The organism is Aeromonas sp. INTO2 (genome assembly GCF_049860605.1).
GTDB lineage: Bacteria > Pseudomonadota > Gammaproteobacteria > Enterobacterales > Aeromonadaceae > Aeromonas > Aeromonas caviae.
This window is the reverse complement of record NZ_CP187588.1, coordinates 4477501-4702447: the sequence shown is the minus strand read 5'-3', so window position 1 is coordinate 4702447 and position 224947 is coordinate 4477501. Positions and strand designations below refer to the sequence as shown.

Annotated in this window: 216 protein-coding genes, 1 tRNA gene, 2 rRNA genes, 1 pseudogene and 1 riboswitch (1 of these 221 cut by a window edge); of the genes and pseudogenes, 71 read left to right on the top strand and 149 right to left on the bottom strand. The window is 63.5% G+C overall.

Going from position 1 to position 224947, the window contains the following annotated elements:
• Positions 1 to 136: 136 nt before the first annotated feature.
• Positions 137 to 1042 (bottom strand): 1,4-dihydroxy-2-naphthoate polyprenyltransferase, encoded by a 906-nt coding sequence (locus ACPW74_RS22355; RefSeq protein ID WP_039039775.1) that lies wholly within the window; start codon positions 1040 to 1042, stop codon positions 137 to 139.
• 210 nt (positions 1043 to 1252) lie between these two features.
• Between ACPW74_RS22355 and ACPW74_RS22350 the strand changes: the two genes are divergently transcribed.
• The 8 genes from ACPW74_RS22350 to ACPW74_RS22315 all read left to right on the top strand — a co-directional run bounded on the left by ACPW74_RS22350 (position 1253) and on the right by ACPW74_RS22315 (position 12322).
• On the top strand, positions 1253 to 2584 hold the full coding sequence (locus ACPW74_RS22350; RefSeq protein ID WP_043154006.1) for an isochorismate synthase: 1332 nt from the start codon (positions 1253 to 1255) through the stop codon (positions 2582 to 2584).
• A gap of 33 nt (positions 2585 to 2617) precedes the next feature.
• Entirely contained in the window at positions 2618 to 4363 is a 1746-nt protein-coding gene (menD, locus tag ACPW74_RS22345) for a 2-succinyl-5-enolpyruvyl-6-hydroxy-3-cyclohexene-1-carboxylic-acid synthase (protein WP_279981041.1), read from the top strand.
• Positions 4353 to 5117, top strand: coding sequence for a 2-succinyl-6-hydroxy-2,4-cyclohexadiene-1-carboxylate synthase (menH, locus tag ACPW74_RS22340; RefSeq protein ID WP_041212278.1), 765 nt, complete (start codon positions 4353 to 4355; stop codon positions 5115 to 5117). Before menD ends, menH begins: the two co-directional genes overlap by 11 nt.
• Complete coding sequence (gene menB / locus ACPW74_RS22335; protein ID WP_041212277.1) at positions 5110 to 5970, top strand: 1,4-dihydroxy-2-naphthoyl-CoA synthase; 861 nt, start codon at positions 5110 to 5112, stop codon at positions 5968 to 5970. Before menH ends, menB begins: the two co-directional genes overlap by 8 nt.
• Positions 5970 to 6899, top strand: a complete 930-nt coding sequence (gene menC, locus ACPW74_RS22330; protein ID WP_104451956.1) for an o-succinylbenzoate synthase — start codon at positions 5970 to 5972, stop codon at positions 6897 to 6899. The genes menB and menC overlap by 1 nt, the downstream gene beginning before the upstream one ends.
• Positions 6900 to 6902: 3 nt before the next feature.
• Positions 6903 to 8303 carry an o-succinylbenzoate--CoA ligase gene (gene menE / locus ACPW74_RS22325; protein WP_279981039.1) on the top strand — a complete coding sequence of 467 codons (1401 nt, stop codon included), beginning with the start codon at positions 6903 to 6905 and terminating at the stop codon, positions 8301 to 8303.
• Positions 8304 to 8479: 176 nt separating this feature from the next.
• Complete coding sequence (locus tag ACPW74_RS22320) at positions 8480 to 11227, top strand: collagenase (RefSeq protein WP_425858473.1); 2748 nt, start codon at positions 8480 to 8482, stop codon at positions 11225 to 11227.
• A 156-nt stretch (positions 11228 to 11383) separates the two neighbouring features.
• Positions 11384 to 12322 (top strand): SanA/YdcF family protein, encoded by a 939-nt coding sequence (locus ACPW74_RS22315; protein WP_201890466.1) that lies wholly within the window; start codon positions 11384 to 11386, stop codon positions 12320 to 12322.
• Between the two features lie 53 nt (positions 12323 to 12375).
• On the opposite strand, the gene ACPW74_RS22310 is transcribed toward ACPW74_RS22315, so the two are convergent.
• Positions 12376 to 12990, bottom strand: coding sequence for a superoxide dismutase (locus ACPW74_RS22310; protein ID WP_041212366.1), 615 nt, complete (start codon positions 12988 to 12990; stop codon positions 12376 to 12378).
• A gap of 23 nt (positions 12991 to 13013) precedes the next feature.
• Entirely contained in the window at positions 13014 to 13439 is a 426-nt protein-coding gene (locus tag ACPW74_RS22305) for a hypothetical protein (protein ID WP_279982236.1), read from the bottom strand.
• A 305-nt stretch (positions 13440 to 13744) separates the two neighbouring features.
• On the opposite strand from ACPW74_RS22305, the gene ACPW74_RS22300 reads away from it, so the two are divergent.
• Together ACPW74_RS22300 and ACPW74_RS22295 are read left to right on the top strand one after the other, a co-directional pair.
• Entirely contained in the window at positions 13745 to 14662 is a 918-nt protein-coding gene (locus tag ACPW74_RS22300; RefSeq protein WP_279981037.1) for a lipase family alpha/beta hydrolase, read from the top strand.
• Complete coding sequence (locus tag ACPW74_RS22295) at positions 14659 to 15399, top strand: lipase secretion chaperone (RefSeq protein WP_201890465.1); 741 nt, start codon at positions 14659 to 14661, stop codon at positions 15397 to 15399. The genes ACPW74_RS22300 and ACPW74_RS22295 overlap by 4 nt, the downstream gene beginning before the upstream one ends.
• A gap of 54 nt (positions 15400 to 15453) precedes the next feature.
• Here the strand turns inward: ACPW74_RS22295 and ACPW74_RS22290 are convergent, their stop codons facing one another.
• Genes ACPW74_RS22290 through sgrR form a run of 3 tightly spaced genes read right to left on the bottom strand, consistent with a single transcriptional unit; the run spans position 15454 to position 18383 of the window.
• Complete coding sequence (locus ACPW74_RS22290) at positions 15454 to 16167, bottom strand: hypothetical protein (RefSeq protein WP_010672732.1); 714 nt, start codon at positions 16165 to 16167, stop codon at positions 15454 to 15456.
• A 30-nt stretch (positions 16168 to 16197) separates the two neighbouring features.
• Positions 16198 to 16593 (bottom strand): acyl-CoA thioesterase, encoded by a 396-nt coding sequence (locus tag ACPW74_RS22285; RefSeq protein ID WP_010672731.1) that lies wholly within the window; start codon positions 16591 to 16593, stop codon positions 16198 to 16200.
• Between the two features lie 35 nt (positions 16594 to 16628).
• The gene (sgrR, locus tag ACPW74_RS22280; protein ID WP_266139944.1) at positions 16629 to 18383 is read right to left on the bottom strand and encodes an HTH-type transcriptional regulator SgrR; all 1755 of its coding nucleotides are present in this window, start codon (positions 18381 to 18383) and stop codon (positions 16629 to 16631) included.
• Between the two features lie 100 nt (positions 18384 to 18483).
• On the opposite strand from sgrR, the gene ACPW74_RS22275 reads away from it, so the two are divergent.
• The 3 genes from ACPW74_RS22275 to ACPW74_RS22265 all read left to right on the top strand — a co-directional run bounded on the left by ACPW74_RS22275 (position 18484) and on the right by ACPW74_RS22265 (position 20806).
• The gene (locus tag ACPW74_RS22275) at positions 18484 to 18660 is read left to right on the top strand and encodes a hypothetical protein (RefSeq protein ID WP_080988754.1); all 177 of its coding nucleotides are present in this window, start codon (positions 18484 to 18486) and stop codon (positions 18658 to 18660) included.
• 139 nt (positions 18661 to 18799) lie between these two features.
• Positions 18800 to 20068, top strand: coding sequence for an O-acetylhomoserine aminocarboxypropyltransferase/cysteine synthase family protein (locus ACPW74_RS22270; protein WP_201956627.1), 1269 nt, complete (start codon positions 18800 to 18802; stop codon positions 20066 to 20068).
• Between the two features lie 108 nt (positions 20069 to 20176).
• Positions 20177 to 20806, top strand: coding sequence for a glutathione S-transferase family protein (locus tag ACPW74_RS22265; protein WP_160836805.1), 630 nt, complete (start codon positions 20177 to 20179; stop codon positions 20804 to 20806).
• Between the two features lie 124 nt (positions 20807 to 20930).
• Here the strand turns inward: ACPW74_RS22265 and ACPW74_RS22260 are convergent, their stop codons facing one another.
• On the bottom strand, positions 20931 to 22106 hold the full coding sequence (locus ACPW74_RS22260) for an iron-containing alcohol dehydrogenase (protein ID WP_103255098.1): 1176 nt from the start codon (positions 22104 to 22106) through the stop codon (positions 20931 to 20933).
• Positions 22107 to 22291: 185 nt separating this feature from the next.
• Here ACPW74_RS22260 and ACPW74_RS22255 point away from each other — a divergent pair, with 185 nt between their 5' ends.
• A complete protein-coding gene (locus tag ACPW74_RS22255) occupies positions 22292 to 22876 on the top strand; it encodes a hypothetical protein (protein ID WP_041212267.1) in 585 nt (194 codons plus the stop codon).
• Positions 22877 to 22957: 81 nt separating this feature from the next.
• On the opposite strand, the gene ACPW74_RS22250 is transcribed toward ACPW74_RS22255, so the two are convergent.
• The 4 genes from ACPW74_RS22250 to ACPW74_RS22235 all read right to left on the bottom strand — a co-directional run bounded on the left by ACPW74_RS22250 (position 22958) and on the right by ACPW74_RS22235 (position 25103).
• Positions 22958 to 23383 (bottom strand): hypothetical protein, encoded by a 426-nt coding sequence (locus tag ACPW74_RS22250; protein ID WP_279981034.1) that lies wholly within the window; start codon positions 23381 to 23383, stop codon positions 22958 to 22960.
• A gap of 224 nt (positions 23384 to 23607) precedes the next feature.
• A complete protein-coding gene (locus ACPW74_RS22245) occupies positions 23608 to 24354 on the bottom strand; it encodes an SDR family oxidoreductase (RefSeq protein ID WP_103243819.1) in 747 nt (248 codons plus the stop codon).
• A gap of 42 nt (positions 24355 to 24396) precedes the next feature.
• Positions 24397 to 24633 (bottom strand): DUF3624 domain-containing protein, encoded by a 237-nt coding sequence (locus ACPW74_RS22240; RefSeq protein ID WP_041212265.1) that lies wholly within the window; start codon positions 24631 to 24633, stop codon positions 24397 to 24399.
• Positions 24630 to 25103 (bottom strand): GNAT family N-acetyltransferase, encoded by a 474-nt coding sequence (locus tag ACPW74_RS22235; protein ID WP_042880284.1) that lies wholly within the window; start codon positions 25101 to 25103, stop codon positions 24630 to 24632. The genes ACPW74_RS22240 and ACPW74_RS22235 overlap by 4 nt, the downstream gene beginning before the upstream one ends.
• Before the next feature lie 187 nt (positions 25104 to 25290).
• Here ACPW74_RS22235 and ACPW74_RS22230 point away from each other — a divergent pair, with 187 nt between their 5' ends.
• A complete protein-coding gene (locus tag ACPW74_RS22230) occupies positions 25291 to 26733 on the top strand; it encodes a RimK family alpha-L-glutamate ligase (RefSeq protein ID WP_010672720.1) in 1443 nt (480 codons plus the stop codon).
• Between the two features lie 24 nt (positions 26734 to 26757).
• Positions 26758 to 27288 carry an MgtC/SapB family protein gene (locus tag ACPW74_RS22225; protein WP_160836811.1) on the top strand — a complete coding sequence of 177 codons (531 nt, stop codon included), beginning with the start codon at positions 26758 to 26760 and terminating at the stop codon, positions 27286 to 27288.
• A gap of 55 nt (positions 27289 to 27343) precedes the next feature.
• Here ACPW74_RS22225 and ACPW74_RS22220 read toward each other — a convergent pair whose 3' ends face one another.
• Both ACPW74_RS22220 and ACPW74_RS22215 read right to left on the bottom strand, forming a co-directional pair.
• Positions 27344 to 28960: an alpha-amylase family glycosyl hydrolase gene (locus ACPW74_RS22220; protein WP_425858472.1), complete on the bottom strand. Its 1617-nt coding sequence runs from the start codon at positions 28958 to 28960 to the stop codon at positions 27344 to 27346.
• Positions 28961 to 29077: 117 nt separating this feature from the next.
• Entirely contained in the window at positions 29078 to 29356 is a 279-nt protein-coding gene (locus tag ACPW74_RS22215; RefSeq protein ID WP_223953912.1) for a DUF2442 domain-containing protein, read from the bottom strand.
• A 258-nt stretch (positions 29357 to 29614) separates the two neighbouring features.
• Between ACPW74_RS22215 and ACPW74_RS22210 the strand changes: the two genes are divergently transcribed.
• Positions 29615 to 31579, top strand: a complete 1965-nt coding sequence (locus tag ACPW74_RS22210) for an LTA synthase family protein (RefSeq protein WP_043154042.1) — start codon at positions 29615 to 29617, stop codon at positions 31577 to 31579.
• A 305-nt stretch (positions 31580 to 31884) separates the two neighbouring features.
• Here ACPW74_RS22210 and ACPW74_RS22205 read toward each other — a convergent pair whose 3' ends face one another.
• The 18 genes from ACPW74_RS22205 to ACPW74_RS22120 form a co-directional block, all read right to left on the bottom strand.
• Complete coding sequence (locus ACPW74_RS22205; RefSeq protein WP_006472382.1) at positions 31885 to 32127, bottom strand: DUF2274 domain-containing protein; 243 nt, start codon at positions 32125 to 32127, stop codon at positions 31885 to 31887.
• Entirely contained in the window at positions 32124 to 33392 is a 1269-nt protein-coding gene (locus tag ACPW74_RS22200) for a TrbI/VirB10 family protein (RefSeq protein WP_049445184.1), read from the bottom strand. Before ACPW74_RS22200 ends, ACPW74_RS22205 begins: the two co-directional genes overlap by 4 nt.
• Before the next feature lie 2 nt (positions 33393 to 33394).
• Positions 33395 to 34399: a P-type conjugative transfer protein TrbG gene (gene trbG / locus ACPW74_RS22195; protein ID WP_049445187.1), complete on the bottom strand. Its 1005-nt coding sequence runs from the start codon at positions 34397 to 34399 to the stop codon at positions 33395 to 33397.
• Positions 34396 to 35100: a conjugal transfer protein TrbF gene (gene trbF / locus ACPW74_RS22190; protein WP_049445189.1), complete on the bottom strand. Its 705-nt coding sequence runs from the start codon at positions 35098 to 35100 to the stop codon at positions 34396 to 34398. Before trbF ends, trbG begins: the two co-directional genes overlap by 4 nt.
• 30 nt (positions 35101 to 35130) lie before the next feature.
• Positions 35131 to 36504 (bottom strand): P-type conjugative transfer protein TrbL, encoded by a 1374-nt coding sequence (trbL, locus tag ACPW74_RS22185; RefSeq protein WP_049445192.1) that lies wholly within the window; start codon positions 36502 to 36504, stop codon positions 35131 to 35133.
• Positions 36501 to 36791, bottom strand: coding sequence for a lipoprotein (locus ACPW74_RS22180; protein WP_049445194.1), 291 nt, complete (start codon positions 36789 to 36791; stop codon positions 36501 to 36503). Before ACPW74_RS22180 ends, trbL begins: the two co-directional genes overlap by 4 nt.
• A gap of 12 nt (positions 36792 to 36803) precedes the next feature.
• A complete protein-coding gene (trbJ, locus tag ACPW74_RS22175) occupies positions 36804 to 37541 on the bottom strand; it encodes a P-type conjugative transfer protein TrbJ (protein WP_049445197.1) in 738 nt (245 codons plus the stop codon).
• Positions 37538 to 39988 (bottom strand): conjugal transfer protein TrbE, encoded by a 2451-nt coding sequence (gene trbE, locus ACPW74_RS22170; RefSeq protein WP_049445200.1) that lies wholly within the window; start codon positions 39986 to 39988, stop codon positions 37538 to 37540. The genes trbJ and trbE overlap by 4 nt, the downstream gene beginning before the upstream one ends.
• Positions 39989 to 39998: 10 nt before the next feature.
• Positions 39999 to 40271, bottom strand: a complete 273-nt coding sequence (locus ACPW74_RS22165) for a VirB3 family type IV secretion system protein (RefSeq protein ID WP_004883097.1) — start codon at positions 40269 to 40271, stop codon at positions 39999 to 40001.
• Positions 40268 to 40651, bottom strand: a complete 384-nt coding sequence (locus ACPW74_RS22160; protein WP_014859547.1) for a TrbC/VirB2 family protein — start codon at positions 40649 to 40651, stop codon at positions 40268 to 40270. Before ACPW74_RS22160 ends, ACPW74_RS22165 begins: the two co-directional genes overlap by 4 nt.
• Positions 40648 to 41700: a P-type conjugative transfer ATPase TrbB gene (gene trbB, locus ACPW74_RS22155; protein ID WP_049445205.1), complete on the bottom strand. Its 1053-nt coding sequence runs from the start codon at positions 41698 to 41700 to the stop codon at positions 40648 to 40650. The genes ACPW74_RS22160 and trbB overlap by 4 nt, the downstream gene beginning before the upstream one ends.
• Entirely contained in the window at positions 41697 to 42161 is a 465-nt protein-coding gene (locus ACPW74_RS22150) for a ribbon-helix-helix protein, CopG family (RefSeq protein ID WP_049445208.1), read from the bottom strand. Before ACPW74_RS22150 ends, trbB begins: the two co-directional genes overlap by 4 nt.
• A complete protein-coding gene (locus ACPW74_RS22145) occupies positions 42158 to 44158 on the bottom strand; it encodes a conjugal transfer protein TraG (RefSeq protein ID WP_049445211.1) in 2001 nt (666 codons plus the stop codon). Before ACPW74_RS22145 ends, ACPW74_RS22150 begins: the two co-directional genes overlap by 4 nt.
• Before the next feature lie 235 nt (positions 44159 to 44393).
• Positions 44394 to 44657 carry a hypothetical protein gene (locus tag ACPW74_RS22140; RefSeq protein ID WP_023106770.1) on the bottom strand — a complete coding sequence of 88 codons (264 nt, stop codon included), beginning with the start codon at positions 44655 to 44657 and terminating at the stop codon, positions 44394 to 44396.
• Positions 44654 to 45598: a LysR family transcriptional regulator gene (locus ACPW74_RS22135; protein ID WP_049445215.1), complete on the bottom strand. Its 945-nt coding sequence runs from the start codon at positions 45596 to 45598 to the stop codon at positions 44654 to 44656. The genes ACPW74_RS22140 and ACPW74_RS22135 overlap by 4 nt, the downstream gene beginning before the upstream one ends.
• Before the next feature lie 27 nt (positions 45599 to 45625).
• Positions 45626 to 47089: an efflux transporter outer membrane subunit gene (locus ACPW74_RS22130; protein ID WP_425858471.1), complete on the bottom strand. Its 1464-nt coding sequence runs from the start codon at positions 47087 to 47089 to the stop codon at positions 45626 to 45628.
• A complete protein-coding gene (locus ACPW74_RS22125) occupies positions 47086 to 50238 on the bottom strand; it encodes an efflux RND transporter permease subunit (protein ID WP_006472397.1) in 3153 nt (1050 codons plus the stop codon). The genes ACPW74_RS22130 and ACPW74_RS22125 overlap by 4 nt, the downstream gene beginning before the upstream one ends.
• 37 nt (positions 50239 to 50275) lie before the next feature.
• The gene (locus ACPW74_RS22120) at positions 50276 to 51454 is read right to left on the bottom strand and encodes an efflux RND transporter periplasmic adaptor subunit (RefSeq protein WP_049445221.1); all 1179 of its coding nucleotides are present in this window, start codon (positions 51452 to 51454) and stop codon (positions 50276 to 50278) included.
• Positions 51455 to 51638: 184 nt separating this feature from the next.
• Between ACPW74_RS22120 and ACPW74_RS22115 the strand changes: the two genes are divergently transcribed.
• Together ACPW74_RS22115 and ACPW74_RS22110 are read left to right on the top strand one after the other, a co-directional pair.
• Complete coding sequence (locus ACPW74_RS22115; RefSeq protein WP_425858470.1) at positions 51639 to 52229, top strand: TetR/AcrR family transcriptional regulator; 591 nt, start codon at positions 51639 to 51641, stop codon at positions 52227 to 52229.
• 38 nt (positions 52230 to 52267) lie between these two features.
• The gene (locus ACPW74_RS22110; RefSeq protein ID WP_049445226.1) at positions 52268 to 52588 is read left to right on the top strand and encodes a DMT family transporter; all 321 of its coding nucleotides are present in this window, start codon (positions 52268 to 52270) and stop codon (positions 52586 to 52588) included.
• Between the two features lie 145 nt (positions 52589 to 52733).
• On the opposite strand, the gene ACPW74_RS22105 is transcribed toward ACPW74_RS22110, so the two are convergent.
• From ACPW74_RS22105 to ACPW74_RS22045, 13 genes are all read right to left on the bottom strand, one after another.
• A complete protein-coding gene (locus tag ACPW74_RS22105; protein WP_049445228.1) occupies positions 52734 to 52946 on the bottom strand; it encodes a hypothetical protein in 213 nt (70 codons plus the stop codon).
• Positions 52947 to 52976: 30 nt separating this feature from the next.
• Positions 52977 to 54248: an NAD(P)/FAD-dependent oxidoreductase gene (locus ACPW74_RS22100; RefSeq protein WP_049445232.1), complete on the bottom strand. Its 1272-nt coding sequence runs from the start codon at positions 54246 to 54248 to the stop codon at positions 52977 to 52979.
• A gap of 4 nt (positions 54249 to 54252) precedes the next feature.
• Positions 54253 to 54861: a TetR/AcrR family transcriptional regulator gene (locus tag ACPW74_RS22095; protein ID WP_049445235.1), complete on the bottom strand. Its 609-nt coding sequence runs from the start codon at positions 54859 to 54861 to the stop codon at positions 54253 to 54255.
• Between the two features lie 48 nt (positions 54862 to 54909).
• Positions 54910 to 55230: a DMT family transporter gene (locus ACPW74_RS22090; protein ID WP_049445237.1), complete on the bottom strand. Its 321-nt coding sequence runs from the start codon at positions 55228 to 55230 to the stop codon at positions 54910 to 54912.
• A 132-nt stretch (positions 55231 to 55362) separates the two neighbouring features.
• Positions 55363 to 57345 carry a relaxase/mobilization nuclease domain-containing protein gene (locus ACPW74_RS22085; RefSeq protein ID WP_049445239.1) on the bottom strand — a complete coding sequence of 661 codons (1983 nt, stop codon included), beginning with the start codon at positions 57343 to 57345 and terminating at the stop codon, positions 55363 to 55365.
• A gap of 436 nt (positions 57346 to 57781) precedes the next feature.
• Positions 57782 to 58369 carry a S26 family signal peptidase gene (locus tag ACPW74_RS22080; protein ID WP_049445242.1) on the bottom strand — a complete coding sequence of 196 codons (588 nt, stop codon included), beginning with the start codon at positions 58367 to 58369 and terminating at the stop codon, positions 57782 to 57784.
• Positions 58366 to 58911: a DUF2840 domain-containing protein gene (locus tag ACPW74_RS22075; protein WP_049445245.1), complete on the bottom strand. Its 546-nt coding sequence runs from the start codon at positions 58909 to 58911 to the stop codon at positions 58366 to 58368. The genes ACPW74_RS22080 and ACPW74_RS22075 overlap by 4 nt, the downstream gene beginning before the upstream one ends.
• Positions 58908 to 59192 (bottom strand): hypothetical protein, encoded by a 285-nt coding sequence (locus ACPW74_RS22070; RefSeq protein ID WP_049445247.1) that lies wholly within the window; start codon positions 59190 to 59192, stop codon positions 58908 to 58910. Before ACPW74_RS22070 ends, ACPW74_RS22075 begins: the two co-directional genes overlap by 4 nt.
• Positions 59189 to 59827, bottom strand: a complete 639-nt coding sequence (gene parA / locus ACPW74_RS22065; protein WP_049445250.1) for a ParA family partition ATPase — start codon at positions 59825 to 59827, stop codon at positions 59189 to 59191. The genes ACPW74_RS22070 and parA overlap by 4 nt, the downstream gene beginning before the upstream one ends.
• Before the next feature lie 253 nt (positions 59828 to 60080).
• Positions 60081 to 60950 carry a replication initiator protein A gene (locus tag ACPW74_RS22060; RefSeq protein ID WP_425858469.1) on the bottom strand — a complete coding sequence of 290 codons (870 nt, stop codon included), beginning with the start codon at positions 60948 to 60950 and terminating at the stop codon, positions 60081 to 60083.
• A gap of 14 nt (positions 60951 to 60964) precedes the next feature.
• A complete protein-coding gene (locus tag ACPW74_RS22055; RefSeq protein ID WP_049445253.1) occupies positions 60965 to 61249 on the bottom strand; it encodes a helix-turn-helix transcriptional regulator in 285 nt (94 codons plus the stop codon).
• A 111-nt stretch (positions 61250 to 61360) separates the two neighbouring features.
• Entirely contained in the window at positions 61361 to 62131 is a 771-nt protein-coding gene (locus ACPW74_RS22050) for a DUF2285 domain-containing protein (RefSeq protein ID WP_049445256.1), read from the bottom strand.
• Between the two features lie 346 nt (positions 62132 to 62477).
• On the bottom strand, positions 62478 to 62828 hold the full coding sequence (locus tag ACPW74_RS22045) for a DUF2958 domain-containing protein (protein ID WP_049445260.1): 351 nt from the start codon (positions 62826 to 62828) through the stop codon (positions 62478 to 62480).
• Between the two features lie 318 nt (positions 62829 to 63146).
• On the opposite strand from ACPW74_RS22045, the gene ACPW74_RS22040 reads away from it, so the two are divergent.
• A complete protein-coding gene (locus tag ACPW74_RS22040; protein ID WP_071890182.1) occupies positions 63147 to 63440 on the top strand; it encodes a helix-turn-helix domain-containing protein in 294 nt (97 codons plus the stop codon).
• Here ACPW74_RS22040 and ACPW74_RS22035 read toward each other — a convergent pair.
• From ACPW74_RS22035 to ACPW74_RS22020, 4 genes are all read right to left on the bottom strand, one after another.
• Positions 63437 to 63703 (bottom strand): hypothetical protein, encoded by a 267-nt coding sequence (locus tag ACPW74_RS22035; protein ID WP_049445265.1) that lies wholly within the window; start codon positions 63701 to 63703, stop codon positions 63437 to 63439. The two genes, ACPW74_RS22040 and ACPW74_RS22035, sit on opposite strands and share 4 nt — an antisense overlap.
• A 39-nt stretch (positions 63704 to 63742) precedes the next feature.
• Positions 63743 to 64057, bottom strand: coding sequence for a DUF736 domain-containing protein (locus tag ACPW74_RS22030; RefSeq protein WP_049445269.1), 315 nt, complete (start codon positions 64055 to 64057; stop codon positions 63743 to 63745).
• Between the two features lie 812 nt (positions 64058 to 64869).
• The gene (locus ACPW74_RS22025) at positions 64870 to 66936 is read right to left on the bottom strand and encodes a ParB/RepB/Spo0J family partition protein (RefSeq protein WP_055312167.1); all 2067 of its coding nucleotides are present in this window, start codon (positions 66934 to 66936) and stop codon (positions 64870 to 64872) included.
• Positions 66937 to 67016: 80 nt separating this feature from the next.
• Complete coding sequence (locus tag ACPW74_RS22020; protein WP_049444937.1) at positions 67017 to 67847, bottom strand: DUF932 domain-containing protein; 831 nt, start codon at positions 67845 to 67847, stop codon at positions 67017 to 67019.
• 622 nt (positions 67848 to 68469) lie between these two features.
• Between ACPW74_RS22020 and ACPW74_RS22015 the strand changes: the two genes are divergently transcribed.
• On the top strand, positions 68470 to 69279 hold the full coding sequence (locus tag ACPW74_RS22015) for a hypothetical protein (RefSeq protein ID WP_044062347.1): 810 nt from the start codon (positions 68470 to 68472) through the stop codon (positions 69277 to 69279).
• 35 nt (positions 69280 to 69314) lie between these two features.
• Here ACPW74_RS22015 and ACPW74_RS22010 read toward each other — a convergent pair whose 3' ends face one another.
• From ACPW74_RS22010 to ACPW74_RS21985, 6 genes are all read right to left on the bottom strand, one after another.
• Positions 69315 to 69824, bottom strand: a complete 510-nt coding sequence (locus ACPW74_RS22010) for a JAB domain-containing protein (protein ID WP_044062348.1) — start codon at positions 69822 to 69824, stop codon at positions 69315 to 69317.
• 335 nt (positions 69825 to 70159) lie between these two features.
• Positions 70160 to 70636 (bottom strand): Mov34/MPN/PAD-1 family protein, encoded by a 477-nt coding sequence (locus ACPW74_RS22005; RefSeq protein WP_055312166.1) that lies wholly within the window; start codon positions 70634 to 70636, stop codon positions 70160 to 70162.
• Positions 70624 to 72255: a ThiF family adenylyltransferase gene (locus tag ACPW74_RS22000; RefSeq protein ID WP_049444933.1), complete on the bottom strand. Its 1632-nt coding sequence runs from the start codon at positions 72253 to 72255 to the stop codon at positions 70624 to 70626. Before ACPW74_RS22000 ends, ACPW74_RS22005 begins: the two co-directional genes overlap by 13 nt.
• Complete coding sequence (locus ACPW74_RS21995; RefSeq protein ID WP_049444931.1) at positions 72252 to 73394, bottom strand: CBASS cGAMP synthase; 1143 nt, start codon at positions 73392 to 73394, stop codon at positions 72252 to 72254. Before ACPW74_RS21995 ends, ACPW74_RS22000 begins: the two co-directional genes overlap by 4 nt.
• Complete coding sequence (locus ACPW74_RS21990; protein ID WP_049444928.1) at positions 73388 to 74389, bottom strand: CBASS cGAMP-activated phospholipase; 1002 nt, start codon at positions 74387 to 74389, stop codon at positions 73388 to 73390. Before ACPW74_RS21990 ends, ACPW74_RS21995 begins: the two co-directional genes overlap by 7 nt.
• Before the next feature lie 6 nt (positions 74390 to 74395).
• Positions 74396 to 74620 (bottom strand): DUF2188 domain-containing protein, encoded by a 225-nt coding sequence (locus ACPW74_RS21985; protein WP_071890187.1) that lies wholly within the window; start codon positions 74618 to 74620, stop codon positions 74396 to 74398.
• Positions 74621 to 74907: 287 nt separating this feature from the next.
• Here ACPW74_RS21985 and ACPW74_RS21980 point away from each other — a divergent pair, with 287 nt between their 5' ends.
• Together ACPW74_RS21980 and ACPW74_RS21975 are read left to right on the top strand one after the other, a co-directional pair.
• The gene (locus tag ACPW74_RS21980) at positions 74908 to 75300 is read left to right on the top strand and encodes a helix-turn-helix domain-containing protein (RefSeq protein WP_007182527.1); all 393 of its coding nucleotides are present in this window, start codon (positions 74908 to 74910) and stop codon (positions 75298 to 75300) included.
• Positions 75301 to 75302: 2 nt separating this feature from the next.
• Entirely contained in the window at positions 75303 to 76172 is an 870-nt protein-coding gene (locus tag ACPW74_RS21975; RefSeq protein ID WP_049444922.1) for an ImmA/IrrE family metallo-endopeptidase, read from the top strand.
• Between the two features lie 31 nt (positions 76173 to 76203).
• Here ACPW74_RS21975 and ACPW74_RS21970 read toward each other — a convergent pair whose 3' ends face one another.
• The 3 genes from ACPW74_RS21970 to ACPW74_RS21960 all read right to left on the bottom strand — a co-directional run bounded on the left by ACPW74_RS21970 (position 76204) and on the right by ACPW74_RS21960 (position 79259).
• Positions 76204 to 77373, bottom strand: coding sequence for a PDDEXK nuclease domain-containing protein (locus ACPW74_RS21970; RefSeq protein ID WP_049444920.1), 1170 nt, complete (start codon positions 77371 to 77373; stop codon positions 76204 to 76206).
• The gene (locus ACPW74_RS21965; protein ID WP_049444918.1) at positions 77370 to 78569 is read right to left on the bottom strand and encodes a tyrosine-type recombinase/integrase; all 1200 of its coding nucleotides are present in this window, start codon (positions 78567 to 78569) and stop codon (positions 77370 to 77372) included. Before ACPW74_RS21965 ends, ACPW74_RS21970 begins: the two co-directional genes overlap by 4 nt.
• Before the next feature lie 219 nt (positions 78570 to 78788).
• Complete coding sequence (locus tag ACPW74_RS21960) at positions 78789 to 79259, bottom strand: Lrp/AsnC family transcriptional regulator (RefSeq protein WP_010672715.1); 471 nt, start codon at positions 79257 to 79259, stop codon at positions 78789 to 78791.
• Between the two features lie 149 nt (positions 79260 to 79408).
• On the opposite strand from ACPW74_RS21960, the gene ACPW74_RS21955 reads away from it, so the two are divergent.
• Positions 79409 to 79927: a tyrosine-protein phosphatase gene (locus ACPW74_RS21955; RefSeq protein WP_042864527.1), complete on the top strand. Its 519-nt coding sequence runs from the start codon at positions 79409 to 79411 to the stop codon at positions 79925 to 79927.
• 6 nt (positions 79928 to 79933) lie between these two features.
• On the opposite strand, the gene metA is transcribed toward ACPW74_RS21955, so the two are convergent.
• Positions 79934 to 80881: a homoserine O-acetyltransferase MetA gene (metA, locus tag ACPW74_RS21950; protein WP_010672713.1), complete on the bottom strand. Its 948-nt coding sequence runs from the start codon at positions 80879 to 80881 to the stop codon at positions 79934 to 79936.
• A 144-nt stretch (positions 80882 to 81025) separates the two neighbouring features.
• Here metA and ACPW74_RS21945 point away from each other — a divergent pair, with 144 nt between their 5' ends.
• Both ACPW74_RS21945 and ACPW74_RS21940 read left to right on the top strand, forming a co-directional pair.
• The gene (locus ACPW74_RS21945) at positions 81026 to 82270 is read left to right on the top strand and encodes an HD-GYP domain-containing protein (protein WP_275059017.1); all 1245 of its coding nucleotides are present in this window, start codon (positions 81026 to 81028) and stop codon (positions 82268 to 82270) included.
• Between the two features lie 28 nt (positions 82271 to 82298).
• On the top strand, positions 82299 to 83474 hold the full coding sequence (locus ACPW74_RS21940; RefSeq protein WP_134997496.1) for a competence/damage-inducible protein A: 1176 nt from the start codon (positions 82299 to 82301) through the stop codon (positions 83472 to 83474).
• Here ACPW74_RS21940 and ACPW74_RS21935 read toward each other — a convergent pair.
• Positions 83471 to 83986, bottom strand: coding sequence for a metal-dependent hydrolase (locus ACPW74_RS21935; protein ID WP_010672710.1), 516 nt, complete (start codon positions 83984 to 83986; stop codon positions 83471 to 83473). The two genes, ACPW74_RS21940 and ACPW74_RS21935, sit on opposite strands and share 4 nt — an antisense overlap.
• 394 nt (positions 83987 to 84380) lie before the next feature.
• Here ACPW74_RS21935 and ACPW74_RS21930 point away from each other — a divergent pair, with 394 nt between their 5' ends.
• From ACPW74_RS21930 to ACPW74_RS21920, 3 genes are all read left to right on the top strand, one after another.
• Positions 84381 to 86045, top strand: a complete 1665-nt coding sequence (locus tag ACPW74_RS21930; RefSeq protein ID WP_425858468.1) for a FapA family protein — start codon at positions 84381 to 84383, stop codon at positions 86043 to 86045.
• Between the two features lie 113 nt (positions 86046 to 86158).
• Entirely contained in the window at positions 86159 to 86968 is an 810-nt protein-coding gene (yidA, locus tag ACPW74_RS21925) for a sugar-phosphatase (protein WP_041214347.1), read from the top strand.
• 363 nt (positions 86969 to 87331) lie between these two features.
• Positions 87332 to 88102, top strand: a complete 771-nt coding sequence (locus ACPW74_RS21920; RefSeq protein WP_043154048.1) for a gamma-glutamyl-gamma-aminobutyrate hydrolase family protein — start codon at positions 87332 to 87334, stop codon at positions 88100 to 88102.
• Positions 88103 to 88252: 150 nt separating this feature from the next.
• Here ACPW74_RS21920 and ACPW74_RS21915 read toward each other — a convergent pair whose 3' ends face one another.
• The 7 genes from ACPW74_RS21915 to lptM form a co-directional block, all read right to left on the bottom strand.
• Positions 88253 to 88657 (bottom strand): hypothetical protein, encoded by a 405-nt coding sequence (locus tag ACPW74_RS21915; protein ID WP_042880976.1) that lies wholly within the window; start codon positions 88655 to 88657, stop codon positions 88253 to 88255.
• Positions 88658 to 88728: 71 nt separating this feature from the next.
• Positions 88729 to 89439 carry an HAD-IA family hydrolase gene (locus ACPW74_RS21910; protein ID WP_223924545.1) on the bottom strand — a complete coding sequence of 237 codons (711 nt, stop codon included), beginning with the start codon at positions 89437 to 89439 and terminating at the stop codon, positions 88729 to 88731.
• 95 nt (positions 89440 to 89534) lie between these two features.
• Complete coding sequence (gene xerC, locus ACPW74_RS21905) at positions 89535 to 90512, bottom strand: tyrosine recombinase XerC (RefSeq protein ID WP_069785411.1); 978 nt, start codon at positions 90510 to 90512, stop codon at positions 89535 to 89537.
• Positions 90505 to 91185, bottom strand: coding sequence for a DUF484 family protein (locus ACPW74_RS21900; RefSeq protein WP_041212252.1), 681 nt, complete (start codon positions 91183 to 91185; stop codon positions 90505 to 90507). Before ACPW74_RS21900 ends, xerC begins: the two co-directional genes overlap by 8 nt.
• A gap of 79 nt (positions 91186 to 91264) precedes the next feature.
• Complete coding sequence (gene dapF, locus ACPW74_RS21895) at positions 91265 to 92095, bottom strand: diaminopimelate epimerase (RefSeq protein ID WP_109112269.1); 831 nt, start codon at positions 92093 to 92095, stop codon at positions 91265 to 91267.
• Between the two features lie 62 nt (positions 92096 to 92157).
• Entirely contained in the window at positions 92158 to 93408 is a 1251-nt protein-coding gene (lysA, locus tag ACPW74_RS21890) for a diaminopimelate decarboxylase (protein ID WP_201890454.1), read from the bottom strand.
• A gap of 20 nt (positions 93409 to 93428) precedes the next feature.
• On the bottom strand, positions 93429 to 93629 hold the full coding sequence (gene lptM / locus ACPW74_RS21885; protein WP_010672699.1) for an LPS translocon maturation chaperone LptM: 201 nt from the start codon (positions 93627 to 93629) through the stop codon (positions 93429 to 93431).
• Positions 93630 to 93702: 73 nt separating this feature from the next.
• Here lptM and cyaY point away from each other — a divergent pair, with 73 nt between their 5' ends.
• Both cyaY and ACPW74_RS21875 read left to right on the top strand, forming a co-directional pair.
• The gene (cyaY, locus tag ACPW74_RS21880; RefSeq protein WP_010672698.1) at positions 93703 to 94017 is read left to right on the top strand and encodes an iron donor protein CyaY; all 315 of its coding nucleotides are present in this window, start codon (positions 93703 to 93705) and stop codon (positions 94015 to 94017) included.
• Positions 94014 to 94667, top strand: coding sequence for an alpha/beta hydrolase (locus tag ACPW74_RS21875; RefSeq protein WP_104451976.1), 654 nt, complete (start codon positions 94014 to 94016; stop codon positions 94665 to 94667). The genes cyaY and ACPW74_RS21875 overlap by 4 nt, the downstream gene beginning before the upstream one ends.
• Positions 94668 to 94870: 203 nt before the next feature.
• Here the strand turns inward: ACPW74_RS21875 and ACPW74_RS21870 are convergent, their stop codons facing one another.
• Positions 94871 to 97390: a class I adenylate cyclase gene (locus tag ACPW74_RS21870; protein WP_279981029.1), complete on the bottom strand. Its 2520-nt coding sequence runs from the start codon at positions 97388 to 97390 to the stop codon at positions 94871 to 94873.
• A gap of 322 nt (positions 97391 to 97712) precedes the next feature.
• On the opposite strand from ACPW74_RS21870, the gene hemC reads away from it, so the two are divergent.
• The 4 genes from hemC to ACPW74_RS21850 are packed head-to-tail and all read left to right on the top strand — an operon-like array spanning position 97713 to position 101670.
• Positions 97713 to 98642: a hydroxymethylbilane synthase gene (hemC, locus tag ACPW74_RS21865; RefSeq protein WP_048208942.1), complete on the top strand. Its 930-nt coding sequence runs from the start codon at positions 97713 to 97715 to the stop codon at positions 98640 to 98642.
• 46 nt (positions 98643 to 98688) lie between these two features.
• Complete coding sequence (locus tag ACPW74_RS21860) at positions 98689 to 99423, top strand: uroporphyrinogen-III synthase (RefSeq protein ID WP_279981028.1); 735 nt, start codon at positions 98689 to 98691, stop codon at positions 99421 to 99423.
• Positions 99420 to 100496 carry a uroporphyrinogen-III C-methyltransferase gene (locus tag ACPW74_RS21855; RefSeq protein WP_039039811.1) on the top strand — a complete coding sequence of 359 codons (1077 nt, stop codon included), beginning with the start codon at positions 99420 to 99422 and terminating at the stop codon, positions 100494 to 100496. The genes ACPW74_RS21860 and ACPW74_RS21855 overlap by 4 nt, the downstream gene beginning before the upstream one ends.
• Positions 100497 to 100506: 10 nt before the next feature.
• Entirely contained in the window at positions 100507 to 101670 is a 1164-nt protein-coding gene (locus ACPW74_RS21850) for a heme biosynthesis HemY N-terminal domain-containing protein (protein ID WP_201890451.1), read from the top strand.
• 167 nt (positions 101671 to 101837) lie between these two features.
• Here ACPW74_RS21850 and ACPW74_RS21845 read toward each other — a convergent pair whose 3' ends face one another.
• Entirely contained in the window at positions 101838 to 102089 is a 252-nt protein-coding gene (locus ACPW74_RS21845; protein ID WP_010675884.1) for a YkgJ family cysteine cluster protein, read from the bottom strand.
• A gap of 141 nt (positions 102090 to 102230) precedes the next feature.
• Positions 102231 to 103241: a class II fructose-bisphosphatase gene (gene glpX, locus ACPW74_RS21840; RefSeq protein ID WP_039040467.1), complete on the bottom strand. Its 1011-nt coding sequence runs from the start codon at positions 103239 to 103241 to the stop codon at positions 102231 to 102233.
• 218 nt (positions 103242 to 103459) lie between these two features.
• Between glpX and ACPW74_RS21835 the strand changes: the two genes are divergently transcribed.
• Complete coding sequence (locus tag ACPW74_RS21835; protein ID WP_029313567.1) at positions 103460 to 104518, top strand: porin; 1059 nt, start codon at positions 103460 to 103462, stop codon at positions 104516 to 104518.
• 59 nt (positions 104519 to 104577) lie between these two features.
• Here ACPW74_RS21835 and ACPW74_RS21830 read toward each other — a convergent pair whose 3' ends face one another.
• Complete coding sequence (locus ACPW74_RS21830) at positions 104578 to 105315, bottom strand: class I SAM-dependent methyltransferase (protein WP_279981026.1); 738 nt, start codon at positions 105313 to 105315, stop codon at positions 104578 to 104580.
• A 470-nt stretch (positions 105316 to 105785) separates the two neighbouring features.
• Positions 105786 to 106268, bottom strand: coding sequence for a GNAT family N-acetyltransferase (locus ACPW74_RS21825; protein ID WP_279981025.1), 483 nt, complete (start codon positions 106266 to 106268; stop codon positions 105786 to 105788).
• 271 nt (positions 106269 to 106539) lie between these two features.
• Between ACPW74_RS21825 and ACPW74_RS21820 the strand changes: the two genes are divergently transcribed.
• The 3 genes from ACPW74_RS21820 (at position 106540) to ACPW74_RS21810 (ending at position 110482) form a co-directional block, all read left to right on the top strand.
• Positions 106540 to 108582, top strand: coding sequence for a TonB-dependent receptor (locus tag ACPW74_RS21820; protein WP_279981023.1), 2043 nt, complete (start codon positions 106540 to 106542; stop codon positions 108580 to 108582).
• A gap of 65 nt (positions 108583 to 108647) precedes the next feature.
• Entirely contained in the window at positions 108648 to 109268 is a 621-nt protein-coding gene (locus ACPW74_RS21815) for a PepSY-associated TM helix domain-containing protein (RefSeq protein WP_181023106.1), read from the top strand.
• Positions 109269 to 109444: 176 nt separating this feature from the next.
• The gene (locus ACPW74_RS21810; RefSeq protein ID WP_279981022.1) at positions 109445 to 110482 is read left to right on the top strand and encodes an acyltransferase; all 1038 of its coding nucleotides are present in this window, start codon (positions 109445 to 109447) and stop codon (positions 110480 to 110482) included.
• Here ACPW74_RS21810 and ACPW74_RS21805 read toward each other — a convergent pair.
• Positions 110454 to 110810 carry a winged helix-turn-helix transcriptional regulator gene (locus ACPW74_RS21805; protein ID WP_139736942.1) on the bottom strand — a complete coding sequence of 119 codons (357 nt, stop codon included), beginning with the start codon at positions 110808 to 110810 and terminating at the stop codon, positions 110454 to 110456. The genes ACPW74_RS21810 and ACPW74_RS21805 overlap by 29 nt on opposite strands.
• Before the next feature lie 121 nt (positions 110811 to 110931).
• On the opposite strand from ACPW74_RS21805, the gene ACPW74_RS21800 reads away from it, so the two are divergent.
• Positions 110932 to 111237 carry a monooxygenase gene (locus ACPW74_RS21800; RefSeq protein ID WP_039040460.1) on the top strand — a complete coding sequence of 102 codons (306 nt, stop codon included), beginning with the start codon at positions 110932 to 110934 and terminating at the stop codon, positions 111235 to 111237.
• Here the strand turns inward: ACPW74_RS21800 and ACPW74_RS21795 are convergent.
• Positions 111218 to 111748: a GNAT family N-acetyltransferase gene (locus tag ACPW74_RS21795; RefSeq protein WP_139736943.1), complete on the bottom strand. Its 531-nt coding sequence runs from the start codon at positions 111746 to 111748 to the stop codon at positions 111218 to 111220. The genes ACPW74_RS21800 and ACPW74_RS21795 overlap by 20 nt on opposite strands.
• Before the next feature lie 45 nt (positions 111749 to 111793).
• Positions 111794 to 112408: an outer membrane beta-barrel protein gene (locus ACPW74_RS21790; protein WP_042864545.1), complete on the bottom strand. Its 615-nt coding sequence runs from the start codon at positions 112406 to 112408 to the stop codon at positions 111794 to 111796.
• Positions 112409 to 112609: 201 nt separating this feature from the next.
• Between ACPW74_RS21790 and ACPW74_RS21785 the strand changes: the two genes are divergently transcribed.
• Positions 112610 to 113248 (top strand): exopolysaccharide biosynthesis protein, encoded by a 639-nt coding sequence (locus tag ACPW74_RS21785; protein WP_010672675.1) that lies wholly within the window; start codon positions 112610 to 112612, stop codon positions 113246 to 113248.
• A 63-nt stretch (positions 113249 to 113311) separates the two neighbouring features.
• Here ACPW74_RS21785 and ACPW74_RS21780 read toward each other — a convergent pair whose 3' ends face one another.
• From ACPW74_RS21780 to ACPW74_RS21770, 3 genes are all read right to left on the bottom strand, one after another.
• On the bottom strand, positions 113312 to 114202 hold the full coding sequence (locus ACPW74_RS21780; RefSeq protein WP_279981021.1) for a sensor domain-containing diguanylate cyclase: 891 nt from the start codon (positions 114200 to 114202) through the stop codon (positions 113312 to 113314).
• A 327-nt stretch (positions 114203 to 114529) separates the two neighbouring features.
• Entirely contained in the window at positions 114530 to 115114 is a 585-nt protein-coding gene (locus ACPW74_RS21775; RefSeq protein ID WP_010672673.1) for a hypothetical protein, read from the bottom strand.
• Positions 115115 to 115329: 215 nt separating this feature from the next.
• Positions 115330 to 115650: a hypothetical protein gene (locus ACPW74_RS21770; protein ID WP_104453191.1), complete on the bottom strand. Its 321-nt coding sequence runs from the start codon at positions 115648 to 115650 to the stop codon at positions 115330 to 115332.
• A gap of 142 nt (positions 115651 to 115792) precedes the next feature.
• On the opposite strand from ACPW74_RS21770, the gene ACPW74_RS21765 reads away from it, so the two are divergent.
• The 4 genes and pseudogenes from ACPW74_RS21765 to ACPW74_RS21750 all read left to right on the top strand — a co-directional run bounded on the left by ACPW74_RS21765 (position 115793) and on the right by ACPW74_RS21750 (position 118802).
• A complete protein-coding gene (locus ACPW74_RS21765) occupies positions 115793 to 116128 on the top strand; it encodes a hypothetical protein (protein WP_104451985.1) in 336 nt (111 codons plus the stop codon).
• A complete protein-coding gene (locus tag ACPW74_RS21760; protein WP_223919349.1) occupies positions 116109 to 116570 on the top strand; it encodes a hypothetical protein in 462 nt (153 codons plus the stop codon). Before ACPW74_RS21765 ends, ACPW74_RS21760 begins: the two co-directional genes overlap by 20 nt.
• Before the next feature lie 22 nt (positions 116571 to 116592).
• Positions 116593 to 117159 (top strand): annotated as a pseudogene (locus tag ACPW74_RS21755) (GNAT family N-acetyltransferase).
• Positions 117160 to 117428: 269 nt separating this feature from the next.
• A complete protein-coding gene (locus tag ACPW74_RS21750; protein WP_425858467.1) occupies positions 117429 to 118802 on the top strand; it encodes a hypothetical protein in 1374 nt (457 codons plus the stop codon).
• 285 nt (positions 118803 to 119087) lie between these two features.
• Here the strand turns inward: ACPW74_RS21750 and thiH are convergent, their stop codons facing one another.
• The 8 genes from thiH to ACPW74_RS21710 form a co-directional block, all read right to left on the bottom strand.
• Positions 119088 to 120359, bottom strand: a complete 1272-nt coding sequence (gene thiH / locus ACPW74_RS21745) for a 2-iminoacetate synthase ThiH (RefSeq protein ID WP_279981018.1) — start codon at positions 120357 to 120359, stop codon at positions 119088 to 119090.
• Positions 120356 to 121123 carry a thiazole synthase gene (locus ACPW74_RS21740; protein WP_128318149.1) on the bottom strand — a complete coding sequence of 256 codons (768 nt, stop codon included), beginning with the start codon at positions 121121 to 121123 and terminating at the stop codon, positions 120356 to 120358. The genes thiH and ACPW74_RS21740 overlap by 4 nt, the downstream gene beginning before the upstream one ends.
• A gap of 85 nt (positions 121124 to 121208) precedes the next feature.
• A complete protein-coding gene (gene thiS / locus ACPW74_RS21735) occupies positions 121209 to 121409 on the bottom strand; it encodes a sulfur carrier protein ThiS (protein ID WP_039040452.1) in 201 nt (66 codons plus the stop codon).
• 2 nt (positions 121410 to 121411) lie between these two features.
• Positions 121412 to 122191 carry a HesA/MoeB/ThiF family protein gene (locus ACPW74_RS21730; RefSeq protein ID WP_128318150.1) on the bottom strand — a complete coding sequence of 260 codons (780 nt, stop codon included), beginning with the start codon at positions 122189 to 122191 and terminating at the stop codon, positions 121412 to 121414.
• The gene (thiE, locus tag ACPW74_RS21725) at positions 122181 to 123803 is read right to left on the bottom strand and encodes a thiamine phosphate synthase (RefSeq protein ID WP_104451990.1); all 1623 of its coding nucleotides are present in this window, start codon (positions 123801 to 123803) and stop codon (positions 122181 to 122183) included. Before thiE ends, ACPW74_RS21730 begins: the two co-directional genes overlap by 11 nt.
• Complete coding sequence (gene thiC / locus ACPW74_RS21720) at positions 123800 to 125791, bottom strand: phosphomethylpyrimidine synthase ThiC (RefSeq protein WP_279981017.1); 1992 nt, start codon at positions 125789 to 125791, stop codon at positions 123800 to 123802. The genes thiE and thiC overlap by 4 nt, the downstream gene beginning before the upstream one ends.
• Before the next feature lie 263 nt (positions 125792 to 126054).
• Positions 126055 to 126168: riboswitch (TPP riboswitch) on the bottom strand.
• A 62-nt stretch (positions 126169 to 126230) separates the two neighbouring features.
• Positions 126231 to 126719, bottom strand: a complete 489-nt coding sequence (locus ACPW74_RS21715) for a hypothetical protein (RefSeq protein ID WP_042015341.1) — start codon at positions 126717 to 126719, stop codon at positions 126231 to 126233.
• Between the two features lie 78 nt (positions 126720 to 126797).
• Entirely contained in the window at positions 126798 to 127226 is a 429-nt protein-coding gene (locus ACPW74_RS21710; RefSeq protein ID WP_029313554.1) for a hypothetical protein, read from the bottom strand.
• 90 nt (positions 127227 to 127316) lie between these two features.
• Between ACPW74_RS21710 and ACPW74_RS21705 the strand changes: the two genes are divergently transcribed.
• Positions 127317 to 127985: a response regulator transcription factor gene (locus ACPW74_RS21705; RefSeq protein WP_279981016.1), complete on the top strand. Its 669-nt coding sequence runs from the start codon at positions 127317 to 127319 to the stop codon at positions 127983 to 127985.
• Positions 127982 to 129238, top strand: coding sequence for a sensor histidine kinase (locus ACPW74_RS21700; RefSeq protein ID WP_104451994.1), 1257 nt, complete (start codon positions 127982 to 127984; stop codon positions 129236 to 129238). Before ACPW74_RS21705 ends, ACPW74_RS21700 begins: the two co-directional genes overlap by 4 nt.
• 151 nt (positions 129239 to 129389) lie before the next feature.
• Here the strand turns inward: ACPW74_RS21700 and rimK are convergent, their stop codons facing one another.
• The 3 genes from rimK to metH form a co-directional block, all read right to left on the bottom strand.
• A complete protein-coding gene (gene rimK / locus ACPW74_RS21695) occupies positions 129390 to 130286 on the bottom strand; it encodes a 30S ribosomal protein S6--L-glutamate ligase (RefSeq protein ID WP_010672657.1) in 897 nt (298 codons plus the stop codon).
• A gap of 192 nt (positions 130287 to 130478) precedes the next feature.
• Positions 130479 to 131546: a Gfo/Idh/MocA family oxidoreductase gene (locus ACPW74_RS21690; protein WP_279981015.1), complete on the bottom strand. Its 1068-nt coding sequence runs from the start codon at positions 131544 to 131546 to the stop codon at positions 130479 to 130481.
• Between the two features lie 67 nt (positions 131547 to 131613).
• Complete coding sequence (gene metH / locus ACPW74_RS21685; protein WP_279981014.1) at positions 131614 to 135309, bottom strand: methionine synthase; 3696 nt, start codon at positions 135307 to 135309, stop codon at positions 131614 to 131616.
• Positions 135310 to 135513: 204 nt separating this feature from the next.
• Between metH and ACPW74_RS21680 the strand changes: the two genes are divergently transcribed.
• Together ACPW74_RS21680 and ACPW74_RS21675 are read left to right on the top strand one after the other, a co-directional pair.
• Positions 135514 to 136791 carry a cation:proton antiporter gene (locus tag ACPW74_RS21680; RefSeq protein ID WP_042880492.1) on the top strand — a complete coding sequence of 426 codons (1278 nt, stop codon included), beginning with the start codon at positions 135514 to 135516 and terminating at the stop codon, positions 136789 to 136791.
• Positions 136792 to 137262: 471 nt separating this feature from the next.
• Positions 137263 to 137439 (top strand): hypothetical protein, encoded by a 177-nt coding sequence (locus ACPW74_RS21675; RefSeq protein WP_010672653.1) that lies wholly within the window; start codon positions 137263 to 137265, stop codon positions 137437 to 137439.
• A 103-nt stretch (positions 137440 to 137542) separates the two neighbouring features.
• Here ACPW74_RS21675 and ACPW74_RS21670 read toward each other — a convergent pair whose 3' ends face one another.
• Complete coding sequence (locus tag ACPW74_RS21670; protein ID WP_049637292.1) at positions 137543 to 138064, bottom strand: GNAT family N-acetyltransferase; 522 nt, start codon at positions 138062 to 138064, stop codon at positions 137543 to 137545.
• Between the two features lie 141 nt (positions 138065 to 138205).
• On the opposite strand from ACPW74_RS21670, the gene ACPW74_RS21665 reads away from it, so the two are divergent.
• On the top strand, positions 138206 to 138469 hold the full coding sequence (locus ACPW74_RS21665) for a hypothetical protein (RefSeq protein ID WP_039040440.1): 264 nt from the start codon (positions 138206 to 138208) through the stop codon (positions 138467 to 138469).
• A gap of 74 nt (positions 138470 to 138543) precedes the next feature.
• Positions 138544 to 139395 (top strand): KPN_02809 family neutral zinc metallopeptidase, encoded by an 852-nt coding sequence (gene ypfJ, locus ACPW74_RS21660; RefSeq protein WP_279981013.1) that lies wholly within the window; start codon positions 138544 to 138546, stop codon positions 139393 to 139395.
• 73 nt (positions 139396 to 139468) lie between these two features.
• On the opposite strand, the gene ACPW74_RS21655 is transcribed toward ypfJ, so the two are convergent.
• Positions 139469 to 140146 (bottom strand): adenine nucleotide alpha hydrolase, encoded by a 678-nt coding sequence (locus ACPW74_RS21655; protein WP_279981012.1) that lies wholly within the window; start codon positions 140144 to 140146, stop codon positions 139469 to 139471.
• Between the two features lie 154 nt (positions 140147 to 140300).
• Here ACPW74_RS21655 and ACPW74_RS21650 point away from each other — a divergent pair, with 154 nt between their 5' ends.
• Positions 140301 to 141617: an MFS transporter gene (locus ACPW74_RS21650; protein WP_279981011.1), complete on the top strand. Its 1317-nt coding sequence runs from the start codon at positions 140301 to 140303 to the stop codon at positions 141615 to 141617.
• A gap of 37 nt (positions 141618 to 141654) precedes the next feature.
• On the opposite strand, the gene ACPW74_RS21645 is transcribed toward ACPW74_RS21650, so the two are convergent.
• Positions 141655 to 142992, bottom strand: a complete 1338-nt coding sequence (locus ACPW74_RS21645; protein ID WP_425858397.1) for an IS4-like element ISAeme15 family transposase — start codon at positions 142990 to 142992, stop codon at positions 141655 to 141657.
• A 186-nt stretch (positions 142993 to 143178) separates the two neighbouring features.
• Here ACPW74_RS21645 and ACPW74_RS21640 point away from each other — a divergent pair, with 186 nt between their 5' ends.
• Together ACPW74_RS21640 and ACPW74_RS21635 are read left to right on the top strand one after the other, a co-directional pair.
• On the top strand, positions 143179 to 143901 hold the full coding sequence (locus ACPW74_RS21640; protein ID WP_279981010.1) for a MarC family NAAT transporter: 723 nt from the start codon (positions 143179 to 143181) through the stop codon (positions 143899 to 143901).
• 159 nt (positions 143902 to 144060) lie between these two features.
• Positions 144061 to 144264 (top strand): hypothetical protein, encoded by a 204-nt coding sequence (locus tag ACPW74_RS21635; protein ID WP_041212219.1) that lies wholly within the window; start codon positions 144061 to 144063, stop codon positions 144262 to 144264.
• A 103-nt stretch (positions 144265 to 144367) separates the two neighbouring features.
• On the opposite strand, the gene tldD is transcribed toward ACPW74_RS21635, so the two are convergent.
• From tldD to ACPW74_RS21505, 26 genes are all read right to left on the bottom strand, one after another.
• A complete protein-coding gene (gene tldD, locus ACPW74_RS21630; RefSeq protein WP_201922196.1) occupies positions 144368 to 145816 on the bottom strand; it encodes a metalloprotease TldD in 1449 nt (482 codons plus the stop codon).
• Between the two features lie 57 nt (positions 145817 to 145873).
• Positions 145874 to 146680 carry a carbon-nitrogen hydrolase family protein gene (locus ACPW74_RS21625; RefSeq protein ID WP_043154366.1) on the bottom strand — a complete coding sequence of 269 codons (807 nt, stop codon included), beginning with the start codon at positions 146678 to 146680 and terminating at the stop codon, positions 145874 to 145876.
• 125 nt (positions 146681 to 146805) lie between these two features.
• Positions 146806 to 150705: a YhdP family protein gene (locus ACPW74_RS21620; RefSeq protein WP_279981008.1), complete on the bottom strand. Its 3900-nt coding sequence runs from the start codon at positions 150703 to 150705 to the stop codon at positions 146806 to 146808.
• On the bottom strand, positions 150706 to 152175 hold the full coding sequence (rng, locus tag ACPW74_RS21615) for a ribonuclease G (protein WP_010672637.1): 1470 nt from the start codon (positions 152173 to 152175) through the stop codon (positions 150706 to 150708).
• 79 nt (positions 152176 to 152254) lie between these two features.
• Positions 152255 to 152842, bottom strand: coding sequence for a Maf family protein (locus ACPW74_RS21610; protein WP_010672636.1), 588 nt, complete (start codon positions 152840 to 152842; stop codon positions 152255 to 152257).
• Between the two features lie 52 nt (positions 152843 to 152894).
• Positions 152895 to 153380, bottom strand: coding sequence for a rod shape-determining protein MreD (gene mreD / locus ACPW74_RS21605; RefSeq protein ID WP_010672635.1), 486 nt, complete (start codon positions 153378 to 153380; stop codon positions 152895 to 152897).
• On the bottom strand, positions 153380 to 154288 hold the full coding sequence (gene mreC, locus ACPW74_RS21600) for a rod shape-determining protein MreC (protein ID WP_029313545.1): 909 nt from the start codon (positions 154286 to 154288) through the stop codon (positions 153380 to 153382). Before mreC ends, mreD begins: the two co-directional genes overlap by 1 nt.
• Positions 154289 to 154329: 41 nt before the next feature.
• Positions 154330 to 155370: a rod shape-determining protein gene (locus ACPW74_RS21595; protein ID WP_005308111.1), complete on the bottom strand. Its 1041-nt coding sequence runs from the start codon at positions 155368 to 155370 to the stop codon at positions 154330 to 154332.
• Between the two features lie 216 nt (positions 155371 to 155586).
• On the bottom strand, positions 155587 to 159921 hold the full coding sequence (locus ACPW74_RS21590) for a DUF6701 domain-containing protein (protein ID WP_279981005.1): 4335 nt from the start codon (positions 159919 to 159921) through the stop codon (positions 155587 to 155589).
• A 25-nt stretch (positions 159922 to 159946) separates the two neighbouring features.
• Positions 159947 to 160408: an MSHA biogenesis protein MshP gene (locus tag ACPW74_RS21585; protein WP_279981004.1), complete on the bottom strand. Its 462-nt coding sequence runs from the start codon at positions 160406 to 160408 to the stop codon at positions 159947 to 159949.
• A complete protein-coding gene (locus ACPW74_RS21580) occupies positions 160398 to 161177 on the bottom strand; it encodes a PilW family protein (RefSeq protein ID WP_279981003.1) in 780 nt (259 codons plus the stop codon). The genes ACPW74_RS21585 and ACPW74_RS21580 overlap by 11 nt, the downstream gene beginning before the upstream one ends.
• Positions 161177 to 161794, bottom strand: a complete 618-nt coding sequence (locus tag ACPW74_RS21575; RefSeq protein ID WP_279981002.1) for a prepilin-type N-terminal cleavage/methylation domain-containing protein — start codon at positions 161792 to 161794, stop codon at positions 161177 to 161179. The genes ACPW74_RS21580 and ACPW74_RS21575 overlap by 1 nt, the downstream gene beginning before the upstream one ends.
• Positions 161781 to 162269, bottom strand: a complete 489-nt coding sequence (locus ACPW74_RS21570) for a pilus assembly FimT family protein (RefSeq protein ID WP_279981001.1) — start codon at positions 162267 to 162269, stop codon at positions 161781 to 161783. The genes ACPW74_RS21575 and ACPW74_RS21570 overlap by 14 nt, the downstream gene beginning before the upstream one ends.
• A 65-nt stretch (positions 162270 to 162334) precedes the next feature.
• A complete protein-coding gene (locus ACPW74_RS21565) occupies positions 162335 to 162802 on the bottom strand; it encodes a prepilin-type N-terminal cleavage/methylation domain-containing protein (RefSeq protein WP_279981000.1) in 468 nt (155 codons plus the stop codon).
• Positions 162803 to 162821: 19 nt separating this feature from the next.
• Positions 162822 to 163481 (bottom strand): type II secretion system protein, encoded by a 660-nt coding sequence (locus ACPW74_RS21560; RefSeq protein ID WP_041214308.1) that lies wholly within the window; start codon positions 163479 to 163481, stop codon positions 162822 to 162824.
• A 76-nt stretch (positions 163482 to 163557) separates the two neighbouring features.
• The gene (locus tag ACPW74_RS21555; RefSeq protein ID WP_275874488.1) at positions 163558 to 164013 is read right to left on the bottom strand and encodes a hypothetical protein; all 456 of its coding nucleotides are present in this window, start codon (positions 164011 to 164013) and stop codon (positions 163558 to 163560) included.
• A 65-nt stretch (positions 164014 to 164078) separates the two neighbouring features.
• Entirely contained in the window at positions 164079 to 165299 is a 1221-nt protein-coding gene (locus ACPW74_RS21550; protein ID WP_325769769.1) for a type II secretion system F family protein, read from the bottom strand.
• A gap of 47 nt (positions 165300 to 165346) precedes the next feature.
• Positions 165347 to 167059: an MSHA fimbrial ATPase MshE gene (gene mshE / locus ACPW74_RS21545; RefSeq protein WP_069652318.1), complete on the bottom strand. Its 1713-nt coding sequence runs from the start codon at positions 167057 to 167059 to the stop codon at positions 165347 to 165349.
• A 74-nt stretch (positions 167060 to 167133) separates the two neighbouring features.
• Positions 167134 to 168270: a tetratricopeptide repeat protein gene (locus ACPW74_RS21540; RefSeq protein ID WP_425858466.1), complete on the bottom strand. Its 1137-nt coding sequence runs from the start codon at positions 168268 to 168270 to the stop codon at positions 167134 to 167136.
• Entirely contained in the window at positions 168267 to 169157 is an 891-nt protein-coding gene (locus tag ACPW74_RS21535; RefSeq protein ID WP_010672622.1) for an ExeA family protein, read from the bottom strand. The genes ACPW74_RS21540 and ACPW74_RS21535 overlap by 4 nt, the downstream gene beginning before the upstream one ends.
• Positions 169148 to 169330, bottom strand: coding sequence for a hypothetical protein (locus ACPW74_RS21530; RefSeq protein WP_124244044.1), 183 nt, complete (start codon positions 169328 to 169330; stop codon positions 169148 to 169150). The genes ACPW74_RS21535 and ACPW74_RS21530 overlap by 10 nt, the downstream gene beginning before the upstream one ends.
• A complete protein-coding gene (gene mshL / locus ACPW74_RS21525) occupies positions 169309 to 170985 on the bottom strand; it encodes a pilus (MSHA type) biogenesis protein MshL (protein ID WP_425858465.1) in 1677 nt (558 codons plus the stop codon). The genes ACPW74_RS21530 and mshL overlap by 22 nt, the downstream gene beginning before the upstream one ends.
• A 70-nt stretch (positions 170986 to 171055) precedes the next feature.
• Entirely contained in the window at positions 171056 to 171385 is a 330-nt protein-coding gene (locus ACPW74_RS21520; protein WP_202044611.1) for a SctD/MshK family protein, read from the bottom strand.
• Between the two features lie 28 nt (positions 171386 to 171413).
• Entirely contained in the window at positions 171414 to 172061 is a 648-nt protein-coding gene (pilO, locus tag ACPW74_RS21515; RefSeq protein ID WP_039040419.1) for a type 4a pilus biogenesis protein PilO, read from the bottom strand.
• Positions 172061 to 172654 carry a PilN domain-containing protein gene (locus tag ACPW74_RS21510; protein ID WP_010672617.1) on the bottom strand — a complete coding sequence of 198 codons (594 nt, stop codon included), beginning with the start codon at positions 172652 to 172654 and terminating at the stop codon, positions 172061 to 172063. The genes pilO and ACPW74_RS21510 overlap by 1 nt, the downstream gene beginning before the upstream one ends.
• Positions 172654 to 173517, bottom strand: a complete 864-nt coding sequence (locus ACPW74_RS21505) for a hypothetical protein (RefSeq protein ID WP_041214302.1) — start codon at positions 173515 to 173517, stop codon at positions 172654 to 172656. Before ACPW74_RS21505 ends, ACPW74_RS21510 begins: the two co-directional genes overlap by 1 nt.
• A 120-nt stretch (positions 173518 to 173637) precedes the next feature.
• Here ACPW74_RS21505 and ACPW74_RS21500 point away from each other — a divergent pair, with 120 nt between their 5' ends.
• Positions 173638 to 174552, top strand: coding sequence for a 1-aminocyclopropane-1-carboxylate deaminase/D-cysteine desulfhydrase (locus ACPW74_RS21500; RefSeq protein ID WP_050498262.1), 915 nt, complete (start codon positions 173638 to 173640; stop codon positions 174550 to 174552).
• On the opposite strand, the gene ACPW74_RS21495 is transcribed toward ACPW74_RS21500, so the two are convergent.
• Together ACPW74_RS21495 and ACPW74_RS21490 are read right to left on the bottom strand one after the other, a co-directional pair.
• Positions 174549 to 176468, bottom strand: coding sequence for an EAL domain-containing protein (locus ACPW74_RS21495; protein WP_104452013.1), 1920 nt, complete (start codon positions 176466 to 176468; stop codon positions 174549 to 174551). The two genes, ACPW74_RS21500 and ACPW74_RS21495, sit on opposite strands and share 4 nt — an antisense overlap.
• A gap of 565 nt (positions 176469 to 177033) precedes the next feature.
• Complete coding sequence (locus ACPW74_RS21490) at positions 177034 to 178074, bottom strand: IS481-like element ISAs19 family transposase (protein WP_104452167.1); 1041 nt, start codon at positions 178072 to 178074, stop codon at positions 177034 to 177036.
• An 88-nt stretch (positions 178075 to 178162) separates the two neighbouring features.
• Here ACPW74_RS21490 and ACPW74_RS21485 point away from each other — a divergent pair, with 88 nt between their 5' ends.
• Entirely contained in the window at positions 178163 to 178312 is a 150-nt protein-coding gene (locus ACPW74_RS21485) for a hypothetical protein (protein ID WP_425859236.1), read from the top strand.
• A gap of 151 nt (positions 178313 to 178463) precedes the next feature.
• Positions 178464 to 179561, top strand: a complete 1098-nt coding sequence (locus ACPW74_RS21480) for a calcium:proton antiporter (RefSeq protein WP_010672612.1) — start codon at positions 178464 to 178466, stop codon at positions 179559 to 179561.
• Positions 179562 to 179754: 193 nt separating this feature from the next.
• Here ACPW74_RS21480 and hutH read toward each other — a convergent pair whose 3' ends face one another.
• The 10 genes from hutH to ftsY all read right to left on the bottom strand — a co-directional run bounded on the left by hutH (position 179755) and on the right by ftsY (position 191576).
• A complete protein-coding gene (gene hutH / locus ACPW74_RS21475; protein ID WP_266142405.1) occupies positions 179755 to 181287 on the bottom strand; it encodes a histidine ammonia-lyase in 1533 nt (510 codons plus the stop codon).
• 1 nt (position 181288) lies between these two features.
• Positions 181289 to 182992 carry a urocanate hydratase gene (hutU, locus tag ACPW74_RS21470; RefSeq protein WP_279980994.1) on the bottom strand — a complete coding sequence of 568 codons (1704 nt, stop codon included), beginning with the start codon at positions 182990 to 182992 and terminating at the stop codon, positions 181289 to 181291.
• Between the two features lie 45 nt (positions 182993 to 183037).
• Positions 183038 to 183976 (bottom strand): formimidoylglutamase, encoded by a 939-nt coding sequence (gene hutG / locus ACPW74_RS21465; protein ID WP_279980993.1) that lies wholly within the window; start codon positions 183974 to 183976, stop codon positions 183038 to 183040.
• Entirely contained in the window at positions 183969 to 185204 is a 1236-nt protein-coding gene (gene hutI / locus ACPW74_RS21460) for an imidazolonepropionase (protein ID WP_279980992.1), read from the bottom strand. The genes hutG and hutI overlap by 8 nt, the downstream gene beginning before the upstream one ends.
• A gap of 156 nt (positions 185205 to 185360) precedes the next feature.
• Positions 185361 to 186065 (bottom strand): histidine utilization repressor, encoded by a 705-nt coding sequence (gene hutC, locus ACPW74_RS21455; protein ID WP_279956115.1) that lies wholly within the window; start codon positions 186063 to 186065, stop codon positions 185361 to 185363.
• A 10-nt stretch (positions 186066 to 186075) separates the two neighbouring features.
• The gene (can, locus tag ACPW74_RS21450) at positions 186076 to 186735 is read right to left on the bottom strand and encodes a carbonate dehydratase (protein WP_010672606.1); all 660 of its coding nucleotides are present in this window, start codon (positions 186733 to 186735) and stop codon (positions 186076 to 186078) included.
• 127 nt (positions 186736 to 186862) lie between these two features.
• Positions 186863 to 187717 carry an RNA polymerase sigma factor RpoH gene (rpoH, locus tag ACPW74_RS21445; RefSeq protein WP_161469763.1) on the bottom strand — a complete coding sequence of 285 codons (855 nt, stop codon included), beginning with the start codon at positions 187715 to 187717 and terminating at the stop codon, positions 186863 to 186865.
• 452 nt (positions 187718 to 188169) lie between these two features.
• Positions 188170 to 189123, bottom strand: a complete 954-nt coding sequence (ftsX, locus tag ACPW74_RS21440; RefSeq protein ID WP_029313524.1) for a permease-like cell division protein FtsX — start codon at positions 189121 to 189123, stop codon at positions 188170 to 188172.
• Entirely contained in the window at positions 189123 to 189791 is a 669-nt protein-coding gene (ftsE, locus tag ACPW74_RS21435) for a cell division ATP-binding protein FtsE (protein ID WP_010672603.1), read from the bottom strand. The genes ftsX and ftsE overlap by 1 nt, the downstream gene beginning before the upstream one ends.
• Positions 189792 to 190013: 222 nt before the next feature.
• Positions 190014 to 191576: a signal recognition particle-docking protein FtsY gene (gene ftsY, locus ACPW74_RS21430; protein ID WP_279980991.1), complete on the bottom strand. Its 1563-nt coding sequence runs from the start codon at positions 191574 to 191576 to the stop codon at positions 190014 to 190016.
• A 110-nt stretch (positions 191577 to 191686) separates the two neighbouring features.
• On the opposite strand from ftsY, the gene rsmD reads away from it, so the two are divergent.
• Positions 191687 to 192316 (top strand): 16S rRNA (guanine(966)-N(2))-methyltransferase RsmD, encoded by a 630-nt coding sequence (rsmD, locus tag ACPW74_RS21425; protein WP_069785477.1) that lies wholly within the window; start codon positions 191687 to 191689, stop codon positions 192314 to 192316.
• 108 nt (positions 192317 to 192424) lie between these two features.
• A complete protein-coding gene (locus ACPW74_RS21420) occupies positions 192425 to 192739 on the top strand; it encodes a DUF1145 domain-containing protein (protein WP_010672600.1) in 315 nt (104 codons plus the stop codon).
• Positions 192740 to 192772: 33 nt separating this feature from the next.
• On the opposite strand, the gene ACPW74_RS21415 is transcribed toward ACPW74_RS21420, so the two are convergent.
• Entirely contained in the window at positions 192773 to 193138 is a 366-nt protein-coding gene (locus ACPW74_RS21415; RefSeq protein WP_010672599.1) for a YijD family membrane protein, read from the bottom strand.
• A 19-nt stretch (positions 193139 to 193157) separates the two neighbouring features.
• Positions 193158 to 193778 (bottom strand): HTH-type transcriptional repressor FabR, encoded by a 621-nt coding sequence (fabR, locus tag ACPW74_RS21410; RefSeq protein WP_010672598.1) that lies wholly within the window; start codon positions 193776 to 193778, stop codon positions 193158 to 193160.
• A gap of 149 nt (positions 193779 to 193927) precedes the next feature.
• Here fabR and ACPW74_RS21405 point away from each other — a divergent pair, with 149 nt between their 5' ends.
• On the top strand, positions 193928 to 195046 hold the full coding sequence (locus ACPW74_RS21405) for a fatty acid desaturase (RefSeq protein ID WP_039040410.1): 1119 nt from the start codon (positions 193928 to 193930) through the stop codon (positions 195044 to 195046).
• Between the two features lie 468 nt (positions 195047 to 195514).
• On the opposite strand, the gene ACPW74_RS21400 is transcribed toward ACPW74_RS21405, so the two are convergent.
• The gene (locus ACPW74_RS21400; RefSeq protein ID WP_279980989.1) at positions 195515 to 196768 is read right to left on the bottom strand and encodes a phospholipase D-like domain-containing protein; all 1254 of its coding nucleotides are present in this window, start codon (positions 196766 to 196768) and stop codon (positions 195515 to 195517) included.
• A 75-nt stretch (positions 196769 to 196843) separates the two neighbouring features.
• Between ACPW74_RS21400 and ACPW74_RS21395 the strand changes: the two genes are divergently transcribed.
• Positions 196844 to 197005 carry a hypothetical protein gene (locus tag ACPW74_RS21395; protein WP_010672595.1) on the top strand — a complete coding sequence of 54 codons (162 nt, stop codon included), beginning with the start codon at positions 196844 to 196846 and terminating at the stop codon, positions 197003 to 197005.
• Positions 197006 to 197010: 5 nt separating this feature from the next.
• Here ACPW74_RS21395 and ACPW74_RS21390 read toward each other — a convergent pair whose 3' ends face one another.
• From ACPW74_RS21390 to tatA, 3 genes are all read right to left on the bottom strand, one after another.
• A complete protein-coding gene (locus ACPW74_RS21390) occupies positions 197011 to 198432 on the bottom strand; it encodes a lytic transglycosylase F (protein WP_279980988.1) in 1422 nt (473 codons plus the stop codon).
• Positions 198433 to 198650: 218 nt separating this feature from the next.
• Entirely contained in the window at positions 198651 to 198953 is a 303-nt protein-coding gene (locus ACPW74_RS21385) for a YfcZ/YiiS family protein (protein WP_010672593.1), read from the bottom strand.
• 10 nt (positions 198954 to 198963) lie between these two features.
• Positions 198964 to 199128, bottom strand: a complete 165-nt coding sequence (tatA, locus tag ACPW74_RS21380; protein WP_010672592.1) for a twin-arginine translocase TatA/TatE family subunit — start codon at positions 199126 to 199128, stop codon at positions 198964 to 198966.
• A gap of 291 nt (positions 199129 to 199419) precedes the next feature.
• On the opposite strand from tatA, the gene ACPW74_RS21375 reads away from it, so the two are divergent.
• Positions 199420 to 200397, top strand: coding sequence for a LysR substrate-binding domain-containing protein (locus tag ACPW74_RS21375; RefSeq protein WP_010672591.1), 978 nt, complete (start codon positions 199420 to 199422; stop codon positions 200395 to 200397).
• A gap of 61 nt (positions 200398 to 200458) precedes the next feature.
• Here ACPW74_RS21375 and ACPW74_RS21370 read toward each other — a convergent pair whose 3' ends face one another.
• Positions 200459 to 201058, bottom strand: a complete 600-nt coding sequence (locus ACPW74_RS21370; protein ID WP_279980987.1) for a YhgN family NAAT transporter — start codon at positions 201056 to 201058, stop codon at positions 200459 to 200461.
• 101 nt (positions 201059 to 201159) lie between these two features.
• A complete protein-coding gene (locus tag ACPW74_RS21365) occupies positions 201160 to 201405 on the bottom strand; it encodes a YecH family metal-binding protein (RefSeq protein ID WP_039040405.1) in 246 nt (81 codons plus the stop codon).
• Between the two features lie 208 nt (positions 201406 to 201613).
• Between ACPW74_RS21365 and ACPW74_RS21360 the strand changes: the two genes are divergently transcribed.
• The gene (locus tag ACPW74_RS21360; protein WP_039040404.1) at positions 201614 to 202897 is read left to right on the top strand and encodes a dicarboxylate/amino acid:cation symporter; all 1284 of its coding nucleotides are present in this window, start codon (positions 201614 to 201616) and stop codon (positions 202895 to 202897) included.
• Between the two features lie 15 nt (positions 202898 to 202912).
• On the opposite strand, the gene ACPW74_RS21355 is transcribed toward ACPW74_RS21360, so the two are convergent.
• The gene (locus ACPW74_RS21355; RefSeq protein WP_010672587.1) at positions 202913 to 203227 is read right to left on the bottom strand and encodes a DUF2007 domain-containing protein; all 315 of its coding nucleotides are present in this window, start codon (positions 203225 to 203227) and stop codon (positions 202913 to 202915) included.
• A 240-nt stretch (positions 203228 to 203467) separates the two neighbouring features.
• Positions 203468 to 204370 carry a LysR family transcriptional regulator gene (locus tag ACPW74_RS21350; protein WP_010672586.1) on the bottom strand — a complete coding sequence of 301 codons (903 nt, stop codon included), beginning with the start codon at positions 204368 to 204370 and terminating at the stop codon, positions 203468 to 203470.
• Positions 204371 to 204467: 97 nt separating this feature from the next.
• On the opposite strand from ACPW74_RS21350, the gene ACPW74_RS21345 reads away from it, so the two are divergent.
• Both ACPW74_RS21345 and ACPW74_RS21340 read left to right on the top strand, forming a co-directional pair.
• Positions 204468 to 205520, top strand: a complete 1053-nt coding sequence (locus tag ACPW74_RS21345; protein WP_171865606.1) for an HlyD family secretion protein — start codon at positions 204468 to 204470, stop codon at positions 205518 to 205520.
• Positions 205520 to 207073, top strand: coding sequence for a DHA2 family efflux MFS transporter permease subunit (locus ACPW74_RS21340; protein WP_042881900.1), 1554 nt, complete (start codon positions 205520 to 205522; stop codon positions 207071 to 207073). Before ACPW74_RS21345 ends, ACPW74_RS21340 begins: the two co-directional genes overlap by 1 nt.
• Before the next feature lie 60 nt (positions 207074 to 207133).
• On the opposite strand, the gene ACPW74_RS21335 is transcribed toward ACPW74_RS21340, so the two are convergent.
• Positions 207134 to 207760, bottom strand: coding sequence for a lysoplasmalogenase (locus ACPW74_RS21335; RefSeq protein ID WP_042864577.1), 627 nt, complete (start codon positions 207758 to 207760; stop codon positions 207134 to 207136).
• Between the two features lie 172 nt (positions 207761 to 207932).
• Here ACPW74_RS21335 and ACPW74_RS21330 point away from each other — a divergent pair, with 172 nt between their 5' ends.
• A complete protein-coding gene (locus tag ACPW74_RS21330; protein ID WP_005332188.1) occupies positions 207933 to 208091 on the top strand; it encodes a hypothetical protein in 159 nt (52 codons plus the stop codon).
• 88 nt (positions 208092 to 208179) lie between these two features.
• Here the strand turns inward: ACPW74_RS21330 and ACPW74_RS21325 are convergent, their stop codons facing one another.
• From ACPW74_RS21325 to ACPW74_RS21300, 6 genes are all read right to left on the bottom strand, one after another.
• Positions 208180 to 210744, bottom strand: a complete 2565-nt coding sequence (locus ACPW74_RS21325; RefSeq protein ID WP_279980986.1) for a TRAP transporter permease — start codon at positions 210742 to 210744, stop codon at positions 208180 to 208182.
• Between the two features lie 87 nt (positions 210745 to 210831).
• Positions 210832 to 211803 (bottom strand): TAXI family TRAP transporter solute-binding subunit, encoded by a 972-nt coding sequence (locus ACPW74_RS21320; protein WP_042865391.1) that lies wholly within the window; start codon positions 211801 to 211803, stop codon positions 210832 to 210834.
• Positions 211804 to 212350: 547 nt separating this feature from the next.
• Entirely contained in the window at positions 212351 to 214516 is a 2166-nt protein-coding gene (locus ACPW74_RS21315; protein WP_425858464.1) for a S9 family peptidase, read from the bottom strand.
• A gap of 288 nt (positions 214517 to 214804) precedes the next feature.
• Positions 214805 to 215236 (bottom strand): DUF411 domain-containing protein, encoded by a 432-nt coding sequence (locus ACPW74_RS21310; RefSeq protein ID WP_279980983.1) that lies wholly within the window; start codon positions 215234 to 215236, stop codon positions 214805 to 214807.
• Between the two features lie 45 nt (positions 215237 to 215281).
• Positions 215282 to 215605 (bottom strand): hypothetical protein, encoded by a 324-nt coding sequence (locus ACPW74_RS21305; RefSeq protein WP_069652338.1) that lies wholly within the window; start codon positions 215603 to 215605, stop codon positions 215282 to 215284.
• A gap of 76 nt (positions 215606 to 215681) precedes the next feature.
• Positions 215682 to 216404 (bottom strand): SDR family oxidoreductase, encoded by a 723-nt coding sequence (locus ACPW74_RS21300; RefSeq protein WP_045522991.1) that lies wholly within the window; start codon positions 216402 to 216404, stop codon positions 215682 to 215684.
• A 140-nt stretch (positions 216405 to 216544) separates the two neighbouring features.
• On the opposite strand from ACPW74_RS21300, the gene ACPW74_RS21295 reads away from it, so the two are divergent.
• From ACPW74_RS21295 to ACPW74_RS21275, 5 genes are all read left to right on the top strand, one after another.
• The gene (locus ACPW74_RS21295; protein ID WP_042015287.1) at positions 216545 to 217387 is read left to right on the top strand and encodes a LysR family transcriptional regulator; all 843 of its coding nucleotides are present in this window, start codon (positions 216545 to 216547) and stop codon (positions 217385 to 217387) included.
• A gap of 59 nt (positions 217388 to 217446) precedes the next feature.
• A complete protein-coding gene (locus tag ACPW74_RS21290; protein ID WP_010672574.1) occupies positions 217447 to 218046 on the top strand; it encodes an NAD(P)H-dependent oxidoreductase in 600 nt (199 codons plus the stop codon).
• A 70-nt stretch (positions 218047 to 218116) separates the two neighbouring features.
• Positions 218117 to 219973 (top strand): monovalent cation:proton antiporter-2 (CPA2) family protein, encoded by a 1857-nt coding sequence (locus tag ACPW74_RS21285; RefSeq protein WP_043154446.1) that lies wholly within the window; start codon positions 218117 to 218119, stop codon positions 219971 to 219973.
• Positions 219970 to 220356, top strand: a complete 387-nt coding sequence (locus ACPW74_RS21280) for a SirB2 family protein (protein WP_103858883.1) — start codon at positions 219970 to 219972, stop codon at positions 220354 to 220356. The genes ACPW74_RS21285 and ACPW74_RS21280 overlap by 4 nt, the downstream gene beginning before the upstream one ends.
• Positions 220357 to 220642: 286 nt before the next feature.
• On the top strand, positions 220643 to 221629 hold the full coding sequence (locus ACPW74_RS21275; protein WP_029313511.1) for a helix-turn-helix transcriptional regulator: 987 nt from the start codon (positions 220643 to 220645) through the stop codon (positions 221627 to 221629).
• Positions 221630 to 222932: 1303 nt separating this feature from the next.
• On the opposite strand, the gene ACPW74_RS21270 is transcribed toward ACPW74_RS21275, so the two are convergent.
• From ACPW74_RS21270 to ACPW74_RS21260, 3 genes are all read right to left on the bottom strand, one after another.
• Positions 222933 to 223009 (bottom strand) — tRNA-Asp (locus ACPW74_RS21270).
• Positions 223010 to 223107: 98 nt separating this feature from the next.
• Positions 223108 to 223222, bottom strand: a 5S ribosomal RNA gene (gene rrf / locus ACPW74_RS21265).
• Positions 223223 to 223348: 126 nt separating this feature from the next.
• A 23S ribosomal RNA gene (locus ACPW74_RS21260) occupies positions 223349 to 224947 on the bottom strand (it continues 1290 nt past the right edge of the window).

Below are 224947 nucleotides of genomic sequence, written 5' to 3'. Positions count from 1 at the left end.
TGTCATCATCCTTCGCCTGGCGGCATGCGCCTCCCCTGGCGCTCATCACATCGGTCTGATGAAACAACAACGTGTCGACACATCAGCAAAAAGGGCTCCCGTTCGGGAGCCCTTTTCATTGCCAAACGCGTCGGCCTCAGGTGAGCGCCAGCCCGGCGGAGAGCAGCAGGCTGAACAGAAATGCGCTGATGGCGGTCTTCTTGAGGGCGCCGGTCAGCACCTCGCCATCGAAACTCTCTCGCAGGGTACGGGCGGCATCGGTGAGGGGCTTCATGGCGGGCAGGAAGATCCAGGGCCAGAGGCTCGCAGGCTGGGTCAGCAGGAAGGCGATGGTCGCCAGCAGCGCAGCCCCCAGCAAGACCCAGTGATAGGCGATGGCCCGGTTGCGGCCAAGGCGTACCGCCAGGGTGATCTTGCCGCTGGCGGCATCGGTCTCGATGTCCCGCACGTTGTTGATGTTGAGCACGGCAGTCGCCAGCAGGCCGCAGGCGGTGGCGGGCAGCAACAGGTCCCACTCCAGGCGATGGGTGAAGAGGTAGTAGGAGCCGAGCACCCCCAGCAGGCCGAAGAACAGGAACACCGAGATGTCCCCGAAGCCGCGATAGCCGTAGGGGCTCTTGCCCACCGTGTAGGTGATGGCCGCGACGATGGCCGCTCCCCCCAGCAGGATGAACGTCAGGATCTGCTGCCACGCCTCCCCGAAGGCGCAGACCAGCAGGGAGAGGCCGCTCACCACGGCCGCCAGGGCGGTCAGCCCCATGGCCACACACATCTGGTGCCGGGTGATGAGGCCGGAAACCACGGCGCGCTGGGGACCGATCCGCTCCCCGTTGTCGGCACCGGAGACCGCATCGCCATAGTCGTTGGCCAGATTGGAGAGAATTTGCAGCAAGATGGCGGTCAGCAGGGAGAGCCCCATGATGGTGCCGTCGAACGCTCCCCGGCTGGCTGCCAGCCCCGAGCCCAGCAAGATGGAGGAGCACGCCAGGGGCAGAGTTCGCAAACGCGCCGCCAGCAACCAAACAGAGAAGGTATTTGTCATATTGTGATGGCCAAACAATCAGATATTGATCGTGTTAAGGGTTATCGAACCGGATTTAGGTATACTTGGCTGCGCGGGGGCGTCGGCTCCCCCGGGCAATTTACATGGACGAATGGGCAGATAATATATAGGAAATCGTCGCCCTTTGGCATCAACCTGCGCCATCCTCCCCCGGAGCGATCGCGATTATCCGGCTCAGACTAGACATCCATGTTGGCTCAGACCCACCTCAAACAACAACTGGACGCCCTGCGTCACAGCACTGTCAGCGGTTTCGTGCGACTGCGCGTGGCCGCTCACGTCGACGTCTTTCCCGGCTGGTTGGCGGCCCAGACGCTCTACCCCCGCATCTATTGGCACGCCAGAGGGCAACAGAGCCCCGAGTACGTGGCGCTTGGCGCCATTCACGAGCTGACCCGGCCGGAGGATATCCAGCGGGTCTGCGACCTTGCCGGCACGGCCAGTGAAGACAGCCCTCGCTACTACGGTGGCCTGGCGTTCGACCCGGATCTGCCCGGCTGGCAGGGGTTTGGCCCCTGCCGCTTCGTGCTGCCCCGTATCGAGCTGGTACGCCGGGGGGAGTGCACCAGCCTCTGCCTCAATCTCTGGCTGCCCGCTCGGGAAGAGGGTCACGCATTCGAAGCCGAACTCTGCGCCGCCGAGGCGGCGCTCGATGCCCTGCAACCCGAGGCCCCTCTGCCCGCCCTGCAGAAGCGGCCATGGCAGCGCCAGGACCTGCCGGGCCCTGCCCAGTGGCAGACCCTGGTGGAGCAGGTCACGGCCCCCGACTTCCAGGCCCGCACCCCCAAGGTGGTGCTGTCGCGGGAGAGCCTGCTCCAGAGCGAGGCGCACGATGCGCCCCTCTGCCCCTGGTCCCTGCTGACACAGTGGGCCCGCCACGCCCAGGAGTGCTTCCACTTCGGCTTTCAGTTCTCCCCCGAGCAGAGCTTCATCTCCTGCTCCCCCGAGCGCCTCTACCGCCGGGAGAAGGGCCACCTCTTTACCGAGGCGCTGGCAGGCACCATTCGCCGTTCCGGGGATGAGGCGACCGACGCGGCCCTGGCCGCCGAGCTGCTGGCCGACAGCAAGAACCGGCTGGAGAACCGGCTGGTTCATGCCGACATTCTCAGCCGCCTGGCCCCCCTCACGACCGATGCCACCCTGACCGAGCCGCGCATTCTGAAATTGCGGCTGCTGCAACACCTCAAGTGCGACATCGAAGCCGAGCTCAAACCCGGCGTCTGCGACTGGCAACTGCTGGCTGCCCTGCACCCCACTCCCGCCGTGGGGGGCGCCCCCCGCGAGGCGGCGCTCGCCTTCATCCGTGAATGCGAGCCCCATGATCGCGGCTGGTATGCCGGTGCCTGTGGCATGCTGAGCCGGGAGACCTCGGAGTTCTCCGTCGCCATTCGCAGCGCCCGGATCAGGGGCCCGCGCATCAGCCTGTTCGCCGGTGCCGGCATAGTGGCGGGATCGGAGCCCGCCGCCGAGTGGGCCGAACTCGACAACAAGATCGCCAACGTGCTCTCCCTGCTGGGATAGCGTTTCTCACCGACTCCTCACTGCGAGAGCTTCATGTCCGCCAGCCACGTGTCCGCGCATCACGCCTTTGCCAGCCATCACGCCACCTTCAATCATGTCTGGTCCTCCCTCTTGCTGGAAGAGCTCTTTCGCCTCGGCGTGCGTGACATCGCCCTGGCCTCCGGATCCCGCTCGGCGCCGCTCACCATGGCCGCCGCAGCCCACCCGGGCTTTCGCCGCCATCTGCACTTCGACGAGCGGGGTCTGGGCTTCATGGCGCTGGGGCTGGCCAAGGGGAGCGGCCGCCCGGTGGCGGTCATCATGACCTCGGGCACTGCGGTGGCCAACCTCTGGCCCGCGGTGGCGGAAGCCCAGCTCACCGGGGTCCCGCTCATCATTCTCTCTGCCGACAGGCCACCCGAGCTCATCGACAACGGGGCCAACCAGGCCATTGATCAGCCGGGGATCTTCGGTCGCTACCCCGTCTATCAGCAAAATCTGCCGAGCCCCACTCCCGCCATTCCGGCGGCCTTCGTGCTGAGCTCGGTGGATCAGGCCCTGGCCCGACAGGCGCACACCCCGGGGCCGGTGCACTTCAACTGCATGTACCCCGAGCCCCTCTACCCCGGCGACCACTACCTGGACTTTGCCGACTACCTGGCGCCTCTCGGCGACTGGCTGCACTCGGCCAAGCCCTGGAGCCCCTGGCTGGCTGGCGAGCCAGGCTGCCCCGCCCAGCCGGACTGGGAGGAGCTGAAGGGCAAGCGCGGTGTCATCGTCGCCGGACGCATCCAGGATCCGGGGCAAGGCAAGGCGGTGGCCGAGCTGGCCGACCGCCTCGGCTGGCCCCTGCTGGCGGATCTGCAAAGCCAGATCCGCTTCGATGATCGCAACCTCGTCCACACGGATCTCGCCCTGCAACACAGCGACTTCGTGGCCGAGCTGGCCCGCGCCGAGGTACTGCTGCAATTCGGCGCCCGCCTCATCTCCAAGCGCCTCGGCCAGTTCATCAAACAACACCCCTGGCAGGATTACTGGCTGGTGGACCCGCAGCCGGCACGCCTCGACCCCGACTACCGGCTGCGTCGTCGTCTGGTGTGCGACCCCGCCGCCTTTGCGGCCGCCCATCCAATCCCCCATTCGCAGCAGCCCTGGCACCAGTTGGCCGCGCGCCAGCAGGCCATCAGCCAGCAGATCCGCACCGCCTGTGATCGCTTCTCGGAGCTCGGGGTGTGCCACCGCCTGAATCAGCTCATCCAGGGTCAGTTGTTCGTCGGCAACAGCATGCCGGCCCGGCTGATGGACATGCTGGGCGAAGCGGGCAAGGGCCCCAGCCGGGTGATGACCAACCGCGGCGCCTCCGGCATCGATGGCCTTATCGCCACCGCATACGGCTTCGCACAGTCGGTCCCGCCTGACAGTCGCGAGCCCACCACCCTGCTGCTCGGGGATCTCAGCGCCCTGCACGATCTCAACAGCCTGGCGCTGCTCGGCAAGGGGAGCCGCCCCCTGGTGGTGATCCTGCTCAACAACGACGGCGGCAGCATCTTCCGCATGCTGCCTGTGCCCACCCAGGACGCCCTGCTGGAGACCTACTACTGCCTGCCCCACGGCCTGCACTTCGAGCACGCCGCCGCCATGTTTGGCCTGCACTACCGGGCCCCCACCACCCTCGACGCATTTGAGCAGGACTATGCCGCAGCCCTGAAAAACGGGGTAACCCTGATTGAAATCAAGGTACCGAGCAGTGAAGTCGCCGAGGATCTCAAAGCACTGGGAGCCGCTATCCGTGGTCTCTGATCCCGCCGCGCCGCTGGTGCTGCTGCACGGCCTGCTGGGGGACGCCGACGACTGGCGACCTGTCATCCAGACCCTGCCCGACGTCCCGTGCCATGCCCTGGATCTGCCGGGCCACGGCCGCAACCGGGCACTGCGGGTGAGCGGCTTTGACGAGGCCCATCGCTGGCTCTGCGACGAGCTGGCCGCACGGGATATCGCCCACTACCGGCTGGTGGGGTATTCGCTGGGGGGGCGGCTCGCGCTTCATCACGCCAGCCACACCCCGGCGGGGTTGCAGGCCCTGCTGCTGGAGAACTGCCACCCCGGGCTGCCTGCCGGTGAGCGTCCGGCCCGCATCGCTCACGATGAAGCCTGGGCCCGGCGTTTCGAGTGCGAGCCCCTGACCCGGGTGCTTGCCGACTGGTACCGCCAGGGCGTCTTCGCCGACCTGGACGACGATGCCCGCATCCGCCAGGCCGCACGCCGCCTTGGCAACGACGGCAAGGCCGTGGCCGCCATGCTGAGGGCCACGTCCCTGGGGCGGCAGCCGGATCTCGCCCCCTGGCTTCGGGATACCCGGCTGCCGGTGCAGTGGGTCTCCGGCAACCGGGATCACAAATTCCATGCCCTCGCTTGCCAGTTGGTAAAGCAAGGCTGCAATATCAAACACTTGGCTCTGGATGGCGGACACAATCTGCACACAAGCCAGCCCGATACCTTTGCCCGGCTCCTGCGGGAGTGGGCTCACCAACCAGAAGAGAAGATCCATGATTGAAGCAATGACGGAAGCCGAGCTCTATGCCCCTGTCGAGTGGCACGACTGCTCCGCCGGTTACGAGGACATCCTCTATCACAAGTCCCCAGAGGGCATTGCCAAGATCACCATCAACCGTCCCCAGGTGCGCAACGCCTTCCGCCCCCGTACCGTGAAAGAGATGCTGCAAGCCCTGGCCGATGCCCGCTACGACGACAAGGTCGGCTCCATCATCCTCACCGGCTTCGGCGAGAAGGCCTTCTGCGCCGGCGGCGACCAGAAGATCCGCGGCGACTACGGTGGCTACCAGGACGATGAAGGCACCCATCACCTCAACGTGCTCGACTTCCAGCGTGACATCCGTACCTGCCCCAAACCCGTGGTGGCCATGGTGGCTGGCTACGCCGTCGGTGGCGGCCACGTGCTGCACATGATGTGCGACCTGACCATCGCCGCCGACAACGCCCAGTTCGGCCAGACCGGCCCCAAGGTGGGCTCCTTCGACGGCGGCTGGGGCGCCTCCTACATGGCCCGCATCGTCGGCCAGAAGAAGGCTCGGGAGATCTGGTTCCTCTGCCGCCTCTACGACGCCAAACAGGCCCTCGACATGGGGCTGGTCAACACCGTCGTGCCCCTGGCCGAGCTGGAGCGTGAAACCGTGCGCTGGTGCCGCGAGATGCTGCAACACAGCCCCATGGCTCTGCGCTGCCTGAAGGCGGCCCTCAACGCCGACTGCGACGGCCAGGCCGGTTTGCAGGAGCTGGCAGGCAATGCCACCATGCTGTTCTACATGACCGAAGAGGGTCAGGAAGGGCGCAACGCATTCAACGAGAAACGCCGTCCCGACTTCTCCAAATACAAGCGGAATCCCTGATGACACTCGCCCTCTACCGCTACCAACTGCCCTTTACCCAGCCCCTGGCCTTTCACGGTCAGTTGCAGGTAGCGCGCGAGGGCCTGCTGGTACGCATCGACGATGGCTGGGGGGAGATAGCCCCCCTGCCAGGATTTTCCAAAGAGACCCTGGCCGACGCCCAGGCCGAGGCCCTCGACTGTCTGGCGCAGCTGGCGCGGGGACAGACCCCGACGCCACAGCTGCCCTCGGTGCAGTTCGGGCTCGACTGCGCCCGTCGTAGCTGGCCCGAGCAGGGTGCCCCCCTGCCCGAGCCCTATCCGCTGATCCAGGGCTCCCCCCAGGAGCTGCTCAAGAACTGGAAGCAGTGGCTGCACGAGACACCCCTCAAGGCCAAGCTGAAGGTAGCCCGCTACCCCATGCGCGACGAGCTGGCGCTGATCCGGCTGCTGCTCGATCGGCGCCCCAACCTCAAGCTGGTCCTGGACGCCAACCAGGGCTGGACCCGCGAGGAGGCCTGGGCCTTCTGCGGCCACCTGGATCCTAATCGCATCGAATACCTCGAAGATCTGTGCGCCGACTTCGAGGACATCGCCTTCGTCGCCAGCCACACCGGCATGCCGGTGGCGCTGGACGAACTGCTGGCTCAGGGCAAACCCTGGGAGCCCATCCCGCAACTGCGCGCCCTGGTGCTCAAGCCGACCCTGCTCGGCGCCCTCGCCAACAGCGAGGCCCTGGTAGCCCGCGCTCGCGAACTGAAGCTCAAGGTGATCGTCTCTTCCTGTTTCGAGTCCGGTCTCGGCCTCGGCCAGCTCGCCCGCCTCGCAGGGGAGTGGGCGCCGGATCAGGCCCCTGGCCTCGATACCCGCCGCTGGCTGGCCAGGGATCTGCTGGACAAGCAAGGGCAACCCGATCCGGGCAGGATGGACCCCCTGTTTCACCGTGACTGACCCATGGTGACCCGTCAGATCCCACGGCAGGAAACCTGCCCGGTACGACGCTGGGCGACACTGGCCCCTCATCGCATTGCCATCCACAGCGGGGAGCCTCTTAGCTACCAGCGCCTCGACCTGCGCCTCAACAACCTGTGCAATCAGCTCGCCCGGGCCGGGCTGGAACGAGGAGATCATCTCGCCGCCGTGGTGCGCGGCGCCCTGGAGGATGTGTTGCTGGCCTGGGCCTGCGTGCGCAGCGGCATCGTCTTCTGCCCCCTCAATCCCGCCTTTCCGGCAACCAGACACAGCGAACTGGCGAGCCAGCTCGAGGCCCGGGCATTCTGGTCGGCAGGCGAGATCCCGGCGGGCGACTGGCAAGCCCTCAGCCTCGACTTCACGGGCGAGCTGGCCGCAGATGGGGAGTCCCCGCTGGTACCCGACCAGCCGAACAACATGATCCTCACCTCGGGATCCAGCGGTACCCCCAAGGCGGTGGTCCACCGCCTCGCCAACCACCTCACCTCGGCTCGGGGTTCCGCCACCCTGATCCCCCTGGACGAAGCCTGTGGCTGGCTGCTCTCCCTGCCACTGTTTCACGTCGGCGGTTACGCTATCCTGTTTCGGGTCTTCCTGGCGGGAGCCGCCCTGGTGCTGGACGATCGCACCCGGCCCCTCAAGGCGCGGCTCGAGGATCAGCCCATCACCCACCTCTCGCTGGTGCCGACCCAGCTCTGGCGCCTGCTGGCACAGGGGTTCGACCCATCCCGCACCCGGGTGCGAGAGCTGCTGCTCGGTGGCGCCGCCATCCCGGCGCCCCTGGTCAACCGGCTGACCGCTCTGGGGCTGGAGCCCAAGGTGAGCTATGGCCTCTCCGAGATGGGCAGCCAGGTCTGCACCGGGCAACCCTGCGCCGCCGGCGTGGTGGGTCGCCCGCTGCCGGGGCGGGAGGTCTGCATCCGCCAGGGGGAGATCTGCGTGCGCGGTGAGACCCTGTTTGCCGGCTATTTCAGGGAGGGCGAGCTGGTGCGCCCCCTCGATGAAGAGGGTTGGTTCCACACCCGGGACAAGGGCCGCCTCACTCCGGGGGGCGATCTGGTGGTGGAGGGGCGGCTCGACAACCTCTTCATCTCGGGAGGGGAGAACATCCAGCCCGAGACCATAGAGCAGCGGCTGGTGGATCACCCCGCCGTGGCCCAGGCCCTGGTGGTGCCGGTGCCGAGCGACGAGTGGGGGCATAGGCCCGCCGCCTTCATCGACTGGCATGGCGAACCGGCCTCCCCTGCCGAACTGGCCGCCTGGATCAGGGTGTCGTTACCCGGCTTCATGGTGCCGGACCAGTGGCATCCCTGGCCGGATCTCGGCGGCAATCTGAAACCCTCCCGCACCCTGCTCGCCCGCAGTTTGCGACAAGAGGAGTGACGCCTCCCCCATATGGGGCGGAGTCCTTGCTATCAACACAGCCCCTTTTGGGGCTGTTTTTGTGTTGTTTGCTCCCGAATGCATCATTCCGCTGCGCCATCTGGCCAATTGATATTCCTTTGGAGCCTAATACCCTCTCTGGTCCCCACGCCTCTCCATCCACCAAAAGGATCATGATGAAGCACCTCTCTCCCCGGCTGCTGCTCCTGGCAGCCCCAAGCCTGCTCGCCACTTCGGCGCTGGCCGACTACTCCCCCTCCGACTGGCAACAGTATCAACTCAAAGGCGAATCCAGCCGTCAGCTGGGGGATCGTCTCACCGAAGTGACCTTTGAACTGAGCGCCCGCAGCGGCGACGCCCCTTATCAGCAGTTGAGGGTGTATCGCCGCTTCGACTGGCGCGATGCCAACCTGGCTGCGCTGGCAGAGCAGCAGTGCGGCGAGCCGCAACTCAAGATCGAGCAGGGCTGGCAGATCCGCTACCTCAGCTGTGAAGTGGTGGTGCCGGCCGGCAAGGCCGTCCCGGCCAGCAGCTATGACTATGGCTACGGCATGAAGCAGGGCCGCTGGGAGCCGCTGGCGGGCACCCCGACCGCGCCGCGTCAGGATCGTCTGCCGCTGGCTGAGCGGGTCATCCTGGGTCACAGCGAGCAGGATCTGGATCGCTGCGAGCTCAACGCCGAAGGTCGCTGCGCCGAGCAGGCATGGCAGTACCAGCCGCAAAACTGGCAGCAATTGAAGGTGCTGGAAGAGACCCCCAATGAACGGGATGGCCGCCTCGAGCAGATCTTCTTCCGCCTGCAGCCCATCGCGGGCAGCCAGGCCGCCAAGCAGGTGAGCGAGTTGCACGTCTGGCGCCAGTACACCTGGTTGCTGGACGAGATCAAGGCCCAGCAGGAGTGCGATGAACCCCAGACCCGTCAGGAAGGGGACAAGACCATCAGCTATCGGGTGTGCCGTCAGACCCTGCCCGCCGGCAGCGAAGTGCAGGTGATCTTGAAGGACACCGGCTATCAATACCCGGTGGGGGGCAGCGAATGGCAGAACCTGCCGGAAACAACCGAGTGGCAGGAGAGCCGGGTGCTCAACCGCCCCATCGTGCTGGCCAGCAAGGAAGAGCAGATCGACTGTCGCCGTGCCGACGGCCGCGCCTGTTCCGAGCCGGATCTGCCGGGCACCGAACTGCTGGACGCCGAAGCGGCCAGGATAGTGCAGGATGCCAGTGGCCAGCCCGCGCCGGTCTGGCAGGAAAACTATGGTCACGATGACACCAAGCTGCTGGCCGTGTCGCGCGGTATCCAGAGCCTGCTGGCGGCCAATCAGCCGGCTCATCCGGCCATGAAGCTGCTGCTGGAATACGTGCGAGCCCACAACTACCACAACTACGGCAAGCACAAGGAAGACGGCCCGGCCGCCGCCGAGGCGCTGGCTGAGGCATTGACCGCGCTCGGCGCCCATCCGCTGCTCTTCCCGGAGCACCCCACCGATGAGGTGGGCTCCGTGATCGGTGCCTGGAGCATCGCCCTGCACGGTCAGTTCAAGAGCCCGGCAGTGCAGAACCGCTTTGGCACCCTGCTCGGCGAGTTCAACCAGATGCTGGCCTACAGCACCCGCCATGCCAGCGAGATCAACGGTCAGCACGCCTGGGCAACCGGCCTGTTCGATCTGCTCAACTTCCTCGACTTCGCCAGCGACTACAGCGACCCCTTCGCCAACGACTTCCGAGCGCAGGATGGCGAGCTGCGCCAGCAGCTGCACGCCCTCGGCATGAGCGAGCTCGCGTTGTGGCAAGGAAGGGATGGCGCCGATCTGTTCCTGCTCAACAACGTGCTGGATGCCTACACCCGCCTCTACCGGGTCGCCCGCTATACCCGCCCGGACGAGCTCGACGACTACCGCAAGCTGCTGGATGACTCCGTCATCGTACTGGTTCGCCACCACGACCTGATCCCCGGTGGCCAGCAGAGTCAGGATCTGCTGGAAGACATGTCACTGACCCTCTCCACCTACTACCTGACCTACACGGACCGCACCAGCGAAGCCTGCATTAGCGGTGACTTCGCCGGGCTCTGCACCCCTGTCCGGGTGGAGGACGTGCTGCCCTTCGAGCATACCTGCTCGCCGACCCTGCGCCTGCGGGCCCAGGATCTGACCATGAGCCAGGCCGAGGGGATCTGCCGTGAACTGGGTGCCGAAGAGCAGCAGTTCCACCAGCAGATGGAGACCGGCTGGCAGCCGGTGGCGGATGATCACAACGAGGCGCTGGAACTGGTGGTCTTCAACTCCTCCGCCGACTGGAAACGCTACGGCAGTGCCCTGTTCGGCGGCGTCTCCACCGACAACGGCGGTATCTACCTCGAAGGGGATCCGGCTCGCCCCGGCAACCAGGCCCGCTTCTTCGCCTACGAGGCGGAGTGGAAGCGCCCTGCGTTCCAGGTGTGGAGCCTGCGCCACGAGTACGTGCACTACCTGGACGGCCGCTTCAACCAGTACGACAGCTTCGGCCACTACCCGCTCAACCGCACCACCTGGTGGTCGGAAGGGCTGGCGGAATTCATCGCCCACGGCCAGTGCTTCGCCCGCGGTCTGGACAACGTCGCCGGCCGCCCGGCCAGCGACCGTCCGGCCCTGGCCGACATCCTGCATCTGGATTACGACAAGGGCGGCGAGATGGTCTACTCCTGGTCCTACACGGTGCACCGCTTCCTCAGCGAGACGGGTCGCGGCGCCAGCTGGCTGGCCATGGCCCGGGCCCTGCGCAACCCGGATCAGCAGCAGGCGATGAGCGCCTTCGAAGCCGAGCTGGATGCGCTGATCGCAAGCGACAGCGAGGCCTACCAGCAGTGGCTCGGCCGCGAGCTGCTGCCTTGGTGGGAAGCCAACAAGGACTCTGACGAGTGCAAGGCCAACGACTCCTCCCACTGAGGACGAGACGGCTATGACAAGGGGCGGCCATGGTCGCCCCTTGTTTATGGCGCCGTTTGATAAGCCCGGGATCGGGGCGCGCGCTGCGACAACCTCTGCCCGAGTGAGACCCTGCGCCGCCATCAAACCTGACGCGCCACAACAACTTGTAATAGAATGGCCCCCTGTCTTCTCTTACTTCAGACCCGAACCGCACCGCGCATGAAGAAGTTTGCCAAGATCCTGCTCGCCTGCCTCTGCCTGTTGCTGGCCTCCATCGCCGCCCTGCTTGGCTACAGCGAGTGGACCGTCTCGGACGCCCGTCACTACACCTACGACGACGTCAACGCGGTGCCCTACAACCGGGTCGCCCTGGTGCTCGGCACCTCCAAATACCTGATTGGCGGCAGCCCTAACCACTACTTCAAATACCGGATCAAGGCCGCCGCCGAGCTCTACAACAACGGCAAGGTGGACTACATCCTGGTCTCCGGCGACAACGCCACCGTGCAGTACAACGAACCGCGCCAAATGCGGCGGGCCCTGATCCAGGCCGGCATCCCGGCCAACGCCATCTACAGCGACTACGCCGGCTTTCGGACTCTGGACTCCATCGTGCGTGCCAAGGAGGTGTTCGGTCAGGCCCACTTCACCGTGGTCTCCCAGGCCTTTCACAACGAGCGTGCCATCTTCATCGCCCGCCATTTCGGCATCGAGGCGGTCGGCTTCAACGCCGTGGATCCCAGCGCCTATCAGGGCATCAAGACCCGGGTGCGCGAGGTGTTCGCCCGCCTGATGGGGCTGCTCGACCTCTACGTGCTGGACAAGGGTCCCAAATTCCTCGGCGAGCCCATCGTCATCGGCGGCCCGGTCCCCTGCCAGGCGTTGAGCACCATAGGCGCGAGCCAGCCCTGCCTGCCCATTGCACCGCCCCCTCATCAGCCGAAAGCCAAGCAGGCAGCGGCAGTGAGCGCGGCAACCGACACCAGTGCAGCGGCTGCAACCAGCGGTGCACCAGCCACCAGCGCAGCCGTGCCGAGCGAGGCAACGCCCGTGGATAATCCGGCTGCCACCAGCGCGGCGCCGCCAACCGGCAGCGCGCCGACCCCTCAATAGCAGAGACCCGCCAACAGGCGGGTCTCTTTCATTGGGCTCGGTATTTCCGGCGATCAGGCCAGAGCCACCACGTAACGCCGTGCCACCTCGTCCCAGTCGATCACGTTGTAAAACGCGGCTATGTAGTCGGGACGCTTGTTCTGGTACTTGAGGTAGTAGGCATGCTCCCACACATCCAGCCCGAGTATGGGGGTGAGCCCCTCCATCAGGGGGCTGTCCTGGTTCGCGCTGCTCACCACCTGCAACTTGCCGCGCCCATCGACCACCAGCCAGGCCCAGCCGCTGCCAAAACGGCTCAACGCCGCCTGGGTAAAGGCCTGTCTGAAGGATTCCAGCCCACCCAGATCCCGCTCGATCGCTGCGGCCAGCTCGCCGTCCGGCTCGCCGCCGCCCTGCGGACTCATCACCTGCCAGAACAGGCTGTGGTTGGCGTGACCGCCGCCGTGATTGCGCACCGCCCCCTGCACCTGGGCCGGCAGGCTGTCGATACGGGCAAGCAATGCCTCCAGCGGCAGGGCAGCCAGCTCCGGCAGATCGGCCAGGGCGGCATTGAGGTTGGTGACATAAGTCTGATGGTGACGGCTGTGATGGATCTCCATGGTCTTTGCATCGATATGGGGTTCCAGCGCGTCATAGGCGTAAGGAAGGGCTGGCAGGGTATGGCTCATGTTCATTGTCTCTCCTGTTGGGCTCAATGCAGTTGATGGGCAGAGCCGGTCTGACACAGACATTGACCCAGGCTGCGCTGGATGCCGTCGTGATGACCGTGTTTGCCCAGAAAGGCGAGCAGCTCGGTACGGGTGCTGCGGGCGTGGCGAACAGCCGCCTCCCGCAGGGCAGCGGAACTGGTGGGGGACTGGCTGGTGGTCAGCAGGCAATCATGGATGTGACACAGCAGGTCGGCGGCCCGATCCGGCAGGGTCATGGCCACCAGCAGATCCGCCAAGTTGTGATGGGCCACCACCAGGGCCGCCACCGCTTCGTCGGCATCGTGCCACTCGGCAAACTGCTGGCGGGCAAGCCACAGCGCCTGCTGATAGCAGTCGAGCGCCCTGGCGTACTCCCCCGCATCGAAATGGCGGTTGCCACTCAGGGTCTGCGCCTTCCAGTGCGCCATGCTGCTGTCCGCTCCGGTGGTACCGACCCACCCCTTCACCCAGGTTCCCGTCATGACTCGACCACTCAAATGATAATAATTATTATTTAACTTATTTGATGAGCAGACACAAGGAATAGTTGGTGCCGCCTTTTTTGCCCATATGGGTAGGGTTTTTCTGCAATCCCCGGTTTAGTGATCCCATCCACAGATACATTTGAGTTCAGCCACCATGCTGCCGGTACTGGCATGAGGCCGGTGGCTGCCCGGTGACGACCCCCGGTGACGACCAGAGTGCAGCCGGTTTTTTCACAAGGACGGTGAAGATGAAAAGATGGCTATTGATGCTGTTGTGCGCCCTGCCCATGCTGGGTCAGGGGGCCGGTTATACCCAGACCCGCTACCCCATAGTGCTGGTGCACGGTCTGTTCGGTTTCGACAAGCTGCTCGGAGTCGATTACTTCTACGGCATCCCCCAGGCCCTGACCCGGGATGGCGCCAAGGTTTACGTGGCCCAGGTCTCCGCCACCCAGAGCTCGGAGCTGCGCGGTGAACAGCTGCTCAAGCAGGTGCAGCAGGTGCTCGCCATCACGGGGGCGGAGAAGGTGAACCTCATCGGCCACTCTCACGGTGGCCCCACCATTCGCTACGTCGCTTCGGTCGCCCCCGAGTTGGTCGCTTCCGCCACCAGCGTGGGCGGGGTCAACCATGGCTCGGAGATCGCCGACCTGGTGCGGGCCAAGGTGACGCCGGGCTCGGCGGCCGAAGGTCTGGCGGTGGCCGCCGCCTCGGCCCTGTCCGGGGTCATCTCGCTGCTCTCCGGGGGCAGCCAGCTGCCGCAGGATCCCCTCGCAGCCCTCGACGCCCTCACCAGCACCGGCGCCCAGCGCTTCAACCAGCGCTATCCGGAAGGGCTGCCGAGCCAGCATTGCGGTGAAGGGCCCATGCAGGCCGCCAACGGGGTCTACTACTTCTCCTGGAGCGGACGCGGCACCATGACCAACATCCTGGATCCGGTGGATCCGGCGCTGGCGCTGGCGCTGACCGGCAGCTTCTTCAAGGAGCCCAACGATGGCCTGGTCGGAGTATGCAGCAGCCACCTCGGCAAGGTGATCGGCACCCACTACCGCATGAACCATCTGGACGAGGTGAACCAGTCGTTCGGCATTCGCCACCTGTTCGAGACCGACCCGGTCAACCTCTATCGCCAGCACGCCAACCGCCTGCAGAGGCTGGGACTATGAACAGGGCATGGCTGATGGCTGCTCCGCTGGCGGCGGCCCTGCTGCTGGGGGGCTGGCAGTATTGGACCTCCGCTGACGCAACCGCCCCTTCGCCGCAACATGCAGGGCCCGCTTCCCCTCTGGTCAGGCAGGCCGCACCGCCGTCGGATAAGTCCTCGCTGCAGGCCCGCCATGAAGCCTTTCTCGGGGCCGAGGGCAGCCTGACGGTGCCGGCGGATCCGGGCCTCGCCAGCTTGCAGAAGCTGTTCGACGAGCGCGAACAGTTGCGCAGGCAGCGTTTCACCCCGGTCGAGCAGGAGCAGCTGTTTGCCGAGGACAGGCTGATGGAGCAGTGGACCCTGCGCCGCAAGGCGCTGGCGGAGTCCAGCGATGCCGACAAGCCGCTGCTGGCGAGCGAGCTGGAGCTCTGGCTGGCGGAGCAGCCCCAGTGGTTTCGGGAGGCGGAGGCCAACAGCCGCCTGCTCGGCGATCTGCAGGCTCTGGAGCAACTCCCCGCAGTAGGGCGTGACGCCGCACTGCGCGAACAGTTGGGACCGGAGGCGGCAGACCGGTTGCACCAGCTGGCAGAGAGCCAGCAGGGGTTCGAGCAGCAGTTGGCCGGCTATCTGGCCGAGATCAGGCCCCTGCCTGCCGAGGCCCGTGCCAGCCAGCAGCCGGAGATCCTGGCACGCTGGTTCGAGCCCGGTCAGTGGCGACGGGTGGAGGCCCTCACCCGGCTCACCCTGGGCGAGCAGTAACCGGCATGAAAAAGGGGCCCGCAAGTGGGCCCCCATTCTTTGACGCTGCCGCCCTTACTGCGGCTTGTTGGCCCCCGGCAGCGGCTGCCAGGTGAGGCGAGTCACCCGGTTGCCCTGCACCTCGCAGGTGAGGCAGAGATCCTGCCACCCCTTCTCCTGGCGCAGGGAAACTTCTCCCTTGATGCCCTCTGCACTCCTCTTGAGTTTGGCCGGCTCGAAGGTCACCTTGTCACCTCCGGCAAGCGCCATCAGCTTGCCATTGCAGAGCCACTGGGCGAGCTCGGCCCCCTTGAGCTTGACGCCCCCCTTGTCAGCCTTCTCCTCGGCGGTGCTCGGTGCAAACAACCCGCCCAGCTCGGCCGCCCGTCTGGTCAGCCAGGCTTCCCGCTGCTGCATGCTCATCTTGCTGACAAACTCCGCAGGCTGCCCCTTGTCGTCCAGCCATTGGGTCAGCTTGCCACTGTCATCGAAGGCGAACTGAGCGGCGGGCTCCTTCACCCCGAACAGCTTGCCGCCCTTGAAGTAGTAACGGCTCTCCCCTTCCTGTTTGCCCTGCTCGTTCAGGATGGGCACGGCGATGATGACGGGCGTGCCGTCGACCCAGGCCTTGATGTCAACGCCATCGTGGCTGAACAAGCGGGTATCGAGGGCGCTGTCGGCCCCCTTCTCCATCAGGGTGAACTGCTCGGCCAGGGAGGCGGCGAATGAAGGCAGGGAGCAGAGTCCCAGTCCCAAGCCGAGGCTCAGGGCGATCGCGGTTGTGCGCATAAGTGTCCTGTGGTGGGCCCGAAGGCCGGATTAACTCTCTACCAGCCAGACCCTCAGTCCCTCCCGGTGAGCCTCGCTCAAAGGGATGGACTGCCGGGTCCGGTAGTCAAAATGGATCAGGGTCGTCTCGGCGGTCACCGCCAGCTCGCCGCCCTGCCAGGCTTCCTGCCAGAGCGTGAAGGAGCTGGTACCGATACGCCGCACGCCGGTCTTGATCGACACCATCTGGCCATAGAACAGCTCCCGTTTGAATTGCACCGTGTAGCCCGCGATGATCAGATGCCAGTCATGCACATCCAGCTCAGGCGAGAAGAGGCGAAACAGGGGATCACGGGCCGATTCAAACCAGACCGCCGGCACCGTGTTGTTGATGTGGCCGAGGGCGTCCGTCTCTTGAAAACGGGGTTGGATCTGCATTTCCAGCATGGATGTCGACTCCTTGTCGTAGGACCGCGCACAGGCTAGCGCGCCAACCCGTCCGACTCAAGCGTCCCTGCCTGGGGGTGAGAGCCACCGCCGGTTTCCGGCTCCTGCGCCACCTGCTCGGGCTTTAACCAGGCGCAGCGAAAATCGAACCAGCCAAGGGCCGTCATGCGCACACCGTGCACGCCGACCCGGCTCTCCAGCTCCAGCCAGTGATGAAACAGCGGCACGAACCAGCTCTGGCGCTGCACCTCGGCCAGCAGGGCGCGGGGGCCGGGCTCTTCACCATGGGCGCGCCACTGCGTCAATCCCTGCCACAGGGCCTGCTGGCCGCCCCACACCCGGCGCAGCAAGGGGGTGCCCTGAAGCCAGGCGTAAGGGGCGAAGGCGTGCTCATGCTCCAGGTTGAGGGTGCCGAACCAGAGATCCACATCTTCATCCTCCCCGCTCACCCAGCGCCCGTAGTCCAGGGTACGCACCTCGAGCTGGATCCCCTGCTCTGCCAGCAGGCTGCTCATGGCGCTGGCGCACTCGTTGAACTCCAGATGCTGGTTGAAGCAGGCCAGTACCAGCCGCGCTGGCAGGCTGACCGGGCCGGACTCGGGAAGAGGCAGGCTCTCGCGCCAGTGGGGCAGGAGACCCAGCGCGCTGGTCCAGCCCCGCTGCAGCTCGGGCGCCACCCGGGCCATCAGGGCGATGGGGTTGAGCAGCCGGGTCAGCCACTGGCGCAGGGCCGGGTCCTGCAGGGGGGCCGATCTGTCGTCCTGCAGCAGGAAGTAGCAGCCGGACTCGAGTTCGGACTCCCCGCGCATGGAGCCAAGCTCCGGGGTGTCGCTGCCCAGCCTGACGTGGCTCTCCAGCCGCTCCGCCAGCTCCGGCAGCATCCAGATGTCGATCTCGTCGAGCAGGGCCCGGAGCCCGAAGTAGTCGTCAAATGCTTCGAGGCACAGGTGCAGGGGATCGTTGGCGCTCACCCGATAGGGGCCGGTGCCCACCGGCTGCAGGGCGAAATTCGCCTCCCCCTTGAGCTCCCGTGGCAGGATGGCCGCCACCGGCTCGGCCAGCAGGTGCGGCAGCAGAGGATCCGGGCTGTCGAGATGGATGTCCAGGGTGCGCGGCCAGCGGCTCTCCAGCCGTGCCAGATGGGCGAACAGCGGGCGATCCCGCAAGGCCTGCAGGCTCTCCATCACATCCTCCACCACCAGTTCGCGGCCATGGTGAAAACGCACCACGGGGCGCAGATAGAAGCGCCAGTGACAGGGGGCCAGACACTCCCAGTAGTGGGCGAGATCCCCCTCGATTTCCCCATTTTCCTCGTTTCGCCGGGTCAGACCGTTGAAGATCTGGCGGCTCAGGTGAATTTCGGAGCGACGCAAGGGCGCGGTGGGCAACAGACCGGGCAGGGGCCGGTAGTAGGGCACCCGCAGGATCTGGCGCCCCTCCCGGGTGGCCTGGCCGAGCTGCTCGATAAGCAGCGGGGTGAGCAGATCCAGGCGATCTTCGGCCAGCCGCACCGCCTGCGCCAGCTGGCCCTGACTCAGCAGATCCCGCAATCGGCGCCGGGTCAGGCTCTCCTGGTTGTCCAGCATGGTGAGGCGGGAGCGCCGCCCCCGCCCTGCCTCCGCCGTCCAGCACAGCCAGCCCTGCCCTTCCATGCGGCGCAGCAGCAGGCGTGCATTGCGCGTGGTGCAGCAGAGCAGGTCCGCCACCTCGGCGAGGCTGATTTCCCGCTCGTCGCAGCCAAGCTGCTGGGCGAGCCGTTGAAATTGCTGATAAAGGCGGCTAGTAGGCATAAAAGAGGAAATCCTGTCTCTGAAAGTCATCAGTTTTTACTTCCGTATTTTAGCTCAATACTGCTGGCGAACGTGAGAACCACTGCACAGGAGCACCATCATGAGCCACGCCAACCCCCTCAAACCGAACCGGATCCAGCAAACCCTTCGTCGCTACTTCCTGAGGATCCTGCCCCGCCCTCTGACGCTGGTCGAAGATCCCATGGTGCAGCTCAACCGCCTGATGCAGTGGGACATGCACCAGATAGACGACAGGGAGTATCGCCGCCGTCTCTGAGGTCGCCGTCACAGGCGCCATCCGGTCACCGCCATCCCCCGGCATTGCTTTGCCGGATTGGGTGGTTTACATCGGCGCTGGGCCTGATAGATTGGACGTCTATCCATCCATAATGGTGACATCCAACAAGGAGTGTGTGATGAAAGATGCGACCCTGGCCCTGCACCACGGCTTTGCCAACGACCCCACCACCAAGGCCGTTGCCGTGCCCATCTACCAGACGGTGGCCTACGAGTTCGAGAGCGCCCAGCACGGGGCGGACTTGTTCAATCTGGCGGTGCCGGGGAACATCTACACCCGCATCATGAACCCCACCAACGATGTGCTGGAGCAGCGGATGGCCGCGCTGGAAGGGGGCATCGCCGGCCTGGTGGTCTCGGCGGGCTCCGCCGCCATCACCTACGCCATCCAGGCGCTGACCGCCGCCGGTGACAACATCGTCTCCACCCCCCAACTCTATGGCGGCACCTACACCCTGTTCGCCCACATGCTGCCGAGCTTCGGGGTCGAGGTACGCTTCGCCAAGGATGACAGCGCCGAGGCCATCGCCGCCCTCATCGATGACAAAACCAAGGCGGTCTACTGCGAGAGCATCGGCAACCCGGCCGGCAACATCGTCGACATCGCCGCCCTGGCCAAGGCCGCCCACGCCCGCGGCGTGCCGCTCATCGTCGACAACACGGTCGCCACTCCGGTCTTGTGCAAACCCATCGAACACGGCGCCGACATCGTGGTGCACAGCCTGACCAAATATGTCGGCGGCCACGGCAACTCCCTGGGGGGCGTCATCGTCGACTCGGGCAAGTTCCCCTGGGCGGATCACGCCGAGCGCTTCCCCCAACTGACCCAACCCGAGCCTTCTTATCACGGGGTGGTCTACACCGAGGCCTTCGGCCCGGCGGCCTTCATCGGCCGGGTGCGCACCGTGCCGCTGCGCAATACCGGCGCGGCGCTGGCGCCCATGAACGCCTTCCTGCTGCTGCAGGGGCTGGAGACCCTGAGCCTGCGCATGGAGCGCCACGTGGACAACGCCCTGCGGGTCGCCCATCACCTCAGGCATCACCCCAAGGTGGCCTGGGTCAGCTACGCCGGTCTGCCGGGTCACCCCCACTACCCGCTGGCGGAGAAGTACATGGCCGGTCGCCCCTCGGCCATCCTCTCCTTCGGCCTGAAGGGGGGCTACGAGGCGGGCGTGCGCTTCTACGATGCACTCAAGATCTTCAAGCGGCTGGTCAACATCGGCGACGCCAAGTCCCTGGCCTGCCACCCCGCCTCCACCACCCATCGCCAGTTGAGCGAAGAGGAGCAGGCCAAGGCTGGAGTGAAACCTGAGATGATCCGGCTGTCGGTGGGGATCGAAGCCATCGAGGACATACTGGCGGATCTGGATCAGGCGCTGGAGGCCTGAGTCAATCGACGAAGGAGCGGGCACCACGCCCGCTCTTTTTCATCCATAAGTGAACCTGCTGCCGGGGCGCTGCGTATCACCGCCTTCCGTCACTGCGTCGAGGTTTCCATGATAGTCCTGCACCACCTGAACAAATCCCGCTCCCAGCGCATCATCTGGCTGCTTGAAGAGCTGGGCCTGCCCTACCAGATCAAGGCCTACCAGCGCGATGCCGCCACCTTCCTGGCGCCGCCCGAGCTCAAGGCCGTCCACCCCCTCGGCAAGTCGCCGGTCATCGAGTTTGACGGCCGGGTGCTGGCGGAATCCGGTGCCATCACCGAATACCTGATCGCCCGCCACGCTCCGGAACGGCTGGCACCGGCCACTGACAGCCCGGAGTATCCCGAATACCTGCAGTGGCTCCACTTCGCCGAGAGCTCCGGTATTCTGCCGCTGCTGCTCGATATGTTCGTGCGCAAGGATGGCAGCCCGATGCGCTTCCTGCCGGACTACGCCAAAGCCGAGTGTACCAAGGTGCTGGGCTACCTCGATGAGGTGCTGGCAAGCCGCCACTACCTGGTGGCCGATCGCCTCACCGGCGCCGACATCCTGAACTCCTTCCTGGTGGATCTGCTGGCCCAGAGCGGCCAGCTGGCCCAGTTCCCGCATCTGCAAGCCTACTGGCAGCGCCTCAATACCCATCCGGCCCGCCAGAAGGCGGCGGCGCTGGAGCGCGAGCTGGACCGCAGCGCCGAATAAACGGCAGTGCCCCGGTGACACCCTGCAAAACGCCCCGATGATCGGGGCGTTCTCTTTTCCGTTGGCCAGCCGGTGATCAGAGGGCGAGGGAAAGGATCCGCGCCACTATGGTTGCCAGGATGACTTACAGCGCGTGGGACAGGATCCTGGCTACCTTGTCGGGATCAATGTCCTGCTGCTCCCCGAGGGCGGTCAGGCCGAACAGCTTGAGGTTGGAACAGATCCCCGGGATGCAGCGCGCATCCAGGCCATAGTCGGCGAGACGGGTACCCACCCCCATCTGCTGGAAGAACTGCTCGGTGCGGATGATCGCCTCCTCGATGCGCAGTGCCTTGTCCTCGCGGCTGGAGTGCCATACTCGCTCGGCGAACTGGGCCAGCTTCTCCTGCTTCTGGGCCGCTTGCTCCCGCAGCAGGGAGGGCAGCACCACCGCCAGACTCTGGGCATGATCCAGCCCATGCAGGGCGGTGAGCTGGTGACCGATGGCGTGGGTGGACCAGTCCTGGGGCACGCCGCGACCGATGAGGCCGTTGAGGGCCAGGCTGGCCGCCCACATCAGGTTGGCACGCACCTGGTAGTTGGTGGGCTCCGCCAGCGCCCGCGGACCGTTGTCCACCAGCACCTGCAACAGCCCTTCCGCCAGCCGGTCCTGCACCTCGCCCCCCACCGGGAAGGTGAGGTACTGCTCGAGGATGTGGACGAAGGCATCCACTACGCCATTGCCCACCTGGCGCGGCGGAAGGCTGTAGGTGGTGGCGGGATCCAGCACCGCAAACACCGGTTGCACCAGCGGATTGTAGAAGGAGAGCTTGGCCTCCCCCCGGCTCACCACGGCGGCGGGGTTGCTCTCCGAACCGGTGGCCGGCAGGGTCAGCACACAGCCCAGCGGCAGCGCTGCCTTGATGGGGGCCTTGTCCCGCAGGATCTCCCAGGGATCGTCCCCCTCGAAGCAGGCAGCAGCGGCCACGAACTTGGTGCCATCCACCACGGAACCGCCACCCACCGCCAGCAGGAAGTCGATACGCTCGCGCTTGACCAGATCCACCGCCTCCATCAGCTGGTCGTACTGGGGGTTGGCGCCGATACCGGGAAATTCCAGCCACTCCCGACCTGCCAGCGCCTGGGTCAACTGGTCATAGACCCCGTTCTGCTTGATGCTGCCGCCGCCGTAGAGCACCAGCAGACGGCTGCCGACCGGGATCAGCTCCGGCAGAGTGGCTATCTGGCCTTCACCAAAGCAGATGCGGGTGGGATTGGCATATTGGAAGTTGTACACGGCAGAGCCCTCGGTTGATTGCATGCCGGGGAATTGTGCGCCTGCCGTGCCATCAGGTCAAAAACGGGAGCCTGTCGTCAAAAATACGATGCCAGCCTGCCGATGCCGGGCGCTCCTGCCCGGCTTTGCTATGGTGATAGCGGGCAGACGAGTTCGTCGCCCCCTCAAACCCCTCCCGGGGTCCCTTTCCCACTCACAGGGTCTCTATCATGAAACTGAAGCACGCCTGGATTGCGGGTGCCCTCACCCTCTGTGCCCCTCCCCTGCTCTATGCCGCCGAGGTCACCACCCATGTGGCCGTGGCCCCCGGACAAGCCAGCCTGGCCGAAGAACTGACCGCCAGGGCAACCGTCACCGCCATCGACCTGGCCACCCGCAAGGTCAGCCTGAAAAATGCCGAAGGGCAGACCCTGGACCTGATCGCCGGGGAGGAGGTGACCAACCTTCCCCAGCTCAAGGTGGGAGATGTCGTGGCCCTGAGATATCTGCAACTGCTGGACCTGACCCTGCTCAAGGGCACCGCCGGGGTGAGAAAACGGGTGGTGGAAGTGGAAGGGGGCAAGGCGGCGGCCGGGGAGAAACCCGCTGCCGGCGCCGGCATGCAGGTAACCATCTATGCCGACGTCATCGACGTGGACAAGGCGCACCAGACCATCCGGGTCAAGGGGGTCGACCATACCCTGACCCTCAAGGTGCAGGATCCGGCCCAGTTCGCCCTCATCGCCAAGGGGGACCAGATCAAGGCCGTGCAGACCACCGCCATCGCCATCGGCATCGCCCCCCAGAGTCCCTGAGCCCTGACCACGGCCTGCCAGCCCCGTGGCAAGGGGGCAACCCCTTGCCTTTAACGCCCAAGGATTGCCGTTTGAATCACATCATGCCTGGGAGGCAGATTTGCCGGTGAGACGATCCATGGCCTCCTTGAGCATGGCATCGCGCTGCGCGGCCAGGTCCTTGCTCTGCGTTTCGCGCTCCTCGGCAGAGAGCGTCTTGTCATCCGCTATCCCCTTGAGCTGACGCTCGAGATCGTCAAGTTTTTTGCGATCAAAGCCCAGGGCCTTGTCCACCATCTGCTGCACCCGCGCATCCTTGACACCACCGGTCAGGACTGTGTTCTTGCCGTTTCTGGCCAGATGCTCGTAGGTCAACGCCTGCTGCGCCTTGCCGGTCAGCACCTGACTGGAGAGGCTGACCTGCTGAGACCAGCCGCTCTGCTTGTCATCGCTGTCGCTGAGGGTCGCCAGGGCACGGTTCTGGGACGCGCTCTGGGCGAGTTGATGACCATAGGGTTTGATATCCATGAAGGCTCCACGCTCACTGCCGGCCTCGCCGGCTCCGGGGATGGTTTCCCCGCCATGGGCCGGAGACAGCAAAATGCAGGCCAACTTGAGTACCCCCCTCTTTCGACGGTTCAGCACGGGGTCGCAGCACGCCTCCTTCTGCACTCCATGACGAGTGCGACCAGACCCATCAAAAAAGGCGCCCGAAGGCGCCTCTTGTGGACAGGAGTCGGCTCGTCATGACATCAGCGACGGCTGATGTGGAGCGGGCCGAAGGTCTGGGCCACCGGCATGATCTCGATGCTGTTGATGTTGACGTGGGCAGGCTGCTCGCTGATCCAGAGTACGGTATTGGCGATGTCTTCCGGCAGGATGGCCTGCACCCCCTGATAGACGGTGGCCGCCTTGGCGTCGTCGCCGTGGAAGCGCACGTTGGAGAACTCGGTGCCGCCACACAGACCCGGCTCCACGTTGGTGACACGCACCGCCGTGCCCGCCAGATCCGCACGCAGGTTGAGACTGAACTGCTTCACGAACGCCTTGGTCGCGCCGTAGACGTTGCCGCCCGGATAGGGGTAGGTCCCTGCGATGGAGCCGATATTGATGACGTGGCCGCGGTTGCGCGCCACCATGCCCGGCAGCAGCAACCGGGTGATCAGAGTCAGGCCGCTGATGTTGGTGGCGATCATCTGCTCCCAGTCTTCCAGATCCGCCTTGTGGGCAGGCTCCAGCCCCAGTGCCAGGCCGGCGTTGTTGACCAGCAGGTCCACCTGTTGCCATTCGGTCGGCAGCCCCTCGATGGCGGCGCGGGTGGCAGCCTTGTCCTGGACGTCGAACACCAGGGGCAGGAACTGCTCGCCCAGCTCCTCGGACAGGGCGGCCAGCCGTTCGGCGCGACGCCCGGTGCCGATCACCCGGTGGCCTGCGCTCACCAGCAGGCGGCTGATGGCCTCACCAAAGCCGGACGAGGCGCCCGTTACCATTGCAATCATGTGAACCTCCATTGTTATTTGTCTTCTTGAAAAATCAGCACGTTATATGTCGCGCTTGCCCAGCTTTCGCCATGCGAAGACCGCCAGATGCAGCAGGAAGAGACCCGAGCCCCCCAGCGCAAACAGCAGGCCGGTCAGGGCGTTGACCGAGGTATCGGCGCCGCACCACCACCAGACCAGCCAGCCGACGACCCCGATGAGAAAGGTCTGGGCGGCGCAGACCGGGCAGCGCCCGAGCTTGGCCCTGATGGCCGTAGCCAGGCAATCCTCGCAACTCATGATGGCTCCTGCCGCTCATCCCCCAGCGCCAGCACCAGGCGGTGGGCATGCTGGCCGGGCCCGTAATAATCGGGCAGCCGTACCCCGGGGCGAAACCCCAGCCCCTGATAGAGGGTCCTGGCTTCTGGGTTGGCGTCGGCGACTTCGAGGCGAATCGCCCCCCAGCCGGCCTCGCGCCCTTCCCGGATCACCTGCTCCAGCAGGCGGCGTGCCCACCCCTGACGGCGGACGGTCCAGCGGATGGCGAGGGTCTGGATGATGAGACGATCCCAGCCTTTGTGCTCCAGCACGCTCACATAGCCCATCACCTGCGCCTTCTCGTCTTGCAGCAGCAGGGTGCGCCCCTTGGCCTGATTGAGCAGATAGTGCCAGCGGCTGCGGCCGAAGGCGACCTCGGGGGGGAAACAGTAGCGTTCCAGCTTCACGATGGCGCCCAAATCATCGGCTCGGGCGGCGCGCACGGTCAACACGGGGAGTCCTTGTTCGGTTATTTATCCTCAGCACCAGAAATGCGACTTGTATCACAAGTTACCAAGGCAGAATATTAGGCACTGTAACCTCTTGTTTCCCCTCGCGCCATTGTCGTGCTTGTCGGTGCATCGAAGCCCACTGGGGATCCTGCCGTTTCTGGCAGTCCTTTCTGTGGAGCCTGAAAATATGAGTACCTATGTCATCGTCGAGGAGCCGGGCGACTGGCCCTGCCATGCCGACTATCTGCTGACCGCCCGCACCTACCTGCAACACGGTCTGCCCACCACAGGGGGGCGTCCGCGCATCATCAACCTCTGCCGCAGCCTGGAACACCTGGGGGCCGGTTATTACTGCTCCCTGCTGGCCCAGGCCCGCGGCCACCACTGCCTGCCGGGATTGCAGGCCATCAGCAGGCTGCAACCCCAGCAGCCTCCCGCCAAGCTGTGGCGCAAATTGCAGGGCTGGCTGGCCCAGCAGAGCGAGGACAGGATCCGGGTGCGCGCCATCTTCGGCCAGTGCGAACAGAGCGAGCTGGCGGGGCTCGCCCGCTATTACTACGGCCTGAGCCAGTTGCCGCTGCAGGAGCTGACCCTCAAGCGCGGTCGCCACGGCTGGTCGGTGCGCCAGCAGGAGAGCCTGTCACCGCTGGCGCTGAGCCCGAGCGAGAAGGCGCTGATGGTGCAGCACGCCCAGGCGCTGGTGGGCACGGGGGACGAGGAACAGACGGCGCCACGCTACCAGCTCGCCATCCTGGTCGACCCCAACGACGGCCGCGCCAGCAGCGATGCCCTGGCGCTGGAGCGTTTCATCAAGGCGGCCGCTGCCCAGGGGATCCAGGCCGAGATCCTGCCTCCCTCGGCCATCGAGCGGTTGCCGGAGTTCGACACCCTCTGGCTGCGCGCCGAGACCGCGGTCGGCCACTACACCTTCGAATTTGCCCGCCGTGCCGAGCAGCTCAAGATGCCGGTCATCGACAGCTCCCGTGCCATCCTCGCCTGCAGCAACAAGCTCTATCTCTACGAGCTGATGGTGCGCAGCGGCGTGCCCATGCCCCCCACCACCGTCGTGACCCGCCGCGGCCGCCAGCATGTGGACGAACTGGTGCAGCGCCTCGGTCTGCCGCTGATGGTGAAGATCCCCGACGGCGCCCAGGGGCGCGACCTCGCCATGGCCAGCGATGACATCCAGCTCGCCCGCCTGCTGGACGAGGGGCTGGCCCGCTCCGCCCTGCTGCTGGTCCAGAGCCGGATCCCTGCCGAGTTCGACTGGCGCATCGGCTTTCTCGACGGCTCGCCGCTGTTCGCCTGCCGCCGCTACCGACCCGAACCCGGCAACCGCATCCGTCGCCGCAAACACCCCCTCGACATGAGCCGCATCGAGGCGCTGCCCCTCAGCGACGTGCCGGAGCGGGTGCTGCAAACCGCCCGCCGCGCCGTGCACCAGCTCGGCAACGGCCTGTTCGGGGTGGATCTGCGCCAGCAGGGTCAGGGCTGCGTGTTGCTGGAAATCATCGACAACCCCTGGATACGTGGCGATATTGAAGACAGGGAGGCAAAGGACCTCTACGAGCGCCTCGCCCGGGCCTTCCGCCAGCGGCTGGAGAACCGGGGGCAGAGCGCGACAGGATAACAAGCATCGCGAGCAGAGGTGGATATGATGACAATGCAGTGGTGGGACATCGCGCCCCTTGGCTGGGAGAACATCCTGGTCTGTCTGGTGTGTGGCACCCTGGTGGGGCTGGAGCGGCAGCTTCGCGGCAAGCCGGTGGGGATCCGCACCTCTTCCCTCATCGTGCTCGGCACCTACTGTTTTCTCGCCATCGGCGCCGCCGTCAGTCCTCAGGGCGCCGATCAGGCGCGGGTGCTGGGTCAGCTCATCACCGGGGTCGGCTTTCTCGGGGCCGGGGTCATGATGACCCGGGATGGTCAGGTGCTGGGGGTGACCTCCGCCGCCGCCATCTGGATGCTGGCCGCCCTCGGCGCCCTCATCGGCATGGACATGCTGCATCAGGCGCTGCTGCTCACCGGCGTCACCCTCTCCATCCTGGTGGGGGTGGACTACTTGGAAGCCAGCTTCAAGAGCCTGCGCCGCGGGGTGCACAATCGGCTGGAACACTGGCGCCACGGGGCCGAGCCCTCGGTCTCTTCCCGCCGGGACGATCTGGGCAGCGGCATCGAGAAGTAAGCCGCCACCATGAAAAAGGGCTCCACTATGGAGCCCTTTCTGTTGTCTGCCTCCCTCAGCGCACCAGCAGGAAGCGGCCGGTGAGGGGCGGCAAGTCCACCGTCACGCTGCTGCCACCGATGGCCAGGTTCTCGCCGCTCTGCAGATCCACCAGGGCGCTGCCGCTGCGCAGCTTGCCGACCGGCACGGCGTAGCTCTGAGGCGTGGTGGAGACATTGAGCAGGTAGACTACTTGCTCGCCCGCCGTCTGCTTGATGTCGCCATAGACGCTCCCCTCGGCCACCAGCTTGACCCGCTCCCCCTGATAGAGGGCGGGGTGGGCGGCGCGCAGGGCCAGCAGAGCGCTCAGCCACTGCTTGAGCTCGGCCTGCTCGCTGCTCGGCACGAAGCCGGTGACACCGGGGACCTTGCCATCGCTGCGGGCCACGTGATCATCGCAGAGCCCCTGGGCCGCACAGTCGCCTCCCACCTGACTGGCAAAGCCAGGCACCTCGTCGCCAAACTCCTCGCCATAGTAGAAGGTAATGGGACCGGAGCGGGCGGCCATGAAGCTGAAGGCCGCCTTGTGGCGCTGCCAGTAGTCCGCCCCATTGAAGTTGCCCCGCTCCAGCAGATCGCCGAAGCGCACCAGATCGTGGTTGCCCAGCATCAGGTTGGGCATGGCATGGTCCGGGTAGTTCTCCACCTTGTTCCAGCTGGCGTCGAGCACGCTGGCCCCCTGCCCGCCCTTGCCGGACTCTTCCACCGCCAGCGCCTGTACCAGGCCGTAGCGCAGGGGGAAGTCGAACGCCGAAGAGAGCGCCGGGTTGTCGCTCGGGCCATAGGCCTGGGCGCGGATCTCGTCGGCGCCCTTCCACACTTCCCCCACCATGTAGCCGAGGGTGCCCCACTGCTGGCCGGCGGCCTTGCGCGCCGCGCTGGCCCGCGCCACCTCGCTGCGAATGGCGCGCCAGTCATCCAGCCCCAACTGATAAGCCTGATCGAGGCGCCAGCCGTCGATGCCGTACTGCTCGACCCAGTAACGGGCCACCTCCTTGAAGTAGGCCAGACTCTCGGGCTGGCCGTAATCCACCAGCTGACCCGGGTAGCCTGCGCCGCCGCTCTTGAGGGCAGGCAGCCGCCCCTCTGGTGAAGGCTTGCTCACCCCCACCTTGTTGACGTGGCCGAACACCCCGTCGAGGAAGACATAGAGCCCGCGCTGGTGCGCCCCGTCCACCAGTTTTTTAAGCTGGGCGTTGCTGCCGAAGTTGGGATCCACGTTGAAGAAGTCGCAGGCGAAGTAACCGGTGGCATCCAGCCGGTCGTCCCCGGCCTGGCCGGCGCAGGAGTCAAACACCGGCGTGAGCCAGATGGCGTTGACGTTGAGGCTCTTGATGTGGTCGAGGCTGTCGATGATCCCCTGCAGATCGCCGTTGTGCCGGGAGGGGCCGTAGCCGACGCCGTAGTTGGCGCTGCCGTCGCCGTCGACGAAGGACTCCACCATCACCTGGTAGGTGCGCAGGTTGCAGGCTGGCTGATCATTGCCGTAGCAGGCGCGGCTGGCCGACGCGGGGGGCGGATTGACCACCGGAGGCTGGGGGTCACTGCTGCCACCGCCTCCCCCGCTGCCGCAAGCCGTCAGTAACAGGGCGGCCCCGATGAGGCCGCCACGACGCAACGTTCCTTGTTTCATTGTTATGTTCCCGCTGTGGTGGATGGGCGCCCAAAGCGCCGCACTGGGGTCATGATAACGACCTGACCGACGCGGGTCTGTGACTGAAAACGTTACCTGACTCAACGAGTTAGCATGTCAGAAGCGATGCATGTTGCGATCGGGGAAGGCGGCGCGCTCGTCGATGGGCAGGATCAGGTGGTAGACCTCGTGGGCCGCCAGGGTGAAGCCCGAGGGCCATGCCAGTTGATGGCGATGATCGATGAAGACACGGGCGAAGCGACGCTCGGTCTCCATGGCCGCAAACAGCGGCTGGCCGCGCCAGGGGGTGAGATCCAGCACGCCTGTGGTGCCGTCGGAGAGCACAACGAACAGAGCCCAGCCCTGCATATATTCCACATCGATGAAGACCGGCATCCCTTCGGCTCCGATTGAGAAATCCGGCGCCATTATAGGCACGACCATTGTCTCGATGTGCCAGCAGGATCACAGTTTTCCCAGCGTTTTATGCTCTCTTAGAACCCTGCATCCCGTCACAAAAAAATCATAAAACGTGCCAGCTTCTCCATTTATACCTCCCCCCCATGCAACCTTTGCCAGGCGCCACTGTCATACTCCTGCACCATAACAACAATGCGTCCGGGGACTGGGCGCAAACAGGTTTGCAGGAACAATATGACCACCATCAGACAATGGCTGGGACCGGTTTGGCCCATCGCCGTCTTTTCATTGATCGCGCTCATCTCCCTGACCATCAGCCGCCTTGGCCTGGGGCTCTGGCAACTGGAACGGGTGGATGCCGTCTCTGGCTGGCAGGAGATGCTGCTGCAAGGCATTCGCGTCGACGTCGCCACCCTCTGCTGGGTCTGGGGCGTACCCGCCGTCTTGACCCAGTTGCTGGCCGGGCCCCACGCGCCGGGGCGGCTCTGGATGCAGCTTATCCGGATCTGGCTCACCCTGGGGCTCTGGCTGATGCTCTTTCTCGAGATCTCCACTCCCGCCTTCGTCACCGAATACGGGGTACGTCCCAACCGCCTCTATGTGGAGTACCTCATCTATCCGAAGGAGGTGCTCTCCATGCTGTGGGCTGGCCGCAAGGGCGAACTGCTGCTGGCCGTGATCTTCAGCGGCGCCGTGCTGGGCGGTGGCTGGTGGCTGAGCGGCCGCCTGGTGCGTGACCTAAGCTTCCCCCGCTGGTACTGGCGCCCCGCCTTCGCCCTGCTGATCCTCGCCGTCGGCTTCCTCGGCGCCCGCTCCAGTCTCGGCCATCGCGCCTTGAATCCGGCCATGGTGGCCTTTGCGGACGATCCCCTGGTCAACGCCCTCACCGTCAACTCCGCCTACTCCCTCTTCTTTGCCATCAAGCAGATGGGGGCCGAGGAGGACGCCAGCCAGTTTTACGGCAAGATGGCTGACCATCAGGTACTCGACATAGTCCGCGAGGAGAGCGGTCGCCCTCTCGGCGATTTCACCTCTGCCGATCTGCCGAGCCAGACCTTCAACACGGCCAGCTACCAGGGCAAGCCCAAAAACCTGGTGATCCTGCTGCAAGAGAGTCTGGGGGCCCAGTTCGTCGGCTCCCTCGGCGGCCTGCCGCTCACCCCGAACATCGATGCCTTGTCGAAAGAGGGTTGGGCGTTCGAGCAGCTCTACGCCACCGGTACCCGTTCGGTACGCGGCATCGAGGCGGTGCTCACCGGCTTCACGCCGACCCCGGCCCAGGCCGTGGTCAAGCTCGGCAAGAGCCAGACCAACTTCTTCACCATCGCCGACCTGCTCAAGCAGCGAGGCTATGACACCAGCTTCATCTATGGCGGCGAGAGCCACTTCGACAACATGCGCAGCTTCTTCCTCGGCAACGGCTTCACCACCATCGTCGAGCAGAAGGACTTCAAGAACCCGGTGTTCGAGGGATCCTGGGGCGCCTCGGATGAAGATCTGATGGCCAAGGCCAACGAGACCTTCGCGGCGCTGCACAAGGAGGGCAAACCCTTCTTCAGCCTGGTGTTCAGCTCCAGCAACCACGATCCCTTCGAATTCCCCGACAACCGCATCGCCCTGTACGAGCAGCCCAAGCAGACCCGCAACAACGCCGCCAAGTACGCGGACTACGCCGTCGGCGAGTTCTTCAAGAAGGCCAGGGCATCGGACTACTGGAAGGACACCCTGTTCCTGGTCATCGCCGATCACGACAGCCGGGTCGGGGGAGCCAGTCTGGTGCCCATCCCCCGCTTCCACATCCCGGGGGTCATTCTGGGGGACGGCATAGCACCGAGAAAGGATCCCCGCATCGTCAGCCAGATCGACATGGCCCCGACCCTGCTCTCCCTCATGGGCATCAGTGCCGACTACCCCATGCTGGGCAAGGATCTCACCCGCATGCCCGCCGACTGGCCTGGGCGCGCCATCATGCAGTACGACAAGAACTTCGCCCTGATGCGCGGCAAGGATGTGGTGATCCTGCAGCCCGAGCGGGCGCCGGAAGGCTTCATCTACGAGGATGCGACCGAAACGCTCACCCCGGCGCCGCAGCCAGGCGCCATGAAGGATGCCGCCCTGGGGCTGGTTCTGTGGGGCAGCCTGGCCTATCAGCAGGGGCTCTACCGGACGGCGCAGGACAGCCGGCTGGCTCTCAACTGAGGAACCGCCCACAAAAAAGTTCCGGTGTCAAGCGTTTGTGAAAACAGCCTGATGGCCGGAAGTCTATATGGGGCACGGGTTTAGCTCTACTTCGGGCCGCTTTGCGGGGCTGCGGCGTTGTGGGCTAGGAGCCACATAAGAGCGTCGCGGTAGAAAGCCGGAGAGTGCTGCATCGGGGACGATTGCCAGCAGACGGCGGCCGCGTTTCACCATCATAGCCCACAACGCCGCAGCCCTCCAGAACGAAGAACGCGCAGCCTTGGGCTGCGCGTTCGAGGGATGGATACCACGGGAAACCGGCATCATCAGCTTGGCTTCGGTGGCGCGGCCTTGCCCGCGCCTCCCTTCCTGAATCCCCGATCCCCGGCCATGAAGGCTTCCAGCATGTGCGGAATCAGCACCGTGGCATCGACCGCCTCGCCGTAGGTCTGCGCGTGCAGCGCAGCGTAGCGGTCGAGGTCGGCTTTCAGGCTGGCCGGGCAAGCAAAGGTCAGCTTCGTGGATTCCGTTTTCGGCAGCGGCCCGAGCCGCAGCTTGCGCGTCGTCATCGTGAAGTCCCCCTCTGGAAGAAAAGTGGCTGGTACGGACGCAGCACCAGATCACGGTTGACGATGATGCGAACCGGCAGGCCCGGCCGCTCCGTCAGCGTCGGCTGGATGTTCATGTTGCGCCGGGTCATCTCTTGGCCGACCTGATTGATGCTGTCTTGGGCGCTGTCGCGCCCGGCGATGACGATGCGGTTGCCGTCCTGCCGGTTCTCCGGTGCGGCCAGCTCAGCACCAACACCCAGCAGCGTCGTCAGCGCCGCCCCGGCGAAGATGCGGCCCCAGTGATAGTCCACGTCGTCTTCCAGCCCGGCATAACCAGCCGGGTCGGTGCCGGCCAAGTTGTCGAGCGTGAGCGAAGACGTGTCGGGCAGGATGATCCGGTTCCACACCACTTGCACGCGGCTCTGCCCGTAGCTGACCTGGCTGTTGTATTTGCCCAGGATGCGCGAACCCTGCGGGATCAGCAGGAACTTGCCGGTGGCGGTGTCATAGACCGGCTCCGTCACCGTGGCGATCACGTCGCCGGGCAAGTCCGACTTGATGCCTGTCACCAGCGCCCCGGCCACCACCGTTCCGGCCATGACCTGATACGGCGAAGCCGGCAAGGTCAGATTGCCGGAATTACGGGTTTCCGTGGTTCCGGCTTTCTGGAAAGCCTCTTTCTGGTCTTGCCGGTTCTGTACGGCGGTCGGGTCGGCAGGCTGGGCCGCCGTCGAGGCCGGGCCAGCCGCCAGCGGGTCGAAGGCCGCATTGGCGGCGAAGCCCTGCGCGGCAGCCACCTGCGTCTGCGCCACCGGCGCGGCCTTCTGCGAACCCGAGCGGAAGAACACCGACGATGCCGCCGCCGATTCGGCTTCCTTGCGCAGCGCGTCGTTGGGGTCGTGGCCGGGGGCCGCGTAGGCGGCCGTCACCGGCTGCTGCGACTTCACGATGGCCGGGCCAAGATCGCCAGGCAGCGGTGGCCCCAGCTCCGGCACCTTCGGCGGCAGCTTGGAATAGTCGGCCGGCAGCGCGTCCAGCCCTTCGGACTTCGAGACGCGATCGACGTTGTAAAGCTCGGTCTGCTCGCCTGCGCCGCGCCGCTGCGGTTGCAGCGACCACATCAGCGCGCCGAGCACTGCGACCGACAGGGTGCCGGCGAGGATGGCCAGCGTGCGCCGGTTCAACCGCGTGACCGGGCGCGGCTGGGCGCGCAGCGCCACCGCTTCGGGTGCTACCTTGCCCGCCTGTGGCGTGGCGAGGTCGGGGGTGTCGTCCTGGCTCATGGTCAGTTCCTCCGCGCCACGCCATCCGTGCGTTCGATACGCACCACGTCGCCGCCGTCACCGCCCAGGCGCAGTTCGGCAGCGCCGAACAGCCGATCCACGATGTAGTACGGCGAGCGGAAGCGGTAGTTCACCAGTTGCCCGTCGCCCTGCGCGCCGATCACGAACAGCGGTGGCAACTCGCCTTGCGCGATGCCCGGCGGGAACTGGATATAGACCTTCTCGCCGTCATCGAAGGCGCGCAGCGGCTTCCACGGCGGATTACTGCCGCTGACCGCGTAGCGGAAGCGGATCTTCTCCAGCGACAAGCCGGTATCGACAGGCGCGGCGGCGCTGGCCGCCTGCGACTGACGCTGCAAGGCCAGCATTCGGTCTTTCGGGTAGTCCCAGGACACCGACGCCATCCATGCCTTTTCCGTCGAGGTCAGCTCCAGCAGGTACGTCCGGCGGCTGGTGGTGATGACCAGGTTCGTTTTGAGGCCCGAGCGGATGGGCTTGACCAGCACATTGACGCGCAGCGCATCGCCGCTGCCGCTGGACGTGTCGCCCACAATCCAGCGCACGGTATCGCCAGCCGCGACAGTGACAAGTTCCTCGCCGGGCTGGAGCGAAACCACGGTCACGCGCCCCGGCGCGGCATAGACCTGATAGAGCGCGCCATCGGTGAAAGGCCACACCTGAATCGCATTGACGTAGCCCTCGCGGGTCGGCGCAATGCGCGCTTCGGCGTTGGCACGGGAGACGCGCACCTTCTCGTCGGCCGGCTCCGGTATAGCCGGGGCTGTGTCCACCTCGGGCAGCGGCTTCAACTGCGCCGGGAGTGCCAGCGGCTCGGGCACGGCGACCACTTCCACCGGCGCGGGTGGCTCCCGCAGCGGCTGCGCCTGCACCGGCTCATCGAGCGAGATGGACGGCGGCGGCTTGCCCTGCGAGGCGCAGCCCGAGAACAGAACAGTCGAGGCCAGCAGGATTAACGGGAAAACGGATTTACGGAAAAGTGCATTCATGGCTTGGCTCCTTCGGACGAATCCAGTTCGCGGCTCCACGACAAGCCATTGACGTAGATACCCAGCGGGTTCTTGCGCAGGCGCTGTTCAGTGCGCGGGGTTTGCAGGACGGTGGAAAGCACGGCGTTCCAGCGTTCGGTGCCAGCGGGTGCGCCATTGACGAATCGCTGCTCTGTCCAGCGCACGTTGAAAGACGTGTCGCTGGCGCGCACGACGCTGGTGATCTGCACCGTCACCGACTCCTTGCCGATGCGGGCGAATGGGTCGTTCTTGCTGGCGTAGTCGTTGAGAATGGCCGCGCCTTTGTCGGTGGTGTAGTCGTAGGCATCGAGCCAGTTCTGCCGCACCACGATGGGGTCGATGGACAGCGAGCGCACCAGAGTCACGAAGCGCGCCAGGTGGTGCGCGATCTGCGCATCGGCGGGCCGGTACGGCGTGGCGGCTTCGCCGACGGCGCGCACCTGCCCCGACTGATCGACCTCGATGACATAGGGCGTGACGATGGACTGCGCCGAGCGCCACACCAGGCCGCCGGCCATCAGCAGCGCGAGCGTGAGGCAGCCGAAGGCCATGAAACGCCAGTTCTTGGCCTGCACGCGGGCCGAGCCGATCCGGTCGTCCCACACCTGCGCGGCGGATTGGTACGGGGTGGCAGGCTGCGGCGTGTCGGCGTAGCGCACCTGCGGGCGTTTGAATCGCATGGGTGTTCTCCTTGAAGGTCAGGTATCGGGTCACTCATCGGGGCGCAGGCTCGGGCCTTGCCCCGAGCCGCCGCCGTCGCCACCGCGCAGCGTGTGGGCGGCGGTGGTGGCGGCATGGGTGATCTGCTGGCGGCGGTGCATCCGCTTGGCCCAGGCGGGTTGCTCCTGCTTCGGCGCGCTGGCGGCGCTTTCCGTGCCTTCGCTTGCAGCGGCCTGGCCGGAACCGGCAGCGCCGGCATCCGCGCCGTTCCAGCCAGCACGGAAGGAACCGGCCACCTTCTGCCCGGCAGCGGACACACCCGATGCAGCGCGGCGGCCTGCGGCCTGTGCGCCGGTCTTGGCGACGTTGCCCAGGCCCGCCGCCGCGCCCTTGGCCCCGCCGCCCGCAGCGGCGGAACCGGCCTGGAATGCGGACTTGGCGCTGCTGGCCGCCGACGTGGCGGCGCGTGCGCCGCTGCCGGCGAGCTTGGCGGCGGCCGGGGCCATGCGTGCGCCCGCCATGACCGCACCGCCCACGCCAGTCGCGGCGGCACCGATAGCAACACCGGTGCCGACCGCGCCGACGGCCGCGCCCGCCATCGCGCCCGCGCCGAGCTGCGGTGCACCGGACACGAGGCCGGTGGCGATCCCGGGGCCGAAGATGCCCAGCGCCAGCAGCGCGAGCGAGGCCAGCATCACGACCAGCGCGTGGTCGATGGAAGGCTCGTCGGGATGAACCTGGAACTCCGCGAACAGGCCCGAGCCGATGCCGACGATGACGGCCAGTACCAAGACCTTGATGCCCGACGAAACCACGTTGCCGAGCACCTTTTCCGCAAGGAAGCTCGTCTTGTTCCAGAGTGCGAACGGAATCAGGACGAAACCGGCGAGCGTGGTCAGCTTGAACTCGATCAGCGTGATGAAAAGCTGTACCGCCAGCACGAAGAAGCAGAGGATCACCACCAGCCAGGCGATGAACAGCACCACGATGGGGTCGAGGTTCACGAACACTTCGGGGAAGCCGGCCATGTCACCGATCTGGTCGAGGATTGGCGCAGCGGCGTCAATGCCCGTCTTCGCCAGCCGGCCCGGCTGCAAGAAGTTCTCCATCGTGATGGCGGAGCCGGTGGCGGTGATACCTAGTCCCGCAAATGACCGGAACACGATGCCCGACAGCCAGTTGAAGTTGCCGATGATGTAGGCGAAGGCACCGACGTAAAGCACCTTGCGCAGTAGCTTGGCGATCACGTCCTCGCCCTGGCCGGTCGCATGACTCATGGCCCAATACAGGCCGGCGATGGTCATGTCGATGACGATGAGCGTGGCCGTCAGGAACGCGACTTCGCCTTGCAGCAGACCGAAACCGGAGTCGATGTAGCGCGAGAAGGTATCGAGGAATCTGTCGATGATCGTCACGTCGTTCATGGCGTGTTCTCCCCTGTGGGTTCATCGAAGCTCGGCGGAATCGGCGGCAGTTCGGCCAGCGTCCGGTACTCGTCCGGCCCGGTGTGGCCGGCGAAGAAGCGCCGCCGGAAGGCTTCGGCGGCGGCGTGGCAGGCGTCTTCGCCAGCAGCCTGCCGATCGGTCGCGCATTGGGCGCGCAGCGCCTTGAGCCGCACGGGATCGGCGGCCAAGGTCGCGGCCAGGTCTTCGGCCGGCTGCTGGCCGCACGCGGTCAGCAGCACGGCCAGCAGGACAGGAGCGCATCGCATGGCCGCCTCCCGTCAGTTGTTGTAGAAATTGACGGTCTGCGGCGTGTACGGCGTGCCGGTGCCGAGGAAGCGCCGCCGCACTTCGCGGGCGCGCTCGGTGGCCGCCGCCTGCCGCGCCAGTTCCAGCGAAGCCGCCCGGTCTTGCGTGATCTGGAGCTGCTGGGTCTGAATCGACTGTTTGGCCTGGAGCGCCAGCAGTTGATTGGTGGCCTGCATGGCTTGCAGCGCGCCGGTGGCCGACTGGCTCTGGCTCACGAGGTCGGCCAGCGCGCTTTCGTCTTTCGCCAGGTTCTGCGACACCTGCGCCTGCATCCGCATCGCGGTGTGCAGGCCGTTCAGGGTGTTCTTCCAGCGTTCCTGCGCATCGCGCAGCATCTGGTCGCCGCTGATGGTGGCGGCGTACTGCTCCGGGTACAGGCGCGAGAACGTGGCATCCATGCTCTGCACGTCGTAGGCCAGCCCCTGCGCCTCGGCGATCAGGCGTTCGGTGGTGGCGAGCGTGGAGCGCAGCCGGTTGACGATGTTGAAATCCAGATTCGCCAGATTGCGCGCCTGGTTCATCAGCATCTGCGCCTCGTTCTGAAGTTGGTTGATCTGGTTGTTGATCTGCTCCAGCGTGCGAACGGCGGTCAGCGTGTTCTGCACGAAGTTGGACGGGTCGAACACCGTCAGCGCCGATGCGGGCTGCACGGCCAGCAGCGACACCGACAGCGCGGCGGCGAGCGAAACGGAAAGCACACGGGTCTTCATGGCGAAACCTCCAGCGGTTGAGTAGCGAGGAAAGAAGCCGCCGCCGGTGAGGACGGCAGCAGGTCAGCGGCCCAATCGAGGGCGCGATGGCGCAGCCACGCGCCGGCGAAGCCGGGAGCGCCGGCCTGCGTCAGCACGCGCTCGATGTCGCGTTGGTCTTGCGGTGTGGATGCGCCCGCGAAGGCGAGCGCGGCCGGCCCCAGGTCGAGGTCGAACAGGCGGTTTCCCAGGCGCGATTGGTAGTAGTAGTCCCGCTTGGGCTGCGCGGTGGCGACGATTTCGATTTGCCGCGAGTTCAGGCCGAAGCCTTCGTAGATCGTGCGAATCTGCGGTTCGGTCGCTTGCGGGTTGGGCAAGAAAACCCGGCTCGCGCAGCTTTCGATGATCGCGGGCGCGATGGTCGAATCCTTGATGTCAGCGAGCGACTGCGTGGCGAAGATCACCGACACGTTTTTCTTGCGCAGCGTCTTCAACCATTGCCGGATGCGTGCCGCGAAGGATGGTTCATCAAGGAAAAGCCAGGCTTCATCGAGGATCAGCAGCGTGGGCGCACCGTCGAAACGCGCATCGAAGCGGGCGAACAGATAGCGCAGCACTGCTTGCACGGCCGCGGGGCTGTGCATGAGTTCTTCCATCTCGAAGCCCTGCACGTCGCCACTGCCGAGCCGGTCACGGTCGGCATCCAGCAGCTTGCCGTGCGCGCCGCCGAGCACATAGGGCGACAGGGCTTGGCGCAGCGCGTTCGATTGCAGCAGCACCGAGAGCCCGGTCATCGTGCGCTGTTCCACCGGCGCACCGGCAAGACTGCCGAGCGCCGACCAGATGGCAGCCTTCTCGTCCGGGCCGACGGCCACGCTTTCGTGCAGCAGCCGGCCTTCCACCCATTCGGCCGCCCAGGTGCGGTAGCCCTCGCCGTCGATGCGGGCGAGCGGCTGGAAGGCGATACCGCCGTCCGCGCCCAGGTCGTAATGCTCGCCGCCCAGCCCGAGGATGGTGGCGCGCATCGAGCGCCCCATGTCGAAGGCGAAGATGCGCGAGCCGCCATAGCGACGGAACTGCAAGGCCAGCATCGCCAGCAGCACGGATTTGCCCATGCCGGTCGGCCCTGCGATCAGCGTGTGCCCCACGTCGCCGATGTGCGTCACCAGCCGGAACGGCGTGGCGCCATCGGTGCGCGTGACGATCAGCGGCGGGCCGTCGAGGTGGACGTTCTTCTCCGGGCCAGCCCACACCGCCGACAGCGGCATCATGTGCGCCAGGTTCAGCGTCGAGACGATGGGCTGGCGCACGTTGGCATAGGCGTTGCCCGGCACCGACGACAGCCACGCATCCACGGCATTGAGCGTTTCAGGGATGGTCACGAAGCCCCGGCCCTGAATCACGCGCTCCACCATGCGCAGCTTTTCGTCGGCCACGACTGGATCGGCATCGAGTACCGTCACCGTGGCGGTGAGGTAGCCGAAGGCCACTTGATCGCTGCCCAGCTCCTGCAAGGCCGCGTCGGCGTCGGCCGCCTTGTTGCTGGCATCCGTGTCCACCAGTGGCGATTCCTGCTGGAAGATCGTTTCGCGCAGCAAGGCGATGACGTTCTTGCGCTTGGCGAACCATTGACGACGCAGGCGGCCCAGCTCCTTTTCCGCCTCGGCTTTGTCAAGGCAGAGGAACCGGGTACTCCAACGATAGGCAAAACCCAGGCGGTTGAGGTCGTCCAGCAAGCCCGGCCAGGTCGAGGTCGGGAAGCCCCGCACCGACACCACGCGCAGATGCTGGTCGCCCAGCATGGGCGCGAGGCCGCCGACCAGCGCGGAATCGGCTAGCAGCGCGTCGATGTGAAACGGCACTTCCGGCACGGCCACGCGGTAGCGCCGCGTGGACACCGTGGCGTGCAGGTAGGTCAGCGTCTGCGCGTCATCGAGCCAGGCGATTTCCGGCATCACGCCATCGAGCAGGTCAAACACCCGATCCGTTTCCGCCACGAAGGCATCGAGACGACCGCGCCAGTCCACGCCATCGCCCGGCGCGTGCTCGTAGAGCAGCTTGGCCGCACGGGCTCGGGATTCCTCGGGCGGCAGATAGGCCAGCGTCAAGTGATAGGCGCTCTCGAAGTGATTGCCCGATTCCTCGAAGGCGGCGCGGCGTTCCTCATCGACCAGCCAGGACAGCGGCTCGGGAAACTCCGAGTGCGGATAGTCTGCGGCCGGTCGGCGCTCGGCTTCGATGAACAGTGCCCAGCCGGAACCCAGCCGGCGCAGCGCGTTGTTCAGCCGCGCCGTGGTGGCGATCAATTCGCCCTGCGTGGCGCTGTCCAGATCAGGCCCGCGAAAGCGCGCCGTGCGCTGGAACGAACCATCCTTGTTCAGTACCACGCCCGGCGCAATCAGCCCGGCCCAGGGAAGCCAGTCGGCCAGCAATGCGGGCCGCTGGCGGTATTCGGCAAGGTTCAGCATGGCATCCCCCTCACACGTCCAGCAGCGGCTTGTGCTTGATGTGCCGGGCGAAGACCTGCATGAACTGCGGATCGACGCGCGCGCCCCACACCGCCAGCGAGTGGCCGACGATCCAGAGCACGACACCGGGAATCCAGAGTTGCAGGCCCAGCCCGACGGCGGCGGCCAGCGTGCCGTTGGCAATCGCCACGGTGCGCGGTGCGCCGCCCATCAAAAGCGGTTCGGTCAGCGAGCGATGCAGCGGCACCTCGAAGCCTGCCGCGAAGCTGTCCGGCCCGCTCATACGACCGCCCCGCCGGAGAAGCTGAAGAACGACAGGAAGAAGCTCGACGCCGCGAACGCGATGGACAGGCCAAAGACGATCTGGATCAGCTTGCGAAAGCCCCCCGACGTGTCGCCGAAGGCGAGCGCCAGGCCCGTGGCAATGATGATGATGACGGCGACGATGCGCGCCACCGGCCCCTGGATCGACTCCAAGATGGATTGCAGCGGGCCTTCCCACGGCATCGAGGAACCGGATGCCTTTGCCGTGCCCGCCGTCATCAACATGACGGCGGCCAGCAGCAGGCCGTGATGCGCAGGGCCGACCAGCCGCCGCAGGCGTGCGATGGTCGAAACCGGATTTACGGAATTACGGAAAGCGTGAGCGTGCATCTGCGTCATGGCAGTTCTCCAGGTTGGTCAGGGGACAAGGAAGGCGCAGCGGCATCGGCTGCGAGAGGAACCGGCATCAGCTCGGGAAACGGCGTTTCCAGCGCGTCCGCCAGGCGGTAGCCCACACCGTCGAAGCCGACGACGCGGGCGATGCTTTCGACGCGGCGCTTGCGGCCGCGTCCGGCGATGTGGATGACGACGTTGACCGCCTCGGCGATCAGCGCACGCGGCGGGTTCACCGCCACTTCGAGAATCAACTGTTCGAGGCGCAGCAGCGCGCCCAGCGCGGAACCGGCGTGGATGGTGGCGATGCCGCCCGGATGGCCGGTGCCCCATACCTTCACCAAGTCCAGGGCTTCGCCGCCGCGCACTTCGCCGACGATCACGCGGTCGGGCCGCAGGCGCATCGTGGCGCGCACCAGCTCGGTCATGGACACGACGCCAGCGCGGGTACGCAGCGGCACATGGTCGCGGGCGGCGCATTGCAGCTCGATGGTGTCTTCGAGCACCAGCACGCGGTCGCCGGTGGCGGCGATCTCGGCCAGCAGCGCGTTCGCCAGCGTGGTCTTGCCGCTGCTGGTCGCCCCGGCGATCAGGATGTTCTGGCGCTCGCGCACGGCGCGGCGCAGGAAGTCCGCCTCGCCTGCGGTCAGGATGCAGTCGGCCACATAGCGATCCAGGCCGATGATGCTCACGGCGCGCTTGCGCAGCGCGAAAGCCGGGCCGGGCGCGGCGGGTGGCAGGATGCCCTCGAACCGCTCGCCGGTTTCGGGCAGCTCGGCGGTCAACAGCGGTCGTCCGCGATGCACTTCCGCGCCGACGTGCGCGGCCACCAGCCGGATGATGCGTTCGCCATCGGCCTCGGGCAGTTCCACGCCCAAGGGCGCGCGGCCCGACGACAGACGATCCACCCATAGGGTGCGGTCGGGGTTGAGCATGATTTCGACCACATCGGGGTCTTCGAGCGCGGCGGCGATCAGCGGCCCCATGGCCGTGCGCAACATCTGTATGCGGCGATCCAGCGAGACGGCAGAAGATGGCTTCGGCACTGCGCTCATGAGGCACGCTCCTGCGCCTCGGCCAGTGCCGCCGCGTCATCCATCCTCATCGGGTCGGGGTGCAGTTCTTCCACCACATCGCGCACCAGGCTGCGGCCGCGCAGCAGGTGTCGGCCGAGCTGTTCGACGAACTGCTCGAAGCGTGCTTTGCCCTGGGCGCGGGCCGCGTCCTGATGGGCTTCGGGAACCGGCGTGCTGACAGTCAGGAAGTAGCGGACGAACAGCGCCAGTGTTTCGATCTGGATGTTCTGGTCACGCTCCAACCGCTCGACCTGCCGCGACAGGCGATCCAAGCGCTTGGCGATAGCCGCCTCGCGCTGGTCGCCGGCATCGGGCGACAGCCACGATGCGAGCGCCGCCGCGACGATGGACGACTTGGACACGCCTTTCTTGGCGGCCAGTTCTTCGAGGCGCTTGGCGTGCTCGGGCTGGATGAACAGATTGAGGCGGTATTGGCTCATAAGTCGATTCCGTCGTTGGGGTCGAGGGAAGCCAGCCGGGCCGTGCGTTGCATGGCCGGATCGAACTGGCGAGGGAGCGGCAACAGCAGGTCGTCGTCGTCATCGAGCAGCCCCAGGTCGTTGCCGGCGGGCTGCGGGTCGGGGCTGTATTCCGCGACTTCGGATAGCTCCGGCTGGCGGCGCGGGCCGCCGTCGTCGGTGCCGCCCAGGCCATCGGTGGCTGCGGTGGCCGGTGCGGCGGGAACGGCGGGGATCGCCATGCCGCTCCAGTCGTCTGGCCGGGCCGGTGGCGCATCGGCGTATTGCCCTGCCGCGAGCGCGGGCGGAGGCAACACGCGGCTCTTGAAATTCGCGTCCGCGTAGTAGCGCAGCTTCTTCGCCTTGATCGGCGCCACGCTGGACACCATCACCACGGCTTCGTCGATCGGAAGCTGCATCACTTCGCCGGGCGTCAGCAGCGGGCGAGCCGTCTCCTGCCGCGACACCATCAGATGCCCCAGCCATGGCGCGAGCCGGTGGCCTGCGTAGTTGCGCTGCGCGCGCAGTTCGGTCGCGGTGCCGAGCGTTTCGGAAATGCGTTTGGCCGTGCGTTCGTCGTTGGTCGCAAACGTCACGCGGACATGGCAGTTGTCCAGAATCGAATGGTTCTGGCCGTAGGCTTTGTCGATCTGGTTGAGCGACTGCGCGATGAGGAAGCTGCGGATGCCGTAGCCCGCCATGAAGGCCAAGGCTGTCTCGAAGAAGTCGAGCCGGCCCAGGGCCGGGAACTCGTCGAGCATCAGCAGCAGGTTGTGGCGGCGCTCGATGCCGTCGGAGCCATCGAGTGATTCGGTGAGCCGCCGCCCGATCTGGTTGAGGATCAGGCGGATGAGCGGCTTCGTGCGCGAAATGTCCGAAGGCGGCACCACCAGGTACAGCGACACCGGATGCTCGGACGCTATCAGGTCGGCGATGCGCCAGTCGCAGCGCGACGTGACTTCGGCCACCGTGGGATCACGGTACAGGCCGAGGAACGACATGGCGGTGCTCAACACGCCGGAACGCTCGTTGTCCGACTTGTTGAGCACTTCGCGGGCGGCGGATGCGACAACCGGGTGCGGTGCATCGCCCAGGTGCTTTGTCGTCATCATCCGGTGCAAGGTCAGCTCGAACGGGCTGGCCGGATCGGACAGGAAGTTGGCGACGCCACGCAGCGTCTTGTCTTCGCCCGCGTAGAGCACATGCAGGATGGCTCCGACCAGCAGCGCGTGCGAAGTCTTCTCCCAGTGGTTGCGCTTCTCCAGCGCGCCTTCGGGATCGACCAGAATGTCGGCGATGTTCTGCACGTCGCGCACCTCATACGCACCGCGCCGAACCTCCAGCAGCGGGTTGTAGGCAGCGGATGCCGGGTCGGTGGGGTTGAACAGGAGGCAGTGCGAGAAGCGCGAGCGCCAGCCCGCGGTGATCTGCCAGTTCTCGCCTTTGATGTCGTGGATGACGGCGGACGCGGGCCAGGACAGCAGCGTAGGAACGACCAGGCCCACACCTTTGCCCGAGCGCGTAGGCGCGAAGGTCAGGACGTGTTCCGGGCCTTCGTGGCGCAGGTACTCGTTGCGGTACTTGCCGAGGAAGACGCCCGCCGGTTGCGTCAGCCCGGCTTTGCGAATGTCATCCGCTTCGGCCCAGCGCGCTGAACCGTAGGTCGTGACCAGCTTGGCCTGGCGCGAGCGCCACACCGACATGGCGATGGCCACCACCACGGCCAGCAAGCCGCTGCCGCCCGCAATGGACCCGCCGATGTCGAAGACCTGCGGCGCGTAGGCGTCGAAGAAGAACCACCACTCGAACAGCCGCCAGGGGTGATAGACCGGCGTGCCGAAGAAGTCGAACCAGGGCGAGCCAAGGCGTAGTTGATAGCCCAGGGCGGCGGCTGTCCATTGTGTGGCACCCCACACGCCGGCGATCACGATGCCGAAGACGGCGGCGATCTGCCCGAACAGCACGCCCTGACCTTGCATAGACTGGCCTCCGATTTCCCCTGCTCTGATTCCTCGTCCACTTGCGGCACGGGGACGTGCCGCATAGCGCGAGGATCAGTGCCGGGTCGGTGCCGGTCAAAGACCGTTTTCGGCATCGAAATGCCGAAAAAAGCGATGTTTCAGTCTTCAGGAAACGCGAGAAAAGCGCCGCGAATACAGGCGTATCGTGGCGTGTTACGCAAAAAAACGAAGTTTGGCGGGCAAAATGCCGCGTTTAGAATTTGGGCGGCTTCTCCTGGGGCGTATAGGGCACCTTACCGTCGCCATAAAAACGCTTGCGAGTGGCTTCGGCCACCCTGCGGCATAGCTCGTCACCCAGCGCGGCACGGTCGGTGATGCACTGCCGGCGCAGTTCTTTCAACCGTTGGGGCTCAGAGGCCAATTCTTCAACGGTTGGAATGTCCTTCTGCTTCGGGGCCTCGGATGGGCCGCAGGCCGACAGCAGCACGGCCAGCAGGAGCGGAGTCGTCTTTGTCATGGCTTGGGTTCCTCCGGGGGGTCAGGGTCGATATTCGGCGCGGGACGGTTAGCCTCAGGGGATTCAATCGCCTGTACGCGCTCGATGAAATGGGTCAGCGCGTCTGAAGGCTCGCCCTCCAGGCGCAGCAAATATGTCGTCAGCATCGGCGAGCGGCCCGCCAGCGGTCGTGCGACAACGCCCTGTTCGCGGCTGGCCGCTATATGCGCATAGCCCGTCAACCCGAGCCCGAAACCAGCGGAAACAAGCGCCATCATCAAATCGCAGGACGCCACCCGCTCCACTACCAACGGTTCCATGTCCACGCGGCGTAGCACTCGCTCCACTTGTCGCGCGTGACCTTCGCAAGCCTGCGGGTCGCAGAGGACGAGGGGGTAGCGCAGCAATTCTTCCAACGGAATGCGCTTGTGGGCCAATAAAGTATGTCGTGCCGGTACGGCCACCATCATGGGATCGTTCCACACGGCCAAAGCGGCAATGCCTTCCCCGACTTCATCTGACCGGGCAAAACCCACGTCGTACAAGTCGTCATGAAGTCCTTTGATTTGTTGGGACAGCGGGACTTCAAAGAATCGCAAATCGACTTCGGGTTCTTCTTGGCGGCAGAGTGCAAGCAGTGCTGGCAGCCGCGACGGTGTAATGCCGTCGGAAAGGGCGATACGCAGTTGGCTATGGAAGCCGTTGGCGGCAGCCTTCACACTGTCGCGGGCCTGCTGTATGGCAAGGAAAACACGGGGCACGTGCTCCAAGAACAGCTTGCCGGCCCGAGTCAGTCGAGTGCTGCGACTGGTGCGGACAAAAAGCTGCTCGCCTAACTCTTCTTCCAGTTCCTTGATGGCACGCGATAGCGGCGACTGTTCAATATGCAGCTTCTCGGCGGCACGGGCAAAGTGGAGTTCTTCGGCCACCGCCAGGAAGCAACGCAGATGTCGAAGTTCCATGTGGATTCCCCCTCCTTTGCCCGGCGGTCAGATGCCGCTACCGTTCGACAGAGCTGCCTGGTTCTCGGGAGCTGCCTTCCACCGACCACCCAGGGATTTGAAAAGGTCCGTCAGAGAAGACTGCCGCTGTGTGCTGACCTCGATCAGTGAAATCTGATTGGCAAAGTCATTGCGCTGGGCATCGAGGTAGCGCAGGTGATCGTCCACGCCGGCCCGGTACCTGGCCTGGGACAGCACCAGCGCCTGCTGGCTGCTCTGCGCGAGTTCTCTCAGTGCCTGTTCTTCGCGCCGCAGCGTGTCGGCCGCCACCAGGGCATCCGAGGTTTCCTTGAAAGCCGTTTGGATGGCCTTTTCGTAGCCTGCTATCGCGGAGTCCTTCCTGACCGTCGCCAGTTCGAGGTTGGCCTGATTTCGCCCGGCATTGAAGATGGGCAGGGTAATCTGTGGCGTGAAGGACCAGGATCGCTGGCCGCCCTCGAACAACCCCGACAGTTCGGCGCTGGAACTGCCAAAGAGGCCCGTCAGGGAAACGCTGGGGAAGAAGGCCGCCCGAGCCGCGCCGATGCTGGCATTGCGAGAGCGCAGCAGATGTTCGGCGGCCTGAATATCCGGCCGGTTCGTGAGCAGATCCGACGGTGCGCCAGCGGCGATGCCCTGGACCAGAAGCGTGCGCGTGGCTGGCTCCTGGGGCAGATGGCTGCCTGTGTCGGCGACGCCGACCAGAAGCCCCAGCGCATTGAACGCCTGGCGCACTTCACGGTCGGTGCGTTCGAGCTGCGCCTTGGCCTGTTGCACCAGGCCCACGGCCTCTTGGTAGTCCAGGGCCGTGGCGGTGCCGGCCTGCCGGCGCTGCGCAATCAGCTGGAGCGCCGCTTCCCGGGAGTGCAGCGTCTGCGCCGTCAGAACGTGACGGCGCTGGGCGCCGTCGCGGCTGACGTAAGCCTGGATCACCTCTGCGATCAGGCTGATCCGGGCAGCGCGTGCGTTTTCCTCGGTCGCCAGGTATTCCTCCAGCGCGGCTTGCGACAGGCTGCGCACCCGGCCGAACAGATCAAGCTCGAAAGCCGTCACCCCCACGCCTGCCTGCCAACTGGCCTGCACTTCCGACTGGCCCGAGTAGGTCAGGTCGGCCGGCACCCGCTGGCGCGTACCGCCGCCTTGGACGCCCACACTGGGCAGGCGGTCGGCGCGCTGGACCCGGTATTGCGCGCGAGCGGCCTCGACATTGAGCAGGCTCTGGCGCAGGTCCCGGTTGTTGTCGAGCGCCAGTTCGATCAGCCGCCGCAGATGGTCGTCGGTGACGAACGCATTCCAGTCCAGTTCCGCCGCGGCGACCTGCGTATTCACCGGGGCCGTCCCCGCGCCTTGCCAGTGGCTCGGGATCGGTGCGGGCGGGCGCTCGTAAGTCGGCGCGAGCGTGCAGCCCGCCAGTGCCAGGGTCAACAGGGCGGCCGTCGTGGATCGGGCCACCAGAGATTTACGCTGCTTCATGCCTCGCCTCCTTCGAGCGATTGCTGGCGAGGTGCTGTTCCTTCGCTGGCCTCCTTGCGGCGGCGGAACAACGACAGGACCCGGACGAAAAACACGGGGACGAAAACCACACCGAGCGTTGCCATCACCATGCCGCCGATCACCGCGATGCCGATCGCATGCTGGCTGGCTGCACCGGCCCCGGTCGCCAAGGCCAGCGGCACGACGCCGAGCGTGAAGGCCAGCGAGGTCATCAAGATGGGCCGGAATCGCAGACGCGCCGCTTCGATGGCCGCTTCGGCCAGCGATCGACCCTGTTCGTGCAGGCTCTTGGCGAACTCCACGATCAGGATGGCGTTCTTCGCGGCCAGGCCGATGATCGTCACCAGCCCGACCTTGAAGTACACGTCATTGGACATACCCAGGGCCGTCACCGCCAGCACCGATCCCAGGGCGCCGATCGGCACGATCAGCATCACCGAAGCGGGAATGGCCCAGCTCTCATAGAGCGCCACGAGCAGCAGGAACACCACCAGGATCGCGAGCGTGAACAGCATTGGTGCCTGCGCGCCGGCGGCCTTTTCCTGGTAGGACAGGCCACTCCATTCGTAGCCGATGCCGCTCGGCAATTCCTTCATGATGCGTTCGAGTTCGACCATGGCCTGGCCGGTGCTGTGGCCCGGGGCGGCATCGCCGGAAATCTTGAAGGCGGGGTATCCGTTGTAGCGCGAGACCTGCACGGGCGCGATTTCCCAGGCGGCGCTGGCGAAGGCGCTCAGGGGCACCTGGCCGCCCTTGGCGTTGGGCACATAGAGCTGGAGAACGCTTTCGGGCGTCATGCGCTTGGCACCGTCGGCCTGTACCACCACGCGCTGCATGCGTCCGGTGTTGGCGAAATCGTTGACCGTGGCCGATCCATACGCGCTGGAGATGGCAGTGTTGATCGAATCGAAGCCGACCCCCAGCGCCAGCGCCTTCTCGCGGTCGATGTTCAGCCGCAACTGCGGCCCATCTTCCAGCCCCTCCATGACGGCGTAGGCGAGAACCGGGGAACTGTTGGCCTGCTCCAGCAGTTGGTTGCGCGCCGCGACCAGGGCGTCACGGCCCAGGCCGCCGCGATCTTGCAGGCGCAGCACGAAGCCGCTGGCGTTGCCCAGGCCCTCCACCGGGGGCGGGTTCACGGCCATCACCGTGCCATCGCCATAGCTCCCGAAATGGGCATTGAAGGCATTGACTTCATCGGAAGCCGATTCGCCTTTGCCGCGCTCGGACCAGTCATTGAGCGTCGGAAAGCCCAGCGCGGCGTTCTGCCCGGCTCCTGAGAAGCTGTAGCCCATGATCATGAGGCTGTTGTTCGTCGGCTTGCGATCGAGCAGGTACTTGTCGATCTCTTTGACCGTCGCGGACGTGCGTGCATGACTCGCGCCTGGCGGGAGCTGCACGTCCACGATGTAGTAGCCCTGATCCTCGACCGGCACGAACGCTTCGGGCAGGCGGGTGTAGGTGAACGCGAGCACGGCCACCAGCAGCCCGTAGAGAACCATGGTGCGGCCGCTGCGGCGCACCAGTTGCGAGTTCAGCAGCGTGAAGCGCTGGGTCAGGCGCTCGAAGGAACGGTTGAACCAGCCGAAGAAGCCTTTTTTCTCGGCGTGGTGTCCCTTGGGGATCGGCTTGAGCAGCGTCGCGCACAAGGCCGGCGTGAAGGTCAGTGCCAGGAAGCCGGAGAAAAGGATCGACACCGCCAGCGACAGCGAGAACTGCTTGTAGATGACGCCGACGGAGCCGCTCATGAAAGCCAGGGGGAAGAACACGGCGGCCAGGACCAGCGTGATGCCCACGATGGCCCCCGATACCTGACCCATGGCCTTGATGGTGGCCTCGCGTGGAGACAGCCCTTCCTCGGCCATGAGCCGCTCGACGTTTTCGACCACCACGATGGCGTCGTCCACCAGGATGCCGATGGCCAGCACCATGCCGAACATGGTCATCATGTTGACCGAGAAGCCCAGGACGTGCATCACCGCCAGCGTGCCCGCCAGACACACCGGCACCACGATGGTCGGCACCAGCGTGTAGCGGAAGTTCTGCAAGAACAGGAACATCACCAGGAACACCAGCACCACGGCCTCGATCAGCGTGTGGACGACCTTGTTGATGGCGACGTCCACGAAACGCGAGGTGTCGTAGGGAACCGTGTATTCGATGTCGTCGGGGAATCCCGCCGAGAGTTCCGCCAGGCGGGCCTTGACGGCTTCGGCCGTCTGCAAGGCGTTGGCCCCTGGGCTGAGCTGGACGGCAGCGGCCACCGCCTGCTTGCCGCTGTTGAGGGCGTCGAAGTTGTATTCCTGCAATCCGACCTCGATGCGCGCCACGTCCGAGAGCTTGACGGTCGCGCCTTCGCCGTCGGCGCGCAGAACGATGCGGCCGAATTCCTCCGGGCTGGAGAGCATGCCCTTGACCGCGATGGTCGCGCTCAGTTCCTGGTCGGCGTTGCCGGGACGCGCGCCGAAGCTGCCGGCCGGAACCTGCACGTTCTGAGCGGTGATGGCGGCATTCACATCGGCCACGGACAGGCCGTAGCCCAGCAGTTTCTGTGGATCGACCCACACCCGCATCGCCGCTTCGGTACCGAAATACATCACCTTGCCCACGCCGGGGACGCGACGGATCTCGTTGTTGATGTTGCGCGCGGCATAGTCGGACAGGCGCACCGCATCCTTGCCGGCATCGTCGCCCTTGTACTTCAGGGCGTAGATCATCAGAAAGTTGGAGGTCGCCTGTTCGACCTGGATGCCCTGCGTCAGTACCGACCGGGGCAGGCGCGCTTCCGCTTTCTTCAGCCGGTTCTGCACATCGACCTGCGCCATGTTCGGATCGACGCCGGGGGCGAAGGTGACGGTGAGTTCGGCGATACCGGTGGAGCTGTTCGACGAGTCGTAGTACAGCAGCCCCTTGGCGCCGTTGAGTTCTTCCTCGATCACGCTGGTGACGGAATCCACCACCGTCGAGGCCGAGGCGCCGGGATAGGTGGCCCAGATCGAAATCTGGGGCGGAGCGACGTTGGGGTACTGGGCGACCGGCAGCGACGGGATGGCCAGCAGCCCGGCCAGGGTGATGAAGATCGCAATCACCCAGGCAAAGTTGGGTCGGTTAATAAAAAATCTTGACATGGTCTGTTCTCAGTGGCCGGCGCGCAGGCGCGCGGGGTCAGTTGCGCGCACCGGCGGCCTCTGCGGATGGCGCGGCAGCCTGGTCGGTTTTCACGGTCACTTTCGCGCCGGCCTGGAGCGCGCCGGGCGCGCTGACGATCACCCGTTCGCCGGGCTGAAGGCCGTCCACGATCTGCCATTGCGAGCCGCGCATCGCGCCGGTTTGGACGGTGCGGGTTTGCACGGTGTCCTGGGCATCGGCCACGAGGACGTATGCCTTGCCGTCCGTGTTGCGTTTGACCGCGCGCTGCGGAACGAGAATGGCCTGGGGATCGACGCCCTGGTCGATATGGACCCTGACGTACATGCCCGGCAGCAGCAGGCCGTCGGTGTTGGCGAACCTGCCGCGAAGCGAAACCTGCCCGGTGTCGCGGTCCACCGTCACGTCGGAGAACAGGAGCTGGCCCGTGCGCTGGTCGCCGCTGCCTTCCACCGTGATGGAGATCGGCAGGCTGCTCGCCTCGGCCTGTTTGAGCTTTCCTTCGGACAGCGACTTGCGCAGGCGCACCAGATCGTTGACCGGCTGTTTGAAATCGGCATAGATCGGGTCCAACTGCTGGATGGTCGCCAGCGGGGTCGCCTCGTTCTGTCCTACCAGCGCGCCTTCCGTGACCAATGCCCTGCCGATCCGCCCGGAGATGGGGGCGCGCACCGTGGCGTAGTCCAGATTCAACTGCGCCGTCTCCACCTCCGCTGCGGCCGATTGGCGCGAGGCCTCGGCGCCGCGCAGCGTGGCCTGTGCGGCATCAAAATCCTGGCGGCTGACCGCTTCGATCTGCACCAGCGGTTCATAGCGGCGCACGACGGAGCGCGCTTCGACCAGCGCCGCTTCGGCTTTGGCCAAGTCCCCGCGCGCCCGCGACAAGGCCGCCTTGAACGGCGCCGGGTCGATCTGGAACAGCACGTCTCCGGCCTTGACGTTCGCGCCTTCCTCGAAGGTGCGACGCAGCACGATGCCGGCTACCCGCGCGCGGACTTCCGCCACCCGCACCGGCTCGATCCGTCCGGGCAGCTCGGCCGTGAGCGTGAAGGGCTGTGGTTGGGCCGCGACGGCCTCCACCGGCACGGGGGCCTGGGCGTTCGCATCCCCCTGTTTATCCCCGCAGCCGCTGACCAGCAGCACGACGGCGACCAGCGCAGACAGGGAGCGCCAGCGTGTTTGCAGATGCTTCGGCATCGTTGGAACCTTCCAGTAGTCTTAACAAGACCCACATGGTACTGATTAATCCCCATTGGGTCAACATTGACCCAATAGGGTCGATTCAGTACAATCAGCGCCGTGAGTGACAACTGGCGCCGAATGGGATACTTCAGCTCCAAATGCGAAAATTAAGGCACCCATGGAGCAAAGGAGAGCCGATATGACAACTAACTGGAATGAGACCGGAAATGACAGGCTCTTGGCATCGCTGGCGCTCGCGCTTGTCGATCAGCCGAGGGCATCCCTTCAAGAACTTGCCAAAGCCGTCGGCATAGGCAAATCCACGCTTCATCGTTTTTGCAGCACGTGGGACGAACTGGTCGAGCGGATGGCTCAGCACGGCGCGTATCGCCTTATCGAAGCGGCAAAAGCAGCCAAATTGGATCAGGACTCGCCGCTGGAAGCGTTCAAGCGGTTGAACACGACCCACTTTGAGCAGCGCGAACTCGCGGCCTTCCTCCTTCACCACTGGAAGGCCGCCGAGGCGCACGACCCCGAGCGACAGTGGGAGTCGTCATTGGATGCGTTTTTCCTGCGAGGACAACAGCAGGGTGTCTTTCGCATCGACATTGCCGCTCATTCATTGACCGAGGCATGGGCCTCCTTGATGATTGGCCTTATCGAAGCGGAGCGGCATGGCCGAATTGCCCGTTTGGGCTTGCCTGCCCTGGTGGAGACATTGTTTCTTCATGGAGCGTTTGTTCCCCCGCCGTCCTCTGCCGTGGCGGCATCACACCAGACGACGGCCTAAATGGGCGCAGTCATTTTTTTCACTAATGGAGAATTGAAATGAGTTGGTTGTATCTGATAAGCGCCGGACTTTTTGAAATCGGCTGGCCCGTGGGCCTTAAGATGGCGCAGAATCCGGGAACGCGGCTGACGGGCATTGCCGTGGCGGTCATATTCATGGGCATCAGCGGAGTCCTGCTGTGGCTGGCGCAGAAGAATATCCCCATCGGCACTGCCTATGCCGTCTGGACCAGCATCGGGGCGGTCGGCACCTTTGCCGTAGGCATTCTGTTCTACGGCGATGCTACCTCGCTTGCGCGCTACCTTGGCGTTGCGTTGATCATCGCCGGCGTGGTGACACTCAAGCTTGCCTCCCATTGAGCTTGCACCGACTCCCCGCCCGGGAATCATCCATGATGGCTGCGCTCGCGCAGCCATTTTTTTGACTTCTCAGGTCTGCCATACCGAAACGAAGAAAGTGCGTCCGGCATGATCCTGGGGCATCGGTATGCTGCGCCAGCATGTTTCAGGTGATCTGGAATTCCATCTGCTCGTGCAAGCCGACGTCGCCCGTTATGACCATGCCAGTCAGGGAGACCGCGCACAGGAATGCGAGAGCGCATATCACGCCAAGCAGCTTGGCATCCCTTGGATTGTCGTTCTTGATTTCCACGACGGCGAGATACAGGAAGATGACCGTGAACAGCCAAGGAATTGCCAGGAACTGAAGTATCGTCATTACCAACTCATTCAAAAATACGGGTAGCTTTCACTGTTCGTCGAACGCCGGCGAATTCTTGACCGTCTTCAGATTCTCATGAATGATGCGAGAGAATCTTCGATGGGTCCAATAATTGATCCCCCAGTTGAGCATCACGACGAACCGGTTTCCGAATCCGATCAGGAAGAATATGTGGATCGTCAGCCAGAAAAGCCAGGCGATGTATCCAGACAATTTGAACTTGCCGACGTCGACGACGGCTGCCATGCGGCCGATGATGGCGAGGCTGCCTTTGTCGTGATAGTCAAACACGGGTTCCTGCCGTCCCGCGAGCCGCGCCTTCAGCAGCTCCGCGACGTAGGCGCCCATCTGTTTGGCCGCGGGCGCCACGCCCGGCACGGGCCGCCCGTTGACTTCGATGCTGGCCAGGTCGCCGGCCACGAATATATTTCCGTGGCCCGGTACGCTCAGATTCTTCTCGACCTTGACCCGGCCGGCCCGGTCAAGCGGCACGTTCAGCCGGCGACCTAGTGGTGATGCTTGTACGCCAGCCGCCCAGATGACGGTTCTGCAAGGAACGAACGTGCCGTTGAGGCTGTAGCCATGCTGATTGATTTCGGTCACGCGGCAATTTGTCACGACCTCTACGCCCAACCGGCGCAGTTGCATTTCAGCCTTGCTGGAGAGTTCGTCCGAAAATGCCCCGAGGATTTTCGGGCCGGCCTCGATCAACCGAACCGTCGCCATGCCTGGGTCGATGGACCGGAATTCTCCCCGCAGCGTGTGCTTTGCAATTTCCGACAAGGCACCTGCCAACTCGACGCCTGTAGGCCCGCCGCCGACGATGGCGAAATTCAGCCAGGCCGCTTTCTTCTCAGGATCAGGTTCGGTTTCCGCGTACTCGAACGCCTCGAATATCTTGTTCCTGAGATGCATCGCATCTTCGAGTGTCTTGATGCCGGGGGCATGCTTCTCCCATTGCGGATTGCCGAAATAGGCGTGCGTTGCGCCGGTGGCGATGAGCAGCGAATCGTATTCAAGCTCCCGGCCATCATCCAGAACGACGACGTTCCTGTCAGGGAACACCTCGATGACTTCTCCAAGCCATATTTGGACGTTGCGCTGTTTCTTGAGGATGTGGCGCAGCGGGACGGCAATGTCGGGAGAGGCCAGCTCCGCGCTGGCGACCTGATAAAGCAGCGGCTGGAAAAGATGGTGGTTGCGCCTGTCTATCAGCGTAATCTGTATGTCTGCGGACTTGAGGCTGCGGGTGGCCCACAATCCGGCAAATCCGCCTCCCACGATGATCAGACGATGCATATGCTCAACCTTCCGCTTTTCTGCGCACGCTTGCTGCGGCTCGATGCTTGCCGTTTTCCGAATCTCGCTTCGGGCCGGCAAGCAGTTCAAAGATGTCTCTGGCGATTTCGCCAGCGTCCAGGGAGCCTGTGTTGACCAGGCCAAAATTCTTGAGAAAAAAGAACCCTTCCGTGGCGAGGAAGCCCAGCAACGCGCGCCCGCGTGCTTCGACCGGGATGCGTTCTATTTCCTGAATGCGTTTTTCGTACCAGCCGATGATGCCGCCGAGATGGTGCGGGGATTGGAGCAGCGCGGCCAGCAGTGCAGCGGTCCGGGCACCAGCCAACTCATCTTCGCCGAACGTGTTGGCGATATGCGCTTCGACGGCGCTCATCGGCGTCGCTTGATCGGCCCGAAGCTCGGAGATGCGTGATTCGTACTGCGCGATCCACCGCATCAACAGCGATTCGATCAATATTTCCTTGCTGGCGAAGCACGACTGCACTCCACCCTTGGAAATTCCAGCGGCCTGGGCGATGGAGTCGAACGTCAGGCTCGCCGCGCCTTTCTGGCTGACCAGAAGTTCGGCGACATCCAGCACCCTATCGCGGTCAATCGTCTTTTTTCTTCCCATACGTCGCTCCGTAGGATGCCGTGCGCTGGATGCGCACGGGTTCGCGTTTCAGTGCCCGGCCGTGAGTTTCAGACCCGCGACTGCACCGATCAGCGTGATCAGGAGAAGCATCCGCAGCAGGTTTGCGGGTTCGTGGTACCAGATCATCCCGACGACCACGGTGCCGAGCGCACCGATGCCGGTCCACACGGCGTAGGCCGTACCGATTGGGACGGTTTTGGTGGCCGCCTCCAGGCAGAACATGCTGGCTGCGATGCAGACAAGAAAGCCCAGGGTCCAGGGAACATTCCTGAATCCGTCCGTGTAGCGCATGCACGTGGTGAAGCCAATTTCTAGAAGTCCTCCGCAGAAGACGTAGTACCAACCCATGACAGCAAACCTTTGAAATAAAAATACAACCGTATTCGTATCTTATACGAATACGGTTGTATTGGAAAGTCCTTGCTTTATTTGGGGTGTAACGGGCGCCTCCTTCGGGTGGGCAGGACGTGCCCGCTCTTATCAGGCAAGACCCATCCCGCGTGATCGGCCAATGTCCCAGGATGTCCCGCTGCCCCGAACCGTCGCAACGATCTGCTGCCCCAACCGCTGTTCGATCACCGGCCGCCACGGCACCAGGCTGAATCCCATGCCGTCGTCGAGCATCGCGTAGCGCCCGCTGGCGAGCATGACGGAACGCCGGTAAATGCCGGCGACGCGCTGCCCGTCCGCCACGGGGCGATGCTCCAGGCCGGTTTCCGCCGCAATGTCCTTCGCGGCCTGCGCCAGCTCCCGATTGCGCAGCGTGCCCAGCAGGTTACGGGCGAGGATCACACGCTGCCCGCGTCGCTCGGCCAGTCCTTGTTCGGCCAAGAAATCGGCGCGCTCCTGCATGGCCTGCTTGGCATCGCCACCAAAGCCCAGGTCGCCCAGCCCACGGCCGCCGCCGATCAGTTGCTGGTCGAGCCAGGTCGCGCCGATCACGCGGGCCTGCCGCTCGATCGGCAGGTGCGATTTCAGCTCCACAGCCACGCCGCCCAGGCGCTGCGCGTCGTACTGGCGGCCACGCTCGGCTAGGTCGTCCGGCACCTTCCACAGCCCTTCGACCACACGCTCCACGATGCCGGCCCGGCGCAGGGCTTCCAGCCGCCGGACGTGGGCAGCGACGACTTCCTGCGGGTCGCGTCCGGGCGTGGCCCGGCCCTGTTCGATGGCCAGGTGATGGTCGGCACGGTACAGGCCATCGCTCGCCAGCGCGGCGATGTTCTTATCGGCAGCGCGCACGTCGGCCGAACCCTTCACCTCCACCACCGCGCCCGTCGGATAGTTGGCCAACTCGTCGCGGGCATTCAACGCGACGTAGTGAGCCTTGCCGTCCACGCCGTCGATGACCAGAAAGCCCCGGTCGCGCAACTCGTCGGCCAAGCCCTTGGCGGCCACGCGGCCAATGACGGTACGGCCATCCTCGCCCGGCTCGAACACCGCCAGCTCGCGCGGCTGACCGCTCATGGCCCGCTGCATGGTGCGGATGATGTCGCCACGCTCGCCAAGGGCGCGCAGGGTCTTTTCCGCATCCGCATGGACGGCCCAGGTGCCCGGCTGCGTCTCGTCGGCCAGGCCCAGGCGCTGCAAGCGTTGCAGGCGGCCGATCAGCAGCAGGCGTTGGCGCTGCAAGCGAGGTTCGTTGAGCCGTTCGACATGCACCAGTCCATCGTCGCCGGCCTCGCGCTTCAACGTGCGATCCAGACTCGTCCACCGCTCTTGCTCCACCTCGCGCTGCAAGGTCTGCTGGATCTCCAGCTCGGTGCGAGGCCCCAGCCATTCGGTCGCCAGTTCGGCAGCGCGATGGCGGAAGCCATCGGCGATGTAGTCGCCCGCGATGATGAGGTCTTTGCCGGTGTCGTCGCGCCCGCGCACGACGATGTGCGTGTGCGGGTTGTCGGTGTTCCAGTGGTTCACGGCCACCCAATCGAGGCCCGTACCCAGGTCGGCCTCCATGCGGCCCATGAGGTGCCGAGTGTAGGTGCGCAGGTCTTCCAGCTCCGCGCCATCCTCGGGCGAGAGGATGAAGCGGAAATGGTGCCGGTCGTCGGCGCAGCGTTCCTTGAAGGCGTCGAGGTCAGCGGTATCGGCCTGCGGCCCGTAGGCTTGGCCCGGCTCGCCGTCGCGGCCCACGCCATCACGCTCAATGTAGCGCAGGTGCTTGGCGAGCGATTGCGGGCTGGCCCGTTGGTGATTGACCAGCAAGGTCTTGATGGTCACGCGCCGGGACATGGGCGTCAGCTTCGCCCCGGCGAAGCGCGCCGCCGTGTGGCCGCGCCCGAGGCGCGAGCCGGGGCGTTGGCCGGTGCCGGCCGCCCCAGGACGGCGCACCGCCGACTTGCCGCTGCTGGCTTTGCCGGCCTGCTTGAGCACCTTGGAAACGAAGCTCTGCCCTTGGCCCTTGCCCCGCTTCTTCGGGGCGCTGGGGCGCACTCGGAAATCGTCGTCGCGGCGGTCGGTCATCGCCGTTCTTCCTGCAAGCTCTGGCGTGTCCTGTCGTGCGAAGCACGCGGACATGCCTGCATTGGCGCGACCCTCGCGCCGAACGCGGCACGGCGGCAAAGCCGCTCCGTGCCGCGCCACCCCCACGTGCAGACTGGCTTTCGACGCGGCCCGGTGCCGCGTCCTTTTGTCTTGCCTTCCGCCTTTGCCTTCCGCTGTCGCTCCAGGCACCGGCGTCCCGGCGGCGCTGCTGTGCGAGCAGCCAGCGCGCCGGCGAACGCTGCGACGGCCGCAGACCGGGCGCGTTCGAGGCAAGACGCCTGCACATGGGAAGGCAGCGCGAAGTGCAGCGCGGATGCGCTCGCACTGCACGCGCGACGACATGCGGAAAGCCACTGGATCGACACGACCGATGGCACGATGAGATGCACGGCAGCGTGCAGCGAGTCGGCGGCCATCATGGGCGTTCCTCCAGCCACACCGGATGCGCGACGCCGATCACGGCGGATGCGCTGACCGGGCCGAAGTAGCGGCTGTCGAACGATGCCGGATTGGTCACGCTCAACAGGAACAGTTCGCCCGGTTCGAGGCGGCGGCAAAGCTGCAAGGACGGCAGCGCCCGGCCCATCCGGTCGGCGGGCAGCACGGCGGCCGCAGGCACGCCGTCGATGCGTACCTGACCTGCGACGATGCAGACGTGTTGCGGTGCGACCGCACCCACACGCTTGAGCAGTGGCACGCGGGTCGGCAGGTAGCCGCGCTGTGCAGCCAGCATGGCGGCCCTGGTCGGCAGCGGCACCAGCACGATGCTGTCCACGGACAACGGACGTGGCAGCGCAGTGGTGCGCGGGTCGAACGGGTCGATGCGATACCAGCCGACCGCCACGCTGTCGGACGGGTTGTAGGTCAGGCGCGGCAGCGGCGACACGAAAGCCGCCCAGGCCAGCGCAGCGAAGCCGATGGCGGCCAGTGTCGCCAGAACGATGCGAGTGCGCAGGCGCGAGCGAGGAAGCGGCGCGCTGGCGGTAGCGGTCGGCGCGGTCATGGCAACACCCTCCCGGCCAGCCAGGCGGTGTGCCGCTCGGCGGTGTATTCGGGCAGCGCATGGCGCGCTGCAAGACGGTTGCCCAGCGTGCGCCAGTACGCGGGCGACACGTCGATGGCGGCGATGCCCAGCGCCTCGATGCCGTCGATGCGTTCCAGCACGGCGCGCACGTTGGTATCGCCTTCGGCGTGGAGTAGCAGGCGCGCGCCCGGCTGCACACCGGGGATGCGCTGCGCCGCGTCCAGTGGCGTGCAAGCCTGCATCACCATGAGCTGCCAGCGGATCGTGCCGTAGTCGTTGGCCTGCCAGCGGATGCGGCAGAACATCGCGCCAGGCAGGAACACCGCGCAGCGCCGCCAGTCGTCCAGGCGCAGCGTGCGTGCGGGCTCGCCGAAGCGCAGATAGAGCTTGAAACGGGCCTCGATGTAGGCCAGCGCCACGCGCGTCAGCGGCGCGCTGGCGGATTGGCCGGAAGGCACGATGAATGATGGCTGTGGCGCAGCCGTGGCCGCGCCAGCGGCAGGCGAAGCGGATGCCGTCATGGTGTGTTCTCCCTGTGGTTCTCGGGAAACTCCCGCTCCAGCAGGCCGCGCAGCAGATCGGCCACGGTCACGCCTTGCGTGAAGGCCGACACCTTGATGCGCGCCCGCATGGCGGGCGTAATGTCGAGGGTCAGGCGCGCGGTGTAGAGGTCGCCTTTACCCAGTGCATCGGCATCGCCCTGGCGAATCCACGCCTCGGCGTGCGGATTCGCGGGCGGACGTGCGCCGATGCCGACGCGCTTGCCCGTGCGTTTGCTGTTGGGCGGCTGCTCCGCTGTCATGTCGGCCACCGCAGCAATTCGTCCACCAGGGCGGTGATTTCGCGGGCAGCGGCGCTGTCGGGTGCTGTCTCGCGTGCGAGCCGGCCAGCGGCCACGCTGTCGGCGAACACGATGCGCTGATGCACTTCCGAGCGCAGCGCAGGCAGCGGCTGTTCGGCCAGCGATTGCCGCGCCTCGCGGCCGATGATGGTGGTGCTGACGCGCCGGTTGATGACGAAGGCCGCGCGCAGCGCCGGCCGGAACACCTGCGCCTCGCGGATCAGCGAAACCATTTCCGAGCTGGCCCACAAGTCGTAAGGGCTGGGCTGCACCGGGATCAGCACGCGCTCGGCCGCCAGCAGCGCGGAGCGCGCCAAGGCGGCAATCCTGGGTGGCCCATCAATGACGACGTGATCGGCCCGCCTGGCGAGTTCTGGCGCTTCCTGATGCAGCGTTTCGCGGGCCAGGCCCACGGCGCTGAACAGCCGTGGCAAGCCTTGCTGGCTGCGGCGCTGCGTCCAGTCCAGCGACGAACCCTGCGGGTCGGCATCGAGCAGGACGACATGCTGGCCGCGCAGCGCCAGTTCGCCCGCGATGTGCGTGGCGAGCGTGGTCTTGCCGACACCGCCTTTCTGGTTGAGCAGAGCGAGGATCATGGCGCGGCCCTCCGTGTTGGAAAGCCGGTCTTTCGCTCCTGCGTTTGGTGCCGTTGGGTGGTTGTCCACCGAAACGGCGCGCTTCTACTAAAAGTTATGTATTTACTGTTAGGGAAGTTAAGGGACGCAAAAACCCAATGCTGGCGCGGCTTTGCAGCCGATTTTGTTGCCTGATAGCACGAGGATTTGTTGCCTGATAGCACGAGCCTCCTGTTGCCTGATAGCACGAGTGAATTAACAGGTTTTCCCAGACTTATCCCCGTGCCGTGGGCGGCACGGGCCGGAAGGTCAGCAGTTCGGTTTTCTCGCCGGGCATCCGCTCGATGCCCAGGACGTAGCCGGGCAGCGACTGCCGCGCCACCAGGGCGCGCAGGTCGGCGGCGAAGTCGTAGAAGCGCGCCACGCTGCCCGATTTGCGGTACAGGTGCTGGAAATCGAACTGCCAACCGTGCTCCTGCCGGCCGCCGTGCTTGCGCACCAGGCGATACAGCCATCGTTCGATGCCTCCAGTGAGCCGGAAGTACGTCGGGTCGATGGTCAGCACCAGGGCGGCGTCCAGCACACCCGCATAGAACCAGTCCGGCAGGATCAGTTCGATGCCCAGCGGCACGCCGCTGGCATCGGCCAGTTCCTTCCACTCGTTGATCCACGAGAAGCGATGCAGGCGCCGGCCTGTTGTCTCTCGGATGGACGTGGCCACCGTGGTCGATTGCAGGCGATCCAGGGCCGCCTTGAGGCGCTGGTAGTCGCGCAGCGACGTACCGCGCCCGATGAAACGCAGGATCTCGTAGGGACGCACCTGCATCAGCCGCGAGGTCGGGATGCCCGCATCGCGGGCTTCCACGATCTGCGAGGCGGCCCAGATCAGGATGTCGGCATCCCAGATCGTCGCGATGCCGTGCTCCTGCGTGCCCTCCACGCGGATGGTGATGCCGCCGGCGCGGAAGTCGATCGGCGCGGTGCGCCGCGACTTGGCGAGCGAGAAGAACGGAAAGGCCATCAAGTCCTGGCTGTCGCGCGGCGCCATGTCGCCCGGCAGCGCGCGGAACAGGTCGAGCTGTTCCCGCTGCTGCGCTGGTCGCTGCCGCAGGGGCAGCGATGGGCTGGACATGGCGATGGCCACCGGCGAGCCAGAAATCAGCGGCCGTCACGGTAGTCGCCCGCATGCCGCTCGGCATATTCCGGGTCGGAAGTCGCCGCGAAGCTGCGCGCATCGGCCCAGGCGTCGAGGTCGCTCACGGCGTACATGACGCGGCGGCCGAACTTGCGGAACTTCGGCCCGCCGCCGATCACGCGCTGTTTCTCCAGCGTGCGCGGCGACAGGCGCAGGTAGTCGGCGGCTTCGTCGTTGGTCAGGTAGCGTTGGGGCTGCGCGGGCGCAGCGACAGCAGCGGCGGCAGGCCGCAAGGGAGCGGGTCGCATGGGATGTACCTCCATCAAGCCCGGCCACACCACGCGGCCGGATAGAGGCACTTTCAAGAAAGCGGGGCTTCTTGCTAAGGGACGATCTGCGGGGGACGCGAAACGTCCCCCCTACTGCAACGGCAGCAGCGGAAGCTGTGCCAGGCGGCGATAGCCGCCGCGCATCAGCGCATCGCCACGACGTACCAGCCGCCGCACGCGAGCACGCAAGGCGCTGTCCTTGTGCCAGTCGGCGGCGACGGCATCCGTGCCGAACAGCCCTTCAGCGACTTCGCGCAAGGACGCGCCCGCCAGGGTCGCGTCCAGCGCCTGCAAGGTGTGCAGTTCCAGCACCGCAGCCGTCGTGGGCCGGGAACGGGCCGCCGCCGCAGGCGCGGCAACCGTTGCCACGGCCAATGCGTCCAGCTCGGCCGCGAGCGTGCGATAGCGCGCGCAGGGCGTGGCGCAGGCGCGGGTGGCGTAGAGGTAGGCCATGCCGTCTTCCAGGCCCGACGCGAGCGCGAGCCGCAGGCAGCAGCCGGGCCAGTGCGACACCAGCACCAGGCGCTTGCCATCGTGGATCAGTTGCTTGCGGCCGGGAACGCGCCAGAACTCAAAGGCATGGGCTTCGGGTGGTGGGTCATCGTCCGGGTAAACCTGCACGACAGCATCGTGATCGGGGAACCAGGCCGGATGCGCATCGCGCGCATCCAGGGCCGGGTTTTCCAGCAGGCGCAAGCCCCAAGCCTGCGCCGCGTCCGGTCGTCGGCGACGGCGTAGCCAGTCGCGGCGGTAGTCGGGGTGACGGCGCAGGTATTCCCACGCCAACGCGGGGCCGTCCAGGTGCAGGACGTAGAGATAGGCCGCTGTCGGATACCAGTGTTCGGCGCTCGGGTCAGCCATGACGCAACCTCCTGTCATTCAGCAGGAACGTCGCCACGAATTCCGCCGTGCGGGAGCTATCGAACCGCCATCAGGTCGTCATCAAGAATGGTTAAGCTGCAAATGTTGGTGTCAAGACCGTTTGGCTCCGGCACGTTGCGAAAATCGTCTGAATGCGACGGCCACACCGTCATAAAACTGACGCGCAGCACTTGACACCGTGCCTTAGTCCAGGCCGAAGATCATGACCGATTGCAGCAGGGTCGCACCGCTTCGGTGCAAGGATGCGGATTGAGACCTGGACGGTCTTGACCAAGACTGAAATAGTCACAATGCGCCTCGGCTGGCCGGGCCATGCTGTCTTTCATCAGTCCGTGATCGCGCTGTTCTCCTGCGCCAACCGGACGTACTCCGACAACGAACGCACCGCCTGGAAATACCGATCCCGTCGCACTGGCAGTTCGCGCGGCCCAACGATGCCAGCCAGATCGGACAGCTTGACCGTCCCGAGCGCGGGCATTCCGATCCCGAGGTCGATCAGGCCGTAGGCCGTGTCGCCATCCGCAGGATCGAGCGACACCAGCAGCCAGGTCACATGCGCGTCTGGGGTGAACAGCCGCACCACGGGCAACGGGTCGAGCCGCTGACCAGCGGCTAGCGCCGCGCCATGGGTCAGCAGCCGGGCGCGCTCGTCGGTGGTGACAAGCGACAAGGTCATGGCCGGAACCTCCATGAAACCGAGGATGCGCGGATGCGCTTCTGCGTCGAAGCACGGAACCGCCGAACCGTCTCTTTGTTTTCGTGGGGAAGCACGGACGCGCAAGCCATCGCATCCGTAGAAGCACGCAAGCGCAGAAGCGGAATTGTAGGAAGCCGGAAAGACACGGATGCGATTCCCCGGTTCTGTCGGAATCCGTAATTACGGATTTCCGTAAAAGCACGAAAGCAGCCTTTCAGCCATTAATGAACACTATAGATTGTAGCCCTATAGGGCGCAATCGGCTGTCATCTTGGTTTTTATGGGGAAACCAAGTTAGTGACAGCGAAACACTCATTGGCAACGGCAATACGGACAGTCAGGAAGGCGCGAGGCTTGAGCCAGGAAGCGTTCTCCGACGTGTCCAGCCGCACCTACATGAGTACGCTGGAGCGCGACTTGAAAAGCCCGACCATGCACAAGCTGACCGAGCTATGCGAAGTCATGGAAGTGCATCCGCTGACGCTGTTGACGCTGGCCTACGCCGGCGACGACGCGCACAAGGTCGATGAACTGCTGGCGCAGGTGCGCCAAGAGTTCGAGGCCGTGCTGAAAGAGCGCGACGCGCCCTAGCGCGTCTGGATTTCCGCAAGCGGAGCGCGCAGCGCCGCCAGGTGCGAAGGCGTGAGGGATTGAAGCCGAATGGACATGACGCCATTGGCGGCATGGGGCGCAGCCCGAAAGCCCGGCGGCGCAATGCGCCGACACGCCATGCTGTGCTTGCTGCCACGGGCTTCGAGCCATCCGACCATCGCCAATGCAATGCCTGCCCTGGACATGCCAAGCATCGGGCAACTACCGAAACCCTGTGCGTGCGGTGCTGCGATCAGCAGCATCGCGCCCCGCCGCAATGGGCGGGGCGCGGTGGGCGGCTGTCAGGCCGCCTTGGGTTTGCTGCGCGACCAGATCAGGTCGTGCGTGCCGTTCTCACCTTCGATCAGGCGGGCATAGACCGTCGCCGGGAACGAAGGATCGTCGATGGCCACCGACAGGTAATCCCGCCCGGCCTCGCTGGTTTTCTTCCACGCCGCGCCGAAGTCGTGGCCGGCCGCCTGAAGGCGGAAGTCCGGGGCGCTTTCGTTCTCGCCCTTGTCGTTGGGAACCAGCTTGGCCTTGACGTTGAGGGTCAGGGTGCGGAGCTGGCCGGTGAAGCCGTCTTTCTCTGCGGTGAAGGTGCCGATGTTAGCCATGATGATTTCTCCTTTCGGGTTGAACAAGGTCGCGCCAGTGCGTCCTTGTTGTGATCCGTCCGGCGGGGGATGGGCTGGCCGCACCGCGCAGCGGTCGCAACACCGTGGAGAAACTGGAAGCGAAAAGAATTTGTCCCGCGAGGAATGCGCGCAGCGCAGGGGAAATTGTTTTCGCTGCAAGGTTGCGGCCATGAAGCCCAGCCACCGCCAGGATTCACAACAACACAAGGACGTACTGGCCGCCCGCTCCCGAATGGAGACATGGCCGACTCGGCATCCCCGCGCGACGGATTCACCGGCCTGCGCCCTGACACGGGCAAGGACAACACCCGGCGACAAGGGCGAAAGCGCCCCTGACGTTGCAGGCGGCCTTTTGCATGCGGCGTGGCGTGGAAGCTCCATTGCAGGGCCGGACGGCGTGTCGGTGAACCGTCCTCCGTGACGTACAGGCGACGAACCGCCAGCGTCGAGGACGGCACGCTTTCGTGCAACCTGCGGCAGCAAGCCGGGGCGTAGCCCCACAAGTCCCGCCCATTGCGGCGGGGCGCGTTCGGAATGTCGTCGGCGCTATGCGCCGACGCACTTATGGGCTTCGAGGGTTTCCCGCGCACAAGGCCACTTGTGCGCTGCCCCTTCGCCGCCTGCCCGAAGGCGGCGAAGGGGCGTTCTGGCTTTGGGCCTCGAAACCGGGCGCGGCCACCGCCGCGCCCGGATTTTTGACTATCGGCACCAGGGCGGTACGGCCTGGTGCCGATGCTGATGGAACAGCGAAGCGCCCCGGCCGGAACCGGGGCGCTCGGTGATGGTGAAGATCAGGCGGCGAGTGCGTGGGCCTGTTGCTCGTCGGCGTTGTCGATGGCTTCCGGTTCGTCATCCGTCACGGTCTGCGGCGCATCCTGCGCCGTGGTGTCGTCGGTGCCTTCAGCCTTGAACACGGCGGGCATCCAGCCGGTGCCATCCGCCAGCCGTTCGGCTTCGCTAGCAATGTCGGCCTTCTTCAACTTCGCCAGCCGGGTGATGTGCGCCGGGGCGTACTGCTCCACGGCTTCCAGAATCGTGGCCTTCGGCACATGCCGGAAATAACCCTCATTGGTGGGCTTCCACCATGCGGCCATGTCCAGCCCCACGGCCTGCGCCAGTTCCGCGCCCGGTTGCTGCTGCGTGGCGCGGGGTGTCACCACGTCCACCGTAACGGCCACGCATACCGCCAGCAGCCGCACCAGTTCATCTTGCGACTTCGCCAGCAGCACGGCGAACAGTTCGGCGCTGTCTTCCGGCAAGCCTTCGCCTGCTACCTGCTGCAACTCGCGCAGCGCGACGGCGGCGGGCGAATCCGGTATGTCCGGGGCGATGCCTTCCAGCCGGTCTTGCACTTTCAGGCTCACGCCCAGCGGCAGGTCGTGGCCGTAATGGCTTTCTTGCAAGACAGTCTGCACCATGCCATGCACCAGCGCGGCCAGCGCCACTTGCGGATGCCGGGCGACTTCGATTTGCAGCGCGGCGGTGCGGTGGGCGCTCAACCGCTGCGCCAGCTTATCGGACATGGCGGCGGTCTTGGGCTGCTCGTCGTCTTCGCCTTCGTCGTCGTTCCCGGCTTCGCTTTCGCTGCCGAAACCTTGGCGCAGGCGTTCCAGCGTGCGCAGCGCCTTCGCTTCGGCTTCGCGCAGCAGCCCGCGATGAATCACGGCCTGCCCGTTACGGTCGATGGTGACGATGGCACCGGCTGCGGCCTTCACGGTCGCGCCGAAGTCCTGCAAGCCATCTTCCAGCGCCTGCAACTGCTCGCCTACGGATTCGCCTTCTTCCTGCAAGGCATCGGCCTTTTCTTCGTCCTCGGCATCCAGCGCGTCATCCACGGCTGCGGCCAGTTCGTGCAGCTTGGTTTGCAGCTTTTCGATGCGCTGCGCTTCGCGCTTGCGCGGTTCGCGCCGTTCCCTCGGCGCACGCTGGAAGGCGTGCAGGTCGGCATGGGTCACGGCGGGCGTGGCATCCACCCATGCCCAACCTTCGGCCTTCACCTCGGCGGCCATACCGGCCAGCTTGTCTTGCGCCAGCCGTTCCAGCAGCGCGGCATCGGTCAGATACACGCCCGCATCGCCTTCTGCGAACAGGTCGCGGCGAATGCCGCCGCCTGCGGCTTCGTAGGTGTCCAGTTCCACGAACCGCACCAGCGGATGCCGGTAGGCGTCGATTTCGCGCTCGGTGAGGCGGTCGCGCAATTGGGAAGGGTTGCGCTGCCACGTCGGCGCGTCATAGAAGGCGCTTTCCTGTGCGGTGTGGTCGTCGGTGATGGCAAGGGCCATCAACTGGTCAAGGCTCACGGCTTCTGCGCGGTAGTCGGCCAGCAGCCGGGGCGAGACGTTCGCCAGCTTCAAGCGGCGCTGCACCACCAGCGGGGACACGCTGAAATCGGCGGCTATGTCCTCGATGGGTCGGCCTTCGGCCACCAGCGCCGCGAAGGCTTCAAACTGGTCTGCCGGGTGCATGGCTTCGCGCTGCACGTTCTCGGTGAGGCTGGCCGTGCGGGCGGTGCCATCGGCCACCAGCAGGCAAGGCACGTCCCATTCCTTGCTGATGCGGCGCTTCTTCGCCAGCAGCTTCAACGCGGCCAGCCTGCGGCCACCGGCCACCACTTCGTAATGCTCACCATCGGCGGCGGCAATGACGATGAGGTTTTGCAGCAGGCCGACCCGCTGGATAGAAGCGGCCAGTTCGGGAATGGACATGCGCGGGGTCTTGCGCACGTTGCGGCCAGCAGGACGCGACACCAGCCGCGACAGGGGAACCAAAATCAGGTTCTTGGTCGGGTCGGCGGCTTCCAGCGGGATAGCGGCGGCGGTATTGAGGGCGCGGGCTTCGGTTTGGGTAACGGCGTTCATGGTGATAACTCCTATCGGTTCAGGGATGCAGCAGCGAAGAAAGCGGCAAGGGCTGCTGCCTGCCCCTGCCGCGTGGGGAATCAGGCTTTCAACTGGCGCAGGCCATCGGCCAACATCCAGAGGGCGCGATTGAGGCGCACATCGGAATCAATGCCCTGCACCGGGCGGGTCTGCTGGCGGCGTCCGTTGGCGCTGCGGCCATGCAAGCCGCCTTTGGTCAGGTTTTCCTGGGTGCGGTTGAACACGCTCCACAAGTCCGGGCGGCGGTCGTCGAACCGGCGCGGCATCAGGATTTGTGATTCGGTGATGGGCGCGGGCTTGTTGTCGGTGGGGTCGTACTTGAGGGCCAGCGCGGCGCGGGCGAACACTTCGGCCTCGCCTTCGTCCAGCGTGATCGCGCGCATGGCATCGCAGGAATCCTTCACCCGGTCGAAGCCGCGCAAGACTTCGTAAGCGCCTTCGATGACATGCCCGGAAACGTCGCCCTTGTGGGGCACGCGCACATCGGCCACGGTGTCGCCGCACACAAGGCCATTGCTGCACACGAACCGGAACATTCCGGCCAGCATCTGATAGCTGCTCGTCCCGTCATGGGAATTGAGCAACACGATTTCGTTAGCCTCCGCGCCGTTGATCTGGCTGGCGTGGCGCAGGCGCAGCATGTGCTTTGTATGCTCGCGCTTGCCTTCATCGCGCACGCGAGTCTGGCAAACCATGAACGGCTGGAACCCTTCTTTGCGAAGCTCGGCCAGCACGGCGGCGGTGGGGATATAGGCGTACCGCTGCGAACGGCTTTCATGCGGCGCGTCCGCGAAGATGGACGGCGCTACGCGGTGAATCTGGTCATCGGTCAGCGGGTAGTCGCTGCGCAGCGAGGGGGAACGGGAAGCGAAACGGGATGCGAGTTGCATGATCTTTCTCCTGACGAAAAGGGTTTGCTGTTCACACCGCACACCGGATTCCAAGATTCGGAGCCCAGCCTTTCGGCTGTTCGGTGCGGTTGGCACGAGGAACCCGGTTGGCCCTGTTGCCACCGTCTTTCCTGAGTTCATCGCCCGCGACGGTCAGGAGCCCACGGACGTGGGCCGTCAAGGAGAAAAGCGTCAGGTAGGTGCGGCCCGCAGGCGCAGCCGAGGACACGGCCTGGCGCGCCTTGACGGCACGCGGACACGGGCTACAGTCGCGGACAAGGTGATGAAGTCAGGGGAGACGGCTGGACATGGCAACGGCCGTCCCCGTGTGCTGAACTGCACGCAAGCGCAAGCGCGCAGGCCCGGATCGAGGATTCCGGGCCGAAGGCGTCAGCCGAGCGGAGCGAGGGAACGATGGAAGCCCGTCAGGGGCGAGACGCCGCAGGCGGCTCGATGCGCCACGCGCACGACAGCGCGACCGGCCATCTCCCAGGGGGCCGGGGACGCCCGGATTGCATTGGCGTGGGTACCTCAGAGCCGGTTCATCAACAGTCGCTCGGGTACCGACAAATCAGGCAGGGTTCAATACGCTGTGAAGCATCTAAAACATCAAGGACAGACCGTGAGTTCGTCTCAAACCGTGAATCCGCAGCAAGCCTGCGAAGACCTCCTCCTGGAGGGAAAGCAGTACAACATCGAGCACCACATCCTGCCCAGCGAGAACGCGGTCGCGGATCGCCTGCTGGCGCGTGGCGTCGAATTGAAAGACGCCTACGATGAATTGCATGGAAAGCTCCACGCCCGGCCTCCGGCGCTCCAGGTCTTTCTCGGCCTTGTGTTGAGCACTGCCGCTTTCTGGAATCCACAGAAGATGCTGAAGGCGCGCACCGCCCGCAACGACCTCACCAACGTCAATCAGCAAATCGCGAGAAAGGCGAATGAGTTGGCAGAACTGCTGGATCAACGCACCGATCTGCACAACACCTCGGGTTTCAGCAGCGAAACCCACTATCACGTTGGCGACGTGATCGAGGCTGCATCCCAGAACAACTACCTGTTCCAGTCATATGTACAAGAGAAGCTGGATGCCCTCCGGGGCCAGTTCGATCTGAAGTATTGGCCCTCATTGGGCGACTTCATGCGCGAACTGGCATCGGATGCTGAGAAGGCGGAGATGGCGGCCACAGACCCACTGACGGCCGCCGCCACTGCGGCGACCCGTCCCTCCAAGGCCGACTTCTTCAAGGCACTGTTCGCTTCGATCGAGGAAAACAGCACGGAGAACTACGGCCAACTGCCAAGGGCGTTCAAGCTGACCGATCGGACATTGGCCTCATTGGCGAACTGCGCACTGGATCTCGGCCCCGACGAACTGGTGGACGAAGCCTACGTGAAGCGCCTCCGTCAGCGTGAGCGCAACGGAACCGAGTAGCACGGCGCAGCAAAAAGGGGCCGAAGCCCCCTTCGTCAGATCAGGCCACGTTCGGCAAACGATGTGGTGTCGGTGCCTGCAACGATGATGTGATCCAGCACGCGCACGTCCACCAGCCCCAGCGCCTCCTTGAGCCGCTGGGTCAGCGTCCTGTCGGCACCGCTCGGCTCGGGATTGCCGCTCGGGTGGTTGTGCGACACGATGACCGCCGCCGCGTTGAGCCGCAGCGCCTCCTTGACCAGCTCGCGCGGATACACCGATGCGCCGTCGATGGTGCCTCGGAACATCTCGGCGTACTCGATCAGCCGATGCTGCGTGTCCATGAACAGCACCGCGAACACCTCATGCTCGAAGCCGGCCAGCTTGGCGCACAGGTACTCCTTGACCGCCGCCGGCGACGTGAACGAAGTACCACGCTGCATCTTGCGCTCGATGGCCTGGCGCGCGGCCTCCAGAATCTGCTCGGCAGTCGCGAGCAGGTAGCGCCCCTGCGCGTCACGCACCATCAGCGAGGAATCGAACGAGGAAAAGGACAGTTGCGACATGATCGTGCTCCGGTTGCTCGGGCGGAATTGCCCGGAACCGTGGAGAGCACGGCGCAGCGCAAGCAGTCAGGGATCGGAGACGGCCATCAGGCCGCAAGCGTGCGAGCACGCGCAGTCATTGACGGCGAGAACGCCGTGATACAGTGAAGGGAACAGCAAGACCGCCTACACCCTCCCATTGCACACACTGGCCCTTGTGCAAGCGGAGCGCGCAGGCCCGTCAGGGCCGAAGGCGTCAGGGGTCAAAGCCGAATAGCCGCGATTCGGCACGAAGCGCGGGGCGCAGCCCGTGAACCCGACGGCTGCACGCCGGGACGCACTGGATTGATTGTGCGCTACTCCACGGGAGCGAGTACCAAACCTCGGCCTGATTTCGGCACCAATTCGGCGTATAGAGATTTTCGTCCGACGATGACAGCAATCATTGGCCGCTTGTCCCGACGCTTCGCTGATAAGCGGTTCCATTCCGATCTATCCAGACCAGAAGGGTGAGGATGATCCTCTGGATGAGTGTGCCATTCCCCCAAGTAGCGGATGGTCCCGTTACTCCCCGTCCATCGCGCCAGGGCAATAGATTCGTGACCAAAGGGCATACGCTCGAATAGACATCTGAATCGTTTGTCATATTCCGTAGGGGCCGTTGCTTCCTCGATAATCATGTGAGCCCCATGAACTGAACCAAGCAGAATTCCACCAGCTTCACAGGCGGTATCAATAACCTGAATATGCTGGCAAAAAGTCTCCAGTGCGGAATCCGTAAAATGCAGCAACGTCCTCCTGTCGCCAGTGGCCCAAGAACTCATGAATTGCATACAGGACATTCCGGGTTCCGCAGCGGATCACAGTCGGGCGTGGCAGATTGCTGGGTACGGTCGATGACCCTCGTTCGAAGTGCGGGGGAATGGACGCCGTTAACCCAATCAAGCGCCATCTCTGCGCCCAGGCTGGCAGCATGCACCGACACCGAGGCAGGAAACGGCACGTATAAGCCCTCACATCCGTGCCCCGCCAAGATGGCAGGAAGAGGATCAACTGTAGAGCGGAGTTCACCTCTTCTATTGCTATGCCAAAGACATCGGTAGCAAGCACCAGATGCGTGCGTTCTCAATAGTGCGCGGACAGCCGTACCCGGCCCCTCTATCCAGACCGAAAGCATGGGCGTAGGTGGTGGATAGTGGCCGCACAGCCAATGCCCGAGGGATTCCTCCCCGGTGGCATCTATGAGAAGGTCCAGTTCTCCCAACTGGGCCTGCCTGACATCAACGGGAAGAGAACGAATCTTGGCCCCTGGCGCCAAGCGGTTCAGTTCCTTCGCCATAGCCTCGGCTTTGTTAGACAGCAGATCTGGAAATCCCAAGCGATGGCGCCCGATGTTCTGCGGGAGAAGGCAGTCGAAGTCCACTAACGTGAGTTTTCCGCCGCCTGTCCCCGCCCCGGCCTTGACCAGCATGTCCGACAGATATCCGCCGATCGTGCCGCATCCCACGACGGCCAGGTTCTTACCTGCAAGCGTCTTTGCCTTAGGCATGTTCCGCTGGGCAAGGTAGCGATCATCTATTCTGACCATTGAGATGGGTATCACCTTCAATCCATAGCTGGAATCCCTGCGATCTGCGAGCTTGCTCTTTTGCACAGGACGTTGGCGGTCATAGAGAACCACGAAGCCATACGTCATCAACGGGGATTCGACGACGATCAGAACGCCATTGGCCTTTTTCCTTTCTCCTTCCTTGATGCGTTCGTGAATCTTGCGCCGGCACCGAGGGTCAAGGGTGCTTTGCCATGCCAAGATATCCCTCACTGTTTCAGGAGGCCAATGGCTGGTCAGAGGACGGGGTTGAGCACCCGTCTTTACCCGGTAAGTCAGCACCGTTCTATCGGTGACTTGGTAGCCGAGCGACTTCAGTTTTTCTGTTGTTCGATCTTCGTTGTCGGTGATGAACCACAAGGGATTCCCATTGGCCTGCGCGACGATGCAGTTCTGCCGCCCCAAATCCTCGCTTTGCATGTCCACGAAGCAAAGCCCACCGTGCCAGTAGGCGAAGAACTCTTCCGCGAGATCTTCGATCATCTCCCCCTTCAGGATCTGCCCGAACAAGACGGCCGCGCGTTGCAGGCATGCCAGCGACTGTCCGACAGGATCGTAGATGTCCAGGACGACCGTGCCCTTGGCGAGATAGCAAAGCCCGCCATCTGCGCCAAGATGAGGAACCGCAGCTGGCAGTTCGGAGGGGATTTCCAGCAGCCGGATGCGAGGTAAGTCGAAGAACGTCGGATCGAGCTGAACCTCGCACGGATAGCCCTTGCCCAATTGGGGCGGGATCAACTGTCCGTGCAGCCTGAACCAGCCGTCATCCGTCTTGCCAACAAACGCGAAGCCTTGCTGCTCAAAGGCCTCGATCACGTTTGCGACCGCTATGGCGCCGCTCATCCGGCCTTCGTTCGTCCGACGAGTTCGCTCGGACCAGCGGCGGCGGGAGCGGCGGCGATGGTGGCAACGATGGATACCACCTTGACCCGATCCGGCTCATTCGGAAAACGCGGGCCGAATTCGCCCTGCATCCAGATGCAAGCTTGTGAAGGGCTGCTGGCGTCGGTTGCGCCACGAAGCACCTTCTCAAATTCTTCGAACGCCTTTGCAGCTTCTTCGACACCGGCTTTGCCCAGCCGTACCGTAAGCGATTCGGATTCATCCACGGGGTTGTTCACCCCCGCACGCAATCGGGCCGGTAGTGCCGCGACGACATCTAGCAACGCGAGGTCGTCGCGCCGATCACGCTTTTCAAATAGCGGAGCCGCGGCGGCCATCAGCAGGATCGAAGAGGGCCCGCCGCTGGACCACCTCCAATCGCGGAATGCCTTCAAGTAACGAACCACGCGGCGGAACTGCTCCCCCTTAGCTTCCACTTCGCCCAGGAACCACTCCTTTACAGGCCTAGGATCAGAGGGCATCCAATTGCATTCACGATGGGCAAGTAAAACCTTGTCGCGCGGTAATGCCGTCCACGCATCTCGCTCCGCTTTGATAATGGCATCCATCACCGAGTCGTAGCCATATCGCCTCATTGAGGCCTCGGCCAGATTCACGAACTCCTGATCGGGGATGGCATATAGTGGGATGTCAATGTGGGCATAGGCAGCAATGACAATGCGAATGCAAGTCGGCTTGTCAGTGACAAGCTTCCACCCCTTTTCTTCGACCAGCGGCCTTAACGCCTCTTCCGCAGCAGTAAAGAAAACTGTTGCCGCTGTGCTGGGGCGCTGCGTCTGCGAGACGAAACTCATTGGTAGATAGCAACCATCATCGACATCCGCCTGCTGCGGACGTTGTGCCGGCGAGTTCAGCGTCTTGTATGCCCACGACCCCTGCGTAAAGAAGCGCGGCTGCGGTACGTCTTCTGTGTATCCGCCAGCTCTCATCACACGAGGAATGCCCGTGCGTAGGCAGCTTCTGACATCCGTCCGTGCACTGGCGATCTTGGTACGCTGTTCAGGCGTCAAATCCAGCTCATCATGGATGCAGGATTCGTCGTCAACAGTGGTAAAGAAAAGCGGGCTCAGGTTCAGCATGCGGCCTCCGGTACATTCTTGTTGGGGCCGTGATAGAAAATGGGGGCGCCGGCCTGGTGCGCCCGAAATGGTTGAAAAAGAGGATCGCCAAGCGCGCGCTGGGCCGCGTGGTTGCCACGATCCTTGAGCGTATTCGTGGCGCCAATGGAAACCCGATCCAGCGCCTTCACGTCCTTGCTCTGATCAGGCGTTGCCTTGTCGTCGATCTGGAAGTAGTTGTTCCCCAACAGCTGCCTCAGCATGTAGTCCACGGACGATTCCTGGGCGGAGATCACCAGATCGAAGAGTCCTCCGCGCCACTTACCGAATCCTCGGTCAAGGCTAGCGCCGCCACGGACGGTCGCACCAATCGTCATCGTGCCGATGGAAAGAACCCGAATCCGCACATCCTGTTTCGGTGCCAGGAACGTGTTGACTTCATGCAATCCGAACAGGCCGGGGGCATTACCTACCAGTCCGCCATCCGCGAAGACACCGCGGTCGTTGCGCGCCAGCGGAAAGTAGACGGGCGCGGCAGCGGTCGCCAACGCAACATCGACGATCTTCATGCGGTGATCAAATTCAAAGGAAGGGTGGTGAGGTGTCTTGAAAAACTGTCCGCGACCTGTCGAGTAGTTGACTGCTGGTACAAGAACACGATGCTTCAGGTCGCCTACGGTGGTTCCCTGGAAGCGTTCGGTCAGCACTTCCCGCAACCCTGCCGAATCATGTTTTGCAGTCAGCCAGAATCCCAGAAGCCGTCTTGAAAGACTGCGGCAACCAAAGATGCGGCTGCCTTCGTCTTCGAACAGTGCTTTGAGTTCGCTGGCGGGGATTTCCGCTGCCAGTCCCAAAGCCAACATCCCTCCTGCCGATGTGCCACAAATCAGGTCAAAGTGGGAAGCGATAGGCCGGCCCAGCACGGCTTCAAGCTCGGCAAGAACCGTGGCCGTATAAAGGCCGCGATAGCCTCCCCCCGACAGGGCGAGCACATGGTAGGTAGGGATGTCAGTCATGACGTCTTAACCTCTCGGGGGAAAGGAGTCGTTGCCGTGGCTATCCTTGTCACGGATACGGCCATCTGGACGATGGATGACGAGTTCGGACTTCTGGTTGCGTGCAATATCCCGCGCTGCATCTATTGCTTGCTGCTGCGTGTCATGCACAGAGGTCGCCCGCTCGTTGCCGGCGCCTTTAACGGCCCAACCGTCTTGATGAGGAACAACATGCTGATTTTTTCCGGCCATGATGGCACTCCTACAATGGAACTATGGAAGTCCCAGCCAGCCGGCTGGGTTGTCAATGGCCGCCCGCTGTAGCACAATACGTTGCTCATGCAGACAACAGGAAGACCAAGCCAATCCAACCTGTAGCAGGCGAAAAATCCGCTTCCGTTGTCTGGCTAGACAACAATGTATCAGAGCATGTGCGCTGGCGCAACACCTGCGCAACATGCGCCTTTGGACTCGACTGAATGTGGGGTTGATGCAACAGAGGGCTACGGCCTTCCCCCGCAACGCAAGGATCAGAACTCATGCCACAAACAGGCTTGGGCGTCGCTATCAAGACGCTACGCGAACGCAGAACCCTTTCCCTGCGTGAAATTGGGCAGCTATCGTCAGTGGACCATGCATACGTCTACCGCCTCGAAACTGGCGAAAAAACAAACCCCTCCCAAGACCTGATTGAAAAGCTATTGAAGGTTCTTAAGCCGACGGAGAGAGATGCTGCACTCGTAACTTGGCTGGTTGACCATGCGGACGCCGACCCGAACCTCGTCGAATTTGTGCTACAAGATTCGTCTATTGGTATCGACGTATTTACGATGGCGGCCGGCGTCAGGCATCGGGGTAACGCAAGGCCTGATCCCGCCACATTGATTACCCGGATCAAAAAGGCCCTTGAGGACGACGACGAGGACGATTGAACATGGACGAATCGGATGTCAGACAGAAAGCACGCGCGTTCATTGCGAAAGTCGATGTTTCTAACATCCGAGGAGACCTGTCTCCCTATGTGACCGCTGCTAATGCCAAGGTCAAGAAAGATGAGCTTGGCGAAGGAGAGTCTGGCTATACCATTACCAAGCCGAACGGGAAGCACATAATCACCGTGAACTCCCTGGAGACTGAGGAACGCCAGCGTTTCACTATTTGCCACGAGATAGCGCATATCGTGCTCGACCTAGAATCGAGTCACGAGGAAGTCCCGTCCTGGTCTTATGCCAAACGGCATCCCAACGAGATCGCCTGCGACACATTTGCCGCTGAACTGCTGATGCCTTATCAGCGATGGCTTTCTGTCGTTCCCAAGGAAGAGCCTTCCTTGGACCTTATCCAGCGCATGGCCGATTTGTTTGGCACTTCATTTCCCGCGGCTGCGTCGAGATTCGCCAGTCTCAGCGATGTTCCGTGTGCCTTCGTCACCATGGAGCGTGGCGCAGTACGGTATGCAGCACGCTCCACGTCTTTGAGACAAGCTGGGGCCTGGATATCACCCAAGTCGGTGATCCCGGCTGGCTCGGTAGCGCACCGAATCAGATCTTCAGGGGTCAACGCCACCGATACGGGGGAGATTTCCCAGGATGTATGGTTCGATAACTGGGAAAAAGGTCTTGATCTCTGGGAGCTTTCGAGGCACTACGCACGTACCGACACCACCATTTCACTACTATGGTTTGACAGTGAAGACCTGCCGGAGATCGAAGTGAACCGCTTCGGCGTGCGAGTGGAGGACGATGGCGGCCTACCGGAATTAACTGGTGAGTTGCCGTGGCCAGGGCGGAGCAAGCGTCGCTAGCTAAGCGTGGCAGCGTCACGCTGCAACTGCCCTAGTTTTCGCTGGGCGTATTGTGAGGTACCGGTCTACGTGATTCGAGCAGACGCCGCGTGTTCTCCAGTTCCTTTTGTAGCAACTCCGCATCCGGCAGCACGGTGCGATAGTTCGCCGCCATCACCTTAGTCGGCAAGCCATCCAGCGCATACCGCGCCAGGGCATGGCCCTTGTCGGCGCACAGGATCAGGCCCACCGGCGGGTTCTCGTCCGGGTAGGCCCAATGCTCCTTGGCATAGTTGCAGTACATATGCATCTGCCCCACATCGGCATGGGTCAAACTGCCCAATTTCAGGTCAATAATGACCAGGCAGCGTAGCTTGCGATGAAAGAACAGCAGATCGACCCGATACCAAGTCTGGTCGATACGCAACCGACGTTGCCGCCCGACGAAGGTGAAGCCTTCCCCGAGTTCCAGCAGGAAATCTTCCAGACGCTGGATCAATGCCGCTTCCAGATCAGATTCCGAATACTCATCCTTGAGGTCGAGGAACTCCAGCACATACGGGTCTTTGATGGCGTCATTGGGCGCGACGGCATCCTCGGGCTTGGCTACCGAACCCTTGACCAGCATCGCCGCCTTATCCTTGGACAAGGCAGTGCGTTCGTAGAACTGGCTGCCGATCTGTCGATCAAGCTGGCGCACGCTCCAACCACCGCGCAGCGCCTCGGCCTCGTAGAACTGGCGGGCATGGTCATCCTTGACTGACAACAGTCGGACATAGGCCGACCATGGCAGGGTGAAGACCTGGGCCAGTTCGGAGAGGTCGAATTTCCGAGACACTGTCTCGGAATTCTCGATGGGCAGTCCGTCTCCAGATTTCCGAGACAGTGTCTCGGAAATTGCCTCAAGGGGATAAGCGACGAAGAAGCGCCGCATGTTCTCCAGGTTATCCGGGCTGAACCCGCGCCCAAAGCGCGCCGTGAGATCGGCGGACAACCGCGCCATCAACTGCTCGCCATAACCGGCCCGCCGTCTGCCTTTCTGCTCGGCTTCGACGATCCGGCGGCCAATCTCCCAATAGCTGGCCGTCATCAGCGCGTTGACACTGCGCGCCGCCGCCTGACGCGCCGCGTCCAGCAGCTCCACGATGCCGCCGTGGATGCCGGCATAGCCAGCCGGTAAGGCAGCGGGTTTCCGTGTTGCCACGGGCGTCTTCCTTGTCATGCTGTCACCTCCATAGAACGGGATGCCCCGGTAATCGCCAGTCGCCGATTCGCCACCAGTTCGGCCGCATCCCGCACCGGCTTGTCCTCGGTATGAACATAGTGCATAAACATCGCCACGGTCTTGTGGCCTGTGAGCTTCATGCCCACCTTGGTCGGCACGCCCGAGTTGGCAATATCGGTCGTCGCCCGGTGACGGATACCGTGCGTACCAACGTGCGGCACGCCAGCGGCCTTGAGCACGCGCGTCCAGCCGCCGTAGTGCTCACCGTGGGTCATGTGCCGGGCCGGATCGTTCGGCGACGGCAGGACATAGGGGCAGCCTTCCCGGCGCGGCGCTGTGGACAACAGCCGATAGGCTTCCTCGCTCATGGGCTTGGATATGCCGCCCGTCTTGCTGTCCGGCCAGACGACGCGGCGCTTTTCCAGATCAATCCAGCCCCACTCCAGCGGGCAGATTTCGGAGCGGCGGGCGGCAAACTCGAATTGCAGTCGGATTGCCAGCGGGATGACGTAGTTTTCCAGTCCTTCGGCTTCCAGCGTCTCCAACTGGCGGAAGATCCGCACCAGTTCATCGTCCACGATAAGCCGGGTTTCCTTGCCGGGTGGGTACATCGGGACATGGCGGCATGGATTCGTCCCATCAGGGCGCAACCCCCACACTTCGGCCAGGTTGAACATCTTGCGCAGCACGCCAAAGGTACGGTTCGCCTCGGCCTGCTTGTAGGCCAGCTTCTTCATCAGCGCCGCCACGTCCGGGCGCTTCACGTCCTGCACCTTCATCCGGCCCATGATCGGGATGATGCAGCGGTCAATGACGCCCTGATAGCCACGCTGCGTGCTGGGCTTGTTACGCTGCTTGGAGTAGTCCTCCATGAAGGTGTGGCAAAACTCCTTCATGGTTGGTGCCTTGCGGGCGGCGTTCTTGGCCGCACTGGGGTCGCCGCCCTTGCGCACCTCGGCCAGCCACTCCTGCGCCATCGTGCGTGCCTGATCGACGGTCAGTTCCCCGTACTGGCCCAAGGCGGGCTTACGGCGCTCGCCCGCGTTCGTGCGGTACTGGAGCATGAACACCTTGCGGCCTGCCGGGGTGATCTTGCACAGGAAGCCGGGCACCACAGTGTCCCGCAGTTCGATGGCCTTGTCTTGGGGTTGTGCCGCATCTACTGCGGACTTGGTGAGCTTGATCTTCGCCATGATGACTCCTCGGAGAGCCCGGTTTCCAAGAGCCGCATGGGAGCCACGCGAGGGGAAGCCGGGTCAAGTTTCGGAAAGCACCGGCATATGTTGAACTCGCCTAAGTGATTGATAAACTTGCTGTATAGAGCCTTGGCGTAGTCCAGCGAATTGCGGTACTGGAGTCATCGTGAAACAAAAAAACCGCCCTCGGGCGGTTTTTTCTTGCGGCTCGCCCCGTCAGGGGTGGGGGAAGCAGGGGAGCGAGCGGCTGAACCTGTGCTCGAACACCAGGGAGGTCTCGAGGTGCACCACCTCTTCCCGGGAGGTGAAGTGATCGAAGACGAAATTGCGCAGGTGTTCGGTATCGGAGACGCACAGGTGCACCAGGAAATCATCCTTGCCGCCCATGTGGAACAGGCTGATCACCTCGGGCAGGGCCAGGATGGCGTCGCGAAACGCATCGATGATCTGGCGGCTGTGACGGGCCAGTTGCAGGGAGACCATGGCCTGGATGTGACCGCCCAGGGCCTGGTAATCCACCTCGCAGTGCGCCCCCTTGAGCACGCCATCCTGCTGCAGCTTGCGCACCCGCTCCAGACAGGTGGACGGCGCCACCCCGACCAGGGCCGCCAAATCCTTGTTGGTCATGCCCGCATCGCGAAACAGATGGGCCAGGATGTCCAAGTCCAGTTGATCCAGGTTTCTCATCTTTACTCCTTGCATCGCTCGATTTTTTTAGACTCTGCCCGTAAACCGGGCCGAACACAACGCAGATTGACATCGCCTCCGGCCCCTCTATGCTGTGCCGCACCCGCGGGATACCCATCCCGTTGCTCCCGGCCACCACGAGGAACCCCATGCTCAGTGCCCATCCCTTCTGGAGCCTGGACGTTCCACGGCTCGACGGCCAGCTCCTGCTCACCCCCTGCCCCGGCAGCCAGCAGGTCCCCATGGCCCACGCCCTTGCCCAGTTGCAGCTGGCCGGTGCCGGCGGGGTGCTGACCCTGATGACGGTGGAGGAGCTGGCCCTGTGCGGGCCCCTCTCTCTCGGGCAGCTGGTGCAGGCCAGGGGCATGAGCTGGTTCCATCTGCCCATTGCGGATGACGAGGCACCGGATGCCGCCTTCGAACAGGCCTGGCCCGGGGTGCAACCCCGACTGCTCGCCCTGCTGCGCGAGGGACGGCACCTTGCCATTCACTGCCACGGCGGAAGCGGGCGTACCGGGCTGGCGGCCGCCCTGCTGCTGATGACCCAGGGGCTGCCCCAGCAGGAGGCCATGACCCTCATCCGGGCCAGACGGCCACGGGCCTTCACCCTGGCCTGCCACCGTCACTGGCTCGATACCCGTGGACGGCGGCTGGCCGGGGCGGACTGATGGGCTCTATCCCTTGGGCTGCTGGTAGGTAAACACCTTGCCGATGTCTTCCACCTTGTAGCTGGTCAACTGGTAGACGTAATAGTTGAGCCAGTTGGAAAACAGCAGGTGACCGTGGCTGCGCCAGGTGGCGCGCGGGGTCTGGCTTGGGTCGTTGTTCGGGTAATAGTTGACCGGAATGACGGGGGTGAGCCCGGCCGCCAGATCCCGCCGGTATTCCCCATCCAGGGTCAGGGCGTCATATTCCGGATGGCCGGTGACGAACACCTGGCGACAATCCTTGGTGGCGGCCAGATAGACGCCCGCCTCTTCCGACTCGGCGAAGATCTGCAGATCGGTGTGGGCGCGGATGAGATCCCCGTCGAAGGCCGCATAGCGGGAGTGGGGCGCCACGAATTCATCATCGAAGCCGCGCAGCAGCGCCTCGTGCTCGTCGAGGCGGTGGTGGCGATAGACCCCGGAGAGCTTCTCGCCGTGGGTCTGCTTTTCCATGCCGTACAAGGCTTTCAGCGCCGCCTGCACCGCCCAGCAGAGGAAGAGGGTGGAGGTGACATGCTGATGGGACCACTCGATGATCTCGACGATGCGTGGCCAATAGACCACCTCCTCGAACTCCACCAGCCCGAGCGGCGCCCCCGTGATGATCATGCCGTCGTAGTTGTTGCCTCTCACCTGCTCGAAGTCGTGATAGAAGTTCTCCAGGTGCGCCTGGGGCGTGTTTTTCGACTCCCGATCGTCGATGCGCAACAGATCCACGTCCACCTGCAAGGGCGAGTTGGAGAGCATCCGCATCAGCTGGATCTCGGTTTCTATCTTCTTGGGCATCAGATTGAGGATGAGCACCCGCAGCGGGCGGATGTTCTGGGTGACGGCCCGGGATTCCGTCATCACGAAGATGTTCTCCTGCCCCAGCACTTCGGCGGCGGGCAACTGGTCCGGGATCTTGATCGGCATGCTGACTCCCTGTACTGCATCGGTAAATATGTCTGGACATCTAGAAGCCTATAATAAAGCGCTCCCGCTGTCATCAGATACCTTTTGTATTCACCCCGCCCTTTGACTAGCATACGGCTCAGTGTGTCCCTCGTGCCCAACCCCATGACAGGAATCAAGATCTCCGTAGAACGGCTGCAAGTCGGCAATTATGTCTCCCTGCCTTTGGGATGGCGCGAGCACCCGTTTCTGTTCTCCAGCTTCAAGCTCAAGAGCGAGGAGGAGATCGAGCTCATTCGTCGCCTTGGCCTCAAGCTGGTGACCATCATTCCCGACAAGAGCGACACGCCGCCCAAGCCCCTCGGACAAACCCAGTCCCAGGCGGATGAGGTTGAAGGAGAGGGTCTTGTCGCCCGCCAGGAGGAGATGCAGCAGGAGAAACTGCGGCGCATCGAGCAGTTGCAGCGCTATCGCCGCGACCTGCAGCAGTGCGAGAAACAGTTCCGCCAATCCCTGGCCCAGGTGCGCAACCTCATGGGCAAGATCCAGTCCCGCCCCCTCAACGCCATCAGCGAGGCCCAGGAGCTGATCAACGCCATGACGGAGCAGCTCCTCTCGGTGGACGAGATGGTGCTGCACCTGGTCTCTGACAGCGATGATGGCAACAGCCTGCAGTTTCACTCCCTCAACGTCAGCGTGCTCAGCATGCTGCTCGCCCGGGAGTGCAAGTTGCCGGCCGAGGCAATCCGCCAGGTCGGCATGGGGGCCCTGTTCCACGACATCGGCAAGCTGAGGATCCCGAGCCAGATCCTGCGCAAGACGGAGCCGCTGACCAAGCCGGAGCAGAACCTGATGGCCCAGCATCCCCGCTACGGCCTGGAACTGCTGGGGCTGGTCAGCGATTTTCCGGAAGCGGCCAAGCAGATAGTGCAGAACCACCACGAGTACCTGGACGGCACCGGCCCCCAGGGGCTCAAGGGCGATCAGCTCGATCCCCTCACCCAGATCGTCTCCCTCATCAACGAGTACGACAACCTCTGCCACCTGGAGGCCAAGGTGCCCTACGCGGCCCTCGGCAGCCTCTACAAGCAGCGCAAGTCCCAGTTCAACGCCGATCACCTCGGCATGCTGATCCGACTGATGGGGGTCTACCCCCCGGGTAGCGTGGTGCAGCTTTCCAACGGCCAGGTGGGGCTGGTGATGTCGGTCGACGCCTCCCGCCTGCTCTACCCCGCCGTGCTGGTATACGACCCCCGCATTCCGCGCCAGGAGGCGGCCATCATCGACCTCGACGCGGCCGGGCTGACCATCGCCAAGGTGATCCAGCCCAAACGCCTGCCCCCGGCGGTGTTCGAATACCTCAACCCCCGCACCCGGATCAGCTACTACTTCGAACACGGCAAGCCCTGAGAGGGCTGGCCCCACCCAAGGAGTCCCCATGCGCATCGAGATCATCAGCACAGGCGACGAGATAGTGACCGGCCTGGTGGTGGACACCAATGCCGCCTGGCTCAGCGCCCTCTTGCTGGAGCAGGGCTGGCAGGTGCGCCGCCGCGCCACCGTGGGGGACAACCTCGCGGATCTGACAGCCGTGCTGCAGGAGAGCGCCAACCGCGCCGAGGTGGTACTGGTGTGCGGGGGGCTCGGCCCCACGGCGGACGACCTCACCGCCCAGGCCGCGGCCGAGGCGTTTGACCAGCCCCTGACCCTGTTCCCGGACTGGCTCGCCACCATGGCCGAACGCTATGCCAGCCGGGGCCGCACCATGGCCCGGAGCAACACCAAGCAGGCCTGGCTGCCCCGGGACTGCGAGATCCTCGACAACCCGGTGGGCACCGCCTGCGGCTTTGTGGTCCGCCACCCGGCCAGCCACGGCCAGAGCCGGCTTTTCTTCACCCCGGGCGTGCCGTTCGAGTTCAAGCAGATGGTGCGCGAACAGATCATGCCCCGCCTCAAGGCGCTGGCCGGGGAAGAGACCGACACCGAGCTGCGCCGTTTCTACACCTTCGGCGTCTCGGAGTCCGCCCTCAGCGACATGCTGGATGCGGCCCCCTGGCCTGCCGGCATCGAGCTGGGCTACCGCTCCTCCATGCCCCTCATCGAGCTCAAGCTCATCGGCCACGGTGCCAGCACCGCCGACATGGACGCCGCCGAGGCGAGGCTGCTTGCGGCCATCGCCCCCTGGCTGGTGGGACGTGGCAACGAGGCGCCTGCCAGCCAGATCCTGGCCCTGCTGGGGGAGCGGTCGCTGCACCTGCAGGAAGGGGAGAGCCGGGGCGCCCTGCTGACCATGTGTCACGGGCACCCGGCCCTGACCGCCGGCTTCAGCCACACCCTGAGCGACGATCTGACTCAACTGGCGGTGCCCGCCGCCCCCCTGAGCCTCACCATAGGCCGTGCCGGGCCGGACGGCGTGCCGCTGCTGCTCTGCGCCGACGGGCAACTGCACGGCCAGACGCTCAGGGTCAGCCACCCGGATCCCGCGAGCGGTCGCCGGATCCTCGCCTTCGCCGCCCTCGACATGCTGCGCCGCCACCTGCTGGGACTGCCGGTGCTCGCCGATTACCTCACCCTGACCCGAACGGCCACATGCCAGGAGGGCGCCCGGGGCTAGAAGTGAGCCAAACCTGCGCCGCCATGGACCCAGTACCCGGCGAGCGCCAGGGTCAGCAGGCAGAAGGCCCTCTCGTAACCCCCGCCGCTCTTGAGGGGCAGGCCGGGCAGGCGAAAGCGCCGACGCCAGGGCCAGAGCAGGGGAATGCCCATGGGGGTGAGCCAGTCCCCCAGCAGATGGCTGAGATAGCCCACGATGAGGGCATCCTTCACCGCCCCCGACAGCAACCAGGGGGCTTCCACCTGGGCCAGCCCCCAGACCCCCATCCCCACCGCCAGCAGGCTGTGGGTGAAGCCGCGATGGCCGAACAGCCGGGAGAGCGGCCCCGAGATCCAGGGCAGTTGCCGCCCGAGCAGGGAGCGGGGGTGATCGAGATCCGGCAGCAGGGCGCTCGCCAGGGCCATGGGAACGATATGCCACAGGCTGGCATCGGCCAGGGCCGGAGTCAGTTCAACCTTGTGGGCAAGCAGGACGCAGGTGACGGAAAACAGCAGGTGGCCTTGGGCGGTCATGGGGCTCGTTCGGTTGGACAGAAAAAGGGGCTGATCGGTGGCGACCAGAGTCCTCGCCCTGAGGCGGCGGCAGATTAAAATCCTTCTCTTCCTGCCTGGCAAGGTGATTTGCATCGCCTCCCTCAACGTGATGGACACTCTGGATAGCGAAAGCATAAAAAGTCAGCATATTGCGCTAAAAAACTGCAATGGAGCCCATGGCATGGCCGGCTCTGCCCCTCTCCCGTCAGCCGATATTTCCTCAACCCGGCTCACCCATTTGCATTCAGATCGTTGACCCGGAAGGAAAAATACCCGAATACTGCGCGTTGGATCCGCCCCGGCGGCATTGGATGCCGGCAAGGAGAGGCCCCGGCATGGGGCAAACCGGACAGGGACAACGAAGGAGGGCCCGGTGTTAAGCAAAGCGTGGTTTCAGCTGTCGGCCGACATGAGCTATGTCTGCCTGCGCATCACCCCGGGCCTCACCGAGCCCATCCAGGAAAGCGACGTCCTGGCCCTGCTTCGACTCTCCAACTGCCGGCGCTACGAACCCCTCGGCGAGGGGATCCGCGAAGCCGTCACCCTGCTCAACGCCCTCATCGCAGAGCCGGATGCCCCCGCGCATCCACCAGTCCCCATTGCCCGGCGCCAGGATGCCAGGCTGCTCATCCAGGTGGACAAGGACCAGATGAGCGCCAGGGCGCAGATCACCGCGGACTGGGGTGGCCAGCCCCTGACCCTGGCCCAGTTGCAGGAGGCCCTGGCGGCCAGCACGGTCAAGCAGGGGGTGAGCGAGCGGCTGCTTGCCGCCGCCCTCCAGGCCGCCAGCTCAGCCGCCCCCGGCGCGCAGCTGAGCCCTGTCATCGCCCTCGGCCGGGCGGCGAAACACGGCCAGGACACCCGTTTCGAGCGGCTGGTGGAAACCGCGGCCGAGCGGATCCTCAAACCCCAGGAGCTCGACCACGGCAAGGTGGACATGCGCGACCTCGGCACCCTGCTCACCGTCAAGGCGGGGGCGGTGCTGATGCGCAGGCACCCCGCCACCCAGGGCATCGACGGCTTCACCGTGACGGGCCAGACCCTGACCGCCCGCCACGGCAAGGAGAGCGCCATGACGCCGGGTGATGGCACCTGCCTCTCCCCCGAGGATCCGGACCTGCTGCTGGCGACCCGCCCGGGGCTCCCCTGTCAGGAGCGTACCGGGATGCGGGTCGACGAGGTGCTCAACGTCAAGCAGGTCGACATCCGCCACGGCCACGTCGAGTTCGAGGGATCCCTGCTGGTCACCGGGGACGTCATGCCCGGCATGCGCGTCAAGACCAGCGGGGACGTGGTGATCGGCGGCTTCGTCGAGGGCGGCTACATCGAATCCGGCGGCACCATCACGGTGCGCAACGGCATCATAGGGCGCAAGCTGGCGGACGACGAATACCTCTGCCACCTCAACGCCGGGGGGGAGATCCACGCCAGCTATGCCCAGTACGCCAGGCTGGAGGCCGATGGCGACATCCATATCCTGAGCCAGCTCAGCCACTGCTATTGCCGCAGCGGCCAGGATCTCAAGGTGGGGGACAGCGCCATGCGCAAGGGGCACCTCATCGGCGGCATCAACATCGCCAACCGGCTCATCATGGCCCCGGTGCTCGGAGCCTCGGCGGCCAACCGGACCCGGTTGCAGATCCTCGGTGGCTATTTCAGCCAGAAGGAGCAGGAGCTGGCGCTGCGCCAGCGCAAACAGACCTGCGCCGAGCAGATAGACAAGCTGCAGGATCTCATCCTGCGGCTGCTGCAACTGCCCCGTGACAAGCGCAATCCCGAGACCCTGCAGAAGATCAAGGCGCTGCGCACACGCCAGTTCGACGAGAGCAAGAGCCTGGACGAGCAGCTCGCCGAGGCGCAGCGGGAGCTGCAGGCGCTCATGGCCAACATGGACATCATCGCCACCCAGCGCCTCTTCCCCGGCGTCGAGGTGGAGATGGCCCATCACCACAACAGGGTCGACATCGAGCACGGCCCCATCCACTTCGCCATTCGGGAAGATCAGCTGCAACTGACCCCCTACCAGGGCCAGCGCTGAGGGGCAACGTGCCCCCGCGTCGGCAGGCGGCGTGATCCCGGCGGCGATTTTCGCTACACTCGGCCTCCCCATGGCCCCATCGGGCGGGCCGGCCAGACTCAGGTAGTGAGAAGATGTACAAGCTGATCGCATTGGATATGGATGGCACCCTGCTGACCCCAGAGGGCCGAATCTCCCCCCGCACCCAGGCCGCCATCGCGGCAGCCCGCGCCAGGGGCGTGACCGTGGTGCTGGCCTCCGGCCGCCCGCTGGAAGGCATGACCGCCGCCCTGACCGAGCTGGGCCTCACCGGCCAGGATGACTACGTCATCTGCTACAACGGCGCCCTGGTGCAGCAGGTGTCCGAGCAACGCATCATCCGCAGCCAGTTGCTGACCGGCAGCGATGCCCGTGCCATCGCCCACCTGGCCTGTGAGCTGGGGGTGAACATCCACGGCTTCTCCGTCCGCCAGGGGCTCATCAGCCCAAGGATCAGCCCCTACACCGAGCACGAATCCCGCCTCATCGGTCAACCCATCAACCTGGTGGACTTCGCCACCCTGCCCGACGACGAGCAGATCATGAAGGTGATGATGATTGACCCAGAGCCCCTGCTCTCCCGTGCCATCGCCCAGCTGCCCGCCGAACTCCACGAGCGCTATACCGTGGTGCGCAGCGCCCCCTACTTCCTCGAGTTCATGAACAAGCGCAGCAACAAGGGCACAGGCGTCGCCGCCCTGGCCGAGCACCTGGGGCTGGATGCCTCCCAGGTGATCGCGGTGGGGGATGCGGGCAACGATCACCACATGATCGCCTACGCCGGACTCGGGGTCGCCATGGGCAACGCCACCGACGAGATCAAGGCGCTGGCACAGCACACCACGGGGCGCAACGATGAAGACGGGGTCGCCCAGGTGATCGAGCGTTTCATCCTGAACGCCTGAGTCGACAAGGGGCCCTGTGGGCCCCTTCTGCTATCCGGCCGCCCGGCCAGATGTTTAATATATCCACCATCAAATCGCTCGCCGCGCCAGGCATTCCCCCTCAAGCCCCTTTAAATAGGACTCAGAGCCGTATCCCGGCATCAATGGTTAACATAATTGCATCATTTTGTTTGACATATTGAACGGCCTTGGCAGACTGGAAGCAGGATCCAGGCTGTCGTTGCCAAGGCTGACCGACGATTCTGGCACGCTGGCGCGACCCTGATCCCACGACCATGCCTTGAGGCATGCCCTTGCGAGCCGAGGCGGCAAGGGCCTTCCCAAGGCGCAGGATGAGACCGCCAAGGATAGCCAAGGTGACCTATGCCCAACCCCAGTTCCCATAACAAACCCGTCGTGCTGATGACCATGGGGGCCCAGGCCCGCAGTGGCCACGCCTACCAGGTCATGACCCACAAATACATCAAGCCTCTGGTGGAGATCAGCGGCTGCGTGCCGCTGCTGGTGCCCACCTGCTGTGGCACCGAGGATCTGGAGCAGTATCTGGACCTCGCCGACGGGGTCTATCTGAGCGGTGCCGGATCCAACATCGATCCTGCCCTCTATGGCCAGGAGAACCTCACCCCGGAGAAGCCCCAGGACAGGGACAGGGATCTGTTCGATATTCCCCTGGTGCGCGCCGCCCTCGACCGTGGCCTGCCGATCCTCGGGATCTGCCGCGGCATGCAGGAGATCAACGTGGCCCTGGGGGGCGACATTCACCAGAAGGTCTATTGCGAGCCGGGTTATGACGATCATCGGGAGGATGCGGATGACCCGGTGGACGAGCAGTATGGCGAGAGCCATCAGGTCGAGCTGGTGCCCGGTACCTGGCTGGCCGAGCTGATGGGGCAGCCGTCGATTCCGGTCAACTCCCTCCACGGGCAGGGGATCAAGACGCTGGCCAAGGGGCTGGCCCCCCTGGCCCATGCCGAAGACGGGCTGATCGAGGCGATCCACGCACCCGCCCTCTCCCCCTTTCTGCTGGCGGTGCAGTGGCACCCGGAGTGGAAGGCCAGCGAGAATCCCCACTCCATCAAGCTCTTCACCGCCTTTGGCGACGCCTGCCGCCGGTTCAGGCAACAGGTCGGCTAGTCGCCAGATCCCTTGAGCCTGGCTGGGCAGGGCCTCGTACATCGGGGGCAGCCCAGAGGCATCCGACGTGACAGGCCTGTGAAACCCCCACGCCATCAAGCTGTCCACTGCCTTCGGCGAGGCCTCCTGCCCGCTCAGACAGCAGACGGGCTAGTCGCCAAATCCCTTGCCCTTGAGCTTGGGCAGGGCCCCGCGATCAGGGCGCAGGGTTCGGCAGACATCCAGCCCCTTGAGACCCCGCTGGATATGGTCCGGGGCCTGCCCGAGCACCATGCCGTTGCCGCGATAGAGACGGGCATCCTCCAGCTCGAACAGCTCGCCGCCGATGAGCAGTTGCTCCCGACCATTCACCACCTTGCCCCGTTTCAGGGGTAGGGTCATGTCCACCTGGATTTCGCCGGTGGCACACCCCTCGCGCCAGCGCGCCTCGTCGGAAAACGGGGAGATGGCGATCTCCCGCCAGGATCCGTCCCTGAACTCCATCCGGTAACGGTCTTGCACCAGATCGCATCCCGCCAGCACCATGGGGATCGCCAGCCAGATGACACCCTTCATTCCCTTCACGCCCTTGCTCCCTTGTTGTTATTGCCAGATATAGATCACGGAATCTGTCCCTCATCCCCAGCTCAGAGCAGCAGGGTGGCCAGATCCTGCAGCTGTCCCAGCTCCACATCCGGCAGCAGCGACAGCGACTGCCAGGACTGACCGCTCTCGTTGAGCCAGGCGGCCCGAAAGCCGTGCAGCCTGGCCCCCAGCACGTCGGTCACCGGGTGATCCCCCACATGGAGGATGCGGCCGGGGGTCAGCCCCAGGGCCTCTTGCACCTGCACGAACATGTCGGGCGCCGGTTTCATTCTGGCTCCCGCTCCCGCCTTGCAGACCAGGGTGAAGTAGCCAGCCAGACCCGCCTGCTCCAGATCCAGGTTGCCGTTGGTGATCACCGCCAGCGGGTAGCGCGCCGCCAGACGAGCCAGCAGGGCGTGAGTCGCCTCGCTCACCTCTATCTTCGAGCGCTCGGCCATGAAGCCGGTGAACACCGCCCGGGCCTGCTGCTCCGCCAGCCCGGGCTCCATGCCCCCCTGCACCAGGGCCTCGCGAATGCCCCACTGGCGCGCCAGGCTGACGTCGTGGCTCAGCGCCGGGTGGTCCAGCAGCAACTGGCGCTTGAGCGCGAGCCAGCGCGGCTTGTCCAGCATGGCGGTAGCCAGGTATTCGCTGCGCAGGTGGTCCAGCATCCACTGTTCCGCCCGCGCGATGGCGGGGCCGTTGTCATAGAGGGTGTCGTCCAGATCGAACGAGATGGCGGCCACCGGCTGCCAGCGACGGTAAAACTGCATGGCTGTTCCTCTTTACTCCTCATCCTCTGGCGTTGCGGGCTCCCGCCTGACCGGGGCGACGTGGAGATTGTCATCCCCGCAGATCGCACACCACATCACTCATCCTCCGGCGTTTCCGGATCCCGCTTCGCCCGCGGGTGGGCACTGTCATATACCTTGGCCAGATGCTGGAAGTCGAGGTGGGTATAGATCTGGGTGGTGGAGAGATCCGCATGCCCCAGCAGCTCCTGCACCGCCCGCAGGTCGCCGGAGGATTCCAGCATGTGGGTGGCGAAGCTGTGGCGCAGCTTGTGGGGGTGCACGTGGGCATTGAGAGCCTGCTTGTTGCCCCAGCCGTCGAGCCGCTCCTGTACCGAGCGGGCCGAGAGCCGCTGCCTGCGCTTGGAGACGAACAATGCTTCCCCCTCGTCACCGGCCAGCAGGGGGCGTACCTTGAGCCACTTGTGCAACCACTCCACCGCCATCCGCCCGATGGGCAGCACCCGCTCCCGCGAGCCCTTGCCGATCACCCTGAGCTGGCGCTCCTCGAGCTTCACGTCCGCGAGGTTGAGCCCCACCAGCTCGGCAAGGCGCAGGCCGGAGGAGTACATCAGCTCCATGATGGCGCGATCCCGCACCGCCAGTGGATCCTGCTCGTCGGTGATGTTGAGCAGCTGGTACATCTCGTCCACGTCCAGGTTCTTGGGCAGGGGCCGCCCCTGCTTGGGGGTGACGATGCCCCGCGCCGGGTTGGCGGTGAGCCGCCCCTGGCGCACCTGCCAGTCGCAGAAGCTGCGCAGGGCCGACACCTTGGTGGCAAGGGAACGGGGCGCCAGCCCCCCCTTGTGCATCCGGGTCACCAGACTGCGCACCTGGCTCGCCTCGAGCCGGGCCCAGTCGTCGACCCCGAGCTTCACCAGCTCGGCGGTCATCGCTTCCAGGTGGGCCTGATAGTTGCTGCGGGTGTGGGGGCTGAGCTGGCGCTCGACCCTCAGGTATTCGATAAAGGCGTCCAGCTCCCCCGCCAGTGCGACCGGCAGGGGGTCGGCGGCAGGGGGCGTCCTGGCAGGGGAGCGGGTCGTTGCCTTAGCCACGGGCCAGCTCGGGCAGGCGCAGCTGCAGCAGACGCCCCAGCTGACCCAGCAGCAGGGTGTCGTTGTGGGGGGTGAAGTGGCTGGGATCCGAGCTCGCGAAGGCCAGCACGCCGAGCTCCCCGAGCCGCATCAGGGCCACCGAGTTGACCAGCACATCATTGCCAAACAGCGCCTGCTTCTCGCTCTGGTTGAGGCGGCCGAAATAGTAGTCCGTGCCGGGCAGGCGCTGACCCAGCAGTTGTTCGAGCTGTTTGCCCTGCGCCAGGAAACGCTGCTCGGGGCCGCTCAGCTGGAAATGCCTGGGATTGAGCCAGAGCCGCAGGCCGGTGAGTCGCAGCCGCTGGACGAAGGCCTTGCCCATCACGGCGCTCAGCTCGAACAGGGTCTGGCAGCCGTAGATCTCCCCGTAGAGATCCGCATAGACCCGGAAGATCCGCTCGTTCTCGCTGGCGACCCCCATCAGTTCGGTGATCTCCTGCTCCAGCTGCTCGATGCGCTCCCGCTGTCTGTCCAGCTGGCGCTCCACCAGGGAGATGGTGCCCTTTTGCCCATGGGGAATGCGGATCTTGTCCAGCATGGCCCCGTGACGCAGGAAAAACTCGGGATAACGGGCCAGGTACTCCAGCACTGTGGCTTCATCCACCAGTGATTCCTGCCGTTTGAGTTCGCTCATAACTTGGTTGATCCATCCGAAAAAGGGGCCAAGGGCCCCGATATGATCCGTTGATGGAGCGGGATCACCCGCTCCTTGTCTACAACTCTATCTGGCCGTCAAAGACGTGCTCGGCCGGCCCCGTCATGTAGACGGGCTGACCCGGTCCCTTCCAGGCGATGGTCAGCTTGCCACCCGGCAGGGTGACGGTGACCCGCTCCTTGAGCTTGCCCTGGCTGATGCCTATCACCACGGCCGCACAGGCCCCGGTCCCGCAGGCCAGGGTCTCCCCCACCCCGCGCTCGAAGACCCGCAGCTTGATCTCGCTGGCGTTGGCCATCTCCATGAAGCCGACGTTGACCCGTTCGGGGAAGCGCTCGTGGCGCTCCATGATGGGTCCCAGGGTCTCCACCGGCGCATCGGCCACCGAGGGCACCTCGATGACGCAGTGAGGGTTGCCCATGGAGACGGCACCGCACATCACGGTGTGATCCTGGGCCCGCAGCAGATACGTCTTCTCCGCCTTCTGGGCACGGAACGGGATCTTGCCCGGCTCGAACTGGGGCACCCCCATGTTGACCGTGACCTGGTTCTCCCCTTCCAGCTGCAGGGTGATGCGGCCCCGGGCGGTACTGACCGCGATGCGATCCCGGTTGACCAACCCCTTGAGACGCACGAAACGGGCGAAGCAACGGGCCCCGTTGCCGCACTGTTCCACCTCGCTGCCGTCGGCATTGAAGATGCGGTAGTGGAAGTCGAGCTCGGGGTCATAGGGCGGCTCCACCAGCAACAGCTGGTCGAAGCCGATACCGAAGTGACGATCCGCCAGCTTCTTGATGATGTCGTTGCTGAAGAACACCTTCTGGGTGACGCCATCCACCACCATGAAGTCGTTACCGAGGCCGTGCATTTTGGAAAACTCAATCAACATCGCGCGTTCCTGTCTCACCGTTAATCACGCTCTCACATGGAGGAACGCTGAAAATCCATCCATCACGGCAGCAGGTGCTCGCCACGCCAGAGATCCGCCAACTGCTCCCGCTCACGGATGAGGTACGCCTGGTCACCGTCCACCAGCACCTCGGCCGCACGGGGTCGGGTGTTGTAGTTGGAGGACATGGTAAAGCCGTAGGCGCCAGCGGAACGCACCGCCAGCAGGGAGCCCTCGGCAATCGCCAGGGTACGCTCCTTGCCGAGGAAGTCGCCGGTCTCGCACACCGGGCCCACCACGTCATAGAGTGCCTTCTCGTGGGTCGCCCGGCTGTCCACCTCGATGATGTTCATCCAGGCGCCGTAGAGGGAGGGGCGCAGCAGATCGTTCATGCCGGCGTCGATCAGGGCGAAGTTGCGGGTCTCGCCGGGTTTGAGGAACTCGACCCGGGTCAACAGTACACCGGCGTTGGCGACGATGGCGCGGCCCGGTTCGAACAAGAGGGTCAGATCCCGGCCCGCCAGCTTCTGCTTGAGCGCCTCGGCATACTCGGTGGGGTGCGGCGGCTGCTCGGCGCCGTAGTTGACCCCCAGACCGCCGCCCACGTCCAGGTGATGGATGTGGATGCCTTCCGCCGCCAGCTCGTCGATGAGCTTGAGCAGCTTGTCCGCCGCCTCCATAAAGGGATTCAATTCAGTGAGTTGCGAGCCGATGTGGCAATCCACCCCCTTGATCTCGATGTGGGCCATGGCCGCTGCCTTGCGGTAGATGGCGGGCGCCTGTTCGATGGGGATGCCGAACTTGTTCTGCTTGAGGCCGGTGGAGATATAGGGGTGCGTGCCTGCGTCGATGTCCGGGTTGACCCGCACCGAGACCCGCGCCTTCTTGCCCATGCTGCCTGCGACCCGGTTGAGGCGCTCCAGCTCGGCTTCGGACTCCAGGTTGAAGCAGAGGATCTCTTTTTCCAGCGCAAGGCGCATCTCGGCTTCGCTCTTGGCGACGCCGGAGAAGACCACCTTGGCCGGATCACCGCCCGCCGCCAGCACCCGGGACAGCTCGCCGCCGGAGACGATGTCAAAGCCCGAACCAAGGCGTGCCAGCAGATTGAGCAGGGCCAGGTTGGAGTTGGCCTTGACCGCGTAGCAGATCAGGTGGGGAATGTCGCCAGCCGCCTGGTCGAAGGCATGCCAGTGGCGTTCCAGGGTGGCGCGGGAGTAGACATAGAGCGGAGTGCCGTACTGGTCGGCAAGCTGTTGCAGGGGAAGCTGTTCGGCCTGAAGCTGACCGTCTGCGTCGTAGTTAAAGTGATCCAAGGGGGCGGTTCCTTCCTAGATTATTGCGGCGCGGCCTCTGAGGCCGGTGTAGCGGTCGCAGGCGAGGCGGCTTGCGGTGTACTCTCTGTCTTGGGCTGTGTCTGCTCTGCAGGTGCGGGCTGTTCGGCCGGCGGCATGTAGAGCGGCCCCGTCAGGCCACAGGCGGCCAACCCGAGCGACAGCGACGCGGCAAACAGGCACTTGGTGAACTGGGTAATCATAATGGTTCGCTGCGAAAAAATTTTTGGCCCTCTATAATCGCACTCACATTGTTAAAAGCAACAGGATAAACCGATGAAGGATCACGAGTATCACGCCCTGACCGACGCCTTTTTCCAGTATGTGGAAGACACCATCGACGAGGGGTATCCGGATATCGACTGCGAACGCGCCGGCGGGGTGCTGACCTTGAGCTTCGAGAACAAGACCAAGGTCATCATCAACAAGCAGGAGCCCCTGCACCAGATCTGGGTCGCCACCCGGGAGAACGGCTTCCACTTCGAGCTGCGCGGTGACAGCTGGATCGACAACCGCTTCGGCGACGAGCTCAAGGCCCTGCTGACCCGGGCCTGCACCACCCAGGCCGGCGAGCCCGTGGTCTTCTCATGACGGATCTGCATCCCGAAGGTGCCCGCCATGCGGTGATCTGGCTGCACGGGCTGGGGGACTCCGGCGCCGGCCTTGCCCCCCTGGTGGAGGCACTGGCCCTGCCCGCCGACCTGCCCGTCCGCCATCTGCTGCCCGATGCGCCCGAGCGCCCCATCACCATCAACATGGGCTACAGGATGCGCGGCTGGTACGACATCAAGAGCTTCGAGGATCCGGCGGATCGCGCCGTAGAGTCCCATGTCAGGGAGTCAGCGGCCCGTATCGCCTCGCTGATCGAACAGTTGGTGGCCGAGGGTTTCGCCCCCGAGCGTATCGTGCTGGCCGGCTTCTCCCAGGGGGGCGTCATCGCCTCTTTCACCGCCCTGCGCCATCCGGTGCCACTGGCAGGCCTGCTCTGCATGTCCACCTACCTGGCTGCGCCCAACACCCTGCCCGGCGAGATGAGCGAGGCGGCCCGCGCCCTGCCCATCTGCTACATGCACGGCATCTATGACGACGTGGTGAACCTCTCCATGGGCTGGGACGCCAAGAATCGGCTGGAAGCAGCGGGACTCAGCCCCGAGTGGCACGAATACCCCATGCGCCACGAGATCTGCCGCCCCCAGCTGGGCGACATTCGCAGCTGGTTGCTGGCCCGCCTCGGTGCCTGATTGTCGGATCACGGGTAAGACAACGGCCTGCATCAGCAGGCCGTTTGCTTTCATCCCTGACGGCGATGCTCGACGGCATCCCCCACTGGCCGCGGCCCCCTCCACACCAGATTCCCGCACCACGGATACGACAACGGCCTGCATCATGCAGGCCGTTTGCTTTTATCCCTTATGGCGATGCGTGGCTCCTCACCCCGCATTCATCACCCCACTTCCCGGGCCGCCCCCGGATTGTCCCGCTGCGGGTTCTGGCTGCGGTAGGGGATCACCTCCAGCTTGTCGCCCACCTGCACGATCTCGTAGTACTGGGGCAGGTTGAAGTTGCTGAACTGGCCCGCATTGCTGAACCGCTCGTGGCCCGAGGTGTAGAAGCGGTTCACCCCTTGCACCAGCTCGTCCTTGTTGCCGGCGAAGTGCTGGTAGATCTCCACCCGGTTCGCCTCGTCCAGGATATAGATGTTGGTGCCCGCATCCCGGGTATCGAAGAAGAACTGCACCAGCCCTTCGCTGGCGTAGGCGTCGACGATGCCGGGCAGGTGCTGGCTGTGGGTCTTGTCGAGGCGCAGCGGCAGGTGATCCAGCTTGTTGTGGGAGATGTGGCGGTAGAAGTCGATGGCGTTCTCCAGCTTCTTGACCGAGACCCCGCGCCGCTCGAAGAAGATGCCGTACTTCTCCTTGCCGAGCGCCAGCGTCTTGACCAGCTGCTGCTTGTCCCGGGCCAGTCGCAGCTCGATGCACTCGGCCACCAGCTGCTGGAAGCGGGTGCGCACCAGGGAGCGGAAGTGCTGGCTGTAGCAGAACACCTCTATCATCTCGGGGGCGGCGGCATCCTGGTGCATCTTGCCAAGTATGGTGGTGAGGGCGTCCACCACCGCCTCCTCCCCCTGGAAGTGCAGGGTGCGGATCTCGCTCCAGGAGTTGCGATAGACCAGATCCACCGATCCCACCAGACACTCCTGGTTGCGACCGAACGAGAAGACGTCCGCGGCGTTGGCGTCAAACTCGATCACCTGCCCCACCCAGTGGCTGGACGGATCCGTCTCCAGGTTCAGGAAGATGGAGAGCTGGCGGATCTCGCACGGCCGGCTCAGGGCCAGATTGGTGGCGCGCGGGTACTTGACCGGGAAGGTCCCGGACAGATCGCGGCAGAACTGGTGCAGGTTGTCGATGTGCAGATCCGAGCCCTGGTTGAACAGGTGCACCCGGGACTGGGGGGTCAGCAGGCCGTTGAAATAGGCCCAGGCCACCAGCTTGCTGATGTAGCCGTTATATTCGAGCGGCGCCCGGCCTATGATGTCGGCGGGCTCGAGGGAATGCTTGTAGAGATACCAGCCGGCACGGTTCAGGCGGCCATGGGGCACCTGCACCAGGCTGAGGTCCGGCTCGCCGAGATCCGGCGCTATCTTGAGGTTGATGCGCTGCACCTTGCCCGGCAGGCTCTCGAACGCGGCATAGAGCTTGCGCGACAAAATGCCGATGTCTTCCGGGTTGATGGACTCGCTGATGTTGTTGCGCCGGGCGAACTGGATGAGGTTGCGGTAGCTCTGCATCAGGGCCTCCAGCAACTCGGCGTAAGCCACCTTGACGTCCTCCACCTTCCACTCCTGACGGTGATCCAGGTGGTAAAGCCGCTCCGGGCTCCAGCCCCAGTAGGCCACCAGCTGGGCCATCTGCTCCCGGCGCCAGTCCGGGGAGTGATCTTCCTTGGGATGGCTCAGGCCGTCACACACCTTGAGGTAGAAACAGCGGCGCACCAAATCGAGGCGCTGCATGTCGCCGATGGACTTGAGGTAGTTCGTCACCTTGTCCAGCATCAGGCAGTAGTTGTCGAGGCGGTAGTGCATCCCCTCATTGTGCTGGAACCAGTCGCGGCTGGTCACCGACAGCAGCCGGGTGTTGGGATACTCGTGGGAGTAGGCCTCCATCAGCACCGACTTGAGCACCGCCTTGTAGGGGGAGTCGATGCCCTTGTAGAGCTGCCAGAGGGCGGAGCCGAAGTACTCCTCGGCCGGAATGCGGTTGAAGCCGCCGAGATCGAGCCAGTCATCCTGGCTCAGCTTGCCGTGGGCAAACAGGCCCTTCACATAGTCGTCGTAGTGATCGTCATAGTCGCTCGGTACCAGATACCAGAGCAGCCGCTTGCCGGCGATGTGCATGGCGCTGCGATAGAACTCGTCGAGCAGCAGCAGGTGCTGGGCGCTGCCGCAGCTCTCCCCCTGCATCTGGGCATCGTTGCGCTGGCGGAACTTGTCCTCGGGGATCAGGAAGAAGTTGAGATCGACCCCCCGCTGCTCCGCCCAGAGGGAGAGGTGCTGGCACTTCTGCTCCAGCAGGGCGAGGCGATCCTGGGACAGGCCGGCCACGTGGCAGACCCAGATGTCGAGATCCGAGTGGCAACACTGGCCGATGGAGGAGGTGCTCCCCATGGAGTAGAGGCCCTGAATGGACTTGTCGTGGGTACTGAGACCGCCCTGGCAGTTGGCGTTCTGGCAGAGATCCTGGATGAAGGCCTGCTGGGCCTCGTTGGCGACAAAACTCCAGATACCATGAGGCACATCCCCTGCCACATAACCGGGCAACAGGGGGTGATTGAAGTGCAGCATGACAGGCAGCAAGTGGAAAACCTGCTGCCCGTAGCGACTCATGAGATCCAGCGCTCGTTGCGTCTTGAGACGATTGAGTTCGTCGTAGCGCGCCACCAGCGTGTCGAGTTTAACCAGCAATGCCCTACCTATGGGGAAGAGAAATGACGCACCAAAACGGGGAGACGTCAAAAAAGTGTGATCATGTTAACAATGCAAACAGCAGTGGTAAACAAGCCCGCACACAATCACCGGATTATTTCTGACCCCGTTCGTAACGGTATCAGCGGAAAGCAATAAAATTGCTTATTTTCAATGATTTAAAATCAATTATTGGCTGAATGAAAATAATTTTCAGCCCCCGTTTTTGAGCTTGGCCCCGCTTTTGCGGGCTGCGCCATGAAAGCCCCTGCAAAGGGTGGTAAGATCGTTTTCCTCTCAAAAGATGAAACAACTGATTGATATGGCAGCCCGAACCCTGAAAATTGCCACTCGAAAGAGCCCACTGGCCCTGTGGCAGGCCAATTTTGTGAAAGATCGGCTGGAGGCACTCCATCCGGATCTGCAGGTCGAACTGGTGCCCATGAGCACCCAGGGTGACAAGATCCTCGACACCCCCCTCGCCAAGGTCGGCGGCAAGGGGTTGTTCGTCAAGGAACTGGAGACTGCCATGCTGGAAGGGCGTGCCGACATCGCTGTCCACTCCATGAAAGACGTACCTGTGGAGTTCCCCGACGGACTCGGCCTGCACACCATCTGTGAGCGAGAAGACCCGCGTGATGCCTTTGTTTCCAACCATTTCAACCAGATAGACGAGCTGCCTCAAGGGGCCGTGGTCGGCACCTCCAGCCTGCGCCGTCAGTGCCAGCTGCGCGCTGCCCGCCCTGATCTCGTGATCCGCGACCTGCGGGGCAACGTCAACACCCGCCTCGCCAAGCTGGATGCCGGTGAATATGACGCCATCATCCTGGCCGCCGCCGGCCTGAAACGACTGGAGATGGCCCATCGCATCGCCGCCTTCATCGAGCCCGAGCAGAGCCTGCCCGCCAACGGCCAGGGGGCGGTCGGCATCGAATGCCGCCTCGACGATCACGAGCTGCACGCCCTGCTGGCGCCGCTCGAGCACGCCGAAACCCGCATCCGGGTGCTGACCGAGCGCGCCATGAACCGCGCCCTGCAAGGGGGCTGTCAGGTGCCTATCGGGGCCTACGCCCTGGTACAGGGAGAAGAGGTATGGCTGCGCGGCCTGGTGGGCAGCCCGGACGGTGCCCGCGTCATTCGCGACGAGATCCGCGGCCCCCTGGCAGAGGGCGAGGCGCTGGGCCACACCCTGGCCCAGCGCCTGCTGGCCGCCGGCGCCGACGTTATCCTGGCCGAGGTCTACCGGGCATGAGTGCAGCACAGCCAGGTTCACGGTCATCTGCCTGGAGCGCCGCCTGATGATCCCCCTGGTGGTGCGCCCGGCCGCCCAGGCCAACCAGCTGGTGCAGATGCTGCGCCAGCTGGGTCATGCACCGCTCTGCTGTCCGTTGCTGGAAACCCGGCCGGGATGCGACCTCCCTCACCTGGGTGACATGCTGCGTGAGGCGGACCTCGTTATCGCCGTCAGCATGCATGCCGTTCATTTTGCACATCATTTTCTGTTGCAAACTGGTCAGACCTGGCCACATATTGATTACTTTGCAGTCGGTCAGGCGAGTGCGGATGCCTTCGCCGAGGCGGGCATCCAGGCCCTGTGCCCGGCCGATCCCCGCAGCGAAGGGCTGCTGGCCCTGCCGGCACTGCAAGGGGTGAGTGGCCGCCGGGTGCTGATCCTGCGCGGCAACGACGGGCGGGATCTCATCGCCCGGACGCTGGCCTCACGGGGCGCACTGGTGCACTATTGTGCCACCTACGAGCGCCACTACCCCGATCTTGACGGGGACGCATTGACCCGCCACTGGCAGGCAGCCGGGCTCGACAGCCTGCTCATCACCAGTGGCGAATTGTTGCAGCGGTTGCTGGCCCTGGTGCCCGGCCCGCAGCACCCCTGGCTTTATGACCGCCTGCTGGTGGTGCCCAGTCCCCGGGTGGCCGAGATGGCAGAAGGGGCTGGTTTTACCCGTATCGTGATTGCCCAAGGTGCATCCAACCAGGCTCTGGTGGCCGCCCTGGAACTGAGGAAGATGGAATGACTGAACAGCAAGAAGTCCAGCCGAGTGCCGCGGCCACCGTGGCCGACAACAACAAGCCCGCGCCCGGAACGACAGGGAGCAAGAAGGGCAGCTCTGGCACCGTGCTTGGCGGCATCGCCATCCTGCTGGCCCTGGGGCTGGCCGGTGGTCTCTATGTGCACGGACACCAGAACGCCGTTGCCCAGCAGGCCGAACTGGTAGCCCTCAAGCAGCAACTGGCCGATGCCATGACCAGGATTGATCAGGGCAGCAGCAAGGATGCCGAACAGATCGGTGCCCTCGGCAAGAGCCAGCAGCAGTTGCAGGAGGCTCTGGACGCCTTGCAGACCAAAGTTCTGGATCTGGACGACAAACGCCCCAATGACTGGATGTTGGCCGAATCCGAATACCTGGTGCGCATGGCGGGCCGCAAGCTGTGGCTCGAACACGACATCGTCTCCGCCATCACATTGCTCGGCAACGCCGACGAGCGCATCAAGGCGCTCAACGACCCCAGCCTGATGCCCATCCGCAAGGCGCTGGCGGAAGACATTGCCAAGCTCAAGGGGATGCCGCGAGTCGATCGCGAGGGGTTGACCCTGAAGCTGGCCGCCCTCTCGGACCAGATCGAGCTGCTGCCCCTCTCCACCGTCAGCATGCCGGAAGCCAAGAGCGAGCCCGACCAGACCGTCAGCACCAACCCGGACGAGTGGCAGAGCAACCTGAAGAAGAACTGGGTCAAGTTCACCGAAAACTTCATCACCATCCGTCGCCGGGATGGCGCCGTGGAAGCCCTGCTCTCCCCGCAGCAGGAGATCTTCCTGCGGGAGAACCTCAAGACCAAGCTGCTGCAGGCCCAGCTCGCCGTCTATCGTGAACAGCAGTCCCTCTATGTCGACAGCCTGGAGAAGGCCCAGCGCTGGCTGACCCAGTATTTCGATGCCGACAACAGCGCCACCCAGTACATGCAGTCCGAGCTCGACAAGCTCAAAGGCGAGCAGATCCAGTTTGACTACCCGGATCAGTTCAAGACCCAGACCATGCTGGAACAGGTGCTGACCGAACGCCTGCAACGCATCCTGGCCGGCAACTGAGGAGGAGACCATGATTCGTCTGATCGTCATAGTCGCCGTGATGGTGGCGGGCCTCATCTTCGGTCCCGAAGCCTCCGGCAACAAGGGTTATGTGCTCATCTCGCTGGGCAACTACACGGTGGAATCCTCGGTCACCAGCGCGGTGATCCTGGCGGTGCTGTTCTACGGCGCCCTGCTCATCGTGGAATGGGTGCTGGCCCGCCTGTTCGGCCTGCGCCGCAAGACCCAGGGCTGGTTCGGTTCCCGCCGCCGCCGCAAGGCCAACCTGCAAACCGTCAATGCCACCCTGGCCATGGCCGAGGGGCACTACAACCAGGCCGAGAAGCTCCTCATCAAGGGCGCAGACAACAGCGACACCCCGCTGCTCAACTACCTGAGCGCCGCCCGGGTGGCCCAGGCCCGGGGCGATGACGTGCGCCGGGATCACTACCTGCAGAAAGCCCAGGAAGAGAACCCCAAGGCGGAGCTGGCACTGACCCTGATCCAGACCCAGTTGCAGATTGAGCAGGGCCAGTACGACAGCGCCCTCGGCCGCCTCGAATCCATCTATGCCCTCAACCCGCGCCACCCCATGGTGCTGGATCAGCTGCGTCAGGTGTATCTGGCCCGTGAAGACTGGGCGGCCCTCATCGATCTCGCCCCTGCCCTGCGCAAGGTGGGCAAGCTGACCGCCCAGCAGGAAGAGACCCTGCTGCACCAGGCGTGGTGCGGTCGTCTGGAGGCCGCCAGCGGCTCCCTCGACACCCTGCGCACGGTCTGGCAGGGTCTGCCCCGCAAGCAGCGCCAGGATCCCGTGCTGCTGGCCAGTTACGGGGATCGCCTGCGCCGATTGGGGGCCGATGCCGAAGCCGCCGATCTCTGGCTGGAGGCCCTGCGCAAGGATCCCTCCCCCGAGCTGTTCGCCCGCCTGCCCAAGCTCAAACTGGACGACTACCAGCCCATGCTGACCCTGCTCAGAAAGATCCAGGATCAGCCTGGCGCCGAAGCGGCACTGGCCCGGGTCTGCCTGCTGGCCGGTCAGCTGGACGAAGCCCAGCGGCTGCTGGAGCAGGAGGTGGCGAAGGCGCCGGATGCCACCCTCTACCACGCCCTCGGCCAGGTGATGGACAAGCGCCGCCTGACCAACAAGGCCAACGAGTACTACCGCCAGGCATTGCAGCTGGCCGACGTCTGACGCCAGTTCGTCACGAAACAGGAAGAGGCCGCAATTGCGGCCTCTTTTTATTGGTATTGTTTATTGCCATTGTTCCGAATGGTGGCTCTCTTCTCCCTTGCGGGAGAAGGGGCGGAGATGAAGGGAGACAAGCAGACACCCTTTCCCCGAGGGAGAGGGTCAAGGGCTCAGGCGGTCAGCCGCTCCAGCTCGCCGATAAGCCAGATGGCCTCCTGGCGATGGGAGCCGCACACGTCCGCCATGGGGCGAAAGCCGCCGCACACCGCCGGGCGCTCCGGCTGGCCGAAGATCTTGCACCCCAGGTGCGCATCGAGCTGCACACAGGGCACACCGGCGGGCTTGCCGTCCGGCATGCCGGGAATGGCACTGCTGATGCTGGGGGCGATGCAGCAGGCACCGCATCCCTGACGACATTCCATGTGATTTTTCCTCTGTGGGGCACCGCAGTGTAGCAAGGAGTCCGGTTTCTCCTAAGCCTTATCCCTGCCCGGGCACCCTGGCGCCCTGCAGAGCGCAAAAAGCCCGGCAGTGCCGGGCTTTTTGCTGCGGGAGTCAGCACATCACAGGATGATGTCGCGTACCACGCTGTCTTTGCGATCCAGGAAGTGGATCGACTTGATACGACGGATGGTGCGCGATTTACCGCGGATCAGCAGGGTCTCGGTGGTCGCCATGACGCCGTCGCTGGTGATCCCTTCCAGCAGATCACCCTTGGTGATGCCGGTGGCCGAGAAGATGACGTTGTCATTCTTGGCCAGATCTTCGAGCTTGAGCACCTTGCTCACGTCGATGCCCAGCTCCTCGCAGCGCGCGATCTCCTGTTCACCCAGGGCGCGAACCTCGGGGCTGTCACCCTTGACCTGGTGGCGGGGGATCAGGCGAGCCTGCATGTCGCCGTCCAGGGCGCGGATCACCGCGGCGGAGATCACCCCTTCCGGCGCGCCACCGATGCCGTAGAGCATGTCCACTTCGCTGTCCGGCAGACAGGTGAGGATGGAGGCGGCCACGTCGCCGTCGGGAATGGCGAACACCCGCACTCCCAGGCCCTGCATCTCCTTGATCGCCTTGTCATGACGCGGCTTGGCCAGGGTGATGACGGTCAGACGGGAGAGGGGCTTGCCGAGCGCCTTGGCCACGGCCTTGAGGTTCAGCTCCAGGGCCTGATCGAGATCGATGGCGCCTCTCGCCTTGGGGCCCACGATCAGCTTTTCCATGTACATATCGGGGGCCTTGAGGAAGGATCCCTTGTCGCCCACCGCCAGCACGGCCAGAGCATTGGCCTGACCCATGGCAGTCATGCGGGTCCCCTCGATGGGGTCGACCGCGATGTCCACGGCGTCGCCCTGACCCGTGCCCACCTTCTCGCCGATGTAGAGCATGGGGGCTTCGTCGATCTCCCCTTCGCCGATCACAATCTCGCCATCGATCTGGATCTGATTGAGGATGTGACGCATGGCCGCCACGGCCGCGCCATCGGCGATATTCTTGTCACCACGTCCGAGCCACTTGTAGCCAGCCAGTGCAGCCGCTTCCGTCACTCGGGAAAATTCGATTGCCAGTTCACGTCTCATCGCATATCCAACCTTAGGAGCTCGAAAACGGGCGGCATTCTACCACAAGGGCAAACCTTTGCGCGTAAAAGTGGCGACCAGCCACATAAATCCCGGTTTTCATCCCGCTGACATGGAACCGACACGGTTTGTTCATTACACGGTCACCCGACTGTCATCTGTCACTTCTAGCATGGCCCCGTCTTTTAAAACAAAAGCTTGCAACACAAGGGATCATGATGAAAAAGCTGACAGTAGTAGCATTGGCTCTTACCGCCGCCTTCCAGGCTCAAGCCGTTGAAGTGTACAAAAACGAGAGCACCCTGCTCGACCTCTACGGCCGCATCTACGCCGGCCAGTTCTTCGGCGAGAAGAAAGAGCTGGACGCCAACGGTGACATCAAAAACGAATACAGCGACAAGCAGGGGGCCAACCAGTTTGTCCGTCTGGGCGCCAAGGTAGAGAGCGAGATCAACCCGGGTCTCAAGGCGCTGGCCCAGTACGAACTGCAGATGTACATCAACGACAGCGAGAAGACCGTCAGCGAGAACTCCGACAACCTGCGTACCCGTCTGGCGTTCGCCGGTGTCGGCGCCAACTGGGGAACCGTCACCTTCGGTCGCCAGAAGGGGGCTCCTGGCTTCCTGGCGGACTGGACTGATGTCTCCCTCTCCGATGGTTACGGCAACGAGGCACTGGGCGCCAAGACCGACACCTTCGCCACCAACCGCGCCGGCTCCGTGCTGAAGTACTCCGGCCTGTTCAACGGTTTCCAGGTAGATACCAGCTACAAGTTCGATGGCGGTGACACCGAAGAGACCTCCAGCAAGGACAGCGATGCCGCCTACGGTGCCGCCGTGGCCTACACCTTCCCGTTCAACCTCTCCCTGGGGACCGCCTACAACGTGGGCATCCGCGACAAGAGCGGTGAAGAGGATGCCAAGCTGTGGCTGCTCTCCGCCAAGTACGACAACAAGGCCCTCTACGCCGCCCTGAGCTATGCCGACGGCAGCGACTTCCTGGCCACCGGCAAGGATCACACCGGCTGGGAAGGGGCGCTGGGTTACAACTTCGAGAGCGGCTTCGGCCTGATGGCCCTGTGGAACAAGCAGAAGGTGGAGCAGGCTGGCAAGTCTGACTACGACTCCATCGACTACTACACCCTGGGTGCCCAGTACAAGTTCAACAAGAACCTGCGCGTCATCGGCGAGTACCGCATCAACAACCTCGACAGCCATGACAGCGGCAAGCTCAACACCAAGGATGACTTCCAGCTGGCGGCCCGCTACGACTTCTAAGTCGGCAACCAACTGATGACACGGCGCGCAGAGCACTCTGCGCGCCGTTTTTTATTGCGTCAGGCCAGGGGTTTGTACGCCGACACCAGCAACAGCATGGGGCGCTCCGCCTCCTCCGCTAGGGCCGGGTTGGCCGCAATCTGCGCCGCCGTCGGCCCCCACTCCTCCACGCGGCGGATCTGGAACCCTGCGGCGACAAGGGCATTGAGGTAGGTGCCCAGGGTGCGGTGATACTTGACCACCCCCTCCGCCAGCCAGTTGCTGACCCGCTTGCCCTCCGCCTGGTAGCCGTTGACGGGCCAGGAGCGGCGTCCCTCTGCATCCACCAGCCAGCCTTGCGGCTGCGGGCAGGTGAAGATGGGGTGCTCCACCGAGAACACCAGGCTGCCGCCAGCCACCAGCGCACGGTGGATCTCCGCAAACAGCGGCGCCACCTCGGGCAGGTAGTGCAGCGCCAAGGAGCTGTAGATGAGATCGAAAGGCTCATCGGACAGCGCAAGACCGTCCAGATCCCCCTGCCGATAGCGGATGGTCGCATCCCGGGTCAGCTCGGCGGCACGGGCCAGCATCTTCGCGGAGAGATCGATACCGACCACATCGGCAGCCCCGAGATCTCTGGCTGCCCGGCAGAACCAGCCATAACCGCAGCCCAGATCCAGCACCCGCTTGCCGGCAAGCTCCGGCAGCATGGCTTGCAGCGCCGGCCACTCCGGCGCCCCCGCCAGCCCGTGAAGGGAGCGTGGCAGTTGGGCATAGCCCTCAAAAAACCCTGGTTCGTCATAGATATTTTGTGACATTGCACTGTTTCCTCTTGAAGATGGTCAGCCTCTCTGGCCGACGACCCGGCCCTTGCCAAGCATACCCGTCGGTCATGACAGACCATAAAAAAAGCAGAGACCCGGGCGGGCCTCTGCTCTGTCTCGCACCCGCAGCCTGGCTGCGGGGCAACAAAAAAGGCCATAGACGAGGCAACGTCTATGGCCTTGGTTCAGTCGTGCGGCAAGGTCACGGCTCCCGCGAGGTAGCGAGATCCGGTCGTCACTGCACGATGAATGGATGGGAGGTCTGGGCCTCCACCGGCTCCGGACAATGCTTCATCGTGCGCATCTGTACGGAGTTCATTCGGGTCACTCGCTGATCCGAAGCATAAAGGGTCATGTCACTCACCCGGCCGGGCCGGTTCCATCAACACATTGAAAAATCTGGTGCCACTCTAGGGGACAGGAGTCTCAGAGGCAAGCCCGGCAGATCATGTTTGCCGACCCTCTCACCCCAGCTTCTTCTGCCAGAACATAGCCCGGCCCACCTCGGGATCGAGCTCATAACCCGCAAAGCCGCTGGCACGATAGGCAGCCTGGGCCACCTTGTTCCCCTCCAGCACCTCCAGGGTCAGCTTGCAGCAACCGAGCTCCCGGGCGAGCCGCTCCGCCTCCGCCAACAGCTGCTTGCCGATGCCGTTGCCGCGATGGGCAGGGTGCACCGCCACGTCGTGGATATTGAGCAGCGGCTGACAGGCGAAGGTCGAGAAGCCCTCGAAGCAGGTGGCAACGCCAGCGGGCTCCCCATCGACCCAGGCCAGCAGCACATGGGCACCGGTTCGCGCGACCAGGGCGTCGGCCAGATTCGCCTTCACCTCGTCCGCCAGTGCACTGCCGCCCCCCATCTGGTCCCTGGCGTATTCGTCCAGCATCGCGATCAGCGCCTCGCCGTGGCGAGGGTTGTGCAGATCCGCCCTGATGATCTCGACCATGTTTCTCTCCCTGTGTGTGCCGGATGGTGCGCCAAGGCGCGAGGCCACCATGGTAGCGTCCCCTCCGAACCGAACCAAGGTTCCCCCGGCCTTTTCCCCGAGGTTCCAGCCCCCTCAGTGCCTGCCGCCAATGATCTCTTTTTCTTGCATCTTCTCCTTGCAAGGCAAATGAAAATCAATATCATTAGCAACCTCTCGCGATGAGAGAAATCAATAATTACAATTAAATCAACAAGTTCAGGCCGATTGGTCGACAAAGAGTCACACCCAGATGAACCATTCCAACTCCCCGCGCGCCTTGCTGGGCGTCGCCTTGCTGGCGGTTTGCACCAGCCCCCGTGCCGAAGACGAAACCCTGACCGTGGTCGGCAAACGCAGCCAACATGAAGAGGTCGCCACCGCGACCCGTACCGCCACCCCGGCCAAGCTGGTGCCCCAGAGCATCGAGACCGTCAAGGCAAGCGAGCTGACCGCCTTCGGCCAGCCCACCCTGAGTGAAGCCCTGACCGGCATCCCTGGCGTCAACGCCAGCGGCGACACCCGTTTTGACGGCGTCACCATCCGCGGTTTCAGCGCCAGCAACGACTTCTACCTCGACGGCCTGCGCGACGACATGCAATACACCCGCGACCTTGGCAACATCGAACGGGTCGAAGTGCTCAAGGGCCCCGCCGCCGTGCTCTACGGCCGTGGCAGCACGGGCGGCATCGTCAACCGGGTCAGCAAGGTTCCCCAGAAGGGGCAGGCCTCCAGCGTCAGCGCCCAGGTCGGCAGCTTCGACAGCCGACGCTTCGCCGCCGATCTCAACGGCGAGGCAGGAGAGCGGGTACAGGTGCGCCTGAACCTGGCCCAGGAGGACAAGGAGAGCTTTCGCGACGACGTGACCAGCAAGCGCACCCTGCTGGCTCCCTCCGTCAACTGGGAGATCACCGACACCCTGAACTGGCTGGTGCAGTACGAGCGCAACGAGCACGATCGCACCCCGGATCGCGGCATTCCCGGCGTCGATGGTCGCCCGGCGGATGTCCCCATCGAGAGCGTCTACAGCGACACCCGCCGCGACTTCATCGACGATGTGGCCCAGTCCACCCGCTCCCGCTTCACCTGGGACATCAACGATCAGTGGCAACTGCGCCAGCAGCTCGGCTACACCACCCTCGACAGCCAGTTCGACAACACCTATGTCACCAGCGTCAAGGGTGACAAGGTGACCCGCGCCCGCTGGCAGCAGGATCTCAAGGCCAGCAGCCTCACCAGCAACACCGAGGCGGAAGGCCAGCTGCAAACCGGCCCCATCGCCCATCGTCTGCTGGTGGGTCTGGAGCAGGGCTGGCAGGATCGCACCCCCAAGCTCTACCAGAACGCCAACCCGATCCCGGCAGGCAACCTCTATGATCCAGGCTCCCTGCCCACCTACGACGGCGCCATGAAACTCTCCAGCGACGCCCATCACAGGGTGCGCGGTGTCGGCCTCTATGTGCAGGATCAGCTCAGCCTGGGCGACTGGCACCTGCTGGCAGGCCTGCGCCGCGACGACTTCACCGTCACCAGCCGCCGCAACGACCTCGACAAGGAAGAGACCCTCTCGGTCACCAGCCTGAGTCCGCGCCTGGGCCTGGTGTGGAACCCCATCGAGGAGCATGCCTTCTACACCTCCTACAGCAAGACCTTCACCCCGGTGGGCGGTGAGCTTATCGGCATCACCCCGGGGGACAAGAACAACAACCTGGATCCCCAGCACACCCGGCTCTATGAAGGGGGCGTGAAGAGCGACTGGCTGAACGGCCGCCTCGCCACCACCCTCTCCCTCTACCGGCTGGAGATGTACAACAAGCGCAGCAAGGATCCGCTGGATCCCACCCGGGTGATCCTCACCGGTCTGCAGCGCACCGACGGCATCGAGCTGAGCGCCCGTGCCCAGCTGACCGACGAGATCTATCTGCGCGGCGGCGTCGCCATCCAGGATGCCGAGCAGGTCAAGGCAGACGCGGACCTGCAAGGCAAGCGACCGATGAACGTCTCCCGCCAGAACGGCCAGCTGTTCGCCGGCTACCAGAGCGGCAAGCAGGGCTGGTTCGGCGAGACCGGGATGACGGCGGTGGGGGATCGCTTCGCCGACAACGCCAACACCACCACCTTGCCCGGTTACGCCCGCTTCGACGCCCGTGCCGGCTACCGCTGGCCCCAGTGGGAAGCCCAGCTGAGCGTGGAGAACCTGACCGATCACGACTACTTCGTCAGCGCCACCAGCGCGGCCCAGATCATGCCGGGCACGCCCCGTCAGCTGCACCTGACCGCCGCCTACCGCTTCTGATCCTCCCTGTTTACCGACCCCTCTGGCCAGCGTTCGCTGGCCAGATTGTTATGAAGCACCGAACGATGACACGCAGAAAACTCCCCCTGCACAACAACAAGTGGGTGCGCCGCATCCACGCCTGGGCAGGCTTTGCCACCCTCACCCTGATGCTGCTCTACGGCCTCACCGGCCTCTGGCTGCAACACAGGGCCGTGCTGCCCCTGCCCGGTCCCCACACCGCCAAATCGAGCGAAGAGATAGTACTGAGCACGCCGCTGGCCAGCCCGGATGAATTGAAAGCCCTGCTGCAACAGCGTTATGCAGACATGTTCGAGGAGGGGCGACCCCAGATCACCCCGCCCCAGACCCTGCCCACACCATCCGGCGCCCTCACCCTGCCGGCCCGCTGGGAGCTGCGCGGTGTCACCCTCAGCCAGAGCGTGGCCGCCAGCTATGTGGAAGGCACTCTGCTGGTGCGCACCGAGCTGCAGCAGGCCAACTTCGCTGCCAGCCTCAACCGGCTGCACCGTGGCATGGGCACCGGCCTGCCCTGGCAACTGGTGGGAGATCTGGCGGCCCTGGCCATGCTGCTGCTGGCCCTCACCAGCCTGCTGATGTGGAACAAGCTGCACGGCCCCGCCGGTCGCGGCATCGCCCTGCTGCTGCTGGGCGCCCTGGTCACCGTGCTGGTGGCCCTGCTCTAGCCCTTTTACCGACACCAAAACGGGATCCTGCTCCCGGCGGCGGTAACCTTGCCCGCACCTCGGGTAACAAAGGGTAACCGGCCGCCGATGGGGGTCACAGTTGGCGACCAGGCGGCTGGATAGGGAGCACCTGCGGCTGATAGGGTGCGCCCAGCTCCCGAACGCCACGAGGAATCATGCTCATCTCCAGCATCGAATGCGGGCGAGTGGTGGCCATCCTGGCCGTGATGACCATCCATCTCTCCCCTTTCAGCAACCCCTTCGACCCCGCCCTGTGGGACGGCACGCCCTACCCTCTGGTCGGGGCCGTCATCAACCAGCTCTGCCGCTTCGCGGTGCCGCTGTTCTTCCTGTGCGCCGGTTACTTCTTGCAACCCGCCCTCGCCGCGGGCCACCCGCTGACCGTCGCACTGCGCTACTGCCGACCCCTGCTGGGACTCTGGCTGGCGTGGAGCCTGCTCTACGTGCTGATACCCTTCAACCCGCTCGCGGCGGTGAGCGAGGGCTACCTGCCCGCCATGGCAGGCCAGTGGCAGATGCAGCTCGGGGATCATCTCAACGTCTGGTGGGTGGGCGGCATGATCCACCTCTGGTTCCTGCCCGCCCTGATGGTGGCGGTGCTGATCCTGGGGCTCTGCCAGCAGGCCCGCCTGCCGAGGCTGGCCCTGCTGCTGGGGGCCCTGCTCTACGCCCTGGCCCTGATCGGTGGCTCCTATGGCCCGCTGCTGCCGGGGGGCGAGTGGGCCCTGCTGACCCGCAACGGCCCCTTCTTCTCCTTGCTGTTCGTGGCGCTTGGCGCCGAGCTGCGCCTGCGTGCCTGGCAGCCGGACGCCAGGCGCTGCGCCCTGATGATGATGGCGGGGATGGGGCTCTACGCCCTGGAGGCCGCAGGTCTGCTGCGCGTTGCCGCCGTCCCCCTCGCTCGTCATGATTTCCTGCTGGGTTCGCTCCCCTGGGCGCTGGGGCTGTTCGGCCTGCTGCTGGCCAACCCCGCATGGGGCAAAGGCAGCTGGCTGGAGCGCCAGGCCCCCAAGGTGCTCGGCCTCTACTGTCTGCACATGATGCTGGTGGTGTGGCTGATGATCTTCGGCCCCCAGGGCAAACAGGTGTGGTGGGAACTCCTCAAGGTACCCGCGCTGCTGGCGCTCACTCTGCTCTGCTACCGACTGCTGGCGGCCACCGCCCTCAGCCGCTGGTTGCTGCGGGCTCGCTAGAAACAGGACCCTGACCAGCCAGCAGATCAACGTGGTTCAGCGCAAAATCGTGCATCTGCTGGAGCAGGGGGATCAGGGCGACGCCAAGCGGGCTCAGGCTGTACTCCACCCTGGGCGGTACGTCGGGGTAGAGGGTGCGAATGATGACACCGTCGCTCTCCAGCTCCTTGAGCTGGGCGGTGAGCACCTTCTGGCTCACATCGGGCAGGCAGCGGCGCAAGTCGCCAAAGCGCAGGGTCTGTTCGCGCAGATGAAACAGAATGGCCGGCTTCCATTTGCCGGTCAGCAGGCGCAATACCTGATAGGCGGGACAGGGCAGTGAGGGCACGGTATGGCTCGCGAGTGGTTACTTTGCGGTAACTATGCCACGAAAATGTGCCTTCTTGCAGCCAAGATGCCGGCTTCCTATGATGCGGATTCCGTCAATCAACGCCCACGAGAGGTTTATCATGCCCAGCCTGCTGCAGATCCATTTCAACTTCCCCGCCGAGATGATGGGACCGGCCCTCACTGCTGCGGCCATGCCGCTGGCCGACTCCATCACCCGGGAGCCGGGCTTCATCTCCAAGATCTGGACCGAGAACCCGCGCACCGGCGAGGCGGGCGGCATCTATCTGTTCGAGGATGAGGGGAGCGCCCTCGCCTACGCCACCATGCACGAGCAGCGGGTGCTCGCCATGGGCGCCAGCGCGGTGCAGTACAAGGTGTTCGACGTCAACGAGCCCCTCAGCCGCGTCACGCGCGGTCTGGTGTGATCCCCTCGCCCAGCAGTAACCGGTAGCTGGTATCCTGCTGCCAGATGAAGCCCAGCCGCTCAAATAGCCGCTGGCTGGGCAGATTGTCCGGTTCGATATCCGCAAGCAGGGTGATGATGCCAAGCTGGCGGGCATAGGCGATCAGGGCGCTCAGCGCCTCCCCCATCAGACCTTGTCCCCAGTGGCTGCGGGCCAGCATGCAGCCCACCTCCGCCTGGCGCAGGCTGGCGCCGGCCGCAAAGCTGTGCAAGCCGCAGGTGCCCACCAGGCGGCCGCTGCCGCGTAACACCAGCCCCCACTCCAGCGACTCGCCGCCAGCCAGCAACCGCTCGACGCTAGCCAGCATCTGCGACACTGTGGCAAGGGAGGGAAACGGCGGCTCCCCGACGAAGCGCATCACCAGGGGATCCCCGTAGATGGCGAAGAGATCGGCAGCATCCCGCCCATCGAAGGGGCGCAGTCGCCCCCTTGGGGTCAGCAGTACGGGCAGTTCACGGGGCAGGGATGGCACGGAGTCGTATCGCCTTGTCTGGTCAAAGGAGTCCCATCATGAGGCTCAGAACCTCAGGGTCAAGCCGATATTGGCCTGCCACTGGGTGATCAGCTCCCCCCTCACCCGAAAGGCGCAGATCTCGGGGTTGCAGAGAAACTGGCTGTCGTCGTTGACCAGGGCACCATAACCGCGCACCTCGGCCCGCACAGCCAGATGTTCGGTCAGGCGCGGCTGCACCCCGAGGGCCAGGGACATGGAAGGGGCCGTCTCGCTGTCGTAGGCATCGAAGCGGGTGACCCCTATCCCGGCACCGATATAGGGGGCCATCAGGTTGTCCGAGAGAGTCAGGGCCCCGGCAAACTGCAGGGTGTCCACCGTCAGCCTGTCGGGCAGTTCGGGGGACACCCGGGTCGACTGGTGGCTGTAGAGCAGCTCCACCATGCCGGGGTCATCCACCTCCCTGCTGATGAAGAGCCCCCAACTGCCGGAGCGCTCCCCTTGCAGGGTGTCGATGTCGCTCCCGTGCGGCGTGGGTGCCGGCTCGTCCATGGCCCGAAAGTCGATAGCCGAGCTGTATCCCGCAAAGGGAGTCAGCTGCCAGCCCGTCGCCGGGGGCTCGGCTGCCCAGCCCGCCAGGGGCAGCAGCAGCCCAGGCACCATCCCCATCGCTCCTCTCATGTGCTCATCCTTTGGTGAAAAGACCTGCGCAAAGCATATCAGAGCGCCCGTCTCCCACACTGGACGGGGGCTGTACCAGCCTCATTGCCCCGCTCCCGATGGAAAAATCTGTGCTCCCCGGGGTTATTCATCCGGGATTAACCTCGCCCCCGTAAGCTGGCGGCGCCACAGCGGTGGCATCAACAGACGAGGATCTCAGGAATGGTTGCCGCGCAACTCAACGACCCCCAAAGCACGCTCTCCGATACCCTGAGGGCCACCGCCCACGCCATCGAGGAGAGCCACATCAGCCTGCGCCAGATGCTGGCCCTGGTGGGCGAACAGGGCATGCTGCTGTTTTGCGTGCTGCTCACGGTTCCCTTCCTGCTGCCGGTTTCCATTCCCGGCGTCAGCACCCCCTTTGGCCTGCTGATCCTCTTCATCGGCATCGGCATCACCCTCAACCGGGTGCCCTGGCTACCCGCCTTCCTGATGGAGCGCCGCTTCGCCGCCGAGCACCTCAAGCCGACCCTGCACAAAGGGGCGGATCTGCTGGCCCGCATCGACCGCTTCATCCGCCCGCGCCTGCTCATCCTGACCGGCAGCGTGACCATCAACCGCTGCAACGGCCTGCTCATCATGCTGGCCGCCCTGCTGCTGATGCTGCCGCTGGGCGCCATTCCCTTCACCAACGCCATGCCCGCCTGGGCCATCCTGCTGCTGGCCATCGGCATGTTGCAGCGGGACGGGCTCTTCGTCGCCCTCGGCTATGCCCTGGTCGCCGCTACCCTGGTCTGGTTCAGCGCCCTGGCCATCGGCCTGCTGATGGCGGGGCAGAATATCTCGACCCTGTTCGGCTGATCTGGCCCGGCCAAATGAAAGAGGGCGACCCCGGGTCGCCCTCTTTCCTGTTCACTGCGCCCCTCAGGGTACCCCATCGTGGGCCACCCGGTTGCGCCCGCCCCGCTTGGCCCGATAGAGCCACTCGTCCGCCCGGGCCAGCACGGTACCAAGATCCTCTCCCGGCCGGATCAGGGTGGTGCCCAGGCTCACGGTCACCGGGGCGGGATCCGGCGCCATGGCCGCCACTGCGGCGCGGATCCGCTCCGCCACCTTCAGCAATATCCCCTCGTCGATCTGCGGCAGCAGGATCAGAAACTCCTCGCCACCGCTGCGCACGAAGAGATCCTCCCCCCGCAACTGGGCAGAGACGCACTCGCAGACCCGGCACAGGACCTTGTCACCGGTCTGGTGGCCGAAGCGATCGTTGATCTGCTTGAAGTGATCGAGATCCAGCATGATGAGGCCGGTGAGATGCTGCCCCTGCACCCTGTGGTGATACTGGTCGAAGAAGAAGTGGCGGTTGTAGAGGCCGGTGAGCTGATCCGTCTCCCCGAGCCGCTTGAGCCGCTGTTGCAGCTCGTGCTGGCGGGTGATGCTGCGGGTCATCCAGGTCACCGCCCGCTTCCCCTCATATAAAGAGGGCAAGGGCGCTATCTTGCCCTCGAAACGCTGCATTCCCTGGGGCCCGGCGTCGGCGTCGATGCCGTCCACCTCGGCGGGGGAGAGGTCATACTCCACCACCTGCACCTGGCCGCTGGCGAGGGCCTGAGCCACCTGCGCCATCACCCACTGCGCCTTGTCCTCGGGCAGCACGTCCAGCAGTTGTCTGCCGATCAGCGGGTTGCCGTTCTGGTAGGACTGCTGCTCCATCCCGCCGATGTACTCGATGTAGTAGCCATCTTCGCTGAGGATGAAAACGGGATCCGGCAACTGGGCCATCACTTCGTAGAGTTGTGCCACTGAGAGCGCCATCCGAGCTCCTTGCTATCCATGGGAGTAGGTCCCTGTACTCCTGTTATACAAGACTCATGGAGTATCGCACAGGGGCAGAAAGCTGCCTGCCGGGCGGGAAGGATGCGGTCGGTGACGTGTTCACCGGACAAGCCTCCGGCAAAGTGAATAGTAGCAATCGGGGATGCTGTCAGAACCAGAATTGTCAGACAGTCAGGAAGGTTTTTGGCCCTCAGGCAGTGCGACATGCCAACGCATATGACGCCAGGGGAACCACAGGGGTATTCCCGCCCCCGGTCAAGGGGGGCAAGGCCGGATCCCGGTCTATAGGGATCCGGCGAGCCGGCATCAGCGGGCAGCGGATCGACTGGCGTTCCAGAGCAGTTCGCCGCTCTTGAGATCCATCAGGCTCATGGCGAGCCGGTAGCGGCCCCCTTCAGAGAGGAGATCCCCGTAGAGCATGTAACCCGCCCCGGTCTGGCGACCCAGGCGCACCAGGGAGGCGGGGTTCATGCCCCCCTGCTGGTATTCGAGCTGACCCGTGATGGCCGCCACCTGGCCCGGGTCTGCGAAACGAAAGCCGCTATTGGCCTGAATGCGCTGGATCATGGCCACCGCCAGGGGCTGGGTGCTGAAGGGCTCACCTGTACCGTTCTGGGGCGCCATCAGCAGCAGTACCGGGCTGCTGCCCGCCAGTGCCTGCACATCGGCGGCCTTCAGGAAGTCATCGGCCAGGGCGACCGCCAGCCCCGTCGGTGCCACGGGTTTGGGAGCAGGCACCGGCTCGGCCTTGTCAGGCTCGGCCACGGGTTTCTCTGGTTTGGTCACCGGCTTGTCCGGCTCGCCGACCGGCGCAGGCGTCCCCCCATAGGGATTGACCGCACATCCGCCCAGCAGCAGGGCACCCACCATCAACAAGGAACGCAGCTTCATCTTTTCTCTCCGCCAGAAGTGTGCAAGGCGCACTTCGTCCATCATCCATTTTGACGGAGCCAGACTCCGCCGCCCCTCCATGCTAGAGACAAACCCGCCCCGGGTCGATGCGCACATGGTCAGGGGGCGACAGAGACTGGCGAACAGACAGTGCCAGAGAATGCCTCGAATCAAATGAGGCCTGAGCGCAACACCGCCGTTGTGACCATATTGCGCTACTGAATAGCGAAGAACACCAGGTGATAGAGAGAGGCGGCGATCAACCCACCAACACCTACCCAAGGGATATACCTTCCCTTGTCGAAGGGAAAAATGGCTTCACCAAACAAGATGGCGGCGTAGGACAAGACCGGCAGATATTGCCCCAGACGCCCTTGATGGATGGAGCTACCGACGAGATCAGAAGGAAAAAGGTAATAGAGGGCAAGATACAGGAGCATCAAGAATGACCCACATACAAAACGCCTCTCTGCAAAGCGCCCCCAACCCGACAAGAGGTAGCTACCTGCAACAAGCCCAACAACCAATAACATCATGATCAATGCCTATCTCTTCATGCTCGGCATCACGCGACACAGGGCGATATGACTCTCATTTTTCAGCTTTTAATTTGATCATCGGTTGCATTAATGATATCCAATTTGGCCTCATTCATGTCCGATAAAGCAGGAGAGTATCATGGGGATAGCTACATGTCCGATCAAAGGACTGACATTGAGCTCCCGTTCAATCGATGCCCTGGAGCAAATGGACCAGCTTGTAGACAGCGCCAATCAACTGGCTGTCGCCGTTTCCGCCACACCGCTTTATACGATTTTCAGCGACCCGAGAAGTGCCAAGGACGTTGCCTACAACATCAGTGATTACGATTGGGAGTTGTATGGCCAGGCGATGGAAGGTATCCCCAATATCCTGCGCCACAAACTGAATCAGGTTGTTGAACCCATGGCATGGTCTTCAGCAGGTAAAGAATCCCAGTTCTGGAAATGTGTCCATGCCTCATACAACAAGTAAATTTGCCCTTCTGCTGCTCTTCGCCTGCCAAGGCGCCATGGCGCTGTCACTGCACGATCTGGACCCGGCATTTGAGCGGTGCGAAGCCATCAAGTCGCAACACGGCACCACTCTGCCCACGAAAAGCGACCCCTTCTGGTCACTGGAGAGGGAACAACAAGTGACCGTGCTTATCTATCTTCATGAGAAAAGCATGGAGCGCTGCACCGCAGCAGAGGTTGATGCGCTGGCGCTCAAGGCTTTCCATCAAGCCGTAGCGGGAGACCGCAGTTTTCTCGACACCCTGATCAAGGCGAGAACCACCACGCTCACTCCCGCCCAGCAAGCTCAGTTACAGCAAGTCGGCCAGGCAGAGCTGGATAAATTGGCCGGGATGAAGGAATTTGCTCAGCCATTCTCACTAACCGCTTACCTCAAGCAACTGGGTAGCGCCGCCCCATAGCCACCCTCAAGCAGGAGGCCCTATGCAGCTCACCCCCCTTGCCAACACCCAGATCGTGATCCGCCCCTTCGAACCGGCCGATGCCGACGAGTTTGTCCGCGCGGCCCACCAATCGATCGAGACTGTCGGCCAATGGATGAGCTGGTGCTCACGTTCATTTACTCGGGAGAGCGCGCTGGCGTGGTTTGCCAGCTGCGAGCAGGATTGTGCGGCGGGACGCGCCTTTGACATGGGCATCTTCTGCGCCACCACCGCCCAACTGCTGGGTGGCGCAGGTGTCAACCAGCTGTCGCCCCATCATCGCTAGGGCAATATCGGCTATTGGGTACGCCAATCCCGCCAAGGCCTCGGCATCGCCCGACAGGCGGTCGCCCTGCTCCGTGATTTTGGCTTTCGGCAGTTGGGACTATTTCGGCTGGAGATCGTGATGGGGATCGGCAACACCGCCAGCGAAGCCGTTGCCATCGCCGCAGGGGCAACCTTTGAATACCGGGCTAGAAACCGCATCTTCCTACATGGCCAGCCTTTTGATGCGCATTTCTATTCGCTTGTTCCTACCGCCAGTATTCTGCCGACGGTTATAACGTGATTTAACCGTCTTTTTATCAACAACATGAAATATCACCTGAACTTAAAATCACTATAGTCATATCGGATATTATATGCCCACAACAACCATAAAAAAGCAGCGCAGAAAAATAGAAACAACTAAAATTAATTTCTAAAAAACATAACAAAGCATCTTCCAAATTTAATATGAACCGCCTCACACTTCCGAAAACAAAGTCTTATGAAAATCTTGGAATATATGTACACTTTCATAAACTCACTTAATCCTATTAGCCTGTAAGGTATGTCATGTATAACCAATTAACTGATTTAGATGAATTATTGTCAAAAGTGAAGAGCAGATTTTCAAAGGAGTATTTGAGAGAAGCTATAACATCTTATAGATCTGGCGCATATCGAGCAGCAGTTACATCAACATGGATCTCTATTTGTGTTGATGTAATCGAGAAGACGCGAGAACTTGCACTAGGTGGCGATGCAGAAGCAATAAAAATTGAGAAAAGGTTAGGAAATATAACGCCTAATGATTTCAAAAGCATGCTTGATTTTGAGAACGATGTGCTGCGTATTGCATATGAAGACCTAGGATTAATCTCGTTAATTGAAAAGACGCATCTAGAGCGAATAAAAGAAGATCGAAATATTTGTGCTCACCCGACCTTTTCATTAGATGGTGCCCAGTTTATCCCACCCCCTGAAATGGTACGTTCATATATATTTCAAGCATCAGCCTATCTATTAAATCAGCCGCCGATAAAAGGAAAGTCAATCCTTGGTAGCATTTACAGTTTAATTACTAGCGAATCATTCCCTGAAGAATCAGAAAAAGCATTTATTGTTCTTAAAGCTGACCAATATCTTGGCAGAGTAAAAGACTCAGTATATAGAAACGTCACAATAATATTATTTAAAAGACTATTCAAAGACACCGCTCCATTGAGTTTTTCTCTAATGCGCAAAATAACCTCTGCGTTATCCTCTATAGAAAGACTAAATTCAACTGAGTATGTAACCACATGTAGGGAAAAGCTTACAGACATCTTATCCAACACAGATGATAACAATCTAAAAAGATTCATAGTTATCACTTCAATCAAGCCAGACTTATGGAGTTATATTAGTGAAGCTATAAAGAAAAGAGTGGAACAAACAATAAAAGTAATGGAAGTGACATCGTTGATTGAATATCGACTAACTAAAGCAAGTGAAAACATTGAAGATGTAAAATCATACTTTATTTCAGCTATCGCGGGGAAACCGGATGATGAATTAAAAAAATTGGTTAAAGAGTCGCCTTCCCCATTATTAGTAAACAAGGCTATAAATATTTTTGTTGAGTCTGGAAGCTTTGCTTCAGCGTATAATAACGGTGTTAATATTCTTCTCCATCATGGTGAATTCATAGACGATGATGGTTTGAAGCTTGTTTTTGAAAAATCGCTCAGTAGCTCTTGGAGGGGAATAAATCAAATTCTTAATGCTGGTGGCATTGGTGATGTATTTGCTGAGCTTTACTTAAAAACGAAATGTAAGGTATTAGACCATAAGAAGTTATGGAAAGACTTCTGGGAGGAATTAAATGAAAAAGGGTTTGAATATCCACCTCTTGATGCACTAATGACCACTGATGGGCTCATCATAATAGACCCCGTAGATGCCTAGTACCACAGGGGGCAATGAACGAAGTGAAGTGCACCTCTCGTCACAATAGCGGAGCAATGCGCTCCGCTTATTGCACCCTACGCTGGCTATACCTTGCCCCAAGTCGGCCATTGCTAATGGGCTGACCAGTACTCACGATTTTTGCACTGGCGAAACTATCTCAAAAGCCATCGTCACACTAGAGAAACAATCTCATATAAGCAAACAAAGCAAAGCGGCAAGCAGTGGCGGGGTCTGCCCCTCCGATCTGCTTGCCGCTGTCTGTTACCACAGGTGTAAACGTCGTTAACGACCCAAGAAGGGTTCCCAGTCCTTGAACACCGGCTGCAACCCCGCCTGCCGCACGGCGGCGGCCACTTCCCCCACCGGGCGGTCGTCGTGGATGGCGAACTGCTCCAGCTCCTCTTTATCCCCCTCGGCATAGCCACCCGGCTGGGTGCGCGACTCGGCCGACATCTGGGTGATGCCAAGGCGCACCGCGCCGTTGCGAAACGTAGCCGACTCGCGGGTCGAGAGGGACAAGTCCAGCGTGGGCGAGAAGAGGCGCCAGGCGCAGATAAGCTGGGCCAGCTGGCGATCCGACATGACCACGGCAGGCTCCAGCCCGCCGGTGCAGGGGCGCAGGCGCGGGAAGGAGAGCGAGTAGCGGCTCTGCCAGTGGTGGCGCTCAAGCCAGGCGAGGTGCTCGGCGACGAAGTAGCTGTCGGCACGCCAGTCCGCAGAGAGACCGATGAGCGCCCCCAGCCCTATCTTGTCGATACCGGCGCGGCCGAGCCGATCCGGCGTGGCGAGGCGCCATGCGATGTCCCGCTTGTTGCCGCGCAGGTGATGGCGGGCATAGGTGGGGGCGTGGTAGGTCTCCTGATAGACCATGACCGAATCGAGGCCGAGGGTTTTCAGCTCGGCGTACTCGGCTTGCGAGAGGGGCTGCACCTCCATCCCCACCGTGCTGAAGTGACGGCGGATGATGGGCAACACCTGCCGAAAATAGGCGAGCCCCACCTTGTGCTCGTGCTCGCCGGTCACCAGCAGCACGCTGTCAAAACCGCGCGCCTTGATGGCCAGACACTCGCGCTCAATCTCCTCTGCATTCAGGGTCTTGCGCTTGAGGCGGTTGCTCATGGAGAAGCCGCAGTAGGTGCAGTCGTTGGCACAGAGGTTCGACAGATAGAGGGGCACATAGAAGCCGATGGTGTTGCCAAAGCGCTGGCGGGTCAGGCGCTCGGCCTCGGCTGCCATCTGCGGCAAATACGCCTCGGCGGCCGGGGAGATCAGCGCCATAAAGTCGGCCAGGGTGCGGCGGGAGGTAGTCAGCGCCCGCTCTACATCGGCGGCGGTCTTGGCGCGGATCTGCATGCCGATATCGTCCCACTCCAGCTCCTGCCATCTATCGAGAAAACTCTCCGACTTTCTCTCAACCCCCTCCCGGCCTCCCCCTTCACAAGGGGGAGGTGTTAATCCGCCCCCCCGATCTCCTACTTCACAAGAGGGCGAAGTCGACACTCCCTCCCCTGGCAAGGGGAGGGTCGGGGTGGGGTCATTGGCATGCTGACTCATAACGCCCCCAGAAAATCGGTAAGCGGGCTGGAGGCTTGCGCCTGCAGGGCGCGGGCGCCGAGGCCTGCCTTATAGGCACTGCGTCCGGCGGTGCAGGCCAGCGCAAAGGCGCGGCCCATGGCGATCGGGTCGCCGCTCACCGCGATGGCGGTGTTGACCAGCACGGCATCGGCGCCCAGCTCAAAGGCGGCCGCCGCATGGCTCGGTGCACCGATCCCCGCATCCACCACCACGGGCACATTGGCCTGCTCGATGATGATGGAGAGAAACTCCCGGGTCACCAGCCCCTGATTGGAACCGATGGGGGCGCCCAGCGGCATCACGGCGGCGCAACCCACCTCTTCGAGCCGTTTGCACAGCACGGGGTCGGCACCGCAGTAGGGCAGCACCACAAAGCCCTCTTTCACCAGCTGCTCGGCGGCTTTGAGCGTCTCGATGGGGTCTGGCAGCAGGTAGCGGGGATCGGGGTGGATCTCGAGCTTGAGCCAGTTCGTCCCCAGCGCCTCGCGGGCGAGGTGGGCGGCAAATACCGCCTCGGCGGCGGTCTTGGCCCCCGAGGTGTTGGGCAACAACTTGACCCCGAGTTGCCGAAGGGGCGTGAGGATATCGTCGTGGGCCTTGCCCGGTTCGAGCCGCTTGATGGCCATGGTGACCAGCTGGGAGCCACTTGCCTCGATGGCGGCGGCCATCAGTTCCGGGCGGGCAAACTTGCCGGTGCCGGTGAAGAGGCGCGAAGAGAAGGTGTGATCGGCAATCTTGAGCATGTCAGCCTCCCGCCACAGTGGTAAGAAGAGATGAAGTGCCGCCGCAAGGCAGAACACGCGAAGATGGGACTGCGAGCATCATGGGTCAGCCTCCGGCAATGGCGGTGAAGAGGTGAAGTTCGTCCCCGTCATTGAGACGGGTCTCGGCCCAGCGGCCACGGGGCAGCACGGCGCCGTTGAGGGCCACCGCTACCCCCTGAGGGGGAATCTCCTGCACCGCCAGCAGCTCAGTCAGGCGCTGGCCGGTGGGCAGCGTCAGCTCGATATCGTTCAATCGGATCTTCATGGTTAATTCTCCAGGGCCGGGTGGGTGCTGCCGCAGACCGGGCAATCGGGGTCGGGAGCCAGCGTGAGGGTCTGCCACTGATGGGTCAGGGCATCAAACCGGCGCAATGTGCCCGCCACCGGGCTCGGCATCCCGAGCAGCATTTTCAGTGCCTCCAGCGCCTGCAAAGAGCCCATCACCCCCACCAGCGGGCCGGTGACACCGCTGGTCTCGCAGCTCTGACTCACCTTGGTATCCAGCGGATAGAGGCAGGCGTAGCAGGCGTGATCGCTGCTGGTACGCACCATCAGCTGCCCCTGCCAGCCCACTGCGGCGGCACAGACCCAGGGCTTGCCCTGGGCCACGCAGGCGGCGTTGATGGCCTGGCGGGTGGCGAGGTTGTCGCAGCAGTCGACAACCAGATCCACCTCGGTCACAAACGCCGGCAGGCTGGCGGCATCGAGTCGCTGATTGATGGCAATCAGCTCCACCAGCGGGTTGTGGGAGGACAAGCGCTCGCGGGCCAGCTCCGCCTTGGAGTGGTTGACCGCCTCGCTATCGAACAGGATCTGGCGCGGCAGATTGCTGGAGTCCACCGTATCGCCATCGGCCAGCCACAAAGTGCCCACCCCGGCCCCGGCGAGATAGAGGGCGAGCGGCGAGCCGAGCCCGCCGAGACCGACGATCAGCACGGACTTATCCTTGAGCCGCGCCTGACCGGCTTCCCCCACTTCCGCCAGCATCAGCTGGCGGCCGTATCTCAGATACTCTTTGTCACTAAGAGAAGCGGCATCAGAGCGCATGTTCTGCCTCCCGTATCACGCAGGCCGAGCGCGGTTCATCCCCCGCCCCCACGGCAGCGAGCAGCCGCTCGGTCGCCCCCTGCCAGTCATCGCTCGCCGTGATGGCCGAGACCAGCGCAATGCTGCCGACCCCGCTTGCCTTGACCGCCGCCACCCGCTCCTCGCTGATGCCACCGATGGCCACCGTGGGCCAGCCGCACATCAGGGCGCGGTAGTGGTGCAGCCGTGCCAGCCCCTGGGGGCGCGAAGGCATCGCTTTGGTGTTGGTCGGGAAGATATGGCCCAGCGCGATATAGGAGGGGGCCAGCTCGCGGGCCCGCATCAGCTCGAAGTAGCCGTGGGTGGAGATGCCAAGACGCAGCCCCGCCGCCTGAATGGCGGCGAGATCGGCGGTCTCCATATCCTCCTGCCCCAGATGCACGCCCCAGGCGCCCGCCTCGATGGCTTGCTGCCAGTAGTCGTTGATAAAGAGCCGCGCCCCATGGCGGCGACCGAGCGCTACCGCATCACGAATGGCCGGCGCCACCTCTGTGGCGGGCAGATTCTTGATCCGCAGCTGGATGGTCTTGACCCCGGCCCCCAGCAGGCGTTTGAGCCACTTGACCGAGTCCACCACCGGATAGAGGCCGAGGTGGTGCTCGGTCGGCGCAAAGGGGCCCTGCGGCAGACGGGCGCTGCTCGCTTCCATCCCTTCAACAGAAAAGAGGCCAAAGCGGCGATCGAGCGGTGAGCCCGCCAGCACGGCACGGGGGAAGTGGGCAAGATCAGCAGGCCAGCCGAGATGGGCGATGGGCCCCGGGCCTGCCCCCACCCCCTGCGCCGCCGCCAGCCCCTGTTGCAGGTAGGCACGCGCCAGGGTGATGGCGTCCTCCACCGGATAGTCCTGCGCCACCACGGCGGCGATGGCGCTGGCGTAAGCGCAGCCGGTGCCGTGGCCGTGGCGGGTATCGAGGCGCGGCGCGGCGAGCCAGAATTCGCGGGTCTCATCCTGGTAGTAGTCGAGGCAGAGATCCCCGCCCCATTCAAGGTGGCCCCCCTTGACCAGCACGGCGCGAGCGCCGAGTTCGCGCAGCCGCCGGGCGGCGAGGCGCACCAGCTCGGGACTGGTGGCGGGCAGGCCGGTCAGGGCTTCCAGCTCGGGACCATTGGGGGTGATCAAGGAGAGGCGCGGCAGCAGGTGCTCGCGCACCGCCACCAGCATGCCGGGCTCCGCCATGGGGGTGCCGGTGCTGGCGATGGCCACCGGGTCGTAGACCACGAAGGGAGCCTCGACGGTCGACAACCTGCGTGCCAGCACCTCCACATGCAGCCGGGTCGGCAGCAGGCCTATCTTGATGGCGGCGGGTGGCAGATCCAGCCCCAGGGCATCGATCTGGGCGGCGAAGGTCTGCATCAGCACGGGGTCGACCATCTTCACCGCCACCGAGTTCTGGGCCGTGATGGCGGAGATGACGGAGCAGCCGTGCACGCCGAGGTCATGCATCGTGTGCAAGTCGGCCTGAATGCCGGCCCCGCCGCCGGAGTCGGACCCGGCGATGGTCCAGACCACGGGGCGGGCCTGCGTCACAGGCGACAGGTCGGCGGGGCTGACAGCCCCGCGCTCGCTGCTCACGCCTCCTCCCCTGCGGCCTGCTTCAGGGTCGCCGCCTGATGGTAGATCTCGCCGCCGGTCTCCTTGAAGGTTTCCGCCATGCGGGCCATGCCGCTCTCCACCTCGGCCACCACCCGCTCCTGCTGACCGTCCATGCCGACCAGCTTGATCTCCACGGCTTCCAGTTTCGCCGCATAATCGCGCACGTCCTGGGTGATCTTCATGGAGCAGAACTTGGGCCCGCACATGGAGCAGAAGTGTGCCACTTTGCCGGACTCCTGAGGCAGGGTCTCGTCGTGGTAGGCGCGGGCGGTGTCGGGATCCAGGGCCAGGTTGAACTGATCCTCCCAGCGGAACTCGAAGCGCGCCTTGGACATGGCGTTGTCGCGGATCTGGGCGCCCGGGTGGCCTTTGGCCAGATCGGCGGCGTGGGCTGCGATCTTGTAGGTAATCAGCCCCTGCTTCACGTCCTCCTTGTTGGGCAGGCCCAGGTGCTCCTTGGGGGTCACGTAGCAGAGCATGGCGCAGCCGTACCAGCCGATGAGCGCGGCGCCGATGCCGGAGGTGAAGTGATCGTACCCTGGGGCAATGTCGGTGGTGAGCGGGCCCAGGGTATAGAAGGGCGCCTCGTGGCAGTGCTCCAGCTGCTCGGTCATGTTGCGCTCGATCATGTGCATGGGTACGTGGCCGGGGCCCTCGATCATCACCTGCACGTCGTACTCCCACGCAATCTTGGTGAGCTCGCCCAGGGTGCGCAGCTCGGCGAACTGGGCCTCGTCGTTGGCGTCATAGACGGAGCCCGGACGCAGACCGTCACCCAGCGACAAGCTCACGTCGTAGGCGGCGCAGATCTCGCAGATCTCGCGGAAGTGCTCGTAGAGGAAGTTCTCCTTGTGGTGCGACAGGCACCACTTGGCCATGATGCTGCCACCGCGCGAAACGATGCCGGTGAGGCGCTTGGCGGTCATCGGCACGAAGCGCAGCAAGACGCCGGCGTGGATGGTGAAGTAGTCCACCCCCTGCTCGGCCTGCTCCAGCAGGGTGTCGCGGAACAGCTCCCAGGTGAGGTCTTCGGCGATGCCGTTGGTCTTCTCCAGCGCCTGATAGATGGGCACGGTACCGATGGGCACCGGGCTGTTGCGCAGGATCCACTCGCGGGTCTCGTGGATATAGCGGCCGGTGGAGAGATCCATCACGGTGTCGGCGCCCCAGCGGGTGGACCACACCAGCTTCTCCACTTCCTCTTCGATGCTGGAGGTGACCGCCGAGTTGCCGATGTTGGCGTTGATCTTCACCAGGAAGTTGCGGCCGATGATCATGGGCTCCGCTTCCGGGTGGTTGATGTTGCTGGGGATGATGGCGCGACCGGCGGCCACTTCATCGCGCACGAATTCGGGGGTGATGTTCTGGGGCAGTCTGGCGCCAAAGCCCTGACCCGGGTGCTGGGTGCGCAGGAGCTCGGAGCGCACCCGCTCGCGGCCCATGTTCTCGCGCAGGGCGATAAATTCCATCTCGGGGGTGACGATGCCTTGGCGGGCATAGTGCAGCTGGGTGACCCGGCGGCCCGGCTTGGCACGGCGGGCGCTCGGCAAATGTTCGAAACGCAGGTGATCCAGCCCCTCGTCCGCCAGCCGCTCCTGAGTGAAAGTGGAGCTCAGCCCGTCCAGCGCGTCGGTGTCAGCACGCTCCAGCACCCAGGCTTCGCGCAGGCGCGGCAGACCACGGCGCACGTCGATGGGGGCGGCCTCTTCCCCATAGGGGCCCGAGGTATCGTAAACCGGCACCGGCTCGTTGGGCTCGAACTGGGGAGCCTCCTTGGTGCCGCCGACGAAGGTGTCGGCCAGCTGGATTTCCCGCAAAGGCACCCGGATGTCAGGGCGAGAACCCTGGATAAAGATGCGGCGGGAGTTGGGGTGAGCCATCCCCTTGAGGTTGTCGATAAAGGTCTGGGCGCTGGAGCGCTGCTCGCGGCGGCTGGATTTGGTGGTATCAGAAACATTGGTAGACATAGCAAAACTCACATTAACTGGTTGAAGTTATGGGTGTTTGCTTGTCTGGAGTTCGAGGAGAAGATGAACTTGCGGCGGGGTGTGCTCAGGGGAGTGAGTCGGGCATGGATCTTCCCTGCTCTGCCGTCCCGGTGTTTCCCTAGTCTGGAAACCCGGCGCCCTAAGGACAACCGGACGGGACAACCTCCCCCTGTGCGCCTGTGCCAGCCAGAGGCGGTCTGCCTCCAGCTGGCGGGAAGGTGTGCCTTCCCCGGCGCGGTAACCCGCAAGTTACCCTTGTTTCCCTTCGCAGGTCTTAACCTGATCAGGTTCCACGGATCCCGAATTAACGGTCTCAGCTTAGCGTCGTTCGACGGTCAGCACTCCGACAAGATGTGCGCCAGTATAAGTGGGGAAATTTAAAGTACAAGCCATTAACAAGGGGAAAGGGAGAGAGGTCTCACTCTTCGGCGTCGAGGGGATCCTCGGGGTCAGGAATGAGGATGTCGGTGAGGCGGCCCTCTTCATCCCGGCTCAGCACCAGGCGGCGACCCGGTTGCAGATCGGCGGCGCTGCCGTTGATCCAGCGAGTGTCAGCATCAAACACCAGCACGCCGAGATCCTGTAGCAGCAATGCCTGCTGATTATGGGTGAGCAGTCGATCCTCCGCCCGCCGCCAGCTGGCCCCGAGCGCCGGATCCGGCGCCCCGTCGAGCACCCGGATCGTCTCGGCGACGCCGTAGCGGCTCAGGATCGCGAGGTGCATGCCGGGCACGAGCCCGTCCGGCTGCGCCACGCCGTGCAGTTCGGCACTGCCGAGCTCCAGCTCAGCCCCCTGGAATTGCAGGCGCACCCCGTCGTTGTGCTCCAGCTCCACCAGCCAGAGCTCGGCGTCGTCGGCAAGGGTGCAGAAGGGCAACAGCAGCAGGCAGAGTGCGGTTCGGGTCATGGCAGGCGGTCCGGGGTCACGGGGTGAGGTTTAACTATGGCCCCGGACGGGCAATTTTTCCCGGTCCGCCCTGACCGGTCAGTCATCCTCTCGGCACTGGCTCAGGCGCATGCCGTCAAACTTGCACTCCAGCTCCAGCCAGCGTCCCTCGAACGGGGAGAGGCTCCCATCCGAGGTGACATAGCCCCAGATCCGTCCACCTTCCACCGGCCCTTCCAGCTCCATCTCGTCCTCCTCCTCCAGCGCCTCCACCTCGCGAACGAGCCGCCGCGCCCCTGCCGCCGTCTCCTGCACGACCCCTTCCAGATCGACCCAGGTCCCGCCGAGATCGTCCTCATCCAAGCCATCCTTGAAGCGGGTGCGCTCATCGATCACGAAGGGAATGCCATTGACCATCAACTGGCCAAGCTGCCAGGTGGTGCGGCCCGTGAGCTTGAACTCGGCCGCCTGCACCAGACCAAAAGGCAATAGAATCAATAACCAGAAGGCGCAGAGAGACTTCTTCATCGGGGATCCTCGGGGTTACACTGGCACACAGGATGACCCATCCGGTGTGAAATGGCCGTGAAATAGCGGCACAGACCAGGAGATCAGAGCATGAAAATACTGGTGGTGGAAGACAGTCCCCAGGTGGCGGAGACCATCATGGACTATCTGGCGCTGGCCGGGCACAGGGTGGACTGCGCCTATCATGGCCAGGCCGCGCTGCAACTGCTGGCCCAGGAGCGCTTCGACGTCATCATCATGGACGTCATGATGCCGCGCCTCGACGGCCTGCGTACCGTGGAGCGGCTGCGTGCGGACGGCATCGCGACCCCGGTGCTCTTTCTCACCGCCCGTGACAGCCTGGAGGACAAGCTGGCAGGCTTTCGGGCGGGGGGCGACGACTATCTGGTCAAGCCGTTCGCCATGGAGGAGCTGGAGGTGCGCCTGGAGGCCCTCAGCCTGCGTGGCCCCAGAGGGGACATGGGCGTGCTCTGCTTTGGCGATCTGACGGTGGATCCCGCCAGCGGCCGCACCACCCGCGCCGGGGTGGAGCTCAAGCTCGGCAAGCTCCCGTTCCAGATCCTCACCCTGCTGGTGAAGCGCGCGCCCCAGCTGGTGACGCGCCAGGAGGTGCTCGACACCGTCTGGGGCGACGAGGAGCCCGACTCCGACGCCCTGCGCAGCCACATCTATGCCCTGCGCAGCGCCCTCGACAAGCCCTTCCCCACCCCCATGCTGGAGACCCTGCACGGCCAGGGCTATCGGCTGGTGACCCCATGACGAACCCGACGCCGCCCCTTGCCTCCGGCCTGCCGAGCCTGCGCCGGCGCCTGGTGCTGGCGCTGGGAGGGGCCGGTCTGCTGCTGCTGGTGATCCTGAGCCTGCTGATGGTGGTGGCCGAGAACAAGATGGAGGAGCTGAGCCTGCGCCACTGGCTGGAGGCGGAGGCAACCCGCTATGACGACGACTGGTTGCGCCTCGGCATGGCTGCCCCCGCCCCCAGCCCGCGCCAGTTCTCCAGCTACTGGACAGAGGCGGGCCGCCTGCCCGCCTGGCTCAAGGCCTACCAGAGCCCCGGCTTCTTCGAGCATCAGCTGGGCCGGGAGGACAAGCACTTCCTGGTACGCGCCCACCCCTCGGGTCAGGGGCTGCTCTATCTGGTGTTCAACGACGATGCGGACGACTACCTCGACCCTTACGAAGCCAAGCTGCATCTGGTGACCCGCCTCATCGGTCTGGCCCTGCTGCTGGGGAGCCTCGCCTTCGGCATCTGGCTGGTGCGTCACATCACCAGGCCGCTGGAGCGGCTGCGCCAGCGAGTCGCCCACCTGACCCCGGATCGGGGGGACTTCGTGCCCGATGCCCCCTGGCAGGAGCTGCGAGAGATAGAGCAGGCGCTGCTGGCGGGCAAGCACGAGGTAGCCGCCGTGTTTGCCCGTGAACAGGAGTTCAGCCGCTTTGCCAGCCACGAGCTGCGCACCCCCAACATGGTGATCCAGGGATCCGCGGCCCTGCTCGGCAAGGTGAATGACCTGCCCGCCCCGGCAGCCCGCGCCGTCAGCCGCATCCGCGCCGCCGCCGACGAGATGGCCCTGCTCACCGAAACCTTCCTGCTGCTGGGACGCAAGGAGGCCGTGGAGCGCCCGCCCCAGCAGGTGGCGCCGCTCATTCGCCGGGAGCTGACCCGCCTCGCCCCCCTGCTGCAACGGGAGACGCTGGACATTCGCCTGCAACTGGACGAGGAGAGCGAGGTGCAGGCCCCCCTCTCCCTGCTCGCCATCGCCCTCGGCAACCTCTTGAAAAACGCCCTGAGCTACGCCGAGGGGCACATCGAGATCACCCTGCACGAGCAGGTGCTCACCATCAGCAACCCCACCGCCGCCGCGCCGGATCAGATCCTCGGCTACGGCTGCGGCCTCACCATCATCCAGCGCATCTGCGAGAAGCTGGGCTGGCAGATTGAGACCCATCTGGTGGAGGGGGTCTTCAGCGCCCGGCTGGTGATGATCCCCGGCGCCCCCGGGGCGGCATAACCCCCTCATTCCCGGCCCTTCTTCCCGGCTGTTCAACACAGTGGGAGAAGGGAGACAGTTCCCGGCAAGCCCGCTGCCTTCCAGCCCCCCCAGATAGCAACAAGGCGCCCGAGGGCGCCCTGTGTTTACCTGTCTGACACTCGTTTGGGACTCATTCCGCCGGCTTGTGCTTGCGGCTCGCCTTGAGCTCGAGGAACTCGATGATCTTGCCCGCCACGTCCTTGCCAGAAGCGGCTTCCACCCCCTGCAGGCCGGGGGAGGAGTTCACCTCCAGCACCAGCGGGCCGCGGGCGCTTCGCAGGATGTCCACCCCGGCCACGTCCAGCCCCATGATCTTGGCGGCCTGCACGGCGGTGGCACGCTCTTCCGGCGTGATCTTGATGGCTTCGGCGGTGCCGCCCCGGTGCAGGTTGGAGCGAAACTCCCCCGGCTGGGCCTGGCGGCGCATGGCGGCCACCACCTTGCCGTTGACCACCAGGCAGCGGATATCGGCGCCGTTGGCCTCGCGGATGTACTCCTGCACCAGGATGTTGTTGTTGGTCTGGATAAAGGCCTCGATGACGCTCTCGGCGGCCTTCTGGGTCTCGCACAGCACCACGCCAATCCCCTGGGTGCCCTCCAGCAGCTTCACCACCAGGGGGGCGCCCCCCACCATGGTGATGAGATCCGGTACGTCGTGGGTGCTGTGGGCATAGCCGGTCACCGGCAGGCCGATGCCGTGGCGAGAGAGCAGCTGCATGGCGCGCAGCTTGTCCCGGGAGCGGGAGATGGCCACCGAGCTGTTGAGAGCCATGGTGCTCATCATCTCGAACTGGCGCAGCACGGCGGTGCCATAGAAGGTGATGCTGGCACCGATGCGCGGGATCACGGCGTCATAGCTCTCCAGCTCCCGTCCTTCGTAATGGATGGAGGGGCTGTGGGAGGCGATGTTCATGTAGCAGCGCAGGGTGTCGAGCACCTCGACCTGATGCCCACGGGCCCGGGCCACCTCGACCAGACGGCGGGTGGAGTAGTTGTTGGGCTCACGGGATAAAATGGCAATATTCATGGAAATGGCAGACCTGATAATCGGACTGGAGAGTATAAGGTGCCATGAACGACTGGCAACGCCAATCCTTTCCCCTCACCATGCGCGGTTCTGCAAGAACGGGCAAAAACCGAGAGTGCTGCACTCAAGAACGGACCGTTCTGCAAGACGGCGCCAGCCACCAGCCCTCATGCCGGATGGCGCACAGCGACGTCAATGGGGGCCGCGCAGCCCTTGTTGCAACTCAAGCAGCAGGGCGACCTCCTGCAAACGGCGCGCCGTGGTGCCGGCCCAGCCTCCCAAAGGCACGGGGGCCAGCAGGGTCTGGGCGATGCAGTGGCGATAGAGGGGCCCCTCATGTTGCCAGCCCCGCATCCCGTCGACGTCGTGATGGTGCAACCACTCCAGGTTGCCGCAGCGAAGCAGCTCGATGCGCCGCCCGTCCTTGAGGTGCAGGCAAAGCCCCTTCTTCTCCACCCCGGGACCGGCATACTTGTCGAGCCAGAGGGTCAGGGGCACCCCTGCCGCCTCGCCGCGCAGGCAGGCCCGCCCCTCGGCGGTCTCCAGATCCCCGCGCCGGATGGGCTGCCCCAGCCGGTCGCAGACGCCCTCCGCGATCAGGTGCAGGCGGTCGTCCCCACCCAGGGCCACCAGCAGCTCCCGGATCATCGCCAGCAGATGGGTACCGATGTCGAGGATCACCCCGTCTGGATGGCGCAGGACCCGCCGATCCGGCTCCCCGGTGGCGAAGTTGAGGGCATAGGGATGCCCCGCCTCGTCCAGGCCGCAGGGTTCCAGCAAAAAGCCCTCCACCGCGCTGATATCGGCGAGGGTGGCCAGCCCGACCCCGGCGCCCTCTGGTTCCCGAGGCTGCCAGCCTTCATCCAGTTTGCCGCTCAGCAGCAACTGCTGGACGGCATTGCGGGCCATCCAGTGATCCAGCGCCAGCACCCTGGCTGCGACCTCGGGGTCCGCCAGCAGGGCGTGCAGACGATCGTGCTGGGCCAGGGTGGCCACCACGGGTTTCTCCACCAGGATGAGGGGAATGGCGCTGGCCAGTGCCTGTTCCAGCACGGGCAGATGCAGCAGGGAAGGGGTGGCGATCACCAGCCGATCCAGGGGTTCGGCCAGCAGGGCTTCCAGGGTCGGGGCGGACATGACGCCGGGCAGGGTGATGGCGGGATCAAAACCCCATATCTCGGTATTTTCCGCCAGTGCGGCAAGTGCAGGCAGATAGGCTGTCTGCACCACGGCCCCCAGACCGACAAATCCAATCTTCATGGCAACCTCGATATGGCGTGCGTACCCGGCGCCTGCCCCGCACCGCGTGAAGCGGGGCAGACGGGGATCAATGCAGGTTGGGTCCCAGCCAGCGTTCGGCCTCTGCCAGGGTCATCCCCTTGCGCATGGCGTAGTCTTCCACCTGGTCCTGCTGGATCTGGGCCACAGCGAAGTATTTGCTGTCGGGGTGGGAGAAGTACCAGCCGGATACCGCCGCCCCCGGCCACATGGCGTAGGACTCGGTGAGCTGCATGCCGATGGCCTGCTCCACGTCCAGCAGCTCCCAGATGCTCCCCTTCTCGGTGTGCTCCGGGCAGGCCGGGTAGCCCGGCGCCGGGCGTATTCCCTGGTAATTTTCACGAATAAGCTCTTCGTTGCTGAGCGCCTCGTCCGGGGCATAGCCCCAGTGCACCTTGCGCACCTGCTCGTGGAGGTATTCGGCAAAGGCCTCGGCGAGGCGATCGCACACCGCCTGGATGAGAATGGCGTTGTAGTCGTCGTGGTCCGCCTTGTAGGCCTTGGCGATGGCCTCCTCGCCGATGCCGCCGGTCACCGCGAAGGCGCCGATCCAGTCGGGCTTGCCGCTCTCTTTCGGCGCCACATAGTCTGCCAGACAGTAGTTGGGGAAGCCCTGCTTCTCGCTCTGCTGGCGCAGGTGGTGCAGCACCTTGCGCACCTGGGTGCGGGTCTCGTCGGTGTAGACCTCGATGCTGTCCCCCACGGCGTTGGCGGGGAACAGGCCGACGATACCGGCGCAGCGCACGCTCTGATCCTTCTCCAGCTGATCCAGCATGGCGTTGGCGTCGGCGTAGAGGCGCGTCGCCTCCTCCCCCACCACCTCATCTTCCAGGATGCGGGGGAACTTGCCCGCCAGCTCCCAGCTCAGGAAAAACGGCGTCCAGTCGATGTAGGGGCGCAGCACAGAGATGGGCACGTTTTCGAAGGTCTGCACGCCGGGCTCCCGGGGCGCCGGGGGCTCATAGCCCACCCAGTCCAGCTGATGGCGGTTGGCGCGGGCATGGGCCAGGCTGACCGGCTTGGAGCGCGGCTGCTTGCGGGCATGCTGATCCCGGGCAATCTCGTACTCCTTGTCGATGCGGGCGACGAAGGCGGGCTTGAGCTCCGGGCTCAGCAGGCTCTGGGCCACCCCCACGGCGCGGGAGGCGTTGGAGACATAGACCACGGGCTCGGAGTAGTTCTGCTCTATCTTCACCGCGGTGTGGGCCTTGGAAGTGGTGGCTCCGCCGATGAGCAGCGGCAGCTTGAACCCCTGACGCTCCATCTCTTTGGCCACGTGCACCATCTCGTCCAGGGACGGAGTGATGAGGCCCGACAGGCCGATGATATCGGCGTTCACTTCCCGGGCCGTCTTGAGGATGGTCTCGCAGGAGACCATGACCCCGAGATCCACGATCTCGAAGTTGTTGCACTGGAGCACCACCCCGACGATGTTCTTGCCGATGTCGTGCACGTCGCCCTTGACGGTGGCCAGCACGATTTTGCCGTTGCTGGAACCGCCGGACTTCTCCGCCTCGATGTAGGGTTGCAGGTAGGCCACCGCCCGCTTCATCACCCGGGCCGACTTCACCACCTGGGGCAGGAACATCTTGCCGGCGCCGAACAGATCGCCCACCACGTTCATGCCGTCCATCAGCGGCCCCTCGATGACGTGCAGCGGCTTCTCGGCCTGGGCGCGCGCCTCCTCGGTGTCCTCCTCGATGAAATCAGTGATCCCCTTGACCAGGGCGTGTTCGAGCCGCTTGCCCACCGGCCAGCTGCGCCACTCCTGATCCCGCGGATCCTCCGCCTGGGCACCCGCGCCGCGATACTTCTCTGCGATGGCCAGCAGCGCCTCGGTGGCGTTGTCGTTGAGGTTCAGCACCACCGCCTCGACCTTCTCTTTGAGCTCGGCCGGGATGTCTTCGTAGATGGCAAGCTGGCCCGCGTTGACGATCCCCATGTCCATGCCGTTCCTGATGGCGTGGTAGAGGAAGACGGCGTGGATGGCTTCGCGCACCGGCTCGTTGCCACGGAAGGAGAAGGAGACGTTGGAGACGCCGCCGGAGATCATGGCGTGGGGCAGGTGCGTTTTGATGTCCTTCACCGCTTCGATGAAGTCCACCGCGTAGTTGTTGTGCTCGTCGATGCCGGTCGCCACCGCGAAGATGTTGGGGTCGAAGATGATGTCTTCCGGTGGGAAGCCGACGCGGTCCACCAGAATGCGGTAGGCGCGCTGGCAGATCTCGAACTTGCGGGCCCGGGTATCGGCCTGGCCCACCTCGTCGAACGCCATGACGATGACGGCGGCGCCGTAGCGGCGCAGCAGTTTCGCCTGCTCGATGAATTTGTCCTCCCCCTCCTTCATGGAGATGGAGTTGACCACCGGCTTGCCCTGCACGCACTTGAGGCCCGCCTCCAGCACCTCCCACTTGGAGGAGTCGATCATCACCGGCACCCGGGCGATGTCCGGTTCCCCGGCGATGAGGTTCAGGAAGCGCACCATGGCCGCCTCGGCGTCCAGCATCCCCTCATCCATGTTGATGTCGATGATCTGGGCGCCGTTTTCCACCTGCTGCTTGGCCACATCCAGGGCCTCGTCGTAGAGCCCCTCTTTTATCAAGCGCTTGAACTTGGCCGAGCCGGTGACGTTGGTCCGCTCACCCACGTTCACGAACATGGAGTCCGCCGTGATGATGAGAGGCTCCAGGCCCGACAACCGGCAGGCTACCGGCAGATCCGGCAGGGCGCGGGGCTTGATGCCCGCCACGGCGTCCGCCATGGCGCGGATGTGGGTCGGGGTGGTGCCGCAGCAGCCGCCCACCAGGTTGAGAAAGCCGCTTTGGGCCCACTCGCGGATATGCTCCGCCATCTCGACCGCGTCCAGATCGTACTCGCCAAACGCATTGGGCAGACCGGCGTTGGGGTGGGCGCTGACATGGGTCTCGCTGATGCGGGACAGCTCCTCCACGTACTGGCGCAGCTCGTCCGGCCCCAGCGCACAGTTGAGGCCGAAGGAGACCGGTTTGACGTGGCGAAGGGAGTGGTAGAAGGCCTCGGTGGTCTGGCCCGAGAGGGTACGACCGGAGGCGTCCGTGATGGTGCCGGAGATCATCACCGGCAGGCTGTAACCCAGCTCCTCGAACACCAGGTCCACCGCGAAGGCGGCCGCCTTGGCGTTGAGGGTGTCGAAGATGGTCTCGATCAGGATGATGTCGGCACCGCCCTCGATGAGGGCGTGGGTCGATTCGGTGTAGGCGGCCACCAGCTCGTCATAGGTGACGTTGCGCTTGCCCGGATCGTTCACGTCCGGCGAGATGGAGGCGGTACGGTTGGTGGGACCCAGCACCCCTGCCACAAAGCGCGGCTTGGCCGGGTCTTTGGCCGTCCACTCGTCCGCCACGGCGCGGGCCAGGCGGGCCGCCTCCCGGTTTATCTCGGCCGAGAGCGCTTCCATCTCGTAGTCCGCCATGGCGATGCGGGTGGCGTTGAAGGTGTTGGTCTCGAGGATGTCGGCCCCGGCGGCACAATACTGGTCGTGGATCTCGCGAATGACGGCGGGACGGCTCAACACCAGCAGGTCGTTGTTGCCCTTGATGTCGGTATGCCAGTCGGCAAACCGCTCCCCCCGATAGTCCGCCTCACCGAGTTTGTAACCCTGGATCATGGTGCCCATGGCCCCGTCGATGATCAGGATCCGCTCCTTGAGACAGGCTTCCAGCCTGGTTGTGACATCCGCTTTCTTGTTCGACTCTCTGCTCGACACCGCTCGTACCCCTTACATCCATGCAACTGCGTGATGCCCATCCTAGCAGCAATCAAATTAAATGGAAATCTAGCCGTCTATCTGTCCATGGTGACGATTAAATATAACCATAAATAGGTAATGAGCATGATCTAACCCGGGAGTACCCTATGCCCGTCCTCAAGAGGGATACGTGCTTGCTGTTTACCAAAGAGAAAAATAACTATGAGCGTCTACTACACACTCTGCTTCCTGGCAGCGTTGGCGATCTTCATCGCCTTTGCCAACCAGTATGTTGTGAAGATCCAGACCACCATCGCCATCACTGCGGGCTCCATGCTGATCTCCGCGCTGCTGGTGCTGTTTGGCAAACTGGGTTGGTTCAATCTGGAGCCTCTCGCCATCAAGACCATGGAGAGCATCGACTTCCAGAACTTCCTGTTGAAGGGGATCCTGGGCTTCCTGCTGTTCGCCGGCGGCCTTGGCATCAACCTCAAGGCATTGCGTAGCCAGAAGTGGGAAATCACCATTCTGGCCATAGCCGCCACCCTGCTCTCCACCTTCCTCATCGGCTACGGCTTCTGGTTCATCGCCAAGCTGCTGGGCTGGGACCTGCCGCTGGTCTACTGCATGTTGTTCGGTGCCCTGATCTCCCCCACCGACCCCATCGCCGTACTGGCCATCGTCAAGAAGATGAAGGCGCCACCCCAGATCGCCATCCAGATCGAGGGGGAATCCCTGTTCAACGACGGTGTCGGCCTCGTCATCTTCGCCACCGTGTTTGCCGTCGCCTTTGGCGGTGTCGAGCCCACCTTCGGTAGCGTGGCCGGTCTGTTCCTGCACGAAGCCCTCGGCGGCATCCTGTTCGGTGCCGTGCTGGGCCTCATCGCCCACGTGATGATCAGCGCCACCGACGACGGCTCCCTGGAGCTGCTGCTGACCCTCTGCATCCCGACCGCGGGCTTCGCCTTCGCCAACATGATCGGCGTCTCCGGCGCCCTGGCCATGGTGGTGACCGGCATCATGATCGGCAACTGGACCCGTCATTCCGGCTTCTCCGAGCAGAGCCAGCACCACCTGGATCACTTCTGGGAGTTGATGGATCAGTTCCTCAACGCCCTGCTGTTCCTGCTGATCGGTCTGGCACTGGTGCTGCTGGATCTGGCCTGGCGCGACTGGATCCTGCTGGTCATCGCGGTGCCGCTCTGCCTCGCCGCCCGCTTCATCAGCGTCTCCCTGCCCTATGTGGCGTTCCGCAAGTTCCGCAGCTACAACACCTTCTCGGTGCGCATCCTCACCTGGGGCGGCCTGCGTGGCGGCCTGGCCATGGCCATGGCCCTGGCACTGCCATCCGGGGTCATGATGATCCCGGAGCACAACGTCGATCTGCGCCAGGTGATCCTGGTGATGACCTACTCGGTGGTGATGTTCTCCATCGTGGTACAGGGCATGACCATTACCCCCATGATCACCGCCGCCAAGAAGGCCTGCGGCGACGCCTGAGCCCGTCCCTGACCGGCAATGAAAAGGGCTCCCTCGGGAGCCCTTTTGCCGTCCCCGTGGCCGTGAAAAACAGGGAATGACTGGGTGAACGCACAATTAGTGTTTGCTTTTTACACATTTCGAGGAGAGAATGCGCGCCGGCTAGTTAATCAGCCCTGATTATGTTCGCAATGCTTCACCTCACGATGAATCCTGCCAGTACCCGCATAACCTTCTTCTGATTTACTCGCCTTGAGAACCGTTCAGGCTGTCTGCCTGCGTTGCCCGGCTCTCACGGTGCAGACCCGATCTGCCCACTCCCAAGTAGCATCATGCATCCGCGTGGTCCTTGGCGCCTTCCTTGAAAGTGCAGACGCCCCTGAACCGGGCTGGGTATTCCTGCGCGCTCGTCCGCCATCGTGCTGACCGCGCCCATTGACCTGACATTTGCCAATACAAGGAGCAAACACTTAATTTATATAGAGAAATACCATGATGAAACACGTACAAATCCGCAAACCCCTGCGTCGCAGCAAACCCATCAACCTGCCCGTGCAAGAGCACGACGACGATGCGTTCCTGATCCAGTTCAGCACCCGCTTCAGCGGCGGCTTCGCCATCTCCTGTGATGGCATCGCCGGCGAGTTCTCCATCGAAGAGCTCAACTGACCTTGCCTGCCCACCGGCAGCGCCCGATGCAGACAGGCCGCAACTCACGGCGGCCTCCTTGCCTGACGTCATAGTCTGCATGGCCCCGCTCCCAGAGCGGTGGCTAGACCCCGCAAGTCTCCTTGTCCGGCGCCTCCAGCAGCAGGCACTCCTCCTCGCCGGCCCCCAACCTGACCCGTTTGCCCTGACTCAGCCCCAGCTTGGCGAGTAGCCGGACCGAGCGCTCATTGCCCGGGGTGACGATGGCGACCACCCGCTCGATGCCGAGCCGTTCGCGGCCATCTGCCATGGCCGCCCGCGCGGCTTCGATGGCATAACCCTGACCGCGCCAGGCGGGAAGGAAGGCATAGCCGATGTCTTCACAGGGCAGGGTATCGCGCTTGATCAGACCGCAGATGCCGAGCCTGGCCCCGTCTTCCCGCCGCACCACCAGATAGAGTCCGTGACCGTGGCGGGCATAACTGACCGCAGGCCCCTGCTGGATGTAGTTTTCGGCATCCGCCAGGGTACGTACCCCGCGATCGCCGATGTAGCGGTGAAAATCGCCATCGTTGAGCAGTTCGAGAATGAAGGGGGCATCGACAACGGTCAGTTCGCGCAGTTCCAGGCGCTCGGAGAGGATCATGACATGGGCTCGTTCGGCAGTAGAGAGTGTCCAAGACTGCTCCCGCCCCGCTTCCTTGGCAAGACCCGGAGGATATTTTCGCCCCCGGGAGCCGCGTCCCCGCTATACTGCCCACCCCATGGAACAGGCAGGAGAACGGCCATGACCGATACCCCCGAATTTTTTGATGAAGAGACACTGCTGGAGATGGTGGAGAACCAGCTCGCCGACGGCCATCCCCTCCAGGTGAAAGCCACCCTGATGCGCCTGGTGATGAAGGGCACCCCGCGGGAAGAGGCGCTGCAATACATCGCCTGCGCCCTGGGCGCCGAACTCATGGCCATGGAAGCCGAACAGGGCCCCTTCAACCTCGTCCGTTACGGCGAGTTCCTCGACAGCCTGCCCGAGATGCCCTGGGCCGAATGACCCGGGCCGATTAGGCAAGCCCCGGCGCCAGCCATTATCATTACCGCCACCACCAATGACGGGAGTATGGGGATATGCGCTGGCAAGATCGCCGTGAGAGCAACAATGTGGAAGACCGGCGCCAGCAAGGCGGCAACGGGGGCGGCGGCCTGCCCATCGGTGGCAAGGGGCGTCTGATCCTGCTGGTGGTGGTCATGGTGGCGGGGTACTACGGCGTGGACCTCGGCCCCCTGCTGCAGGATCCGGCCCCGCAGAGCCAGCCCCAGCGTCAGAACTCGTCCCAGGCTGCAAACGATCCCCTCGCCCGCTTCACCTCGGTGATGCTCGCCTCCACGGAGGACGCCTGGGGTGAGATGTTCCAGCAAAGTGGCAACCACTATCAGGCCCCCAGACTGGTGCTCTATCGCGGTGCGACCCGCACCGGCTGCGGCCAGGGGCAGTCGGTGATGGGGCCCTTCTACTGTCCGGCCGACAGCACCGTCTACATCGATCTCTCCTTCTATCAGGACCTGCGCGACAAGCTGGGGGCCGACGGCGACTTCGCCCAGGGCTATGTGATCGCCCACGAAGTGGGCCACCACGTGCAGAACCTGCTCGGCATCTCCACCAAGGTGCGCCAGCAGCAACAGGGGCTGAGCCAGGTCGCCCAGAACCGGTTGTCGGTCAAGCTCGAACTGCAGGCGGACTGCTTCGCCGGGGTCTGGGGCCACTACATGGAAAAAGAGCAGGTGCTGGAGCGTGGCGATCTGGAAGAGGCGCTCAATGCCGCCCAGGCCATCGGCGACGACAGGTTGCAGCAGCAAGGTCAGGGCCGGGTCGTTCCCGACAGCTTCACCCACGGCACCTCGGCCCAGCGCCTCGCCTGGTTCAAACGCGGTTTTGACAGCGGCAAGCCCGCCAGTTGCGACACCTTCGCCGCCCGCTGAAGGGGACAAACGCAAAGGGGCCGATTCCTCACGGAGCCGGCCCCTTTCCTTTCTCACCCGAGGGGGTCTTCCCTCATTCGGGATCCTCCGCCAGCAGATCGGTGAAAACGAAGCCGTCCCGCAGCACCGTTTCCCCCACCCGGATGGGCAGGGGATGCAGGAACATGGGGCCGTCCCAGGCCAGGGTGTGAAACTCCCCGTTCTCGCCGCAGGGATCCACCCCGGCGGGCAGGGCAGCCAGGAAGGCCGGGCCAAATTCATGACCACCTAACCCGGCGTCCAGCTTGCCCGGATCCAGGGTGCAGACCCTGGCCTTGAGCCCGGCGTCGATCATCGCCTGCGCCAGCTCGGTCGTGTCGCTGCCCCAGAGCGGGAAGAGCGGCGTGATGCCGGTCCCCGCCAGTTGTCGCTCCCGATAGGCACGCACATCCTCAAGAAAGAGATCCCCGAACGCCATGTGGTGAATGTCCTTGGCCTGCACATCGGCGATGAAGCCCGTCATGATGCGCCCATACTCCTCGTTGCTGCAGGGCCAGGGCAGGTCGATGGTGGTCAGCGGCAAGCCCACGCACTCAGCCTGTGCCAACAACAACTGCTTGCGCACCCCGTGCATGGCCACCCGCTCGAACGCCTGGTTGAGGGTGGTGAACAGCCCCACCACCTCGATGGCCGGATCCTGGCGCAGGCGATGCAAGGCCCAGGCGCTGTCTTTTCCGCTGCTCCAGGAGAGCAGTACCTTTTTCTTCGTCATGATCTCTCCAGCTTCTTGCCGCACCGTGCTGCAAGACAGTGTTGCGAATTGTGCGATTTACATTGCGGGACACAAAAGCATACCCTCGTGGGTGAGCGTATCCCCGCAGCACACCGGGGAGAATAACTAAAAAAACGATGGGAAACATAAGGATATGAGTAAAGTCAGCACATCGCACGACCACGGTCGCCCCCTCAATCGACAGGATTACAAAACCCTGAGCCTGGCGGCGCTGGGCGGCGCCCTCGAATTCTACGACTTCATCATCTTCGTCTTCTTCGCCGTGGTCATCGGCGAGCTCTTCTTCCCGGCCGACATTCCCGAGTGGCTGCGCCAGTTCCAGACCTTCGGCATCTTCGCCGCCGGCTACCTGGCTCGTCCCCTGGGGGGCATCATCATGGCCCACTTTGGCGATCTCATCGGCCGCAAGCGGATGTTCACCCTCAGCATCATCCTGATGGCCTTGCCGACCTTGCTGATCGGCCTGCTGCCCACCTACGCCGTGCTCGGCATCGCCGCCCCCCTGCTGTTGCTGCTGCTGCGGATCCTACAAGGGGCCGCCATCGGCGGGGAAGTCCCCGGTGCCTGGGTCTTCGTGGCCGAGCACGTGCCCGCCCGCCGGGTCGGTGTCGCCTGCGGCACCCTCACCGCGGGGCTGACCGCCGGCATCCTGCTCGGCTCCCTGGTGGCGACCGCCATCAACCGTGGCATGAGCCCGGGCGATGTGAGCGACTGGGGCTGGCGTCTGGCCTTCGTGCTCGGCGGCGTGTTCGGCATCGTCGCCATGTACCTGCGCCGCTGGCTGCACGAAACCCCGGTCTTCGCCGAGATGCAGGCCAACAAGTCCCTGGCCGAGGAGCTGCCCCTCAAGACGGTGCTGCGTGAACACAAGGGCAGCGTCGTCGTCTCCATGCTGCTGACCTGGCTGCTCTCCGCCGGCATAGTAGTGGTGATCCTGATGACCCCGACCTATCTGCAGAAGGTCCACGGCATCAGCCCGGCCGATGCCCTGACCGCCAACTCCCTGGCCATCGTCGCCCTCACCCTGGGCTGCATCGTCTATGGTCGGCTGATCGATGCCATCGGCAGCGGCCCTACCTTCACCCTGGGCTCCCTGCTGCTGGCCGGCGCCACTTATACCTTCTACCACAGCCTGGTAGCCGGCACGGATCAGCTGGTGCCCCTCTACATGCTGGCGGGCTTTGCGGTGGGGATCGTCGGCGCCGTGCCCTACGTCATGGTCAATGCCTTCCCGCCGGTGGTGCGCTTCTCCGGGCTGTCGTTCTCCTACAACGTGGCCTACGCCATCTTCGGCGGCCTCACCCCCATGCTGGTCACCCTCTGGATGAAGGAGGACGTGCTGGCCCCCTCCCACTATGTGGTCAGCCTGGCCGCCCTCGGTTTCGTGCTCGGCATCTGGCTCTGGCTGCGCCAGCGCGGCCAACGCCAGGCCACCCCGCAGGCCGCCTGATCCTTCCCAAGCAAGCCCCGCACTGTCGCAATGCTGTTCACTTAAGCGGAGCCGCATTGCGATTTACCGGAAAACGGGTCTTTGATATCTTCACCGCCCTGGGTCTCGATGGCCTGGGGCGTTTTTCTATGAACATGACGCCTATGCAGCCCCGCAACTCCGCCAACCTCCGTGGCGTATGGGCTGGCGATAACGCGCCCGCCATCACTGCCATCTGGTTCGCGATGAACTGACAGGCAAACTTAAAGCTCACCTCATTGGGCGCTCGCTGATGGGCTACGGCGGCCTGGCTGGCCTCCCGCCTGACCAGATTGTATCCAAGCAGCAATCCCCACAGCTCCTGATAGACCAAGTCCACTTTCTTGCTTCTCAGCGTGATGGCGTTGTGCTGCATCGCGCTTTTGATATCCCGGTATCCCAGCTCGATTTCCCAGCGCTCGTGGTACAGGGTCGCCACCTGAGCTGCACTGAATCGCGCCACGGGCAGGGAGGTAAAGACCGTTTTCTCCTTGCCTGCCACCTCATAGGTCACTGCGCGAACTTGCCAGTGTGTCGGCAACGCCGGGTTTTTCTTGCGAGCCTGAGGCGAGACCGTCATTTGCAACAGACGGTCACCGTCGCCATAGCGCTCAAGTTCCGTGTATACCAGCCCCTTGCGTTCCGGGATGAGCCAGTGACGGTCGGTGTCTTCGGCCTGAATACGCAGCAACAGGTCGGCACCGAAGAAGCCTTTATCCAGCAGGGTCACTGACTTGTCCGGCAATGAGTGAATGAACTCGCTGGCCAGGGGGATTTCCCCTTTGCGGTACGGGCTGATGGCCGCGTTGGCAATGACATGCGAGCGGACATTCATGAGCGTGACCAACCGCAGCATCGGGTAGGGTGTCTGCCGGTTGGTTGAGGTGTTACCCGAGCCGAAATGTGCTCTGAGTTCAGGCATATCCTGGGTTCGGAACAGGGCCCCATCGATGGCAAAGACCTGTAAACCGTGCCAATGGTCTTCAGGATAACGTTCCCGCCCCCACACATCGGCGCACTGTTTGAACAGCCACTCGAGCGGCTGTTTGCCGAGTCGCTGACGGGCCTGAGACAGGGCACTGTCCGCGAGCAAGGCATCATTGGCCAACCCTTCTGCACAGATGTTGAGGCGCCGAGCGACCTCGGAGATGGGCTCATTGCGGAAAAAGGCCATCCCCACGACGAGCCACAAGACCATATCAGAAGGTAAGCGGCGTCGGCGGATAGTGGCCTTTTCAGACAAGGTGGCAGCGGCAGTAATCCATTCGTCGGGAATATGGTCGGCAAAAATGGCCAGCCGAGCCAGCATGTCGCCAGATGCCTCAACAACATCGTTCAGATCGTTTGCAATAGACATAAAAAAATCCGGAACCAGTGATTGGTTCCGGATTGTCCTACAGCAGAAGGATCGGTCAATGGATCCTTAACTGATCAGCATTGCCGCACTGTCGGGGCTTGTTCTTTGCGGATATCATCGACCGGGTGGCGGTCCGCTGCGGACCTGCCAGCTCACCCCAATCCGTCCATCTGCCCGAGGTCCACTATGTTCTTCCAGGCCGTCTTTCTCGCCTTGCTGGCCCTGCTGCCCATGGTCAACCCGCCCACCACGGCCACCCTGCTGCTGGGACTGAGCAAGGGCATGTCCCGCGAGCACATTCGCCGTCAGATCAACATGGCCGCCCTCTATCTGTTCGCCACCCTGTGCGTCAGCTTCTTCATCGGATCCTCCATCCTGGATCTGTTCGGGATCTCCATTCCCGGCCTGCGCCTGGCCGGTGGCCTCATCATCGCCTTCATCGGCTTTCGCATGCTGTTCCCCTCGCCAAACCAGTCTGCCGGAGTCGAGGCCAACCAGAATATCGCCTTCGTGCCCCTGACCATGCCCAGCATGTGCGGACCCGGCACCATGGCGCTGGTGATCAGCGGCGCGGCCCAGATCGCCGAGCTGCCGGCCGAGGCCGATCGCGTCGTCATCTATGCCGCCATGGTCACCGCCTTCGCCCTGATGAGCCTGATCAGCTGGGGTGTGCTCAAGCTGGCAGATCCCGTGTGCAAGATCCTGGGAGCCACCGGCATCGACGCCATGACCCGCATCATGGGTTTCCTGCTGGTGTGCATGGGTATGCAGTTCTGCATCAACGGCGTCAAGGAGGTGGCTCAGGATCCCGTCTTCCATGGCCAGGTGATGGAACAACCCGCTGCCGCCTTGCCGACCCATGCCGGATCCACCGCCCTCGATCATCTCGCCGTGCCGCGCCAGCCCTGATTGAAAACGGTGTCATTTTTCGTGCAAATCCCTCCTGATCTTGCGCCTGATCATATTGCCTTCATCTTGATGGGGTAGTCTGGTTTTTGTACAGGCAGGGTTCAGAAGGTTGCCGCTAGCGTGGCATGTGCTGACCCCATCACTTGAGGAGATATGCAAATGGAAAAGATGCTGACCGAGATTGGAAGCTACAGCCTGTTTCATGAGTATCTGAACGTGGTCGGTGCCGCCAGCCCCGCGCTGACCCGGATCAAGACAGGATGGGAGTTCAAGCGCAAGGATCGCCTGCTCGCCCAGATAAGGGTGGATGATCACGGCCACGCCCGCTTCTTCATCGACGCCCGCGCCATTTCGGTCAACTGACCCGACCCCTTTCCCAGCCCCGGCGCCTGTCGGGGCTTTTTATTGCTTGCGCGTTCCAATAAAAACCCCGGCGCCAGGCCGGGGTTTACAAAGGTGTGTGACCTTACTGGGTGCCGCCCACGGTGAGCTGATCCAGCTTGAGGGTGGGCTGGCCGACACCGACCGGCACGCTCTGCCCCTCCTTGCCGCAGACCCCGACCCCGCGATCCAACGCGAGATCACGGCCCACCATGGAAACCTGGCTCATCGCCTCGGGGCCGTTGCCGATCAGGGTCGCCCCCTTGATGGGCGCGGTGATCTTGCCATCCTCGATAAGGTAGGCCTCGGAGGCGGAGAAGACGAACTTGCCGGAGGTGATGTCCACCTGGCCGCCGCCGAAGTTGGGGGCATAGATCCCCTTCTTCACCGAGGCGATGATCTCCGCCGGATCGTACTGACCCGCCAGCATGTAGGTGTTGGTCATGCGCGGCATCGGCAGGGCGGCGTAGGATTCGCGGCGGCCGTTGCCGGTGAGCGACACCCCCATCAGACGGGCGTTCTGCTTGTCCTGCAGGTAACCCTTGAGGATGCCGTTCTCGATCAGCACGTTGTAACCCCCCGGCGTCCCCTCGTCGTCGATGGAGACGGAGCCGCGCCGACCCGGCAGGGTGCCGTCATCGACGATGGTGCAGTGTTTGGAAGCCACCTGCTCGCCGATGCGCCCGGCAAAGGCGGAGGAGCCCTTGCGGTTGAAGTCCCCTTCCAGACCGTGCCCCACCGCCTCGTGCAGCAGCACACCGGGCCAGCCGGCACCGAGCACCACCGGCATGGTGCCGGCCGGGGCGTCGATGGCCTCCAGGTTGACCAGCGCCTGGCGTACCGCTTCGCGCACATAGCCAAACGCCCGGCTCTCGAGCCCGTCCAGCTCGAGGAAATGGTCGTAACCGAAGCGGCCACCGCCACCCGCGCTGCCGCGCTCACGGCGATCCCCCTTCTCGGCGATGACGGTCACCGAGAGGCGCACCAGGGGGCGCACGTCGGCGGCCAGGGTGCCATCGGTGGCGGCCACCAGGATCTCTTCATAGACCCCGCTGATGGAGGCCATCACCTGATTGATGGCGGGATCCAGACTTCTGGCGAACTTGTCCATCTGCTCCAGCAGGGCAATTTTCTGCTGCTTGTCGAGGGTCTGCAGGGGATCCAGCGCCGGGTAGAGCAGGTTTGCTTCGGTGCGAGCCCATGCTTTTACCTTGCCCTGCGCACCGGCGGCGGCGATGCCGCGAGCGGCAGTCACCGACTGCTGCAGCGCCAGCAGGCTCAGCTCGTCCGAGTAGGCGAAACCGGTCTTCTCGCCGCTGACGGCGCGCACCCCCACCCCCTGATCGATGTTGTAGCTGCCATCCTTGACGATGCCGTCCTCCAGCATCCAGGACTCGTGCCAGCTGCGCTGGAAATAGAGGTCGCCGAACTCCACCTGATGGCTCATCAGGCTGCCGAGCAGCTGTTGCAGCCGCCCTTCGTCGAGATCGTTCGGGGCCAACAGGGAGGCACTAACCTGGCTCAATAGACTCAAATCTTTCTCTCCACTCTCATGCGAGATGTCGTAACGGTTAAATCCACGGCCGCGGGCTCACAGCAGGCGGGCGTGTTGCAGCACCGGCATGGTGCGTTTCAATTCATCGACCAGGGCCCCATCCAGCGGCGCCAGCACAGTGCCCTGCCCCGACGCCCTACAGGCCAGCACCCGGCCCCAGGGGTCGATCACCATGCTGTGGCCCCAGGTCTGGCGCCCCGTCTCGTGGGTGCCCCCCTGGTTGGCGGCCACCACGTAGCACTGGTTCTCGATGGCACGGGCCCGCAGCAGAGGTTCCCAGTGCGCCTCGCCGGTGACGGCGGTAAAGGCGGCAGGCACCAGCAGCACCCGGGCACCGGCCCTGGCCAACTGGCGGTACAGCTCGGGAAAGCGCAGATCATAACAGATAGAAAGGCCGAGGGGACCAAAGGGGGAGTCCACCAGCACAGGCTGATCACCCGGGCTGAAGGTCTCCGACTCCCGGTAGCGGCCGTGATTGTCCGCCACGTCCACGTCGAACAGGTGGATCTTGTGGTAATGCCCCTTGAGCTCGCCGTCGGGATCGAACACCAGGGTACTGGTGTGGATGTGGTCGGCACCGGCGATGGCGGTGGGCATGGCCCCGGCCACCAGCCAGATGCCGTGGGATTTGGCCCAATCAGAGAGTTGCTGCTGGATTGGGCCATTTCCCAATGGCTCTGCCCCGTCCAGATACCCCTGCCGCTCGCCAAAGAGGGCGAAGTTTTCCGGCAGCAGCACCAGCAAGGGGCGCTCCCCGGGCAGACTCGCCAGCTCGGCGGCGATCCGCTCCCGGTTATCCTGCCAGGTACGACCCGAAATCAACTGCATGGCGGCTAGCCACATGACGCGCTCCTTCTGTTGGGCGAGCCGGTGACCGGTGACAGAAGGCCTTCTCGGCTCGCGGGGCAATATCTGCACTATGAGGGGTTTGGCGGCCGGGGGAAAGTCCCCCTGCCCGGTACATGCCCTCAGCGCTGACCCGAGCCCTGATGCTTGGGATCGAGCAGGAAGGGGGTGACCTCCTTGGCGGGCAGGCCGGGCGCCACCGCATCCACCGCATCCTTCTGGTGCTGGTTGAGCTTGATGCGGGCGCGATCCCGCCCCGCCTCCACCAGCCTGGGGGCGTCCAGCGGGCCGGAGACCCGAAAATCGATGCGGGTCACCACGTCCACCACGGGCTCCAGCAGCTTGGAGAGGGCCAGCACATAGAGCCCGGTGATGGGGGTCAGGGAGAAGGCCGCCACCACCGGCAGGGTGCCCCCCAGGTTCGGGGAGAAGCTCAGATCAAAGTCGAGCCGCCAGCGCACCAGATCCGCGATGCCCTTGCCCCGCAGGTTGCCCGCGGCCCCCTTCATGTAGAAATCGTTGTTCTCCACCACCCCCTGATTGACCTTGGCGGAGGCGGACATGGACTCGAAATAGAAGCCCTTGTCGAACACATCGCGAAAATCGAGGCGCAGCTTGCGCATCAGGGAGTCGAGGCTCAGCAGGGAGAGCAGCCGGGCCCCCTTGTCGTTGACCTCCCGCAGGGTGCCGCCCTCCAGCTGGTAGTCTGCGCTGCCCGCCAGAGTCGGCAGGCTCAGGCGGTAGGGCACGTCACGCCAGTTCAGATCCAGCGCCAGCTTGCCCGGGGCATCCCCGATGGGCGAGGTGTAGCCGAGCCGCTTGAGCAGCAGCTCGCTGTTGCGGGTCTCGAGGTTCACCCTGGCACGGGTCTGCATCTGGCTGCCACGGGCCAGCCACTCGGCGCTGCCGCGCAGGGTGCTGCCCGCCAGGCGCATCTCCAGTCCCTTGAGATCCAGCCGGTTGGCCCCGGGCAGCAGCTCCCCCTTCACCTCACCCAGGGGCAGCTCGCCGAAGCGGCAATCCACGCAGCTGAAGGTGAGCCAGGGAATGGCGTCCATGATGGCCCTGTCCTGGCGCTCATCGGGATCCGGGCTGAGATCGGTCCCCTTGCCGGACCAGTAGATGCGGGCAAACTTGGCATCGATGGGGCGCCCATCGGCCACCGGCACCCGCACCACCCCCATCACGTCGGGGCTGTCGATCATCACCTCGGTGGCCTGGTTCACCGGCCCCAGGGTGAAATGTACCGCCTTGAGGCTGGCACTGCCGATGTCGGCACGGGCCAGCTGGCCATCCACCCACCACTCCTGGGGCAAGAAAGAGGGGCCCACCACCGCATTGTCACTCGGCGCCGAACCGGCCGGCAGCCACTGCTTGAGACGGGCCAGCCAGCCGGCTACGTCCGCCTGCTGCTGGTTGATGGCGAGCAGCATGGGCTTGTCCTGCATCACCCGCGCCCCGGGCTGGCCGATATTGACCCGCACCCGGCTGAGATAGGGCACGCCGTCGCCGTACACCAGGCGGCTCTGCATGTCGATGTCCGCCCCCAGCACGGCGCGGATGTCGGCGCTGCCATCCCGCCCACGGGCCGTCACCTTGAGGGGCAGCCGGGTACCCGCCGCCTTGGTCAGGGGCACGGGCAGATCCAGCCCCATGCCCTGCAGGTTGGAGTCCAGCGCCAGCTGGAAGCTGAACGCCTTGTTCTCGGGCAGGGTCAGCCCCAGGGTACCGGACCAGTTGCTGCGCCCCTGGAGCATCTCGAGGGCCGGTATGTCCCGGCGCTGGCGGCGGCTGTCCCACTGCCCCTGGAACTTGAGGTCGGCCTGATAGCCGTGGGGCAGTTGCCGCCCCTGATAATCCAGGGTCAGCGGCTGGTTCCACAGGCTGGCCTTGAGGTTGTGAATGCGAGTCTGCTCGTTGTCATACTCGAGCGTCCCTGCGACCCCGTCGAGGGGCAGATCCAGGGAGGCGATCCTCACCTTGTTGTCCTTGAAGCTGGCTTCCCCGCTGGCCTTGACCTCCCCCTCGCCATCCAGCGGTATGTCGAGCTTCACCGTGCCCTTCATGGGGCCGCGGATCTCCACCTCCCGCAGCGCCTGACCGACGGATCCCCCCAGCGGCGAGTCCTGCAAATAGTCGCTGATGGCCTTGCCCTCGCCCTCAACCCTGGCATCCACGTAGAGGTGAGCCCCCGGATAGAGGTCCGGGATCCAGGCGTGCACCGAGTCGGAGCTGGCCTTGCCGAGCTGGGTGGCGCGGCTGTTCATGTCGAGGCTGGCGTTCTGGAACAGCAGATCGATCTGCAGGTCGGTCAGCGGCTGCCAGCCCGGGAAAAACTCGTAGGTGGCCTGTTGCAGCGGCACCGCCACCTGGAAGACGCCCTTGCCGTTGTCGTAGGGGAAGTCACGGAATTCGCCGTACCAGAGCAGGTCGGCACCCTTGGCCTTGCCCCCCTTGATGGCGCCGCTCAGGTAGCTCACCAGCCCCTCATCCATCACCGCCAGGGGGTAGTAGCGATCCGCATGGGCCGCGTTCTTGACGTCGATGCGCCCGGTCAGGGCGAGGAAGGGGTGCTCGAACAGCTCGAGGCGAAACCGGCTGGCGAGGCGCAAATCCGGGTTGTCCAGGGCAATGTCCTGGCCATAGAGCACCCAGCCTTGCGGCGCCCGCCACCAGTCGAGGGCCGCACTCAGGCTGTCCACCGGGATGGGTTCCTTGAAGTGGCGAGCCGGATCCACCTTGCCCTTGCCCAGGGTCAGGCGGGCACGCCCCCCGTTCGGGGTCAGCCAGAAGTCACCGTCCAGCTTTTGCAGACCGGGCACATCGTGCCAGGCCCGGGTCTCGAAGCCGCGCAGTTGCCCCTGCACAGAGAGCCCCTGCCAGTCCCCGTCGGCTTGCAGGACCAGCTCCTGCAACTGGCCCCTTGGCCGGGTGCGCTTGAGGGTCTCGGTCAGCTCGGGATAGAGGCCGGAGACCAGCTGGCTCAGGTTGGCAATCTGGTCGAGATCGATGGCGGGCACATAGCCCTGGATGCGTGAGCCGATGCGCTCGAGCTGCAGGCGGCTGTGCAGCCAGGTGGCGCCATCGAGCTTGAAGGTGACGTCGTGGCTGGCGAGCTGCCACGCCTCGCCGTCCCGGCGCAGCTGGATCTTGCCCCCCTGCAGGTCGAGGCGGTGCGGCTCCCCCTTGATCTCGTCTTTCCAGATCAGGTGGTTGTTGCCAAAGGCCAGCAGGGAGTTGCCGAGCCTGCCCTTCTCGAACTCGCTCCAGAGCTGGAAGTCGAGCTGGCCGCTCACCGGTGGCGCGCCGGCGTGGATCCGGGCCAGCATGGGGCTGATGTCCAGCTCCCGGGCCCCCAGATAGAGCTGGCCCTTGAGGCGGTCGAGCCGCACCTCGGGGGCATCCACATCGATGATGAGGTCCAGGGTGCTCTCTCCCACCCCGTTGATGAGATAGGCCTTGCCGACCCCCTGATGCCGCTTGCCGCGGTTCTGCCAGCGCAACTGGGCGATGTCGAGGGCGCGCACCTCCCCCAGTGCCGTGGTGAGGCTCAGGCGTGTGTCGTGAATGTCGAAGGTGGAGAGCTGGGTCAGCAGGAAGTGCAGCAGGGCCTCCTGCTGGTTCGCGCTCTTCCCGCTGACGGGGGTGGCGGGCTGGGTCATGTCCAGCGCGATGTTGCCGTCGCTCAGGATCAACTGGCCAAACACCGGTCTGAGCTCGTTGAGGGAGCGCCAGAAGTCGAGGTGGGCCCACACCTTGCCAAGGCGCAGGGAGAAACGCCCCGAATCGGGGGCGATGGCCAGTCCTTCCAGCCCGATGGCCGGGCCGCGGGGAGTCCACTCCAGCCCGACGTGATCCACGCTCACCTCGAGCTGGCTCTCCCCGAGCAGGGTCCCTATCACGGCCGCCCGGTGCTGGTTGAGCAAGGGGCCGCCCAGTCGTACCACGCTGACCAGAACGGCCAGCAGCACGAAGAAGACTCCGAGGGCCAACCAGCCCCGACTCAGCCAGCGATAGACCAATTACATCATCACCACATCGAACTGTTCCTGCCCACAGAGCGGCTCGGAGACCACCCTGACCTGCTTGCCGATGAAGACTTCCAGCTCCGCCAGACTGTGGGACTCCTCCCCCCGCAGGTAATCGGCCACCGAGGGGGCCGCATAGACAGTGAACTGATCCGCGTCGTAGGCGCGGTTGACCCGGATGATCTCCCGCAGGATCTCGAAGCAGACCGACTCCACCGTCTTGACCCGGCCGCGCCCCTTGCACTCGGGGCACTCGGCGCAGAGCACGTGCTCAAGGCTCTCCCGGGTGCGCTTGCGGGTCATCTCCACCAGCCCGAGCTGGGAGAAACCGTTGACGTTGGTCTTGGCCCTGTCCTTGGCCAGCGCCAGCTCCAGGCTGTGCAGCACCCGGCGACGGTGATCCTCGGACTGCATGTCGATGAAGTCGATGATGATGATGCCGCCGAGGTTGCGCAGGCGCAGGTGACGGGCGATGGCGGCGGTGGCCTCGACGTTGGTGTTGAAGATGGTCTCTTCCAGATTGCGATGGCCGACGAAGGCCCCGGTGTTGATGTCCACCGTGGTCATGGCTTCGGTCTGGTCGATGATGAGATAGCCGCCGGATTTGAGCTCCACCTTGCGCTCCAGGGCCCGCTGGATCTCGTTCTCCACATCGTAGAGATCGAAGATCGGCGACTCGCCGGTGTAGTACTCCAGCTTGTTGGCAAGCTCGGGCACGTACTCCTCGGTGAAGCGCTTGAGCTGATCGAAGCTCTGGCGCGAGTCGACCCGGATCTTGTCGAGCTCGGCACCGACGAAGTCACGCACCACCCTGAACGCCAGGCTGGGATCCTCGTAGAGGATCTTGCAGGGGGGATACTTCTGCTTGCGCTCGAGGATCTTGCGCCACAGGCGCTTCAAGAAGGCGGCGTCCTGCTCCAACTCCTGCTCCCCCACCCCTTCGGCGGCGGTGCGGATGATGTAGCCGCCCAGTTCGTCCACATAGCCGGCCACGGTGCGCTTGAGGCGCTCGCGCTCCGCCTCGGATTCGATGCGCTGGGAGACCCCCACGTGGGCACTGCCCGGCATGAAGACCAGATAACGGGATGGCAGGGTGATGTCGGTGGTGAGGCGAGCCCCCTTGGTACCGAGCGGGTCTTTGACCACCTGTACCATGATGTCCTGCCCCTGGCGCACCAGTTCGGCGATGTTGCCGGCCTGGAACTGCTCCTTCTCCTTGATCGCCACGCACTCGGTATGGGGGACGATGTCGGAGGCGTGCAGGAAGGCGGCCTTGTCCATGCCGATGTCGACGAAGGCGGCCTGCATGCCGGGCAGCACGCGGCTGATCTTTCCCTTGTAGATGTTGCCCACGATGCCGCGCTTGGCCTGACGCTCCACATGCACTTCCTGCAGCAGACCGTTCTCGACCAGGGCGACCCGGGTTTCGGAGGGGGTGACGTTTACCAGCAGTTCTACCGACATAAGTTACCTTGCCTTTCTAGTTTTGAATTCTGGCACGACGAACAACGGGTAACTCAGCAGCGCACTGCTGACGAGAGGATTACCGGGTCTGCTCGAGGTGCTGCTTGATCAACAGGTCCGTCTCCAGCAGGGGCAGGCCGACCACGGCACTGTAGCTCCCCTCGAGGCGACTGACGAATTTGCCGGCAATGCCCTGGATAGCGTAGGCGCCCGCCTTGTCGCACGGCTCGCCGGTGCGCCAGTAGGCTTCGATCTCGGCCTCGTCCAGCTTGCGAAACGCCACGTTGGTGGTGACCAGCCGCACATCGCACCGCTCCGGGGTGGCCAGGGCCACCGCCGTCATCACCTGGTGTACCCGCCCGGAGAGGGCTTCCAGCATGTCCTTGGCGTCCAGCAGGTCGGAGGGTTTCTCCAGCACCCGCTCCCCCAGCACCACTATGGTGTCGGCCCCCAGCACAGGCAGCGCCGTGGGCGCCGCGGCCACACCGGCCATCGCCTTGTCGCGGGCCAGCCGGCAAACGTAATCCTGGGGCTTCTCACCGTCGTTGCGCAGCTCCGGCACATCCAGCTTGAGGACCTCGAAACGGTAGCCCAGGCGGGTCAGAAGCTCGTGCCGGCGGGGGGAGCCCGAGGCGAGATAGAGTTGCAGTTCGTTGTGCTTGTTCATACTTCACTCAATGAGACGATGCGCAGTTACAATGCGTTGTTTTTATTCACATTCACTTGATATTGAAGCGACGCCGCACCTTGCGCAAGACCATAAAAATCCAGGGCCATATTAACATCGTCGTCAACGTCGACCAAAAGTAGGCGAAGTTGAGGCTGGCCCGGCTGAACAGATGCTCCGCCCAGAACACGGTGATCTTCCCCACCAGGGAGAGCAGACCGATGATCAGCGCCTGCTGCCAGAGGGAGAAGTTGCGGATCTTCTGGAACTGGAAGGCCGCCAGGTAGGTGGTGATGGCCATGGCCATGGCCCGCACGCCGAGGGTGCTGCCGAGCAGCACGTCCAGCAGCAGGCCCGCCACCCAGGCGGTGCCGACGTTGGTCCGGTGCGGCAGCGCCAGCGCCCAGTAGATGAGCACCATGGCGAGCCAGTCCGGACGGAAGGGTTCGAATTGAAAGGGAAGCGGCAGGATGGAGAGGCACAGGGCCAGCAGGATCGAACACCAGATCCAGATCCTGCCGCTGGCGGGTTGCAGCATCAGCGCGTCGCCCCCGCCGCCGAGGTTGCCGTGGCCGCCGAGGCGCTCGCCGCAGGCTCAAGGGCATCCTTGTCGTGTACTTCCGGTTTCTTGTCGGTCCACAGCAGCAGCAGGTAGCGCAGACGGTCCAGCGCCACCAGGGGCTTGGCCTCGATCTGGGCGAAGGGCTTGCCCTCCACGTAGTCGGAGCGGGTCACGGTCGCCACCGGATAACCTTCCGGGAAGCGGCCGCCCAGGCCCGAGGTGACCAGCAGATCGCCGACCTGGACGTCGGTGTTGCGGGGCAGGTTGCGCAGCTCCAGCTTGTCCAGCTCGCCGCTGCCGGAGGCGATGGCGCGCAAGTCGTTGCGCAGCACCCGCACCGGGATGCCGTGGCTGGAGTCGGTGATGAGCAGGACGCGACTGGTGGTGGAGCCCACGTGGAGCACCTGACCGACCACCCCCTGATCGTTGATCACCGGCTGGCCGTTGTAGACGCCATCCAGCGCCCCCTTGTTGATCAGCACCTGATGGCTGAAGGGGTCGGAATCCACCGACAGCAGCTCGGCCACCATCTTGCGGGACTCCTTGTGTACCGGCGACCCCAGCAGCTCGCGCAGACGCTGGTTCTCGTGCTCCAGCTGATCCATCTTGAGCAGGCGCGAGCGCAGGGTGAACAGTTGCTGCTCCTGCTGCTTGGTCTGCTCGATGAGATCGGCGCGGGTCTGCACCTGGGTCGACATGGTGTCGAGCAGGGTGCCGGGGGCGTTGGCAATGTATTGCAGCGGGCTCACCAGGGAGCTCAGATAAACGCGGACATGGCTGAACACACCGAAGCGGGAATCCGCGACGATGGCAGCGACAGAGATGATGACGGCGAGAAACAACCGTAACTGAAGCGAAGGGCCTCTACCGAAGATGGGTTTCATGAGTCGTCAAAAAAGAGCCGGCGCTCGGCCGGCTTTGGGTCTTATTCGTAGTGGAACAGATCGCCACCGTGCATATCGATCAGCTCCAGCGCCTTGCCACCGCCACGGGCGACACAGGTGAGGGGATCTTCAGCCACGACGACCGGGATGCCGGTCTCTTCCATCAGCAGACGGTCGATGTCTTTGAGCAGGGCGCCACCACCGGTCAGCACCATGCCGCGCTCGGAGATGTCGGACGCCAGCTCGGGCGGGGATTGCTCCAGGGCCACCATGACGGCGGAGACGATGCCGGAGAGTGGCTCTTGCAGCGCTTCCAGGATCTCGTTGGAGTTCAGGGTGAAGCTGCGGGGCACACCCTCGGCCAGGTTGCGACCGCGCACTTCGATCTCGCGCACCTCTTCGCCCGGATAGGCGGAGCCGATCTCGTGCTTGATGCGCTCGGCGGTGGCTTCCCCGATCAGGCTGCCGTAGTTGCGACGGACGTAGCTGATGATGGCTTCGTCGAACTTGTCGCCACCGATACGGACGGACTGGGAGTAGACCACGCCGTTCAGGGAGATGATGGCCACTTCGGTGGTACCGCCACCGATGTCCACCACCATGGAACCGGTCGCTTCGGAGACCGGCAGGCCGGCACCGATGGCGGCAGCCATGGGTTCATCGATCAGGTAAACCTCGCGGGCGCCGGCGCCCAGAGCGGATTCCTTGATGGCGCGACGTTCCACCTGGGTGGAGCCGCAGGGCACGCACACCAGCACGCGCGGGCTGGGGCGGAAATAGTTGTTGTCGTGAACCTGTTTGATGAAGTGCTGCAGCATCTTCTCGGTCACGTAGAAATCGGCGATCACGCCGTCTTTCATCGGGCGAATGGCGGAGATGTTACCCGGGGTACGACCCAGCATCTGCTTGGCGGCATGACCGACAGCAGCGACCGATTTGGCGTTCCCGCGCTCTTGGCGAATGGCGACAACTGAGGGTTCGTTAAGGACGATCCCTTGATCTTTTACATAGATCAGGGTGTTGGCAGTTCCCAAGTCGATCGACAGATCGTTGGAAAAGACGCCTCTGAGCTTTTTGAACATGGCTACGGGAAATCCTAAGAATTTGGAGGTGCAGAAAACCGGCTAACTTTACCAATGCCCACCCCAATGGGCAAGCGCTCAAACTGTCGCCAATCAATCAGGCGCGACAAAAATGCGAGTCATCACTCACCCGCTCAGGCCGACAAACACTACGAAACAAGGAGATAAGACGCCACTGTACAGCAATGCGTCTATCTCCCCGTGTCGGCCCGGGTGTCAGGGCATCACTTCGCGGCGATAAATAATTCTGTCATTACCCCGATCCCGGCCAAAAATGGCCATGCCCTCCAGACTGTCTGGGTCAGACAACCAGAGCGGACGCCGTCCAGGTTGCTGCTCTGACTCCGGTTGCTTGCTCAGATCGATCTTGAACGGAATGCGCACCGCTGCATTTGGTGCAGAGAAATGAAACAGGATCTCACCTTTGTTTGCCGTCGCTACACTGGCTGGTGCAGCCAGACCACTTAGCGTCAGCGTACTGCGGAAAGATTGCGGCTGCGTGGCTCCTGGCACCTGGCCCGTGACCTCATAGGAGCCGTTGTTGAAACTGATCTTGCGCGTCGGATCTAGGCTGGTTGTCGGATCAAAACCCTCATTGGCCAGAGATAGCTGTGTACACACATCCGCTTGATTGATTTTCCAACCGCCTCCTTCGAAATATTGCACCTGCAGTGGCAACGCAAGCGGGGCGCTGGCAACCCCCTGCCGGGTACTAGCAAGCAGGCGACCGAAATAGACTTGCATCGGCACACTGTCGAGCAGCCGGGCATTGCATCCGCTACCGCTGCAATCCCCCATCACCGCATCATTGAAGTTCGGGCTGGCAATCAGGGAGTTGTCACCATCGTTGTCCCTCATATAGAGACCAAATAACAGCGACTTGTAGGGTCCGTCCGGCTGGGTGTCGGACAGGCGCACGAACTCGCTGATACCAGTAAATGCCGCTCGCCCGTTGAGCCATGGCAGGGGCTGTAGGCTACGCAAGCGGCTCGACAGTGAGTTGCCATCCTTGTTGTTGGCTGTCGTGATATAGGCTCCCCCCTTGGCAAAAAGACCCGTATAGTTCTGGGTCTGGCCCCCCGCCATATTACGGGCCACCACCTCCAGCTTGATGCCAAATGGCTGGCTCATATAGGTAAAGTCTCGCTCTGGTGCCGTCATATCCTCACAGGCTGGCACAACATCACTGCTCAACAGATTGAAGTCCCAGGGCACGAAACGCCCCACGGGCACGCTGGTAGCAGGGGGGATGGTGTAGTTGAAATAACCTGCTTCCGGTGGCGTTGCAGTCATCCGGAAGACCCCGACCTCGTTCACCGACTGGGTGACTGTGTTGAGGTTGTTGCTGCCTTTCGCATTGGAGTGGTCATAACTGGCCGTGCCGACCACCGCCCCTTCCCCTGGTTTGGGCGCCACCAGCTCGCTGCCGAGCGCAATATTGGCCAGCGCGAAGTTGGGGGTCGCCAGGTTGCCGCTGCACAGGTCCTTGTCATCATCCGCTTGCCAAGCCACCCCTTTGATATTCATCTGGAACGCCTCACCGGTCTTCTTGAACACCGGACAACTGGCATCCCCTGCCGCGCAGGTCCCCTCGGTAGGCGTGATGCAGAGCCCGGCCGGGCGGCTGACGAACAGATCCGACCCCGTCATCACCAGCCCTGCGGTATCCCCGCTGCCATCGTGGCGGGCATTGAGTCGCATCTGCCCAGCATCCGGATAGTTCACTTTCTTCAGCGTTGCCTTACCCTGGCTATCGAAATTCAAGTTGATGACAGTGCCCGCCGGCGAAGCCACATTGGCGGCATAAGTCGAGACAGAATTGCCATCTATCGTGACCTGACTGCCAAATGCATTGGCATTGGGGGTGACATAAGACCCCCAGACGCTGACCGGCTTGCTCACGCTGGCAAAACCGGGAACGCACAGCTTGGTCACATCGTCTTTCTTTACGGCGCTTATCACCACATCCTGTGGCTTGTTGGCATCGGTATCCAGCACATTGAACACGAAGCCGCTGTCGGCGAAGCTCAAGGTACAGGCGGCGGCGCTCAGGGCACCACTGCCGGCGCGGCACAGGGTGGTGCTCAGGGGTTTGGTGGACGGCGTCGAGCCGCTCACCCCCACTGTGATGGCCGTCGCCAGATTGTTGCGTAGCTGCAAGGTGGTCGTGCCGCCGCTGAAATTGACGGTGGCGGTGTTGCCGTTGTAGCTCACCTGGCTGCCGGCTATCCAGCCGTTGCTGCCATTCTTGAGGGGGGTCAGGATGGCGCTCACCGGGTCCGTGAACAGTTGGCTGCAACTGGCGTTGGCGCAGGCCCGAATGGTCAGAGTCTCGGGGTTGCAGGTCAGGGCCTGACCGGAGTGATCGAACTCGAAGTGATCGATCTGGGTCCCCACCGGATTGGATTTGAGAGCGCAGATCCGGACGTTGTCGAGCTCATGGTAGTTCGTCACAGAACCGGTGGAGCCGGTGAGCGACAGCAGGAAGTTGGCGGGCACCGCCGCCTGCCCCGTCTGGTTCACCATATTGATGGGCCCCACCAGCATGGTGTAACCCAAGCCCGTGTTCCGCTCAACCGACGCAAGTGAACTGCCGGCAGTGCGCGAGTCAATGGTGATGCGGTAACGATGGGGGCGGTTGCCATTGGTTCCGCTGTCCACTGCCGGGCTCAGGTTGCTCGCCGTTCCCGCCAGATAGCGATAGCCCGAGGTCCCCGAACTGGCACCGGAGCCACGAATGGAAACGGCCTGAGGACGAGACCCGGGATTATAGGAGCCCCCCTCGTTGGCATAGTTGCCGTATTCGTCGATACCGACCCCCATCCAGCCGCCGGCAAAACCGCTGATCCCGGTCTTGAAGCCATAACCCAGCGGGCCACCGAAGGCGCCGGGCTGGGGCGTGATCGTCGCATCGGAGAGCACCACCGCCATCCCGTCCGCCCCGCTCGAGCCGGAGGTCTTGTAGGCATACTGATCAAACTCGATAGTCACCAGATTGCTGGCCCCCGGGAAGAGGCGCTGGAAGGTCGCAGAGGTGGCCTGGTTGGTCGTATTTTGGGTCAGCCGCAGGCGACCGTTTTGCAAAGAGGGCAAGGTACTGCCATTGCGTTGAGCCACCACCCAGTCGCTGCCAAGGGTACTGGCGGAGAAGTCATCGCTGAAACAGGTCAGTGGGTCTTCACACATGCCCGGCCAGTCGCCGGTGAAGGGCTCGTGGATCACCTTGCTGTTGTTGGTCATGGAGACGTTCACCGCCGACACGGCACCGGTCAGCACGGCCTGACCACTCATGGCCAGATCCCCGGCGTTCACATAGAGAATGGCGTTGAGTTTGGTATTGCCGCTCATGGTGACCTTGCCGAAGTGATACATCATCAGGTCGTTGGCCTTGCCCCCGGCATTAACCTCCATCTGGTCGCTCAGGGCCAGATCGCTCTTGATGTACAACCTCGCGGCACTGCCGCTGTCAAAGATCAGCCTGTCGTTCTGGCCGAGCTCCATCTTGTCTATCCAGTGGTTGCCGCCACGGAAGTAGAAATTGATGTTGGAGGTGCTCTGGTGTTTGAACGTCTTGAGGTAGCTGGCCTGCAGATACCCGTTGAGAGTGCCGTTGCCGCTCACCTCCAGGGTCTGGTGAAGCTGGAGCGTCAGATCGCTGCGACTCCCCGCAGCGGAGATCCGGCTCTCGCTTTCCATCTTGAGTTCATAGACGGCCAGGGAGCTCTGCCCCTGGAAGGTCATGGCACTGTTGCTCTTCATCCCCAGGCTTTTGATGAACCAGTCCCCTGCCCCCATGAGCACGCTCTGGCCACTGGCTGAGACCTCCATGGTGACCTTGTCCAGGTAGTGCGGCTGGAAGACGGCGGTCCCGGTATTGCCATTGCCCGAGACCTCAAGGGTGCTGTAGACGGTGACCCTGGCGTCGTTGAGCTTGCCCTGACTCGTCACGGTCAGATCGTTCACATGAAGGTCTCCCGACCCGGTGACGCCACTGTTGTAATCATTCTTGATGGTCAGCTTCTGGGCATAGACGGTCGCACCGTTGAGGTTGAGCCTCGCCCCTTGGCTGATCGACAAGGTATCGAAGCGATAGGTTTGGCCCGATTTCAGGGTCGCCACGCAACTGTTGCCCCCCCATGATGCACTCTTATAGTCTCCTGCCGCAGGCGAGATAGCGCCATTACAAGGCAGATCGTCTTGTCCGCCGTAGGAGGGAAAGCCGCCGGGATTGGCCGGAAAATCATTGGGATCACTGATAAATGCCTGGCTCTTGATCGGGCTGGCTAAGGACCCACTGACATTGCAATTCGATATGTAGCCCCCGCCGTTGTTACAACTGGCGTTCGGCTGGATGGTTTTGCCAAGAAAGGGGTAATTGGTATCCACGGTTGCGCTGGTGATCCGACTCTCGCCACTCATGCTCAGCACACCGGGAGAAGCATGGCTCTGAACCGGATAGGTGAAAGCAGCAGTACACTGGCTGGCGGCCTGCACGGAGGCAGAGCTCCAGATCAGCGCCAGCCACAGGCCTGAACTCAAGCGGGACATCATGGGTACGCACTCCTCACAGACGTCATCATGGCGCCACTCCATCAAAAGCTTCCGCCACCAGGGTACGGCTGACGGCAAAGTCCGGGTTGGGGCCACTGTTGACCCCGGGATCACCACAGCGCCCTTCACTGCTGAATCGGTATCCGGTCTGGGTCCCGCCGGCCGCACTCACCGCCACCTTGTTGCAGGTGATGGTGGCCTGACACCCCGTCAGTCCCGCATCGGTGAAGCTGAGACTGGTGCTGGCGGCGCATTGCTGCCCTTGCCACTGGCCATTGGGATAGAGTCGATAGAGGGCAATTTCCAGCCCGCTCTGGGCTGCCATCAGGGCACGCACGCCGCGTACCTCCACCGTGTGCTTCTCAGCGCTGTCCACCAGGAAACGCCCCATGGCCGCCGCCAGCAGGGCCATGATGACGATGACAAAGAGCGCGATCATGATGGCACTGCCTCGCTGATGCCTGACAGAGACGAGTTTAAGGGACATTGAGCACCTCCAGCTTGTGGTTGAAGCTGACGCGCTCGCCGCGCTGCTCAAACACAATCCCGAGCCCCACTTCGCTCTGATTGAAAGAGGCAGGATCCCGATAGAAGTAGCTGGTCGGTCGGATATGCTCGGCCATCAGGGCCGGGGGGCTCCAGAGGGCGCCAGTGCCGATGGCGGCGCTGGCCCGGGTCAGGGTCGTGCCCACCACGCAATAGCGTACCTGCTGGTTGGCAAAATAGATGCGCTGGCCCGGGGAATCCTTGGTAACAGCGGCCGCCAGGGTCAGCGGCACGGCCCCGGAGACGGGAGTTCCTACCTCGGTCACTCTGGCAGTGCAACGCCCCTGCACACACCCCTTGTCCAGCGTGATGGTACTGCCAGAGGTCGTGTCAGGCAGCGGATAGATGATGGCCGTATCTTCCTTTGCCGGCATGGTGACAGGCTCGACGATGCGAAGCACGGTGCTGCTCGCCGTCTCCAGGTAGCGGCCAGCGGTAGCGATGGGCCAGAACCGCAGACAGGCCCCCTGCTCCTGGGCACCGCCCCCTTCGTCCTCGACCCGCACAGAGCCGGGCACCGCATCGCGCAGCTCGCGGTTGAGCCGCTCCATGGCGAAGCGGGCATCGCTCATCAGTTGCTCGCGGCAGCTGGCATCCCCGTAAATCTGGGTACCGATGCCGATAAACTGGCTGGTGAAGGTCGCCATGACCCCGAGCAGCAGGATCACCATGACCAGCTCCACCAGAGTGAAACCCCGTGCCGCCCGCATCAGTAGTTCCCCCGATAGAGGGTAAAGGCCAGTTCGCTGCGATCCGGCAAGCGTACCCACAGCTCGACACGCTTGCCGGTGAAGCAGGGGCCGCTGCAAGTGGGCAAGGCATTCTTGGTCAAGTCTGCCCCGCTCACCCGGATCCGGACCCCGAACTGGCGATACTCGCTCGCATCCAGACCAGCACCACTCCTGGCACCGAAGAAATTGGCCGGCACCCAGCCGCCGTCGCAGCTGGCCAGCCCCTTGGCACAGATGACGCTGGTCTGGTAGTCATCCACATCGTTGAACTGGTAGGGACGGGTCTCGCCGCTGTCCGGGCCATAGCTGGCGCTGTCGGTGCAGGCCGGGTAGGCCACCGCCGGGCTTCCTGCCGTCTCGCCGCAGCGAAAACGGCCGCCGTTGTGATCGGAATGCTCGTCGAAAGACTTCTCCAGCATCTCGCCGAGGATGCGCTGGGCGAGCTGGGCGGCGCGTACCTGCTGCACCGGATCCACCGCCTGGGGAGCCTGATTGATAAGCAGCCCCAGGATGCCGGTCAGGGCGACGGCCAGCAGCACGATGCCGACCACGAACTCGACCAGGGTGAAGCCGCGGCAGATCTTAGGGGATCGCATGGATATAGCCTTCCGGCTCGATGCGCAGCCGGGCACTCTCCTGGCCGCTGCTGACCACCAGTTCACAGCCGTTGATGCAGCCAGGCCACAGGGGCCTGCCGCTGCGCTTGTCGAAATGGAATGCCCCCTGAGGAGAGAATTGCAGGTTGCCGGACGCCAGCACCAGGCGCCCGCGACTCTGCTCATCCCCACGCCATCCTGAAATGGGGGCAGGCGCACAGCTCGCCCCGGTCAGATGGCCAAAACGCCCCGCCTCCAGCACCAGCTGGGTGCAGCGCGCCTCCCCTTCATGCATGTTCATGGTCTGCACCAGCCGCAGCCGGGTCACCAGCTCATCGCGCAGGGTATGGGTTTCAAAGCCGCCTTTGCCCAGCCACTTGGGCACGGCAAAGGCGGCCAGAATCCCGAGTAACAGGATCACGATCACCAGTTCTATCAGGGTAAAGCCATGTTTTCTAATTAGTTCTTTTCGCATGCCATATTTACCCATGTGTAAAAAAGAAGCAGAGAGAAAATCTCTCTGCTTCTTTAATAACAGTATTAATTACAAGCTTTAGTAACTACCAAGGGAACTGCTGTAGAAGTAGCTTCGGTATAGGTTACATAGCAAGTTGGCGAGCCGGTAGATACACCATTTGGGAAGATCTGAATGGATGCGGGGTTAGCGCCACTTGGAGCAGCAAACACCCAATCATTTGCATTCAGTTCAACCACGGCGGTCAAGGCTGCGGAAGCCGCAACCGGGTAACCAAACAGAGTCGAAACCTTTTTGCCATTACCCAAATCCAAATCGTATGCAGAACTTTCTTTATCTTTACCTTTAAGGACCGCCTTGCTGTAAACCATGGCACCAGCAGAGTTCAGAGAACCTTCAACCCCTTTCAGGGTGGAAGTACGCGCATCATCCTGCAGATTCAGGAACTTGGGCGCGGCGGTGACCGCCAGAATGCCCAGGATGATGATCACGATCACCAGTTCGATCAGGGTAAAACCCGCTTGCTTCTTCATTACGTCTTTCCTCTGTTTATCAATTGATATTGGTAGTCACCTGGCCGGAGGCCGGGCGATAACTGAAACTCATGAACGCATCCGTGCTCCCTTGCGGGTCCTGATAACGTCCATCACTTCCCTTGCTCAGGCTGTTGACCAGATAGTAACGGCAGACCGAATCCAGTCCATTGTTGCTCACCGTGGCATAGAACTTCAGGTCATTGCCGCTACCACGCACCTCGTCAAAGCGGGCAGTAGCCTTGGGAGGATTCTGCAACAACCCCTCCCAAATATTGAGGCAGCGGGCCGCCGTCAGACTGGCCGGATCCACATCGGGCGTGCCACTTGCTGCCGTGTCCATGGGATACCCGGGAGAGAGCTCGCCATTGCTGACCTGGCTGTCGGTCGGCGTGGTCAGATAGAAACGCGAGCCGTCATAGAGCACGGTGTTGAGCCCATCCTGCCTGGCACGCCCTTCAGCCTCCCACTGGGCACGCACCAGGGACACTCCGGTGGCGAAACCGCCGGACACCCCTTCCACGCTCGCCTTCTTCGCCTCGTCGGTCACATCGAGAAAACGGGGCAAGGCGGTGACGGCCAGGATCCCCAGGATCACGATGACGATCACCAGCTCAATCAGGGAAAAACCGGCCATCCGGCCAAGCGCCCTAACGGGTCTCACTCTCTTTGCTGCCATGCTGCCTCCGTATTGGTCCGCATTATTTCATGCGGATAGAAAAAAATCATGTAAATGAAATACTTGAAGCACCCAATCAGGGGCGGGCCACCACCCGGCCATCGGTGAAGCTGTAGTGCAGCCAGTGCCCTTCCTGGCCGAAATCACAGCCGCCTCCTTCGCTGGCAAGGGCCTGCCAGGACGAAAGCCCCTCATCGTGCCCCAGCAGGGCGAGCCAGAGCTGACGGCAATCGGCCGATGGCGACTGGCGCGGCAGCACCGCCAGAGGCCAGCCCCGCTCATCGAACTGCCAGGCTGTGCCCTCGGCATGGAGCACCGACGGACGCCGCTCGTCGAGCCAGCGTCCGTGCAGGCGCTGGGCCCGCTGTGCGAACTGCTCACCGAGCAGGCTGGCGCTGATGGCCAGCGCCTCTTCCCTGTGATTGCGATAGCTCATGACCAGGGTCGTGACGATGACCGCCAGCAGGATAAAGACGACGACCCGCCGATATCCCCCCAGCCAGTGCTCATCCTGCTCGGACTCTCTGCTCATGCTCTTTCATACCCTGTTCTCTGTACCCGGCATGGGCGGCATCCGGATGACCGTGAAGATACTGCCTACTGGCCGCGCACCGCTCTCATCATGTTCCACATGGGAGTGAAGATACCCAGCGCCAGCACCAGTACCATGACCGCCACTATGCCGATGAGGATGGGTTCGATGCGGGCGGTGAGGCTCTTGAGGTCATAATCCACCTCACGCTCGTAATACTCGGCCGCTTCGTGCAGCAGCTCGTCCACCTGGCCGGTCTCCTCCCCCACCGCGATCATCTGCATTACCAGAGGGGTGAAGAGGCCGCTGGCCCCGGCGGTGCGCAGCAGGCTCTCCCCCCGCTCGATGCCGCCCCGCATGTCGCGGATCTGCCCCGCCATCCAGGCGTTGTCCACCGCATCGGCCACCAGGGTCAGCGCCGTGTTGAGCGGCACGCCGGCCTTGAGCATCATGGAGAAGCTGCGGGCAAAACGGGCAAGCAGGGAGCGCTCTATGATGGAGCCGACGATGGGCAGCCGCAGCTGCCATCTGTGCCAGGCCAGCCTGCCTTTGGTGGTGGCGACCCAGCGTCGCCAGCCGACGACGGCGCCCACCAGGATGGCGAGCAGCAGCCACCAGTAGTGAACGAAGAAGTGGGAGGTGGCCAGCAGGATCCGGGTCGCCAGCGGCAGCTCCACCCCGAACTTGGCAAACATCCCGGCAAAGACGGGGATCACCATGATGTTGAGGATCACCATGGCGACGGCGATGGCAATCAGCACGAAGGTGGGGTAGCGCATGGCGGTCTTGATCCGCTTGCGGGTCTCCAGCTCCAGATCGAAATAGTTGGCGAGCTGCAGGAAGGCCTCCTCCAGCTGACCCGTGTTCTCCCCCACGTGGATGATGGCCACGAAGAGGCTGCTGAACACCTTCGGGTGCGACTGCATCGCGCTCGACAGCGGCCGGCCGTTGGCCAGATCCTCCCCCAGAGCGTGAAGCGCCCGCTTGAGGGGCTTGCTGTGGGCGCTCTCCTCCAGCCCCGCGATGGCGCGCAGGATAGGGATGCCTGCCCGGGTCAGGGCATACATCTGGCGGCTGAAGACCACCAGCTCCTCCAGCTTGACGCTCCCTTCCAGCAGCAGCGACCAGTCGATGCTGGCAGACCTGGCCTTGCCGGCCTTCAGCTCGGTGGGCATCACCCCGCGGCGCATCAGCTGCTCGGCGGCGGCCAGTTCGCTCACCGCTTCCACCACACCGCTGACGGCCTGGCCCTGGCTGTCACGCCCCTTGTAGGCAAAACGGTTCATGGGCGACCCCGGCAGAGTGATTCAGTACGATCCAGATGCCTCATGCGTTACCCCAGGTCCTCGGCCAGCCGAAGCACCTCGTCCACCGAGGTGATCCCCTCGCGGGCATAGTCGAGCGCCGTCAGGGCCAGGGGGCGGTAGTGCTCGTGCGCCCGTGCCGCCCGGGCAAACCCCTCGGCATCGTTGCGGCGCAGGGCATCCATCATGGGTTGATCCAGCTCCAGCAGCTCGTACACCCCGATCCGGCCCGCGTAGCCGGTGAAGTTGCAGCTCTGGCAACCCCGCCCCTTGCGATAGCGATGCTGGCCCGGCGCTTCACCGGAAAGCACTGAGAGCCAGGTGGCCTGCCCCTCGTCCGGCGCCGTCTCGCAGGCGCAGTGTTCACACACCCGCCGCACCAGGCGCTGGGCCACCACGGCCCGCAGGGCGCTCGCCACCAGATAGCCGGGCGCCCCCATGTCGATGAGACGCAGGGCGCTGGTCACGGCGTCGTTGGTGTGCAAGGTGGTCAGCACCAGGTGGCCCGTGATGGCGCCGCGAAGGCCGATCTCCACCGTCTCGTTGTCCCGCATCTCCCCCACCAGCAGGATGTCCGGATCCTGGCGCAGGGTGGAGCGCAGCACCTGGGAGAAGGTGAGCCCTATCTTGGGATTGACCTGCACCTGGCTGATGCGGGGCAGACGGTACTCCACCGGGTCTTCCACCGTGATGATCTTGTGGCTGGCCTGGTTGAGCTCGGAGAGGGCGCCGTAGAGCGTCGTGGTCTTACCGCTACCGGTCGGCCCCGTCACCAGGATCATGCCGTGAGGGCGTTTGAGCTGACGACGGAAGCGGGTCAGGATGGCGGGGGGCATCCCGGTCTCGGCGAGCGACAAGATGCCGGAGGATTGATCCAGCAGCCGCATCACCACGGACTCGCCATACTGCACCGGCATGGTGGACATCCGCACATCCACATCGCGGCCGCGCACCTTCATATTGAAGCGGCCATCCTGGGGCAGACGCTTCTCCGAGATGTCGAGCCCGGCCACCAGCTTGAGGCGCAGCACCAGCGCCTGGGCGATGCGCACCTCGTTGAGGATGTTCTCGTGCAGCACGCCGTCGATACGCTGGCGAATGCGCAGCACCTTCTCGTCCGGTTCGATATGGATGTCGGAGGCACCCACCTGTACCGCGTCCTCGAACAAGGAGCGCAGCAGCTTGGCCACCGTCGCCTCCCCCTCGTCGGTTGCGGCATTGAGGCTGCCGGCCCCCAGCTCGAAGCCGGTCTCCTGGTGCTCTTCGTGCAGTTGCACCGCGAAGTTCTCTATCTCACGGGTGCGGCGATAGAGGCGATCGAAATACTCCAGCAGCTGGCCTTCACGGGCCACGGCCAGCACCAGCTCCCGCGGGCTGAGCAGGGCAGCGATGGCGTCGAGGGCGCTCAGATCCGCCGGATCCGACATCACCACGGTGACCTTGTCGTCGCTCAGGTTGACGGCCAGCGCCCGGTAGCGGCGCGCCTGCACCTCGGGCAACAGCGCCACGGCCGAGACGTCGATGGTGAGGTTGTTGAGATCGAAGAAGGGCACATCCAGCTGACGGGCGAGGAAGGTCAGCAGTTGCACCTCGCTGATGAAGCCGAGATCGATGAGGGTGGTCCCCAGCTTGCGGCCGGTCTGGCGCTGCTGCTGCAGGGCGAGCTGCAGCTGATCATCCGAGATGATCTGTTCCTGTACCAGCAAGTCGCCTAGGCGCATTTTCAGTCTGGGTTGTGCCATTGTTGCTCCGATCTCTGTTGCTTCACGCCCGCTGCCTGGTCCGATGGCATGGGCTCATCGAACTGCCGCTTTAATCAATGGGTCAGTTGGCCAATTCGTTGTTCAAGCCATTGGGTGGAGGCCTCCCCCAGATTGCCGTGCAACTGGGCATTGCGATAGGCATCCAGTGCCCGCTGACGGTGTCCCTGACCATCCTCCGCCACCCCCAGTCCCAGCCACCAGCGCCCCTGATCCGGCGGCTGGCGCAGCAGCCTGACGTACATCTCGGACGCCTGGACAGGCTGCCCCAGCTCCTGGGCAAGACCGGCCCAGGTGGCGTAATAATCCAGATTGCTGGCAATATCGGGCTGATAGCCGGTGAGCCAGTCCAGCGCCTTCTGCCGATCCCCGCCGCTGATGGCCACACGGGCCAGCAGCAGACGCAGGTCCGCCTGCGCGGGATCCAGCCTCAGCCCCTCTTCCAGCACCTGGGCGGCCTCGGTCAGCCGTCCGGCGCCATAGAGCAGGCCCGCCAGCTGTTCCCGCGCCCCCTGGTTGTGGGGATCGTGGGCCAGCACTTCGTAGTAGCCATCCTGCGCCTCCTCCATCCGTCCCTTGGCCATGGCCGTGGTCGCCTTGCGCTCGGCCAGGGTGGCCAGCTCGGCGTCGGAGAGTTCCACCGTCTCGATCTTCAGGATCCCGGGTTTGCGCGGCGCGGCGGGTGCAGGCGCCTCTTCGGCGCCCTGCTCAGCAGCCAGCTCGGCATAGAGGTCCGGCTGCAGCTCCTCGTCGCTCGGGATCGTCTCGTCCCCCAGCGCTTCCTGCGGATTGCCCTCATCGGCGAGCACGGCCTCATCGGCCGGAACCTGCTCGGCTGCGGAGGGGGCCACTCTCGTGGCGGTCGACTCGGCACTGGCGGCGGGCACCTTTGCCACTGGCGCGGCAGAGGAGACCGCCTGCGTGGTGGCCACCACCGCCAGGGGCGCGGATGGCGCCGCCGCAGGGACAGTGCGGAGGGCCTCGACCTGCGCCGCTGGCAGGGAGGCTCGCTGGCTCTGCTGCCAGAAGATCCAGGTGCGCCAGCCGAGGATCCCCAGGGCCAGGGTACACAGCAGGGTCAGCACCAGCATCCACCAGCCTTGCTGGCGCAGCGGCGCCACATAGACGGCGGCTCCCTCGGCCTCTTGCTGACGCTTATCCAGATCTTTCAGCATCTGATTGATCACGCTCATGACCAGACTCCATACGCCAGGGCGGTGCCCAGCAACAACAACAGGGGCCACCAGAGGGTGAGACGGCCCCGGCGGGCATCATCGGTATCCCGGATGGCGAGCCGGACCAGGGCGCTGTCGATCCGCCGCACACCGCGACCATAGGCCAGCATCAGGCACTTCTGCGCCAGTATGTTGATGAGGCGGGGAATGCCGCGGGATGCGCGCCACAGCCTGCGCAGGGCGCGGCCATCGAACAGGGCGGCCCCGCGATAACCGGACACCTGCAGCCGGTACTCCAGATAGGCCCGGGTCTCGTCGAGCCGCAGCGGCCGCAGGCGGTAGGAAAAACCGATGCGCTGACGCAACTGGCGAAGACGGGGCTGCCCGAGCCTGGCATCCAGCTCGGGCTGGCCGAACAGCACGATTTGCAGCAGCTTGCTGGATTCGGTTTCCAGGTTGCCAAACAGCCGGATTGCCTCCAGGGTCTCGTCCGGCAGGGCTTGCGCCTCGTCGATCAGCACCACCACCCGACTCCCCTGCCGATGCAGGGAGATCAGATGGCGGTGAATACGATCCGTGAGATCCAGCTCGCTCTCCCCCGCCAGCGTCAACCCCAGCTCCAGGGCCAGGGCCGTGCGCAGCTCCCCCGGAGTGAGATGGGGGTTGGGCAGCCAGGCCAGGCGCACCGGGCAGGCCTCGGAGCCGAGCTCGCTCAGCAGCTTGCGACAGAGCAGGGTCTTGCCGGTGCCGACTTCGCCGGTCACCTTGATGAACCCCTCCCCCTGGGAAAGCGCCCAGTTGAGCACCTGCATGGCCTCCTCGTGGGGGGGCAGGCCGTAATAGAAACCGGTGTTCGGGGTCAGGCCGAAGGGAGCCTCCCGCAGTCCGAAGTGGCTCAGATACATGCCCCCTCCCGGCCAGAGTCCAGGGCGCGCAGCCGCAGACAGCCCCGGATCAGCGACATGGCGCCACCGCCGTCGGGCAGGGCAGACTGGCAGCAGCCGGGAGGCGCCACCACATGGGAGAAGGAGTGCTCAACAGGCGCGTCATCCCGGATCAGCCCTTGGGGGGATACCATTTGTCGAGCAGCTCGGAGGAGCGTTGCAGCTCTTTCTGCCAGGTGTCTTTTTCCACCACGGTGGGCTTGAGCAGGATCACCAGCTCCACCTTGCGGTTGCTCTCCCGGCGGTTGGTGAAGGCCTCGCCGACCCAGGGGATGTCACCCAGCAGGGGCACCTTGCTGACAATCTCCTGCCTGTCGGTCTTCATCAGACCACCGATGACGATGATGTCCCCATTGTTGGCCTGCACCACGGTATCGGACTCGCGGATGGAGCTCTTGGCAAGCGGCAACACCAAGGGATCGGCGGTGCCGACGCTGATGGTCTTGCTCTGCTCCTCGGTGTCGATGACGGAGGGGTGGATATGCAGCAATACCTTGCCCTGCTCGTCGATCTGGGGCGTCACGTCCAGGGCTATCCCCGAGAAGAAGGGGGTCAGCTCCACGTTCGGGGTGACGATGGGGGCCGAAGTCCCCGAGGTGGTGGTGGTGGTCGAGGCGTTGGTGACGAAGTATTCGTCCGTCCCCACCTTGATCACCGCTTTCTGGTTGTTGGTGGCCGTCACGCGCGGGCTGGAGAGGGTGTTCACGTCCCCCTGGGTCTTGAGCAGGCTGACCGCGACGTTGAAGTTGCCATCGGAGATGGTGAAACCGGCGCCGCCCCCCAGAGCCCGGAAAATCTGGTTGGGGGTCGAGGCGATGGGGCTGTCCATGAGGGAGCCGCCCCCCTTGATGCCCTTGCCGCCGTCCCAGCTTGCGGAGAGGCCGCTCCAGTCCACCCCCTGCTCGTAACCCTCGTTGAGGGACACTTCCAGGATCCGCGCTTCCAGCACCACCTGGCGCTTGAGGTGTTCGCCGGACTGGTCCAGGAACTCGCGCACTGCCTTGAGCTCCTTGGGATAGGCACGCACCGTGACCAGGCCCGCCTGGGGACTGGTGATGACGGCCCGCCCTTCCCCTGTGCCGATCAGGGTCTGCAGGGCATCCCTCAGATCGGTCCAGTAGTCGTTGTTGCTGTCCGTCTCGATGCGGGTGCCGTTGCTGTTGGTGTTGTTGTCACCGCTGGCGGTGTTGCCCTGGCTGTTGTTGTTGCCGCTGTTGTTCAGGCCGTTGTCGAAGTTGTTGTTATTGCCATTGTTGTTGTCGTTGGCCGTCACCCCGCCTGTGCTCACCGAGGTACGGGAGAGACCGCGCCGGGTCATCATCAGGTAGTTGACCGGAATGGTCTCGGTACGCAGACCGGCGGGATAGACGTGGAACACGTTGCCCTTGCGCTGTACATCGAAGCCGTACATGTCGCCGACGGTCGCCAGCGCCTCCTGCAGGGTCACGTCCTTGAGCTCTACCGAAATGACGCCCGCCACACCGGGATGGACCGCCACGCTGTAGCGGGAGCCCTTGAAAAGGGAGCCGAAGAACTCCACCGCGTCCACGTCATGGGCCGCGATGCGCATCCGCTTCTCGGGAATCGTCATCGGCTGCTGGGGACGATTGAGCTGCAACAGCTCGCTCTGCACCGAGGGCGGCAGGGAAGTCAGGGGGGCGGTCGGGCTCTGCTCGCTCATCGCCTGCTTGAGTGCATCTTTGGCCTGTACCGGCTCGGGGTGACGATAGGTAGTGCAACCCGCCACCGCCAGCGCGAGGGGAAGCAGACAAAAATGGTGTTTTTTCATGTTATTCGTGCACCTGACTCGCTATGAAACTCGACAAACCTGGCCCGCACCATCCCGTGCGACACCCACTTCACATCCGGATCTTGCTGCCAAACAGGGTCAGTGTCTGGCGTTTGCCCGCTTTTTCCAGCACCACACTGTCGGCGCTGATCCCCACCAGCCGGAATCCGTTGACCTGCTGGCCGACCCGGTAGCTTTGACCGTCGAGCACCGCCAGGGCGGGCCCGCTCCCCAGGATGACGCTCTGCAACCTGGGCAGACCGGCCTCCTTGGCGACACTCGCCGCCGAGCCGGATCCCGCCAGGGGCATGGTGGGATCCTGCAGCACCTCGGCCTGGGCATGCAGCGCGAGCAGGCTCCCCCACAGGGCCAGCCAGCGCCAGGATGGGAAGGCAAAAATGCGGGATCCCGTCCCGCCGACATGCCGCTTAACCACGGATGAACTCCTTGCTGGTGCTGAGGGTGTAGATCTCCATCGCTACCGCCGCCTTGGGATGCTCGACCACCCGGTAGTCAAAGCCCTTCCAGTAGAAGTGCCGAGGCAGGGCTTCGAGCGCTTTCAGGTACTGGTAGACATCGAAATAGCCGCCCTCCAGCTGAAGCCGGATGCCGTGCCTGAACAGGTTCACCTTCTGCTCCCCGGCCATCAGCGGCTCGGGCTTGAGGGAGGTGAGCGCCAGCATATGCAGGTTGGCGGAGCGGGACAACAGGGCCTCCAGCACCGCGGGCATTTCGTGGGCGGGGATCAGATCCACCGTCTGAGCCAGCAGCTCGGCATCCATCTGGCGCAGAGTGGTCTCGACACTGGCGAGCTGCTCGCGTACCTGGGCATCGGGATCCCGCCCCAGCCTGGCCTGCTTGCCCTGATTTTCCAGGGTCAGGATCTCCAGATCCCGCTGCGCCGCAGCCAGGGCCTGCCGATCCTGGCCCAGCCGGGTGTCGGCGTCATCCAGCCAGCCATAGATGCCCATGGCCCCGAGCAGCACGACCCCGGTCAACAGAATGAGGATCCGCTCGCGCAGGCTGAGGGCTGCGATCTGCTGCGCCCATCCCTGCCATTGTGCCTTCATGTCCATCAGGGAGTCTCCCGCGCTATGCCACTGAGCTGGAAGGCAAGCTGGCCCTCCTTGTCCCGACTCAGGGTGAGCTCGCCAAACTGCTTGCCCGCCAGGGAGGGGGTCTGCTTGAAGCGGTTCACCCAGGCGGGCACGTCCTGACTGCGTTCGGCCACACCCGCGAGGTTGATGCGCCCGTCGCTTATCTCGATCCGTTGCAGGGAGAGGCGGGGATCCCGCAGGCGGGCAAGGTCCGCCATCACCCCCGCATAGCCCTGGGATTTTTGCAGGGAGAGGTGGCCAAGCTGCTGCATCAGCGCCTGTTTGGCCCCCAGCTCTTCCCGCTTGTCGGCCAGTTGCCGCTGCAAGTCTGCATTCGCCAGATGGCGCGCCAGCTCCGCATCGAGACGCCTGGCCTCGCCGCGCTGCACGTCGAGCTGTGCCCGCACGCCAGCCAATTCACGATCGAGGCCCTGCTGTTGCCAGCCATAGAAGAGGGTGGCCCCCAGCAGCAGCACCAGGACGCCGCCCCAGACCAACGCCATCTGGGGCAGGCTGGCCCACAGGCGTCTTGGCCGGAATTCGGCGCCATAGAGGTTGATATGGTGTTTCATCAGTCGCTCCTGCCCAGGGCCGCGCCATAGGCACTGAGGTATTCGACTCCTGCCAGTACCGCCTTGTTTGCCATGGCCGACACCGGGAAACCGAATGTCTGTTCCAGGTGACGCACCAGTACCCCCATGGCGGAGGAGGCGATGGCCAGTTGCAACTGGCCGGGCTCGGGCAGCTTGAGATGGCCGGCCAGATAATCGATGGATCGCTGGATCTCCAGCGCCAGCGCGTCGAGCTGGTCGGCATCTGGCTCATGGCTGCCGGTGAGGCTCGCAAATCCGCGCAACTGGCGGGAGAAACAGAGTCCGCCCCGATGGAAGACCAGCAGTTGCAGCTCCTGCCCCCGCGGTTGCCAGAGCAGCATGCGCACCATCTGGTCCGCCTCGTAGAGGGCCGTCATGGCCAGTTCGTCACTGACGATGGCCTCCAGGGTCGCCGCGCCGTTAACCGCATCCGCCACCTGCTGCACCCGGCTCTTGGGCATGCAGACAACGTTGATGCGCGGACGCCCGGCAGGGGGCGTCGGCAGATCCACATAATCCATGGCGAGCTGCAACACCGGCTCGTTGACGAAATCCTTGATGGCCCAGGGCAGGGCCCCCGCCATCTCGGCATCGGGGACGGCGGGCTTGTCGATCTGGATCTGCTGATAAAGGCTGGCCGCGAGGGCCACCCGCACCTTAGACTTGGCCAGACCGTGCCGGGAAAACAGCTCGGCCAGGGCCTTGGACCAGTCGTGGGGGCCGTTGACAGGCTGGCTGGCAAACACGGGAACGGGGTCCACGCAGGCCAGCAGAATGCGATCGCTGGCCAGCAGGATCCCGACCTGATGGCTGGAGGGAGAACGTCTGAACAGTGACTTCATCTGGATCTTCATCTGGCCGCGTAAAACGGACTAAACCTTAACATAAACAGGCTATTAGCCTCCAACTTTATGACAAACGACACATCGACGACCACGCTGGCACCCACGGGAAACGATCCCATGGCCCCCCTTCAGCTCCCCTCCCCCCTGCACCGGATCCGGCATCCTCTGCTGGCAGCCCATGACGTCACGCTCTGGTGCAAGCGGGACGATCTGATCCACCCGACCCTCTCCGGCAACAAGTGGCGAAAGCTCAAATACCATCTGCAACAGGCACAGATGCTGGGCAAGGGCCACATCCTCTCCTTTGGCGGCGCCTACTCCAATCACATCCACGCCCTGGCCGCAGCAGGACTCAGACTGGGACTGCGCACCACGGGCATCATACGCGGTGAAGGGGATACCGTCAGCAATCCCACCCTGAAAGCGGCCAAAGGCTGGGGCATGGATCTCGTTTTTGTCGACCGCCAGGACTATCGCCGGCGCCAGGATCCCGAATGGCTTGCCCGGTTCGAGGATGACGACACCCTGCTGGTACCGGAAGGAGGCAGCAGCCCGCTGGCCATCCCCGGGGTGGCCGAGCTGGTCGACGAGGTGCCCTTCTCGCCGGATCTCTGGGTGCTGCCCTGCGCCAGCGGCGGTACCCTGGCGGGACTCATCGCGGGCAAGCGGGCGCAGGAGCAGATCCTGGCCATCGCGGTGCTCAAGGGGGCCGACTTCATCACCGGCGAGGTATGCCGGTTGCATCCGGCGGCGGCCACCACCCCGGGCTGGCGCATCGCGCTGGATCACCACGACGGCGGCTATGCCAGGTTCAGTCCGGCACTCTGGCAATGGGTGCAGGCATTCAGTGCCGAAACCGGCTTGCCGCTGGAACCCATCTACAGTGGCAAGGCGATGTGGGGGCTGTTTCGCGAACTGGCGGCAGGCCGCATTGCGCGCGGCAGCAAGATCATCTTCATCCACACCGGTGGCTTGCAGGGGCTGGCGGGCCTGCAAGAGCAGGGCCGCCTGTCACCCCGGCCGGGGCGCTAGTCAGGCAGGTTGAGGGGCTCGGGGTCGGCAAACCAGGGACCTTGACCGGCATGCACGCCCAGGTGTCGCAACATCTTCCACTCGTCGCCACTCTCCACCCCCACCGCGATGACCCGGGTCTGGGTATTGGCACAGCCCCCCACCAGACTGCGTACCGCCATCTGGTTGACCTGGCGCAGGTGGATCTCCCGCACCAGGCTGGGGTGCAGCTTGAGGAAGTGGATCTCGAACTCCTTGATGTACTGGGTGCTCACCACGTCCTGGCCCGCATGATCGATGGCAAGCCTGCACCCCAGCATGCGCATCGCCCGAAGCGGCCGCTTGAGGGCCTCGTAGTGGCGGGTCACCTGGGACTCCGACAACTGCAGGATCAACCCCTCGTTGGTACTGCGCGGCAACTGGAACAGCTCGAAGAAGAGCTCGCGCTGGAACTCGCGGGTGAGCAGGTTCTGGGCGCACAGAGAGAGGCTGATAGGGCAGCTCGATGCCGGTCGCTGGCGCAGCAGTCGCAAGGCTCGGGCCACCACCAGTCTGTCCAGCGGCAGCAGCAGACCGGCCTTCTCCGCCATGGGCATGAAGACCCCCGCCTGCAGCTCCCGGCCCTGCTCGTCGTGAAGGCGGATGAGCAGCTCCTGCTGCAACACCACCTGATCCCGCTCCTGCTGCACAGGCTGGACGTAGAAGTCGATGCCCTGCTCCTCGATGCGACGGCTGATCAGGGTGCGCCAGCGCACCGTTCCCTTGCTGCTCGCCTCCTCGTTGAGGGATTTCTCGAACAGGAACCAGCCGCTGTGTCCTTGCAGGCGTGCGCTCTTGAGCGCCAGCTCTGCCTCTTCCTGCACCTTGAGCAGGGAATCCTGTGCCTGGTAGCAGACCGCACCGAGATAGACGGCGGTGTCGGCATTGACCGCTTCGGGCCATTGCAGCCGCTGCAGACTCTTGAGCAACTGGCTGGCACCGTCCACCATCTCGCTCTCTGACATGTTAGGCAGCAGCACGGCAAAGACCTGACCGGCATAGCGCGCCTGCAGGGCTCCGCTGTGCTTTCGCACGAAGGCGGCGATGGTGGCGCTCGCCTCCATCAGGAGTTCCTGGCTCGGGCGCCCGCTCAGCTCGGGATCCAGCTCCTCCAGACCGGCCAGCTCGATCAGCAGCACACCGCCGCTGATCACGCTTGCTTCCATGATGGCGCTCTCCAGCCGGTTGTCGAAGAAGAGGCGGTTGCCGATGCCCGTTGTCTTGTCAACGAAGGCGTTGCTGCGGATGAAGTTGTCGAAGCGGCTGCGCTCCTTGCGGGCGTCGGCCAGCTCGGTCAGCAGATGGGTGAGGGCCTGACTGGCCGAAACAGGCCACTCTTCGGCAGGGTCATGGGCCAGCTTGGTCAGCTTGCCATCCAGGATCAGCTGGGCACGCTCCGCCAGCAGCTCGGCACCGCGCAACTGCAGACGCAGCCAGCGGATGGAGTACCAGAGCCCGAACACCACGATGAAGATACCCAGAGAGATGCCGAACATCGCCTTCATGGAGTACTCGAACTCCTTGAACGGCCTGTCCAGCTTGAAGTCGGCCCGCATCCCGGCCTGATTGGGGATCGCCTCGCTGTAGGCGATCAGCAGGCTCTCGTCCGTCTGCTGCTGCACATCGCGAAACCAGTAGACCCGCTGCTTGTCCTGACGGATCTCCAGCTCCACCACATGGGAGGCCCGCAACAGGGAGGGCAGCCACCGGGCAAGGGCTTGCTGGTCATCGGTCACCCCCAGTTGCTTGTCGATGATCTCCACCAGGGAGTCGACCCGGTTCTGCTGCAGCTCCATTCCCATCTGGCGAAAACTGAAGACCCCGCCGAGCATCACCATGGCCATGGCCGAGATCACGCACAGCGTAATAAAAGAGACGAGTTGAGTGGTCAGTTTCATGTGCCTTTCCGTAGCCGACAGCATCCATAGGGCATCATGGTATCAGCCCAGACCAAACGCCGCCTATGGATGAAGATCCCGCTTCTGCAAATAAGCGGGCGGATGCGTCATGCGGCGCCGTTGTGCGGGCCGCAAAAGAGGCATCAAGGGAGAGAACGAGGGGACACAGGCTGAGGAACGGACAGAAAAATGGTCCCACAACGGGGACCAAAAGAAACACTCATATCAAAACTAACACTCTGTGCTACTGACAAAAATAGATACAGGAGTATTGAACACACGGTGAGTCAAACCGCATCGCTACTTTAGCCACTTCAGATAAGCTGGACAATTGTCATTTATGACAGGTCAGCGATTGAATCTTGTTCAGGTGTGTAGCCATATCCTTTATTTATCAATTAATTATCGTTTTTGTTCCAAGTGTGACCAACTTGACTCAAATCGATGCAGCTAATGCTATGATGCTTGAGCCTCAATCGGGTTGTTTCATTTCAGGGAAGAAGGGTGCCCACCATGTGTACAGATCTAGTTATCACCTGACACCGGCCTCAAACCGGTGTCTTGTTTACGCTACTTTAGTGCGCACTTCCTTCGGTATCAATTTCAGACCCTTCTTGAACATGCTGTAGGGGGTCTGACCCTCCATCATCCTGCCCTGATGTGGCCGCTGGGTGTTGTAGTGTCCCAGGTAGCTATCCAGGTCTGTCTGCATCTGTTCTACCGACTCATACCAGGTCGTTCTCCCCTTGATACGGAAGTGTTCATCCAGCAGGGTGCGATGTAGCCGCTCGATAAAGCCGTTGCTCTGCGGCCTGCGTACCTTGGTGGTCCGGTGCTCAATCCCCTCCAGTTGCAGGAACAGCTCGTAGGGGTGATGGTCAGGGCGCCCGCAGAACTCGCGCCCGTTATCTGACAGGATGGTATAGACCCGCGCCTCGTGAGCCTCGAAGAACGGCAGGACCGTTTCGTTGAGCACATGGACCGAGGTCACCGGCAGCTTGCTGGTGTAGAGCCGTCCCCAGGCGTGGCGGCTGTAGCAGTCCAGTACGGTTTGCAGATACACCTTGCCCACCCCCTTGAGTGCGCCGACGAAGAAGGTGTCGACCGCCACCAGTTCCCCGGTGTAGTGAACCTCAATTTGGCGTTCGCGAAACTCGGGGCTGAAGCGCTCGAGCAGGCGGATCTGCTCGTCATTGAGCTCAATCGTCTGTTCCCTGTGGGTTTTCTCGAGGCGCAACAAGCGGTCATGCTTGGAGAGCAAGTCGTGACGTTGCCACACGCCACGCACACCGCCCGCACTGACGTTGATGCCTTGCAGAGCCAGTTCTTGCGCGACCCGCAGCGGGCCATGGGTTGGTCTGGTGAGAGAGTAATCGAGGATAGCCTGTTCAATCTCGGGAGCGACCCGGTTGGGATGCGCCCCTTTACAGCCGGGTAGTTTGTCGAGCAAGCCCTCGGCGCCATAGGTCTGATAGTTACGGCGAATTTCGTAGAACTGCTGACGGCTGTAGCCGATGAGCTTGCAGGCTTTGCTGACGTTATTGAGCTCTTTGGCGAGCTCTAGCAGGCTGAGTTTGCGACGTGCTACTTTCTCGTTGGTGGTCATACGGTGACTCCGGATAACACGGTAGGGGTACCGTTTTGTTATCCGGTTTGAAGCCGTATGACCACTCCCTTTTGTGGGCAACTGTCAGGTGAATACCATCTCCATACATCTGCATCGCCACGGAGTCCACCTGATCCAGGGCTACGTCTATGCCAAGCCCATGCCCCTGAGCAAACTGAAGATCTGGCTGATGGCATGGCAAGAGGGCGAGGCAACCAGCCCCTCCGATCCGCACTGAGGCGGTATCTGCCCCGCCTCTCACCCTTTGCAACAAAATGATGCTCCGCATGAGGAGCATCTCCCCTTATCATGGGTCTGTGCACCTTGGGTGCACCAAGTCGCTCCATACCCCGTCGGCCGAGGCCGCCCCGAGATGAGAACCACTGCCTATGAAGTCTTTTATCCGACAAGAGATTGCTCTGCCTGCCGGTCTGCTGACCCTGCTCTTCTTCAAAACCCTGGGAAGCGACCTGCTGGCAGAGACAACCCCCCTTGCGGTCTACCTGCCGGTGTCGCTGGCCCTGCTTGCCATCGTGACCTGGGCCATCTTCTCCGTCGTGCGTCACTCTGACGCCCTCGCCATCAAGCTCGGGGAACCCTTCGGTACCCTGATCCTGACCCTCTCGGTCATCTCCCTGGAAGTGGTGATGATCTCCTCCGTCATGCTGACCGGCGATCCCAATCCCACCATGGCCCGTGACACCATGTTCGCGGTGGTGATGCTGGTCACCAACGGTCTGGTGGGCTTCACCCTGCTGTTTGGCGGCTGGCGCTATCACACCCAGAACTTCAATCTGGACGGGGTCAAATCCTATCTGGTGGCCATCATTCCCCTGGCACTGCTCTGTCTGGTCCTGCCGAACTTCACCCAGGGCGGCACTCTGGGCAGCCTCTCCAAGGCCATGTCATGGATGCTGATCATCATCTCCATCCTGCTCTATGGTGTCTTCCTGCTGATCCAGACCCGCAGCCACAGCCACTTCTTCGTCGACAGCGATCACGAGGATCTCGAGGATCACCACGGCCCGCTGCAGAGCAACGTCTATCACACCCTCTTGCTGCTCGCCTACCTGGTGGTGGTGATCCTGCTGGCCAAGACCCTGGCCATCCCCATCAACTACGGGGTGCACGTGATGGAAGCCCCGATGGCGCTGGGTGGTTTCATCGTCGCCTGTATCGTGCTGGCTCCCGAAGCGGTCGGCGCCATCAAGGCGGCCTTCAACAACCAGTTGCAGCGGGCCATGAATCTCTACTTCGGCTCCGTGCTGGCCACCATCGCCCTCACGGTACCCTCCGTGCTCTTCATCGGCTCCCTGATGGGGCAGGAAGTGCGCCTGGGCCTCTCCCCTGCCGACATGGTGCTGCTCATCACCACGCTCATGGTCTGTAAAGTGACCTTCAGCAGCGGCCGCACCCACGCCCTGCACGGCGCCACCCATCTTGTGCTGTTTGTCGTTTACCTGTTCCTGATGTTTGAACACGGATAAGGCTGCCAGCACTCACCCCAGTGCTGTTCGTGGTTTATCTGTTCCGGATGTTTGAACACGGATAAGGCAGCCACCACCTGCCTGCTGCCACTCTGCGCAGCGCGCTTCCGATAGCCCCGACGCGGAGCGCGGGAGACGAAAATGAAAAGACCGCCCCATGGGCGGTCTTTTTTATGGTTGCTCAAGCTCCAATTCAGAGGCTGGGCAGGGTCCCGGCCGGGATCAGGTCGTTGTAGCTGGCACGGCCCAGCAGGGCGGCGGCCGCCTCGATGTCCGGTGCAAAGTACCTGTCCTTGTCATAGAAGCTGACCTCTTCCCGCAGACGGCCCTTGGCCAGCTCGATGAGCTCGGTGGAGCGCAGGGGAGCGCGGAAGTCGAGCCCCTGGGCCGCTGCCAGCAGTTCCACCGCCAGGATGCCGCGGGTGTTCTCGGCCATGTCCGCCAGCCGGCGACCGGCGAAGGTGGCCATGGAAACGTGGTCCTCCTGGTTGGCCGAGGTGGGCAGGCTGTCCACCGAGGCCGGGTGGGCCAGGGTCTTGTTCTCGGAGGCCAAGGCCGCCGAGGTGACCTGGGCGATCATGAAGCCGGAGTTCACGCCGCCGTTGTTCACCAGGAAGGCCGGCAGGCCGGACATGCGCGAGTCGATGAGCAGCGCCATGCGCCGCTCGGACAGCGACCCGATCTCGGCGATGGCCAGGGCCAGATTGTCGGCGGCAAAGGCCACGGGTTCTGCGTGGAAGTTACCGCCGGAGATGATCTCCTCATCCTCGGCAAACACCAGGGGGTTGTCGGAGACCGCGTTGGCCTCGCACACCAGCACCTCGGCGGCCTGACGGATCTGGGTCAGGCAGGCACCCATCACCTGGGGCTGACAGCGCAGGGAGTAAGGATCCTGCACCTTCTCGCAGTTGTGGTGGGACATGCCGATCTCGCTGCCGTCCACCAGCAGGTGGCGGTAGCAGGCGGCCGCATCGATCTGGCCGCGCTGACCGCGCACCTCGTGGATGCGGGCATCGAACGGCCGGCGGCTGCCCAGCGCCGCCTCAACGCTCATGGCACCGATGGTGATGGCACCGGCGTAGAGATCCTCGGCATGGAACAGCCCTTCCAGCGCGAAGGCGGTGCTCGCCTGGGTGCCGTTGAGCAGGGCCAGCCCCTCTTTCGGCGCCAGGGCGATGGGCTCCAATCCTGCAATCTTCAGGGCAGTGGCGGCGTCGATCAGCTCGCCCTTGTGACGGGCCTTGCCTTCACCGATCAGCAGGCAGCTCATGTGGGCCAGGGGCGCCAGATCGCCGGAGGCGCCGACGGAGCCCTTCTTCGGCACCACGGGGTAGACCTCGGCGTTGATGAGGGTCATCAGGGCCTCGAGCACCGTCAGCCGGATGCCGGAGAAGCCACGAGCGAGCGAGTTGAGCTTGAGCACCATCATCAACCGCACGGTGGCGTCATCCATGTACTCGCCAATCCCCGCCGCATGAGAGAGCACGATGGAGCGTTGCAGCTCGTCCAGCTGCTCCACCGGGATCCGGGTATTGGCCAGCAGGCCAAAGCCGGTGTTGATGCCATAGACCACCCGGTTTTGCTCGATCACCTTGGTGACCACGGCGGCGGAGGCGTGGATCCCCGCCAGGGCAGCCGGATCCAGGCTGACGTGTACCGGCTCGCGGCTGACACGGCGCAGGGTGGCGAGGCAGAGTTTGCCCGGTTGCAGATTGAGTTCGAACATCTTATTTCACCCCTTTGCCGGTGGCGTCGATCATCGGCAGATCCAGTTTCGCCTCATGGGCACAGTTGATGGCAATCTCGTAGCCGGCGTCGGCGTGACGCATCACCCCGGTGGCCGGGTCGTTGCGCAGCACGCGGCCGACCCGCTTGGCGGCATCGTCGGTGCCGTCACAGACGATCACCACGCCGGAGTGCTGGGAGAAGCCCATGCCCACACCGCCACCGTGGTGCAGGGAAACCCAGGTCGCGCCGCCGGCGGTGTTGAGCAGGGCGTTGAGCAGCGGCCAGTCGGAAACGGCGTCGGAACCATCCATCATGGATTCGGTCTCGCGGTTCGGGCTCGCCACCGAGCCGGAGTCAAGGTGGTCACGGCCGATGACGACCGGAGCCTTCAGCTCGCCATTCTTCACCATCTCGTTGAAGGCCAGGCCCAGGCGCACCCGATCCTTGACACCGACCCAGCAGATCCGCGCCGGCAGGCCCTGGAAGGCGATGCGCTCGCGGGCCATGTCGAGCCAGTTGTGCAGGTGGGGATCGTCCGGGATCAGCTCCTTCACCTTCTGGTCGGTCTTGTAGATGTCTTCAGGATCGCCGGAGAGGGCCACCCAGCGGAAGGGGCCAATGCCCTCGCAGAACAGCGGGCGGATATAGGCCGGCACGAAGCCCGGGAAGTCGAAGGCGTTTTTCACCCCCTCTTCCAGCGCCATCTGGCGGATGTTGTTGCCGTAATCGAGGGTGGCCGCACCGCGGGCTTGCAGGGTCAGCATGGCTTCCACCTGGCGCGCCATGGAGCGGCGGGCAGCCACATTGACCTCGTCCGGGGCGCTCTTTTGCAGCTCGCGCCACTGAGCAACGCTCCACCCTTGCGGCAAATAGCCGTGGATGGGATCGTGGGCCGAGGTCTGGTCGGTCACCACGTCCGGCGTGATGCCGCGAGCCACCAGCTCGGCGAAGACGTCGGCGGCGTTGCCGAGCAGGCCGACGGAGACGGCGGTACCGCTGCGTTTGGCCTCCTCGACCATGGCCAGCGCCTCATCCAGGCTGTGGGCCTTCTTGTCGACGTAGCGGGTACGCAGACGGAAATCGATACGGGTCTCGTCGCACTCCACGGCGATCATGGAGAAACCGGCCATGGTGGCGGCAAGGGGCTGGGCACCGCCCATGCCACCCAGGCCCCCGGTCAGGATCCAGCGGCCTTTGGGCTCGCCATTGAAGTGCTGGTTGGCCACCGCGAAGAAGGTCTCGTAGGTGCCCTGCACGATCCCCTGGGTGCCGATGTAGATCCAGGAGCCGGCGGTCATCTGGCCGTACATCATCAGACCCTTTTTATCGAGCTCGTTGAAGTGTTCCCAGTTGGCCCAGTGGGGCACCAGGTTGGAGTTGGCGATGAGCACCCGCGGCGCATCCTTGTGGGTCTGGAACACCCCGACCGGCTTGCCGGATTGCACCAGCAGGGTCTGATCGTCCTCGAGCCGGGTCAGCACCTCGACGATCTTGTCATAGCAGGCCCAGTTGCGGGCGGCGCGGCCGATGCCGCCGTACACCACCAGGGACTGGGGATGCTCGGCAACATCCGGATCCAGATTGTTCATCAGCATCCGCAGTGGCGCTTCGGTGAGCCAGCTCTTGGCGGTCAGCTGGGTGCCGTGGGGAGCACGGATCACGCGGCTCGGATCGTGGCGGGGATCCTGGTGTTGTACAGACATAGACACTCCTTGTTTAGCGATGCAGTCAGGCGGCGCGGTGCGCCACTACTTGGTCAACTGGTGAACCAGGCGCGCAGCCACGCGGGCACTGCGGTTGTCCTGATCCAGGTTCGGGTTGTACTCGGCCAGATCGGCGAGCCTGAGCTTGCCGCTGGCCCGGATATGGGCGATGAGCGGTTCGATGACCGCCAGCTCCACGCCGCGAGCAGCGGGAGCGCTCACTCCCGGCATCACCGCCGCCGGCAGCACGTCGAGATCGATGGTGAGATAGAGGTGGTCGCAACGGGCGATGAAGGCATCCAGCCCGCTGAGCAAGGCTGGCAGCTCGGTCGGCGTCATCGCCTCGTCCAGCACGTGCCAGACTCCCAGCGCCTCGGCGCGGGCAAAGAGCGCCGCGGTATTGGCGGTTTCGGCCACCCCGAGACAGGCATAGTGAAAGGGGGTGCCCTGGGCAGCGCACTGCTCGGCAATCTGGAAGAAGGGGGTGCCCGAGCTCGCCTGCTCCTGTTTCATGCGCAGATCGAAGTGGGCGTCGAAATTGATGATCCCGACCCGCCCTTCGCCGCCAAGATGACGGTTCAGGCCGCTCCAGCTGCCGAACGCCACCTCGTGGCCGCCTCCCAGCACCAGGGGGAAGTGCCCCTGATCCAGCGCACTCGCGACCCGCTCGGCCAAGCGCCCGTGGGCGGCATCGAGATCGCCGTCCTCACAGGCCAGATCCCCGCCGTCATAGACGGGGGCGCCCAGATGCCAGGCCGTGTTGGCCAGCAGCTTGCGCACCGCCAGCGGTGCACCGGCCGCACCGACCCGCCCCTTGTTGCGGCGCACCCCTTCGTCACAGGCAAAGCCGAGCAGCACCACGCCGGGTTCGCGATTCTCCTGCCAGGGTTGCACCCTGTCGTGCCAGCGCAGGGCCAGCTCGCCGTCTTCGGGATCCTGACGCCCCTGCCAGACCGACATGTCGATCCCGTTGAACTTATCCATGAAGGGTTTCCTCCCCGTTGACCACACGGCTCACCAGCTGATCGACGCCGATGAGGTAGCTGAGCTCGGCCGGATGGCCGCAGTTCCAGACAAGGAAATCCGCCAGCATGCCGACCTTGAGCTGCCCCAGCCGTTCCTGCTCGCCAAGCGCCCTGGCGGCGTGGCGGGTCACCCCGGCCATGGCCTCCACCGGGGTCAGGCCAAACAGGGTGCAGGCCATGTTCATGGCCATGCGCAGGGAAACGATGGGAGCCGTGCCCGGGTTGATGTCGGAGGAGACAGCCATGGGTACCCCCGCCTTGCGCAAGGCAGCGATCGGGGGCAGCTTGGTCTCCTTGAGGAAATAGAAAGCGGTGGGCAGCAGGGTGGCGACCACGCCACGGTGAGCCAGCGCCTGGATCCCGTCCTGATCCAGATATTCCAGATGATCCACCGAGAGGGCGCCGAAGTGGGCGGCGAGCGTGCTGCCCCCCAGGTTAGAGAGCTGATCCATGTGCCCTTTCACCGCGAGGTTGTACTGATCCGCCACCAGATAGACCTGCTCGGTCTGGGCAAGGGAGAAGCCGATGTGCTCGCAGAAGACATCCACCGCATCCGCGAGACCTGCCTCGGCCGCCGCCGGGATGATCTCCTGGCAGATGGTCTCGACCCAGGAGTCGGGATCGTCGCGATACTCCGGCGGCACCGCATGGGCCGCCAGCAGCGTGGTCTTGACCCGGATGGGCTGCGTCTCTCCCAGACGACGGGCCACCCGCAACATCTTGAGCTCGTCTTCCAGAGTGAGGCCGTAGCCGGACTTGATTTCGACTGTGGTGACCCCTTCCCGGATCAGGGACTTGATCCGCGGCAACGCCAGCTCATAGAGCCGCTCCTCGCTGGCTGCCCGGGTGGCGCGCACCGTGCTGATGATACCGCCCCCCTTGCGGGCGATCTCCGCATAGGGGACCCCCTTCTGGCGCAGCTCGAACTCTTCGGCGCGGCTGCCGGCGAAGATGAGGTGGGTGTGGCAATCGATGAGACCGGGGGTGACCAGCTTCCCCTTCATGTCCTGCCAGGAGGCGGCATAGGGGCCCTTGAGATCCTGCATGGGGACCAGAGCGTGGATCTTGCCATCCCGCACGCCAAGGGCATGGGGCTCCAGCAGGCCGTAGTCCGCCAGATCGGGGCGCAGGGTGGCGGGTGTCACGTTGAGCCAGACCCGCTCGCAGTTCAACAGTTCCTTGTTCATACCGACCTCTAAATGTATATACAATAATTTATAGCCCATCTCTGAAAAGAAAGAAAGGATCAAGTTCACATCTTGATAACAGCGGTTTTATTAGAGTGTAAGCACAAAAAAGCCCACCGAGAGGTGGGCTTTTAAATGCTTAATTTGTATATACAATTATGCGAGACGCGTCTTGGAGCTCAGCTTGTAGCGGGAACCCGGCGACAACAATCTGGCATAGGAGACCAGACAGCCGTCTGACCAGGTGCGCCGGTGCAGCAGCAGGCAGGGGGTGTCGACCCTCACTTGCAGCAGTCCGGCTTCACCAGCACTCGGCAACACGGCTTCTACCACGTGCTCCATCTCGGAGAGAGGGCAGATCTCCATCAGATAGCTGTTTGGCGTCTGCTGGGTGAAATCCTGCTCGCCATAGCCGGGCAGTCGCTCGGCATCGACGAAGCGCTCCTCCAGTTGCAGCGGCTCCCCATCGGCCTGATGGACGATGAGGCTGTGAAAGGTGGGCGCCCCGACCCGCAGGCCCAGACGCACCGCCACTTTCTCGTCGGCGGCCTGACGTTGCAGCCGGATCACCCGCGCGCTGTACTCGCTGCCCCGCTCGGCGATCTCGTCTGCAATATTGCGAATCGCCAGGAGCGGCGACTCGGTACGCCTGTCGGCCACGAAACTGCCGGATCCGGCGGTGCGCACCAGCCAGCCTTCGGCCACCAGCTCACGCAGCGCCTTGTTCACCGTCATGCGGCTCACGGCAAACTGCTCGCACAGGGCGGCCTCGGTCGGGATCCGGTCGCCTGCCTGATAGTCGCGTTCGCGGATCCCGTCCAGGATGTGCTGCTTTATCTGAAGGTAGAGCGCAGGAGCCACCGGATGGTCCTCAGCGGCGACGATGGGGCGGACGCATGTCCGGCCAGGCGCGATAGACGTCCGGGATCTGGTCAGGGCCGCTGATGCAGAGATCGAGATCGTGCAGCAGGCCATCCTTGATGCCGTAGATCCAGCCGTGCACCGCCAGCTCCTGCCCCTTGCGCCAGGCATTCTGGATGATGGTGGTGTGACAGACGTTGGCGACCTGCTCGGCCACGTTCAGCTCGCACAGGTAGTCGAAGCGCTCGTGCTCATCCTCGATGGCTTCGAGCTGTTCGCCGTATTTGAAGTAGACGTCCTTGATGTTGCGCAGCCAGTTGTCGATGAGACCCAGCTCCTGGTTCTGCATCGCAGCCTTGACCCCACCGCAGCCATAGTGGCCGCAGACGATGATGTGCTTCACCTTGAGCACCTCCACCGCGTATTGCAGCACCGAGAGGCAGTTGAAGTCGGTGTGCACCACCAGGTTGGCGACGTTGCGGTGGACAAAGACGTCCCCCGGCAAGAGCCCCATCAGCTGGTTGGCGGGAACCCGGCTGTCGGAACAGCCGATCCAGAGGTACTCGGGTGCCTGCTGGGCGGACAGGGTAGCGAAGAAATTGGGATCCTCGGCCTTGATCCGTTCCGCCCACTCGCGGTTGTTGGTAAACAAGTCGTTCAACAGTTTCACTTCTGCTCTCCCTACTGTGGCAGTGGCGGCAACATACCATACACAAGGGTAACCAAGGCAAGGCCGACCAGATCCCCGCAAAACAAAAACAGGGCCATCAGGCCCTGCTTCTTACCGGAGGAGGCCGTCAGGCATCCATGGCATCTTTCAGCTTCTTGAGCGCGTTTTTCTCAAGCTGGCGCACCCGCTCGGCCGAGACGCCGTAAGTATCGGCCAGCTCCTGCAGGGTGGTCTTGCTCTCGTCATCGAGCCAGCGGGCACGGATGATGTGCTGGCTGCGCTCGTCCAGGGTCGCCATGGCCGCACTCAGGCGACGGGTGGCATGGCTGTCCCAGTTGTCGTTCTCGATGTTCGCCGCGAGATCGGAAGATTTGTCTTCCAGATAGTGCACCGGCGCGAAGCCACCCTCGTCTTCATCGTCACCGATCAGGTCGAAGGCCTGATCGTAATTGCTCATGCGCGCTTCCATCTCGGTGACGTCGGCAGCGGATACCCCGAGGTCGGCAGCCACGGCCTGCACCTCTTCGTGGTTCAGCCAGCCCAGACGCTTCTTGGATTTGCGCAGGTTGAAGAACAGCTTGCGCTGGGCCTTGGTGGTCGCCACCTTGACCATGCGCCAGTTGCGCAACACATATTCGTGGATTTCGGCCTTGATCCAGTGTACGGCGAAGGAGACCAGACGCACGCCCACGCTCGGGTCGAAGCGTTTGACGGCTTTCATCAGGCCGATGTTGCCTTCCTGCACCAGATCGGCCTGAGGCAGGCCATAGCCGGAGTAGCTCTTGGCCACGTGAACGACAAAACGCAGGTGCGACATAACGAGCTGGCGTGCAGCTTCGAGATCGCCATCCTGCTGCAGACGCATCGCCAGTTCGCGCTCTTCCTCTACGCTCAGCACAGGGATCGAGTTGACGGCCTGGATATAGCCTTCCAGACTACCTTGCGGAATCAGAGCCATAGTGCGTTGCAATGAAGTTCCCATGTTCTACCTCTTACTTTTCAATCGAATCAGTCTAACACCCTGAGAAGACGTGTCTACCGACCAGGTATCATTCTGCGTGCTGCATCATACATCACCCCAGCATGAACCCGGCCTATCTTAGGCTGACGGCATGAATCATAAATGAACAGTCAAAAAAAAGGGGTCACAGTAAAGGACCCCTGAAAAGTAGCATGCTAAGTCCATTGTTGCGGAGCTCGCAACCTTCACATGCTTGCCAAGTCAGACGAGCAAGGCATAGGGGCCATACCCGTATTCATTCTGCTGCAGTCAATAGACCATTGATAAATCAAAAGGTTCAGAGGATCCACATATGATCCTCGGCGCAGACACCATTCAGATTACTCTGAGAAAGTGGCCCGTGCCAGAAACGGGCCACTCTTTTACTTGATCCAGTTCGCAAAATCCAGCGCTTTAAAATGCTGACAAATTAATCAGGACGGTTCTATGTCGCGAATGTGCCTGTGTACCGAGAACCAGGAGGCGATCAACCCCAGCAGGGCGCCCAGCAGTATGAGATTGAAGCCGTCGAACGCCCCCATCCCCACCAGACGGAAGTTGCTGTTGTAGAGCCCCGCCAGCTCCTTCACCACCCCCTCGCTCCAGATCACCATCACCTCGGTCAGCCACCAGGCCAGCATGCCGCCGATGACCCCGAACCAGATGCCCGTATAGAGGAAGGGACGGTGGATGAAGGCATCGGTCGCGCCCACCAGCTTGAGCACTTCAATCTCGGAACGCTGGTTCAGGATATTCAGGCGCAGGGTGTTGCCCACGATCAGCAACACGGCGGAGAGCAGCAACACCGCGATACCTGTAATGGTGTGGCGCAGCAGGTTCATGATCCCCTGCAACCGGGTCAACCACTGCAGATCCAGCTTGCCCTGCTCGATACCGGGCTCGTTCTCCAGCTTGGCAAGCAGCTCGGCAGCCCCTTCGGGATTCTGCCAGCGCGGATCCGGGATCACGCTCAGCACCGGCGGCAGCGGGTTGCTGTCCAGATAATCCAGGGCATCACCGAAACCGGAGATCTCCCGAAATTCCCTGAGCGCCTCGTCACGGTTCATATAAGTGACGGACTCCACTTCCGGATAGAGCAGGATCCGCTGCTTCATATCGAGGATGCTCTGCTCCGGCAGATCCTTGCGCAGATAGAGGGAGATCTGGGAGCTGGTCTGCCAGCTCCCCTCTACCACTTCGGCATTCTTCAGCAATACGTGGAAACAGGAAGGCAGCGCCAGACTCACGCCAAGCACCGCCAGGGTCATCAGGGAGGCGAGCGGGTTGCGCCACAGCTCACCCAGGCTGGCAAAGGCCTGGCGCACGTGATCCACCCCATACATCATCAAACGACGCAACGGCGGCTGTTTATGACGAACAATAGCCATCAGCGATCCTCCCCGGACGAATACATGCGACCCGCCTTGAGGGTCAGGGTGCGGTAGCGCATCCGGGCGATCAGCCCCAGATCGTGAGTGGCAATCAGCACGGAGACGCCGAAGCGGTTGAACTCCTCGAACAGGCGCATGATGTCCATGGAAAGCTGGGGATCCAGGTTGCCGGTCGGCTCGTCAGCCAGCAGCAGGGGCGGCTTGTTGACGATGGCGCGGGCGATGCCGACCCGCTGCTGCTCACCGCCGGATAGCATGCGCGGCTGGTAACGCTCCTTGCCGAGCAGCCCGACCTTGTCGAGCGCCGCCGCCACCCGCTTGTTGATGTCCCCATGGCTGTAGCCATCGATCACCAGGGGCAGGGCGACGTTGTCGAACACGGTACGATCCATCAACAGGCGGTGATCCTGGAAGATCATGCCGATCTGGCGGCGCACGTAGGGGATCTGACTGCGCTGGATGTGGCTGACGTCATCGCCGTGGAAGAAGACGCGGCCGTCGGTCGGTCGTTCCATCACGCTGATGAGCTTGAGGAGGGTACTCTTGCCCGCCCCCGAATGGCCGGTCAGGAAGGCCATCTCCCCCTTGCGCAGGTGAAAACTGACCTTTTGCAGCGCTTGATGACCGCCACTGTAGACCTTGCTGACCTTGTCAAAACGAATCATAACGGTTCCCTGAGATTGACAAACCCCGACCGGGATAAAGCATGGGGCGCTCACTCCCCCGTACCGGCACAACACCTGGATGACAACACCGCTCACAACCATGCCGCGTGTCATCCTTCCCCGGATGAGCCATGCCTGCGCCCTCATAGTGACATACCCCGACCGGAGTCGGGGTATGGAACACGTGCTTGTCACGGCCGGGCCGACTCATGTCAGCCGGATTTATTCTTCGCGGCTGAAGAGCGCCTCGATGAAGTCGTTGGCGACGAACGGGCGCAGATCGTCGATCCCCTCGCCCACCCCGATGTAGCGGATCGGGATCTGGAACTTGTCGGCCACCGCGAAGATGACGCCACCCTTGGCGGTACCGTCCAGCTTGGTGAGGGTGATGCCGGTCAGGCCCACCGCCTCGCTGAACAGCTTGGCCTGGCTCAATGCGTTCTGGCCGGTGCCTGCGTCCAGGGTAAGCATGATCTCGTGGGGCGCCGTATCGTCCAGCTTCTTCATCACCCGCACCACCTTCTTGAGCTCCTCCATCAGGTTGCTCTTGTTCTGCAGGCGGCCGGCGGTATCGGCGATCAGCACGTCAGCCCCGCGGGAGCGGGCAGCCTCGATGGCGTCATAGATGACGGAGGCGGAGTCGGCACCGGTGTGCTGGGCAATCACCGGAATGTTGTTGCGCTGACCCCACACCTGCAGCTGCTCGACCGCAGCGGCACGGAAGGTATCGCCAGCGGCCAGCATCACGCTCTTGCCCTCGGCCTGGAACTGTTTGGCCAGTTTGCCGATGGTGGTGGTTTTGCCGACGCCGTTCACGCCGACCATCAGGATGACGTAAGGCTTCTTGCTGGTGTCGATCACCAGGGGCTGCTCGACCTTGGCCAGCATCTCGCCCATGTCCTGTTTGAGCAGACCGTAGAGCGCCTCGGCGTCCTTGAGCTGCTTGCGATCCGCGTGCTGTACCAGCCCCTCGATGATGCGGGTGGTGGTGTCGACGCCAAGATCGGCGGTCAGCAGCTGGGTCTCCAGCTCTTCGAACAGATCGTCATCGATCTTCTTGCCGCTGAACAGGCCGAAGAAACCGGAACCGATATTCTCCCTGGTACGCACCAGGCTGCGCTTGAGGCGGGCAAAGAAGCCCTCCCGCTGCGGCTTCTCCTGAGTGTCGTCGTCCACCTTGGCGGCCAGTGGCAGAGCGGCCAGAGCGGCGGCCTCAGCCTCCATCGCGGCGACCAGACGCAAATCTTCCGCTCGCTGGGCCTCTTTGGCGACACGAGCTTCCTCGGCAGCCTGAGCTTCGGCGGCAATACGAGCCTCTTCCGCAGCGCGAGCTTCGGCGGCAATACGAGCTTCTTCTGCTGCACGGGCTTCGGCAGCGATGCGAGCCTCTTCCGCAGCGCGGGCTTCGGCAGCGATGCGAGCCTCTTCCGCAGCGCGGGCTTCGGCGGCAATGCGAGCCTCTTCCGCAGCGCGGGCTTCGGCGGCGACAATGGCTTCTTCTGCGACCTGAGCTTCGGTGGCGATCAAGGCCTCATTGACGATGACGGGCTCAAGCTCGCCCTCCGGCTCTTCCACAACCAGGGGGCCTTCGTCAGGGCCGCTCAGCGGCGCTTCGGGCTTGGCGGCGGGGGCATCAGCCGGGGCAACATCGGCGACAGGCGCGGGAACAGCGGCGGCCTCCGACTCGACGACCGCCGGGGTAGCGTCGGGCGCCTGCGATGGAACGGCCTCAGCCTCTTCTTTCTTGCGGCCGAAACCCAGCCAGGAAAACAAACCTTTTGCCATCTAAAAATACTCACATCAAAGGCTGACTGCTAAGATAGCCGTCCCTCGGCGGGTCGGCATAAAAATGAACCGCCTTATACTATCACTTTATTTTCTGACGACGAAACGCGATGCCCAGAGTGAAATCCAGCCGTAACAGCCCGAGCAAGAGCCCGGCCCCCCAGGGGCGAGCGGGCGTGATACGAATCATCAGCGGCCAATGGAAGGGGCGCAAACTCCCCGTCAGGGATGTGGAAGGGCTCAGACCCACCACGGATCGCGTCAAGGAGACCATCTTCAACTGGCTGGCTCCCCACGTGCGCGGTACCCGCTGCCTGGATCTGTTCGCCGGCAGCGGCGGGCTGGGGCTGGAAGCCTTGTCCCGCTATGCCGAACAGGTCACCCTGATCGAGATGGACAGAGGCGCCGCCGACCAGCTCAAGAAGAACCTGACGACCCTGGGCAGCAGCCAGGGGCAGGTGATCCAGGCTGATGCCGTGAGCTGGCTGCAAGGCCCGGCCACGCCGTTCGATCTGGTCTTTCTGGACCCACCGTTTCGTCGCGAGCTGCTGCCCCAGGTGTGCGAGCTGCTGGAGCAACGCGGCTGGCTGGCATCCGATGCCCTCATCTATCTGGAGCGGGAAAAAGAGATGGCCGATCTGACGCTGCCCGCCAGCTGGAAACTACTCAAGGACAAGCAGGCGGGTCAGGTCTGCTATCAGCTCTATCTGCGGGACACCAAGCATGACGCTGCGGTTTAAAGGGGAGATGGGCACAGTCCCCTTCTCCGTCAATTTGGACAACGGCTCAAGGACAAGCAGGTCGATCACATCAGGCCTGCTATCAACTCTATGTACGGGAGGTAAACGATGAAGCGGGTGTTTAATCTGTTGGCGATGGGGGTGCTGCTGTTCTTCTGGTTCGGTGTGGCACTCGCCCTGCTGGGCACCCTGCCGGGCAAACTGAACGGCTTTCTGCCGGTGTGCGGCGTCATCGTGATATTGATGCACTGGGTACAGGCCAGCATGATCAAGGCGGCATGCAAACCCTACTTCGCTGTCACTCGTCTCGAATTCACCCAGGTGCTGATCTTCGGGGTGTTCGGCATGATGGATATCCGCACCAAGCTGCAGGCCATCATAGACGCCAGGAAGAAGGGAGAGACTCCCCCCAGGGCCGACTAGGCCACCCCCGGCCCGACCAGAAGGAGTGATTCGTCACTCCTTTTGCGTTTTTCCGAGGCTGATTCCCAGCTTGATGGAGAGAGCGGCGAGCAGCAGCAGCATGGCAATGAGGGAGAAGAAGTTGCTGCCAAGCTCGGGGTACTGCACCTTGACCAGGGCAGAATGGCCGAACACGCCGATAAAGAAGCAGAGCAGGATGCAGCTGGGTGTGTTGCCCACCATGGGCTCATGGCGATAGTGCTGATAGAGCTGGCTGGCCGCCAGCAACAGGGCGATGAGGGGGTAGAAGGAGAAGGGGACGACCGACTCCGTCAAGGCCGACAGGAAGGCATCGCCACAGATACCGATCAGCAGGGCCAGCACCAGGGGCTTCTTCGGAATCGCGTTCGGTTCATGCATGAGGCTGTCCACCCTTGCGTTATGTGAGAGATTCGTGGCGCTTGCGGTTCTGCACCTCGGCGCCCATGGCGATCATCCGCAACTGGCTGATGGTGCGCTCCGACAGTGCCTTGCACTCTTCCGGAGTCATGTCGAGGGCGTCTGCACCGGCGCTGAAGACGATGGTCACCATGGCCTCGGCCTGGATATAGGCCTCTTCCCGTGGCGCCTGCGTGGTGGCTTCCAGATAATCGGTCAGCTCGGCGATGAAGTGCTGGATCTCCCGGGCCACCGCCTGACGGAATGCAGCCGAGGTGCCGGAGCGCTCGCGCAGCAGCAGCCGGAAGATGTTCGGGTTGTTTTCGACGAATTCCATGAAGGTCTGCACCGAGGTGCTGATGACGCTGCCACCACCGGCAATGCGCTGGCGCGCCTGGCGCATCAGTTGGCGCAGGGTCAGCCCTCCCTCGTCCACCAGCGTCAGCCCCAGCTCTTCCATGTCCCGAAAGTGGCGATAGAAGGAGGTCGGCGCTATGCCCGCCTCTCTGGCCACTTCCCGCAGGCTGAGGTTGGAGAAACTGCGGTTGGCGCAGAGTTGACTGAACGCCGCCTCGATCAGCGTACGCCGGGTTTTTTCTTTTTGTTGCGCGCGAATACCCACGAAAACAGTCACCTTGAGATTAGCGAGGCCAGATGATAACCCGAAGGCGGGGCCGGGATCAGGTTTGTCTCCGACTTTTTTACCATTGACCCGCATTCCGGCTCAATGGAGAATAGTGAACAGCTGTTCGCTGAAAGGAGCCGAGTGAAATGGACCGCCCCCCGATCATCATGACCAATACCCTGCTGTTCGCCCTCTCCGGGCTCACGGCACTGATAGCGGTCCCCTGGTATGGACTGAGCCAGGGCTACGACCTATGGCAGTGGCTCTGCTTCCTGCTGCTGTTCTGCTATTGCGGCATCTCCATCACCGCCGGCTACCACAGGCTCTGGTCCCACAAGGCCTACAAGGCGCACCCGGCCCTGCAATGGATCTTCGCCATCGGAGGCGCGCTCGCCCTGCAAAACTCGGCGCTGCACTGGTCCTCGGATCATCGCCGCCACCACCGCCACGTGGATGACAACCAGAAGGATCCCTACAGTGCGGGGCGCGGCTTCTGGTACTCCCACATCGGCTGGATGCTGCGGGAATACCAGCGCGATACCTACCACGACTACAGCAATGTGCGCGACCTGCAAAACAACCCCGTGGTCGCCTTCCAGCACAGGCACTATCTCGCCCTGGCCCTGGTCACCAACATCGGCATTCCGCTGCTGCTCGGCCTCTTGCACGGGGATCTGCTCGGCATGATGCTGCTGGCCGGGGTGCTGCGCATGGTGATGACCCATCACACCACCTTCTTCATCAACTCCCTGGCCCACATCTGGGGCAGCCAGCCGTTCACGGATCGCAACAGCGCCCGGGACAACGGCATCCTGGCCTTCTTCACCTTTGGCGAGGGCTATCACAACTTCCATCACCTGTTCGAGAACGACTACCGCAACGGCATCCAGTGGTGGCAGTTCGATCCCACCAAGTGGCTGATCCGCACCGCCGCCTGGTGCGGGCTCGCCAAAGACCTGAGATCCTGCCCGGAGGAACGCATCGAACAGGCCAGGCTGGAGATGCAGCTCAAGCGCGCCCAGGCCAGAGTGCACAAGCAGGACGACAGGGAACGCTGGCAGGCACTGCTGCAGGAGGAGTACGACAAGCTGAGCCTGCAGATCCAGCACTACTATGCCAGCCGCAAGTCACTGCTGGAGCAGCGCAAGCGCACAGCCCTCGCACGCTACGACAGGCTCAGGCTGCAACTGGAGTACCGCACATTGCGAGACGGTTTCCTCGTTGCCAAGCGCAACTGGAGTCGTCTGCTGGCGGGCCTCGCCTGATCGCCGAGACATCACGCAAAAGACCGCCAGTAGGCGGTCTTTTTGATTGGGCAAACGGACGGCAGTCATAAAAAAATGGGGCAACATTCGCATGTCACCCCCTCGCAAATAGCATGTTCCATATTGGGCTCCCGCAACCACGGGGTCTATCTGGCATCACGGGTTTCCGCTCCCGATCCGCCTCGCCTGCCGGAGCAATCCGGTTGGCCCATTTCCCCTGTTGCCGTCACCCACACGGCAGACCAGCCGCCGTGTTTGTCCTTGCACTCGAGATACTACGCAGTTAAATAAAATAAAAAACCGTTATAGACGCACCTCTATGCAGTCGAGGAGCCTGGATTGTTACGGCGCCCTTAATATAAATCGATTAAAAACAATACGATGCAATCCAGTCCCGTTTTTGGATGGCAAACGTTATCCTCGAAGGCGCACAAGGCTTTGCGAGATCTCGCACAAGGCGGATCCCACTCACAACCAACGATGCAAAGGTAACCAATCGCTCAATTGCGCCAGCAGGCGCCGCCATGCAGAGGGGGACGCCGCCACCGGGTGCACGGCCTGCTGCAACCAGCCATCGATGAGTTGCTGCAACTCGTCGCACAACCTCGGGCTATGGAGGTGCAGCATCAACTCGGTGTTGAGCATCAGGGAGCGGGGATCCAGGTTGAAACTGCCGAGCAGCGCCTCCTCCTTCCCCATCAGGATCAGCTTGGCATGCAGACTGAACGCCTCCGTCGTCAGCTCGAACAGGGTGACCCCCTGACGCTCGAGCCAGGGGCGGTGACGTCGATAGGCGCCATAGACCAGGGGCACGTCCGTGCTGGCCAGGGAGTTGGTCAGGATCTCGATGTCGACCCCCTGCCGTCGCTGCCCCTTGAGCCGGCGACGCAGCCCCCGTGTCAGGATCAGGTAAGGGCTCACCAACCTCAGGGCCCCCTGATTGCTCGCCAGCATGCGTCCCAGCAGGGGCGCCGTGGTCGGCCGGGCGACCAGCCCCTTGCCGGGGCGATCGAACCAGCACTGCCCTCGCCCGGGATGCCAGCAAAGGGGAACGGGGCACTCATCAAACAGAGTGGCCGGCAGATCATAGGCGGCCGCCATGGCGGGGTCGGTCAGGGTCAGCAGGAAGTCATTCAGGGCCCGGGTTTCGGCTGGCAGCAAGGGGCGTCTCAACAGACGACGGACCGGGTGGCTCCAGCGACTGTGCCAGAACAGCGCGAACCCCTGCTCGGCCTGCTGACAGAGGGGGCCGCGGCAGACCAGATCCAGGTCGATGAAGTGAGGCGGCATCCCCAGCCCGAAGTAACGATCACCGATGTTGCGCCCGCCGATCACCGCCTGGCTGCCATCCACCAGCAGCAGCTTGTTGTGCATCCGGTGGTTGATGCGGCGAAAGCTCAGCACCCCTTCCAGCAGCAGGGTCAGAGGACGCCAGCCCCGCAACCAGAAGGGGTTGAACAGGCGCACCTCGATGCCCGGTTCCGCCGCCACCGCCTCCAGAAAGCGGTTCTCCCCGCCGTAGAGATCGTCGATGAGCAGCTGCACCACCACTCCGCGCCTGGCCGCCCGCACCAGCTCCGCCAGCAGCAGCTTGCCGCTGCCGTCCTCTTCCCAGCTGTAATACTGGGCGAGGATCCGGTGGCGAGCCTGGCGGATCAACTGGCATCGGGCTTTCAGGGCGGCGCCGGGATCGGCGAGCAAGGCAAACTCGGCGGAGATCAAGGGTCATCTCCCTGTCATCTGGTGGTGGCATAACCCAGACAACCGCCCCAATAGCCCAGTGTCAAGGAGCCGATGATGGAACTGCGCGACCACCCCTCCCTCAGTCAGAGACCTCATGCCAGCCAACCGGATCCCACCCCGGCCAGGCTGTTGATGCCCTGGTACCAGCAGCACCGGGATCTGGGCTGGGAACCCCTTGCGCAGCATCACGAGGATCCCCTCCCCGGCCAGCATTGACAGGCTCAGGGCTGCACCGCCTCGATGGCCTCTGACTTGCCCTCCAACTGGGGCAGGCTGAAACGGTAGGCCACGTAGTATTTGTAGATGGTGCCAACGTAGTTGATGGGCCCCTGGCCCACATCGTTGGCCACCAGCTGCTCCACATTGCCGAACCAGACGTTCGGATCCAGCCCCTTGTCGGCCGCCTTGGCCTGCAATGCCTGGACCCGGTTCGGACCCGCATTGTAGGCGGCCAGGGCGAACAGATGGCGATTGAGCCTGTCCATCCCGGGATCATTGAAGTAGGTGTCCAGGATGAGCCGCATGTAGCGACAGGCCGCCTCCACATTGCCCTCCAGACTGGTGAGTCTGGCGCCTCGGATCCCCACCTCCTTGCCGGTGCTCGGCAGCAATTGCATGATGCCGACGGCCCCCCGGTGAGAGCCGACATTGGGATTGAGCCCCGACTCCTTGTAAGCCAGCGCGGCCAGCATCAGCCAGTCCAGCTGATACTTGTCCGCCTGGGCCTCCAGTACCTTGCGAATGGTCGACAGGCGCCCCAGCGGGTCCGGCGCCAGTATGTTGCTCATGCGGTCGCTTTGCGCCAGCAGGCGGCGCAATGTCATGTCACTGTAGAGGGTCCGCTTGCTCGACTCCGAGATGTAGGCGTTCACCGCCCTGAGCAGCTCCGGGCTGTTGTTGCGCAGGGCCCAGGCGCTACGCCCCTTGTCCCGCAGCGGTATCAGTCTGTGGGCCTTGAGGCCGCCAATCATGTCGAGCCAGATCCGCCCCTTGAAGCTGTCGGTGACCGTCAGCGGAATGATCCCGGCTGACACCATCTCCAGCAGGTCCCCGTCCTGCAGGTATTCGGGAACCGTCTCGATGTAGACCGGGGGCAAGCCCAGCTCCCGAAACAGCCAGTTGAGCTGGTGCAGGCTCTCGAAATAACTGGAGCTGGCTCGCACCCAGATCCGCCGGCCGGACAGCTGAGTGATGCGATTGAAGGCAGGGAGATCCCGCTGGCTCACCACCCACTCCTCGATGGGGGCGATCAGCGGCTGGGAGAAGGTCACCTGCTCGCGCCGGGTGGGGGTGACCGTCAGGTTGGCGGCCACCAGATCCCCACGCCCCTCGGCCAGGTAGTCCAGCAGCTTGTCCTGGCGCACCGGGATATAAATGATCTTGAGCTTGAGCTTCTCCTTGGCCAGGTAGGTCTGGTTCAACCAGCGCTCGAATCCCTGAAGCTGATTGACCAGGATGCCGTACTGGGCTCCCTTGTCGAAAAAGAAAAACCCCCGCTCATAGACCACCAGGGCCCTGAGCTCTTTTTTTTGCAGGATGTGTTCGAGATCACCGGCCTGGGGCAGCAACTGCGGCTTGAGATCCGCCGCCAGCAGAGGGAGAGAGCAGAGAGCCAGCAGGGCCCAGATCCATCGCCGCATCATGATTTAACCACCTCGCTGTGGGGGCCGGTGCGCACCGTCGGGTCTGTCAGAGAAGGCGCCTGCGCCAAGTCATGGGGCGTCGCGGGATCTTCTGCCGATCGGCGCATGCCGGACGGAAAACGGATCGTCCGTGGGATAACTCACTATACAACGCAAAGGGAGGGAAAAAGCGAGGGGCAGAGCAAGACGGCAGGCAAGCCTGCCGTGTCATCACGATCTCAGAGGGAGCGGGCGCGCATCTCGAAGATCAGCTTCTCGGCGGTGCAGGTGAATTGCAGGCGGGCCTTCAGGATCACGCCATCCGGGCCCCGGCTCAGCTCGCTGCTGCTTTTGGCTTCGGCAGTGACCTGCTTGGCCAGCGCCTCGTAAGCTGCAAATTTCTCGCGGGCGTCGGCTTCTGCAGCGGCCTCGATCACCAGCTCCATGACGTCGTCACCTTCGCCGATGATGGTGCCAATTTCGGCGAAACAGCCGCAACTGTCACAGGTCTCGTTCAGTTCCACTTTCTCGTCTACAGACATACGTTCACTCCTACTTATTCCGGATATTGTCATCGTCGCGCAAGGCGTTGCGAAAATCCCTGATGGCAGTGCCCAGATCCTCACCGGCGCCAGCCAGGCGTTTGCTGCCAAACACCACGACGACGACCACGAGCAGGATCAGCAGATGCCAGATATGAATGCCACCCAGTCCCATAGGGAGACTCCTGACTGTTAGATATCTGGAGGTTGTATCAAAAGAAAGCGTATCGATTGTTGGGCAAAATCAAGGCAGGTGCAAGTTGGCGAAAAAATCGCGCAAAAACGGCGACGAGGCGCAAAAAATACGGCGACCATGGGCCGCCGTATGAGTCGGTGCTACTTGTCCCCTCAACCGCTACATCCTGTACCAGCCGCCACCAGGGCGAGAGACCCGTCGAGCATAGGATCGCCAAGATATGAAAACAAATGGTATATATTCATCTAGGAATTGAAGAGGATTCATATCATGTTGCTGGAACAGCTTGCACGCATAGACCTTAATCTGTTGATAATCCTGCAAGTCTTGCTGGAAGAGCGCAACGGCAGCCGGGCTGCACGCCGTTTGCACCTGAGCCAGTCCGCCGTCAGCAAGGCCCTTGGGCGGTTGCGGGAGACCTTTGACGATCCCCTGTTCGTGCGCTCGGCCTACGGGATGGATCCCACTCCCCGCGCCCTGGATCTCCAGCAGCAACTGCAGCCCATACTGCTCTCCCTGGACAACCTGATCCAGCCGCCGGACTTCGATCCCGCCAGCACGGAGCGGGAGTTCGTCATCGCCAGCATGGACAGCGCCTTCACCCTGTTTGCCCCCCTCTACCTGAGCGAACTGAAGCGTCAGGCCCCTGGCATCCGCCTGCGCTACGAGGAGTGGACCGAACACAGCCTGACCGAGATGAGCCAGGGCCAGGTGGATATCGCCTTCACGGTGCGGGAGAACTGCATCAATTCGGATTTTCGCCTCGACACCCTGCCCAACGCCATCTGTCAGCGGTTGCTCACCATCGACGATCTCACCTGCCTGGTGCAGCGGGATCACCCTGCCTTGCAGGAGCCCGAGTGGGATCTCGCCCGTTACCTCGCCTACCCCCATGTGCAGACCTACTGCGAAGGGCGGGATCGCTGGATGCTGGATCACAAGCTGGCAGAGCAGGATCTCTATCGCCGGATCGAGGCGACCGTCCCCTCCTTCGAGGCGGCCCTGCGCATGGGCATGCACTCGGACATGATAGTGACCCTCTCCCGCCTCTACGCCCGCCACGCCACCCAGGTCTATCCCCTGGTGCCGCTGCCGCTGCCCATCGCCCTGGACAGCATCTCCCACCTGCTCATCTGGCATCAGCGCCACGAGGAGGATCCGGGCCACCGCTGGCTGCGGGAGACCCTGCTCGCCCTCATCATGGGCAAGCTGGAAACCTCGGCGGACGGCCCGGCCGCTGCCGCCTGACGCGCAAAAAAAAACGGGGCTCAAGAAGCCCCGTTTCACGTTGACATCAGCATTCGCCCCGTCAGTTCTGACCCGTCACCGCCAGATAGTGGTGCACCCCGTCCAGCAGCATCTGCACCGAGATCATCACCAGCAGCATGCCCATCAGCCGCTCCACCGCGGTGAGTCCTCGCTCACCCAGCAGCTTGTTGAACAGCTCGTAGAACATCAGGATCACGGCGCTGGCCCCCCAGGCCATCAGCAGGGCCAATGACCAGTCCATCATCCGGGTCGGCTCCTGGTTCGCCAGAAGCAGCAGGGAAGCCAGGATGGAGGGACCCGCAATCATGGGGATGGCCATGGGCACCAGGAAGGGCTCCTCCCCCGCCGCCAGCCCGGTCACACCACCGGGGCTCGGGAAGATCATCTTGATGGCGATGAGGAAGAGGATGATGCCCCCCGCGATGCTGACCGCCTCCTGACGCAGGTTGAGGAAGCTCAGGATCTGCTGACCGGCGAACAGGAAGCCCATCATGATCACCAGTGAAAACAACAGCTCCCGCAGCATTACCTTGCGTCGACGCTTGGGGTCGACATGGCGCAGGATGGAGAGGAAGACCGGCAGGTTGCCCAGCGGATCCATGATCAGAAACAGCATGACGGCAGCGGAGAGTGTGTCCATAGAGCGCCCGGGCAGAACCTTTCAACAAGAGGGGAAGGAGGGCGAAATATAACAAAGGTGGCGGGATTCGGCGAGCGCCCCACCGCGCTCGCCACTGGCGATCATCCGTGGTTGCAGATCTTGTCGGCGCGGGTCTGGAACCCTGACTCCGAGTCGATGAACTTGCCGCGCCTGGCCAGGAAGTCGATCAGGGCGTCAGCGTCCATCTCGCTGGCGCTGCAGGTGTGGAACCGGGCCTCGGCACCGAAGCGCGAGGCGATCGCCGCCCTGAGGCTGGCCCGGGTAAACGGACTCTCCTGCTCCAGCATCATCTCCATCACTTCGTGACCGTGTATCGATTGGGACATCTCGAACCTCTTTAATCATCATGTCAGATGACAATTAAAGCCCGAAGCCCGGAGAGGGTTCTTGATATAGGCCAACAAAACGCCTTTTTTAACGCCAGCGGGCTGGTCGTGAGCACCGCTTTGTCGATAATGTGGCAACCTGACGGGGGGATGGCTACACTGTCGCCCCTTTTTGCCACCGCAGACAGAAAATAAGGACATTGGCGTCATGCTGTTCCATGGATTGGTCTTCAAACCCTGGCGGATCTGGACCCGTCGCCCGCTCTGGTTGAAGACTCTGCTCGGCATGCTGACCGGGATAGGTCTGGGACTCTGCTTCAGCGAGCAGGCCCTGCTGCTCAAGCCCATCGGCGTCCTGTTCGTCAACACCATCCAGATGCTGATGGTGCCCCTCATCTTCTGTTCCGTCCTGGCAGGCCTCACCGCCCTGCTCAAGGGCAAGCGGCTCGACCGCATCGCCGGCAAGGCCATCGGCTTCTATCTCTGCTCCACCGCCGTCGCCATCTGCATCGGCCTGATGATGGGCTGGCTGCTGGAACCGGGCATGGGCGCCAACATGGGCCCTTATGAACGGGGTGCCATGGCGCAGCAACCTACTCTGGCCAGCGTGCTGAGCCACCTGGTGCCGCGCAACCCGGTGCAGGCCATGGGCGATGGCAAGATATTGCAGGTGATCGTGTTCGCCGTGGCCCTCGCTCTCGCCCTCAACGCCACCGGACGACGCGGCCGCCCCGCCATCCTGTTCTTTACCTCCCTGGCAGAGGGAATGTTCAAGCTGACCCAGATGGTGATGGCCCTGGCCCCCTATGGCGTCTGCGCCCTGATGGCCTGGATGACCGGCAAGTACGGCGTCAGCCTGCTGTTGCCGCTGCTCAAGGTGATCGGCGCCGTCTACCTCGGCTGCCTGCTCCACGTGCTTGGCGTCTACAGCAGCCTGCTGCTCCTGATGGCGCGCCTCAACCCGTTGCACTACTTCAAGAGCATCGTCGATGCCCAGGCGGTGGCCTTCACCAGCAGTTCAAGCAGCAGCACCCTGCCCATCAGCCTGGCCTGCGCCGAACGCAGGCTCGGGGTCTCCCCCGCCATCACCGCCAAGGTGCTGCCCATCGGCGCCACCATCAACATGGATGGCACCGCCCTCTATCAGGGGGTCACCGCCCTGTTCGTGGCCCAGGCCTTCGGGGTGGATCTGCATCTGGTGGATTACCTGACCCTCATCAGCATCGTCACGCTGGCCAGCATCGGCACGGCAGGCACACCCGGTACCGGGCTGATGCTGCTGACCCTGACCCTCACTGCCGTGGGACTGCCGCTGGAAGGGGTGGCGCTCATCGCCGGCATAGACCGGATCCTCGACATGGCGCGCACCACGGTCAACGTCTCCGGCGACATCCTGGTCTCCGTGCTCATCGCCCGCAGCGAGAAGGAGCTGGATCTCGCCACCTACCACGATGCCCATGCGGGGGATGACATCGACTTCACCCTGCGCTGAGGGCGCGAGGGGCGTTCAGTGATCCTGGGGATCGTGATGGCAGCGCCAGCAGATATCGAAGTTGGCGCCGTTCTCCTCCCCGCACTGACCGCACAGCCAGCCGTTGCCCTGGCGCTGCTGGTAGCGCTCGATGATCCGGCCCGCCCGCTGACGATCCCGCTCGTTCACCATCAGGGTCACTTGCAGCAGATCCACCGGCAGCTCCCCAAGCGCGCCGGAGAGCCCTTCGCCGCTGAGGCGCACCCTGACTCCCTCTACCTCCAAGGCCCCTTTCAGGGCATGCGCCTCCAGGGAGTGAGAGGCGCGATACAAGTTAATCCACTGATCCATACGTTGTCCTCGAAACCCTTGCCAGTGCCATCATCACCAGCACTACCATCATTCCAGGGCGAGCATCTTCCGGGAGCGAGATGCCCGATACAGATTCATCCACTGATCCATACGTTGTCCTCGAAACCCTTGCCAGTGCCGTCATCACCAGCACTACCATCATTCCAGGGCGAGCATCTTCCGGGAGTGCGATGCCCGATACAGATTCATCCACCGCTCCATACGTTGTCCTCGAAACCCTTACAGCAGCTTGTCGATGCCGTAAGCCGGGCCGTTGGCCACCAGAAAATCGATGAATGCCCTCAGCTTGCGCGGCATCAGGCGCCGCTCGGGAAACAGCAGGTAGATGGGTACCCTGGGTTGCTGCCACTCCGGCAGCAAGGAGACCAGCGTCCCGTTCGCCAGCTCATCATGGCACAGCATGGCGGGCAGGGAAGCCAGCCCCAGCCCCGCCTTCGCCGCCTCCCTGGCACAGGTGATGTTGTTGACCTGGAAGCGGGACGGGGGATCCACCAGCACTTCGCGATCATCCAGCTCGAAACACCAGTGCGAGGCGAGGAACCCCGTGCTGACCGCGATCCGCTCGTGATGCACCAGATCGGCGGGCCTCTGGATCACCGGGTGGCGCGCCAGATAGTCCGGGCTGGCGCACAGCAGCCGCTCGGTGCTCCAGAGACGCCGCGCCGCCAGGTTGGAGTCGCTCATGTCGCCGACCCGCACGATGGCATCCAGCCCCTCGCTGATGGGATCCACGATGCGGTTGGTCAGCTCCAGCTCCACCTTCATGCCCGGATAGGCTTGCAGGAAGTTCGCCACCAGCCTGCCCACCACCAGCTGTCCCGTCTCGATGGGCACCGCCAGCTTGAGGGTCCCTGTCACCTCCTGCTGGCTGGCACTGAGCATCAGCTCGGCCTGGGCCAGTTCCTCCACCGCCTTGCTGCAGCGTAGATAATATTGTTCACCGGCTTCCGTCAGGGTGAGCTGCCGGGTGGAGCGATAGAGCAGCCGCGCACCGAGACGCTGCTCCAGCTCGGCGATGCGGCGGCTCACCGTCGCCTTGGTCATGCCCAGCTCCTGGGCAGCGGCGGTAAAGGAGCCCTTGTCGACGATACGAACGAGGATTAAGGCAGCATTCAGGTCCATTGTTTCACCAGTGAAACTGTATGTCTCATGAATGGATACTAATCGAAACAGTTGCACGATGTTAGCCTGCCCGCCACAGTTCAGGAAAACCAATATCATGAGTCAACACAAGAAGATCCCCCTGCTGGCCGCCCTGGTGCTGGCCCTGCTCGGCCTGCTGTTTGCCGGTTACTGGTATCTGCATGGCCGCTACTTCGAGAGCACCGACAACGCCTACCTGCAAAGCGAGGTGACCGGCATCGGTTCCAAGCTCTCCGGCTACATCAGCGAAGTACTGGTGACCGACAACCAGGCGGTGAAGGCCGGCCAGCTCATCGCCCGGCTCGACGACCGCGAATACAGGACCAAGGTGGCGGAGGCCGAGGCCGATCTGCACCTCAACCAGGCGACGGCGGATAACCTCGCCGCCACCCGTATCCAGCAGTTGAGCCTCATCCGCCAGGCCGAGGCAAAAGTCAGCTCGGCCAATGCCGAGCAGATCCGGGCCCAGCAGCAGGTGCGCCGGGTCAGCCAGCTCAATGAGCGTCACTACAGCTCCCAGGACAGCCTGGACGAGGTACGTGCCGGCTTGCAGGTCAACCAGGCCCAGGCACTGGAGGCCAAAGCCGCCTTGCAGGCCGCCCGCGAGCGGCTGCTGGTGCTGGATGCCGAAGCCAAGCAGAACCAGGCCAGGCTGGCATTGAGCGAGGCCCAGCTTGAACAAGCCAGGCTGGAACTCGGCTACACCGAGCTGCGAGCCCCGGCTGACGGCATCATCGGCAAGCGCAGCCTGCGGGAAGGGCTCTACGTCCAGTCCGGTATGCAGGTGGCCAGCCTGGTGCCCCTGAGCCAGGTGTGGGTCGAGGCCAACTTCAAGGAGACCCAGTTGCAGCACATGCAGCCGGGCCAGAAGGTGGAGGTGATCCTGGATGCCTATCCGGATCAACCGGTCGAGGGGATCATCGACAGCCTCTCTCCGGCCACCGGCGCCAAGTTCGCCCTGCTGCCGCCGGAGAACGCCACCGGTAACTTCACCAAGATCGTGCAGCGGGTACCGGTCAAGATCCGCATCCCGGATCCGGGCGCTCTGGCGGGCAAGCTGCTGCCCGGCCTCTCCACCGAGGTGATCGTCGACACCCGCACCCCTGATCCCGTGGTGGCCGCCCACTGATGGACGCCATACCACGCCGCAACTGGATCGCGGTCATGGGGGGCCTCATCGGCGCCTTCATGGCCATCCTCGACATCCAGATCACCAACGCCTCCCTGAAAGACATTCAGGGGGCACTCTCGGCCACCCTGAGCGAGAGCTCCTGGATCTCCACCTCCTATCTGGTGGCGGAGATGATCGCCATTCCGCTGAGCGGCTGGCTGAGCCGGGGACTGAGCGTGCGGCGCTACCTGCTGTGGACCACGGGCGCCTTCATCGTCGCCTCCGTGCTCTGCTCGTTCAGCTGGAACCTCACCAGCATGATCGTCTTTCGGGCGCTGCAGGGCTTCACCGGCGGGGCCCTGATCCCCATGGCCTTCTCCCTCATCGTCAGCCTGCTGCCGCTGCACAAGCGAGCCACCGGCATGGCGCTGTTCGGCCTGTGCGCCACCTTCGCCCCCGCCATCGGCCCGACCCTGGGGGGCTGGCTGACGGAGCAGATGTCCTGGCACTACATCTTCTATCTGAACGTGCCGCCCGGCCTGCTGGTGATGGCCATGCTGGCCCACGGACTGGACAGGAAGCCCGTGGACTGGGAGGTGATCAAGCGGGTGGATCTCATCGGTATCCTCACCATGGCGGTGGGTCTCGGCCTCCTGGAGGTGGTGCTGGAAGAGGGCAACCGGGAGGACTGGTTCGGCTCGAGCTTCATCGTGCGGCTCACCGTCATCTCGGTGGTGGCCCTGGTGTTCTTCGTCATCAGCCAGTTGCTGCGCCGCCACCCCCTGGTCAACCTGCGGCTGCTGCACAACCCGCGCTTCGCCCTGGCCTGCTTCGCCTACCTGGTGCTCGGTATGGGGTTGATGGGCTCCATCTATGTGCTGCCCCTCTACATGACCCAGATCCACAACTACAACGCCCTGGAAATCGGTGAGGTGCTGATGTGGATGGGGTTGCCCCAGTTGCTGGTGCTCCCCCTGGTGCCCAAGCTGACCCACAAGATAGATCCGCGCTATCTGGTGAGCTTCGGCTTTCTGGTCTTCGCCATCAGCTGCTTCATGAACGTGAACATGAATGCCGACTACGCCGGGCCCCAGCTGATCCAGTCCCTCATCGTGCGGGCCCTGGGGCAGCCCTTCATCATGGTGCCCCTCTCCCTGGTGGCGACCGCCAGCCTGACGCCGGACGAGATCCCCTCTTCCTCGACCCTGCTCAACGTGCTGCGCAACCTGGGGGGCGCCTTCGGCATCGCCATCATCGCCACCCTGATCGACAACGACACCCGGACTCATGTCAGCCAGATCGGCAGCACCCTGGCCGCCACCAGCATCGAGGGGCAGGCCTATCTGATGCAGCTGGCCCAGAACATGATGGCCCAGGGAGCCGGGCCGGAGCAGGCCCAGTTGCAGGCCCGGGCCATGCTGTCGAACACCATCAGCCGCGAGGCGGCCATCATGGCCTACAACCAGGTGTTCTACGTGATGGGTATCTTCCTGCTCGTCGCCAGCGCCCTGATGCTGCTGCTCAAGCAGCCGGCCCCGAGGGCCCCTGACGCAGAACCGGTCGAGGCGTGAAAGGTGGGGATCACATAGCAAAACGGGCCAGAAGGCCCGTTTTTCATAGCTGCCCGCTGGTCAGCCCGCCAGGGAGGCGGCGATCAGGAACTGGGCCGCGAAGTAGCTGCTCATGATCCAGGCCGTGGCATGGGGGAAGGGGCGGCGGAAGCGGTCCAGTGCCAGCATGCTGTCGGAGAAGAGGAACATCAGCGCCCCCACCAGGGCGGCGGCGCTGCCGGCAGTGAGAGAGGCATGCCAGGCACCGGCAGCCACCCAGGCCATGGCGATGATCACCAGCATGTAGCAGAAGACGGGGATCCTCATCTCGCCGAGCTGGCCCCACAGGAGCCCGAACACCATGCCGGCCACCAACAGCAGCAGCAGGCCGTCCACCAGCTTGAGCACCAGGGGCCCCTGGGCGAACCCGACGATGTAGCAGAGGTGAGCGACAAGAAATGCCGCCAGCCCCTGGATGAAACGATCCCGTGGCAGCATCAGCAGCACGTCACCCGCCAGCGACAGGCAGAGACCGAGCAGGATCCAGGCGTGGGAGCCGTTGTGATCGTCGCTCTGGTAGCCAAACGCCAGGGCGATGATGAACAGCATGGTCAGGGGTTTGCTGATGTAGAACTGACGGGAGTCTGAGCCGTAAGCCGCGCGGATGTGCCACCAGCCCGATGCGATGATCAAGAAACTCAATAACATGCCCTGCTCCTCACCGGCTGCTCGCCCTGGGGCGGCAACCTCTTTAGTGCCCGCAAGAGTAGCAAATTCCCCTGGCCAGTGGCAGAGGCTGAAGCAGATGGCACCCTACACCTAAAGTCTAATTGCCCCCATCCCCGCCCTCGGGCATAAGAGACAGTTCTGGAGGATCACCATGGAAGACGCTATGACCAACTACCTGCCCGCTATCGACATCATGATGTGCCATCTTGGCATCAGCTTTGAACAGGCCTGCGAGCAGCTTGGCCTCAGCCCGCAGGAGCAGCAGACCCTCGACCAACTGCAAAAACAGAAGCAGACCCAGTCCAACTGATGCCCTGGACTGATGGCCCGAAGCGGCTGGCATCACAGCCCAGCATAAAAAACGGCGCCCGAAGGCGCCGTTTTTTATTGGGTGATGGTCAGGGTCGAGCGACCCGGCGGCGTTGCAGCCAGACCACGGCCCCGAACAGCAGGAAGCCCGGCAGCCACATCAGCTCCTTGGGCCAGCGCTCGGTAGGCGCCTTGACGCTCAGGATCTGCTGATCCATCTCCAGCCCCAGATCGGCGGCCTGGCTGCCGAAGGTGACGGTGTCGATCAGGATCTTGCCCTCCTGCTCATAGGTCTGGATCCCCAGCTTGGCCAGACGATCCTCGCCACTGGCGCCCTCCGGCACCGGCAGCAGCACGGTGAAGCGGCGCAACTTGCCCACCGCATCTTCCCCTTCCATGCGCAGGCGCAGGGTGCTCTCGGCCTCCACCTGCCCCATGGTCTGGACCAGCTCGGCCGGGGCGGTGTCGCGATACGGGTCGTGCAGCAGATCCATCCAGAAGCCAGGACGGAACAGGGTGAAGGCCACCAGCAGCAGCAGCACGCTCTCGTACCAGCGGCTCTTCACCAGGAAGAAGCCCTGGGTGGCGGCAGCGAAGATCAGCATGGCGATGGTGGCCACGAAGAAGATCAGTACGCCGTGGGCGAAGTCCACGTTGATCAGCAGCAGATCCGTGTTGAAGATGAACAGGAAGGGCAGCGCCGCGGTACGCAGGCTGTAGTAGAACGCCGTGATCCCGGTCTTGATGGGGTCGCCCTTGGAGACGGCGGCCGCGGCGAACGAGGCCAGCCCCACCGGCGGGGTCACGTCCGCCATGATGCCGAAGTAGAAGACGAACAGGTGCACCGCGATGAGCGGCACGATGAGGCCGTTCTGCTGGCCCAGGGTGACGATCACCGGCGCCAGCAGGCTCGATACCACGATGTAGTTGGCAGTGGTCGGCAGTCCCATGCCGAGGATGAGGCTCAGCAGGGCGGTGAGGATCAGCATGAGCAGCAGGTTGCCCATGGAGAGGAACTCCACCAGATCCGCCAGCACCAGGCCGACGCCGGTCTGGGAGACGGCCCCGACGATGATACCGGCAGTGGCGGTGGCAATGCCGATGCCGATCATGTTGCGAGCACCGGCAATCAGCCCCTCGCGCAGGTCCACCACGCCATCGGTGAAGGAGCCGTAGTCATGCTTGCCGTCGGTGCGCAGCCAGTTCAGCAGCGGTCGCTGGGTCAGCAGGATGATGATCAGCATCACCGAACCCCAGAAGGCCGACAGGCCGGGGGAGAGGCGCTCCACCATCAGACACCACACCAGCACCACCACGGGCAGCAGGAAGTGCAGGCCGGAGAGCAGCACGGCGCGGGTCTCGGGCAGCTCGTCCAGCGGCTTGTCCGGGTCTTCCGCCGGCAGCGGCGCGTTGCTGGCGGCGATCTTCAGCAGTCCCAGGTAGGCGACGGCCAGCAACACGCTGATCCCCGGCAGGGCATAGTCACCCAGCACCGGCTTGAGCCAGCCCAGACCGTAGTAGACCGCCATGGAGAGGCCGCTGATGAGGGCGGCACCGAAGGCGAAGCCGGTCAGGCGACGCAGCCAGGGGCGCGGCTGACGGTTGCCGATGGGCTGCATCCCGAGCTTGAGCGCCTCGAGGTGCACGATGTAGAGCAGGGCGATGTAGGAGATGGCCGCCGGCAGGAAGGCGTGCTTGATGATCTCCACATAGGGGATGCCCACGTACTCCACCATCAGGAAGGCCGCAGCCCCCATGACCGGCGGCATGATCTGGCCGTTGACCGAAGAGGCCACTTCCACCGCGCCGGCCTTCTCCTTGGAGAAACCGACCCGTTTCATCATGGGGATGGTGAAGGTGCCCGTGGTCACCACGTTGGCGATGGAGGAGCCGGAGATGACGCCGGTCAGGGCCGAGGCGACCACGGCCGCCTTGGCCGGGCCGCCGCGCAGGTGACCCAGCAGGCTGAAGGCGAGCTGGATGAAGTAGTGGCCCGCACCGGCGCGCTCGAGCAGGGCGCCAAACAGCACGAACAGGAAGACGAAGCTGGTGGAGACCCCAAGGGCGATGCCGAACACCCCTTCGGTGGTGATCCACTGGTGGTTGGCCAGCGCATGCAGGCTCACCCCGCGGTGGGCCAGCAGGGAAGGCATCCAGGGACCGGCCAGGCTGTAGGCCAGGAAGACGATGGCGATGACCGCTAGGGCCGGGCCCAGGGCGCGGCGGGCCGCTTCCAGCAGGAGCGGGATGCCGACGCAGGCCACCGCGAAGTCCATGGTGGTCAGGTTGCCGGGACGCTGGGCAAGCTCCTGGTACATCACGAACAGATAGCTGGCGACGGCGGCACCGACGAGGCCGAGGGCGATGTCGGCAAGGGGAACCCTGTCTCGCGGTGAGCTGCGCATGGCCGGGAACACCAGGTAGGCGAGCAGGATGGCGAAGGCCAGGTGAATCGAGCGTGTTTCAGTGTCGTTGAGGACGCCGATGCCGAGGGAGAAGGGCAGCGGCGAGGCGATCCAGAGCTGGAACAGGGACCAGATCAGCGCAAGACCTGCGATGATCCAGCTCATGGGGCCGACGGGCAGCCTGGCGCCGACGTCCTGGGCGATCAGCTCCTCGGCCGAGAGCGCCTCTTGTTGTTGTGTTTGCTGCATAGTGTGACTCTGTAGGTACTGCAATAAATGAGACTCGCCCCCCCAAAGGAGGAGCGAGTCCGGGGCACATCCGAAGACGCAGCCGGATTACATCCAGCCACGTTCCTTGTAGTAACGCACAGCGCCTTCATGCAGCGGAGCGGAGAGACCCACCTTGATCATGTCGGCTTCCTTCAGATCCGCGAAGGCCGGGTGCAGGCGCTTGAAGCGGTCCAGGTTGTCGAACACGGACTTGACCAGCTGGTAGACCACTTCCGGATCGGCCTTGGCGCTGGTGGAGAGCACCGCCTTGCCACCGATGGACGGAGTCGGGTTCGGGCTGCCCTTGTAGAGACCACCCGGGATCTCGGCCTTGCTGTAGTAGCTCTTCTCGGCCAGCAGCTTGTCGATCTCGGGGCCGGTGACCGGCACCAGCACGGTGTCCGTGGTGGTGGAGGCTTCCTGGATGGCGCCGTTCGGGTGGCCGACGAAGTAGCTCATGGCGTCGATGTTGTTGTCACCCAGGGCAGAGGCCTGCTCGGCGGGTTTCAGTTCGGAAACCAGGCTGAAGGCGGATTTGTCCCAGCCCTTCACGGTCATGATCTCTTCGAAGGTGTCACGCTGACCGGAACCCGGATTGCCGATGTTGACGCGCTTGCCCTTCAGGTCGTCGAAGCTGGCAATCTTGGCGTCCTTGCGGGCCAGGATGGTGAACACTTCGCTCTGCAGGGAGAAGACGGCGCGGATGTCATCCATCGGACCTTCGGCCTTGAACGGCTCGACGCCCTTCATCGCCTTGTACTGGTGGTCGGACTGCATGATGCCGAAGTTGAATTCGCCGGAGCGGATGCCGTTGACGTTGGCAACACCACCGCCACTGGCCGGGGCGTTGCACTTGATCTGGTGATCGGCGGCGCCGCGGTTGAGGAAGCGGCAGATGGACTGGCCCGCCACGTAGTAGACGCCGGTCTGACCGCCAGTGCCTATGGTCACGAAGCGCTCCTGCGCTTGCACCGGACCACCAAACGACACACCGACCAGAGCCGCCGACAAGGCGCACGCCAAGGATAATCCTTTCATGTTCTTCATCCTTTTCATTGATTTATTTCACCCGTTTCCCGGGAGAATATGAGACAGACCCGCACCAAGACTGGGTTCGCCTATACGACCTCGTACGAGGAAATGGTCGAGCGGCACGCGCCCTTCCAGAAGCCACCATCATCCTGCGGTGAGATAATCAGCGTCATGCCGATCGGAGGTGATCTGACCAGAAACGGGTCAGTTCAAAAGCATTAACGCTCCGATTAAGCACATAACACCAACATAAATCAAACAAAACAGCAAAATGGCGGATTTAAATAGCGAGAAGTTTGAAGCGGATCATTCATTTCTCAAGGGCAGATTAATTACATGAACTATCAAAGGGAAGCAATAAAAAGCACGCCCAGATTCTTTCGCAACCCTTGACTGGCAAGGATTAGAAACCTGGTCCGTTATATTGCGAAGTGCTTACTGAACAGCATAAACACGACGTTAATGACGCTTTTGTCGCCAAGATGCAAAAACCCCGATCCGGGGCTGCCGGAACGGGGTTTGGTAACAAGCTGATTTCATTTGGGCCCGGCCATCACGCCTTGCTGCCAGCCAGCTCCAGAATGAAGGCGAACTCCAGGGCGATGTCCTCATAGGCCTTGAAACGGCCCGACTTGCCGCCGTGACCGGCCTCCATGTCGGTGCTGAGCAGCAACTGGTTGTCGTCCGTCTTCAGCTCACGCAGCTTGGCCACCCACTTGGCCGGCTCCCAGTACTGCACCTGGGAGTCGTGCAACCCCGTGGTCACCAGCAGATTCGGGTAGGGCTGGGCCTTGACCTGATCGTAGGGGCTGTAGGCCTTCATGTAGTCGTAGTAGCGCTTCTGGTTCGGGTTGCCCCACTCGTCATACTCCCCTGTGGTGAGGGGAATGGACTCGTCCAGCATGGTGGTGACCACGTCGACGAAGGGCACCTGGGCCACCACGCCGCGATAGAGCTGGGGCGCCTGGTTGATGACGGCCCCCATCAGCAGGCCGCCGGCGCTGCCCCCCATGGCATAGACCTGATCCCTGGCACCGTAGCCTTGCGCCACCAGCGCCTCGGTCACGTCGATGAAGTCGTTGAAGGTGTTCTGCTTCTTGAGCAGCTTGCCCTCTTCATACCAAGTGCGGCCCAGCTCCTCGCCACCCCGGATATGGGCGATGGCGTAGACGAAGCCCCGGTCCAGCAGGCTCAGGCGTGAGCTGCTGAAGTCCGGGTCCATGCTGGCGCCGTAGGAGCCATAGCCGTAGACCAGCAGGGGATTGGTGCCTGCACCACCCCCTGCCTTCTTGAACTTGTCCTTGCGATAGACCAGCGACACCGGCACGGCCACGCCGTCACGGGCGGTGATCCAGAGCCGCTCGCTGGCATATTGCGCAGGCACGAAGCCCGCCACCGGCTGCTGCTTGAGCAGAGTCCGCTTGCCGCTGTCCATGTCGAGCTCATAGGTGGAGGACGGCGTGGTCATGGAGGAGTAGCCATAGCGCAGGGCGCTGGTGTCCGGCTCCGGGTTGTAGGCAAGCCAGGTGACATAGGCGGGATCGTCGAAGGCGATCTCCTTCTGTTCGCCGCTCTGCCAGTTGACCTGACGCAACCGGGTCAACCCCTGGCTGCGCTCCTCCAGCACCAGCCAGTCCCTGAACAGGGCATAGCTCTCCAGCAGCACGTCCGGATTGGGGGCGATCACCGCCTTCCAGCGATCCACCGGGCTCTCCTTGGTCTCATAGAGGCCGAAGTTCTTGCCGTCCTTGTTGGAGCGCACATAGAAGCGGCCGCGGTAGTGATCCAGGCTGTATTCGTGATCCACCTGACGGGGCAGGAACAGGCGTGGCGTCTGGCCCGGCACATTGGCATCAATGAGGCGCGCCTCGCTGGTGGTGGTGCTGGAGAGGGAGATGACGATGAAATCTTCCGAGGTGGTGGCGTAGAGGCTCACATAGAAGGAGTCGTCCTTCTCCTCGTAGACCAGGGTATCCTTCGCGGGGTCCGTGCCCAGCTCGTGGCGATAGACTTGGTAGGGCAGCAGGGTCTTGGGGTGCTTGCGCACGTAGAAGACCGTCTTGCTGTCGTTGGCCCACACCAGGTTGCCGGAGGTGTTCTCGAGGGTGTCGGCAGCCCAGGCGCCGCTCTCCAGATCGAGGAACTGGATCCTGTATTGACGGCGGGAGAGATAATCTTCCGCCACCGCCAGCCAGCGGTTGTTGCGGCTCACCTCGAGCGCCCCGAGGGCATAGAACTCGTGGCCTTCGGCGCGCTGGTTGCCATCCAGCAGCAGGGCGGAGGCCCCGTCCCCTTCCACCTTGCTGCGGGAGTAGATGGCGTACTCCTTGCCCGGCTCGTAACGGGTCTGATAGCGGTAGCCGTTCTTCACATAGGGGACAGACTCGTCCTGCTGGGGAATGCGGGCCACCATCTCCTTGTAGAGCTGCTCGCGCAGCGGCTTGATCGGTGCGAGCATGGCCTCGGTGTAGGCATTCTCGGCCTTGAGATAGTCCAGCACCTCGGGCTTCTGCCGCTCGTCGTCACGCAGCCAGTAGTAGTTGTCGACGCGCGTGTCCCCGTGTTTTTTCAGGGTATGGGGGTGCTTGGCAGCCACCGGGGGGACAATGACAGGCTGGGTGGAAGTATCGCTTGTAGGCATGGCGGACTCTTCGTTGGCATGGGAACAGGGCGCAGCAAGCAGGCAAGCCAGCAGCAACCCCCGGGAAAAGGTGAACATGTCGCATCCTTTGCGCTGTCACAGGGCCGCCCCTCCCGCTGGTGCTGCACGCATCCAGACGGCACACCGGCAGGCAGTGGGAAAAGCGTCCCTGAGAAAATAAAAATTGGCGATCAATCTGCCCCTTGTCGCCCGGGGTTGCAAGGGCTCCCCGGACATTCCCCCCCAAATCGACGAAAAAGGGCCGCCATCTCGCGATGGCGGCCCTCCTCCCTGACCGTGGGCGACACGGGTTCGCTCAGGTGTGCCTCACATGATGGAAGTGTGTCTGCTCACGGTCAGCATCCATCAGCCGGGGTAGCTCGACCAGACTTTGGTCGCGCCCTCGTCACTGATGCTCAGCACCTGATAGGGCTGACCCGGAATATCCATGCCCGGCGCACTCTGGGGCATCCCCGGAATGGTCAGACCGCGGATCGCCGGTTTTTCCTTGAGCAGCTTCTGCACGTCGGCAGCGGGCACATGCCCCTCCACCACATAGCCGTTCACCACCCCGGTGTGGCAGGAGGCCAGCTGCGGGGTGATGCCATGCTGCTGCTTGATCGGGTCAAGCTGCTCGGTTTCCACGACCTTGACCTCAAAGCCGTTCTCTTCCATGTGCTTGATCCAGGTCTTGCAGCAACCGCAATACTGGGACTTGTAGACGGTTATCTGCCCGGTTGCCAGAGCAGAAAAACTGACGGTACCGGCCAGCACGGCCAGTAACAGGGACTTGTACATATCTCACCTCGGTTAAGAAGAAATGCCCGGAAAGGGAAACTCGACTCAGCCGTGGTGACGGGGCGGACGCTCGAGACGCTTCAGGGGCGCCTCCGGCATGAACAGAGAGGGAGAGAGGTATGTCGGCCTGTCGGGCTCAAGCCGGGCAACCGTCAGGCTGTCGTTGGTGAGCACCGTCATGGCGAGCGCCGAGGTGAAGCTGCCGCAGGGCATGGCTTTTTCCAGGGTACGCTCGCTCTGGCTGCAATGGGGCGTCAGGGTACAGAGATCGGTGGCCGCACGGCTGCCAAACGACATCAGCACCAGCACCAGACTCCACAGGGGGAGCCAGCGGCGGGCGCGAGCGAGTTGGCGACGGGTCAGGACCATGAGACGACTCAATGACGAAAGAGGGCCTATGGTAACCCTTGGCCCAGGGGGAGGGTCAACCCCTCCCCCGTCTGCATCAGGGTTGCTGGCGGGTGGCCGCCAGCACGATCTCCCGCACGCAGACGTTGGCCGGCTGGTGCCAGGCGTAGAGCACGGCGTCGGCGATCACCTCGGGTGCAATGACGCCTCCCATCTGATCCTTCCAGTCGTGATAGCCCGCCTTGATGCTCTCGTCCGTGGTGTGGCTGAGCAGCTCGGTCTCCACCGCGCCCGGAGCGATGGTCACCATCCGCACGCCGACATCGGCCACCTCTTCCCGGATATTCTCGGTCAGGGCGTGAACGGCGAACTTGGTGGCGCAGTAAGCGGCATGGTTCGGGAAGGTCTTGCGACCGGCGATGGAGCTGATGTTGATGATGGTGCCGCTGCGGCGGGCCTTCATGCCGGCCAGTACCGCATGCACGCCATTCAGAACCCCCATCACGTTGATGTTGAGCATCTGCTGCCACTCGGCGGGATCCTGCACGTCGGCCTGTCCCAGCAGCATGACGCCGGCATTGTTGACCAGACATCCCACCGGGCCGAATTGCGCCTCCGCCTGCGCCACGGCGGCCTTCATGGCGGCGGTGTCGGTGACATCGACCCCGATGCAGAGGGTATCGGGCAGGTTCAGCGCCTGCATGGGCTCGACCCGGCGGGCCAGCAACAGCAGCGGATGGCCGGCGGTGGAGAAGGCGCGGGCAATGGCGGCACCGATCCCGGCGGACGCGCCGGTGATCACCACAAGGGACTTGGACATGGAGTTTTCCTTCTGATGCGTTGAAATGGGCGTCAAACAAGGGCTGGCCAGCACGGGACCCAGTCACTATAGTCGCTACATCCATCGGCGATAAATATAGTTTTCCGCTGGTTATCATCTGAATTAACTATGGTATCCCCATGCTGGACCTGAGATTGCTGCGCTTCTTCATCGCCATCTATGAAGAGAAGAACATCACGGCGGCGGCAGCCCGCTGCCACGTGAGCCAACCCTCCCTCTCCGCCGGCCTTCGCCAGCTCGAAGAGAGCCTGGGGGACAGCCTCTTCATCCGGGGCAAGAAGGGGGTGGAAGCGAAGGATCCGGCCCACTATCTCTATCCCCACGCCGTCAAGCTGGTGGAAGAGGCGCGTCGCCTGCCGACCCTGTTTCGCCAGAAGGCGACGCGTGCGAGACTCAACATGGCCATCATGCCCGACCTCAGCCGACGTCGGCTGGCGGGATTGCTTCGGCGGGTGCAGGGGGTGCTGCCCGAGTTGGATCTCACCCTCTCCGATTACGGCACTCCGGCCGACTGCCGACTGACCCTGGATGCCCTGCGCCGGGAGGACGAGATCTTCCTGCCGCTCTGGGAAGAGGAGTACGTGCTGTGCGTTCCCAGGGGACACCCTCTTGCGGGCAGGGCGCGTATCGAGCTGGCTGAGTTGCAACATTATGATTTTATTGAGTGCCCACCCTGCGAAGCCCATCAGCAAACCATAGGCCTGCTGGCCTGTGACCGGCTCACCCTCAATCTGGTGGCCAAGGCCGAGAGCAAGGGGCTGGTGATGGCGCTGGTGCTGGCCGGGGTGGGTATCAGCTTCCTGCCCGACGGGCTGGTGGAGGACGAAGCGGGCCTGTGCACCCTGCCCGTGAGCGGCCCCCGGATGTTCCGCCGCATCGGCCTCTGCTACCCCGCCCACCAGACCCTGAATCCGGCGCTGCGCGCACTGATCCCGGAACTGGCGGGCCAGGGAGCTTCTTGATAACGTTTCAGCTCACAATCTGTCGCATGTGCCGGCAGCAGACCCTCTTCAGGAATCCCATGAAACGCATTCTGGTCATCTTTTCACACCCGGCGCTGCAGAGTTCCCGGGCCAACAAGCAACTACTGCACGCCATCGAGGGGCTGGAGGGGATCACCCTGCACGATCTCTGCCAGCGCTATCCGGACATGTTCATCAACGTGAAACGGGAACAGGCCCTGCTGGCGGAGCACGACATCATCGTCTTCCAGCACCCCTTCTACTGGTACTCCTGCCCGGCCATCATGAAAGAGTGGATGGACCTGGTGCTGGAGTACGGCTATGCCTACGGCCCCGAGGCCCACGCCCTCAGCGGCAAGCAGTGGCTCAGCGCCATCACCACGGGGGGCGGCCCCGAATCCTACTGCCGCGCCGGCTACAACCAGCGCCCGCTGCTCGACTTCCTGCTCCCCTTCCAGCAGACCGCACAGCTGTGCGGCATGCGCTGGCTGCCCCCTTTCGTGCTGCACTCTTTCCACAAGCTCGAGGATCCCGAGGCGCTGCGCCGCTGCGGCCAGGACTATCGCCAGCTGCTGTGCGCCCTGCGTGACGAGCAGCTGACCCCGGCCCAACTGGCCGAGAGCCCCTATCTGCGCGATCTGCTGGGGGTACTCCCATGACACACACTCGATCCGGGCGCAGGCCCGGCCAGCCCTCACCGGCATTCATCATGTTAAGGAGGAGCCGCTGATGGGACATGGATTGCTGTTTGATGCCCTGATCTACCTCTCGGCGGCGGTGATCGCCGTCCCGCTGGCCAAGCGGTGGGGGCTGGGCTCCGTCCTTGGCTACCTGCTGGCGGGGATCATCATAGGTCCCTTCCTGCTTGGTCTGGTGGGCGAGCAGAAAGACGTGATGCACTTCGCCGAGTTCGGGGTGGTGCTGATGCTGTTTCTGGTCGGTCTGGAGCTGCGCCCGGCCCTGTTGTGGCAACTGAAAGGGCCCATCCTCGGCACCGGTGGTCTGCAGGTGCTGCTCACCAGTGTCGCCCTGACCGGGGTGGGTTATCTTTTGGGTCTGCCCTGGCAGCAGGGGCTCGCCATCGGTCTCATTCTTGCGCTCTCCTCCACCGCCATCGTGCTGCAGAGCCTGCAGGAGCGCAAACTGATGCAGAGCGAGAGTGGCCGCTCCGCGTTTGCGGTGTTGCTGTTCCAGGACATCGCCGTCATCCCCATTCTGGCGATCCTGCCGCTGCTGGCCATTGCACCGGTCGCCAGTAGCGGCAGTTCGGAGCTGGCAGGCTGGCAGCACGGCCTGCTGGTGGTGGCCGCCATCGCCGGCATCGTGCTGGGTGGCCATTACCTGATGCGGCCGGTGTTTCGCGCCATCGCCCAGTCCCACATGCGGGAGATCTTCGTCGCTGCCGCCCTGCTGCTGGTGATCGCCATCGCCGTGCTGATGGAATCCGTCGGCCTCTCCCCCGCCCTCGGCTCCTTCCTCGCCGGCGTGGTGCTGGCGGACAGCGAATACCGCCACGAGCTGGAAGCAGACATAGAGCCGTTCAAGGGGCTGCTGCTCGGCCTCTTCTTCATGTCGGTGGGTGCCGGCATCGACTTCAGCCTCTTTGCCGCCCATCCCCTGTTGATCCCGTCACTGGTGATCGGTCTGATGGTGCTCAAGTGGCTGGTGCTGATGGGGCTCGGCTTTGTCATTCGCCTCTCCCCGAACCAGCGCTGGACCTTCGCCCTGGCCCTTGCCCAGGGCGGGGAGTTCGCCTTCGTGCTGTTCTCGTTCGCCGCCCAGAACAAGGTACTGCCGGGCAGCACCATCTCACTGCTGACTCTGGTCGTCGCCCTCTCCATGGCGCTGACACCGCTGCTGCTTATCCTCAACGATCGGGTGATCCAGCCCTGGTTCGACTACCGCAACCAGAGTGACACCCCCGAACATGAACAGCCCGAGCTGGTGGAACACCCGGTCATCATCGCCGGCTTCGGTCGCTTCGGTCAGATAGTGGGGCGCCTGCTCCACGGCCATGGTATTGGCACCACCATCCTAGAGCAGGATGCCAGCCAGATAGAGATGCTGAGAAAGTACGGCTACCAGGTGTTTTATGGGGATGCCAGCCGACTCGACCTGCTGCACGCGGCCGGCGCCCACAAGGCCAAACTGCTGGTGCTCTCCCTCAATGACCCGGCCACCTCCCTCGAAGTGATCGAGATGGTGAAAAAGCACTTCCCGCACCTCAGAATACTGGCCCGTGCCCAGGACAGACCCCATGCCCACGAGATCCTGCGCCACGGGATAGACAGCGTGCACCGCGAAACCCTGGGGTCGGCCGTGGATCTTGGGGTAGAAGCACTCACCCTCTTGGGATTCAGGGCCAATCAGGCCTGGCGTGCGGGGCAGATGTTCAAGCAGTATGACAACCGGCTGCTGCGGGAACAGGTCAACTACCTGGACGACGAGCACACCTATATCAACAAGAGCCTGCAATACCGCGACATCCTCTCCGACCTGCTGCAAGACGATCAGGAAGGACAGGAGCGTACCCACGCCCATCAATGGAACAGCGGTCTGCCCGACAACGACAAGGAAGCAACATGATTGCCTATTACCCCATGCTCAAACACCTTCACATGACCCTGGCCCTGGTCAGCCTGCTGCTCTTCCTCTACCGCTGGAGCCTGGCGCTGGCGGGCAGCGGGCGGCTGCAACAGAAATGGTTGAAGGTGCTGCCCCACATCAACGACACCTTCCTGCTGCTGTTTGGCGTGCTGCTGGCGGTGGCCCTGCAGATGAGCCCTGGCCAGCAGCCCTGGTTGATGGCCAAGCTGATTGCCCTGGTGATCTACATCGGCCTGGGCGTCATGGCGCTCAAGCGCCCTGCCCGCGGTCAGAAGCTGGTGGCCGGAGTGGCCGCTCTCGCAGTATTCGGCTACATGGTGGGCGCAGCCATCACCAAATCAGCCTGGTCCTGGCTGGCATAACGACGTGTCGAGGTGGGGGCCCGTCCCTCACCTCCTTCCCACCTCCCCCTCCATATTGCTTCCATTTCCTTCCAGTCACCCTGGTCGCAAGCATTCTCGCAAGGCTTGTTTTCAATAAAAAAAGGGCTCAAACAACCCCTTTTGCTTGTTGTTTTGTTTTATTTATCAATGGCTTGATTCTTCATGTATGAAAATGGCGACAGTTGTCGCAGCAAAACTTGCGACATAGACTGTCGCAGGCCATGGCTAGGATACACTCAACGCTAAACCAGTGAAGGCATGCACCATGAGTAAGAAGCTGTTACGACAACTGACCTTGGCGCGTTGCATCCCGCACCGCCCTTACAAGCTGACCGCCAGCCAACTCCAGGTAAAACTGGAAGAGGAAGGCATTCACGTCAGTCTCCGTACCGTGCAACGGGACCTGGAAGAGATGTCCGGCATGGGACTGTTCGACCTCACCTCCGATGAGCGCAGCAAGCCTCATGGCTGGTGCTTCGAGCGCCATGGTCTCAATGACTTTGCCAACATCATGCCGCTCTCGCTGGCAGTGGCCCTGAAAACCTGGAGCGACCAGGCAAGCCAACTGTTGCCGGCAAGCGTGCTGACCGAATTGAACCCGCTGATCGACAAGGCTGGTCAGGTGATCCGCGACAGCCAGAGCGAACTGGCCGAGCGCTGGCTGGAGAGCGTGCACCAGTCACCTCGCCCCTTCGCCGGCAATCCGGAGATCCGCCGCAGCACCCTGATCCGCGACGCCCTCTGGCGTGGTCGCAAATTCAGCGCCGAGATCCAGCGTGTCATCAAGGAGCGTACTGTCTGGCTCTGCTATGACCGCATCAATCCCCTCGGCATCCTGAACCAACCCGATGGCCCCATCCTGCTCTGTACCCTCTCCGAGCTGGATCCCAAGGTCTACGGCATCCCGTTCGATCACATCAAGAACGTGGAGTTGACCAACTTCAGCGCGACCCAGCCGAAGGACTTCAATATCCAGAAGCTGATCCGCGACCAGGGTTATCAGGACGTCAGCGGTCCGATCCGCTTCGTCGGGCGCATCGATGCCAACTGCCCGACCCTGATCGATGGACAAATCCCGGGGCATAACCCGCGCATGACCCGTTACGACAAGCGCAGCGTGGTGGTGGAGACCGAAGTGCAGGATACGCCCGAGTTCCGCTCCTGGCTGAACAACATGAGCGGCAACCTGGAGGTACTTGCACCCGAATCACTGCGCAAGGCCTACCCGACTCCTGGGACAAGGGTCAGCTAAAGAAACCAGCAGACAATACAAAGCCGAGATTTATCTCGGCTTTTGTCTACTTTTAAAGCATAAGTATTCAATTAATTTTGAACTCTTACACCCCTGATTGAAGCGGCTGTACCATCGTTTTCCTACCGATTTCTGCTTGTAAGAGATCTGCCATTCCCCCTGTAAGACCCCTCAGTGTTGAACCGTACGTGAAGCCATCCCGCACTGGGTATGCTTTCCATGGAAACTATCTAAGTAACTGATAAACGTAGATAATATTCCACACAAGCCCATTTCTGCACCGCATGTCACGGAACCCAAGCCGAATGCACACCTTGTTCGAGCCCGTAATTGCCTTAGTATGGGTCTCATAAGGACGAGCTGATTCGGCAGGATGCAGAAACAGCGCATAAACAAGGAATAGCCTGCAGGATGTGGGCAAGGAACACCTCGGGATGGGGTTGATAGCTAGGATGGTTATCACAAGGATCGACAGGACAACCGCAGGATGCGGTAGTTGGATACCTCGGGATGAGGTTGAGTGGCACGGATTGTCGCTCATCAAGGATGAAAGGACACCGCAAGACGCGGTCAGGAACAGCTTCAAGATGACGCGTGATAGCCAGGATGGTTATCAGTCAGGATGACGCAGGAACACCACGGGATGTGGTAATGGACACCTCCAGGAAGGAGAGGGTGAAGCAATCAGGACAGATTGCCAGGCTAGGAAGGCCATAGGACACCCCAACGGATTGGGAAGGGGAATTTCCAAAGGAAAGGATAGCGTCAAGGATTGCAGGGAGCATGGCAGTTCAGGGAATGGACGAAATGACTTGAGGGGACAGCAGATGCTGTCCCCTTTTCTTTTGTGCGGCCACACATCAGAGAATGGAATCAGCCTGAGCGATCCTGCCCACATCACGCCATCTGCATCACGGATAACCTGTTTGTATACCCACCAGAGGCAGCCACAGTAGCGTTCCTTGCCTTTCCTCCGCCCTCCCTCATCTATACTCAGCGATATCCACTAGGCCCCCAGAGCGCAGCAGATCAGCCGCGGCCAACCAGCCAGAGTAATCCTGGCGACTGATTCCAGGTAACAATGGCCACTGGCTTCTGCTCCGCCAGGCAGATTGTTGAGTCATCCCTGAACTGTCTATATGTGTGACCACGAATGAAGCGTGGATGCCATTCGGCAAGGCGGAGATGGTCGTGTAGGGAAATGAGGATAACCCGGCCAAGCCACCTGGCACTGAGGATGAGGGATTGGGTAAATGTCAGAAAGCAAAAAGGCCTTCCCGTCAGGGAAGGCCTTTCAATTTAGTGGCGGAGCGGACGGGACTCGAACCCGCGACCCCCGGCGTGACAGGCCGGTATTCTAACCGACTGAACTACCGCTCCGCATTCGGTTAGCTTTCGCTAAATCTTTTGCTGCTTGTTTGTGAGGTGTCATCCTCGTAGCCGGTCATGTGATTCTTCACATCACCGTTTAATTGGGTGCCTGGCAGTGTCCTACTCTCGCATGGCGAATGCCACACTACCATCGGCGCTACAGCGTTTCACTTCTGAGTTCGGCATGGGGTCAGGTGGTTCCACTGCGCTATTGCCGCCAGGCAAAAATCTTCAATCTCGGAAAGCTGATGTGAATAACGACTTCGCTAGTGTGCGTTGTCATTACCACTGAATTTGTAAGTAGTTCGCTCATTCGCTACAAGGCCAGAAACACTTCTTGGGTGTTGTATGGTTAAGCCTCACGGGTAATTAGTATGGGTTAGCTCAACGTATCGCTACGCTTACACACCCCACCTATCAACGTTGTGGTCTCCAACGGCCCTTTAGGACCCTCAAGGGGTCAGGGATGACTCATCTCAGGGCTCGCTTCCCGCTTAGATGCTTTCAGCGGTTATCGATTCCGAACTTAGCTACCGGGCAGTGCCACTGGCGTGACAACCCGAACACCAGAGGTTCGTTCACTCCGGTCCTCTCGTACTAGGAGCAACTCCCTTCAATCATCCAACGCCCACGGCAGATAGGGACCGAACTGTCTCACGACGTTCTGAACCCAGCTCGCGTACCACTTTAAATGGCGAACAGCCATACCCTTGGGACCGACTTCAGCCCCAGGATGTGATGAGCCGACATCGAGGTGCCAAACACCGCCGTCGATATGAACTCTTGGGCGGTATCAGCCTGTTATCCCCGGAGTACCTTTTATCCGTTGAGCGATGGCCCTTCCATTCAGAACCACCGGATCACTATGACCTACTTTCGTACCTGCTCGACCTGTCCGTCTCGCAGTTAAGCTGGCTTATGCCATTGCACTAACCTCCTGATGTCCGACCAGGATTAGCCAACCTTCGTGCTCCTCCGTTACTCTTTGGGAGGAGACCGCCCCAGTCAAACTACCCACCAGGCACTGTCCGCGGCCCAGATTCATGGGCCTGCGTTAGAACATCAAACATACAAGGGTGGTATTTCAAGGACGGCTCCAGCGCAACTGGCGTCACGCCTTCAAAGCCTCCCACCTATCCTACACATGTAGGTTCAATGTTCAGTGCCAAGCTGTAGTAAAGGTTCACGGGGTCTTTCCGTCTAGCCGCGGGTACACCGCATCTTCACGGCGAATTCGATTTCACTGAGTCTCGGGTGGAGACAGCATGGCCATGGTTACACCATTCGTGCAGGTCGGAACTTACCCGACAAGGAATTTCGCTACCTTAGGACCGTTATAGTTACGGCCGCCGTTTACCGGGGCTTCGATCAAGAGCTTCGCTTGCGCTAACCCCATCAATTAACCTTCCGGCACCGGGCAGGTGTCACACCCTATACGTCCACTTTCGTGTTTGCAGAGTGCTGTGTTTTTGATAAACAGTCCCAGCCATCTGGTCACTGCGACTCCCGACAGCTCCATCCGCAAGGGACTTCACCATCAAGAGCGAACCTTCTCCCGAAGTTACGGTTCTATTTTGCCTAGTTCCTTCACCCGAGTTCTCTCAAGCGCCTTGGTATTCTCTACCCGACCACCTGTGTCGGTTTGGGGTACGATGACTTGTAATCTGAAGCTTAGAGGCTTTTCCTGGAAGCAGGGCATCAATGGCTTCCGCACCGTGGTGCGTTCGTCTCGTGTCTCAGTGTTGTGTCTCCGGATTTGCCTAGAAACACCACCTACGCACTTTCACCAGGACAACCGTCGCCTGGCCCACCTAGCCTTCTCCGTCCCCCCATCGCAATTACAAGTCGTGCAGGAATATTAACCTGCTTCCCATCGATTACGCCTTTCGGCCTCACCTTAGGGGTCGACTCACCCTGCCCCGATTAACGTTGGACAGGAACCCTTGG

Bases quoted from the DNA above. Each gene is read 5' to 3' on its own strand.
- ACPW74_RS22355 (WP_039039775.1), bottom strand. From the start codon at position 1,042: ATGACAAATACCTTCTCTGTTTGGTTGCTGGCGGCGCGTTTGCGAACT.
- ACPW74_RS22350 (WP_043154006.1), top strand. From the start codon at position 1,253: ATGTTGGCTCAGACCCACCTCAAACAACAACTGGACGCCCTGCGTCAC.
- menD (WP_279981041.1), top strand. From the start codon at position 2,618: ATGTCCGCCAGCCACGTGTCCGCGCATCACGCCTTTGCCAGCCATCAC.
- menB (WP_041212277.1), top strand. From the start codon at position 5,110: ATGATTGAAGCAATGACGGAAGCCGAGCTCTATGCCCCTGTCGAGTGG.
- menC (WP_104451956.1), top strand. From the start codon at position 5,970: ATGACACTCGCCCTCTACCGCTACCAACTGCCCTTTACCCAGCCCCTG.
- menE (WP_279981039.1), top strand. From the start codon at position 6,903: ATGGTGACCCGTCAGATCCCACGGCAGGAAACCTGCCCGGTACGACGC.
- ACPW74_RS22320 (WP_425858473.1), top strand. From the start codon at position 8,480: ATGAAGCACCTCTCTCCCCGGCTGCTGCTCCTGGCAGCCCCAAGCCTG.
- ACPW74_RS22315 (WP_201890466.1), top strand. From the start codon at position 11,384: ATGGCCCCCTGTCTTCTCTTACTTCAGACCCGAACCGCACCGCGCATG.
- ACPW74_RS22310 (WP_041212366.1), bottom strand. From the start codon at position 12,990: ATGAGCCATACCCTGCCAGCCCTTCCTTACGCCTATGACGCGCTGGAA.
- ACPW74_RS22305 (WP_279982236.1), bottom strand. From the start codon at position 13,439: ATGGCGCACTGGAAGGCGCAGACCCTGAGTGGCAACCGCCATTTCGAT.
- ACPW74_RS22300 (WP_279981037.1), top strand. From the start codon at position 13,745: ATGAAAAGATGGCTATTGATGCTGTTGTGCGCCCTGCCCATGCTGGGT.
- ACPW74_RS22295 (WP_201890465.1), top strand. From the start codon at position 14,659: ATGAACAGGGCATGGCTGATGGCTGCTCCGCTGGCGGCGGCCCTGCTG.
- ACPW74_RS22290 (WP_010672732.1), bottom strand. From the start codon at position 16,167: ATGCGCACAACCGCGATCGCCCTGAGCCTCGGCTTGGGACTGGGACTC.
- ACPW74_RS22285 (WP_010672731.1), bottom strand. From the start codon at position 16,593: ATGCTGGAAATGCAGATCCAACCCCGTTTTCAAGAGACGGACGCCCTC.
- sgrR (WP_266139944.1), bottom strand. From the start codon at position 18,383: ATGCCTACTAGCCGCCTTTATCAGCAATTTCAACGGCTCGCCCAGCAG.
- ACPW74_RS22275 (WP_080988754.1), top strand. From the start codon at position 18,484: ATGAGCCACGCCAACCCCCTCAAACCGAACCGGATCCAGCAAACCCTT.
- ACPW74_RS22270 (WP_201956627.1), top strand. From the start codon at position 18,800: ATGAAAGATGCGACCCTGGCCCTGCACCACGGCTTTGCCAACGACCCC.
- ACPW74_RS22265 (WP_160836805.1), top strand. From the start codon at position 20,177: ATGATAGTCCTGCACCACCTGAACAAATCCCGCTCCCAGCGCATCATC.
- ACPW74_RS22260 (WP_103255098.1), bottom strand. From the start codon at position 22,106: ATGCAATCAACCGAGGGCTCTGCCGTGTACAACTTCCAATATGCCAAT.
- ACPW74_RS22255 (WP_041212267.1), top strand. From the start codon at position 22,292: ATGAAACTGAAGCACGCCTGGATTGCGGGTGCCCTCACCCTCTGTGCC.
- ACPW74_RS22250 (WP_279981034.1), bottom strand. From the start codon at position 23,383: ATGGATATCAAACCCTATGGTCATCAACTCGCCCAGAGCGCGTCCCAG.
- ACPW74_RS22245 (WP_103243819.1), bottom strand. From the start codon at position 24,354: ATGATTGCAATGGTAACGGGCGCCTCGTCCGGCTTTGGTGAGGCCATC.
- ACPW74_RS22240 (WP_041212265.1), bottom strand. From the start codon at position 24,633: ATGAGTTGCGAGGATTGCCTGGCTACGGCCATCAGGGCCAAGCTCGGG.
- ACPW74_RS22230 (WP_010672720.1), top strand. From the start codon at position 25,291: ATGAGTACCTATGTCATCGTCGAGGAGCCGGGCGACTGGCCCTGCCAT.
- ACPW74_RS22225 (WP_160836811.1), top strand. From the start codon at position 26,758: ATGATGACAATGCAGTGGTGGGACATCGCGCCCCTTGGCTGGGAGAAC.
- ACPW74_RS22220 (WP_425858472.1), bottom strand. From the start codon at position 28,960: ATGAAACAAGGAACGTTGCGTCGTGGCGGCCTCATCGGGGCCGCCCTG.
- ACPW74_RS22215 (WP_223953912.1), bottom strand. From the start codon at position 29,356: ATGCCGGTCTTCATCGATGTGGAATATATGCAGGGCTGGGCTCTGTTC.
- ACPW74_RS22210 (WP_043154042.1), top strand. From the start codon at position 29,615: ATGACCACCATCAGACAATGGCTGGGACCGGTTTGGCCCATCGCCGTC.
- ACPW74_RS22205 (WP_006472382.1), bottom strand. From the start codon at position 32,127: ATGACGACGCGCAAGCTGCGGCTCGGGCCGCTGCCGAAAACGGAATCC.
- ACPW74_RS22200 (WP_049445184.1), bottom strand. From the start codon at position 33,392: ATGAGCCAGGACGACACCCCCGACCTCGCCACGCCACAGGCGGGCAAG.
- trbG (WP_049445187.1), bottom strand. From the start codon at position 34,399: ATGAATGCACTTTTCCGTAAATCCGTTTTCCCGTTAATCCTGCTGGCC.
- trbF (WP_049445189.1), bottom strand. From the start codon at position 35,100: ATGCGATTCAAACGCCCGCAGGTGCGCTACGCCGACACGCCGCAGCCT.
- trbL (WP_049445192.1), bottom strand. From the start codon at position 36,504: ATGAACGACGTGACGATCATCGACAGATTCCTCGATACCTTCTCGCGC.
- ACPW74_RS22180 (WP_049445194.1), bottom strand. From the start codon at position 36,791: ATGCGATGCGCTCCTGTCCTGCTGGCCGTGCTGCTGACCGCGTGCGGC.
- trbJ (WP_049445197.1), bottom strand. From the start codon at position 37,541: ATGAAGACCCGTGTGCTTTCCGTTTCGCTCGCCGCCGCGCTGTCGGTG.
- trbE (WP_049445200.1), bottom strand. From the start codon at position 39,988: ATGCTGAACCTTGCCGAATACCGCCAGCGGCCCGCATTGCTGGCCGAC.
- ACPW74_RS22165 (WP_004883097.1), bottom strand. From the start codon at position 40,271: ATGAGCGGGCCGGACAGCTTCGCGGCAGGCTTCGAGGTGCCGCTGCAT.
- ACPW74_RS22160 (WP_014859547.1), bottom strand. From the start codon at position 40,651: ATGACGCAGATGCACGCTCACGCTTTCCGTAATTCCGTAAATCCGGTT.
- trbB (WP_049445205.1), bottom strand. From the start codon at position 41,700: ATGAGCGCAGTGCCGAAGCCATCTTCTGCCGTCTCGCTGGATCGCCGC.
- ACPW74_RS22150 (WP_049445208.1), bottom strand. From the start codon at position 42,161: ATGAGCCAATACCGCCTCAATCTGTTCATCCAGCCCGAGCACGCCAAG.
- ACPW74_RS22145 (WP_049445211.1), bottom strand. From the start codon at position 44,158: ATGCAAGGTCAGGGCGTGCTGTTCGGGCAGATCGCCGCCGTCTTCGGC.
- ACPW74_RS22140 (WP_023106770.1), bottom strand. From the start codon at position 44,657: ATGACAAAGACGACTCCGCTCCTGCTGGCCGTGCTGCTGTCGGCCTGC.
- ACPW74_RS22135 (WP_049445215.1), bottom strand. From the start codon at position 45,598: ATGGAACTTCGACATCTGCGTTGCTTCCTGGCGGTGGCCGAAGAACTC.
- ACPW74_RS22130 (WP_425858471.1), bottom strand. From the start codon at position 47,089: ATGAAGCAGCGTAAATCTCTGGTGGCCCGATCCACGACGGCCGCCCTG.
- ACPW74_RS22125 (WP_006472397.1), bottom strand. From the start codon at position 50,238: ATGTCAAGATTTTTTATTAACCGACCCAACTTTGCCTGGGTGATTGCG.
- ACPW74_RS22120 (WP_049445221.1), bottom strand. From the start codon at position 51,454: ATGCCGAAGCATCTGCAAACACGCTGGCGCTCCCTGTCTGCGCTGGTC.
- ACPW74_RS22115 (WP_425858470.1), top strand. From the start codon at position 51,639: ATGACAACTAACTGGAATGAGACCGGAAATGACAGGCTCTTGGCATCG.
- ACPW74_RS22110 (WP_049445226.1), top strand. From the start codon at position 52,268: ATGAGTTGGTTGTATCTGATAAGCGCCGGACTTTTTGAAATCGGCTGG.
- ACPW74_RS22105 (WP_049445228.1), bottom strand. From the start codon at position 52,946: ATGACGATACTTCAGTTCCTGGCAATTCCTTGGCTGTTCACGGTCATC.
- ACPW74_RS22100 (WP_049445232.1), bottom strand. From the start codon at position 54,248: ATGCATCGTCTGATCATCGTGGGAGGCGGATTTGCCGGATTGTGGGCC.
- ACPW74_RS22095 (WP_049445235.1), bottom strand. From the start codon at position 54,861: ATGGGAAGAAAAAAGACGATTGACCGCGATAGGGTGCTGGATGTCGCC.
- ACPW74_RS22090 (WP_049445237.1), bottom strand. From the start codon at position 55,230: ATGGGTTGGTACTACGTCTTCTGCGGAGGACTTCTAGAAATTGGCTTC.
- ACPW74_RS22085 (WP_049445239.1), bottom strand. From the start codon at position 57,345: ATGACCGACCGCCGCGACGACGATTTCCGAGTGCGCCCCAGCGCCCCG.
- ACPW74_RS22080 (WP_049445242.1), bottom strand. From the start codon at position 58,369: ATGACCGCGCCGACCGCTACCGCCAGCGCGCCGCTTCCTCGCTCGCGC.
- ACPW74_RS22075 (WP_049445245.1), bottom strand. From the start codon at position 58,911: ATGACGGCATCCGCTTCGCCTGCCGCTGGCGCGGCCACGGCTGCGCCA.
- ACPW74_RS22070 (WP_049445247.1), bottom strand. From the start codon at position 59,192: ATGACAGCGGAGCAGCCGCCCAACAGCAAACGCACGGGCAAGCGCGTC.
- parA (WP_049445250.1), bottom strand. From the start codon at position 59,827: ATGATCCTCGCTCTGCTCAACCAGAAAGGCGGTGTCGGCAAGACCACG.
- ACPW74_RS22055 (WP_049445253.1), bottom strand. From the start codon at position 61,249: ATGCGACCCGCTCCCTTGCGGCCTGCCGCCGCTGCTGTCGCTGCGCCC.
- ACPW74_RS22050 (WP_049445256.1), bottom strand. From the start codon at position 62,131: ATGGCTGACCCGAGCGCCGAACACTGGTATCCGACAGCGGCCTATCTC.
- ACPW74_RS22045 (WP_049445260.1), bottom strand. From the start codon at position 62,828: ATGACCTTGTCGCTTGTCACCACCGACGAGCGCGCCCGGCTGCTGACC.
- ACPW74_RS22035 (WP_049445265.1), bottom strand. From the start codon at position 63,703: ATGCTGCTGATCGCAGCACCGCACGCACAGGGTTTCGGTAGTTGCCCG.
- ACPW74_RS22030 (WP_049445269.1), bottom strand. From the start codon at position 64,057: ATGGCTAACATCGGCACCTTCACCGCAGAGAAAGACGGCTTCACCGGC.
- ACPW74_RS22025 (WP_055312167.1), bottom strand. From the start codon at position 66,936: ATGAACGCCGTTACCCAAACCGAAGCCCGCGCCCTCAATACCGCCGCC.
- ACPW74_RS22020 (WP_049444937.1), bottom strand. From the start codon at position 67,847: ATGCAACTCGCATCCCGTTTCGCTTCCCGTTCCCCCTCGCTGCGCAGC.
- ACPW74_RS22010 (WP_044062348.1), bottom strand. From the start codon at position 69,824: ATGTCGCAACTGTCCTTTTCCTCGTTCGATTCCTCGCTGATGGTGCGT.
- ACPW74_RS22005 (WP_055312166.1), bottom strand. From the start codon at position 70,636: ATGCAATTCATGAGTTCTTGGGCCACTGGCGACAGGAGGACGTTGCTG.
- ACPW74_RS22000 (WP_049444933.1), bottom strand. From the start codon at position 72,255: ATGAGCGGCGCCATAGCGGTCGCAAACGTGATCGAGGCCTTTGAGCAG.
- ACPW74_RS21995 (WP_049444931.1), bottom strand. From the start codon at position 73,394: ATGCTGAACCTGAGCCCGCTTTTCTTTACCACTGTTGACGACGAATCC.
- ACPW74_RS21990 (WP_049444928.1), bottom strand. From the start codon at position 74,389: ATGACTGACATCCCTACCTACCATGTGCTCGCCCTGTCGGGGGGAGGC.
- ACPW74_RS21985 (WP_071890187.1), bottom strand. From the start codon at position 74,620: ATGGCCGGAAAAAATCAGCATGTTGTTCCTCATCAAGACGGTTGGGCC.
- ACPW74_RS21980 (WP_007182527.1), top strand. From the start codon at position 74,908: ATGCCACAAACAGGCTTGGGCGTCGCTATCAAGACGCTACGCGAACGC.
- ACPW74_RS21975 (WP_049444922.1), top strand. From the start codon at position 75,303: ATGGACGAATCGGATGTCAGACAGAAAGCACGCGCGTTCATTGCGAAA.
- ACPW74_RS21970 (WP_049444920.1), bottom strand. From the start codon at position 77,373: ATGACAAGGAAGACGCCCGTGGCAACACGGAAACCCGCTGCCTTACCG.
- ACPW74_RS21965 (WP_049444918.1), bottom strand. From the start codon at position 78,569: ATGGCGAAGATCAAGCTCACCAAGTCCGCAGTAGATGCGGCACAACCC.
- ACPW74_RS21960 (WP_010672715.1), bottom strand. From the start codon at position 79,259: ATGAGAAACCTGGATCAACTGGACTTGGACATCCTGGCCCATCTGTTT.
- ACPW74_RS21955 (WP_042864527.1), top strand. From the start codon at position 79,409: ATGCTCAGTGCCCATCCCTTCTGGAGCCTGGACGTTCCACGGCTCGAC.
- metA (WP_010672713.1), bottom strand. From the start codon at position 80,881: ATGCCGATCAAGATCCCGGACCAGTTGCCCGCCGCCGAAGTGCTGGGG.
- ACPW74_RS21945 (WP_275059017.1), top strand. From the start codon at position 81,026: ATGACAGGAATCAAGATCTCCGTAGAACGGCTGCAAGTCGGCAATTAT.
- ACPW74_RS21940 (WP_134997496.1), top strand. From the start codon at position 82,299: ATGCGCATCGAGATCATCAGCACAGGCGACGAGATAGTGACCGGCCTG.
- ACPW74_RS21935 (WP_010672710.1), bottom strand. From the start codon at position 83,986: ATGACCGCCCAAGGCCACCTGCTGTTTTCCGTCACCTGCGTCCTGCTT.
- yidA (WP_041214347.1), top strand. From the start codon at position 86,159: ATGTACAAGCTGATCGCATTGGATATGGATGGCACCCTGCTGACCCCA.
- ACPW74_RS21920 (WP_043154048.1), top strand. From the start codon at position 87,332: ATGCCCAACCCCAGTTCCCATAACAAACCCGTCGTGCTGATGACCATG.
- ACPW74_RS21915 (WP_042880976.1), bottom strand. From the start codon at position 88,657: ATGAAGGGTGTCATCTGGCTGGCGATCCCCATGGTGCTGGCGGGATGC.
- ACPW74_RS21910 (WP_223924545.1), bottom strand. From the start codon at position 89,439: ATGCAGTTTTACCGTCGCTGGCAGCCGGTGGCCGCCATCTCGTTCGAT.
- ACPW74_RS21900 (WP_041212252.1), bottom strand. From the start codon at position 91,185: ATGAGCGAACTCAAACGGCAGGAATCACTGGTGGATGAAGCCACAGTG.
- dapF (WP_109112269.1), bottom strand. From the start codon at position 92,095: ATGTTGATTGAGTTTTCCAAAATGCACGGCCTCGGTAACGACTTCATG.
- lptM (WP_010672699.1), bottom strand. From the start codon at position 93,629: ATGATTACCCAGTTCACCAAGTGCCTGTTTGCCGCGTCGCTGTCGCTC.
- cyaY (WP_010672698.1), top strand. From the start codon at position 93,703: ATGAAGGATCACGAGTATCACGCCCTGACCGACGCCTTTTTCCAGTAT.
- ACPW74_RS21875 (WP_104451976.1), top strand. From the start codon at position 94,014: ATGACGGATCTGCATCCCGAAGGTGCCCGCCATGCGGTGATCTGGCTG.
- hemC (WP_048208942.1), top strand. From the start codon at position 97,713: ATGGCAGCCCGAACCCTGAAAATTGCCACTCGAAAGAGCCCACTGGCC.
- ACPW74_RS21860 (WP_279981028.1), top strand. From the start codon at position 98,689: ATGATCCCCCTGGTGGTGCGCCCGGCCGCCCAGGCCAACCAGCTGGTG.
- ACPW74_RS21855 (WP_039039811.1), top strand. From the start codon at position 99,420: ATGACTGAACAGCAAGAAGTCCAGCCGAGTGCCGCGGCCACCGTGGCC.
- ACPW74_RS21850 (WP_201890451.1), top strand. From the start codon at position 100,507: ATGATTCGTCTGATCGTCATAGTCGCCGTGATGGTGGCGGGCCTCATC.
- ACPW74_RS21845 (WP_010675884.1), bottom strand. From the start codon at position 102,089: ATGGAATGTCGTCAGGGATGCGGTGCCTGCTGCATCGCCCCCAGCATC.
- glpX (WP_039040467.1), bottom strand. From the start codon at position 103,241: ATGAGACGTGAACTGGCAATCGAATTTTCCCGAGTGACGGAAGCGGCT.
- ACPW74_RS21835 (WP_029313567.1), top strand. From the start codon at position 103,460: ATGAAAAAGCTGACAGTAGTAGCATTGGCTCTTACCGCCGCCTTCCAG.
- ACPW74_RS21830 (WP_279981026.1), bottom strand. From the start codon at position 105,315: ATGTCACAAAATATCTATGACGAACCAGGGTTTTTTGAGGGCTATGCC.
- ACPW74_RS21825 (WP_279981025.1), bottom strand. From the start codon at position 106,268: ATGGTCGAGATCATCAGGGCGGATCTGCACAACCCTCGCCACGGCGAG.
- ACPW74_RS21820 (WP_279981023.1), top strand. From the start codon at position 106,540: ATGAACCATTCCAACTCCCCGCGCGCCTTGCTGGGCGTCGCCTTGCTG.
- ACPW74_RS21815 (WP_181023106.1), top strand. From the start codon at position 108,648: ATGACACGCAGAAAACTCCCCCTGCACAACAACAAGTGGGTGCGCCGC.
- ACPW74_RS21810 (WP_279981022.1), top strand. From the start codon at position 109,445: ATGCTCATCTCCAGCATCGAATGCGGGCGAGTGGTGGCCATCCTGGCC.
- ACPW74_RS21800 (WP_039040460.1), top strand. From the start codon at position 110,932: ATGCCCAGCCTGCTGCAGATCCATTTCAACTTCCCCGCCGAGATGATG.
- ACPW74_RS21790 (WP_042864545.1), bottom strand. From the start codon at position 112,408: ATGAGAGGAGCGATGGGGATGGTGCCTGGGCTGCTGCTGCCCCTGGCG.
- ACPW74_RS21785 (WP_010672675.1), top strand. From the start codon at position 112,610: ATGGTTGCCGCGCAACTCAACGACCCCCAAAGCACGCTCTCCGATACC.
- ACPW74_RS21780 (WP_279981021.1), bottom strand. From the start codon at position 114,202: ATGGCGCTCTCAGTGGCACAACTCTACGAAGTGATGGCCCAGTTGCCG.
- ACPW74_RS21775 (WP_010672673.1), bottom strand. From the start codon at position 115,114: ATGAAGCTGCGTTCCTTGTTGATGGTGGGTGCCCTGCTGCTGGGCGGA.
- ACPW74_RS21770 (WP_104453191.1), bottom strand. From the start codon at position 115,650: ATGATGTTATTGGTTGTTGGGCTTGTTGCAGGTAGCTACCTCTTGTCG.
- ACPW74_RS21765 (WP_104451985.1), top strand. From the start codon at position 115,793: ATGGGGATAGCTACATGTCCGATCAAAGGACTGACATTGAGCTCCCGT.
- ACPW74_RS21760 (WP_223919349.1), top strand. From the start codon at position 116,109: ATGCCTCATACAACAAGTAAATTTGCCCTTCTGCTGCTCTTCGCCTGC.
- ACPW74_RS21750 (WP_425858467.1), top strand. From the start codon at position 117,429: ATGTATAACCAATTAACTGATTTAGATGAATTATTGTCAAAAGTGAAG.
- thiH (WP_279981018.1), bottom strand. From the start codon at position 120,359: ATGAGTCAGCATGCCAATGACCCCACCCCGACCCTCCCCTTGCCAGGG.
- ACPW74_RS21740 (WP_128318149.1), bottom strand. From the start codon at position 121,123: ATGCTCAAGATTGCCGATCACACCTTCTCTTCGCGCCTCTTCACCGGC.
- thiS (WP_039040452.1), bottom strand. From the start codon at position 121,409: ATGAAGATCCGATTGAACGATATCGAGCTGACGCTGCCCACCGGCCAG.
- ACPW74_RS21730 (WP_128318150.1), bottom strand. From the start codon at position 122,191: ATGCGCTCTGATGCCGCTTCTCTTAGTGACAAAGAGTATCTGAGATAC.
- thiC (WP_279981017.1), bottom strand. From the start codon at position 125,791: ATGTCTACCAATGTTTCTGATACCACCAAATCCAGCCGCCGCGAGCAG.
- ACPW74_RS21715 (WP_042015341.1), bottom strand. From the start codon at position 126,719: ATGACCCGAACCGCACTCTGCCTGCTGCTGTTGCCCTTCTGCACCCTT.
- ACPW74_RS21710 (WP_029313554.1), bottom strand. From the start codon at position 127,226: ATGAAGAAGTCTCTCTGCGCCTTCTGGTTATTGATTCTATTGCCTTTT.
- ACPW74_RS21705 (WP_279981016.1), top strand. From the start codon at position 127,317: ATGAAAATACTGGTGGTGGAAGACAGTCCCCAGGTGGCGGAGACCATC.
- ACPW74_RS21700 (WP_104451994.1), top strand. From the start codon at position 127,982: ATGACGAACCCGACGCCGCCCCTTGCCTCCGGCCTGCCGAGCCTGCGC.
- rimK (WP_010672657.1), bottom strand. From the start codon at position 130,286: ATGAATATTGCCATTTTATCCCGTGAGCCCAACAACTACTCCACCCGC.
- ACPW74_RS21690 (WP_279981015.1), bottom strand. From the start codon at position 131,546: ATGAAGATTGGATTTGTCGGTCTGGGGGCCGTGGTGCAGACAGCCTAT.
- ACPW74_RS21680 (WP_042880492.1), top strand. From the start codon at position 135,514: ATGAGCGTCTACTACACACTCTGCTTCCTGGCAGCGTTGGCGATCTTC.
- ACPW74_RS21675 (WP_010672653.1), top strand. From the start codon at position 137,263: ATGATGAAACACGTACAAATCCGCAAACCCCTGCGTCGCAGCAAACCC.
- ACPW74_RS21670 (WP_049637292.1), bottom strand. From the start codon at position 138,064: ATGATCCTCTCCGAGCGCCTGGAACTGCGCGAACTGACCGTTGTCGAT.
- ACPW74_RS21665 (WP_039040440.1), top strand. From the start codon at position 138,206: ATGACCGATACCCCCGAATTTTTTGATGAAGAGACACTGCTGGAGATG.
- ypfJ (WP_279981013.1), top strand. From the start codon at position 138,544: ATGCGCTGGCAAGATCGCCGTGAGAGCAACAATGTGGAAGACCGGCGC.
- ACPW74_RS21655 (WP_279981012.1), bottom strand. From the start codon at position 140,146: ATGACGAAGAAAAAGGTACTGCTCTCCTGGAGCAGCGGAAAAGACAGC.
- ACPW74_RS21650 (WP_279981011.1), top strand. From the start codon at position 140,301: ATGAGTAAAGTCAGCACATCGCACGACCACGGTCGCCCCCTCAATCGA.
- ACPW74_RS21645 (WP_425858397.1), bottom strand. From the start codon at position 142,992: ATGTCTATTGCAAACGATCTGAACGATGTTGTTGAGGCATCTGGCGAC.
- ACPW74_RS21640 (WP_279981010.1), top strand. From the start codon at position 143,179: ATGTTCTTCCAGGCCGTCTTTCTCGCCTTGCTGGCCCTGCTGCCCATG.
- ACPW74_RS21635 (WP_041212219.1), top strand. From the start codon at position 144,061: ATGGAAAAGATGCTGACCGAGATTGGAAGCTACAGCCTGTTTCATGAG.
- ACPW74_RS21625 (WP_043154366.1), bottom strand. From the start codon at position 146,680: ATGTGGCTAGCCGCCATGCAGTTGATTTCGGGTCGTACCTGGCAGGAT.
- rng (WP_010672637.1), bottom strand. From the start codon at position 152,175: ATGTCGGTAGAACTGCTGGTAAACGTCACCCCCTCCGAAACCCGGGTC.
- ACPW74_RS21610 (WP_010672636.1), bottom strand. From the start codon at position 152,842: ATGAACAAGCACAACGAACTGCAACTCTATCTCGCCTCGGGCTCCCCC.
- mreD (WP_010672635.1), bottom strand. From the start codon at position 153,380: ATGCTGCAACCCGCCAGCGGCAGGATCTGGATCTGGTGTTCGATCCTG.
- mreC (WP_029313545.1), bottom strand. From the start codon at position 154,288: ATGAAACCCATCTTCGGTAGAGGCCCTTCGCTTCAGTTACGGTTGTTT.
- ACPW74_RS21595 (WP_005308111.1), bottom strand. From the start codon at position 155,370: ATGTTCAAAAAGCTCAGAGGCGTCTTTTCCAACGATCTGTCGATCGAC.
- ACPW74_RS21590 (WP_279981005.1), bottom strand. From the start codon at position 159,921: ATGATGTCCCGCTTGAGTTCAGGCCTGTGGCTGGCGCTGATCTGGAGC.
- ACPW74_RS21585 (WP_279981004.1), bottom strand. From the start codon at position 160,408: ATGTCCCTTAAACTCGTCTCTGTCAGGCATCAGCGAGGCAGTGCCATC.
- ACPW74_RS21580 (WP_279981003.1), bottom strand. From the start codon at position 161,177: ATGCGGGCGGCACGGGGTTTCACTCTGGTGGAGCTGGTCATGGTGATC.
- ACPW74_RS21575 (WP_279981002.1), bottom strand. From the start codon at position 161,794: ATGCGATCCCCTAAGATCTGCCGCGGCTTCACCCTGGTCGAGTTCGTG.
- ACPW74_RS21570 (WP_279981001.1), bottom strand. From the start codon at position 162,269: ATGCGAAAAGAACTAATTAGAAAACATGGCTTTACCCTGATAGAACTG.
- ACPW74_RS21565 (WP_279981000.1), bottom strand. From the start codon at position 162,802: ATGAAGAAGCAAGCGGGTTTTACCCTGATCGAACTGGTGATCGTGATC.
- ACPW74_RS21560 (WP_041214308.1), bottom strand. From the start codon at position 163,481: ATGGCAGCAAAGAGAGTGAGACCCGTTAGGGCGCTTGGCCGGATGGCC.
- ACPW74_RS21555 (WP_275874488.1), bottom strand. From the start codon at position 164,013: ATGAGCAGAGAGTCCGAGCAGGATGAGCACTGGCTGGGGGGATATCGG.
- ACPW74_RS21550 (WP_325769769.1), bottom strand. From the start codon at position 165,299: ATGAACCGTTTTGCCTACAAGGGGCGTGACAGCCAGGGCCAGGCCGTC.
- mshE (WP_069652318.1), bottom strand. From the start codon at position 167,059: ATGGCACAACCCAGACTGAAAATGCGCCTAGGCGACTTGCTGGTACAG.
- ACPW74_RS21540 (WP_425858466.1), bottom strand. From the start codon at position 168,270: ATGAGCGTGATCAATCAGATGCTGAAAGATCTGGATAAGCGTCAGCAA.
- ACPW74_RS21535 (WP_010672622.1), bottom strand. From the start codon at position 169,157: ATGTATCTGAGCCACTTCGGACTGCGGGAGGCTCCCTTCGGCCTGACC.
- ACPW74_RS21530 (WP_124244044.1), bottom strand. From the start codon at position 169,330: ATGGTATCCCCCCAAGGGCTGATCCGGGATGACGCGCCTGTTGAGCAC.
- mshL (WP_425858465.1), bottom strand. From the start codon at position 170,985: ATGAAAAAACACCATTTTTGTCTGCTTCCCCTCGCGCTGGCGGTGGCG.
- pilO (WP_039040419.1), bottom strand. From the start codon at position 172,061: ATGGACATGAAGGCACAATGGCAGGGATGGGCGCAGCAGATCGCAGCC.
- ACPW74_RS21510 (WP_010672617.1), bottom strand. From the start codon at position 172,654: ATGAAACACCATATCAACCTCTATGGCGCCGAATTCCGGCCAAGACGC.
- ACPW74_RS21505 (WP_041214302.1), bottom strand. From the start codon at position 173,517: ATGAAGTCACTGTTCAGACGTTCTCCCTCCAGCCATCAGGTCGGGATC.
- ACPW74_RS21500 (WP_050498262.1), top strand. From the start codon at position 173,638: ATGGCCCCCCTTCAGCTCCCCTCCCCCCTGCACCGGATCCGGCATCCT.
- ACPW74_RS21495 (WP_104452013.1), bottom strand. From the start codon at position 176,468: ATGAAACTGACCACTCAACTCGTCTCTTTTATTACGCTGTGCGTGATC.
- ACPW74_RS21490 (WP_104452167.1), bottom strand. From the start codon at position 178,074: ATGACCACCAACGAGAAAGTAGCACGTCGCAAACTCAGCCTGCTAGAG.
- ACPW74_RS21480 (WP_010672612.1), top strand. From the start codon at position 178,464: ATGAAGTCTTTTATCCGACAAGAGATTGCTCTGCCTGCCGGTCTGCTG.
- hutH (WP_266142405.1), bottom strand. From the start codon at position 181,287: ATGTTCGAACTCAATCTGCAACCGGGCAAACTCTGCCTCGCCACCCTG.
- hutU (WP_279980994.1), bottom strand. From the start codon at position 182,992: ATGTCTGTACAACACCAGGATCCCCGCCACGATCCGAGCCGCGTGATC.
- hutG (WP_279980993.1), bottom strand. From the start codon at position 183,976: ATGGATAAGTTCAACGGGATCGACATGTCGGTCTGGCAGGGGCGTCAG.
- hutI (WP_279980992.1), bottom strand. From the start codon at position 185,204: ATGAACAAGGAACTGTTGAACTGCGAGCGGGTCTGGCTCAACGTGACA.
- rpoH (WP_161469763.1), bottom strand. From the start codon at position 187,717: ATGGGAACTTCATTGCAACGCACTATGGCTCTGATTCCGCAAGGTAGT.
- ftsX (WP_029313524.1), bottom strand. From the start codon at position 189,123: ATGGCTATTGTTCGTCATAAACAGCCGCCGTTGCGTCGTTTGATGATG.
- ftsE (WP_010672603.1), bottom strand. From the start codon at position 189,791: ATGATTCGTTTTGACAAGGTCAGCAAGGTCTACAGTGGCGGTCATCAA.
- ftsY (WP_279980991.1), bottom strand. From the start codon at position 191,576: ATGGCAAAAGGTTTGTTTTCCTGGCTGGGTTTCGGCCGCAAGAAAGAA.
- rsmD (WP_069785477.1), top strand. From the start codon at position 191,687: ATGCCCAGAGTGAAATCCAGCCGTAACAGCCCGAGCAAGAGCCCGGCC.
- ACPW74_RS21420 (WP_010672600.1), top strand. From the start codon at position 192,425: ATGAAGCGGGTGTTTAATCTGTTGGCGATGGGGGTGCTGCTGTTCTTC.
- ACPW74_RS21415 (WP_010672599.1), bottom strand. From the start codon at position 193,138: ATGCATGAACCGAACGCGATTCCGAAGAAGCCCCTGGTGCTGGCCCTG.
- ACPW74_RS21405 (WP_039040410.1), top strand. From the start codon at position 193,928: ATGGACCGCCCCCCGATCATCATGACCAATACCCTGCTGTTCGCCCTC.
- ACPW74_RS21395 (WP_010672595.1), top strand. From the start codon at position 196,844: ATGGAACTGCGCGACCACCCCTCCCTCAGTCAGAGACCTCATGCCAGC.
- ACPW74_RS21390 (WP_279980988.1), bottom strand. From the start codon at position 198,432: ATGATGCGGCGATGGATCTGGGCCCTGCTGGCTCTCTGCTCTCTCCCT.
- ACPW74_RS21385 (WP_010672593.1), bottom strand. From the start codon at position 198,953: ATGTCTGTAGACGAGAAAGTGGAACTGAACGAGACCTGTGACAGTTGC.
- tatA (WP_010672592.1), bottom strand. From the start codon at position 199,128: ATGGGACTGGGTGGCATTCATATCTGGCATCTGCTGATCCTGCTCGTG.
- ACPW74_RS21375 (WP_010672591.1), top strand. From the start codon at position 199,420: ATGTTGCTGGAACAGCTTGCACGCATAGACCTTAATCTGTTGATAATC.
- ACPW74_RS21370 (WP_279980987.1), bottom strand. From the start codon at position 201,058: ATGGACACACTCTCCGCTGCCGTCATGCTGTTTCTGATCATGGATCCG.
- ACPW74_RS21365 (WP_039040405.1), bottom strand. From the start codon at position 201,405: ATGTCCCAATCGATACACGGTCACGAAGTGATGGAGATGATGCTGGAG.
- ACPW74_RS21360 (WP_039040404.1), top strand. From the start codon at position 201,614: ATGCTGTTCCATGGATTGGTCTTCAAACCCTGGCGGATCTGGACCCGT.
- ACPW74_RS21355 (WP_010672587.1), bottom strand. From the start codon at position 203,227: ATGGATCAGTGGATTAACTTGTATCGCGCCTCTCACTCCCTGGAGGCG.
- ACPW74_RS21350 (WP_010672586.1), bottom strand. From the start codon at position 204,370: ATGGACCTGAATGCTGCCTTAATCCTCGTTCGTATCGTCGACAAGGGC.
- ACPW74_RS21345 (WP_171865606.1), top strand. From the start codon at position 204,468: ATGAGTCAACACAAGAAGATCCCCCTGCTGGCCGCCCTGGTGCTGGCC.
- ACPW74_RS21340 (WP_042881900.1), top strand. From the start codon at position 205,520: ATGGACGCCATACCACGCCGCAACTGGATCGCGGTCATGGGGGGCCTC.
- ACPW74_RS21335 (WP_042864577.1), bottom strand. From the start codon at position 207,760: ATGTTATTGAGTTTCTTGATCATCGCATCGGGCTGGTGGCACATCCGC.
- ACPW74_RS21330 (WP_005332188.1), top strand. From the start codon at position 207,933: ATGGAAGACGCTATGACCAACTACCTGCCCGCTATCGACATCATGATG.
- ACPW74_RS21325 (WP_279980986.1), bottom strand. From the start codon at position 210,744: ATGCAGCAAACACAACAACAAGAGGCGCTCTCGGCCGAGGAGCTGATC.
- ACPW74_RS21320 (WP_042865391.1), bottom strand. From the start codon at position 211,803: ATGAAAGGATTATCCTTGGCGTGCGCCTTGTCGGCGGCTCTGGTCGGT.
- ACPW74_RS21315 (WP_425858464.1), bottom strand. From the start codon at position 214,516: ATGTTCACCTTTTCCCGGGGGTTGCTGCTGGCTTGCCTGCTTGCTGCG.
- ACPW74_RS21310 (WP_279980983.1), bottom strand. From the start codon at position 215,236: ATGTACAAGTCCCTGTTACTGGCCGTGCTGGCCGGTACCGTCAGTTTT.
- ACPW74_RS21305 (WP_069652338.1), bottom strand. From the start codon at position 215,605: ATGGTCCTGACCCGTCGCCAACTCGCTCGCGCCCGCCGCTGGCTCCCC.
- ACPW74_RS21300 (WP_045522991.1), bottom strand. From the start codon at position 216,404: ATGTCCAAGTCCCTTGTGGTGATCACCGGCGCGTCCGCCGGGATCGGT.
- ACPW74_RS21295 (WP_042015287.1), top strand. From the start codon at position 216,545: ATGCTGGACCTGAGATTGCTGCGCTTCTTCATCGCCATCTATGAAGAG.
- ACPW74_RS21290 (WP_010672574.1), top strand. From the start codon at position 217,447: ATGAAACGCATTCTGGTCATCTTTTCACACCCGGCGCTGCAGAGTTCC.
- ACPW74_RS21285 (WP_043154446.1), top strand. From the start codon at position 218,117: ATGGGACATGGATTGCTGTTTGATGCCCTGATCTACCTCTCGGCGGCG.
- ACPW74_RS21280 (WP_103858883.1), top strand. From the start codon at position 219,970: ATGATTGCCTATTACCCCATGCTCAAACACCTTCACATGACCCTGGCC.
- ACPW74_RS21275 (WP_029313511.1), top strand. From the start codon at position 220,643: ATGAGTAAGAAGCTGTTACGACAACTGACCTTGGCGCGTTGCATCCCG.